The 230,686-nt window shown below is 38.5% G+C and carries 184 protein-coding genes, 1 other RNA gene and 10 pseudogenes (1 of these 195 running past the window's edge); 102 read left to right on the top strand and 93 right to left on the bottom strand.

Translation table 11 applies throughout. The features are described from left to right. Positions 1-20: 20 nt before the first annotated feature. From NNJ73_RS04625 to NNJ73_RS04580, 10 genes and pseudogenes are all read right to left on the bottom strand, one after another. A complete protein-coding gene (locus NNJ73_RS04625; protein WP_254492918.1) occupies positions 21-224 on the bottom strand; it encodes an AlpA family transcriptional regulator in 204 nt (67 codons plus the stop codon). Between the two features lie 86 nt (positions 225-310). Continuing rightward, positions 311-775 carry a DUF488 family protein gene (locus NNJ73_RS04620; protein WP_254492917.1) on the bottom strand — a complete coding sequence of 155 codons (465 nt, stop codon included), beginning with the start codon at positions 773-775 and terminating at the stop codon, positions 311-313. 59 nt (positions 776-834) lie between these two features. Further along, complete coding sequence (locus NNJ73_RS04615; protein ID WP_254492916.1) at positions 835-1,458, bottom strand: lambda exonuclease family protein; 624 nt, start codon at positions 1,456-1,458, stop codon at positions 835-837. 1 nt (position 1,459) lies between these two features. Next, entirely contained in the window at positions 1,460-2,191 is a 732-nt protein-coding gene (locus NNJ73_RS04610) for an ERF family protein (protein WP_254493177.1), read from the bottom strand. Between the two features lie 97 nt (positions 2,192-2,288). Beyond that, a complete protein-coding gene (locus NNJ73_RS04605; protein ID WP_254492915.1) occupies positions 2,289-2,858 on the bottom strand; it encodes a hypothetical protein in 570 nt (189 codons plus the stop codon). Between the two features lie 10 nt (positions 2,859-2,868). Then, positions 2,869-3,186, bottom strand: coding sequence for a hypothetical protein (locus NNJ73_RS04600; RefSeq protein ID WP_254475234.1), 318 nt, complete (start codon positions 3,184-3,186; stop codon positions 2,869-2,871). A 12-nt stretch (positions 3,187-3,198) separates the two neighbouring features. Then, a pseudogene (locus tag NNJ73_RS04595) lies at positions 3,199-3,927 on the bottom strand (Rha family transcriptional regulator). Further along, complete coding sequence (locus NNJ73_RS04590) at positions 3,920-4,348, bottom strand: antA/AntB antirepressor family protein (RefSeq protein WP_254492914.1); 429 nt, start codon at positions 4,346-4,348, stop codon at positions 3,920-3,922. Before NNJ73_RS04590 ends, NNJ73_RS04595 begins: the two are co-directional and overlap by 8 nt. A gap of 55 nt (positions 4,349-4,403) precedes the next feature. Further along, the gene (locus NNJ73_RS04585) at positions 4,404-4,787 is read right to left on the bottom strand and encodes a hypothetical protein (RefSeq protein WP_254475240.1); all 384 of its coding nucleotides are present in this window, start codon (positions 4,785-4,787) and stop codon (positions 4,404-4,406) included. A 176-nt stretch (positions 4,788-4,963) separates the two neighbouring features. Then, positions 4,964-5,581, bottom strand: a complete 618-nt coding sequence (locus tag NNJ73_RS04580; RefSeq protein ID WP_142417232.1) for an XRE family transcriptional regulator — start codon at positions 5,579-5,581, stop codon at positions 4,964-4,966. A gap of 109 nt (positions 5,582-5,690) precedes the next feature. Between NNJ73_RS04580 and NNJ73_RS04575 the strand changes: the two genes are divergently transcribed. Continuing rightward, a complete protein-coding gene (locus tag NNJ73_RS04575; protein WP_254492913.1) occupies positions 5,691-5,942 on the top strand; it encodes a helix-turn-helix transcriptional regulator in 252 nt (83 codons plus the stop codon). A gap of 54 nt (positions 5,943-5,996) precedes the next feature. Beyond that, positions 5,997-6,392 carry a hypothetical protein gene (locus NNJ73_RS04570; protein WP_254492912.1) on the top strand — a complete coding sequence of 132 codons (396 nt, stop codon included), beginning with the start codon at positions 5,997-5,999 and terminating at the stop codon, positions 6,390-6,392. 1 nt (position 6,393) lies between these two features. Here the strand turns inward: NNJ73_RS04570 and NNJ73_RS04565 are convergent, their stop codons facing one another. Next, entirely contained in the window at positions 6,394-7,170 is a 777-nt protein-coding gene (locus NNJ73_RS04565) for a hypothetical protein (protein WP_254492911.1), read from the bottom strand. A 125-nt stretch (positions 7,171-7,295) separates the two neighbouring features. On the opposite strand from NNJ73_RS04565, the gene NNJ73_RS04560 reads away from it, so the two are divergent. From NNJ73_RS04560 to NNJ73_RS04545, 4 genes and pseudogenes are all read left to right on the top strand, one after another. Continuing rightward, positions 7,296-7,775 (top strand): crossover junction endodeoxyribonuclease RuvC, encoded by a 480-nt coding sequence (locus tag NNJ73_RS04560; protein WP_254492910.1) that lies wholly within the window; start codon positions 7,296-7,298, stop codon positions 7,773-7,775. Beyond that, a pseudogene (locus tag NNJ73_RS04555) lies at positions 7,765-8,890 on the top strand (hypothetical protein). Before NNJ73_RS04560 ends, NNJ73_RS04555 begins: the two are co-directional and overlap by 11 nt. Next, the gene (locus tag NNJ73_RS04550) at positions 8,805-9,260 is read left to right on the top strand and encodes a hypothetical protein (RefSeq protein ID WP_254492909.1); all 456 of its coding nucleotides are present in this window, start codon (positions 8,805-8,807) and stop codon (positions 9,258-9,260) included. Before NNJ73_RS04555 ends, NNJ73_RS04550 begins: the two are co-directional and overlap by 86 nt. Positions 9,261-9,754: 494 nt before the next feature. Next, positions 9,755-10,294 carry a hypothetical protein gene (locus NNJ73_RS04545; RefSeq protein ID WP_254492908.1) on the top strand — a complete coding sequence of 180 codons (540 nt, stop codon included), beginning with the start codon at positions 9,755-9,757 and terminating at the stop codon, positions 10,292-10,294. Here NNJ73_RS04545 and NNJ73_RS04540 read toward each other — a convergent pair. The 5 genes from NNJ73_RS04540 to NNJ73_RS04520 form a co-directional block, all read right to left on the bottom strand. Beyond that, positions 10,278-11,132, bottom strand: coding sequence for a hypothetical protein (locus tag NNJ73_RS04540; protein ID WP_254492907.1), 855 nt, complete (start codon positions 11,130-11,132; stop codon positions 10,278-10,280). The genes NNJ73_RS04545 and NNJ73_RS04540 overlap by 17 nt on opposite strands. Before the next feature lie 213 nt (positions 11,133-11,345). After that, positions 11,346-11,774, bottom strand: coding sequence for a type II toxin-antitoxin system HicB family antitoxin (locus NNJ73_RS04535; protein WP_254492906.1), 429 nt, complete (start codon positions 11,772-11,774; stop codon positions 11,346-11,348). 66 nt (positions 11,775-11,840) lie between these two features. Next, complete coding sequence (locus NNJ73_RS04530) at positions 11,841-12,032, bottom strand: hypothetical protein (RefSeq protein WP_254492905.1); 192 nt, start codon at positions 12,030-12,032, stop codon at positions 11,841-11,843. Positions 12,033-12,213: 181 nt separating this feature from the next. Continuing rightward, positions 12,214-12,507, bottom strand: a complete 294-nt coding sequence (locus NNJ73_RS04525; RefSeq protein WP_208442291.1) for a HigA family addiction module antitoxin — start codon at positions 12,505-12,507, stop codon at positions 12,214-12,216. Positions 12,508-12,523: 16 nt separating this feature from the next. Then, entirely contained in the window at positions 12,524-12,805 is a 282-nt protein-coding gene (locus NNJ73_RS04520) for a type II toxin-antitoxin system RelE/ParE family toxin (protein ID WP_254492904.1), read from the bottom strand. 191 nt (positions 12,806-12,996) lie between these two features. Between NNJ73_RS04520 and ssb the strand changes: the two are divergent. From ssb to NNJ73_RS04500, 4 genes and pseudogenes are all read left to right on the top strand, one after another. Next, positions 12,997-13,442, top strand: a pseudogene (ssb, locus tag NNJ73_RS04515) (single-stranded DNA-binding protein). Between the two features lie 11 nt (positions 13,443-13,453). Further along, entirely contained in the window at positions 13,454-13,990 is a 537-nt protein-coding gene (locus NNJ73_RS04510) for a hypothetical protein (protein ID WP_254492903.1), read from the top strand. Positions 13,991-14,054: 64 nt separating this feature from the next. Next, a complete protein-coding gene (locus tag NNJ73_RS04505; protein ID WP_254492902.1) occupies positions 14,055-14,255 on the top strand; it encodes a type II toxin-antitoxin system HicA family toxin in 201 nt (66 codons plus the stop codon). Further along, positions 14,252-14,647, top strand: coding sequence for a type II toxin-antitoxin system HicB family antitoxin (locus NNJ73_RS04500; protein ID WP_254492901.1), 396 nt, complete (start codon positions 14,252-14,254; stop codon positions 14,645-14,647). The genes NNJ73_RS04505 and NNJ73_RS04500 overlap by 4 nt, the downstream gene beginning before the upstream one ends. A 163-nt stretch (positions 14,648-14,810) precedes the next feature. Here NNJ73_RS04500 and NNJ73_RS04495 read toward each other — a convergent pair whose 3' ends face one another. Together NNJ73_RS04495 and NNJ73_RS04490 are read right to left on the bottom strand one after the other, a co-directional pair. Next, entirely contained in the window at positions 14,811-15,233 is a 423-nt protein-coding gene (locus tag NNJ73_RS04495) for a type II toxin-antitoxin system HicB family antitoxin (RefSeq protein WP_254492900.1), read from the bottom strand. A gap of 20 nt (positions 15,234-15,253) precedes the next feature. Beyond that, positions 15,254-15,437 (bottom strand): annotated as a pseudogene (locus tag NNJ73_RS04490) (type II toxin-antitoxin system HicA family toxin). A gap of 351 nt (positions 15,438-15,788) precedes the next feature. Here NNJ73_RS04490 and NNJ73_RS04485 point away from each other — a divergent pair. The 4 genes from NNJ73_RS04485 to NNJ73_RS04470 all read left to right on the top strand — a co-directional run bounded on the left by NNJ73_RS04485 (position 15,789) and on the right by NNJ73_RS04470 (position 18,327). Beyond that, entirely contained in the window at positions 15,789-16,115 is a 327-nt protein-coding gene (locus NNJ73_RS04485) for a hypothetical protein (protein ID WP_254492899.1), read from the top strand. Further along, the gene (locus tag NNJ73_RS04480; protein ID WP_254492898.1) at positions 16,112-16,690 is read left to right on the top strand and encodes a hypothetical protein; all 579 of its coding nucleotides are present in this window, start codon (positions 16,112-16,114) and stop codon (positions 16,688-16,690) included. The genes NNJ73_RS04485 and NNJ73_RS04480 overlap by 4 nt, the downstream gene beginning before the upstream one ends. Before the next feature lie 591 nt (positions 16,691-17,281). Then, on the top strand, positions 17,282-18,052 hold the full coding sequence (locus NNJ73_RS04475) for a Rha family transcriptional regulator (RefSeq protein WP_254492897.1): 771 nt from the start codon (positions 17,282-17,284) through the stop codon (positions 18,050-18,052). Continuing rightward, entirely contained in the window at positions 18,049-18,327 is a 279-nt protein-coding gene (locus NNJ73_RS04470; RefSeq protein ID WP_254492896.1) for a hypothetical protein, read from the top strand. Before NNJ73_RS04475 ends, NNJ73_RS04470 begins: the two co-directional genes overlap by 4 nt. A 43-nt stretch (positions 18,328-18,370) precedes the next feature. Here NNJ73_RS04470 and NNJ73_RS04465 read toward each other — a convergent pair whose 3' ends face one another. The 3 genes and pseudogenes from NNJ73_RS04465 to NNJ73_RS04455 form a co-directional block, all read right to left on the bottom strand. After that, positions 18,371-18,652: a type II toxin-antitoxin system YafQ family toxin gene (locus tag NNJ73_RS04465; RefSeq protein ID WP_254492895.1), complete on the bottom strand. Its 282-nt coding sequence runs from the start codon at positions 18,650-18,652 to the stop codon at positions 18,371-18,373. Next, complete coding sequence (locus tag NNJ73_RS04460) at positions 18,639-18,902, bottom strand: type II toxin-antitoxin system RelB/DinJ family antitoxin (protein ID WP_254492894.1); 264 nt, start codon at positions 18,900-18,902, stop codon at positions 18,639-18,641. The genes NNJ73_RS04465 and NNJ73_RS04460 overlap by 14 nt, the downstream gene beginning before the upstream one ends. A 123-nt stretch (positions 18,903-19,025) precedes the next feature. Continuing rightward, a pseudogene (locus NNJ73_RS04455) lies at positions 19,026-19,232 on the bottom strand (hypothetical protein); the annotation flags it as partial. A gap of 93 nt (positions 19,233-19,325) precedes the next feature. Between NNJ73_RS04455 and NNJ73_RS04450 the strand changes: the two are divergent. The 9 genes and pseudogenes from NNJ73_RS04450 (at position 19,326) to NNJ73_RS04410 (ending at position 26,759) form a co-directional block, all read left to right on the top strand. After that, positions 19,326-19,877 carry a hypothetical protein gene (locus tag NNJ73_RS04450; RefSeq protein ID WP_254492893.1) on the top strand — a complete coding sequence of 184 codons (552 nt, stop codon included), beginning with the start codon at positions 19,326-19,328 and terminating at the stop codon, positions 19,875-19,877. A gap of 30 nt (positions 19,878-19,907) precedes the next feature. Further along, on the top strand, positions 19,908-21,836 hold the full coding sequence (locus NNJ73_RS04445) for a phage terminase large subunit family protein (protein WP_254492892.1): 1,929 nt from the start codon (positions 19,908-19,910) through the stop codon (positions 21,834-21,836). A gap of 3 nt (positions 21,837-21,839) precedes the next feature. Next, positions 21,840-22,088 carry a phage head-tail joining protein gene (locus NNJ73_RS04440; RefSeq protein WP_254492891.1) on the top strand — a complete coding sequence of 83 codons (249 nt, stop codon included), beginning with the start codon at positions 21,840-21,842 and terminating at the stop codon, positions 22,086-22,088. After that, positions 22,088-23,648: pseudogene (locus NNJ73_RS04435) on the top strand (phage portal protein). The gene NNJ73_RS04440 and the pseudogene NNJ73_RS04435 overlap by 1 nt, the downstream one beginning before the upstream one ends. Next, complete coding sequence (locus tag NNJ73_RS04430) at positions 23,638-24,696, top strand: S49 family peptidase (protein ID WP_254492890.1); 1,059 nt, start codon at positions 23,638-23,640, stop codon at positions 24,694-24,696. The pseudogene NNJ73_RS04435 and the gene NNJ73_RS04430 overlap by 11 nt, the downstream one beginning before the upstream one ends. Continuing rightward, entirely contained in the window at positions 24,588-24,959 is a 372-nt protein-coding gene (locus tag NNJ73_RS04425; RefSeq protein ID WP_254493214.1) for a hypothetical protein, read from the top strand. Before NNJ73_RS04430 ends, NNJ73_RS04425 begins: the two co-directional genes overlap by 109 nt. Continuing rightward, the gene (locus NNJ73_RS04420; RefSeq protein WP_254492889.1) at positions 24,956-25,327 is read left to right on the top strand and encodes a head decoration protein; all 372 of its coding nucleotides are present in this window, start codon (positions 24,956-24,958) and stop codon (positions 25,325-25,327) included. Before NNJ73_RS04425 ends, NNJ73_RS04420 begins: the two co-directional genes overlap by 4 nt. Before the next feature lie 12 nt (positions 25,328-25,339). Further along, complete coding sequence (locus tag NNJ73_RS04415) at positions 25,340-26,416, top strand: major capsid protein (RefSeq protein ID WP_254492888.1); 1,077 nt, start codon at positions 25,340-25,342, stop codon at positions 26,414-26,416. A 1-nt stretch (position 26,417) separates the two neighbouring features. After that, positions 26,418-26,759: a hypothetical protein gene (locus tag NNJ73_RS04410; protein ID WP_254492887.1), complete on the top strand. Its 342-nt coding sequence runs from the start codon at positions 26,418-26,420 to the stop codon at positions 26,757-26,759. Positions 26,760-26,787: 28 nt separating this feature from the next. Here the strand turns inward: NNJ73_RS04410 and NNJ73_RS04405 are convergent, their stop codons facing one another. Further along, the gene (locus tag NNJ73_RS04405) at positions 26,788-27,873 is read right to left on the bottom strand and encodes a hypothetical protein (protein ID WP_254492886.1); all 1,086 of its coding nucleotides are present in this window, start codon (positions 27,871-27,873) and stop codon (positions 26,788-26,790) included. Positions 27,874-28,254: 381 nt separating this feature from the next. Here NNJ73_RS04405 and NNJ73_RS04400 point away from each other — a divergent pair, with 381 nt between their 5' ends. Beyond that, entirely contained in the window at positions 28,255-28,995 is a 741-nt protein-coding gene (locus NNJ73_RS04400; RefSeq protein ID WP_254492885.1) for an antA/AntB antirepressor family protein, read from the top strand. After that, positions 28,992-29,270 carry a hypothetical protein gene (locus NNJ73_RS04395; RefSeq protein WP_254492884.1) on the top strand — a complete coding sequence of 93 codons (279 nt, stop codon included), beginning with the start codon at positions 28,992-28,994 and terminating at the stop codon, positions 29,268-29,270. Before NNJ73_RS04400 ends, NNJ73_RS04395 begins: the two co-directional genes overlap by 4 nt. 43 nt (positions 29,271-29,313) lie before the next feature. Here the strand turns inward: NNJ73_RS04395 and NNJ73_RS04390 are convergent, their stop codons facing one another. The 3 genes from NNJ73_RS04390 to NNJ73_RS04380 are packed head-to-tail and all read right to left on the bottom strand — an operon-like array spanning position 29,314 to position 30,082. Further along, a complete protein-coding gene (locus NNJ73_RS04390) occupies positions 29,314-29,460 on the bottom strand; it encodes a CopG family antitoxin (protein WP_254492883.1) in 147 nt (48 codons plus the stop codon). A 42-nt stretch (positions 29,461-29,502) separates the two neighbouring features. Next, entirely contained in the window at positions 29,503-29,820 is a 318-nt protein-coding gene (locus NNJ73_RS04385) for a type II toxin-antitoxin system HicB family antitoxin (RefSeq protein ID WP_254492882.1), read from the bottom strand. After that, complete coding sequence (locus NNJ73_RS04380; RefSeq protein WP_208442414.1) at positions 29,810-30,082, bottom strand: toxin HicA; 273 nt, start codon at positions 30,080-30,082, stop codon at positions 29,810-29,812. Before NNJ73_RS04380 ends, NNJ73_RS04385 begins: the two co-directional genes overlap by 11 nt. A gap of 47 nt (positions 30,083-30,129) precedes the next feature. On the opposite strand from NNJ73_RS04380, the gene NNJ73_RS04375 reads away from it, so the two are divergent. The 8 genes from NNJ73_RS04375 to NNJ73_RS04340 all read left to right on the top strand — a co-directional run bounded on the left by NNJ73_RS04375 (position 30,130) and on the right by NNJ73_RS04340 (position 38,554). Next, positions 30,130-30,672, top strand: coding sequence for a hypothetical protein (locus tag NNJ73_RS04375; RefSeq protein ID WP_254492881.1), 543 nt, complete (start codon positions 30,130-30,132; stop codon positions 30,670-30,672). Next, entirely contained in the window at positions 30,653-31,318 is a 666-nt protein-coding gene (locus NNJ73_RS04370; protein ID WP_254492880.1) for a phage baseplate assembly protein V, read from the top strand. The genes NNJ73_RS04375 and NNJ73_RS04370 overlap by 20 nt, the downstream gene beginning before the upstream one ends. After that, positions 31,315-31,656 (top strand): GPW/gp25 family protein, encoded by a 342-nt coding sequence (locus NNJ73_RS04365; protein ID WP_254492879.1) that lies wholly within the window; start codon positions 31,315-31,317, stop codon positions 31,654-31,656. The genes NNJ73_RS04370 and NNJ73_RS04365 overlap by 4 nt, the downstream gene beginning before the upstream one ends. After that, a complete protein-coding gene (locus NNJ73_RS04360; RefSeq protein ID WP_254492878.1) occupies positions 31,653-32,480 on the top strand; it encodes a baseplate J/gp47 family protein in 828 nt (275 codons plus the stop codon). The genes NNJ73_RS04365 and NNJ73_RS04360 overlap by 4 nt, the downstream gene beginning before the upstream one ends. Continuing rightward, on the top strand, positions 32,480-33,586 hold the full coding sequence (locus tag NNJ73_RS04355; RefSeq protein ID WP_254492877.1) for a phage tail protein: 1,107 nt from the start codon (positions 32,480-32,482) through the stop codon (positions 33,584-33,586). The genes NNJ73_RS04360 and NNJ73_RS04355 overlap by 1 nt, the downstream gene beginning before the upstream one ends. A 1-nt stretch (position 33,587) precedes the next feature. Next, complete coding sequence (locus tag NNJ73_RS04350; RefSeq protein WP_254492876.1) at positions 33,588-36,731, top strand: DUF4815 domain-containing protein; 3,144 nt, start codon at positions 33,588-33,590, stop codon at positions 36,729-36,731. A gap of 14 nt (positions 36,732-36,745) precedes the next feature. After that, the gene (locus NNJ73_RS04345) at positions 36,746-38,071 is read left to right on the top strand and encodes a Bgr_08870 family protein (RefSeq protein ID WP_254492875.1); all 1,326 of its coding nucleotides are present in this window, start codon (positions 36,746-36,748) and stop codon (positions 38,069-38,071) included. 174 nt (positions 38,072-38,245) lie between these two features. Beyond that, positions 38,246-38,554 carry a HigA family addiction module antitoxin gene (locus NNJ73_RS04340; protein WP_254492874.1) on the top strand — a complete coding sequence of 103 codons (309 nt, stop codon included), beginning with the start codon at positions 38,246-38,248 and terminating at the stop codon, positions 38,552-38,554. A 9-nt stretch (positions 38,555-38,563) separates the two neighbouring features. Here NNJ73_RS04340 and NNJ73_RS04335 read toward each other — a convergent pair whose 3' ends face one another. The 4 genes from NNJ73_RS04335 to NNJ73_RS04320 form a co-directional block, all read right to left on the bottom strand. Continuing rightward, a complete protein-coding gene (locus NNJ73_RS04335) occupies positions 38,564-38,950 on the bottom strand; it encodes a hypothetical protein (RefSeq protein WP_254492873.1) in 387 nt (128 codons plus the stop codon). After that, a complete protein-coding gene (locus tag NNJ73_RS04330) occupies positions 38,943-39,194 on the bottom strand; it encodes a type II toxin-antitoxin system Phd/YefM family antitoxin (RefSeq protein ID WP_254492872.1) in 252 nt (83 codons plus the stop codon). The genes NNJ73_RS04335 and NNJ73_RS04330 overlap by 8 nt, the downstream gene beginning before the upstream one ends. A gap of 176 nt (positions 39,195-39,370) precedes the next feature. After that, the gene (locus NNJ73_RS04325; protein ID WP_254492871.1) at positions 39,371-39,649 is read right to left on the bottom strand and encodes a hypothetical protein; all 279 of its coding nucleotides are present in this window, start codon (positions 39,647-39,649) and stop codon (positions 39,371-39,373) included. Beyond that, on the bottom strand, positions 39,646-40,365 hold the full coding sequence (locus tag NNJ73_RS04320) for a phage regulatory protein/antirepressor Ant (protein ID WP_254492870.1): 720 nt from the start codon (positions 40,363-40,365) through the stop codon (positions 39,646-39,648). Before NNJ73_RS04320 ends, NNJ73_RS04325 begins: the two co-directional genes overlap by 4 nt. A 355-nt stretch (positions 40,366-40,720) precedes the next feature. On the opposite strand from NNJ73_RS04320, the gene NNJ73_RS04315 reads away from it, so the two are divergent. From NNJ73_RS04315 to NNJ73_RS04280, 8 genes are read left to right on the top strand one after another with little or no spacing between them, the layout of a single operon-like run. Next, complete coding sequence (locus tag NNJ73_RS04315) at positions 40,721-41,950, top strand: phage tail sheath subtilisin-like domain-containing protein (RefSeq protein ID WP_254492869.1); 1,230 nt, start codon at positions 40,721-40,723, stop codon at positions 41,948-41,950. Then, the gene (locus NNJ73_RS04310) at positions 41,950-42,456 is read left to right on the top strand and encodes a phage major tail tube protein (RefSeq protein ID WP_254492868.1); all 507 of its coding nucleotides are present in this window, start codon (positions 41,950-41,952) and stop codon (positions 42,454-42,456) included. The genes NNJ73_RS04315 and NNJ73_RS04310 overlap by 1 nt, the downstream gene beginning before the upstream one ends. A 1-nt stretch (position 42,457) precedes the next feature. Next, on the top strand, positions 42,458-42,742 hold the full coding sequence (locus NNJ73_RS04305) for a phage tail assembly protein (RefSeq protein ID WP_254475320.1): 285 nt from the start codon (positions 42,458-42,460) through the stop codon (positions 42,740-42,742). Next, complete coding sequence (locus NNJ73_RS10095; RefSeq protein ID WP_371923248.1) at positions 42,667-42,855, top strand: GpE family phage tail protein; 189 nt, start codon at positions 42,667-42,669, stop codon at positions 42,853-42,855. The genes NNJ73_RS04305 and NNJ73_RS10095 overlap by 76 nt, the downstream gene beginning before the upstream one ends. Beyond that, positions 42,852-44,987 carry a phage tail protein gene (locus tag NNJ73_RS04295; RefSeq protein ID WP_254492867.1) on the top strand — a complete coding sequence of 712 codons (2,136 nt, stop codon included), beginning with the start codon at positions 42,852-42,854 and terminating at the stop codon, positions 44,985-44,987. The genes NNJ73_RS10095 and NNJ73_RS04295 overlap by 4 nt, the downstream gene beginning before the upstream one ends. Before the next feature lie 5 nt (positions 44,988-44,992). Further along, positions 44,993-45,373 carry a phage tail protein gene (locus tag NNJ73_RS04290; RefSeq protein WP_254475324.1) on the top strand — a complete coding sequence of 127 codons (381 nt, stop codon included), beginning with the start codon at positions 44,993-44,995 and terminating at the stop codon, positions 45,371-45,373. After that, complete coding sequence (locus NNJ73_RS04285) at positions 45,370-45,594, top strand: tail protein X (RefSeq protein WP_254492866.1); 225 nt, start codon at positions 45,370-45,372, stop codon at positions 45,592-45,594. Before NNJ73_RS04290 ends, NNJ73_RS04285 begins: the two co-directional genes overlap by 4 nt. Beyond that, positions 45,591-46,898, top strand: coding sequence for a phage late control D family protein (locus NNJ73_RS04280; protein ID WP_254492865.1), 1,308 nt, complete (start codon positions 45,591-45,593; stop codon positions 46,896-46,898). The genes NNJ73_RS04285 and NNJ73_RS04280 overlap by 4 nt, the downstream gene beginning before the upstream one ends. A gap of 72 nt (positions 46,899-46,970) precedes the next feature. Here NNJ73_RS04280 and NNJ73_RS04275 read toward each other — a convergent pair whose 3' ends face one another. Together NNJ73_RS04275 and NNJ73_RS04270 are read right to left on the bottom strand one after the other, a co-directional pair. Continuing rightward, positions 46,971-47,282, bottom strand: coding sequence for a DNA-binding protein (locus NNJ73_RS04275; RefSeq protein WP_254492864.1), 312 nt, complete (start codon positions 47,280-47,282; stop codon positions 46,971-46,973). Positions 47,283-47,294: 12 nt separating this feature from the next. Then, positions 47,295-47,618: a type II toxin-antitoxin system RelE/ParE family toxin gene (locus tag NNJ73_RS04270; RefSeq protein WP_139413580.1), complete on the bottom strand. Its 324-nt coding sequence runs from the start codon at positions 47,616-47,618 to the stop codon at positions 47,295-47,297. Positions 47,619-47,724: 106 nt separating this feature from the next. Here NNJ73_RS04270 and NNJ73_RS04265 point away from each other — a divergent pair, with 106 nt between their 5' ends. The 12 genes and pseudogenes from NNJ73_RS04265 to NNJ73_RS04210 all read left to right on the top strand — a co-directional run. Then, positions 47,725-48,387, top strand: a complete 663-nt coding sequence (locus NNJ73_RS04265; protein ID WP_254492863.1) for a lysozyme — start codon at positions 47,725-47,727, stop codon at positions 48,385-48,387. After that, positions 48,384-48,842: a class I SAM-dependent methyltransferase gene (locus tag NNJ73_RS04260; RefSeq protein ID WP_254492862.1), complete on the top strand. Its 459-nt coding sequence runs from the start codon at positions 48,384-48,386 to the stop codon at positions 48,840-48,842. The genes NNJ73_RS04265 and NNJ73_RS04260 overlap by 4 nt, the downstream gene beginning before the upstream one ends. Before the next feature lie 129 nt (positions 48,843-48,971). Further along, positions 48,972-49,331 carry a hypothetical protein gene (locus NNJ73_RS04255; RefSeq protein WP_254492861.1) on the top strand — a complete coding sequence of 120 codons (360 nt, stop codon included), beginning with the start codon at positions 48,972-48,974 and terminating at the stop codon, positions 49,329-49,331. 20 nt (positions 49,332-49,351) lie between these two features. Next, on the top strand, positions 49,352-50,155 hold the full coding sequence (locus NNJ73_RS04250; protein ID WP_254492860.1) for a hypothetical protein: 804 nt from the start codon (positions 49,352-49,354) through the stop codon (positions 50,153-50,155). Between the two features lie 240 nt (positions 50,156-50,395). Beyond that, positions 50,396-51,274 carry a citrate/2-methylcitrate synthase gene (locus tag NNJ73_RS04245; RefSeq protein WP_254492859.1) on the top strand — a complete coding sequence of 293 codons (879 nt, stop codon included), beginning with the start codon at positions 50,396-50,398 and terminating at the stop codon, positions 51,272-51,274. Positions 51,275-51,312: 38 nt separating this feature from the next. Next, complete coding sequence (locus tag NNJ73_RS04240; protein ID WP_254492858.1) at positions 51,313-52,104, top strand: beta-hydroxyacyl-ACP dehydratase; 792 nt, start codon at positions 51,313-51,315, stop codon at positions 52,102-52,104. A gap of 695 nt (positions 52,105-52,799) precedes the next feature. Next, entirely contained in the window at positions 52,800-53,159 is a 360-nt protein-coding gene (locus NNJ73_RS04235) for a hypothetical protein (protein WP_254492857.1), read from the top strand. A 315-nt stretch (positions 53,160-53,474) separates the two neighbouring features. Further along, the gene (locus tag NNJ73_RS04230) at positions 53,475-54,317 is read left to right on the top strand and encodes a toprim domain-containing protein (protein WP_254492856.1); all 843 of its coding nucleotides are present in this window, start codon (positions 53,475-53,477) and stop codon (positions 54,315-54,317) included. Then, positions 54,314-55,874, top strand: a pseudogene (locus tag NNJ73_RS04225) (YfjI family protein). The gene NNJ73_RS04230 and the pseudogene NNJ73_RS04225 overlap by 4 nt, the downstream one beginning before the upstream one ends. A gap of 582 nt (positions 55,875-56,456) precedes the next feature. After that, positions 56,457-61,363: pseudogene (locus tag NNJ73_RS04220) on the top strand (DEAD/DEAH box helicase). Between the two features lie 1,228 nt (positions 61,364-62,591). After that, entirely contained in the window at positions 62,592-63,305 is a 714-nt protein-coding gene (locus tag NNJ73_RS04215) for a hypothetical protein (protein WP_254492855.1), read from the top strand. Positions 63,306-64,930: 1,625 nt separating this feature from the next. Further along, positions 64,931-65,194, top strand: a pseudogene (locus NNJ73_RS04210) (tyrosine-type recombinase/integrase); the annotation flags it as partial. Positions 65,195-65,775: 581 nt separating this feature from the next. Here NNJ73_RS04210 and NNJ73_RS04205 read toward each other — a convergent pair. The 11 genes from NNJ73_RS04205 to gshB all read right to left on the bottom strand — a co-directional run bounded on the left by NNJ73_RS04205 (position 65,776) and on the right by gshB (position 78,353). Continuing rightward, the gene (locus NNJ73_RS04205) at positions 65,776-66,396 is read right to left on the bottom strand and encodes a ribonuclease D (protein WP_254492854.1); all 621 of its coding nucleotides are present in this window, start codon (positions 66,394-66,396) and stop codon (positions 65,776-65,778) included. Next, positions 66,389-67,783, bottom strand: a complete 1,395-nt coding sequence (locus NNJ73_RS04200) for a M20/M25/M40 family metallo-hydrolase (RefSeq protein ID WP_254492853.1) — start codon at positions 67,781-67,783, stop codon at positions 66,389-66,391. The genes NNJ73_RS04205 and NNJ73_RS04200 overlap by 8 nt, the downstream gene beginning before the upstream one ends. Before the next feature lie 85 nt (positions 67,784-67,868). Beyond that, on the bottom strand, positions 67,869-68,744 hold the full coding sequence (gene mutM / locus NNJ73_RS04195; protein ID WP_254492852.1) for a bifunctional DNA-formamidopyrimidine glycosylase/DNA-(apurinic or apyrimidinic site) lyase: 876 nt from the start codon (positions 68,742-68,744) through the stop codon (positions 67,869-67,871). A 286-nt stretch (positions 68,745-69,030) separates the two neighbouring features. Further along, positions 69,031-70,278 (bottom strand): aminopeptidase, encoded by a 1,248-nt coding sequence (locus NNJ73_RS04190; RefSeq protein WP_254492851.1) that lies wholly within the window; start codon positions 70,276-70,278, stop codon positions 69,031-69,033. Positions 70,279-70,457: 179 nt separating this feature from the next. After that, positions 70,458-71,294 carry a cell wall hydrolase gene (locus tag NNJ73_RS04185; RefSeq protein ID WP_254492850.1) on the bottom strand — a complete coding sequence of 279 codons (837 nt, stop codon included), beginning with the start codon at positions 71,292-71,294 and terminating at the stop codon, positions 70,458-70,460. 569 nt (positions 71,295-71,863) lie between these two features. Continuing rightward, positions 71,864-72,586: a phosphate signaling complex protein PhoU gene (phoU, locus tag NNJ73_RS04180; RefSeq protein WP_254492849.1), complete on the bottom strand. Its 723-nt coding sequence runs from the start codon at positions 72,584-72,586 to the stop codon at positions 71,864-71,866. Between the two features lie 21 nt (positions 72,587-72,607). After that, entirely contained in the window at positions 72,608-73,366 is a 759-nt protein-coding gene (gene pstB, locus NNJ73_RS04175) for a phosphate ABC transporter ATP-binding protein PstB (protein WP_254492848.1), read from the bottom strand. A 51-nt stretch (positions 73,367-73,417) separates the two neighbouring features. After that, on the bottom strand, positions 73,418-74,707 hold the full coding sequence (pstA, locus tag NNJ73_RS04170; protein ID WP_254492847.1) for a phosphate ABC transporter permease PstA: 1,290 nt from the start codon (positions 74,705-74,707) through the stop codon (positions 73,418-73,420). Continuing rightward, entirely contained in the window at positions 74,704-76,164 is a 1,461-nt protein-coding gene (pstC, locus tag NNJ73_RS04165) for a phosphate ABC transporter permease subunit PstC (RefSeq protein ID WP_254492846.1), read from the bottom strand. Before pstC ends, pstA begins: the two co-directional genes overlap by 4 nt. A gap of 62 nt (positions 76,165-76,226) precedes the next feature. Continuing rightward, a complete protein-coding gene (locus NNJ73_RS04160; RefSeq protein WP_254492845.1) occupies positions 76,227-77,273 on the bottom strand; it encodes a PstS family phosphate ABC transporter substrate-binding protein in 1,047 nt (348 codons plus the stop codon). A 141-nt stretch (positions 77,274-77,414) separates the two neighbouring features. Further along, complete coding sequence (gshB, locus tag NNJ73_RS04155; RefSeq protein WP_254492844.1) at positions 77,415-78,353, bottom strand: glutathione synthase; 939 nt, start codon at positions 78,351-78,353, stop codon at positions 77,415-77,417. Positions 78,354-78,440: 87 nt separating this feature from the next. Between gshB and NNJ73_RS04150 the strand changes: the two genes are divergently transcribed. Next, entirely contained in the window at positions 78,441-79,235 is a 795-nt protein-coding gene (locus tag NNJ73_RS04150) for a molybdopterin-synthase adenylyltransferase MoeB (protein ID WP_254492843.1), read from the top strand. A gap of 469 nt (positions 79,236-79,704) precedes the next feature. On the opposite strand, the gene NNJ73_RS04145 is transcribed toward NNJ73_RS04150, so the two are convergent. After that, positions 79,705-80,268, bottom strand: coding sequence for a cytochrome c family protein (locus tag NNJ73_RS04145; RefSeq protein WP_254492842.1), 564 nt, complete (start codon positions 80,266-80,268; stop codon positions 79,705-79,707). Between the two features lie 105 nt (positions 80,269-80,373). Here NNJ73_RS04145 and NNJ73_RS04140 point away from each other — a divergent pair, with 105 nt between their 5' ends. From NNJ73_RS04140 to truB, 24 genes are all read left to right on the top strand, one after another. Continuing rightward, on the top strand, positions 80,374-81,105 hold the full coding sequence (locus tag NNJ73_RS04140; RefSeq protein ID WP_254492841.1) for a 3-deoxy-manno-octulosonate cytidylyltransferase: 732 nt from the start codon (positions 80,374-80,376) through the stop codon (positions 81,103-81,105). Then, entirely contained in the window at positions 81,102-81,965 is an 864-nt protein-coding gene (locus NNJ73_RS04135; protein WP_254492840.1) for a prephenate dehydratase, read from the top strand. Before NNJ73_RS04140 ends, NNJ73_RS04135 begins: the two co-directional genes overlap by 4 nt. Positions 81,966-82,525: 560 nt before the next feature. Beyond that, positions 82,526-82,930: a hypothetical protein gene (locus NNJ73_RS04130; RefSeq protein ID WP_254492839.1), complete on the top strand. Its 405-nt coding sequence runs from the start codon at positions 82,526-82,528 to the stop codon at positions 82,928-82,930. Positions 82,931-83,437: 507 nt separating this feature from the next. Continuing rightward, positions 83,438-83,535, top strand: an RNA gene (gene ffs, locus NNJ73_RS04125) — signal recognition particle sRNA small type. Positions 83,536-83,759: 224 nt separating this feature from the next. Next, the gene (locus NNJ73_RS04120; RefSeq protein ID WP_254492838.1) at positions 83,760-85,700 is read left to right on the top strand and encodes a DNA polymerase III subunit gamma/tau; all 1,941 of its coding nucleotides are present in this window, start codon (positions 83,760-83,762) and stop codon (positions 85,698-85,700) included. A 14-nt stretch (positions 85,701-85,714) separates the two neighbouring features. Further along, a complete protein-coding gene (locus NNJ73_RS04115; RefSeq protein ID WP_254492837.1) occupies positions 85,715-86,038 on the top strand; it encodes a YbaB/EbfC family nucleoid-associated protein in 324 nt (107 codons plus the stop codon). Positions 86,039-86,070: 32 nt separating this feature from the next. Further along, positions 86,071-86,676: a recombination mediator RecR gene (gene recR, locus NNJ73_RS04110; RefSeq protein WP_005774121.1), complete on the top strand. Its 606-nt coding sequence runs from the start codon at positions 86,071-86,073 to the stop codon at positions 86,674-86,676. A gap of 49 nt (positions 86,677-86,725) precedes the next feature. Beyond that, complete coding sequence (locus tag NNJ73_RS04105; RefSeq protein WP_254492836.1) at positions 86,726-87,754, top strand: YeiH family protein; 1,029 nt, start codon at positions 86,726-86,728, stop codon at positions 87,752-87,754. Between the two features lie 373 nt (positions 87,755-88,127). Then, positions 88,128-88,814 carry a tRNA (adenosine(37)-N6)-threonylcarbamoyltransferase complex dimerization subunit type 1 TsaB gene (tsaB, locus tag NNJ73_RS04100; RefSeq protein ID WP_254492835.1) on the top strand — a complete coding sequence of 229 codons (687 nt, stop codon included), beginning with the start codon at positions 88,128-88,130 and terminating at the stop codon, positions 88,812-88,814. Beyond that, positions 88,814-89,305 carry a ribosomal protein S18-alanine N-acetyltransferase gene (rimI, locus tag NNJ73_RS04095; RefSeq protein ID WP_254492834.1) on the top strand — a complete coding sequence of 164 codons (492 nt, stop codon included), beginning with the start codon at positions 88,814-88,816 and terminating at the stop codon, positions 89,303-89,305. Before tsaB ends, rimI begins: the two co-directional genes overlap by 1 nt. A 31-nt stretch (positions 89,306-89,336) precedes the next feature. Beyond that, positions 89,337-90,713 (top strand): tRNA (N6-isopentenyl adenosine(37)-C2)-methylthiotransferase MiaB, encoded by a 1,377-nt coding sequence (gene miaB, locus NNJ73_RS04090; RefSeq protein WP_254492833.1) that lies wholly within the window; start codon positions 89,337-89,339, stop codon positions 90,711-90,713. A 130-nt stretch (positions 90,714-90,843) separates the two neighbouring features. Continuing rightward, on the top strand, positions 90,844-91,980 hold the full coding sequence (locus NNJ73_RS04085) for a PhoH family protein (protein ID WP_254492832.1): 1,137 nt from the start codon (positions 90,844-90,846) through the stop codon (positions 91,978-91,980). After that, positions 91,977-92,468 carry an rRNA maturation RNase YbeY gene (gene ybeY / locus NNJ73_RS04080; RefSeq protein ID WP_254492831.1) on the top strand — a complete coding sequence of 164 codons (492 nt, stop codon included), beginning with the start codon at positions 91,977-91,979 and terminating at the stop codon, positions 92,466-92,468. Before NNJ73_RS04085 ends, ybeY begins: the two co-directional genes overlap by 4 nt. A gap of 84 nt (positions 92,469-92,552) precedes the next feature. After that, positions 92,553-93,578 (top strand): hemolysin family protein, encoded by a 1,026-nt coding sequence (locus tag NNJ73_RS04075; protein WP_254492830.1) that lies wholly within the window; start codon positions 92,553-92,555, stop codon positions 93,576-93,578. After that, positions 93,541-95,175: an apolipoprotein N-acyltransferase gene (gene lnt, locus NNJ73_RS04070; RefSeq protein WP_371923234.1), complete on the top strand. Its 1,635-nt coding sequence runs from the start codon at positions 93,541-93,543 to the stop codon at positions 95,173-95,175. Before NNJ73_RS04075 ends, lnt begins: the two co-directional genes overlap by 38 nt. Positions 95,176-95,324: 149 nt before the next feature. Then, positions 95,325-95,738 carry a helix-turn-helix domain-containing protein gene (locus NNJ73_RS04065; RefSeq protein ID WP_005774131.1) on the top strand — a complete coding sequence of 138 codons (414 nt, stop codon included), beginning with the start codon at positions 95,325-95,327 and terminating at the stop codon, positions 95,736-95,738. Between the two features lie 131 nt (positions 95,739-95,869). After that, positions 95,870-97,138: a methionine adenosyltransferase gene (gene metK / locus NNJ73_RS04060; RefSeq protein ID WP_254492828.1), complete on the top strand. Its 1,269-nt coding sequence runs from the start codon at positions 95,870-95,872 to the stop codon at positions 97,136-97,138. Beyond that, positions 97,135-97,836 carry a tRNA (guanine(46)-N(7))-methyltransferase TrmB gene (locus NNJ73_RS04055; RefSeq protein WP_254492827.1) on the top strand — a complete coding sequence of 234 codons (702 nt, stop codon included), beginning with the start codon at positions 97,135-97,137 and terminating at the stop codon, positions 97,834-97,836. The genes metK and NNJ73_RS04055 overlap by 4 nt, the downstream gene beginning before the upstream one ends. A 151-nt stretch (positions 97,837-97,987) precedes the next feature. Then, a complete protein-coding gene (rimP, locus tag NNJ73_RS04050) occupies positions 97,988-98,614 on the top strand; it encodes a ribosome maturation factor RimP (RefSeq protein WP_254492826.1) in 627 nt (208 codons plus the stop codon). A 47-nt stretch (positions 98,615-98,661) separates the two neighbouring features. Beyond that, complete coding sequence (gene nusA / locus NNJ73_RS04045; RefSeq protein WP_254492825.1) at positions 98,662-100,293, top strand: transcription termination factor NusA; 1,632 nt, start codon at positions 98,662-98,664, stop codon at positions 100,291-100,293. Then, positions 100,294-100,929, top strand: coding sequence for an RNA-binding protein (locus NNJ73_RS04040; protein ID WP_254492824.1), 636 nt, complete (start codon positions 100,294-100,296; stop codon positions 100,927-100,929). Then, entirely contained in the window at positions 100,926-103,454 is a 2,529-nt protein-coding gene (gene infB / locus NNJ73_RS04035) for a translation initiation factor IF-2 (RefSeq protein ID WP_254492823.1), read from the top strand. The genes NNJ73_RS04040 and infB overlap by 4 nt, the downstream gene beginning before the upstream one ends. Before the next feature lie 128 nt (positions 103,455-103,582). Then, entirely contained in the window at positions 103,583-103,987 is a 405-nt protein-coding gene (rbfA, locus tag NNJ73_RS04030) for a 30S ribosome-binding factor RbfA (protein ID WP_254492822.1), read from the top strand. 4 nt (positions 103,988-103,991) lie between these two features. Next, positions 103,992-104,954, top strand: coding sequence for a tRNA pseudouridine(55) synthase TruB (gene truB, locus NNJ73_RS04025; protein WP_254492821.1), 963 nt, complete (start codon positions 103,992-103,994; stop codon positions 104,952-104,954). A gap of 456 nt (positions 104,955-105,410) precedes the next feature. Here truB and NNJ73_RS04020 read toward each other — a convergent pair whose 3' ends face one another. Beyond that, positions 105,411-107,039 (bottom strand): MFS transporter, encoded by a 1,629-nt coding sequence (locus NNJ73_RS04020; RefSeq protein ID WP_254492820.1) that lies wholly within the window; start codon positions 107,037-107,039, stop codon positions 105,411-105,413. A 313-nt stretch (positions 107,040-107,352) separates the two neighbouring features. On the opposite strand from NNJ73_RS04020, the gene rpsO reads away from it, so the two are divergent. From rpsO to NNJ73_RS04005, 3 genes are all read left to right on the top strand, one after another. Then, the gene (gene rpsO, locus NNJ73_RS04015; protein WP_254473402.1) at positions 107,353-107,622 is read left to right on the top strand and encodes a 30S ribosomal protein S15; all 270 of its coding nucleotides are present in this window, start codon (positions 107,353-107,355) and stop codon (positions 107,620-107,622) included. A gap of 251 nt (positions 107,623-107,873) precedes the next feature. Beyond that, complete coding sequence (gene pnp, locus NNJ73_RS04010) at positions 107,874-110,069, top strand: polyribonucleotide nucleotidyltransferase (protein ID WP_254492819.1); 2,196 nt, start codon at positions 107,874-107,876, stop codon at positions 110,067-110,069. Positions 110,070-110,142: 73 nt separating this feature from the next. Further along, entirely contained in the window at positions 110,143-111,138 is a 996-nt protein-coding gene (locus NNJ73_RS04005) for a class I SAM-dependent methyltransferase (RefSeq protein WP_254492818.1), read from the top strand. A gap of 18 nt (positions 111,139-111,156) precedes the next feature. Here NNJ73_RS04005 and hslU read toward each other — a convergent pair whose 3' ends face one another. Next, complete coding sequence (hslU, locus tag NNJ73_RS04000; RefSeq protein WP_254492817.1) at positions 111,157-112,467, bottom strand: ATP-dependent protease ATPase subunit HslU; 1,311 nt, start codon at positions 112,465-112,467, stop codon at positions 111,157-111,159. Further along, on the bottom strand, positions 112,468-113,049 hold the full coding sequence (gene hslV, locus NNJ73_RS03995; protein WP_012230625.1) for an ATP-dependent protease subunit HslV: 582 nt from the start codon (positions 113,047-113,049) through the stop codon (positions 112,468-112,470). 218 nt (positions 113,050-113,267) lie between these two features. Here hslV and NNJ73_RS03990 point away from each other — a divergent pair, with 218 nt between their 5' ends. From NNJ73_RS03990 to NNJ73_RS03975, 4 genes are all read left to right on the top strand, one after another. Then, complete coding sequence (locus tag NNJ73_RS03990) at positions 113,268-114,257, top strand: asparaginase (protein WP_254492816.1); 990 nt, start codon at positions 113,268-113,270, stop codon at positions 114,255-114,257. Between the two features lie 171 nt (positions 114,258-114,428). Next, a complete protein-coding gene (gene coaA / locus NNJ73_RS03985) occupies positions 114,429-115,373 on the top strand; it encodes a type I pantothenate kinase (protein WP_254493213.1) in 945 nt (314 codons plus the stop codon). Between the two features lie 14 nt (positions 115,374-115,387). Then, on the top strand, positions 115,388-116,755 hold the full coding sequence (locus NNJ73_RS03980; RefSeq protein WP_254492815.1) for a M17 family metallopeptidase: 1,368 nt from the start codon (positions 115,388-115,390) through the stop codon (positions 116,753-116,755). Between the two features lie 158 nt (positions 116,756-116,913). Next, the gene (locus tag NNJ73_RS03975; protein ID WP_254492814.1) at positions 116,914-117,780 is read left to right on the top strand and encodes an NlpC/P60 family protein; all 867 of its coding nucleotides are present in this window, start codon (positions 116,914-116,916) and stop codon (positions 117,778-117,780) included. Positions 117,781-118,468: 688 nt separating this feature from the next. Here NNJ73_RS03975 and mutT read toward each other — a convergent pair. From mutT to NNJ73_RS03960, 3 genes are all read right to left on the bottom strand, one after another. Beyond that, complete coding sequence (gene mutT / locus NNJ73_RS03970; protein WP_254492813.1) at positions 118,469-118,882, bottom strand: 8-oxo-dGTP diphosphatase MutT; 414 nt, start codon at positions 118,880-118,882, stop codon at positions 118,469-118,471. A 119-nt stretch (positions 118,883-119,001) separates the two neighbouring features. Continuing rightward, on the bottom strand, positions 119,002-120,234 hold the full coding sequence (gene argJ, locus NNJ73_RS03965; RefSeq protein ID WP_254492812.1) for a bifunctional glutamate N-acetyltransferase/amino-acid acetyltransferase ArgJ: 1,233 nt from the start codon (positions 120,232-120,234) through the stop codon (positions 119,002-119,004). A 135-nt stretch (positions 120,235-120,369) separates the two neighbouring features. Continuing rightward, positions 120,370-121,323: a peptidylprolyl isomerase gene (locus tag NNJ73_RS03960; protein ID WP_254492811.1), complete on the bottom strand. Its 954-nt coding sequence runs from the start codon at positions 121,321-121,323 to the stop codon at positions 120,370-120,372. A 423-nt stretch (positions 121,324-121,746) separates the two neighbouring features. Here NNJ73_RS03960 and secA point away from each other — a divergent pair, with 423 nt between their 5' ends. The 4 genes from secA to prmC all read left to right on the top strand — a co-directional run bounded on the left by secA (position 121,747) and on the right by prmC (position 127,057). Beyond that, on the top strand, positions 121,747-124,464 hold the full coding sequence (gene secA, locus NNJ73_RS03955; protein ID WP_254492810.1) for a preprotein translocase subunit SecA: 2,718 nt from the start codon (positions 121,747-121,749) through the stop codon (positions 124,462-124,464). Next, complete coding sequence (locus NNJ73_RS03950) at positions 124,403-124,894, top strand: Fur family transcriptional regulator (protein ID WP_254492809.1); 492 nt, start codon at positions 124,403-124,405, stop codon at positions 124,892-124,894. Before secA ends, NNJ73_RS03950 begins: the two co-directional genes overlap by 62 nt. Positions 124,895-125,117: 223 nt before the next feature. Beyond that, on the top strand, positions 125,118-126,194 hold the full coding sequence (gene prfA, locus NNJ73_RS03945; RefSeq protein WP_254492808.1) for a peptide chain release factor 1: 1,077 nt from the start codon (positions 125,118-125,120) through the stop codon (positions 126,192-126,194). Next, complete coding sequence (gene prmC / locus NNJ73_RS03940; protein WP_254492807.1) at positions 126,191-127,057, top strand: peptide chain release factor N(5)-glutamine methyltransferase; 867 nt, start codon at positions 126,191-126,193, stop codon at positions 127,055-127,057. The genes prfA and prmC overlap by 4 nt, the downstream gene beginning before the upstream one ends. Here prmC and nrdF read toward each other — a convergent pair. The 4 genes from nrdF to nrdH are packed head-to-tail and all read right to left on the bottom strand — an operon-like array spanning position 127,054 to position 130,794. Beyond that, positions 127,054-128,028 carry a class 1b ribonucleoside-diphosphate reductase subunit beta gene (gene nrdF, locus NNJ73_RS03935; protein ID WP_254492806.1) on the bottom strand — a complete coding sequence of 325 codons (975 nt, stop codon included), beginning with the start codon at positions 128,026-128,028 and terminating at the stop codon, positions 127,054-127,056. The genes prmC and nrdF overlap by 4 nt on opposite strands. A gap of 11 nt (positions 128,029-128,039) precedes the next feature. Further along, positions 128,040-130,190 carry a class 1b ribonucleoside-diphosphate reductase subunit alpha gene (gene nrdE / locus NNJ73_RS03930; RefSeq protein ID WP_254492805.1) on the bottom strand — a complete coding sequence of 717 codons (2,151 nt, stop codon included), beginning with the start codon at positions 130,188-130,190 and terminating at the stop codon, positions 128,040-128,042. Continuing rightward, positions 130,172-130,570, bottom strand: coding sequence for a class Ib ribonucleoside-diphosphate reductase assembly flavoprotein NrdI (gene nrdI / locus NNJ73_RS03925; RefSeq protein ID WP_254492804.1), 399 nt, complete (start codon positions 130,568-130,570; stop codon positions 130,172-130,174). The genes nrdE and nrdI overlap by 19 nt, the downstream gene beginning before the upstream one ends. Beyond that, complete coding sequence (gene nrdH / locus NNJ73_RS03920; RefSeq protein ID WP_139412768.1) at positions 130,570-130,794, bottom strand: glutaredoxin-like protein NrdH; 225 nt, start codon at positions 130,792-130,794, stop codon at positions 130,570-130,572. Before nrdH ends, nrdI begins: the two co-directional genes overlap by 1 nt. Before the next feature lie 678 nt (positions 130,795-131,472). On the opposite strand from nrdH, the gene NNJ73_RS03915 reads away from it, so the two are divergent. From NNJ73_RS03915 to NNJ73_RS03905, 3 genes are read left to right on the top strand one after another with little or no spacing between them, the layout of a single operon-like run. After that, positions 131,473-132,225: an ABC transporter ATP-binding protein gene (locus NNJ73_RS03915; protein WP_254492803.1), complete on the top strand. Its 753-nt coding sequence runs from the start codon at positions 131,473-131,475 to the stop codon at positions 132,223-132,225. A gap of 3 nt (positions 132,226-132,228) precedes the next feature. Beyond that, complete coding sequence (locus NNJ73_RS03910; RefSeq protein ID WP_254492802.1) at positions 132,229-133,098, top strand: metal ABC transporter permease; 870 nt, start codon at positions 132,229-132,231, stop codon at positions 133,096-133,098. Positions 133,099-133,108: 10 nt separating this feature from the next. Continuing rightward, positions 133,109-134,032 (top strand): metal ABC transporter solute-binding protein, Zn/Mn family, encoded by a 924-nt coding sequence (locus NNJ73_RS03905; protein WP_254492801.1) that lies wholly within the window; start codon positions 133,109-133,111, stop codon positions 134,030-134,032. Between the two features lie 931 nt (positions 134,033-134,963). On the opposite strand, the gene NNJ73_RS03900 is transcribed toward NNJ73_RS03905, so the two are convergent. The 7 genes from NNJ73_RS03900 to NNJ73_RS03870 all read right to left on the bottom strand — a co-directional run bounded on the left by NNJ73_RS03900 (position 134,964) and on the right by NNJ73_RS03870 (position 144,032). Further along, positions 134,964-136,010, bottom strand: a complete 1,047-nt coding sequence (locus NNJ73_RS03900; RefSeq protein ID WP_254492800.1) for a sn-glycerol-3-phosphate import ATP-binding protein UgpC — start codon at positions 136,008-136,010, stop codon at positions 134,964-134,966. A gap of 2 nt (positions 136,011-136,012) precedes the next feature. Then, positions 136,013-136,864, bottom strand: a complete 852-nt coding sequence (ugpE, locus tag NNJ73_RS03895) for a sn-glycerol-3-phosphate ABC transporter permease UgpE (protein WP_254492799.1) — start codon at positions 136,862-136,864, stop codon at positions 136,013-136,015. Positions 136,865-136,874: 10 nt separating this feature from the next. Continuing rightward, the gene (gene ugpA, locus NNJ73_RS03890) at positions 136,875-137,759 is read right to left on the bottom strand and encodes a sn-glycerol-3-phosphate ABC transporter permease UgpA (protein WP_254492798.1); all 885 of its coding nucleotides are present in this window, start codon (positions 137,757-137,759) and stop codon (positions 136,875-136,877) included. Between the two features lie 95 nt (positions 137,760-137,854). Beyond that, positions 137,855-139,189: a sn-glycerol-3-phosphate ABC transporter substrate-binding protein UgpB gene (ugpB, locus tag NNJ73_RS03885; protein WP_254492797.1), complete on the bottom strand. Its 1,335-nt coding sequence runs from the start codon at positions 139,187-139,189 to the stop codon at positions 137,855-137,857. Positions 139,190-140,138: 949 nt separating this feature from the next. Further along, positions 140,139-140,861 carry a glycerophosphodiester phosphodiesterase family protein gene (locus tag NNJ73_RS03880; protein WP_254492796.1) on the bottom strand — a complete coding sequence of 241 codons (723 nt, stop codon included), beginning with the start codon at positions 140,859-140,861 and terminating at the stop codon, positions 140,139-140,141. Positions 140,862-141,056: 195 nt separating this feature from the next. Further along, positions 141,057-142,613 (bottom strand): glutamine-hydrolyzing GMP synthase, encoded by a 1,557-nt coding sequence (gene guaA / locus NNJ73_RS03875; RefSeq protein ID WP_254493212.1) that lies wholly within the window; start codon positions 142,611-142,613, stop codon positions 141,057-141,059. A gap of 132 nt (positions 142,614-142,745) precedes the next feature. Continuing rightward, positions 142,746-144,032, bottom strand: coding sequence for an RsmB/NOP family class I SAM-dependent RNA methyltransferase (locus tag NNJ73_RS03870; protein ID WP_254492795.1), 1,287 nt, complete (start codon positions 144,030-144,032; stop codon positions 142,746-142,748). 525 nt (positions 144,033-144,557) lie between these two features. Between NNJ73_RS03870 and NNJ73_RS03865 the strand changes: the two genes are divergently transcribed. Next, complete coding sequence (locus NNJ73_RS03865) at positions 144,558-144,704, top strand: hypothetical protein (protein ID WP_254492794.1); 147 nt, start codon at positions 144,558-144,560, stop codon at positions 144,702-144,704. A 179-nt stretch (positions 144,705-144,883) separates the two neighbouring features. Here NNJ73_RS03865 and guaB read toward each other — a convergent pair whose 3' ends face one another. From guaB to NNJ73_RS03850, 3 genes are all read right to left on the bottom strand, one after another. Then, positions 144,884-146,383: an IMP dehydrogenase gene (gene guaB, locus NNJ73_RS03860; protein WP_254492793.1), complete on the bottom strand. Its 1,500-nt coding sequence runs from the start codon at positions 146,381-146,383 to the stop codon at positions 144,884-144,886. 162 nt (positions 146,384-146,545) lie between these two features. Beyond that, the gene (locus NNJ73_RS03855) at positions 146,546-148,117 is read right to left on the bottom strand and encodes a phospholipase D family protein (protein ID WP_254493210.1); all 1,572 of its coding nucleotides are present in this window, start codon (positions 148,115-148,117) and stop codon (positions 146,546-146,548) included. Positions 148,118-148,479: 362 nt separating this feature from the next. Beyond that, positions 148,480-149,865 carry a sigma-54 dependent transcriptional regulator gene (locus NNJ73_RS03850; RefSeq protein WP_254492792.1) on the bottom strand — a complete coding sequence of 462 codons (1,386 nt, stop codon included), beginning with the start codon at positions 149,863-149,865 and terminating at the stop codon, positions 148,480-148,482. A gap of 267 nt (positions 149,866-150,132) precedes the next feature. Here NNJ73_RS03850 and NNJ73_RS03845 point away from each other — a divergent pair, with 267 nt between their 5' ends. Then, positions 150,133-150,501, top strand: a complete 369-nt coding sequence (locus NNJ73_RS03845) for a hypothetical protein (RefSeq protein WP_254492791.1) — start codon at positions 150,133-150,135, stop codon at positions 150,499-150,501. Positions 150,502-150,776: 275 nt separating this feature from the next. On the opposite strand, the gene NNJ73_RS03840 is transcribed toward NNJ73_RS03845, so the two are convergent. Both NNJ73_RS03840 and NNJ73_RS03835 read right to left on the bottom strand, forming a co-directional pair. Beyond that, positions 150,777-151,769 (bottom strand): SIS domain-containing protein, encoded by a 993-nt coding sequence (locus NNJ73_RS03840; RefSeq protein ID WP_254492790.1) that lies wholly within the window; start codon positions 151,767-151,769, stop codon positions 150,777-150,779. 39 nt (positions 151,770-151,808) lie between these two features. After that, the gene (locus tag NNJ73_RS03835) at positions 151,809-152,699 is read right to left on the bottom strand and encodes a UTP--glucose-1-phosphate uridylyltransferase (protein WP_254492789.1); all 891 of its coding nucleotides are present in this window, start codon (positions 152,697-152,699) and stop codon (positions 151,809-151,811) included. 261 nt (positions 152,700-152,960) lie between these two features. Here NNJ73_RS03835 and NNJ73_RS03830 point away from each other — a divergent pair, with 261 nt between their 5' ends. Then, positions 152,961-154,217 (top strand): lytic murein transglycosylase, encoded by a 1,257-nt coding sequence (locus tag NNJ73_RS03830; protein WP_254492788.1) that lies wholly within the window; start codon positions 152,961-152,963, stop codon positions 154,215-154,217. Between the two features lie 15 nt (positions 154,218-154,232). Continuing rightward, complete coding sequence (locus tag NNJ73_RS03825) at positions 154,233-155,309, top strand: SGNH family hydrolase (RefSeq protein WP_254492787.1); 1,077 nt, start codon at positions 154,233-154,235, stop codon at positions 155,307-155,309. Positions 155,310-155,473: 164 nt separating this feature from the next. On the opposite strand, the gene NNJ73_RS03820 is transcribed toward NNJ73_RS03825, so the two are convergent. Then, entirely contained in the window at positions 155,474-157,498 is a 2,025-nt protein-coding gene (locus NNJ73_RS03820; RefSeq protein ID WP_254492786.1) for a M3 family metallopeptidase, read from the bottom strand. 664 nt (positions 157,499-158,162) lie between these two features. On the opposite strand from NNJ73_RS03820, the gene mgtE reads away from it, so the two are divergent. The 3 genes from mgtE (at position 158,163) to ppa (ending at position 162,906) form a co-directional block, all read left to right on the top strand. Further along, positions 158,163-159,539, top strand: a complete 1,377-nt coding sequence (mgtE, locus tag NNJ73_RS03815; RefSeq protein ID WP_254492785.1) for a magnesium transporter — start codon at positions 158,163-158,165, stop codon at positions 159,537-159,539. A 950-nt stretch (positions 159,540-160,489) separates the two neighbouring features. Further along, positions 160,490-162,316 (top strand): translational GTPase TypA, encoded by a 1,827-nt coding sequence (gene typA / locus NNJ73_RS03810; protein ID WP_254492784.1) that lies wholly within the window; start codon positions 160,490-160,492, stop codon positions 162,314-162,316. A 65-nt stretch (positions 162,317-162,381) separates the two neighbouring features. Further along, positions 162,382-162,906 (top strand): inorganic diphosphatase, encoded by a 525-nt coding sequence (gene ppa / locus NNJ73_RS03805; RefSeq protein WP_254492783.1) that lies wholly within the window; start codon positions 162,382-162,384, stop codon positions 162,904-162,906. A 58-nt stretch (positions 162,907-162,964) separates the two neighbouring features. Here ppa and NNJ73_RS03800 read toward each other — a convergent pair whose 3' ends face one another. The 20 genes from NNJ73_RS03800 to NNJ73_RS03705 form a co-directional block, all read right to left on the bottom strand. Next, complete coding sequence (locus NNJ73_RS03800) at positions 162,965-163,279, bottom strand: DUF167 domain-containing protein (RefSeq protein WP_254492782.1); 315 nt, start codon at positions 163,277-163,279, stop codon at positions 162,965-162,967. A 22-nt stretch (positions 163,280-163,301) separates the two neighbouring features. Continuing rightward, complete coding sequence (locus tag NNJ73_RS03795) at positions 163,302-163,595, bottom strand: YggT family protein (protein ID WP_254473461.1); 294 nt, start codon at positions 163,593-163,595, stop codon at positions 163,302-163,304. A 261-nt stretch (positions 163,596-163,856) separates the two neighbouring features. Continuing rightward, positions 163,857-164,417, bottom strand: coding sequence for an invasion associated locus B family protein (locus NNJ73_RS03790; protein ID WP_254492781.1), 561 nt, complete (start codon positions 164,415-164,417; stop codon positions 163,857-163,859). A 111-nt stretch (positions 164,418-164,528) separates the two neighbouring features. Beyond that, positions 164,529-165,050, bottom strand: a complete 522-nt coding sequence (locus NNJ73_RS03785; protein WP_254492780.1) for an RNA pyrophosphohydrolase — start codon at positions 165,048-165,050, stop codon at positions 164,529-164,531. Positions 165,051-165,090: 40 nt separating this feature from the next. Next, on the bottom strand, positions 165,091-166,401 hold the full coding sequence (locus NNJ73_RS03780; RefSeq protein WP_254492779.1) for a S41 family peptidase: 1,311 nt from the start codon (positions 166,399-166,401) through the stop codon (positions 165,091-165,093). Further along, positions 166,391-167,635, bottom strand: a complete 1,245-nt coding sequence (locus NNJ73_RS03775; protein WP_254492778.1) for a murein hydrolase activator EnvC — start codon at positions 167,633-167,635, stop codon at positions 166,391-166,393. Before NNJ73_RS03775 ends, NNJ73_RS03780 begins: the two co-directional genes overlap by 11 nt. A gap of 135 nt (positions 167,636-167,770) precedes the next feature. Continuing rightward, complete coding sequence (gene rlmH / locus NNJ73_RS03770; RefSeq protein ID WP_254492777.1) at positions 167,771-168,253, bottom strand: 23S rRNA (pseudouridine(1915)-N(3))-methyltransferase RlmH; 483 nt, start codon at positions 168,251-168,253, stop codon at positions 167,771-167,773. Between the two features lies 1 nt (position 168,254). Beyond that, entirely contained in the window at positions 168,255-168,659 is a 405-nt protein-coding gene (gene rsfS, locus NNJ73_RS03765; RefSeq protein ID WP_254492776.1) for a ribosome silencing factor, read from the bottom strand. Positions 168,660-168,768: 109 nt separating this feature from the next. Next, positions 168,769-169,362 (bottom strand): nicotinate-nucleotide adenylyltransferase, encoded by a 594-nt coding sequence (locus NNJ73_RS03760; protein WP_254492775.1) that lies wholly within the window; start codon positions 169,360-169,362, stop codon positions 168,769-168,771. A 29-nt stretch (positions 169,363-169,391) separates the two neighbouring features. Next, the gene (locus tag NNJ73_RS03755; protein WP_254493209.1) at positions 169,392-170,648 is read right to left on the bottom strand and encodes a glutamate-5-semialdehyde dehydrogenase; all 1,257 of its coding nucleotides are present in this window, start codon (positions 170,646-170,648) and stop codon (positions 169,392-169,394) included. A gap of 43 nt (positions 170,649-170,691) precedes the next feature. Next, positions 170,692-171,831, bottom strand: a complete 1,140-nt coding sequence (gene proB / locus NNJ73_RS03750) for a glutamate 5-kinase (protein WP_254493207.1) — start codon at positions 171,829-171,831, stop codon at positions 170,692-170,694. Between the two features lies 1 nt (position 171,832). Then, entirely contained in the window at positions 171,833-172,858 is a 1,026-nt protein-coding gene (gene obgE, locus NNJ73_RS03745) for a GTPase ObgE (RefSeq protein WP_254492774.1), read from the bottom strand. Between the two features lie 173 nt (positions 172,859-173,031). Continuing rightward, entirely contained in the window at positions 173,032-173,760 is a 729-nt protein-coding gene (locus tag NNJ73_RS03740; protein WP_254492773.1) for an RlmE family RNA methyltransferase, read from the bottom strand. 29 nt (positions 173,761-173,789) lie between these two features. Further along, complete coding sequence (locus NNJ73_RS03735) at positions 173,790-175,100, bottom strand: Ppx/GppA phosphatase family protein (protein ID WP_254492772.1); 1,311 nt, start codon at positions 175,098-175,100, stop codon at positions 173,790-173,792. Between the two features lie 814 nt (positions 175,101-175,914). Then, positions 175,915-176,517, bottom strand: a complete 603-nt coding sequence (locus NNJ73_RS03730) for an invasion associated locus B family protein (RefSeq protein WP_254493206.1) — start codon at positions 176,515-176,517, stop codon at positions 175,915-175,917. Then, positions 176,514-191,921, bottom strand: a complete 15,408-nt coding sequence (locus tag NNJ73_RS03725) for a Vomp family autotransporter (RefSeq protein ID WP_254492771.1) — start codon at positions 191,919-191,921, stop codon at positions 176,514-176,516. Before NNJ73_RS03725 ends, NNJ73_RS03730 begins: the two co-directional genes overlap by 4 nt. 834 nt (positions 191,922-192,755) lie before the next feature. Then, a complete protein-coding gene (locus NNJ73_RS03720) occupies positions 192,756-199,631 on the bottom strand; it encodes a Vomp family autotransporter (protein ID WP_254492770.1) in 6,876 nt (2,291 codons plus the stop codon). A gap of 546 nt (positions 199,632-200,177) precedes the next feature. Next, complete coding sequence (locus tag NNJ73_RS03715) at positions 200,178-205,214, bottom strand: Vomp family autotransporter (protein WP_254492769.1); 5,037 nt, start codon at positions 205,212-205,214, stop codon at positions 200,178-200,180. Between the two features lie 805 nt (positions 205,215-206,019). Beyond that, the gene (locus NNJ73_RS03710) at positions 206,020-211,632 is read right to left on the bottom strand and encodes a Vomp family autotransporter (protein ID WP_254492768.1); all 5,613 of its coding nucleotides are present in this window, start codon (positions 211,630-211,632) and stop codon (positions 206,020-206,022) included. 676 nt (positions 211,633-212,308) lie between these two features. Further along, on the bottom strand, positions 212,309-212,833 hold the full coding sequence (locus NNJ73_RS03705; protein ID WP_254492767.1) for a helix-turn-helix domain-containing protein: 525 nt from the start codon (positions 212,831-212,833) through the stop codon (positions 212,309-212,311). A 941-nt stretch (positions 212,834-213,774) separates the two neighbouring features. Between NNJ73_RS03705 and NNJ73_RS03700 the strand changes: the two genes are divergently transcribed. Next, positions 213,775-214,044: a hypothetical protein gene (locus NNJ73_RS03700; RefSeq protein ID WP_139412706.1), complete on the top strand. Its 270-nt coding sequence runs from the start codon at positions 213,775-213,777 to the stop codon at positions 214,042-214,044. A 1,769-nt stretch (positions 214,045-215,813) separates the two neighbouring features. Here the strand turns inward: NNJ73_RS03700 and NNJ73_RS03695 are convergent. The 7 genes and pseudogenes from NNJ73_RS03695 to NNJ73_RS03665 all read right to left on the bottom strand — a co-directional run bounded on the left by NNJ73_RS03695 (position 215,814) and on the right by NNJ73_RS03665 (position 228,828). After that, the gene (locus tag NNJ73_RS03695) at positions 215,814-216,575 is read right to left on the bottom strand and encodes a hypothetical protein (RefSeq protein WP_254492766.1); all 762 of its coding nucleotides are present in this window, start codon (positions 216,573-216,575) and stop codon (positions 215,814-215,816) included. A 1,636-nt stretch (positions 216,576-218,211) separates the two neighbouring features. After that, on the bottom strand, positions 218,212-223,179 hold the full coding sequence (locus NNJ73_RS03690; protein ID WP_254492174.1) for a type ISP restriction/modification enzyme: 4,968 nt from the start codon (positions 223,177-223,179) through the stop codon (positions 218,212-218,214). A gap of 615 nt (positions 223,180-223,794) precedes the next feature. Then, positions 223,795-225,372, bottom strand: a complete 1,578-nt coding sequence (locus NNJ73_RS03685) for a YfjI family protein (RefSeq protein WP_254492173.1) — start codon at positions 225,370-225,372, stop codon at positions 223,795-223,797. A 6-nt stretch (positions 225,373-225,378) separates the two neighbouring features. Further along, positions 225,379-225,768 carry a toprim domain-containing protein gene (locus NNJ73_RS03680; RefSeq protein WP_254493174.1) on the bottom strand — a complete coding sequence of 130 codons (390 nt, stop codon included), beginning with the start codon at positions 225,766-225,768 and terminating at the stop codon, positions 225,379-225,381. 103 nt (positions 225,769-225,871) lie between these two features. Continuing rightward, on the bottom strand, positions 225,872-226,072 hold the full coding sequence (locus NNJ73_RS03675) for an AlpA family transcriptional regulator (RefSeq protein ID WP_254473274.1): 201 nt from the start codon (positions 226,070-226,072) through the stop codon (positions 225,872-225,874). Positions 226,073-226,282: 210 nt separating this feature from the next. Continuing rightward, positions 226,283-227,432, bottom strand: a pseudogene (locus NNJ73_RS03670) (tyrosine-type recombinase/integrase). Positions 227,433-227,616: 184 nt separating this feature from the next. Next, on the bottom strand, positions 227,617-228,828 hold the full coding sequence (locus NNJ73_RS03665) for an MFS transporter (protein WP_254492765.1): 1,212 nt from the start codon (positions 228,826-228,828) through the stop codon (positions 227,617-227,619). A gap of 568 nt (positions 228,829-229,396) precedes the next feature. Here NNJ73_RS03665 and NNJ73_RS03660 point away from each other — a divergent pair. Beyond that, positions 229,397-230,173 (top strand): trans-aconitate 2-methyltransferase, encoded by a 777-nt coding sequence (locus NNJ73_RS03660; protein WP_254492764.1) that lies wholly within the window; start codon positions 229,397-229,399, stop codon positions 230,171-230,173. A gap of 507 nt (positions 230,174-230,680) precedes the next feature. Continuing rightward, a protein-coding gene (locus NNJ73_RS03655; RefSeq protein ID WP_254492763.1) for a hypothetical protein crosses the window boundary here: on the top strand, positions 230,681-230,686 show its start. It continues 1,230 nt past the right edge of the window; only the first 6 of its 1,236 coding nucleotides appear in the window; it begins with the start codon at positions 230,681-230,683; the stop codon falls past the right edge of the window.

Genomic DNA, 230,686 nt, shown 5'->3' with positions numbered 1-230,686 from the left:
TACGATTTATACAGTTTTACCTAATTTGTTGTTATTTGTTCCGTATTTTTCTTTGGAGTAAAGGCTAAAATCTCTTTTTTTCTCCACCTTACTGCTCTCCCTAGCTTATATGGCTCTGGAAATACCCCTTGAAGCACCCAATTGCGAATCGTTGTTGTCGATACACTAAAAAGCTCTGCACATTCACGGGTTGTTACATATCTATTGCCATCATCAAATATCATCTCATTGCCTTTCTATCTTTTTATGTTATGTAAATAAGTGGGCTGTTAAGAAACACCTCTGTATTTTAAATTTGCAAATTTATTTGTTAGATGTGTTTAATTTCATATTTCCAATCTTTGAGTTGTGTAAGAACCTTGGTAATTTCTTCCCTATGACACATGCACACATCTGCTTCAAAGCAAGTAATTGCAACACGTTTTTTATCTAAAAAAATCTGGTATAATTTTTCTATTGCATGAAGATTATTCTTAAGAGTTGTATTTTTATAATCTTCAAAAAGATATTCATAATCTTCTCGTGTTTTCAGATTGCGCCTTTTTTCAGAGGAAATTCCAAGTTCAGGCATGTGCATATATTCAATGCCAATGTCATTTACAGCTTTCTCTAATTGTCTTTTTGAAAATCCATGTTTTCTGCTTATTGGATTTTTACGAACATCACACAAAATTTTAACATTGTTTTCTATGAGGCAATTCAGATAATGGTCTAGTGATTTTCCTTCATAACCAATGGTAAAAAAACAAGGCTTCTCATCTTTGGTATTACACACGTTTAATTTCCTTACATAAATGGGTGGGGGTGCTGGGAGGAGAGAGCACCCCCATAACATCAAGCGGCTTTTGTCAAAATCTTTTGCATCTCTTGTTCTATTTCTGCTAAAAAATTTTCGACCGCTTGATTAATCTGTTCGATTTGTTCTTCATCACGGTGAATGCGCTTGATTTTCATACGAAAATCAGATGATCTGCCTACAAAACGCGGATCATAACTGATAAAATCACACCATTGACGTCCCGTACAAGCCATTTGGAATTGCATTTGCGCGTGATATTCAGGCTTGATATTACTATCTATAAAGAAGCGTAGATGGTTTGGTGGTTGCGGGCATTTAACCTCTACTAAACCGTCTTCACCAACAAATCCATCAGGACTTGCACCAGCCATTGGGATTGTGGGATGTTGAATGAAACCGCACCCTGTGACCTCTGTATCATAAATAAAGGCATATTCTCTCAAGGCATCTTCTTCATGTTCAATGCCCCATTGCATAGCGGGTGTTATATAAGATTGGCTTATTTCCTCTGTTAATCGCTCTGTCATAAGTTTTATTTTGTAGTCTTCATATTTGCTTGTAGGTATTCCCTTGGCTGTTTTACTGAGTACGTTATAAACGTTTGAAGCGGTGACTTTACCTAAACGGGCTTGAAACCATTCTGCTGTTCTTTGTTCCATTTTACACCGCCTTTTGTTGCTCTTGTTGTGCTTTATTCATTTGAGAGCGTTTCTTTTTTTTCAAAGCAAACAAAACGGTTTGTGCTTGTTTATAAGACATCTGTGTTAGGGTTTTTACTCCTATGAAAGAAATAATATCGCTTTCCTTTGCTTGTGTCTGTTCCATTAATTCTTTGATTTCATTCATCTGTTCAGAAGAGATACCAGCAAGAATTGTGGCTCCATCTGTATCGTCTTCTTTTCTTGCTACATTAAGAAGCATGCCTAGCAGGTATCTTCGTGCATAGGTAATTGTAGAGCCAACCGCTTGTATGCTGTTTTTGCTCCCTGTAGTGTCAAAGGGAAATGTTCCTTCTGTTGATATTTTATTCCCTGATTTATGTGTTAAAGTCATTTCTACGGTTATACCGTTTGAGTTCTGTGCTTTGATCTGAGAAAACAAGGCAAAGTGGTGTTTTGCAAGAGTTTCCTTGATTGCATCAATATATTTATCAAGTGTTGTATAGATACTTTTAGTATGTGTATTAAGGGCATTTTGTTCGATGTTTTTATATTCCATTTGCATAGCAGAAAGATCACGGACAAAGTCCTGGCGCTCTTGTCGTTCTATCTCCTTTTCTCGCAATTCAAGAAGGCTCTTGAGACGCTCCAGATCGACATCACTTTGTAAAGCTCTTTCTAAAATAAGCTCCATAGCTGTAGAGTTGGTTTCACAAGCGTTTGTTTTTTCCACTGTGTGGTACTTAGTTCTCTCATCTTGATTTCCTCCATTAAAGCGCAACTCACCCGTGGCGTGAATCACGCATGTGTTAAAATCTTTGTTTTTATTGCTAGAAACGGCTTATGTAGCTTATATCGCTTGCTGAATAGTCACTTTCGCAGATGATTGAATTGCGTCCACGAATTTCAAGATTACCAGAAATATTTACATTATCGAAAATATATACTCCATCTAGAATTTTCATATTTCCGAAAATGTGTACTTTATCACTTATATAAGCATCTCCATAGACACGGGCATTGCCATAAACATGGCCCAAAACTCGAGCCTCACCATAAATTTGTGCATTGCCGTAAATTTGCGCATCATATTCAACATATGCTTCACCGCAAACTTTTGCATTTTCATAAACACGCGCCCTGCCTGTAATTTTTGCGCGTTCAAATACTTGTGCATTGCCGAAAATCTTAGCGTCACCATAAACCATAGCTTTATGCCAAACCCAACAATCGCCTTCATGCGATAGGTTGTCTTCTTTTTGTATATAGCCGCCTAAGTAACCTTTTTTAATATTTCTAAAATCTCTTAATGCACGTATGCGATAAAGTTTTTTACTTTTATCGGTTCTTGCATCATAAAATTCTTTTATTTCATCAGTCAGTTCATATTTTTTTTGCATGATTTTCGCCCTACCTTAAAATAGCGTCACTTCCATAAAATTCTGTCTCGCCGGCTACTATGGCATTACCACGAACTTTTGCGTTATTATAAACTTCGGCATCATCATAAACCTTCGCATTTTCAGAGATATATGCATTTTGATAAATACAAGCATTGCCTCCAACCCAGCAATTATCATCATGGCTAAGATTCCATTCACTCTCGACAAAGCCTCCAAGGTCGCCTTCTTTGACATCATCAAAATCTTTTAAGGCGCGTATGCGATAAAGCGTTGTTCCATCAACTTTGATTGTTTCATCAGTGAGTTTATATTTCTTTTTTATCATGATAACCTCCTCTTAATGCATGCTTTGTCTTTTAAGCTCTTGAGACAGCAGCCCCATGCCTTTTGTGGTAATTTTTGCGCAAGGAATGACTTTTTCTATTCCACTGGCGGTTTGAAGTGTAATGGTTGGACAATCCATCAGTTGCTTTTGGATTTTGTCTTGATAAGGGAGTAAATTTCCCCCTGCTGCACGTCTGTAAATCCAACCTTTTTGCTGTAAAAATTGAATGAATTGTTTTGGTTGCATCTCGAGTATTTTAGCCGCTTCTGTAAGACCAAAGAGCCCATCATGGCGCTGTAAACTTTCAAGTGCCATGGCTTTTGGTGTTAAATCTTCAATAATGCTGTCTTTTTGATCTATTTGCCCTTGGAGGTAATTCAAAAAGCCAATCATAGCTTTTGGACTTGAATAGTCGATTTGTGGTGCTACCACTTGTTTTTCCAATTCTTGCCAACGGTCTATAATCTTAGCACGTAATGTCATGCTGTAACCCGAAACTAAGATGAGGCACTCACGTTTGGGTAGATGGTAGCAGTTTTGGGGCTTGCCTTGTTTGTCTAAATAGGTGGATCCAAATTTGGATTAACCCTCTTCAGGGTATAATTCCCCTAACATTTGCCTAATATCGCGCATAATGTGTGCGTGTTGTTTACTACATAGTTCAGCAATTTCACGACTGGACATAGTTTGAATGGTTTGGTTATTAAAATTGTTTTCTTCTACTGTCATAAGATTATGCATGCTTCACTCCATTCGTTGTGAGAACATTTTCATTGTGCTTAATTTGCTGTTTGAGATGTCTTAAGATTTCTTCTAATGTTTCAGGTTTTGAATAATCGATTGTTGCTTTTGCTTTTTTTTCACATTCCAAAAAATATTGACGTACTTGTTTACCTTTGAGATTAGGTTCACAAATGGCAATGTGTTTTGCTGCGTTTAAAGTGAGAGCATAATCTTTAGAAGGACCACCCCGTGATGGTAATTTTTTAGTAGATGTGACAAAATCGATATCTTCTCGAAAAGAAAAATCTTTAATACAGTTTGCTATCCATTTTCTAAACTCGGCTTTGACTTCCAAAAATGCATGCAAGTCACGAGCGCTAACAGTTTGAATGGTTTTTTGTTTAATTATGATATTATGAGTAGGGATAAAATTTTTCATTACGTACCTCATATGATGGGAAAAGGGGGGGCTTTTAGAAACGCCCTTCAGAATTTTAAAGCACATCACAAGGACGCAAACGGTGCTGTTGTTCATAAGTACCGTAGACCTCATCATTATATCTTTCTTTTGCTAAATCATCTAAAAGGTCATTGTAAGTATCACTTTCGCGTACAAAGTAATGAACCACACTCTCCTCATGGAGATGGTCGATATTTTTTTCTACATATGCGTCTGCAATCTCTTCAGAGATATCTTCACAACTCTTTTCAGAAGGATTTATACGAAAGATTTGGATAACATCATCTACCCCATTAACAATGCTTAGAATTTGACTTGCATCAAGCGGTCCAGATTCTGCAATGTGTTCATCTCTATCGAAGTAAACTAAATGAACTAAGAGAATTTCATTAGAATTTATGAGAATTGGCTTTTCCATAATTTCCCCTCCCTAACGCCTAATAGCGATTGTTTGTGTTAATTTATAATATATTTATATAACTATAATTATAAAATAGCAAGAGAAAAATTATAAAAAGTTATATTTTTTTATAAAAAATATTATAACATCTTGTAAAATAAGAAGAGAAAAATGTTTTTTAATATAGATGATAATTAGCGATAAGACCGAATCGGTTTACTGTAAGAATTCGTTGGTAAGATAGCAAAGATTTCTCCAATCCATGCAATTTTAACATTTTTAATGGGGAGTGCATTCCAAGAAAGCAAATCTATCTCTCCATTTATCCCTCTGCTAATCTGTTTTATATATCTTTTATTATCATGCGTGAGAATAACGGCTTCTTTGCCAAAGAAGGATTCTACTGTTTTGATTTGGCGCCGTCTTACAATAACCATATCCCCATCTTTGTATGCAGGAAGCATAGAATCGCCTTTAACTTCAAAAGCAACCATATCATCAGGTAAAGCAAACGGGATTTCTACTTGTTCAAGACCATCTTCTGGAATTTGTTCAAAGCTTGGATCTATCTGTGTTCCTGCTCCGATATACCCCATAAGAGGAACAAAAGTCGTTAAGTGATTGTCGCCTGTTAGTTCTTTATATAACTCTAAAATGGCGTCTCGATTAGAACCACGCGGATCAGAATCTTTTAACCACTTAGACACTGAAGCTTGCGTTACGTTTAGCCGCTTGGCTACATCTTCTTGCGTTAAGTTAAATTCAGTTAAAATCTTTTTTAACGTGCTTATGATGTTAGATTTATTACTCATACTTTTGTCTACCTTATTTTTTTATCGTTGATAAAGATAAATTTCCTTGACTTTATATAACTATAATTATATGAATAAAATAAGACAAAGCTGTAATTGGAGCTTTTAAATGGATCAACGAGAAGATTTTAAGAATTTGACTAAGTCAATACGAGGCAAATTTAATTGGACACAATCAGAAATGGCTAAAGTGCTTGGTGTAACTCAGGCAGCTGTTTGCAAATGGGAAACAAGAGGATCTATCTCTGTAATAAATTACCTAAAATTGCAACAATTGAAGAACAGTTCTAGCTCTATGCCTGCTTTCACACCTGCTTCTACAGATAATAACGAGCACCAGCAGCACCATTCACACTCTTAAGAAGAAAGATCAAAGACGATAGATGTCCCACAAATCACTATAAGCAAAGTTCAGTTGATTGATCTTGTTAATAAGATTGGACATGAAGACATATATTATGGTGTCCGCTCGCCTAATCGTACATGTGAAAGTGGCATAGATCACTCATCAACATGTTATCTTGTCTATATACTACAAAATATTTTTGAGAGTGATGATAGAAATTATTTTCCGTTATTGCCGTACGATGATTTTAAACAATGGTTTTCATCTGTCTTTACGCAAATTTTTACAGCTTGGTTTGATAATCATTTTTCTCAAGAGTTGTCATCTTTTTATCGCTTAAATGAGCTGCTTTTGTTTACAGCTTTAGTCGAAAGTAATCTTGATCTTTTAAGGGATGACCTCATCGAAAAAAGAAAAGAAGAAATCAAATTAATAAGTGATGCGTGCAGTGTGTGTCTGAGTTGAGTTAATCCAATTTTTTAAAGTCTATGAGGTCGGTTTGTGTAGTTACAGTCATTGTTGTTTCTGGTTGCAGTGGGGATGTATGAGTAATGATTAAAGTAACTTGGGCTTTTATATCTTCTTCACGCGCTGCCACAAAAATAAGGATTCTTGTGTACTTATCTTCTGAGGGAGCTATGGAAATATTAACATCGATTTCTTGTCCCGTTCGAAAATCCTTTGCTTCCTCACAGCGGCCGCGTGATTTGTGTGACGTTGGACGGGCATCAGGATTAACATATGGTGATTGCATTTGCCACCATCTTGTTTCAGGTTCGTATATGATGCCATATCCAAGAATAAAGCGAGAACCATCTTTTAGCTTTATATTTAAAACGTGGATGACAGTTTGTGCATTGTTTTTTATCTTTAAAAAAAGAAGTGTCCACTTGCCTTTTGTTGGAAAATGTGGGCCAGTTGTATATATGGAAGGGGGCAAACCCAAATCCTGTACTCTTTTGTTATCTAACAAAATTTTAATATGTTCTTCTGACCATTTGGCAAGATCTTTTGTCGATATCGCTTGCTCTTTAAGAGCTGTCGTCTGTTCTTGGCTTTCTGCAAATTGCTTGCTTATCCATTCTATATCTTCTTCTCGTTTTTTTGCAGCTTTTTCTAAATCATCTTTGCGGATTTTAGCTGCTTCTTTCCGGTCTTTATTTCTTAAAATAAGTGCTACAGAAAGCGACACAGCAAATGAAACAAAACCTGTAAGAAATATCTTTATCCATTCTTGCATCATAACTCCCCCCACTTTTTTAGAATCGTTGGGAGGATACTTTTTCACAAATATTTTTGCAAGACAGGCAATCACAACACGCTCTGTTATGACGCACGCATAAATACACAGCAACCTTAAGGGGGACTATGATCACTAACGCACAAACCATTCTTTGCCTTGATCTAGGAGCCAAGACAGGGTGGGCCATACATGGTACAGATCGTCACATCATCAGTGGTGTTATGAATTTCCACCCTCGATATTTTGAAGTCGGTGGAATGTATTATTTACGCTTTAGGAGATGTCTATCAGAAATAAAGCAGACAGTAGGCAGCATTAACGCGGTGTATTTTGAAGAAGTGAGGCGTCATAATGGTACTGATACAGCACATATTTACAGTGACTTGTTAGCAATCTTAACGGCATGGTGTGAACATCATAAAATTCCTTATGAAGGTATTTCTGTTAGCACAATTAAGAAAGCAACGACAGGAAAAGGAAACGCCTCAAAAGTAAAAATGATTAAGGCGATGTATGCAAAAGGGCACGCGCCTAAAGATGATAATGAAGCAGATGCTTTGGCAATTTTATATTTAATAAAAGAAGGGGGTACATATGTCCAGTAAAATACCTTGGACAAGACTTAATACAGACCAGTGGCTATTTAAACTCTCTGATTTACCACCTATGGAAGTCAATGTTTATGTGAAGTTGCGGATAAGAATGTTACACACACGTGAACCTCTTTTGAATGATTCACGAATATTATCTCATTTTACTTGTTGTACAGTAAAAAGATTTGAAAAGGCGTTAGATTATTTATTTAGGTCTGGGCACATCATTTGTTTAGAAGATGGTCGTTTATGGAGTTCAGATGTTGAGGAAGAACTCAATAACTCAAATGAAAATATAAATAAATTTTCAGAGAGAGCACAGAAGGCAGCGCAAGCAAAATGGGCAAAACGTCATAAAGAAAAAACAATTAGCGATGATCAAAATGCTAAGCATGATGCTAACGATATGCTTAAGCATGCTACAAGCAATGCTAATGCAATGCTTAATGATGCCATAATATATATAAAAAAAATAAAACTATCATTTTATCAAAAAAAGAAATTAATTCTGAAAATTTAGAAACAAACGATTTGGTTGAAGAGCCAATCAAGGTTGATGCTCTCAAAAGCCAATCAGAACAAATCGAAACGGTAGAAACCCAACAACACCCATTCACGAGCAAGAAAGCGTTCCGAAAAAAAACAAACGGGTCAAAACCGATATAGGCTGTCGATTGCCTGCTGATTTTGAACCCGATTACGATTTTGCACTTGCAGAGGGCTTGCCTCCAGAGCGTATCAAAGTCGAAATCGCAAAATTTCGAGATTTTTGGAAAGCCAAAGCAGGCAAAACAGATTGGCAAGCAACATGGCGTAACTGGGTGCGCAAGGCTATCGAGGATTTAGAAAAAACAAAAAACACAAACAACAATGGTGGAAACAATGGAAACTTTTCAAAAGATCAAAGAACTCGTGGTGGTACCGGAGAGACAATCCGTAACCTTATCCGTGAAGCAGGATTTAGTGAATCCACTTCAAAACATTGCACAACAGATGGCGCAATGCGTCACAATGGAATATCCATGGACCTTGATCAATGGCGTGAAATTGACACCAGCACTAGAGGAACAAGCTTTCACAACTTATCAGACAATTCAAAACTTACTTACCTTGAAAGCGTCTGTTGAAGACATTGCAGAGGCTCTTGATGTACTTGAAGGTGGTTTGACAATGCAAAAAGTTTCAAATGCACAAGCACGTGCAAAGGCTTATATCGCAGCTCTTAACGGCATTTCACTCTGGTCTTTATTGCAAGCTGTTAAAAATCTTATACGTGGAGAAGCCAAAGGCATGTCAACAACTTTTGTCCCTTCATGTGCTGATCTTGCGAAGTATTGTCGTGATTTAGAAAGCGGGCTTTTTGGAGCTGCTGAGAAAGCTTTTATAGCCATTGAAAATACCCGTAATTTGGCTTTAGGAGGCAAGCGTATTTCATATATGAGAATAGGCAAGCCTAGCGAAGAGCATCATAACGATGATCGTTCAAAAGCAGCTTAAAAACAGCAAAGTAGTGAAAAGTGCTGATCGTTTTGAGATTAGATGTGTGTTTTAAGAGTGACTAAAAAGTTTTTTTAAGGTATAATGCGTTTCTAAAATTGATAATAATTGTATAGTATCAAATTTATAAACTAAATGAATCCTCTAATATAAATTAAATTTTAGGATACGTAAATTTCAAAATATTTGTTAAAAAACACAAACAACCAGTATCAGTGTAAAAAATATTGTGCCGGTCATTAAGTTCTTTCGTGTATTTTTGGAATAACAGAATGTTTCTTTAATCTTTATGAAAGGTTATAGAACTTTAGTGTTTAGGGCTATCGTCAAATACAGATAAATCATAGACAAAGTTAACTAAAAGCAACTGGATGCAATGGAAGACACTGATATCAAAAGAAAAGGAAACGCTAAAAAACTAAAGGGTAGTTTGTATCTTATATTAGAAAATAATTTAAGAAATTGAGATCGTAATTTTATCACAGGAAACGAGTATGTTTACAGCTAAGCAGATAAGAGCCTTATTTGGCATTGGGGTTTTTATATTTTTATGTTTTTCGGGAATAAGAAAAAACTTTGACTTTATTCAAGGTGTTTTGACATTCGCGTCTATTTCTTTGATAATAGTAACAACTATTTTTGCAATTTTATGTAATTCTAATATTCCTTCCGAGTTGCAGAATAACTCAAACTATAGGGATGATGATACAACGGGCTGGATGAAACTAACACGTGACTTACAACGGTATATGCACAGACTCTTAAATATAATAATTTTAGCGCTTGTCGTTTTAATTTTCCCAAATAGTTATAAAGAAACTGTTTCTTTGCCTGTCATTTCTAGGTATATGGAACACAAGTTTCCTGTTTCATTAGATACCGTACTGTTGTACTCAGATATTGCTATTTGGTCTTTAAACATTGCACTTTGGTATTATTTTTTATGCCGTGTACTCTTTCTTATGTTGTATACACGCAGTTTAATAAATATATCCATCCTTACTCTACAATGTTCCATTATAAAGATACAGTGAAATCTTCGATTTCAAGCATTAATTCTTTTTTTACAGAATCTTCATTATATCTTCCATTATCATCTTTAGATGCTTTAATAGGGATTGTATGCTGAAAACTTTCAGTATTAAATACTAAATCGAACTTATTATATGTATTTCCCACAAAATTTAATTTGTGCAATATGGGATTTTTTTTATCTTTTTTTAAAAAATTCCACAAAAACTCACTTAAGTTATTTTCTTCTTTTAATTTGATATCTAAGGTGAGTGCTATTTCAGTAACATCATTAGTGGAAAATCCATCAAGAGCATTTTTAGCCAACTCCGTTAAGTATTTTTCTGATTGCGTTCCAAAAAGTTCTAATTGTTTTTGTTTTTTATATTCTAGTTTTATTTCTTTAATTGAACGCAATTTTTTTTCGAAATCTCGCTTATCAATAAGCTCAGGTAAAATATTAATTTCTTCCTTGAAATTTTCTTTGTAGTGTGACTGCAAGCATTGGTTTAGCTTTTTACTTGAAGAAAAAAGAATGAATTTTGTAGGAATCAAAACTCCAAAATATTGTTTATTTTGTTCAATTTGTTTTTTAGAACGTGGGTTAGGAATGCTTTGAAAGCCATTTTCAGAATCTATAACTTCAGGATTGTAAGGACTTTCTTCTCCTGTTAGAATATAAACCCAATAGTAGTTACTTGATCCCACAGAAAATTTCTCAATTGTTAAGGTAGAACATTGATTCTTAATGGAAAGATTGTACGTTCCTTCCTGTAAAAAGTTATCAATACAGTTTGTACTAACTAATTTTGAATCTGTATCTATTTCATATTTATAAGAAAGGAAGTTAATGGTATTCATAAAGCTAACACAATTACAACGTTTGTAGTCTTATGGGTAGGTGATTTGTATTTAAAATATCTCGTGTCTTTTAGAATCATTTAGCTAAAGGGTGAAAAATATAAAATTTTAATTGTAGAAGCAATACGAGTTTTAGAATAAATCTATTATAAATAGCTGTTTAGTTTTAAGTAAAAACATCCCCTTCTCCATCTTTATGGTGGGGAAGATGTTTCAAGCTGCGTTTTTGATTGTAATCACAACTTGCTTACCAAGAACAGTCAGTGCCTGCTCTAGCGTTTGAAGCTTAGTCGGATAATTTAGATCAAGAATGCGTCTTGCTTCTGTTTCTTTCTTACCCAAACGATTGGCTAATTCTGTTTTTGTAATATTCGCTTCATGAAAAGCTTCTACCACTGCCAACTTAAGAGCATTCCACGCATCTACCGTTACCTCTACAAGATCTTTATATTGCTGTGGTGTAGGTAGAGGCAAACCACGCATCGGATAGCTACGTAATGCCAACCCTAATGCTTCAACAGCATTCTCTAGTGCCTCTGCTCTATTTTCTCCAGCTGTTATTGCTTCGGGGACATCTGGAAAAGTCACCACAAAACCACCTTCTGGATCAGATTCCAATTTTGCTTGATAAGTATATTCCATATCTAAATCTCCTTTCTATTATCAAAATGCCTCTAAGAGAGGTATAAAAACATTTGAATGAAAACTTCACACTCCCAACTGTTTTTTGATTATTTTCACATAGAGCGGGGTTAATTCACCAGATTTTATAATGATCGTCTTATCTCCAAAAGTGACTAAATAATGGGACCCCTTGCCTGCATCTAGAGCCTCACTGTAATGAATACCTCTTTTTCTGGCTTCTTTACGTAACTCTCTAAGCAGTGCTTCTCTTTTCATTCACCCTCTCTATGTTTTTATAAAATCAATATCGCACAAAAAAGTTCGTTGATCAATAACAAATCGTACAAAAAAGTTTGATATAATCATTTATGAGAGGAGCTTCCTTAAAGAACTAGAAAATACCGAGAATTGCTTAATATGTTTTAAGTACAAAAAAGCTCAATCTCGTTTTTCATTTCTAAAGATGCTCTACTTGCTCTAAAGGTGAAATATGGGGGATTGGGCTGTTATGACGAGCTTGCCATAGATCATGCTTTTGTTGCAATTTAAGCCAAAATTCTGCATCATTTAAACCAGCCTTTTCTAAGCGTAAAGCAAGGTTAATACTGATTGCCGCATGACAGTTTAAAACACGTGATAAAGTTAAACGTGCAACACCGAGATGATTGGCAGCTTCTGTTACTGTTAACCCCAATTCATCAAGCAATTCTTCTTTCAAAATGCCACCAGGGTGTGGAGGATTGTACATCATAATAACACCTCAAAAATCAATGGTAATCTTGGTAATCAACCAGTTCAACGTCTGTTCCAATGAAACGAAAAGTAACACGCCAATTTGCATTGACACGCATAGACCAATAACCCTTTAAATCGCCTGTAAGCTCGTGGAGACGGTACGATTTAATAGTCATTTGTTCAGGAGCGGATATCGTATCTAAAATCACCAAAATATTTGCTAATTTGTTAGCATGTGCAGGTTGTATTCCTTTAACAATTCCTCTTTCGAAGAACAATTTCAACCCCTTATGCTTAAAACTAACGATTGCCATATATGACCCCTTTTGTTACTTGATACGATACACTATACACTTTGTCAATGGATTATTTATCACAGAGTGCTTAAAAAATATAATGTTATATGTTAATAAATAATAATATCATTTTGAAATAATTGAAAAAATAAACAAATTACGATAGGATTTTACGTATATAAAATGCAAATCAAATGGAACTTACAAACATGTTGAATAAAGTGACTTTAATTGGTTATCTTGGAGCCGACCCCGAAAGCAAAACTATGAATTCTGGTGCCGAAGTGGTCAATTTTCGGTTGGCAACTTCTGAGAACTATACAGATAAAAACACACACCAAAAAATAGAAAAAACAGAATGGCATTCCGTGGTGGTTTTTAATCCACATTTGGCAAAATCGCTCTTCAATACTTAAACAAAGGTTCAAAGGTTTATGTAGAAGGAAAATTACAAACCCGTAAATGGCAAGATAAAAACGGTATTGACCGCTTCACAACAGAAATTGTCTTGTCACAATACAAAGGCGAATTGTATTTACTTGATGCAAAGAAAGATCAATACACCCCTCCCTCTCCCGTTACTTCTCAAAATTATGCTATCGCCTCTGGTGCATCCGATTATAGCGCATCTCTTAATGACAGCATGCCATTCTGATTGAAAAAAATATGACAAAAAGAAAAAAACGAGCAAAACGTGGTCGTCCACGCATTGAAGGATGTATCAGAGAACCCAATGGTCGTATCTCACGGACAAAAATGCCCCATGATCCCATTGATCAATTGGCAATAGAAATGCGTGTCAAACACTTTGGTTTGACCATAGAAGAAGCTAAAAATCCGCTTTCCGGGACTTATATCGGACGGCTTTACTTACAAGGAAATCTCAATCAAGATCAATACGATGCTGCACAAAAATATCTTGAAGTAAGAAATGATTATTTATGTGCAAAAACATTGCCTAGTGCAATTTATAATGAAATGCCCTCATCTTCTGATGAAGCAGCAAGAGAGAAATGGGTTGAATTTGCAACAAAACAATTTTTTAATATGCAAGAGGTAATAAAAGAAACACAACACCTTTACAGACAGCACAATTTTTATGCTGCATTACAATATCTTGTTATAGAAGATCAAGAATTACCATATCTTATACCTTCATTACGTATCGTTCTTAATACTCTCCAAAAATATTTTGGTTATTAAAAAGATTGACTTAAAATAAGAAAAAGTACAGTATGTAAATATATACACATTGAGAGATTGGGGAATGGAACAAAACAGCCGAAAGATAATTGCAAAATTAAAACGCGACGGCTTTGAACTTGTTAAAGTAAAGGGTTCACACCATAAATTTAAAAAAGATGGTATGGTTGTTGTTGTTCCACATCCTAAGAAAAATCTTCCAATTGGTACAGCGCACTCTATTGCACTACAAGCAGGCTGGTTAAAAAAAGGAGAAGAAGAATGAAAAGATTTTTTGCTCTTGTTCATAAAGATGAAGATTCTGCTTTTGGTGTTCAATTTCCTGATTTTGAAGGTTTATTCTCTGCTGCTGATGAAGAAGAAAATCTTATCATAAATGCTACCGAAGCCTTACAACTTTATTGTGAAGATATGGATACAGTGCCTGTTCCTTTAAAATTTGAAGAAGTGATACAACAGAAAGCTGTTAAAAAAGCTTTGTCACAAGGAGCCTTTTTAATACAAGTTCCTTTTATTGAAAATGATGCGGAAGTCATACGTACCAATATATCAATTGAACGAGGACTGTTACGTGCAATTGATAATTGTGCACAAGAGAGAGGTTTAACAAGATCTGCTTTTTTGGCAACAGCAGCCCGCCATGAGCTTAATATTTAGCTATATATTAATGAAAATCAAAAAGCAGAAGATAAACAAAACGCTATAGTTAAGAGGGATATAACTATCATTGATATCATATACACGGCATCTAATATTTCTGGACCTGTCATTGCTCTTCCCTCCTATAATAATTGTCTAGTAATTTATAAATAAATTAGTTTCAAGCGGCATCTTGGATACTAATGGTAACTTCTTTGCCAAGAGTAATAAGAGTGGATTCTAAAGAGTCTAATTTTGTTGCGTGGTTTAAATCCAATAATCGGTCAATTTGTATTGGATTGAGTTTTAAAAGACGCGTAAGATCAGCTTTGCGTAAATTCTTTTCAACCATAGCGTTATGTATTGCAATTTTTAAAGTGACTAATGAAGATACTTCAACAAAAGGATAGGCAGTATCACGAGAACCAAAAGGAACAACTTCTCGATCTTGGAAACGCCCCATAATAACTGTTAAAAGGGCATTTTTAGCGTGTTCTAAAGCCTCTTTTTCGTCATTACCATAGGTAATAAATTCTTGAAAGTCTTTGGAAACGACAAGAAGAGTATCATTGTCATCTTTGATAAATTTAAGTGCATATTTCATTTACATCTCCATATTCAGACTTACCTTAGGTCAAGATCTTTAAGAATCTTTTTGAACTAATCCCGTTCCTAATTCTTTCCGCGTACCATGCATAGGTAAAACGGATTTTTTAGAACCACGTTTTACAAGCAAATGGCCACCTTTCCCTGAGGTAAAACTGCAACCATGTTTTGTAAGATATTTTTTTAATTCTTGACTGTTCATAAATATAATATAACATCTAAAATGTTTAAATACAACATAAATGTTGTTCTTTGTATAAAATTAAAGATTGGCTTTTAAAATACTAAGTTTTGATCAAAAAATAAAAAAAATACAAAATATAGATTTTTTCTATTGACAATACGTGAAAAATCGTATTTAGTGGCAGTACGGCACGAGTTGTATTGTATCTAAAATTCAAAAAAATCCCTTAAAATTTGTTAAAATATTAAGCTTTAAAAGTAGTTTAACTTACTGTTTTTATTGATAAAATTGGCTTATCTATTTTGCACACATCAAAAGCCATTAATTGACCAATGATGTCATTAATTAATTCCCTCAAAAGGAGTCAAGATGAAAGTAATCATCACCAAACCAATGTGTGTTGTTGGCGATAACAAAAGCACTGTTCGTTTTGAACCATCAACTTCAAGTAATCCATTTGTAGAGATTTCCAATCAAGTCTATGCACGCCTCAAGCGCGCCAATGCCGTAAAACCCTTTGTTGAAATCAAAACCACAACAAAATCTGAAAAGATAAATGAACCAATTAAGCCAATAGAAAAAGAAACCGTACAGATATCCTCTGAATCAAGTGCAGAAGAAACTTCACTTCAACAGACCGAAACACCTAAAGCTTCCAAGTCATCAACACCTCCTGCTAAAAAGCTTAAAAATTGAAATTAATCATCCATCAAGAATGGTATCTTCAACAGGTAAAAGATACCTTTACCAATCTTCAAGCACCACGCCTTAATTGGGCTTTACGGAATGCTGTTAACACCGCAGCAAAGCAAGTCGAGCGCTTTACTGAGAAGCAAGTTGCCGACCTCTCATCCGCCCAACCAAAGCGCGTTAAAAAAGGTGTTTATATTAAAGACAAGGCTACCGCACAGTTTCTCGAGACAGATATCATTGGTTCTGGAACACCCTTGCCTCTTAAATTTTTTAAGGCAAAAGAAACAAAACGCGGTGTGACTTACAAATTGTTTGGGAAAAAACAAATCTTGCCCCATGGTTTCATCAAGGGAGGAAGTTTTCCTAAGCGGGTTGATTTAAAAATGGGAGGGAATGTGTTTCAAAGAGCCGACGGGGACCAATTCCCTATTGCAAAACAAGAAGGACCATCAATTGCTACAGTTATGTCCAAACCAGAGATTACAAATGCTATTGTAAAAAAAGCCAATGAAAGATTAATCGAAAATATTCAAAGCCAACTTAAACGTCAAGAATACGCTGCCAATAAAAGAGGCTAGATCATGTTCTTAAGCTCTATCTCTATATTACATATCCTTATTGGTTCATACATTACATATTCTTATTACAATTTTAAAAACAGATCATCACTTATGCTTTGTATTGTCCATAAAAAAACCAATAAAATCAATGCAAAAGGTACTTTCCGGCGGGTTGGCTTCGTTGCGGGGCAGGCGAGCGCGAACTATCGCTAGCGACAGAATTTTTAAATCGACTGTACATTGTACACTTAACATATTGATAAATAACAAAATTAATGTGCATTAATATACACACTACAATCTATAATTATTTAAAAAATGTGAAGTCACCGCTTGACAATATGGCAATAATGTGTCTACTGTTGAGCTAGGTGCCTCAAAAACACCCAACGATAAGCGGATAGATTACCGAAATAATCTCTTCCCGCCGAGATTTAAAAACTTTGACTCATCACATGCTTTGTAGCATATAGTGATTTTGTCGGGTGTGGTTACACTATACAATACCTTTGCAGGGAAAGTGTAACGACGGACTTATCGCCGTGTTTTTGAGCACCCGACACTCTTTTTAGAGTGTCAATCAAAAACATCTAACGATAAGGAGTTCACATGAACACTCTCATAGAAACTAAAGAAAGCACTTTTAGCGAAGCAACAGTTCAGACTATGTCTAGTCGTGAAATTGCTGAGTTGTGCGATAAGCAACATAAGCATATCATGCGTGATATTAAGAAAATGCTTGAAGAATTATATTCTGAAAGAACTGCCCCCAAATTTGGGGTGAGTAATTTTACTGAGCCCAAATCTGGGCTGAGTGAATTTATAGGGGTCTATAAAGATTCAACGGGTCGCACCCTCCCTTGTTACAACCTCCCAAAGCGTGAATGTTTAATTCTTGTATCCGGTTATAGCACTGCTTTACGTGCAAAAATAATTGATCGTTGGCAAGAATTGGAAAAACAAGTCGCTGTTCCACAAGTTGACTATTCCAAACCAGAAGCCTTGCTTGGTGTATTAAATCACCTACAAAGTCAAATCGAGCAGAAAGATCATGTGATTGCTGAATTAACTCCAAAAGCAGAGGCTTTGGATGGTTTAAAACGCTCTGATGGTTTGTTCGGTCTTATTGAAGCAGCAAAGATGTTAGAGGTGCGACCAAAGGATTTAACCGATTATTTGCGCAAACACGATTGGGTCTATCGACGGGCTCCAGGGGCGCCTTTGTTGCCTTATCAAGATAAAATCAAGAAAGGCTTTATGGATTGCCCTGCGATTACCATTCAAAGACCGGATGGGACAGAAAAGGTCCTCCCTTCAACAAAAATCACCTCCAGAGGTTTGGCATGTTTAAGAGAGCAGATCCATGGAGGTGTACAATGAATACAAGTATTGATTTTTTATGTGATTTGTGGATGGCGTTGTATCAGTTTTCTGACCGTGATGATATTGAAGACAAGGCTTTTAATACACTCATTGAAACCATGGATGCGATAGAAAAAGCTTTAATTTTTAAGCTTCAAGATGAAACCCCAAATGCACTGAAAATTTTGGCAATGATTACAAATTTTGGAACTTTAAGACCACCTCCGATTATAGAATCTTTGTTGCGTGCTTATGAACCCAATTTAGATAACCCCATTAGAAAGGTTGCTTAAATAAAAACACTCCCCTTCCCCATCTTTTAAGGTGGGGAGGTGGCTAAAGATCAAGTTGTGAATGAGAACCAAGACGCACCAAAACCAATCGGTCTTGATCAACCAAGCGATAAATTAACACGAGATCAGGTCGAATATGACAATCTCGATAATTACTCCAATTTCCAGTCAGTGCATGATCACGGTACCGAAGCTCTAAAGGTTGATCATTCGCTAATGCTGTGATGACTTTACGTAAATCAGTATCTAAAAGATGCCGATGTTGCCCTTTCATCTCACGCTTAAAATCACGTTTAAAAATGGTGGTACGTTCAATCGTCCGCATAGAGATCATCAAATAATTCGTCTACGGAATGAAACTTTTTCAAATTGCCTTCATCAAGTTCAGCAAAAGCTGCTATCGTTTCTGCATTGGGTTGAAATAAGAAAGAAGGAATAGCTTTATCTTGCGCAATACGTGTCATCAAAACCCTTACAACATCACTCACTGACAAACCAGAGGCTTGAATAACTTGACTAGCAATATTTTGAATCTCTTCCGGTACACGTGCCTGAACCATGCGACTGGTAGCCATAATGATTTCTCCTCTCTTAATTGTATTTCAATGTAATACAATTGGAGTTTAATTTCAACCTGTAAAGCATTTTTTAGGATGGAGAAGTTGGCTTAACAACCGCTTACTTTTTAAAAGGATTCACCCACGTTTACGGCGCTCTTCTGCTACGTACTTAAAGAAAGAGGGTGGTAAAACATCTTTGGCTGGCTTTAGGCGTGCAAGTTCTTCATCCGTTAATGGTGGAAAATCCATGGCTTCCAAATCTTCTTTTGTATAGCCACATCGTATTTCAAAGTTTTTGTTAAGCGCCAATAACTCTTGTGTAATCTGGAGTGTATCTGTTTTCATACCGGAATACATACCCAATTATACCCAATTGTCAATTATTCGTAACACCGTAAAACCTTACTTCTTAGGGAACAGAAGAAAGCAAGGAGCATTATGACTAAGAAATCTCGAAAAGGTTTATCGCTTCGTGCCTTTGCAAGAAAGATGCGTGTTTCACCCAATGCGGTGGTTTCTCGTTTTAAAACGGGTAAATTTGATAAGGCTCTTTTTGAAGATGGTTCTGTTAATGAAGCGCTTGCAACAGCCATCTGGAATGAGAATCCAACAAAGCGCCTTGCCCCATTTTTAGCATCAGATGGTCAACCACGGACAAAAATCAAACAAGCCTCTACAGAGGGTGCAAATGAATACAAGATTAAACTGGAGCGAATGCAAGTTGCCCTTGAAAGCGAAAAGATTGCTCTTGAACGTTTGCGCGAAACAACCGTTGACCGTGAAGAAGTAAAGAGAGCAGCACGTGAGTTTGGAAGAGCACACCGTGATGCCATGTTGAATTTTCCTCACCGCTTTGGTGCAAGCATTGCCGCACAAGTTGGATGTGATGCTGCAAGCCTAATCGGTGCCATTGATTATTACATACGAAATGCTTTGCTTGAAGCTGTTCATATTCCAGTTCCTTATCATGATCCTCAACCTCCAGAATGAGAGAGTTTTGGGGCGAGCAAAGAATGAATAATGGATGAGAATGCTGTTACAGAATTTTTCGCCAATGCCAATGATGCAAGACAACCGGACCCACCGTATACGGTTTCTCAATGGGCGGATAAGAATAGATACCTTAGCACGGTAGCAAGTGCTGAACCTGGATTGTGGAGAACAAAACGCACCCCCTATTTGCGCGAAATCATGGATAATCTTTCCTCGTACGTGCCAATTGAAACAACCATTGTCATGAAAGGGGCGCAAGTTGGCATGTCAGAGGCGGGACTGAACTTTTGTGGTTATGCTATTCATTATAGTCCAGGACCAGCCCTTTATGTCATGCCCACCGTTGAGACAGCCAAAAAACTTTCAAAGACGCGGCTTAACCCCATGATTATGGCGAGTCCCGTTTTAAGTGAACGCATAGCCCCTGCTCGTGCGCGTGACAGCGGTAATACGATGTTTTCGAAAGAATTTGATGGGGGGGCGTTGATGCTTACAGGAGCCAATAGTGCTGCTGGTTTGCGCTCTATGCCTATTCGTTATCTGATTTTGGATGAGGTTGATGGTTATCCTCTCAGTGTCGATAACGAAGGGGATCCGGTGATGATTGCGGAAAAGCGCACATCAACCTTTGTACAACGAAAGATCTTTAAATTGTCCACGCCCACACACCGTGACACAAGCCGTATTGCCAAGGATTTTGTGCTAGGAGACCAGCGATATTACAATGTCCCTTGTGATAGATGTGGTACACTCCAACCTATTGTTTGGTCACAAATTAAATGGCCAAAAGGTGCCCCTGAAAAAGCTGTTTTTGTTTGTGCCCATTGTGGTCATGAGCATGCCGAACACCGAAAAACGGATTTGATGTGTGAAGAAAGAGGCGCATGTTGGGTTCCAACGAGTGAGTCAAGCAGACCCAATTTGCGCTCTTATCATATTTCTGCACTCTATTCCCCTTGGCTTACTTGGGGGGAATGTGCAAGAGAGTTTTTAAATGCCAAAGATGATCCAGCCCTTCTACAGCCTTTTGTCAATACAGTGCTTGGAGAACCATGGGAGGATAGAACCGGTGAAGTTGTTGATCCAGACAGTCTCTATGCAAAGCGCGAAGAGTATCCCCTTGCACCAGAACAAGCTGTCGTGTTGACAGCAGGCATTGATGTGCAAAATGACCGTTTAGAGCTTGAAGTGGTAGGATGGGGACGCAGCGAAGAAAGCTGGCATATTGATTATCAAGTTATCCCTGGTGATCCCTCTTCTTTTGAAGTATGGGACCAATTGGATAAATATCTTGCAAAACGCTGGCCACATCCAGGCTATAAAGAGGGGATTAAGATAACGGCGGCTTGTATTGATACCGGTGGTGGACATACACAGGCTGTTTATAATTATGTACGCCCGCGTGAGGGGCGGCGTATCTGGGGCATTAAGGGACAAGCTGGTTGGCGAGCGGTATGGCCACGCCGACCAAGCAGAAACAACAAAGGACAGATTAATCTTTATATTGTTGGGGTGGATGCGGCGAAAGATATCATTACAGCGCGCTTTAAAAAATCGGGTCCTGAAGCAACGGGGGCTGGTGCAACACACTTTCACAAAAGCCTTGATCGAGAATATTTTGACCAACTAACCGCTGAAAGAAAAGTAATCAAATATTTTAAAGGCTTTAAGCGTATTGAATGGCAAAAAAGTGAAAAGGCAAGGAATGAAGCCTTGGACTGTAGGGTCTACGCTTATGCGGCTTTACAAGGTCTGATTTCGGCAGGAATAAACCTTAATCGAGAAGTCGATATCTTAGAAGAACGTTTGGAAAAGCTTAAAGTTGAAGGCTCTGTAGAGCAGACAACAGCTGGGATTTCTTCATTCACTTCTCCAAGAAGATCTCAGACAGCACAGCCTAAAAAGAAGCCATTCAGAACAATGATGAATCCTTATATGCGAGGGGATTGGAGGTAATTTGTGAGTGAAACTTTAGAACCAATGAACAGCAAATTTTCGAGACTGGAAAGTTTAAAAAGGCGGCGTGAGCAAATTGAAGAGGCTCTTTATTCAGGAGCACAATCGGTACGCCATGGCGATAAGCAAGTCAGCAACCGCTCTGTTGAGGAACTTCGCAGAGCGCTTGAGATGCTGAATAGGCAAATAGCGGACCTTGAAGGGCGTAAAAGTGCACGCGTGTTCTATTTTAACATATCACGAGGCTATTAATGGCTGGTTTGTTCAATAAAATTACGGGCTTTTTTAAAATTTCTCGTCAACACAATCCCCATTTTGAAGCGGCAAGCAAAAGCCGCCGTATGAGTGGTTTTGACCCCGCAAAAAAACATATCAATAAAGCCATTGAAGAATGCGGAGATACCATTGTTGCCCGTTCAAGATGGCTTTATGACAATGAATCTCTTTATGGTTCTGCAACGGAGGAATGGGTCTCTGCGGCTGTAAGTGATGGGATTAAACCTTATCCTCGCATTGAAGGCTTTCAAGAAGAAAAGAAAAAGCTTTTAGACTTGTGGTGGCAATGGGTTGATGAAGCAGACTATGATGAAGATGCCAGCTTTTATGGTCTGCAAGCAACCATTGCACGAGAGGTCTTTTTAACTGGTGAATGCTTTGTAAGATTGCATTATGTTGACCTTTATGGACGCTCTGGTGTGCCTCTTCAGTTGCAAGTTTATCCTACTGAAATGTTGGACCTTGCCTATAATGGACCGGCTGAGATTGAAGGCAATTACATTCGTATGGGAATTGAATTCGATGCCAGTGGTAAGCGTGTTGCTTATCATTTTTGGAAACATCACCCCTATGATGATTGTTCTGCAAGCACAATCTTTGAGAGTCAAGAACGCATACGTGTACCTGCTGAAATGGTCATTCATATCAAAGAGCGCCGTATTGCCGGACAATTGCGTGGTTCTCCCAAAATAACGCGCTGTATGACAAAAATCTTTCAACTCGAATCCTATGACGACGCAGAACTTGAACGAAAAAAAACAGCGGCTCTTTTTGCAGTGTTTATTACAGGGAAGGAATCTCATGATGCCGAATTAGAGGGAAATCGCGAACAAACACCCCCCCCAAAAAAAGATTGAAGAGGTCCCCGAAGAGCATCCAATTTACCCTGGAACGGTTAACGTGGTCGATGGCGAAAAACAAGTTACATTCTCAAATCCTGTTGAGGTTGGAGGTTCTTATGAGGCTTTTCAATTTCGCAATATTTCAAGAATTTGTTCTGCTCTCAATATGCCTTATGCCGTTGTGACAGGGGATGTTACACGGGGGAATTTTTCCAATGTGCGAACCTCCATCATTCAGTTTAGACGCCATGTCAAACAATGGCGAGAACATATCATTGCCTTTCAGTTTAATCGCATTGTTTGGGCACGTTTTGTCGAAATGGCAGTGCTTGGCAGATGCGTGAATTTGCCAGGATGGGAAGAAAATTCCTTGCCATGGCTTCAATGTGAAAGCTTTGCACCACCCCTTGAAATGATTGATCCCATCAAGGATATCTCGGCAGAAAAAGAAGAAATTCGTGCTGGCTTGAAAACACGGCGTATGGCGTTGGCTGAACGAGGCTTTGATATTGATAACATTCATGCCGAACTCGAAGAAGAACGCACAGATGCGCGCACGCGGGGTTTATCCTTTGATACCGATAATGCGCTAGCGCCCTCAACAGCCAATCAACTGATTGATACGGAAGATTCAGAGACTTCTGAAACTTATGAAAGTAACCAAGACAGTAAGGCACATGCAAATGGCGAATAATCTTGATATGCCGTTTTTGGCATCCCGGCTTTTTGGTGTTCCCCTCATGCTTGCCTCCACAAAGCTTGATATTATTCTCAATGCTCTTGCACCACGGCTTTTTGCAGGAGAAAAGTTTACTGTGAGAGCATTGTTAGAAAAAGATGGTGCTCGTTTAAAACCACCAGAAACTTACGTGGTGCAAAACAATATTGCCATCATACCGGTTCACGGCACACTTGTACGCCGTGGTGCATGGCTTGGGGCTTTATCGGGTCTAACCTCTTATGAAGGTTTGAGAGCTTCTTTTCGTGAAGCCATTGAGCAGCCTGATGTTCGCGCGATATTGCTGGATATTGACAGTAGCGGTGGAGAAGCCGGCGGTGTGTTTGATCTTGTGGAAGAGTTTCAAGCACTCTCAAAAAAATATAACAAACCCATTTGGGCGCATGCCAATGAAGTTGCTTGTTCGGCAGCTTATGCCATTGCTTGTTCTGCTTCTCAAATCTGGATTGCACGCACGAGTGTTGTGGGCTCCATTGGGGTTGTTTGTGCGCACCTTGACCAGTCCCGTGCAGATGAAAAACAGGGGCTTAAATGGACTTTTATCTTTGAAGGAGATCACAAAGTTCATGGAAATTCTCACGAACCACTCGCCGATACAGCACAGATAAAAATACAAGCAGATTGCGCCCTGCTCTACGAGATGTTTGTGGATTTGGTTGCGCAAAACAGACCTCTGAATGCGGCTGCAATCCGCGACACAAAAGCAGAAACTTTTATAGGTGCCCGAGCCATCACGCTTGGCTTAGCAGATGCGCAGGGGACCCTTGCGCAAGCTTTGGAAGCCTTAACAACTTCCATTAACTCACCCCCAACAGTAACAAAAGAAGGAAAAAACACATGGCACGCACACACTATCGCGCTAGAGAAGACGATGATGAAAAGATTGTCGACGTCATCCATGAAGACGAAGAAGACACTCTCGACATTGACGAAGATGCCGAAGACTTCGACGATGATGATGAAGAAGAAGAGGAAGACAACGAAGATAAGCAAGAAACCATAAAAGCGGCTCTTGAAAAGGAAAGAAGACGCGCACAGGCACTTACAAACCTTGAAAAGCAAGCAAAGCGTTTGGGTGTCTCCTTTGATGCCGCAAAAGCCATTCAAAGCGGCATGAATGTTGAGAAGGCTAAAAATGTCGTCTTATCTGCTGCTGTCTCGAAAAGTTCCTCTTTAAAACTCTCGACCACAGCGCCCCATAGTGATGGGGCGAGCAAGGCAAAAATTCATACAAAATGGGAAGCAGCTTGGAGGGCAATAAAATGAATAATCAAGTTTTTTATGAAGATGTTCGCAATGGCGCTTATCTTGGACGCTATGATACGGATATGTCCAATGAAGAAGTGGTTTTTGCATCAGGGGCATTTGTTGAAGCCGGCACTGTTATGGGAAAAGTAACAGCAACAGGAAAATATGTTCCCCTTAATCCAGCACTATCAGATGGCAGTCAAACGCCGGCAGGGATTTCTTATGCCACTGTTGATGTAACAGAGGCAGATCAACGCGCAGTCATTACAGCGCGCTTGAGTACCGTAAAGGCTTCTGAACTGCTCTGGCCAGATGCCATCACCGATGAACAGAAAAGTGCTGCCATTCAGTCCTTAGAAGACAATAACAAAATACTGTTGCGATAGGAGAATGCGCACATGGATATGAACTTTTTTAAACACGACGCTTTCTCCGCAACCACCATGATGAAAGCGATTGAAAACTATGAGTTTCAACCTGGTCTGATTAGTTCTCTTGATCTTTTTGAAGAAGTGGAAACAAGCACCACAGTGGTTGGCATTGAAAGACGTGACAATACATTGTCCTTGATTCAAACCAGTGAACGGGGCGCCCCTTTGATTGAAGGAGATAGAGAGGGGCGTAATCTAAGGTTTTTCAAAACAACACGGATTGCCAAAAGTGATACGGTGAAATCTGAAGAAATCCAGAACCGGCGTGAATTTGGTACAGAAGATCAACTCGAGACAGCAATGAAATATATTGCTAGAAAACAAAAGAAACTGATTTCTGAAATCGAATTGACATGGGAAAACATGCAGCTTGGCGCTGTTCAAGGTGTTGTGCTTGATGCCGATGGCTCTGTTATTGTTGATTGGTACAAGGAATGGGAAATTACACCCCCAAAGCCAATTGATTTTAAACTGAATGTTGAGACAACAAATGTTGCCGACCATGTTGATCAAGTCATCATGAGAATGATTGAGGCTTCAAAGGGGGCATTTTCTGATCGTTCACGGATTATTGGGCTTTGTGGAAATGAATTCTTTTCCAAATTGAAAAACCATAAGACAATTCGTGAAACCTATCTCAATACAGCGCTTGCACAAACACTCAATAGTGCTGGAGGTGTTGCAACACCAAGTGCCATTGGTTCTGGAAGCTTTGGTAGTTTTGACTTTGCGGGTGTTACGTTCATTAATTACCGGAGTATTCATAACTATAATGTGAGTGCAAAAGCTGGGACAAAACGCGCCATAGGCATTAAACCTGATGAATGCCAATTCTTTCCTGCTAATGCGCCTGGGGTTTTCCAAAAAACCTTTGCACCGGGAGAAAGCTTGGATTTTGCCAATACCGTTGGAAGACCTCTCTACACCATGCTGATCGTTGATCACGACCGTAATGCATGGGTAAAACCAGAGGTCTATAGCTATCCGCTTTACATCTGCACACGCCCTGAAATGCTCTTTAAAGCGGTCAGTGGAGGAAAATAACATGCAATGGTACGGGTTGCTCAACAAAATGATTAAAGATGTACGCAATACCTTTGGGCAACCCGTCATCTACACGCGAAAAGACAATCAACAATCGTTTCGGATTACAGCGATTTACGGCATTAAACATTCAGAATCGGACGCTGGTGGGAGAATTCCCACAACAGTACCTAGAAAAGAACTTGATGTCTGTATCCATGATATCGGCGGCTTCCCCCCAAAGCCTCAAGATAGTGTTGTGGTCATTTCTCCTAAAGATACTTCTCAAGACCACTTCGTGGTCACAGAGGTACAAGCCTCTGAATCCGGTATGTATAAGCTTATTCTGCGGGAGATAAAGTAAGGGAGATTTATATGGTATACCTTTAAAATCAATAAGCTTGCCCAAGAACTCTAACCACTGCTGCAAACCTTGGATTTGGAATAGCCTTAAATCTGTAATCCCATGGTGCGCCAGTACGATGACTGATGTGACATCCTTGATATGTTATAGATACTGATGCAATTCTTGCCCAAGTAGTTCTTTCATTATCTTCAGGGCTTTCAAATACAATAGCTTGATTTGTTACTAAAAGACGTCCTAAAAGTGAAGCATTTTCGCCAATATTGAAGGTAACGCGTTCTTGAACTCCCAACAGCTTTTCATTGCGTGCTAAACGGTAACCATATTCACTTGCGTCAAGTGTTTGAAACATTTCACATGCTTCCTCAAAATTAGAAGGAGGAATATCTGATTGCCACAAAGCCACTTCTTCTTCAAAGCGTTTTTCCTTTTTACTTGCAATATAGACAGGGATAATCAAAGCTAAAACGATAAGTATTGGCACTAATAACCATAGTGTGATACTTATTATTACGACAATGCTCCCAATCAATAGAGCACAAAGGAGAAAGATCTGTACCCTCTTTTCTAACCGTTTTTTTTCAAGTACCGGCGACATTCTATTAACAACTGATAAATCAGAAGAGGGATGGATATGGGGAGGAGGTATTAAAGCCTGCTCTGAAACTTTTTCTTTAAAACGTTTTTTACGTTTATCTCGCCAATGAACAAAAATAGATAATGCAATAAACGCGAAGAAAATTAACCAAAACCATCTCCAAAAACCTAGACCATTATTTTCGTCTGACTTTTTATCTTGAACATAGATACTTTGCTTATCAGTATTCTCAAGTAGTGCCCGTGTCACGCTTTCATTTTGAGTAGCAATATTTATTAATAAAGTCGAGGAAGAGGAAAAAAATTCATTATTGTATGCAACTTGATCTGATTCGATTTTATGAAAAAAAACCGCACCTAATACTGCAGAGCCGAGAAATAATAAAACCCCAATGCCAAGAGTTCTTAATCCGTTTTTGCGCCATTTTTTGATACACACTAAAACAAGTCCGACAACCATCACCGATAACAACAACGAACATACGATCATTGCAATTACATCAAGTATGTCGAGCATTATTCTCCCCTCCGCTATAAATAAAAAGCGAATGGATTTAATGTGAGTCGGCAAACAAAATAAAGACGCTTTCATCATATTTTTAAAAAATTTAAGACACCTCTTAATAAGATGATACCAATGTGTCTATTATTGAATCATCTGTCTAAGAAACACTTACAAACAACTAGCTTATTGGTTGCCGAAACAATCTTTTCTCCGCAAATTAAAGACTTTGACTCATTGTATGCTTATGGCATATAACAATTTTGTCGGATGTAGTTACACTATACAATACCCTTATGGGGAAAGTGTAACGACGGGCTTGTGGCCGTGTTTGTTAGCACCCGGCACTCTTTTTAGAGTGTCATTAACAAACATCTAACCCACAAGGAGTTCACAATGGCTCTCATTAAAATATCGGAACAAGTGATCGGACAAGAAACTGTTCAAACTGTTAACGCACGCGAATTGCACGCATTTTTAGAGATAAAAGCCCGCTTTAATAATTGGATTAAAAATCGCATTAAAGAATGTAAGTTTTTGGAAAATATAAACTTTATAACGCTTTCTAAAAATTTAGAAAACGGTGGAAAGGTAAAAGAGTACCATATTACCTTAGACATGGCAAAACACCTTTCCATGATCGAGCGTAATGATAAAGGACATGAAGCGCGTCAATATTTTATCAAATGTGAAAAGCTTTTGAAAAAAGTAACAACACCCCAAATAAATCTTGCCAATGCTTTGGCAAATCCGCTTACGATTAAACAACTCCTTTTAGAGAGTATCAATCAATTAGAAGATTTAAGAAATGAGGTGAGTACACTCAAGCCAAAAGCAGAGGCTTTGGAAAGTTTAAAGCGTTCTGATGGGCTGTTTGGTCTTATTGAAGCTGCAAAGATACTTGAGGTACGACCAAAGGATTTGACCGATTATTTGCGCAAACATGATTGGGTCTATCGACGTTCTCCAGGAGCGCCTTTGTTGCCTTATCAAGATAAAATCAAGAAAGGTTTTATGGATTGCCCTGCGATTACCATTCAAAGACCAGATGGTACAGAAAAGATACTGCCTTCGACAAAAATTACCTCCAGAGGATTAGCATGTTTAAGAGAGCAGATCCATGGAGGTGTACAATGAAGATCGATACTAACTTTTTATGCGATTTATGGATAGCATTGTCTCAATTTTCTAATGATGAAAATGTGAGCGACAAAGATTGTACAGCTCTGGTGGATACTATGAGTGTCATAGAAAAAGCTTTGATTTTAAAGCTTCAAAATGAGATGCCAAGTACACTTAAAATCTTAACAGTTCTTACAGATTTTGGAGATTCAGAGTTACCGCATAGCATGGATTCTTTATTGCGCGCTTATGAACCCAATTTTGAGAACCCCATTAAAAAGGTTGCTTAAGGTAAAAACATTCCCCTTCCCCACTTCAAAGGTGGGGAGGTGGTTAAGAGGCTTCTTTAGGTAAGAATTCGAAGTGAACAGACTTAAAACCCGTTAAGTCATAATCTGTAAGATCGGCAGTATCAACAAAGTTCTCTGCTTCTTCATCCGTCTTAAAAACGGGCATTTGTTTTAATTGAGAGGTTTTCATAAAAATCAATCTTCTTTTGGCACATATAAACCTTTAAAAGTTTCAAAGTTTAGAAGAAATGTATCTGTTTAAGCTTACCCCATTTTCCGCTGCTTGAATTGCAAGTTGTCTGTGAAGTTCTGGTGGTATTCTTAATTGAAACTTACCACTATATTTGCCATATGACAAAGGTATCGGGACTTGTTCTCCATTATGGAGCATATCCTCAACAACTTCGGAAACGAGGTCCATAATACCTTTTAAAGCTTTCTCTGCTTGAGCATCTAACCATGAAAGGGATGGAAATTCTGCACACAAACCAACATATTCCTCATCTTCTGGTGACCAAAAAACACGATAGGTATAATGATTATTGTTCATGTTTTATCCTTTCTATTGCTTGTAAAACCTGCTTAACTTGATAGACTTTTGCCTTATTTCCAGAACCTTTCTGAATATTGACACGAGGATCTCCTACCCATGGGGTTTTAAAAACAAAATGACTTGAACCATTGTTCCTTGGTTCCCCAAAGAAATAGATACACACAGCCAACAAATCTGAGAACTTGATGTTTTTTGGTGATGCTTTCATCAAGCTGATTATTTTTTCAACTTTATTACTCATAACCAATAATAGTATTATTATTAATACTAGTCAATCATTTATATGCCTACTCCACAGGAGCCTTTATGCATCCGCGCGAAACGATAAGAGAAACATTTGTTGGATTGATCAAAGCAGCAAAGACAGCTGCTGGCGATAATGTTTTTAATATGCGTGACTTCAACTTATTTATTGAAACAATGCCGGCCATTAATATCTCAACGCAAAACGAAACCATTGAGGATGGACATGATTTTGGCTTAAGGCGGCGCGTCTTAACAGTGGATGTTGAATGTTATAGCACACAAGAAAACGGAGCTGGCTGTGTTGATCAATTAGCTTGGCAAGTTGAGAAGATTTTCCATGCCAATCCCAATCTTAACAATACTGTTGAGACGTGCCGCTTGCAAAATATTGCTTTTGCCTTTGGCGATAACGGGGCGCTAGCGCTCCATGGTGCCATTTTAACCTTTGAAGTCACTTATGTGACTAATATCCCCTCCCCTCATGAAGGAAATGCAACCACAGGAATTGTTGAACCTCTTGTCGGTTTTAAACCCGAAACCGGTGTGGGAAATGAAGACAAATACGCAAAAATTGAGGACTCCCATGTTAGAGCGGCGCGATAAAGAGATTACCGATTTAAAAAGACGCGTGGCCAATATGGTGGTGGTTGGGAAAATTAGCCATGTCGACCATAAAAATGCACGCTATCGGGTAAAGAGTGGTCATCTGATCAGTGATTGGATTCCAGATACACAAGCCCGCGCCGGTAAAACCTGTTCTTATGAAGGACGTGATGTTGGAGAGCAAGTCGTTGTCGTCTCTTCATCAGGCGATTTATCACAAGGGATAATTGTTGGTTCACTCCACACGGATGCAAACCAAGCCGCCGATAAAGGCAATATCCATAAGACACTTTATCCGGATGGCACTACCGTTGAATATGATGATAAACAAAATAGCTATACCCTTAATCTCACATCAGGAGGAAAGTTTAATCTCACGATTTCTGATGGTGTGTCGATAAAAGGAGATGGCAAGAAATTAGAGCTGCAAGCACCAGAAGGCATCAAAATTACCGCACAAGGTGATCTGAATTTAAACGCAGAAAAAGCCATTGCTCTGAAAGCAGGCAGGGGAATTTCACTCCATTGTGATGATGGCATTGCTCTTCATTCTAGTGACTTAAAGCATAATGGCACCAATGTAGGAGCAACCCATGTTCATGGGGGTGTTTCTCCTGGTGGCGCCATGACAGGAGGTCCAAAATGAACAGTGGAATGGACCGCACAACAGGAAAGCCCCTCTCCGGTATTGATCATTTGCGCCAATCAATTCTTGATATTTTAACAACACGGATTGGCACGCGGGTGATGCGGCGTGATTACGGTTCACGCATTGCGGAACTCATTGATGCACCAGTGAATAATGCGCTTACCGTTGCCCTTTATGCCGCCGTTGCTGAAGCGTTAGACAAGTGGGAACCCCGTTTTAAGCTCCAAAAGATTGACTGTAAAATGTGTGATGATGGAAAAGTATCCTTATCCTTTGCAGGCATCTATTTGCCATCCGGCAAACCCATTACCATGGAAGGAGTGCTGATACAATGAAAAGCCTTGCCAATCCCGAAATCATCTCAGAGCTTTCCTTTGAAGAAATCCGCGCGGCAAATATTGAACATTTAAAAGAACTTTTGCCCAGCTATATCTTTTTAGAAAGTGATCCCGCTTTAAAAATCATTGAGGCTTTTAGCTATCGAGAACTGCTTTTAAGACAACGCATTAATGAGGCAGCACGCAATAATATTCTTGATTTTGCAAAAGAGGAGGCTCTTGATGCTTTAGGCGATTGGCATGGTGTTCAACGCATGGACGGCGAGAGTGATGACAGATACCGTGAACGCATAAGACTTCACACCCGCAGTGGCAAAGGCAGTGGAACAGAGCCTTATTACAAATTTATTGCTTTATCCGCAGATAACCGCGTAAAAGATGCCATTATTTACCGGAAGGGGAAAAACCCAACCATTCATGTTGCACTTTTTGGCAACAATGAAGAAGAAGAAACAGCAAGCCAAGACCTGTTAGATAAAGTCTCACAAGCCCTTCACGATAAAAATGTCATCATGACCAATGACACCATTCTTGTGCATGCGGCTGTTGCAAAAGTTGTGGACTTAACAGCAGATGTTTGGCTGTTACCAGAAACGGCACTGACCGTTTTAACCCAAATGGAGGCACATTTACGTACCGCTTGGAAACAAGAACAAGCCCTTGGGCGTGAATTAAGCCTCTCGTGGTGGATTTCCAAACTGATGATCTCTGGTGTGCAAAAAGTCATTGCCGTTGAACCTACAACAGATAATGCCGTTTGTGATGAGGAAGTATTATCCATTGGCAAGGTTACCTTAAACTTTAAAGGGCGGGCGCGCTAATGGGTGGTGCTTTACTCCCAACAAATGCAACGGAATTTGAAAGGTGTCTTGCTGATGTTTGCGATTTTCATCAAGATGTTGATGGTTCTGTTTTGGGGATTTCACGCTCTAAACTCATCACACGCCCTCCCCGTTTCTTGCCATGGTTGATTGAAGAATATGGGCTTGGTGAACTTACCCCTTATGTTCCAAACCTCTATGATCTTCTTGACCAAGGTCTCCAATGGCAGCGGATACGTGGCTCTGTAGCCGCCGTCGATAGGGGTCTTCAATGGCTTGGACTCTCAGTACACTTTACACCCGCGTGGACAGAGCGTGCATGGTGGAATTCCTTCCAACTTGAATTTGACCAATTGCCTGAACGAGGTAATCTTGAGGCGATTGAAGCGATTGTCGACCTTTCCAAAAGTTTGCGTTCTGATTTTCGCCGCGGTGTCATTGGTTATGATGTGGGGGCTATGGAAGCTAATATGTCAAGGCTTGATGAGTGCATGCTGGATTTTGAGAGTGGCATCCCCGTAACAGCTCTTGGCACACTGTTTTCCTTTGGACGCACAACAGAAATCAATCACGTTCTCACAAAAGAAGAAGGCACATTGATTGGTAACTGGATTGATGATTTCGATGAGGAGTTAAGTTGGGAGAAACTTGATTATCCCTGGGATTTGGCAAATTTTCCGTGGTGTTCGGTTAAAAAACACGAACGCGATATATTGATGGCAGAGTGGTTCCAAAACCGTTCCCTTTATCTTGCTTTAAGAGATCCAGACAATGCTCTGATTGGCTATCGCCGCTGCTATACTGTAGCGCCTGTTGAACAAGCTTTAGAGGATGTTTACAGCCATTGTGGCAACAGATTTAAGCCCTCGAAAACTGGCACCATGCTGTTTCTTGCAGCGCGCACCGATTTTCGGGATGTTGAAGACAAACAAGCCGCCTCCATTTCCCTCCTCGTTCATGGCACGCCAGCAGAGCAGACACCTCCTGGTAAACTTTGGCTAGGAAATGATGAATTAACAAGCGGTGTGGAGATTCTCAAAACACCCGTCGATATTCCTTTGCGCGCAGATGTTCGCGAACAATTCAAGATTTTATTGAGGTTTTAATATGAAGCATGAAAGTGGCTTGCCTTTTGCAATTGACAGATCCGTTGGCAAAGATGAACAACAAAGCGTTGTGTTTTATGGACAGCGCCCTTTTCTGCAATCAGCTGAACTCAATGAAATGCAAACCATCATAAGGGGGCGCCATAACCGTTTGGGGCGCCTTGTGGCACAAGAAGGAGACCGTGTTGAACGGGCGGACGCCTTTGTCAATAAAGATAAGCAAACCGTCACTTTAACAGAGGGCAAGATTTATATCGCCGGCGATATTTTTCCTGTCTCAAATGCCGTCTTAGAGAATGTTTCCATGGTTGGACGGATGGAAATCGGTGTGAAGCTTCAAAAAAGCTGGATGACATATGAAGATGATCCACAGCTCTTAGGACAAGTTCCAGGGTCTTTAGCAGAAGGAGAGGGAGGTGCCGCCCGTGAGGTGGCAAAACTTGTTTGGGCTCTCAAAGATGATGGGCAGCAAGGCACATTTTTTCCGGTTTATATTTTGCAAGATGGTGTTCTCATTGATCAAAAATCACCCTCACTACTTGAACCAGCCATGCAAGCTATTGCGACGTATGACCGCGCCCATGGACATTATATCGTGAATGGTTGCCGTGTCACAGCTTTGGGACAAGAGGCACAAAAGCAAGTGTTCAGTATCCAAGAGGGAGAAGCCAATATCAATGGCTTTAAACGCAAGCGCTTAGCCGCTTTGCGCCATGAAGAACAAGAGGACTTTTCGACAAGCGTGGTTCCTAGTGAAACCCATATTTTCGCGCCCCCAAAAGGCAAAACAAGCTTTACTTTTAAAACTTATTACACCCCCATTGCGGCTGTTCATTCCATTTTATTGACGAAAGAAAAAACCGTTTATGTGACCCGCGGGGCTATTACATCTGGGCGTGACGGCGTTCCCGATAAAAGTATCACTGCTTTTCTTAAAATTGTGCAAGGGAACAAAGAATTTAAAGAAGGCAAGGATTTTAAAAAAACCGGAGACACCATTGATTGGGCTCCCGTTGGCGACGAACCTCTCCCTGGCAGTAGCTATAAAGTAACCTATCGATACCGTGCAAATGTGAAGGCTGATAAAGTCACAGCACAAGAAATCACTGTCTCAGGAGGTGCTGAGGGAGGTGATATTATTGTGAATTACTCTTATAAACTCCCCCGCATTGACCGTATTGGACTGAATACAGGAGGTGATGTTGTCTATATCAAAGGTGTTTCGACAGACCAACCTATGGCGCCAAGCGTTCCTGAAGATGTGCTCTCCCTTGCCACCATTACCAATAACTGGATTGATGTACCGCGTGTGAAAAATGATGGCACACGTGTTGCCCCCTATGATGAGATGTGGCGTTATTTTCAACGGGTGCTCTCCCTTGACCGCCTCATGCAATTAGAGCGCATTAAAAGCAATGTGGATTCCAAAGAGCCTGTTGCCAAAAAAGGCATGTTTGCAGACCCTTTTCTCGATGACAGTTATAGAGACGAAGGTTTTGAACAAACAGGGGCTGTGGGAAACGGTATTTTACAGCTTGCCATTGACCCAACTTTTTATACTGCCCCCTTGAACACCCCTGTCACCCTTGACTGGACCAATGAAGTGATCATTGCGCAAGAATTGACAACCGCTTGTGAAAAGATCAATCCTTATCAAAATTTTGCGCCTCTCCCTGGAACCGTCACCCTTACCCCCGCGACAGACTTTTGGCATGAACAACGCACCGATTGGCTCTCTGGTGTGACCAATCAACTCAATATGGGCTGGAACCGTGGGAGAAGCATCGTTAAGACAGAAATCAGTGATGATTTGGTGAATACAACGAGGGAGCAAATCGACTTTTTAAGACAAATTAAGTTGAACTTTAAGATTGAAGGCTTTGGCAGTGGCGAAATCTTGGACAGTCTTACCTTTGATGGTGTGAATGTCTTGCCAACAAGCCGCCTTAGTGCCGATAGCAAAGGCACCCTTGAAGGGAGTTTCAAGATTCCTCCAAACATTCCCGCTGGGACAAAAAATGTTGTGGCACAAGGGAAAGGTGGAACAACAGCAACGGGGCTTTTTACCGGTCAAGGGGTGATTGATGTAAAAGTGATGCGACGTACCACCACGGTAAAAATCTGGACAAAATTTGACCCGCAAGCGCAAGTCTTTACCCCCGATGAAACACGGCAAATCACTGGGATTGATTTCCATCTTTGTAAAATTGGCAATCAAGCCCATGATCTCGTCATTGATTTGGTGACCACCGAAAACGGCTATCCTACCGCCGATATTCAAGCCCAAACCTCCTATTCCATGAAGGGCGCTAAAACCGGCTGGGCGAGCGCACGCTACGCTGTTCCTTTGTTAGTGCCCGATGATCGTCTGACCGCCTTTGTGCTTAAAACTGATGATGGGGATCATTCTGTTTCACTTGCCAAACTTGGGGATTTTGATAAAGAGCACCAAAGATATGTTTCAAGCCACCCTTATGTGACGGGACCGCGCTTTTCCTCTGTTAATGCGCAGAGCTGGACAGCGCACCAAGATGAGGCATTAGCCTTTCGGGTGTTGGCCGCCCGCTATAGGCAAACAGAAAAAACGGTGGATTTAGGCAGCTTTGATCTTGTGGATTGCTCTGATTTGCAAATCCGTGCAGCCATTGAATTGCCTTCAAGCGATTGTTCTGTCATCTTTGAAATTGAAAGAAACAACGGTACAGTTTATCAACTGCTGCCCTTTCAATTGCTTAGTCTGACCGAATATATCAGTGAAAAAGTCAAGCTTCGCGCCATTCTTAAAGGCACAGAGAAGCTCTCGCCCGTCTTATTTGCCCCTGTGCAATTGATTGCAGGAAAGATTCACAGGCAAGCAACCTATGTCACACGGGCTTTTGCCTTTGGGGAAAAGGCAAGATTGACCAGCTATATCAAAACCTTCTTGCCGGGTGGTTCTTCATTCACCCTCGAGATGCAACTGGATGATGGTGCTTTTACGCCTTTGAAACTCGACGAGACAGAACAGTTATCGGAGCCTCTTTGGACAGAGCGTAAATTTGTTAGCAGCGACAAAACTGCCAAACAAGCGCGCCTTAAACTTACCCTTACCGGTGGACCTGCGGCACGGTCCATGGTGTGTGATTTTGGCGCCGGTATCATATAATGGGAGAATGAGAGATGACAAAAACTAAAAAACTCGACATGGAATTACCCAAAGAAGGACGCTTTATCAGTTCTGAATTCCCCATTTTACGTGAAAATTTAGGCAAACTTGATCAAGCCCTTATAGCTATTGTGGAAAAAACAGACGAAAAAGCCCCTTCAAAGCATACACATACCATAAGCGATGTGACGGGTCTAGAAACTGCTCTTAATGGCAAAATGGCAGCGAATAAAACCTTCACTTTTGCCGATTTAGGCGATATCGAAGGGGCAAAAGATGCCGCAAACAACTATGTGCTTTATAAATCAGGCAACAATAATTTTACCTTTGGTAGTGCGATATCTCTGTTAGGGTCACATCAACACAAAACCGAAGATATTGTGGGATTGGATGACTTTAGAGCCAAGATTAACGAAGATCTGACCAGCTATGGGCGCTTAAAACAAGCCAATGAATGGCAAAGTTATAATAAATTTACCAACAAAGTCACCATGAGTGGCGATTTGGAACTGTTGGGCAATTCAACATTGAATATTACCCATAACAATAAAGTGGTCACTAACTTAAGTACAAGCGGAAGCTCGCTTAAAGGACCTTTGAGAGTCGATGGTGATCTTGTTTATACCAAGGCGCAAGTGGATGCTCTTTTAGATGCTTTAATCAAAAAGCGTAAAGAAGAATACATTGAAATCACCATGTTGCAGAGTGGTAATATTCCTTGGCCTGATGGGGTGACAGATGACACTGATATTGAAATCATGGCTTGGGGAGGAGGAGGTAGCGGAGGCCAACGTGGAGGAGGAGGTGGTGGTGAATGTATTTCTTTAAAGATTCAAAAACGCCAATTACAAAATAATGATGTAGTGACTATTGGAAAAGGCGGATATGGAAATGGTGTTAATGGTGGTAATACGCTAGTTGGTTCTATTCTTACAGCACGAGGTGGTAAGGGGAATAACGGTTATATTGGTGGGAATAGTGGCGGTGGCGTTTCAGGTGGTAGTGGCTATATTTCCAACAACGAGAGTGGTTTTTCAGGAAAAAGCCATGCATGGCAAGGAGGAGGAGGCGGTGGCGGTGGTACCAATAATGGTCGTGGTGGTAATGGGGGGGATAGTAGCTATGGTGGTGCAGGTGGGGGTGGTAGTGGAGGTAGTGGTCATGTACCTAATAATGGAGGTAATGGTGGAAAAAGCCAGTATGGTGGCAATGGAGGAAATGGTGCTGAATTAGGCAATGGCGGTGGCGGTGGCGGCGGGTATCGAGATGGCGAGGATGGAACAGCAAGTGGCGCTGGACGGGGTGGAGATGGCGCAGTTAAATTAAAGGTTTTTGTATAAGAACTTATATATTTTCAAAGCTCTTTTATCGCTCTTTTAAAGGGCTTTTTTTGACTGACACTGTCAGTCTTATGGAGCATGGTGATACTTGTTATTGTCTCTTCATTGATTTGGAGAGAAAAATGGCAATAGAATTTAAACTTCGTATTCGCTTTATGAAGAAAGGATACAATTATGAATGGCATTCCTGCACAAAGAGATAAAAACCGCTGCCCTACTCATCCAGGAGAGCTTTTAGCAGATATTATTCCAGAAACTGGAAAAACAAATTCAGAAATCGCACAAATGCTCGGTATATCACACCAACATCTTTGCGATATTCTAAAGGCAAAAAAGCCTATCTCCCCTTCTCTTTCGGCTTGTCTTGGAAAGATGTTTGGGAATGGAGCAGGCATATGGTTACGTATGCAAGCCAATTATGATGCTTGGCATGCAGAGCGTGAAACAGATGTTAGCAAAGTTCCGATACTCCACGCTGTTTGACTTTGTGACTTAATCTCTAGAAACTTTCCTAAGTGATTTTATTGCTTTAACTTCTTTAATTTTAACTGCAATTTTACGCATGAAAGCAAGGCTAAAACGCCCTTGTGGCTTCAAATCTTCAAAGTCAAACAAAGATTCGCAAGGAACAACATTAAATTCATCAACACGTACCCAAGATTGCTTTTGCAAACCCGCACGCTGACATTCTATCTCAGGTACCTTTACGCTATACTGCAAATCATGAGGTTCTTGAGAAGTGATAGGAAACAAAAAAAGATGCTTTTCAGTTTTGACCATAACGCACGAAGGACGCGCTTTACGCCCCGAATGTTCACCGTTTTGCGCTTGTTCGTGCCATAAATAATAATATCGAACAACATCCCCCGCTTTAAACATGTTCATCACTATTTAAAATGTCATCTAAACCATGATCTAAATCGTCTAATATACTTTGAGGTGCATCTGCATAAGAAAAAGATTGTGCGTGAGAGCGCGCTTTTATTAATTCATGATATAAATCAACAGGAAGCATAATGATTTTTTCACGCCCTCGTTTCGTTAAAGCAACAGGCTTTGACATCGCCTCGTCTAAAATATCGCCTGCCCCGCGATTTACATCTGTAAAACTATATTTTTTCATCAGTACAGCCCTTTAATAGATAATACGTATTGTACGTATAATATGTATTATGTAAAGATTTTTTACAACGTACTGGAGAAAAAAGTACCCTTTTGTAATTGGAATAAGCCGTTCTCAGAGGGAATCTAATAAACTCTTCCCCACTTAGAAGCAGGGAAGAGAGGTTATATTTTACCTTAAGCAACCTTTTTAATGGGGCTGTCTAAATTGGGTTCGTAAGATTTTAACAAAGACTCTATAATCGGAGGTGGTCTTAAAGTTCCAAAATTTGTAATCATTGCCAAAATTTTGAGTGCATTTGGGGTTTCATCTTGAAGCTTTAATATTAAAGCTTTTTCTATTGCATCCATAGTCTCAATAAGAGTATTAAAAGCCTTGTCTTCAATATCATCACGATCAGAAAACTGATACAACGCCATCCACAAATCACATAAAAAGTCTATACTGGTATTCATTGCACACCTCCATGGATTTGTTCTCTTAAACATGCCAAACCTCTGGAGGTGATTTTTGTTGAAGGGAGGACCTTTTCTGTCCCATCCGGTCTTTGAATGGTAATCGCAGGGCAATCCATAAAACCTTTCTTGATTTTATCTTGATAAGGTAACAAAGGCGCCCCTGGAGCACGCCGATAGACCCAATCATGCTTACGCAAATAATCGTTTAAATCCTTTGGTCGTATCTCTAACATCTTTGCTGCTTCAATAAGACCAAACAAACCATCCGAACGCTTTAAACCATCCAAAGCCTCTGCTTTTGGTGTTAGTTCTGCGATAACATGATCTTTCTGCTCGATTTGGCTTTGTAAGTGATTCAAGACACCAAGTAAGGCTTCGGGTTTGGAGTAATCAACTTGTGGAACAGCGACTTGCTTTTCCAATTCTTGCCAACGGTCAATTATTTTCGCTCGTAAGGCAGTGTTATAACCGGATACAAGAATTAAACATTCACGCTTTGGAAGGTTGTAACAAGGGCGTGTTTTTCTTTGTTCATCAATATAATTACTTAAAAATTTAGCCGGCTCAAATTTGAGCTCGCTAAATATTTGCTTAATATCGCGCATAACATTTTTATGCTTCTTACTACATAACTCCGCAATTTCAATGCTAGACATAGTTTGAATTGTTGCATCGTTAGCAACATTTTCTGTAATTTCTATAAGAGTGTTCATAATGAACTCCTTGGTAATAGATTGTTTTTGATTGACACTCTCAAAAGAATGCCGGGTGCTCAAAAACACGGTACCAAGTCCGTCGTTATGCCTTCCCCTAAAAGGGTATTGTATAGCGTAACCACACCCGACGAGACCATTATATGCATGTAACATACAATGAGTCAAAGCCTTTAATGTGCGGAAAATAAACTATGTCGGTAGTTCATCCGCTTGGTATTTTAAGGTGTTTTTGAGGCACCTTTGTATGAATCTAACGGTTTTAAATATTTTGTCAAGTCGTTCTCAAGAGCGGCTTGCACCTCTCATTTTTTTATATTCATTTTAATTCACCACTATTTTAAAGGAGCATAAAATGGCAACAGGTTTTCTACACGGTGTTGAAGTCATCGAGGTTGATGACGGCACACGCCCCCTTCGTGCAGTTCAGTCTGGCGTTATCGGAATTATCGGCACAGCACCCGATGCAGATGAACAAGCCTTTCCTCTTAACACACCGGTTTTGGTCGCAGGCTCTCTTTCACAAGCGGCAAAACTGGACAAAACAGGCAAACGACGCGGTACTTTACCCAATGCCCTTGATCTTATTTTCAAGCAAGTGGGAGCCATTGTCGTCGTTATCCGTGTGAAAGAAGGAGACAATGAAGAAGCAACACTCACCAATATTCTAGGTGGTGTGAACGAACATGGCGCCTATGAAGGTGTTCATGCTTTCATTGGAGCACAATCTGTTGTGGGACAAACACCACGTATTCTGATTGCTCCAGGCTTTACCCATCAACGCCCTTCCAGTGTAACCACTGATGGAACGAGTGATAGCGCCAAAACTGAGAGCAGTACAACCTCTAACCCCGTTGCAGCAGAACTGATTGGCATTGCCGAGCGTTTGCGCGCTATTGTGGTGATTGATGCCCCAAACACAACAGATGAAGCAGCCCTTAGCGCAGCAAAGGATTTTGATTCAAAACGCGCCCTTCTCATTGATCCATTTATAAAGGTCAATCGTAATGGAAAAATCTTAGAAGAGCCAGCAAGTGCAGCGGTTGCTGGGGTCATTGCTAAAAATGATTTTGCTAATGGTTTTTGGCATTCCCCTTCCAATAAAGTGATCAATGGGATTGTAGGAACTGCGCGCCCCATTGATTTTTCTATTGGTGATCGTGCAAGCCGCGCTAACCTTCTTAACGAACAAAACATCACCACCATCATCCGTGAAAACGGTTATCGCCTCTGGGGCAATCGCACCCTTTCAAGCGATACAAAATTTGCCTTTTTATCGGTAGTACGCACCGCAGATATGATCAATGATGCCATTTTACGCGGACATCTATGGGCGGTCGACCGCAATATCAAAAAGACCTATCTGAATGATGTGAGTGAAAGCGTCAATGCTTATTTGCGTGATTTAAAAGCACAAGGCGCCATTCTTGGCGGACGCTGTACACCAGATCTAGAGCTTAACACAGCAAGTGCTATTGAAGATGGCAGAGTCTATTTCAATGTGGAATTCACGCCCACAACACCTGCAGAACACATCACCTTCCGTTCACAAATCATCAATGATTACCTAGAGGAGATCTTTTAATGACTATCCCTGTTTTACCAAGAGTTTTGAAATATTTTAACATTTTTGTCGACGGTATTCCCTATCAAGCAAAGTGTGAAAGCGTCACCCTCCCAAACTTGAATTTGGTCGTTGAAAGTTATCGCGGCGGCGGCATGGATAGTGCCATTGAGGTTGATCTTGGTCTTGAAACTCTCTCCCTTACCATGACCATTTCTGATTGTTCTCCAGAATTAATGGCGCTGTTGGGACGCACAGATGTTGACATCTCATTGCGCAGTTCAATGCAAGCCCAAGGCACACCCGCAGAAGGGGTTGTCATTACCATGAGAGGACTTTGCAAAGGCTTTGAAATGGCAGAATGGCAACCGGGAGGCAAAGCAACTTCTACAGCGACATTCACATTGCAATATTTCAAATATGTGCAAAAGGACGTTGAAATTGTTGAGATAGATGTTCCCAACTTAGTTAGAAAATTCAATGGCGTCAATCAACTCGCAGGCCACAGAGAAAACATAGGATTATAAAATGACTATACAACAAAGTGTTACCCATCAATTGCTTATCCCTATTACCTTTGAAGGAAAAGAACACACCGAAATTACTTTACGCCGCCCCAAAACAAAAGATTTGCAAGCTATTGATAAAAAAGAAGGTGTAGAGCAAACAATCGCTATGATTGCACGCCTTTCTGAATGGCCACATGACGCTATCAGTGAACTCGATATCAATGACTTATCGAGTATTGGAGAAATTTTGGAATCTTTTATCAAACGGCGGGAAACCTTGACTGGGAAACCGCCGCTAAACTGATTGCCGATATTGCCATTGTGTTCCATTGGTCTCTTTCAGAGATGATGGAAATGGAACCAAGAGAGTTGCTCTTTTGGCGAAAACAAGCAGCAGAAAGGTATAAGACAAAATGAGTAAAAAAGTTGCCGATGCAAAGGTCAAGTTGTCTCTTGAAGACAAACTCACCGTGCCTTTAAAACGTGTGCAAAAGGAATTCGACAATTTATCAAAAACATTATCCCATAGTTTGCGTATTCCGCGCTTTTCTGCTGCTGTAAAAAACATGACAAAAAGCCTTCACGGCGTTCAAGGGGCTCTTAGTGTAGCTGCAAGTCGTGCTTCGGTCTTTACCGGTGTCTTAGGGCTTGCTGGGGGTGGTCTTGTGGCAAGCTTGACCGCCGTTACCATGAAAACCATGCATATGGGTGATAGTCTCTACCATGCCTCACGCCATTTAGGAATGAGTGTCACAGCCCTTCAGTTATGGGGTGATGCAGCCGATAATTCAGGATATTCTGCTGAACTCTTTCAACAATCCTTGGCAACCTTAAATAGGCGTTCTGCGCAAGCATATGCCGGACAAAAAAGAGGCATGATGGGATTTGAAGCGCTCGGCATTTCTGTCAAAAACGCTTCTGGCAAACTCAAATCAAATTCTCTCTTACTAGAAGAAATTACCGAAAAAATGAGTAAGATGAAAAATCAAGCACAAAGACAGCACATTGCTGCCTTACTGTTTGGTGGAGATGGTAAAGAGATGGCATCCATGCTCTCACAAGGCATGGCGCCCATTAAAGAACTCTTTGCAAAGGCGAGAAAAGGAAAATGGCTCCTTGGTGCCGATGTTGCACGCTATGCAGCAGATTTAAGTGATAAGCTTGGTGCTTTTAAGAAAAAAATAGGCGGTATCGCAAACTTTATTGGCGCACGCTTCATGCCCGTGATCAATGATTTAATTGATGCATTTTCAAAATTGATTGATGAAAACCGTGACCTCATTCAAACAACCGTGGCAAGCTGGGCTAAAACCTTAAAACAAGTCTTGCAAGATTTGCTTAATCCTACCTCTGATTTAAGAAAAGGTATCAGTGATCTCACAGAGAGGATTAAAGGCTGGTTCCAATGGCTAGAGCCCTTAATTGGTGAAATAACCCTTTTTAAAGTGGGTCTTGTCGCCCTTGGTTCCTTTATTTTTGGTCCGCTCATTGCCGCATTAGCAGCCGTAGGAGTAGCGTTTGTTAGCCTTGGCTATGCTATGATGACCACCCCTATCGGTTGGCTCATTGGCGGTATTGCTATCCTCGTTGTACTTTATAAAAGTTGGGATAAACTCAATGGCTGGGTAGCAGCATCTTTAGCCGCAGTTGGAGCCGTTCTTATCGGATCATTCATTGCAGCAATGGTTCCAGCTGCTTCCGCAGTTGCCGGTCTCGCGGTAAGTCTTGTCGCTTCACTTATTCCAGCAATAACTGCTGTTGGTTCCGCTTTTATATCGCTTGGTATTGCCATCATGACAACCCCCATAGGCTGGATAATGGCTGGTATTGCAGCCCTTATTGGAATTGGATATCTGCTCTACAAAAATTGGGATACGGTCATGAATTTCTTACGCAACTTGTGGAATTCTTTTGCCAACTTATGTAGTACTGTTTTTAATAACCTCTTTAGTCTCTTTAAAAAGTTTTCACCCCTCTCTTGGATTGCAAAAAAAATCAATGACCTCATTAAATGGCTGTTTGGGATCGATTTAATGGCCGCAGGAACCAATCTGATTAACGGACTTTGGGAAGGCATCAAAAGCAAATGGAATGCTCTATCCGATTGGTTTAGCAACAATATAGATGGATTAACCAGTTGGATGCCAAACTGGATGAGAGAAAAGCTAGGATTTAAGGCTACAATCGACAAAAATTCAACCCAAACCATTAAAACCCTTAACGATGAAACCAAAGCTCCCGTCAAAAAAATGCTTGATACAGCCATTGTTCCCAATGCTCCATCTGGAAAAGGTAAGAGCAGTTCTAATAAAGGCATAGTCGAAACAGGACAAATGCAGGCGACCAATGTAAAGGTTGAATCTTTCAAAGTTCCAGAGCCCATTACCGTTCATAAGCCGGTAGAAATCGATGCCCGCGTGATGATTTCAAATTTAAATATTTCTGTTCCCAATGGTTTAAAAGACGAAATCCGCGCCGCCGTAAATCAAGCCCTTGAACACTATGCCAAACAACAGCGTTTGGCTATCGCTTCTAGCCTTTCGGATTAATCATCATGATGTTAGCTTTAGGTCGTTTTATCTTTTCCATTGAAACAGCAGCTTATCAAGCCCTCGATATGACCTATAACATTCCATGGGTCGAGCAAGGGCGATTGAGGCGCAAGGCTGCTCTTCAATTACCAGCTGTTGCCAATGCGGAATTTTCCCTAACAGGTGTGGTTTATCCAGACTTTAAAGGCGGTTATAGACAACTGGAATATTTGCGGCAAATGGCACATGAGGGACCTCATATCCTCGTAACAGGACAGGGGAAGATTTTAGGCAAATTTGTCATCCTTTCTGTCAAAGAAAAACAGAGTATTTTTCACAAAAATGGTAACCCAAAAAAACAAGAATTTACCGTCAATTTGAGAGAATATGGTGAAGAACTATGAATGATCTTTACGTGACAAAAGAAGGCGATATGGTTGATGCTATTTGCTGGAGATATTATGCCAAGGGTCAACAAGCTCTTGCTGTTGAACGCGTTTATGCAGCTAATTTTGGTCTTGCAGACTATGGACCACTCTTAAAAGCAGGTATCACAATCCTCTTGCCAGTCCTCCCCTATCCTAAAGCCACACCGGTCATTAGAATTTGGGGGAGTCAATCATGAAACCTTTTTGCACAGTGATGGCAAATGGAGAAGACATTACACGCATACTTATGGACTATGTCTTATCGATTGAAATTACCGATGAAGCAGAAGACAAAAGTGATCGTATTACCATAGAGCTTGATGACCGCGCCCGTGAGTGTGATAACGGCTTTCTTGATATTCCTCTCATCGGAACTATCCTTTCTGTCACCCTTGGCTATGAAGGGGGTAAAAACCGCGATATGGGCGCCTATCTGATTGATGAAATCTCTGTAAGCAGTCCACCACAAACCTTAAATGTTACAGGGCGCGCTGCCTCCATGAACACATCTTATCGAACACCCAAAAGCCAATCCTATCATCAACAAACCCTCGGGGGTATCATTCAAGAGATAGCACAGCGCAATGGCTATATAGCAAAAGTTGACCCTGCTCTTGCCAAAATTGTCGTACGTCACATTGATCAAACCGCAGAAAGCGATATGGCTTTTGCCACACGCCTTGCAGAAGAATATGATGCCGTCGCAAAGCCTGTTGATGGCAAATTGGTGCTTGCCAAACGAGGCGAAGGCAAAGCCATTACCGGTGAAACACTCCCCGTCGTTGTTATTCATGAAAAACAATGTACCTCTTGGGATTTTAAATACAGTGCACGCGATGAAGCAGGTGCCGCCAATGGCTTAGCAACAGATGCAGGAGATGACCAAAAAGCCGCCGCTGATGCACGAGAACCAGAGGAAATTGAAGAAGGCGAAGATGTGATCCATATGGATGAAAGTGATACTCCCAATTTGCCTAAAGAAGAGACAACAGCAGAAACACCCGAAAAACAAGAGCAAGAACAAGAGAAAAAAGGCGGTGTCCTTGCCACCTATCATGATATCCGTACTGGTGAAAAAAAGGAAGTTAAGGTTGGTAAAGAACCTTTCCATGAACTCAAATATACTTACCATAACCAATCAGAAGCTGTTGCGGCCATTGCTACTTATCGCAACAAATCATCGCGTGGGAAATCTTCTTTCTCATGTGATATCGGTGGTGATCCCTTTGTGCAAGCAGAAGCAAAACTTATTCAAGAGCCCCCTTTCCGCCCCTATATTCCAGCAGAATGGCGCATCAAAAGCGTCAAACACAAGCTTGATAAGACGGGGGGCTATACAACAAAAATAGACTGCGAACTTTTTGATAAAGCCCAAGAAGATGCTGCAAAAAACGTAGCCAATACCACACCAGACAAAGATGATACCCTTGATCCAAACGTCCCTCCCAATGCATGTGACGAAGGAGACGGCGTCATCCATATGGATAAAGAAGATATATAGCAGATTATCATGATTTGCTGTAAAACACTGTTGTTTAGGAGTGGAAAGTATTTAATACACTCAACACTGATATCAAATGTGTGGAACGGGTTGTTCAAGAGGTCGTACAGCCAGGCGAAGCCCCATAGTACGCAGCAAAACATTTAAACTACGGAGCTCTGGATTACCTTTTTCTGAAAGTGTACGGTAAAGTTGTGTTGGATTCAGGTTGGCTGCTTTAGCGACAGCTTGAACACCACCATAAGCTTTTGCCATTTGACGCAGTGTTATAAGCAATTCCCCCTGGTCACCATCTGCTAAGATAGCATCAAGGGTAGCTGCTGCCAACTCAGGGTCATCACAGAATATTTCTGCCATCGCATCATCATGGTTACGGTCTTTCATTCTTGCACTCCTTTAATCTTCACGGTTTTGCCAATCACGCCAGCAAGCACATGCGCGAGTGATATCGGTGTCTTGTGTTTTTTTGCTACCACCGCATAATAGCAACAATACGGTCTTGCCAGACTGGGCATAATAAACGCGGTAACCAGGACCAATATTCATACGCAATTCATAGACACCATCACGAAGCGGTTTGAAATCGCCAAAGTTTCCTTGCTCTAAACGATTAAGACGGCGAATAATTGCAGCTTTAGCCTGCACATCACGCAGCTTTCGCAGCCAATCATTTATCAAGTCTTTTCCATCAGAGGTAAGGTAGTGACGTATTTCAAACATAATCTATATTCGTTTATAAACGAACATCTGTCAAGATAGAAAGAAATTTATTTTTAGATTTTCACTCAGCCTCACCTTGTGTGGGGCTTTTTTAATGGAGAACTTTATGCGAAAAATATCACAAGAAGGGCTTGCACTCATAAAACAATGGGAAGGCTTGCGCTTAAACGCTTATAAAGACACCATCGGTGTGTGGACTATTGGTTATGGACATACCAGCGCCGCAGGAAAACCTTTTGTTCACAAGGGCATGACAATTACTGAAAAACAAGCCGAAGAACTTCTTTGTAAAGACTTAAGACAATTTGAAAACACTGTTGCAAAAGCCGTTACAGTCTCTTTAAATTCTTGGCAATTCGCGGCATTGGTTTCCTTTTGCTATAATGTAGGAACAACAGCTTTTTGCAATTCCACCCTGCTAAAAAAGCTCAATCAAGGTGAATATGAAGCAGTCCCGGCCGAATTACAAAAATGGACCAAAGCGGGTGGTAAACGCTTGCAAGGTCTCGTACACCGGCGTGTCGCAGAAGCAGGATTATGGGCGAAAGGCGCTTATGTTTCCTCCAACTATCAAACCGTAGAAACAAAGGATTCAACAGCGCTCTTTAAAGCAGAAGCATTGGCACCAGTCATTGGCTCTTTTTCAGGTCTTGGTGGCTTATTAGCAGGCAATGGTCCAGTGCAATGGGCTCTCGCTACCATCATGGTTCTAGCTGCAGGTGTTGGTCTTTTCTTTGTTGCCAAACGCTTTCAGGAGCACCGACTATGATCTTATGGATGAAAAAAAATCTCGATATTGGCATGGGAACTGGCCACATGCTTTTCAAGCTTTACCGCTCCCAAAAACTCACAGACTATTTCTTTTACGGGGTTGATATTGATCCCCGTATGGTTCAGTTCTGTGTTAAAAAATGTACCGAGTTAAAATACCAGCATGCATTCAACATCATTGAAGCCAGCGTCAGCAATTTACCGTTTCCCGATAACTCCTTTTCAATGATTTATGCCCGTTCCGTAATTCATCACTGGGCTGAACCTAAAAAAGGATTACAGGAGTTGTGCCGTGTTTTAGATCGCGGCGGTCGTATTATCATCCATGAACCCCTAGCTGATGCAGAAGAAACAGCACTGGGTGTTTTTAACCAATCACGTCGTGAATGCGGTGTGGCAGCTATGTCCACAGAAGAAAAATTTACATTAGCCGGTATCACCGATCTTTTATAAGGCTGCGATTTTAGTGAGATGAGCTGGACAGTGAGACGTGGAGAAGGTCTAGCAGCTCTGGGCTGTGAAATTTTCATTAAAAAGGTCTGAGTTATCATGGATTATTTCTGTGCTGAAATGTATGCAAAGATGCAACCACGTATAACGGCAATAACTGGCTGCCATGCACTCGATTACATTGCTTTTCGCGATTCGGTTAGGATAAGTACACGCGTTTATTCGACCACTGGTGATAGTGGTTCTTTGACTCAACTGGATTCTGCGGCTGAACACTTACCGATGCTGCTTGGTGCTACAAGCGGCACCACCGGGGCGATGAAAATGGTCAGCGTTCGTCTAAAATCCAGTAAGGAAGCGGTCAGCTCATCAGAGCGTAATTTAATTTGTAACCTGCGCGCGCGGCAGTTTTTTCCCCAGGGGATGTTGTTGGCAACCTGTTTACGATTAATCTGTTTTCATCTTTACACTACTTGGCGTGTGAAATTTTAAAAAATTGCCGTGCACATGTCGTGCCGGTTGGCGATATTGCCCTGCTGCTGAAGAGTCATTTTGAGTTTCTGGCTGAAATACGGCTCTCGGTACTGTTTGGCGTGCCCAGCGCCATCGTTCAGTTCGTTGAAGCCATGCTCAGCCTTGGGGTTCCACTGGCAATTAAAAAAGTGGTCTTTACCGGTGAATTGATGCTGAGCGTGCATGAAAACTATCTGCGCGAGATGCTGGGCGCCGATCTGCGGATAATTGGTTTATATGGTTTGTCGGAGTGCGGTTTCATTGGTATATCCACCGAAGGGCGGCTTAATCGGCACCTGCTCTTCAGCGATGATTTCTTCTTTGAATATGAAGATAAAAGAGGGCTGCTAGTGACATCGCTGGATCCCGATGCCTCGCGCAAACTTATCAGATATTCCGTGGGCGATATGGGCACATTATCCGTTGAAAATGGTGACCTCTATTTTGAAGGTATTAAACGCAATGCTGTTGATTTTAATTTCATGGGAAATTTGATTAGCCATGAAAAAATATTCAAAATTATTAATCGACGGTTGCCCGATGTGATTGTTCAAATTGTATTGTCTTTATCCGCGGATAGACAAGAGATTATGGATATTAAAATCTGCTGCGAAGTATTTCACAACCTTGATTTGTCCGAACTAACTGAGGAAATCTATCATTTGCCGGATATTTATGAAGCCTATATGAAAAAGCGCGGGCGTATTAATGTCACCGTCGTCGAATATAGCGATTTGCTTTTCTCACCCAGAGGGAAATGCCTGCTAGTTTATGACGCAAGGGAGTCCTGTAATGCAACTTGATAATTTGTGTAATGAAATTTTATCAGGGAATTCGCATACGATAAATGTCAACATTAGGTTTTATAGCGTGTCACCGGAGCAGCAGGAGTAAATCATGTCAGATGATGTTATTGATAATTATGATTTAGATAATAACGCATTGTTTATTCGTGGATGTAATTTGATTGATATTCCGATGAAAACCGTTATTTGCAGAACGCATGGTTTGCACTGACCGGCAACCTTCTTAATGAAGAACAGATGGATCGGCTGATTCAGAATACTAACGCCGAACTGCAAAAGACGAACCCTACAGCCAAACTGCAGGCGATGCATCAACTGATCAATGTATTGCCATCTTTGAGTTTAACGCAGCGATTTATGATGTTATTATCGCAAGTTGAGGTTTCGGCGGCTCAGGGTAAGGTCATGGCTCCCGTAAGCGACGGTGATTGTCTTAAAATTATCTTGCTGATGCCGTGGATTATTACATTGGCGCGCTCTTCCCAACAGTTTTCCGATTTGCCGGAGATCGAAAGTTGCAATACCTTTGAGCGTGCTTTTTGGTTAGCATTAACTAGCAAGGAAGCTTCTTCCGACTGGGATATTGATGTGCTTTGCCGGTGCATGTCTCTACTGCTGGGCCGGTTTGGTATTGTGACACCCACAACCACCACGGTAAGATTTATTGCCAGTACCAAGAGCGACGTCATTTCTGCACTAATCGGTGGGTTTTGTGCCACTGGCCCCGCGTATATGGGAGCCTGCAAATATGCTATCATGCGACTTTCTAGTGTCCTCCATGAGATTGAAGCCGGGAATCTTGAGGCGACGGTAACGCATTATTGCAAAGACAAACCCAGGCCAGGATTTAGTCACCCGATTATGCAACGGGATGTCCGGGTTGATTTCTTTTTTTCACGCTTTCAGGTGCCTATGCGCCCCTTCAGTTCGCTTGCGCGATCTATTTCGGACAATACAGGACTGCAACCCAATGTCGATTTTCTAATTGCAAGCATCATGAGCAAACATCGGGCTTCTCCTGAGCTGGGATTGTTGGCTTTTTTCGTTTGTCGTATGCCGATACTTCTCGCGCACTATCAAGCGCGGTTTAGTGCTCATTCCTTCGGTTTATCATAAAAGGATTTAAGAAAAAAATATAAAAAGGTCCCCCAATTATGGCTATAAAGCATCGCACCGAGCCAAATTTCTTGGGTATATGTCAGAGTATCACCTTAATCACACCGATGCGTGCTTGCGGGCAAATCGATATTTCTCACTGGAATTTAACCCATAACTATTTGAAACAGGGCTTGTTACTCGAAGCCTTGCATCAGTTTTCAGTTCGATTCGCCACCGTGGTGGCTAAAAACTCGGATCTCACTTATCGCTATCTCCCTGTTATGGTTGAACAGTTTTTCTCTACCACCCATTTTGATAGCGATCGGTTATGCGTTGAAGGACATATTGAACGCATTAATGAGGCCTACCGTATTCACTGTAAGGCCAGCCCATACGGCAATGGCAGGGCCGTTATTGCACAGGCAATCATCATGGTCAGTAAGGTCTGCTTCCTTAGCTCGTGTTCTGAGAAAGCCGCTCTTCCATTACTAGGCGATTTATGTAAGATTTCCTCCGTAACCGGAGATTCTTGTACTTTTTCCTTTAATGCGTATCACCCGCTTTTTGAGGAACATTTCCCCTCCCGCCCCGTATGTCCTGGTTCACTATTGATTGAGATGGTTCTGGCTTTGGCCACGCAGGGTAGGGCAAAAAATATCGCATCTGTTGCACTGAAAAAAGTAAAGTTCATTGAAGCAGTTTATCCGGGAGATACCTATCAGTTGACCATTAAACAGGATACAGAGTGTGAACCGGGTGGCGTTTTTTTATTCATACGGAAACTAAAAAACGAATCACTTACGGTAAGTTTTCTATCAAATATAAAAAGGAGGATGCGCCATGTTTAACATAATAATCTCTTTTATTCCGTGGAGTATTTACTCCTGGGTTATCAATGGAAACGTTTTAACTCTGGTCGAACGCTCTCTCATCTTGACTGTGATTTTATTGTTCATTATTGCTGTGAATATTAAAATTATCCGACAGGGAGAACCCGTAATGATTACTAACATTCTGACAGTTATTGTCCTGTTTGTTAATTATTTCGCTGGATGGTCTACACTTTTACTGAACTACCCCACAGTTTTTTGCTATCTGTCACTTGCTCTGGTTTCATTGATTAGCTTGCTGGTAAAGAAACCCTTTACCATTTTTATGTCAGTGCTGGTGTTTCTGAAGAGAAACGCAAACATATCCTATTTTATCTCATCAATAAATATATTACATGGATTTGGGTAATCATCTTTTTTGCCAATGGTCTTCTAGTGGCTTTTTTTACATGCTCCCCCCAGATTTGGTTGGTCACTATGGGTTTAACTTTTGCTGGTATTCTTTTTTCTAAATATCTTCCTAACGTCATGCAATATTTTTATCGCATCAAACCTCATGGAGCATAATATGTCATTGTTTAACATTCTGACTGGAACCCCTTTATGGGCCTGGATTTTGCTTATTTTTCTCATTACGTTGGGAATAAACGCATTGAAAGATAGGGAAATGGGGGTTTACCGCCTTTTTCTATTGCCGTTAGTCTTTCTTTTTTTTGGGCGGAAGCGATGTGATTAACCAGCTGGCGTTCCCACGCTGGGGAGCATTCTCAATGTTGGCGGGGCTGATGATCGGCATTGGCGTTGGCTGGTTGCTCTGGCGTGCCACTCCGCGTTTAAAAATCAAAGAGGGAACGGATTTAATTATTCGGCCCGGTACGCCGTTGACGCTGATATTTATTCTTATCACTTTTGTCATCAAATTCACATTGATTGTTTTTCTCAATGTTAAACCTGATTTGAAACATGCATTTGATTTTAACCTTCTTTTTGGTCTTTTAAATGGGTTCACTGATGGTGTGTTTTGGGGAGGCACATTAAATTTATATAGAGCATTTCGAAAGAATCCAAATTAATCCCTATACCATTAACTGTGGGGGCTTCCTATCAGAACTATCTCTATAGAAGCTTATACCTAACAACAACACTGCATATAAATGCGGCGTTGCCTCATAGTTTCAGATTTTTTATCCCAGCGCGTGAATAGGTGACGGAAGTGATATATCTGACTATGCCCCCTTGGGGGCAGAGCGAGTCTAAAGGTTTAGAATGCTATGAGTTTAAGCTAGCTGGACTTTGAGCAGATGGTTTATCGCTCATGGTAAATCATTTTGTTTTACGATTCAAAAAGAGGATAGTGATGGTCTCATTGGCGTAGGTGTGCAAGTGCCTTGTGTGGGGTTTGGCATGGGCGTTATGGACTTGCCCGTTGTCCAGCTCATGATGATCAATTGCCTAGTTTATCCATTACCAATGGAAATGATGGGCGTCTCTTACTCACTTGTTATGCTGGCTGCTCTTTTAGAGAGATCATACAAGCGCTCAGAAGAATTGGCTTGCTGGGGAAACAAGCTTATGATCACACGCTTTCTTTCTCAAAACAGTTTTGTACTGATCTCAAGCGAGCAAAAAAGAAAGCAGAAAGAGCAAAAGCAATTTGGCAACAAAGTCAACCGATCAAAAATACTTTAGCAGAAACCTATTTACGCATGCGGGGGATTACGTGTGAATTGCCTGCTGATTTACGCTTTCACGACAAATGTCCGCACCCATTAGGAATGACACTGCCCGCGTTGGTGGCTCTTGTTAAGGGGGCTGGTTCCTTTGCCATTCATAGAACCTTTTTACAAGCCAATGGCTGCAAAACAGATCAGAAACCAGCAAAAGCCATGTTAGGATCTGTCATGGGCGGTGCTGTGCGTTTAAGTCAAGCCAATCCAAAACATCTGGTTATTTGTGAAGGCATTGAAACGGGTCTGTCTCTGCTGTCTGGTTTATTATCAGAACCCGTGAATTTATGGGCGTCTCTTTCCACCAGTGGCATGATGCGTGTGAATTTACCCCCGATAAAAGGGCGTCTGACAATTGCAATGGATGGGGATGATGCGGGTCGTAAAGCAGGTTTTACCCTAGAAAATCGTGCTTATAGGCAAGGCTTTGAGGTCTTTATCATGCAAGCTCCAAAAGGAATAGACTTTAATAATGTATTACTTTCTAGAGAGAGGAAAATATGAAAGAAAGTGATGTAAAATACGATAATCAAAATGTTTTGGTCAATGATAACGATAATGCCTCTTTAAACGATAATACTTGTTTAAAAGCCATTCCTTATGAACAAGCCTTGCAACAAAATGGTTGGGGGGAATTACAGTCTATTGATAAGGCTCTCTTACCCGTTGAACCTTTTAATCCATTACAGCTCCCAATGCCATTCATGGACTATATTTATGACGTTTCAGAGCGTCAACAGGCTCCAATAGATTTTATTGCTGTCTCTGCTTTATGTGGTTTGGCTGCTGTCATTGGTAATGGCGTACGGATTGCTCCAAAACAACATGATGATTGGACAATTGTTCCTAATCTTTGGGGAGCTCTTATTGGACAACCTTCAACCATGAAAACACCTACCTTGAAACCGCTTTAGCTCCAATCACGTGCCTTCAAAAACAATGGTATAAAGAGTGGTTAAAGCAGAAAGAAAGACTAGAGAGTTTAGACAAGAGAGAAAAGGAAAGAGAAGCCAATAAAGCGCTTAAAAAAGGAGAGTGTGAAACAGCCCGTGCTCTCTTGTTTGAAACGCTCTCTAAAGACAGTGCTCATGATGATGATGTCTCGCGTTTTATTGTCAATGATGTGACCGTCGAAAAGCTTGGGGAATTGTTAAAAGAAAACCCCCGTGGTCTCTTAATGGTCCGTGATGAATTATCTGGGTTTTTAGCCAATTTGGAGAGAAAGGAATATCAAACAGACCGTTCTTTCTATTTAACAGCTTTTAATGGAGATGATCAATTTACCTATGACCGTATAGAGCGTGGAACCATTTTTATCCCCCATGTAACTTTATCAATGATTGGAGGCATTCAACCTTCACGAATTATTCCCATTATTCAAGCCATGCACCGTGGAATAAACGATGACGGTTTATTGCAACGGTTTCAAATGCTGGTGTGGCCCGATGAGACAAAAGATTGGCAATTGGTTGATAAACCTCCCAATCAAGAGGGTTGGCAAAAGTATGAAGGGGTGTTTCGTTCTTTTCGTGATAAACGACTAGGTTCTCCAGAACACCCGCTGATCATGCGTTTTATGCCAAAAGCACAAGAGAAATTTTATGAATGGCTAGAAAATCTTCATAGAGAGGCAAAAGGTGGTCATTTCTCAAAAAGCTTACAATCGCATGTTTTAAAAATGCCTAAGACTATAGCAAGCCTTGCGTTGATTTTTGAACTTCTTGATAGTGGTCGTTTTGAAATTGGACTCTATGCCATCACAACAGCATTGTGTTGGGAAAAATATCTGATAAGTCACGCAAAACGTCTTTACGCGGCGCATGATACATTAACAACGTTGAACGCTGTGATTATTTACCCGATGGTTTTACTTCACGTGATGTTTATAAACGTAATTGGAAATGTTTAAAGGACAATGGAACCGTTAAGCAAGCTTTAGAGCTTTTATGCTGTTGTAACTATATTCGTGAAATCTCTGGAGACAATAACTCTCAAGGCGGTCGACCTACCATACGCTATGAATGGCATCCTTTAATAAAAAGTCATAAAACAACACAATAGGCAATCTGGATATCTTATAAAACATTAAACCCTATAACCTTGTATTATCGAAGAGAGCCTTCAAAGCATTCCGCATCTATTGGTTTTGGGGGTGGGTGGGTGTTCTTTTTACACCCCCTCTATATATTTTTTAAATCAAAAATAAAAGTTATTATATTTCAATATGTTAATGTTTTAAATAAACAACCTATATTAAACACAACACGTAAATACAATCTTTAATAATATATTTAAGAGGGTTTTGTAGGGGTTTAGGGGGTTTTAAACACCGTCAAAACCTATCTATTAAAGTGTCTCATAAAACGTTTCAAAATAATCATTATGATATTTTAAAAGAACGTATTGCATCTGTCTTGATTAACACATCAAATGAATAGCAAATTTCACTATTTTTCTGATCTGATCTCTCTCATAGACTGTTGATAAGTATCCTTTTAAAAACTCTTTTGAAAAAATTATCGGCTTTTTAGCAGTTTTTCCCCATTTTTATCGATATTTGTTTTAAACGCATTTAATTGAATTCGTTTTGATTCTTTTGATGGTTATTGATCATCTTATAAGGCAAGGGATTTTTATTGTAATATGCTGCAATCTGTTAAGTCTGATAATAAACACGTCACGCTACGTTCTCTGTTGGAATATTATCGTCAACAAGCAACTTCAAATGCTAAAAAGGGAAAAATTTTTGAAGATTTTATTAGCAAATATCTTATGCATGACCCTATCCATTATGGACGCTATGAAAAGGTTGAAAGCTATTTTGAATGGGCTAAAGAGCGTGAGGATTGGAATAAAAATGATATCGGCATTGATCTGGTTGCAAAACTTCGCAATCAAGAAGGCTATGTGGCTATTCAATGTAAGTTTTATAAAGCAGACCATCAGATCAGTAAAAAGGATATTGATAGCTTTATCGCAGCCTCTGGAAAAGACATCTTTAAATATCGCCTTCTCGTTGATAGCACTGAAAGTGAATTAAGTGACAATGTGAATGCCATGATTAAAGGACAAGCGATACCCGTTTATCGCATTGACCTTCGTCATATGGAAAACAGTCGTATAGATTGGCAAATATTTGCAACAAAACAAAAAGTTGTTCTGAAAGTTACAAAAGAACCTCGTCCCCATCAGAAAGAAGCCATCAAGAAAGTCTGTGAAGGTTTAAAAGAAGCAGACCGTGGCAAGCTAATTATGGCATGTGGAACAGGCAAAACGTTCACAAGCCTTAAGATAGCAGAGACCATAGCGGGAAAAGGCAAGCGTGTGTTGTTTTTGGTGCCTTCTCTTGCTTTAGTCTCACAAACAATCCGTGAATGGACACTGGACACACAAATTCCCTTGCGTTCCTTTGCGGTGTGTTCGGATACAAAAGTAGGAAAGCGTCGTAAAAACCAAGATGACATGGTTGGCATGGAAACATCAGATCTTGTTCTTCCTGCTACAACAGATGCAAAAGCCCTTGCCAAAGAAGCTTGTGAAAACTTCGCAGAGGCAATGACGGTCATCTTTTCAACCTATCATTCCATTCAAGTGATTTCCGATGCGCAAAAGGAATATGATTTACCCGAATTTGATCTAATCATTTGTGATGAAGCACACCGTACGACTGGTGTTGTATTAGGAACAGACAAGCATGAATCTGAATTTATCAAGGTTCATGATAACAGCATCATTCAAGGTAAAAAACGTCTATACATGACAGCAACCCCTAAGATCTTTACTGACAAGCTGAAAAAGAAGGCTGACGTATCCGATGCCGTTCTGGCGTCCATGGATGATGAAGCGCTCTATGGGAAAAATCTTTACACTTATACTTTTTCAAAAGCTCTACAAGATAAACTTTTAGCACCCTATAAAGTTATCGTCTTAGCTGTTGATGAAGCAATTATCAACGCAACAATTCAGAAACGTCTTAAAGATAAAAATTCCGAACTTATTCTTGATGATACAACCAAAATCATTGGCTGCTACAAAGCACTGGCTCAAATAGAAAAGAAGGAAGACGATGGCATAAAACCTATGCGTCGTTCTCTGGCTTTTTGTAAAGATATCAATACATCTGAACGCGTTAGTGAGATTTTCAATGATGCTATTGATGAATATCATAAATTTGTTCCTGAAAGTAAGACATCTCTTATCTTTGATGTTAAGCACATTGATGGGACTTTTAATGGTAAAGAGCGTAACAAATTACTTGATTGGCTTAAAGAAGATACAGATGAAAATAACTGCCGTGTGCTCACCAATGTGCGTTGTCTTTCAGAAGGGATTGATGTGCCCGCTCTTGATGCGGTTATGTTTTTACACCCGCGTAAAAGTCATGTAGATGTGATACAAGCGGTGGGGCGTGTGATGCGTCGCGCAGAAGGTAAAACAACAGGCTATATCATTTTACCCGTTGGTATTCCCTTCAATATTCCACCACAACAGGCTTTAGAAAACAATAAAAAGTATGATGTCATCTGGCAAGTTCTCAATGCTTTGCGTGCTCATGATGACAACTTCAAAAACAAAATGAAAGCCTTAGAGCTAGACCAAGATGTTCGTCATCTGTTTGAGATTGTAGGGGTAACTTTTGACCCTGCTTTACAAGCAATGACCGCAGTTGTTGACGAACTATCCTTCCATGCAAAGTCTGAAAGTGCTGGGCTCCATATTGGTTCAGTAGCGAATGAAAACCCTCATAGGTATGAAGTACAAGAAGAATTCTATTTTTATATTGATGAATTATCGCGTGCTATTAAGCCAATCATTGTCAGAAAATGTGGGGAGGCTAATCAATGGGGAAACTGGGCGGGTAATGTTGCGGCAATTGCACAAAATCATATTATCCGTCTTAAAAGCATACTCGCTGATAAAAAGAGTGAAGCTTATCGTGCTTTTCATGTTTTTCACAAGGAATTAAAGAACGGTTTAAATGACAGTATCGAGCAAGAAGATGCACTTGAGATGTTGGCGCAACATCTTGTGACGCGTCCTATTTTTGAATCCTTGTTTGATGGAAATGAGTTTGTGAGTAAAAACGCCATCTCGCAAGCTATGGAAAAGATCTTAGCTGAACTTGATAAGATGAATATCAAAGACGAAGCCAAAGATCTTGATAAATTTTATCAAAGTGTAAAGGAGGATACAGAAGGTATTATTGAAACGCGCGCAAAACAGAATCTTATTATCAGACTTTATGAAGATTTTTTTACCAAGGCATTCAAAAAGACAACAGATAAACTTGGAATTGTTTATACCCCCATTGAAATAGTCGATTTTATCTTACATTCCGTCAATGATGTTTTAGAGCAAGAGTTTGGACAAAGCTTAAGTTCTCGAGGCGTCTCTATTCTAGACCCTTTTACTGGAACTGGGACCTTTATTACACGACTTTTACAATCCAATCTCATAAAACCAGAGGATATGGAATATAAGTTCCGAAATGAAATCAAAGCCAACGAAATTGTTCTCTTAGCTTATTACATAGCTGCCATTAATATTGAATCGACCTATCATAGTCTTATGAAAGGAGATTATATACCCTTTGAAGGGATTTGTTTAACTGATACGTTTCTGATGCTGGAGGAGAAAGATTTCTTCACACGCTATATGTTTGAGAATTCAGAGCGGTGTAAAAAACAGCAGGAAGCCGATATCCAAGTTATTGTTGGCAACCCTCCTTATTCAGTAGGGCAAAAAAATGCCAATGATAATAATCCGAATGTATCTTATGATACACTTAATGATAACATTCGAGATACATATGCTGCTCAATCTAAATCAATGAATATGCGAGCACTTTACGATAGCTACATTCGTGCCATTCGTTGGGCAAGTAATCGCTTAAGTCAAAAAGGAGGTATGTAGCTTATGTCTCTGGGAATGGATGGATAGATAAAACATTTGCTGATGGTATGCGAAGATGCTTACAAAATGAGTATTCTGCTATTTATATCATTAATCTTCGTGGTGATATTCGAAAAAATATGAAATCAAAAGATATAGCAAAAGAAGGAGAAAACGTCTTTAAATCTGGTTGCATGAATGGTATAGCTATAACTCTTTTTGTACGCAATCCATATGAGAAACAGCCATGTAAGATTTACTATCATGATATTGGTAATAATCTTTCTACCAAAGAAAAATTAGAAAGATTACGTACATTGAGAAGTGTAAAAGAGATAGTGCAATCTAAAAAATTTATTCCGATTAGCCCTAATGAAAAATATGATTGGATCAAGAAAAGAAATGCGGATTTTGATCAATTTATTTCAATGGGAAATAAAAATATTTTAGCAGATGCTAAATTTTTTGAGATAATGTCACCTGGTGTATTATCAAATCGAGATGCTTGGGTTTACAATTTCTCATATGAAAAATTAGATAAATCCATTCAAAAAAACAATTGATTTTTTAATATACAGAGGAGTCTCGTTGTTGAAAAGTCTTATGTACCTATGGAAAAAATTATTGATTATGATGCTACAAAAATTAGTTGGTCAAGAAGCCTTCGTTCTAAATTAAAGCAAAGAATAGATGCAAAATTTGAACCAAATCTAAAAGCTCTCGTTCTTTATCGCCCGTTTATAACAATGTGGCATTATACATCGCCATTTTTTAATGAAGTACTAGGACAAACACATAAATTTTTTAATCCAGATATTTCACATAATCTTGGTATTTGTGTTTCAGGTAGTGGTAGTAACTCAAGTTTCTCTTGTCTCATGACTAATAAACCCATTACCTATGATACATTAGAAAAAACAAGATGTTATCCGCTTATATTTCATTGTGAAGATAAGAAACATCATGACCATAGCTTATTTACTACAGGTGCAAAAAAGAAAGTTCGTGATGGCATTACAGATGCGGGGTTAGCCCATTTTAAAGCTGCTTATCCTAATGAGAATATAACAAAAGAAGATATTTTTTATTACATTTACGGTCTTTTGCATTCGGAAGATTATCGTACTCGCTATGCTCATAATTTATGCAAAGAATTGCCTCGTATCCCTTGTGTAAAGAGTGCTGATGATTTTTGGAAATTTGTTACAGCAGGGCGTGAATTGGGTCATTTGCACGTAAATTATGAAACTGTAGAACCTTATCCAGTAACCTTTAAGAAAGGCAATCCAAAACAAACTGATATCTCTAATCCAGAAAAATTTTACTACGTTACAGAAATGAAATTCTTTAGCAAAAATAAGGTAAAAGATAAATCTATCGTTTTTTACAATAGTAATATCACTATGACAGGTATCCCTCTTGAAGCTTATGAGTATATCGTTAATGGCAAGCCCGCTCTTGAATGGGTTATGGGGCGTCAATGTGTAAAGACTGATAAAAAGAGTGGTATTGTGAATGATGCCAATCGCTATGCTGTCGAGACCGTTGGAAACCCTGCCTACCCTCTAGAATTGTTTCAAAGGGTTATTACTGTAAGTTTAGAGACAATGAAAATCGTTAAGAACCTACCAAAATTAGAAATTAGAGAAACTGAATAGACTTATAAGACCTTATAATCATAAGGGGTATAGAGTCTTATAATCATAATCTATACCTCTTTTGTAAGTTTATTAGATACAATCTTAAAAGGAGTGTTTATATGCGTTCTTCTAAAAAAAGAACATTTGCACTTTTAAACACTCTTATTTGGATTGCCTTTAAGAGGTTATACCGTAATCTCAAATGATAGCTTTATGCTTTTTAAAAGCTTTGTTTAAAAAGAGTTTTGTATATTCATTTTGCTATAGGTTTTGAAGGTTTCTCAAACCCTCAAAATACCTTCAAAAATATACTATTGATTGTATTTATGAGTTATATCTTAATAATGGTTGCATCATTAAAATGCTAACACATTGAAATATAATAACTTTTATTTTTGATTAAAAAATATATATAAAGGGGGGGCTAAAAAGAACTGACAAGACTGACAGCACTGACAAAAGTCTATTAAAAGGGATTTTGCTCATTTCTATAATTAGCAATCTCTCTTTAGATGCTTTCATAAAAGCAATAAATCACAATTATCATTTCTCTTATGAAAATGGAAAATAATGCGGTGGCTATAAAAACATAGCAGCTATAGAGAAAGCGTAAAAACTGTAGCTTTGAATAAAGCAAAAATGCAAATGAAAATGTTATTATAAAGACAGTTCCTATAAAAGGCTGTCAAGTTTCAAATGTGTTATAAAAGAAATTAACAGAAATATTAAAAACCATTTAGTAAAAAACATGATAGGTTATAAAGTTAAAAATACGCATGATGAGAGCGTTTATAAATATTATAAATGTATAGATTCAAAAAATAACGCAATCGTTTAAGAAAGCCCATAATATAGCTTTAAAATCACATAATACAAAAGAAGCAATTCATAAGCATATGATAAATATTTACACACAATGCATTTAAAAAAATCATAAAAAATATCAAAAAAAGATAAAATATTATTTGACAATAAATACGTATTTTGCTATATAAATACTCAAGTGATTGAAAAACACTTTAAACAGTAAGCGGATAGGTTACGAAACAACCTTTCCAAAGTCTTTAAAATAGTGACTATCTTTTATGCTGTGATTGGCATATAACGATTTTGTCGGGTGTGCTTACACCATATAATACCCTTATGGGAAAAGTGTAAGCAACGGACTTACTGCCGTGTTTTTCAACACCCGACGCCTCTATAGAAGGTGTCAATTGAAAAACGTATAATCAGTAAGGTTTTGACTATGAAAACTATATCAAAAAACACCCCCGTTATTTCTAACATTGCTAATAAAACTGTACCTGCTAATAAACAAGAGCCTGCAAAAAAATACGAATTTATTGATGATTGTGAATATATAGATGGTCATTTCTTAAAGCGAATTAGAGCTTTAAGAGATTTTGATGATGTCAAGGCTGGCGATCTAGGTGGCTATATTGAAAATGAAAGCAACTTATCACACTATGGCAATTGCTGGGTTTATGATGAGGCTCTTGTTTATGGCAATGCTGAGGTTTATGGCAAGGCTGTAATCACTCGATATGCAAAAATTTATGACCATGCTTGTGTCTATGACAGTGCTCATGTCGCAGGGAATGTTTATGGCAAAGCTCATGTGAGTGGTTGCGCCCGTGTTTATAGCAATTCCCATATTTATAATCATGCGCGCGTTTCTCATGATGCTTTTGTTTATGATCATGCAAGGATCTATGGTCATTCAAAGGTTTCTGGGTCTGCTTGTATTTACAGCAGTGCAAAAATTTATGGACAAGCTGCTATCAAAGGCTTTGCAAAGATTTATGGCAAGGTCTATGGCAATGCGAAAATCTCTGGTTATGTCAAGGTTTGGGGTCGTGCCTATGGAAGAGCAAAAATAGATACACAAAGTAAAATAAAATTGGTTCCTGATAATTATGAGGTCTATAAAAGCGATGAGGTTGTAAAGATTGAGAAATAAAACAAATAATAGTATGTGAGTGCCTTCTTTATGGCTATAAATGCATTATAAGCATTGTTTAAAACGTATCATAAAAGAGAGAATTCAAAAAGAAAGCCGTGCCATTAATATGACGCGGCTTTCTAATTTTGATTCTAATGATTAAAATTAATCACTCGCAATGGAGTAATGATGCCTATATACAAAACGTATCATATTGCAAGCGCTCTATTGTCGTTATGAAAACTTATCAAAAGGAACGTAAAGGATAGGTATAATCTTGATAGCATTCATTTGAATGAAAGAAAATATAAACGCTTTTATGGCTATCAAACGTATCAATAAAATGCCCTTTTCTTTAAAGAGATTCATTTGAAATAAAGCACATAATCACAATGCTTCTTTAAAACGTTTTAATATACTACTAAGCTCAAAATTGAGTTGAGTGAATTCAAATAACTGACATTCTAAAATAAAAACCTATCAAACAAATCAAAACGCTTTCATAAAATATAAGGCTTTTAAAATTGGCTCTGCTGTGAAATCTAGATCTTTAAATGAAACGTTCTGAAAAGCAAATGATAACTAAATTATAGCTGTTATAAAAAGAGGTTTTCAACGTTTCTTATAAAGATCTCATTTTATGTTTCAAACGTTTAAACGTTCACTTAAAGAGGTTCTCATAAGCATCTTTTCATTTTGCACTCAATTAACCAATCCAATTTTGGAGGCGTTAACTTTAGAATAGAGCATTTTTTGAACAGCATTGTTTTTTCTAAAAATTAAGTAAAATCCCATGCCTTTATGATGTTACAATGGTTTTGAATTTTGTTTGCTTATCTTTGTTTCAATAGGTGCCTCCAAATTTGGGGTGAGTGCTTTTAAACGATAACTTTTAAAACGTTTTTTATTACCATGTCTAAGGTATATAGTATTTCTACTTCTATGGCATTATGCGCCTCCATTTTTTTATGGAAGCGAATATAGTTCCGTTTTTCAAGACAACCATGCACTATATTCATTAAAAGGTTTTTGCATCATAAGACATACATTGTGAATTTCATACTTGTTGTGATGATAGTGTCTGTATAAATATCTACCTATCGTTTTCTAAATTTTTAGAAAGCGTTTTAAAAACGATTTTGTCTTTAAATCCTTTTATGCGCCCTTATGAGTTAAAACCTATAAGCTTATAAAAGTTTTAAGCAATTACTCTCTGTAGGATGATCTAATGTTGCTATAACATCTTTAGATTTTATGCTTCTCAATTTTGAAAACCATAATCTTATGTTTGATAATGCGATTAACAATCCAATCTTTAAAATAAACTGTGATCTTTAAACGTATGTTATCGATAATTTCAAATGATTAAATTTTTAACAATGCGATTTTGAATGATAAAAACGTATCATAAAATTTATGAACTGTTATGAATGATAACTGCTTTTCATTTTATTTGAATGACACATGCGTTATAATATTTACATCATGATTTGCTTTTTATGCTCTATTCATACATGGCAATCTTTTATAAAAAAATGGTCAAATTAAACACGTATAAAAGTGTGGATTCTTAAGTGGATTCATATAAAATAATTGCAAACAACATATTGACTTTATTCTGTTTTTTGATATGATGCTGCATCATCTGTAGTAAAACTAATAAAAAACTCGTTAAAGAAAGTTTTGGCGATGCATTTAGAGAGGCTTGTTATACAGCAGGCATAAAAAAATCAGCACATGGTTTAAGAAAATTAGCAGTAACACGCGCAGCTAATTGTGGTGCAACAGTATCACAACTGAAAGCACTCTTTGGTTGGACAAATGATGCTATGGCATCTCTTTACACAAAGAGCGCAGATCGTAAAAGATTAGCTCTTGAAGCTATAAAAAAGCTCCAAAAAAGTTAGGGATAGAGGCAAAAAAACGTTATAAAATCAAGATTCACCTATTCCCTTATATTAGACATAACTATTTTATTTTACTTGCTTTTTATATACCACTCATGAGCGCCGCCGTGCCATGGACTTGCATGCCTTAAGAAAGATTTCTTAAAAAAGCACGTGAATGAGAAATTCCAATATATTCTCCGTTTAGGGAGGATATTTTACATAAAGGGTGTAACTCTGCTAAAGAAAAGCGTAAGGCGATGCGTAATTTGCATTCCTTAACACATATTACTTTAGGTCCTTTTGAAAGGCGTAAAGTAATATGAATGATCGTCAGAATGAGAATGTTTTTTACATTGATGCCTTCATATTCTCCCCCTCTTAGGCTGTATAGCAGTTTCAGAGATTTAAATCTTCCAGCCTACTGTAATTCTTAATCTCTCTTCAAAATTGCTTTTATTGCCTCAACTTTAAATCAAAGAGCACTTATGTTATAATTATTATCTAAAAAGATGAGAGAAAAAAGGACAAAATGCCTACATTATCGGCATTTTGTCCTCTTGCATCCATAATTCACCTCTATTAAAAGCCAACTTTTAAAGTTAGCTATGGGCAAAAATATCAACTTCCGACCATCCTAAAAGGTCAAGCTTAGCTCTCATAGGCAAAAATTGAAAGCACGCCTTGGCAACACTTTCTCGCTCTTCGCGTCTTAAACGTTCTTCAAATATAACCTTCAAACGATGCAAATATAACACATCCGACGCAGCATATTCAATTTGTGCCTGTGATAACGTTTCTGCGGCCCAATCCGATGATTGTTGCTGTTTAGAAATATTTACATTCAGCATTTCATTACAAATTTCTTTCAAGCCATGACGATCCGTATAGGTACGCGTGAGTTTTGAAGCAATCTTTGTACAAAAAACAGCCTCTGGCATAACACCAAATGTATGCGCTAAAATAGCAAGATCAAAACGCCCAAAATGGAATATTTTGGTGACGGCGTTATCTTTAAGAAGCTTGACCAAATTAGGAGCACTCTTTTGTCCTTTAGCAATTTGTATAATATCCGCAGTCCCATCTCCAGGAGAAATCTGAACAACACACAAACGATCACGATGTGGTTGTAATCCTAAAGTCTCAGTGTCAATCGCAACGGCATCAGTTTTATAATTGTCTAAGTTTGGCAAATCACCTTGATGAACGCGAATCTCAGCCATTCACCCTCCTCTTTGCTAAAGCGGTAAGAATGCGCGCCCAAGACCTTTGCCCCTTATGAAACGATTTTAGATTATACTTTTCATTAGGCGAATGAATACGGTCATCAGCCAATCCAAAACCAACCAAAAGAGTTTCCATACCAAGAATTGACCGAAAATCAGCAACAATTGGAATCGACCCCCCCATGGCTGTCAAGACAGCAGGAACTTCCCACTCTTCTGATAAAGCATCCTTTGCCTCCTTGATAAAAGATGAATCATCAGACAGTTGAAGTGCTGGAGAAGAACCATGATTCTTAAATTCAACCGTACAATCAGTAGGAATTGAGCTACGGACATAATCACGAAACGCTTGGCGTATTTTCTCTGGATCTTGCTTATGAACTAGACGACACGATACTTTTGCACTCGCTTGAGACGCAATAACCGTTTTCATTCCTTCCCCTTCATAGCCCCCACTAATACCATTAAATTCCATGGTAGGACGTGCCCATACAAGCTCTAAAATGCTCCGTCCTTTTTCACCTGATGGAACGGAAAGACCGATAGGACCAAGCAAATTTTCAGCAGTACAATGAAGCGCATTCCATGATTGTAAAATATGTGGAGGTGTTTCTTCTACGCCATCATAAAAACCAGGAAGCGTCACCTTATTATTTTCATCGTGAAGTCCTGCCAATATTTTAGCTAAAATACGAATGGGATTAGCGGCTACGCCCCCAAAATAACCAGAATGCAAATCACGATTTGCTGCTGTGATAATAATCTCTTCCGCCATAATTCCTCGAAGAGAAAGAGCAATAGAGGGTGTATCCGCATCCCACATCGACGTATCACAAACCAATGCATAATCTGCCTTAAGTTCATCTTTATTTGCTTTTAAAAAAGGAATAAGAGAAGGAGAGGCACATTCTTCCTCACCTTCACATAAAATAGTCACTTTAACAGGAAGCTGTCCTGTTTCTTGCTTATAGGCACGACATGCTTCAATAAATGTCATCAACTGACCTTTATCATCAGAAGCACCACGGGCACAAATAACTTTCTCTCCATCTCTCTCTTTTAAAGAAGGTGTAAATGGATCATCCTCCCATAAACTCAATGGATCAACAGGTTGAACATCATAATGTCCGTAAAACAATACATGTAAACAATCCTCTGAAGGTCCTGGATGATGCCCAACAACCATTGGATGACCCGGTGTATCACGTCGTGAAGCCTCAAAACCAATGCTTTTTAAATCCTCTACTAACCAATCAGCTGCTTGACGACATGCGTCCTTATAAGCCGAGTCTGTAGAGATCGATTGAAAACGTAAAAGAGAAAAAAGGCGTTCAAGGCTCTTTTCTATATTTCCATCAAGATGTGTTAGTACTTTATTCAGCATAAAAAAAACCTCTCAAGCCTCATATATTCGTATAATGTAAGAACCTGACTTTAAGCCTCTTGTAGGATTTTGCAAGACATCTTATTCATTTTTGACACTGTGAGCAGTAAAAACTTGAACGTCCAGCCTGTAAAATACGTAATATAGGCGTTCCACATTCCAAACATTCCTTACCTTCTCGCCCATAAACTGAAAAGGCATGTTGAAAATAACCAAGGGAACCATCTATATGCATATAATCACGTAAAGAAGAACCACCAGATAAAATCGCTTCAGAAATTACATTGCGTATATTCTGTGCTAAAGAATCTGCAAGTTCACCTGCATATACCGTTTTTGACGCTAATGTAAATGCACCACGCTGTGGAGACAAACGACTCCGCCAAAGTGCCTCGCAAACATAAATATTTCCAAGTCCCGCAACAATAGACTGATCAAGTAAAACACCCTTGAGAGACATTTTTTTATTAACAAAAGCCTTTTGTAAATAACGACCAGAAAATGCATGACTCATAGGTTCAAGCCCTAGCTTATTTAAAAGCGGGTGTTTATAAAGCTTGTCCGTATCAACTAACAGCATAAACCCAAAGCGACGCACATCATTATAAATAAGATGATAAACTTCACCATTCCTTGTCTGAATATCCATGATAAAATGATCATGCTTAACCAATTTACTGGTCGTTGAAAAAGCTTTTCTTAAAAGATCATTCTCTATACGCCATGAACCAGACATTCCTAAATGGCTTAAAATCGTTTCATCCTGAGAAAGATGAAATAATAAATATTTCGCACGCCGACCAAGTTCTAAAATTTTTCTACCAATAAGCCGTTCAGAAAAAGCCTCAGGAAAAGGAAAACGCAAATCTCTACGATTAAGTTTGACAGATACTATCTTTGCATCAGTGACAACAGACTTAAGTCCACGACGAACCGTCTCTACTTCAGGAAGCTCAGGCATCAGTCCTCTTTAATAATTACGCACTCTCCAAGCGTATCCACTGATCAATTGAACTCTTCCCCACACTTAAAGAACAAAAATTTTCATCCCATCTGCTCTGTAAACAACCGTGATTCTTGTCGAGTGAACTCTATTTGGCTTCATACTCATGTAACTCACTTAACAAAAGGTTTTACACGATCAAGCTTTGTCTTGAATATTCACCCACGTACTCTAGAAATACTTGCCCTGTCAAGGAGACTTGTCGACCTCAAATGTTGTGTTTTACTTTTACAGCATAACAGAATTAAGCCCATTCTCCCTTACGAAAGATAGGAACTCTTACACCATCCTGCGTAAGACCATCTATGTCAATTTCACCAGAGCCAATCATCCAATCAATATGAATAACACTTTTATTACCACCACGTGCTGCAATCTCTTCTGATGTCAATGATGCCCCATCTAAAAAGCATTTGGAATAACACTGCCCTAAAGCAATATGACAGGCTGCATTTTCATCAAATAAGGTATTATAAAAAAGGAGCTCACTCTTAGAAATTGGTGAAGAATGAGGGACAAGAGCAACTTCACCCAATCGGCTTGCACCTTCATCATTTTGCAAAACTTGCTGAAAAACTGCCTCGCCTGTTGATGCTCTGGCCTCAACAATGCGCCCTGCTTCAAAACGTACTTCAATATTATCAATCAATGTTCCTTGATAGGAAAGAGGCTTTGTTGAGCGCACAAAACCTTCAACCCTATGAGCATGAGGAGTCGTGAAAACTTCTTCTGTCGGAATGTTAGGATTGCAAATAACACCATTTTTTGCAACGGATGCACCCCCATGCCATTCATGACCATCTGCTAAACCAACGGTTAAATCAGTCCCTGGTCCTGTAAAATGCAAAGCAGAAAAACGCTGATCATTAAGCCAAGATGACCGTTTCTTCAAATTTGCATTATGGACAGTCCATGCATGCACCGGATCTTCTCCTGTAACACGTGAAGCAGAAAAAATAGCATCAGCTAACTTTTTAATTGCCTCATTAAGCGGCAAAGAAGGAAAAATCGCCTCAGCCCATCCCGCTGTTGGATAAGCAACAATCGACCAATTCATAGCAAAATTCGATATTTGCTTGAGTGCCGGCTGATAAGCCATTGAAGTGGCTTTATTTAATCGCGCAATCTTATCAAAATCTTGATTGGAAAGGAGTAAAGGATTATCACCAACAATCGCTAAACGTGCGGCCCCATTTTCAAAAGCCTTCGCCATTCCCTCATAGAGCCAAGAAGGAGCACAATCAAAACTAGCTGTATGGGCATTTTCAAAACGCGTAAGCGATAACATATCATCACTAAAAATTGGTGTAATGACACCAGCACCAACCTTATAAGCATGATATGCAATACGCCGAACAAAAGGTAATGCTGAAACTGGAGCCGTCAAAACAAGATCCTGCCCCTCTTGTAAATTTAACCCCACTTTTACCGTAACTTCTGCAAGACGATTAAGCATTTCAAGCGAAATTGTCTCATGAATATCAAAATACATTACCTATACCCTTCTTTAAGTAAAATGCGTTCTTTAACGCCACCATATTCTAAATTGCTTTTCCAGATCCTTTCAATTTACTTTCTCTACATCTATTTATACATAGCACATTACTAAAGAGTTCACTGAATTCATAAACCGCAATGGGATGTAAAACTCTTCTTCGGTAGCACAAAAACTTACCAGTTTCTGTGTCGTTTTTCTAACATTGCAACAATTGCATTTAACTGATCTGATGAAGGCAACGCCATAATTGTTTTATTTTCCTCTTTCCTCGCTAGATGTTTAGGCGCATAGGTTGGAATGGGAACTTTATCAAGCTGTACCATAGCAAAAGATGTAGGTTGTACAGTCTTGGACTGAGCTACTTCTGTTGAAGGAGATGCACTTTTCTCTGCTTTGACTCCCTTACTTTCTAAACCTTCATCGATAAAGCTTGGTGCATAACCAGAACGCTCCTGAGCAAAGGCATAAGCAACATCATAAGGGCGATTATCCGTAGGAATTTGAAGTGATCCATCACGGGATCGCTTTTCATAAAAAGCATTCCCCCCTGCAACATGAACATAGTGCATGTTTTTATAAGGAAAAGACAAACCAGCGGTATGAAAAAACTTAGCGTGTTTAACCTTCTTATCTCGTTCACCCCGTAAAACTGCATCAGCAGCTTCTCTTACACGAGCAACAGATGTTTTCTCCGTCATGGGGCGCGTTAAAACACCAGGCGCAAACTGCTTATATTGACCAACAACACCACAAATCGTCTTAGGATAAGCGCTTGAATTAACACGATTCATAACAACCGTCCCAACGGCAATCATCCCTTCACGGCTCGAACGATTTGACTCAAAATACATCGCACGCATAAGGCATTGGCGCTCTGTCAATGGATACGTAACTGTTTGTGTTTTCTTATTATTTACTTTTTCAGCATCTAAATGATTTACAGCACACCCCACAACAACTAACGGCGCTACGCAACAGGTAACAAAAACATTCCAACGATTTTTTTTCATCTTAGGCAACACATTCCTATAATCTTTGAGCCATTCAAATTTTGAAATGAGCTTTAAATGTATCTCTCAATAAAGTATACAGCTAATTGTTACCACTCAGTAAAATTTTAATACAAATGGTAATCAAAAACTATCTATGCGAAATAAAAAATAAAATACTCTTAAATTTATAGATCAATATTGTCGCTTCTCATGGAACAATATAAGCCTCTAACACCCCACACATTTCAATCACAATAAAATAATATGATCACTCATTCTACATACGAAAAAACTGGGATATTAAAACTCTTTGCGTCAATATTGAAAAAATAATATAGATACCCCTTATAATATAGATCTTAACAAAATGATCAGAAAGAAAATCCCCCTCCGGCCATAATTCAAGTGATGGTATCATCCAATATATAAAAATGTCAAATTAAGAGTTAATAATCTGCCATGTTAGCCTAAAAAACTCTTTGGTGCTTCTGTATGCTTTTTCATCATATGGTTACTATATCCTTATTGATGTTCTTTCTAAAGCTTCTGTATTGTAAGAAAATGCTCAATGTATCTACAAGCAACTTTTAATCTCTTTTCTTCTCACCTACGCCAACTTTATAGGTAAGGTCATCGCGAGGACGATCAGAAGACATATGATACCCCGTTATGATATAATGCAACATTTCAGCGATATTGGTAACATGATCACCAATTCGTTCAATATTCTTTAAACAAAACAGCAAGTGCGTACAAACCGTAATATTGCGCATATCTTCCATCATATATGTCAAAAGTTCACGAAAAAGAGAAGTATACAAAGCATCAATCTTCTCATCGCGCTCACGCACAGCGTCAACACGCTCTAATCGACGACTCGTATAAGCATCTAAGACTTCTTTTAATTGATTGAGCGCTAAGGCTGTAATTGTTTCAAGCCCATGATAAAAGGAGGCGGATTGACGTATTTCTGAAAGGGCAACAGTCCTCTTAGCAATGTTTTTGGCCATATCTCCAATCCGCTCAAGATCAGAAGAAATACGAATGGCTCCAATAATTTCACGCAAATCTACAGCCATTGGTTGACGCTTGCAAATAATAGCGACCGCTTTTTCATCAATATCACGTTCTGCTTCATCTAAAAACACATCATCGGCAATCACTACCGTTGCAAGTTGAAGATCACTACAGACAACCGATGAAACAGAACGTTCAATCATTCTTTCCGCATGGCGCCCCATTTCTGTAATCCTTGCTTTTAGATATTTTAGTTCTGCATCATAAGAACGAACAGTATGGTTCATAGACATATCTTATACTCCTCAATTCACCTATCCAAAACGCCCCGTAATATAATCTTGCGTCCGTTGTTCTTTTGGTGAAGTGAAGATCATTTCAGTTGCACCAACTTCAACTAAATGCCCTAAATGAAACATGGCCGTATATTGAGAAACACGTGCCGCCTGTTGCATGGAATGTGTTACGATAACAATTGTGTAATTTTGCCGTAACGCATCGATAAGTTCTTCAATCCGAGCCGTCGCAATGGGGTCAAGAGCTGAGCAAGGCTCATCCATCAAAATAACTTCGGGACTAACTGCAATGGCACGCGCAATACACAAACGCTGTTGTTGTCCTCCCGATAAACTTGTTCCAAGATCATGAAGACGGTCTTTTACTTCTTCAAACAAACCAGCCTGCATCAAACTCTTTTCAACCACATCATGCAATTCAGAACGCGTTTTCACCAAACCATGAATGCGCGGACCATAGGCAACATTTTCAAATATAGACTTTGGAAAAGGACTAGGCTTTTGAAAAACCATTCCAACACGGGCCCGTAATTCTACAACATCAATTCTCTGGTCATAAATATTCTCCCCATCTAAAGTGATAAGACCCGTTATTTTAGCCCCTTCAATCGTATCATTCATACGGTTAAAACAACGCAAAAAAGTCGATTTTCCACATCCTGAGGGACCAATCAAAGCAGTGACTTGATGTTCAGGAATATCAAGAGTAATACCATGAAGTGCTTCCTTGTCTCCATAAGAAACCTTCACATCCTGACCACGCATTTTAATCTTCATAACAAAAACTCACCTTACAAAAATCTTATCAAAGTTATTATTTTATTTAAATTACTGGCGGCGTTCAAATCGTCGACGTAAAAAAACCGCAGAAATATTCATGATCGCTAGAAAAATCATTAAGACAATAATAGCCCCCGATGTCTTTTCAACAAAAGCGCGCTCTGCTTCACCCGCCCACATAAAAATTTGAACAGGCAAAGCTGTTGCTGGATCCATGGGAGTCATAGGAGTATTAACAACAAAAGCAACCATTCCAATCAAAAGCAAAGGTGCTGTTTCACCCAAAGCCTGAGCGACTCCAATAATCGTACCAGTCAAAATACCAGGCGCCGCTAAAGGAACAACATGATGAAAAATCATTTGTGTTTTTGATGCCCCCAATCCTAAAGCTGCCGCACGAATAGAAAGAGGAACAGCACGCAAAGCAGAACGTGTTGCAATAATGATCGTAGGAAGAGTCATGAGCGCTAAAACAAGACCACCAACAAAAGAGGCTGAACGTGGTAATCCTAAAAAATTAACAAAAACTGCAAGTCCTAAAAGACCAAAGACAATCGAAGGAACAGCAGCAAGGTTATTGATATTAACCTCAATAAAATCTGTAAATTTATTTTTGCGTGCATATTCTTCTAGATAAAGAGCCGTTGCTATGCCTATCGGCAGTGAAACCAATAAAACGATGCCGATCATATAAAGAGAACCAATGATCCCAACAGCTAATCCCGCAGTCTCAGGGCGGCTTGAAGCGCCAAATGTAAAAAAACCAATATTAAATGCTTTATAAAGCGTACCATCATGCGCTAAACGCTTTATCCATTCTACTTGTCGATTAGAAACTTTGCGATTTTTTTCTGCTACATGCAGATCAATCTGCCCCTTATAAGCAGAATCAATATCCGCGGCTGCCAAAACTTTGATTTTTTGCTTTGTGCCAATCAGTTTTGGATTTTTTGTCACCATTTCACGCAGTTGAACACGCACACCACTTGAAAACATACGGTTAATGTCCCGCAGAGAGGTGTGATCATTTTGATTGACTTCAAGTTTTTTTGCTAAAGCATTGCGTACAAGAAGCGGATAATTCGCTGTTATGAGAACTTGTGGTTTTGTTTGACGTTGACCACTTGGATCAATAACCTTTTCATCTAAATAAATCGATAATGTCATTTCACTTTGAAAAAAAGCTGTATAGCCTTGACTCATGATCGACCATAAAAGCGCAAATAAAAAAAACAAACCAATAAAAATAGCAATCAAACCATAGGCACGAAAACGACGTTCAGCTCTATAGCGACGCTTAAGGCTAATATTGCGACGAGGAAAAAAATCTTCTTTCATTCATATTGTTCCCGATATCTACGCACAATATAAAGAGCTAGAATATTCATCAAGAGTGTCATCACAAAGAGTGTCATTCCCAAAGCAAAAGCCACCAAAGTTTGTGGAGAATTAAACTCAAAATCACCGGTCAATTGATTAACAATCTTAACCGTCATGGTGGTCATTGCTTCAAAAGGATTGAGTGTTAAGTTTGCTGCAACGCCTGCCGCCAAAACCACAATCATTGTTTCCCCAATTGCACGTGATGCCGTCAACAAAATAGCCCCCATAATCCCTGGAAGTGCTGCGGGTATAACGACTTTTTTAATTGTTTCAGATTGCGTTGCACCTAAACCATAAGAACCTTCACGTAAAATGCGTGGAACAGCCGTAATAATATCATCCGACAAAGAAGAAACAAAAGGAATCAACATAATTCCCATCACAACGCCAGCAGTCAAAACACTTTGTGCCATAATAAAACCACCCCCACCTGAAAGAGAAACAGACAGATCTCGTAAAAATGGTCCAACAACCTTTAAAGCAAAAAAACCATAAACAATGGTTGGAATGCCAGCAAGAACTTCTAATAATGGTTTTACAATTGCTCGCAATCGCGCAGAAGCATATTCGGCCATATAAAGAGCTGAAAATAGGCCTATAGGTACAGCAAAAAGCATGGCGACAAAGGCAATATAAAGCGTACCAGCAAGGAGCGGTATTAAACCAAATTGTCCAGCTTCATCGCTTGCACCACTCACGGAAAAACGCGGATCCCAAACCGTTCCTAAAAAGAAATTTGAAAAGGATACTGACTGAAAAAAGCTTATTGTCTGAAAGAACAGAGACAATGCAATGGCTATTGTCGTCAAGACTGCAACGATAGAAGCACAAGCCAATCCAATAATAATTAAAGATTCAACTTTATTGCGCGCACGTTGATGAGGCGCAATTTGTATTATTCCACAGATAAAACCAAAGGAGGCAATAGCAAAAAGGAAACCATGACCAATAAATTGAAGCTTTTCAGAAGAAAGCATCCATGACCGCGCTATTTTGAACACATCATCCGATACTTCATGAGACAACATCAATCCTTTTGCAAGTAATTGTGTCTGCACTTCCTTATAAGAAGCGGTGGATAGATCCCCTTCAAAGCGATGCATCATTTTGACGAGATTTCGAAGAATCTCCCAAACTAGATCATGATTGACAGGTTCTGTTATATGCGTACTATACACCCCAAACTCTCGAGAGGCATTATATTCTAAATAAATTGTACTCCCAGCATCCCACAAAATTAAAAAAATAAAAGCTGGAATAACAGTAATCAAAAAAGTCCACCAGCCATAATAATACGCACGAGAATGCATCTTATGTTGTTTGTATTCAAAAGTACGTGCTCGCATGTAAGAAATACAAAAGCCACAAAATCCAAAAAGAAATAACAAAAAAACAATGAAGGAAATGCGCATTTTATCTTTCAGTTTTTATAAAAAATAGCACCGAAAACTCTTAATTCTGGAACGGCGATAAATTATTTCAACATCATGACTCGACCAGCAGAAAAATCAGAACGCTGTGCTTGGCGTTCCTTTTCAGGAGCAACAATCAAACCATATTCAGCTAAAGGGCTATCTGGACCAATCATTTGTTCAGAAAGGAAAAAATCAACATACTCTCGCAAACCTGGAACAATATCTAAATGTGCTTTCTTAATATAGAAAAAAAGTGGACGAGAAACTGGATATTGTCCACTAGAAATTGTCTCAACTGTTGGCGCAAAACCATTAATATCGGCAACCTTTAACCTATCAGCATTATTTTGATAAAAAGACAAACCAAAAATACCAATCCCTGTTTTATTCGATGTTAGACGCGCAAATGTTTCAGAATAATCACCATCAATATCAACCGCTTTTCCATCCTTACGGACCGCAATACAAGCAGCGTGTATTTCCTTATCATCCATCCCTAACACCTTCATCACCTCAACGGCACCACTCTCTTTACAGCCCACAGCAAGTAATTTTTCCTCAAAAACTTCACGTGTTCCATGCTTCTCTCCAGGAATATAGGCTGCTATCGTCCAATCAGGAAGGGCACTATTGACGGCACTCCATTTTAAAACATGATTGGGCTGCAACTTCCCGTCTATAATAACGCGAGCTGCAAGGGCTTTATAAACATCTATCGGTTGTAATTTCCAATCAGGACCTTTAATATCTGTTGCAAAAACAATGCCATCATACCCAATGCGTATTTGCTCAATATCTTTCACACCAGCCTCAAAACAAGACTGTAATTCACTCGATTTCATTGCCCGCGAAGCATTCACAATATCAACGGTGTTCTCCCCAATACCACGGCAAAATTCCTTAATTCCCGCTCCTGTTCCACCCGATTCGATAACAGGAACCTTAAAATGGGGATAAATTTCTCCAAAGGTCTCAGCAACAATCTTTTGATAAGGTAAAACTGTAGATGAACCAGTAATCTGTATTTGATCACGCGCATTGCCTATATTTGCTGACAGCAGTAACGCAAAAACCAACCCCACTCCAATTGATAAGACTCTGCTCATCTATAAACTCCCTAAAAATCGAGGATAAAGCCTCTTAATTTATATTATACGCTCATTCTAGTTCACATTTGCAACATAACAAATATAAAAAACAACATGGATCATTTTTTTAACAAAAACCATGATTGAATCCTGTATAAATTAATTTGAACGTTTGAACTCAACAACATCCCAAAACAGATGTGCAATATCTGTACCGCAGAAGTGTTTAATTTCACGAATTCCCGTAGGAGACGTTACATTGATTTCTGTTATATAATCTCCAATCACATCAATCCCCACAAAAAGAAGACCACGTTCCTTTAAGGCTGGACCAATGCGTTCACAAATTTCATAATCACGTTTTGTTAACGCAACATTTTCCGCACGACCTCCAACATGCATGTTAGAACGCACATCTGTTTTTGTCGGAATTCGATTAATGGCTCCAACAGGCGTACCATCAAGCAAAATAATCCGTTTATCTCCTTTTCGTACAGCCTCTAAATAACGCTGAACAATAAAAGGTTCGCGATAAATGTCTGCAAACATTTCCAACAACGATGCTAAATTGCGATCATCTTGTTTTAAATAAAAAACACCAGCGCCCCCATTCCCATAAAGTGGTTTCACAATAATATCGCCAAATGTCTCTCTAAAAGCAGTTATTTCTTCAATATCTTTGGTAATTAACGTTTCAGGCATCAAATCAGAAAATTCTGTTACAAAAATTTTCTCTGGACTGTTGCGGACCCATACCGGATCATTCACAACAAGTGTTTGCGGATGAATACGTTCTAATAAATGTGTCGTGGTGATATAATTGAGATCAAAAGGCGGATCTTGGCGCAAAAGAACCACATCCATATCTCTTAATTCCGTACGAACAGGCTTTCCTAACTGATAGTGGTTTCCCTCTTCATCACGGACAATCAATGACTCTAGCCGTGCAATCACATAATCATCGCACAGAGATAAACGATCTGGTGTATAATGAAAGAGAGAGTGTCCACGTTCTTGCGCTGCTAAAGCGAGAGCAAATGTCGTATCTCCTTGAATCCGAACGGTTGAAATATGATCCATCTGAATAGCAATTTTCATCAATAAATCCTCCCTATCCTAAAAGCAGACTGGTCTATGCTCCATAAACTTAGTAAACAATAAAATAATGATGACAAGAGAAATTTCATGACACAAGAAACAGATACAAAATTCAATAACGAAGAAATCGAACGCTATGCACGTCACATCATTTTGCCTGAGATTGGTGGTGCGGGACAACAAAAGCTCAAACAAGCGCGTGTTCTTGTTGTGGGTGCTGGTGGTCTTGGAGCACCTGTCTTAACTTATTTGGCTGCCGCAGGTGTTGGAACTCTTGGAATTGTCGATAACGACACCGTTTCACTTTCCAATTTACAACGCCAAGTTATTCATAAAACCAATGCAATCAACCAAAGCAAAACAGACAGTGCTGAAACCACGATAAAAGCTATAAATCCCCATGTTATGGTTGAAAAACACACCCTACGCTTAGATAAAAGTAATGTGGATAAACTGCTCAATGCCTATCATATCATTGTTGATGGAAGTGATAACTTTACCACACGCTATCTTCTTGCTGATCACGCAGCCCAATGCAAAAAGCCTTTAATAAGCGGCGCTGTAGAACGTTTTAATGGCTCATTAACCGTCCTTATGCCGTATAAAGACAATAACCCTCACTATCGCGATTTATTCCCCACCCCTCCTGCTCCCGACACGATCCCAACATGTGCTGAAGCTGGAATCATCGGTGCTTTACCCGGCGTTATTGGAACCCTACAAGCAATGGAAGCCATTAAAATAATCACAAACATCGGAGACCCACTCGTAGGAAAGATCCTTCTCTATAATGGCTTATTAGCGCAATTTCATGTTATTACCTATAAACGATCAAATTCCAGAGAAAATACCATTGCTCTTAAAAAGCCCAGAAAAACATGATGTTATCCCTACTCATTTTTAAGACGCTCGTGATATGTCTTGAACAATCGATTGTCTCTGTCCATAAGAAAAACACATGGGGATCGATGTCTATAGAAGAATTAAATAAAACCTCATGGAGAGCTTTAACCACACAATGATTTATTGCATTCAAAAGCAGAAAGCTGTCGTTCATGAATGGATAATCCTTCGGTGATAATTTCACAGATAAGCATATGTGGAAAAAGTGAAGCAAACGGATCTTGAAAACCAATCTGCAAATGACAACGTAAAGAGCACATTTCTTAAAAGATCTTTTTAAAACAAGCAGATGAATCGGTAACGTTAAGTGTATTCTGTTTTACGTGAGAGGCGTTTTCCCTATCAAAATATCAATAAGAGCTCTTGCAATAAAACCTTGAAACTAAAATCATAACCAAAAAAACTAATCATCCTTCTTTCTAAAATGAACCATCTATTATGGTATAAGTTAGTTTGGCTCATTTACTTTATCATTATCCGTTGGTATGGGAACAGGATGATCGGATAAACTGCGTAAATAAAGCAAAAGATCAGCACGATCTTGGTCATTTTTAATTCCACGGAAAGACATAGTAGTCCCAGGGAATGCTTTACGTGGAGAATGCAGATAACGATCTAACGTTACGAAATCCCATTTTTGATCAGAATGTGCGCGCAACGCCCGTGAATAGGCAAAACCTGCTGCTGACGCCAAAGGACGATTGACAATTTCCCAAAGAACTGGACCAACACGCCCTGCTTGATTACGCCCAGAAGTATGGCATATGGCACATTGACGAAAAATTTTACGTCCATTTTCAAAATTGCCTTGTTGAAGGCGGCTATTGAGTGATATGGTAACGTCAGATTCTTTTTGTTTTTCTTTAAATGTATCATTCTTGGTAACTGCGTGGTGATTTTGGGCTGATGGAGAATGATCGTAAATGATATCACTCACTGTGGAAATTCCCACAACAATAACCAGCACACATAAACACGCACAAATAAAATAGATAACTTTCGAGCGATTCATAAAAACTCAAATGTTCACGGTTTCATTACCATTTATAGTATAGGCTTTTTCTTTGTAACACACAACATCATAAAATGCATCACAGACGACATTTGGAACCTTGTAATGGCTCTTGAACCGATTATTCTTATTCCTGCCCGTATAGGATCAACCCGCCTTCCCCAAAAAGCTCTCGCTGAAATCGGTGGAAAGCCGATGATTGTTCATGTCGCAGAACAAGCCAAAAAAGCAGCAATAGGGCGTACAATCGTTGCAACAGATCACAATGATATTGCCAAAGTTGTTGCAGAATATGGGCATGAATATCTCATAACACGAAGTGATCATAAGTCTGGATCTGATCGTATTTATGAAGCTTTAATGCGTATTGATCCTGAGCAACGCTACAATGCTATTTTAAATATACAAGGGGACCTCCCAACGATCATGCCACATGAAATCATCAGTGCACTACACCCTTTAGAAAATAGCTTTACTGATATCGCAACCTTGGGGGCTCAAATCATTGAGGAAGATGAAAAAAGAGATCCCAATATTGTCAAAATCATTGGAACACCGCTTTCTCAAAATCGCATTCGTGCTCTTTATTTTACGCGCGCCACAGCTCCTTATGGAGAGGGTCCTCTTTATCATCATATTGGAATATACGCTTATCGTCGTGAAGCACTTGAGAAATTTGTATCATTCAAACCCTCTACACTCGAGATGCGTGAAAAACTTGAACAATTACGGGCTTTAGAGCATAATATGCGTATCGATGTGGAAATAGTCGATACGATTCCTTTAAGTGTAGACACACAACGTGATCTTGATAGAGTACGTAAGATTTTAGCATGAAAACACTCAAAAAAAACAATAAAATCTCTTTCCAAGGAGAATATGGTGCTAATTCCCATATTGCTTGCTCCAATATGTTCCCCAATATGGATGCTGTACCCTCTGCTACTTTTGAAGACGCTCTTAATTTGGTGGAAAATGGGAAAGCTGATCTTGCTATGATCCCTATTGAAAATACTCTTGCTGGACGTGTTGCAGATATTCATCATCTTTTACCACAATCATCACTTTATATTATTGATGAATATTTTTTGCCTATCCATTTTCAACTCATGGTTTTGCCCGGCGTTACCCATGACGAAATTAAAACCGTCCACAGTCATATACATGCCCTTGCACAATGTCGAAAAATCATACGAAAAAATGGTTGGAAACCTGTTGTTTCTGCTGACACCGCTGGAGCTGCAAAATTTATTAAAAAAAGCGCTCAACGTTCACAAGCAGCCTTAGCCCCTCTGATCGCAGCAGAAATCTACGGGCTTGATATTCTTGAAAGAGATGTTGAAGATAACGCTCATAATATTACCCGTTTTGTCATCCTTTCACGATCCAAACGATATATCCCCAAACCTACAAATGGTGAAAAAATTATCACCAGTCTGCTTTTTCGAGTGCGCAATGTCCCCGCTGCTCTCTATAAGGCTATGGGAGGATTTGCAACAAATGGTATCAATATGACAAAATTAGAAAGCTATCAAATTGGTGGAAACTTCAATGCAACACAATTCTTTGTTGACATTGAAGGACATCCTGAAGATCCCATGATGAAACTTGCCTTAGAAGAGTTGTCTTTCTTTTCCGCCGAATTGCGTATTATCGGTACTTATCCAGCACAAAACGATCGAACATCGCATATATAAAAGCAACGAAACCATCGTCATTTTTCACTGATACCGAAGGACATCCTAAAAATCCTATAATGCAATGTGTTTTGGAAAAACTCGTTTTTTATGCTAAACGCACTTCATTATAAAGCTAACACAGAAAAAGAGTAATAACATCCGATAACGGAATATATAAATTGCTTCGATAATAGTTTTGATAAATTACATTATAATAAACAGCAGTTCAACGCGTACCAAAGACCTCTGTGAAAAAAAACAATCACCAAAAATGAAAGTACTTGTACCATCCATTTTTCTTCATATAAAAAAGATTTTGAAGAAAATATATTATTTCCTCTAGCCGTTTATCCCAATAAAGATAACGAACTTCTAAATTAGCTCATAAAAACAATTTAACTTATCATTAGAGTATATTAAGATAACAGCTCTTTAAATCTCTTGAATTTAGATAATTTTCAACATGCTTTTTATAAAGCTAGGAAATGTTGTTTAACCCTGTTTTTTTGAATTACGTTTGAATTTTCCCATTTATAAAAATTGATTTATGATTCATTTTGTTAAAAAAGGAGAAGATAATGCAAAAAATCTTCATGCAAGGATTATTAACTGCAAATATTCTCGCCTACTCTAGTGTTGCGTTTGCTGGATTTGGCGAAAGAGAATGGAATTTTGAGCCCAATGAAACTGTTACAATTGGTATACACAATGAAATACAGCAAGGTGCTGAATATGGGTGCGAAGCATTTAAACCTCAAAAAGTATCCTTTACTTTATCATACTCATCTCCTTCTGACATCAACAAACTACACATTGCTGCAGATAATGAAAAGAAAATAACACATGATAAAGAACATAAGATCTTTACGCTCAAAGATGTAAAATCCCTTGATATAGGTTTCCCTGGATCAGGATATTATACTTTTAAAAATATTACTAAAGAAAGGGTTATTGGTCTAGATTGTGATGCAGGGGATTTTTAATAATATTTTCAACAATATCTTAGCGTTGCGTAGATGTATAAAAAGACTTAAAGTAAGCTTTTTTCGAAATCGGGCATTATAAATCATTAACGCTCGGTTTTTGAGAAATTGAGCTTTGTGCTTATGGAATAAAAACTGTATCATAAAATTAAACCGTCAAGAAAAACAAATTTCAAAAAGACTGAAGATTGAATAACTTTTGTAAATTGTGAAATTGTTTATTATATTTTCATTATCAGAATAACTGGTTTATATGAGACTATTGTATCTGCCTGCGCCATTGAAGCCTCTCAAAATTGCTACACGCTATATCGTATATAAACAGAAAAATAAAAAGGCTTTGTTCATGGCAAATCAGTGGAGGAGTTATTGCTGAAAATTTAAATCTCCATTACTTTTTGTTGCCTATAATACAAGAATGAAGCTCAAAGGAAAAATTCCTATGTTTGTGTTATATTTTTTGTTTCTGAGCTTGATTTTTCATTCCAAATGGACAATATGGACTTGGGAGGTTGGTGGTGGACGAACTACTCGCCAACTGGGTCAGGTCTGGAAAGAAGCAGCCCCAACGAGTTTTGGTACGGGTCATCGTGCCAGCCTCCTATTTTACTGAAGGGATTATTTTTATGCTATGTTTTAGCAAGGTATTTAATCTTCAGAGCAGCATTTGTATGCAGCATGTAAAGGGATTTGATTATTTTTAAGAAAATGATCCCATAAAAAATACATTGATTGAGAAAAAATCCTTTTATATGAGAGTACAGTGTTGACCTATGCTTTGTGTATGATCAAAATGTACGCATAAAGAACTTCAAAGTTGGAAACATTCATGGAAAATGTACCGGCAGAAACAGCCTATCGTGTTCTTGCTCGTAAATATCGACCTCAAAACTTTTCTGACCTCATTGGTCAAGAAGCTATGGTGCGTACTCTCACCAATGCCTTTGAAAAAGGTCGTATTGCGCAAGCGTGGATGTTAACAGGGATTCGTGGTGTAGGTAAAACTACAACAGCACGTATTTTGGCACGTGCACTCAATTATAAAACAAAAGATATTGATCAACCAACAACGGTCTTGGACTCTCTTGGTGAACATTGCACACAAATTATCGAAGGGCGCCATATTGACGTTATAGAAATGGATGCCGCTTCTCATACCGGCATTGACGATATTCGTGAAATTATTGAACAAATACGCTATCGTCCTGTTTCTGCGCGCTATAAGGTTTATATTATCGATGAAGTCCATATGCTCTCAACGCAAGCCTTTAATGGTTTGTTGAAAACGCTTGAAGAACCACCATCCCATGTAAAATTTATTTTTGCCACAACAGAAATTCGCAAAGTTCCCATTACAATTCTCTCACGTTGCCAACGTTTTGATTTGCGACGAATTGAATCAAAAGCTTTGAGTGCGCATTTGCGCAAAATTGCGAAATATGAAAAGGTCGAAGTAGAAGATCAAGCACTCTCTATGATTGTTCGTGCTGCAGAAGGCTCTGCACGTGATGCATTATCCATTTTTGATCAAGCGATTGCCCATAGCAATGGCAATGTTAATGCCGCTGCCGTGCGTACAATGTTAGGATTAGCGGATCAAGCACGTATTATTGATCTCTTTGAATTTATCATGAAGGGCGATGTTGTCCATGCTTTACATGAATTACGTAGTCAATATGATGCAGGCGCTGATCCTCTGACGATATTAACAGAATTAGCCGATTTTAATCATCTGGTCACACGTTTACGTTTCACACCAGAAATAATGGAAGATTTCTCACTAACTGAAGAGCAACGTTTAAGAAGCTTAAACTTTTCAAAAAAACTTTCCGTTCCTGTTCTATCCCGAAACTGGCAAATGTTACTCAAAGGCTTACAAGAAGTTAATCAAACTGCACGCCCACTGCAAGCAACAGAAATGCTTTTAATTCGTCTTGCACACACAGCTGATCTCCCCACTCTTGATGAAGCCTTAAAAAAACTTACGCAGGAAAAAACACCTCTCACGTTTGTTTCAAACTCTTCTCATCAAGAATCGATAAATGCAAATAATACAACAAAAGAAACAACAATTGATGGCCATGCTTCCTCAAGCGTTTCACATACATTACCAAATCAGACAGATTTAAAAACATCCTCGAAAAACCCATTAGACCACTCCTTAAAACCAGAAAATTTTGTTAAAAATCAATCTTCTGATAACACCAACGCCCAAGAAGTAACAGAAACTCTTGAAACTTCTCTATCGACTAAACTTTCTGAAAAGAGTGCAAATGTATCGCAGTCTGTCACGCAAACAACAGAAGAGATTACTGAACCTAAAACTCTCGTGATTCATTCTTTACACGATATTGTTAAATTAGCCGAACAACATAATGATGTACCTTTCAAACTCCTTGTTAAAGAGTTTGTTCATCCTGTTTCTTTTGAAAATGGACGTATTACTTTAAGACTTTCTGAAAATACCCCACAATTTCTTGCTCATGATATCGAAAAAAAAATCTCTCAATGGGCTAAAAAACGCTATGTGATAACTTTTGTTAATGAAGGCGGCGGTCCAACCTTACAGGAAGAAAGCGTCGCGATTCAAAAGACTCTTTTTTCCAATGCAGAGACAGATCCGGATATCGCAAAAATCCTCAACCATTTTCCAGAAGCAAAAATTGTCGATATTCGACTTAATCGAGAAGAAAATGATCTTGATTTACCCCCCGATACCTTTAAAAATACTGATCTCTTTGAAAATGAAAACAATAGCAATGATGAATAAGGATACCTATTCCTATGCGTGAAATGATGAGTATGATGAAAAAAGCCAAAGAAATGCAAGAGAAGATGCAGAAAATTCAGGAGGAAATGGCTAACCTGCAAGCTACCGGCACTGCAGGAGGTGATCTCGTCAGGATCACTTTAAATGGCAAAAATATTATAATAGCCATTCAAATTGATCCTTCATTACTCAAACCTGAGGAAGCTGAAATTCTTGAAGATCTCATTATGGCGGCTTATAATGAAGCAAAGACAAAAATTGACAACGCACTAGAAGAAAAAACCAAAAGTATGACGGCAGGGCTACCGCTCCCGTCAGGCTTCAGACTTCCATTTTAATAAAACGGTTTTTTCCCCACGAGACAAAATATATGTCTAAATACATTGCAGGCCCTGAGATTGAGCGTCTCATTCAGATTTTAGCACGGTTGCCAGGTCTTGGACCACGTTCAGCGCGTCGTGCTGCGCTTCATCTTATTAAAAAAAAGGAAACTTTGCTGGAGCCTTTAGGGGCAGCAATACAAACAGCGATAGAAAAAGTCGGCATTTGTTCTGTTTGTGGCAATGTCGATACTATTGATCCTTGTTCAATTTGTACAGATCCGCGACGTGATGATACAACGATCATTGTTGTTGAGGATATTGCTGATCTGTGGGCTCTTGAACGTGCAAAAACTCTCGCCGCACGTTATCATGTATTGGGTGGACGCCTCTCCCCTTTAGATGGAATAGGTCCTGACGAACTCAACATTGCCACCTTAATACAACGTGTTGTACAAAATCCAATCACGGAGATTATTCTTGCTGTCAATGCGACTGTCGAAGGACAAACAACTGCTCATTACATCACCGATCAACTTTCCAATTTTTCAGTAAAAATTACGCGACTTGCTCATGGTGTTCCTGTAGGAGGCGAGCTTGATTATCTTGATGATGGAACTTTAGCAGCGGCTGTACAAGCAAGAACAAATCTTTAAAACTTTTTACTTTGAACCTTTAGCTCTTTAATGATGGGGGAATCTTCAAATGCTAAAGAAAAACCTCTCTCTTTTAAACAACTTTGGTCCTGGTATTTTAGTATGTTTACTCATATCAGCTTTGGCGTATGGTTTAGAAGTCGTAGAAAAAAAGCTTTTTGGGCAAGCATGGCTTGAAAGTCTTGTTTTAGCAATTCTCTTAGGATCTATTACCCGTAGTTGTTTTATGATGCCAACCTATTTTCAAAAAGGTATAACTTTTTGTGCCAAAACACTTCTTGAAGTTGCTATTATCCTTCTAGGAGCAAGCATTCGTATTCATGCCGTTCTTTCCACTGGTTGGAATTTACTTGCAAGCATTGTATTCTTTATATTTGTAACCATTATTCTCAGCTTTATCATCGGGCGAATTTTCGGACTTTCTAAACATTTGGCAATGCTCGTTGCGTGCGGAAATGCTATTTGTGGAAACTCAGCCATTGTTGCCGTTGCCCCTGTCATTAAAGCAAAACACGAAGAGATTGCTGCATCAATTGCTTTTACAGCTCTTTTGGGGATCCTTATTATTTTATGTCTCCCTTTTGCACATCCGCTTCTAAATTTATCCTTTAACCAATATGGTGTGCTTGCCGGGATGGTTGTTTATGCTGTACCACAAGTTTTGGCAGCTACCGCATCTGTCTCTTTTGCCAGTGTTCAAATTGCAACCGTTGTTAAATTGGTACGCGTTCTCATGTTAGGCCCTCTTATTTTTGCCCTGTCACTCATCTATCGTCGATCAGAACAAATACACTTTCGTTGGCATACTCTTGTTCCATGGTTTATTATTGGTTTTATGATGATGATGTTGGTCCGCTCGAGTAATCTTATCCCCGAAACAGCTCTCAATCCGATCAAATTTATTGCTCAATTGCTCACAGTCATTTCAATGGCCGCATTAGGATTAGGTGTTGATATTCGTTCATTAAAAAAAGCAGGATGGCGCGTTATTTTATCTTCGACTTGCTCTATAATTATTCTCGGTATTTGTAGCCTTATCATGATACAATTGAATGATTTAAATCATATAACACTTTGAAATATTCTTGTTTCTTTTTTCAACGGAACATGCGATAAACTCAGACAGTTGCCAACATTATTAAAACAGCTCTTTCATTTAAATAATCCTTTCTTAAATGATTTTATCCATACACTAACTCTACTTATGATATGTAAGAAAATGATTTTGATTTATGGGGTTAAATTGAACATAAAAATAAATTATCATTATAAAACAATTTATTGATAACCAAAACAAATAAGGATCAAATCAACATTTCGTCTTATTCCATAAAAAGATATCGTTGCTTATTGGCACTAGCAACTTTCATACAAATGAACTATACAACGATAAAAAAGAGTAAAAATACTGTAGATTTTTTTCTATCATTTTATTCAATTAAAATATTTTTATGCTTATTCTTGCTATCGATACTGCGTCAATTTATTGTGCTGTTGCACTCATTCATCATAAGTCTGTTATTGCGCGTATCGATGAGCGCATGAATAAAGGACATGCTGAAAGACTTATTGGGCAGATTACACAAATAATGACGCAAGCCAATATAACGCTTGATCAAGTTGAGCGTATTGCTGTCAATGTTGGTCCTGGATCATTTACTGGTGTGCGTGTTGGTGTTGCCACGGCACGCGCTTTGGCATTAGCACTTGAGATACCAGCTGTGGGAGTGAGTGCACTTGAAGCTTTAGCCGCACAAGTCACAACCCGTAAAGCTAATGCATCAGCAATTACTGTTGTCATTGAAGCGGGGAGAGAGATGTTCTACCGTCAAGATTTCCATAATGATCTCACTCCTTTGGGAAAACCGAAATTACAAAAAATTGAACATATCCTCGACGATTTGCCCCAAAAAACCCAACTGACTGGCCCAGCGACTGATATCATTATGCAACATATTAAAAACCATAAAATAAACGAAAAAATTGTCTTAGAAAAAATCCCTTGCGAAGCAGCGGATATTGTAAACTATGCTTACCTTGCTGCAAACAAACAACCAAAAAATTCGCCTCGCCCCCTCTATCTACGCAGCGCTGATGCAAAACAACAAACCAATTTTGCTTTACCACGAAAAAAATAATGTTTAAACTTTCATTGACAAAAAAGCATTTTGGAATTGCTCCACTACACGTTAAGGATAGTGCTGCTCTTCACCAAATTCATCAACGTTGTTTTACCCCTGCTTGGGAAAAAAAAGCTTTTGATACCTTTTTAACAGACCACTCTATCTTCGGATACAAAGTCTTTCTTATTAATCAATCTGATCAAATTTTAGGCTTTTGCCTATGCCGTCTCATTCTTGATGAAGCAGAAATCATCACAATTGCTGTCCAGCCTCATTATCGTCAACAAGGAATTGCTACCCTACTTATTGATCATACAATTCGCCATCTTCACGATAAGTGCGTTATAAAATTATTTTTGGAAGTAGAATCCACAAATCTTTCTGCTTTAACCCTTTATCAACGCTTTAAATTTCAAAAAATTTCTGAACGTCTGGCCTACTACCCGTCAAAAAATGGTCGCGGTGATGCAATTATCATGCAAAAAACTTTTAAGCAAAGAGATTGAGATTTATATAAAAAACATTTAGACAAGCACTATGAATAAAGTAAATCCTAAAAATACATCTCCTGCTACTCCTAAAAAGGTTTTTATCAAAACCTATGGGTGTCAAATGAATGTTTATGATAGCCAGCGGATGACTGATAGTCTCAGTGCGCAAGGCTATGTGACAACACAAACGCCTGATGATGCCGATCTTATTCTTGTCAATACCTGTCATATTCGTGAAAAAGCAGCAGAAAAGCTTTATTCTGATCTTGGTCGTTTACGTGTTATGCGTCAAGAGCGAACACCTGATAAACCCTTAACCGTTGGTGTAACTGGTTGTGTTGCACAAGCGGAGGGAAGTGAAATCTTGCGTCGCGCTCCAACAGTGGATCTCGTGATTGGTCCGCAAATGTATCATCGCTTGCCAGAATTGTTAGAAAAAGCCAAACAAGGTAAAAAAATTATCGAAACAGATTATGCTGTTGAAGATAAATTTGCTCATTTGCCGCCTCATAATAAACGTGCAGTAAGAAAACGGGGTGTTAGCGCATTTTTAACAGTACAGGAAGGGTGCGATAAATTTTGCACTTTTTGTGTTGTACCCTATACACGGGGTGCTGAAATATCGCGCTCCGTCGAGCAAATTACTGAAGAAGCCCGTCAACTCATTGAAGCGGGTGTTAAAGAAATTACGCTGCTTGGACAAAATGTTAATGGTTGGCATGGACAAAGTGCAGATGGCAAAACCTGGCGTCTTGGTGATCTTCTTTATCATCTTGCAAAACTGGATGGTTTAAAGCGTTTGCGTTACACAACCAGCCACCCACGTGATATGGATGATAGCCTTATTGCTGCGCATCGAGATCTTGATATGTTAATGCCTTACTTGCATCTTCCTGTTCAATCAGGCTCAGATCGCATCTTAAAAGCAATGAACCGCCAACATAAAAGCTCTTATTATCTTCATATTATCGAAAAAATTCGGGCTGCACGGCCAGATATTGCCTTTTCAGGTGATTTTATTGTAGGATTTCCAGGAGAAACAGATGAAGACTTTGAAGAAACCATTAAGCTCATTCAACAAGTACAATATAGTTCAGCTTATTCTTTTAAATATTCTCCCCGTCCTGGAACAGTGGGAGCTACAATGAAAAATCATGTTGATGAAGCTGTCAAAGATGCCCGACTTCAACATTTACAAGTTCTCCTCCTTGAACAGCAAAATACATTTTTGCGTTCTAAAATTGGTCAAAAAACGGATATTCTTATCGAAAAACCTGGACGTCACTCAGGACAAATGGTGGGACGTTCCCCTTGGCTTTTACCTGTTGTTGTGGATACAGATGCTTCTACAGGCTGTGTGGTAACAACGCATATTAAAAATGTAAGCTCAAATAGTTTTGTCGGTGAAGTGACAAATAGATAAATAGGCCTCTACCATCTTGTTCACAATAAAGATTTTGGAAAACTCTTTTATTTTCAAAGGAAAATGATTACATCTAAGACATGAATTTTTATGAAAGAAAATTTGCCTTTTATAAAGTTTACTCAAAAAAATGTGTAATATTGATGTCGATATGGAGAATAAGCTGAAAGCTTCAACTGAAAAAATAAACGCTGACATTGAGAAAATTGATCCCTTGGAACAAGCAAGCGCTTTAAATACGAGCCAAGTTGTTTTGATTTTTGAAAATAATCAATATGCAAAAGTGGTTTTTGGTAAATTTGACGAAAATCTTGCTTATATCGAAAAAAAACTCAAACTGAGTATTCATCCGCGTGGGAATGAAATCTTAATCCATGGAAATATTTCTGTTATAAAGCGCGCGCAATATGTATTGCAGCAGCTTTATGAGCGTGCCAAAACACATCAAGAGCTCACTTTATCAGATATAAAAGGAGCGATTGCTATGGCGAATATACCACAGAAGCAGAAAAAAGACACAATAACACACAAATCTGCAACGAAACGTATACCAGCACGGTTGAGTACCCATAAAAAAATAATTCATGCAAGGACTCCAACACAAGATGCTTACATACGCGCTATGGAGCATACTGAACTTGTGTTTGGTGTAGGACCAGCAGGAACAGGAAAAACGTATCTTGCTGTTGCTCATGCTGCAATGCTTCTAGAACGTGGTATCATTGAACGTATTATTCTCTCACGTCCTGCTGTTGAAGCTGGAGAACATCTGGGATTTCTTCCTGGTGATCTTAAAGAAAAAGTCGACCCTTATTTACGCCCCCTTTATGATGCTCTTTATGATATGATGCCGGCTGAAAAAATAGAACGTATTTTAGCTTCTGGTGTCATAGAAATTGCTCCTCTTGCCTTTATGCGCGGGCGAACACTTGCCCATGCCGCTGTTATTCTTGATGAAGCACAAAATACCACGCCTATGCAAATGAAGATGTTCCTCACGCGTCTTGGAGAAGGAACACGTATGATTGTTACCGGGGATGTAAGCCAAATTGATTTGCCTATAGGGCAAAAATCAGGTCTTATTGAAGCAATCCGCATTCTTTCAAATGTAGAAAATATTGCCATTGTGCGCTTTGATGAAAAAGATGTTGTACGCCACCCTCTTGTTGCTGCTATCGTTCATGCCTACGATCGTGATTCTGAAATACAAAATAAAAAAAAATCACGCGCATGCAATACATTAAAAAATGAATTTGATTCATCATGATTACTATTGATATAATGACTAAAAGCGCAGGGTGGAATGATGAGAAAATGCTTTATAATATCACCGAAGAAGCATTAATGGCGGTGATGCATCATGTTTCATTGGAAAATGTTGTAAGCGAGATTAGCCTGCTTTTTACGGATGATGAACATATGGCACAAATCAATGCACAATGGCGGGGTAAAAACAAATCTACTAATGTATTATCCTTTCCGGCGTTCCCAATTAAAGCTGGAAGTTCTCCTGGTCCCATGCTGGGTGATATTATTATTGCGCGAGAAACTGTTGTGCTCGAAGCAGAAAAACAAGGAAAAACATTTCAAGACCATTTAACGCATATGATCGTTCATGGTACCTTGCATCTGCTTGGTTATGACCATGAAACCGATGATGAAGCCCATCAAATGGAAATGCTCGAAAGAGAAATTCTTCAAAAGCTCTCCATCAAAGATCCTTACGCTGAGTTATCTATAAATGATAAAATTTAACTTTTAAAATCAATATGACGAGCATACCATTTAAAGCCTTTCATTTACCTATCATAAAAAGAAAGTTTAGAAGATTTTAAAACCATGGCAAACAAAATAAATGAACAAAATAATAGTCAAACATCTTCTAATAATGAAAAAGATCCCTCTCAACAGACGAATCATACAGAAAAATATTCCCTGATGAATCATTTGTTTTCATTCTTGCGCGGCCGTAATTGTGCATCTACGTCACTGCGCGATGATCTTACCGTTGCACTTGCGACTAACAATGAAAAAGATACCGCCCTCTTCTCACCTGAAGAACGTACTATGCTGCATAATATTTTACGCTTGCGTGAAGCACGCGTGGATGATGTTATGATACCGCGTTCTGAAATTGAAGCATTGGAAATAAATACCTCGCTTGGAGAAGCCCTTAAATGTTTCGCAAAAATTGGTCATTCTCGTATCCCTGTTTATGCTGAAACTTTAGATGACCCGCGCGGCATGATCCATATCCGCGATATTCTTAACTATATGACTCGCTTTATTATCAACCCTACAAAAACCGAACAGAAATCCGATTTGCTTCCGTTAAACCATACAGATTTACATACCCCCATCGGTGAATTGGATTTGATCCGAACCGTTCTCTTTGTTCCAAGTTCTATGCTTGCAAGCAAATTATTAACACGAATGCAAACCACACGAACACAAATGGCTTTAGTTATTGATGAACATGGAGGAACAGATGGTCTCGTTTCAATGGAAGATATTGTTGAATTGGTCGTGGGTGATATCGAAGATGAACATGATCATGTCGACAATGCGATCGTACGCGAACACAACAATAAGTGGCTCGTTGATGCAAGAACCGAATTAGAAGATGTGGAGAAAGCTCTTGGACCTGATTTCATCGTTGGAGAATATGGTGATGAGGTTGATACTATTGGTGGTTTAATTGTCTCCATTCTTGATCGTATTCCTGCAAAAGGTGAAGTTGTCGAAGCTGTTCCTGGCTATAAATTCCGTATTTTAGAAGCTGATAAACGCCGAATTAAGCGATTGCGCATTTTTCGCATTCCAGAAAATGAAAATTTTGAAAACAATGCCATCTCTAAAAAATAGTCGAGCGTTTTTAAACAATTTTATCGTTTTTTTGTTCTCTATTACCAGCTGGAAGCGACAAGCATGGATATTTCTATGTGGTGCTCTTACTTCCCTTGCACTGCCACCCTTTTATTTAACACCTCTTTGCTTTCTCACTTTTCCCATTTTTATCGTTTTACTTGACTCAATACAATCCTCTCCAAACAATAAAAAATATTTTTTTACCTACGCTTTAAGCTGTGGAACCTTTGGTTTTAGTTATTTTATTTGCGGACTTTGGTGGCTCTGCAATGCTTTGTTGACAGATCCAGATTCTTTTGGTTGGGCGGTCCCATTAGCTATTTTATTTCCTCCTCTCTACCTTTCTCTTTATTGGTTTTTTTCTGGTTTCATTGTCGGTTTATTATGGACAAAAGGAATAGCACGTTTTTTCGTTTTAGCCTTTGCCTTAGGATTGGCCGAGTGGTTGCGTGCGTTCTTATTCACAGGATTTCCGTGGAATGCTCTTGGCTATACAGCCATGCCAACCCCGATGTTCATGCAATCTGATGCAATCGTAGGACTTTACGGAATGAATATTCTTGCTGTCTTAACCTACAGTTTGCCAACAGTTTTATTAACAAATGAAAAAAAGAAAGCGGCACTTTCTCTTTGCTTATCACTTATATTCATTCATAGTAGTTTTGGATTTTATCGTCTCCATACGATAGAGAATACAGCTGAAGATCAAAAGAGCAATTATTGGGTGCGCATTATTCAACCTTCTATCCAACAAAATATAAAATTGCGCGATAATACACGAGAAGCTATATTGGAAGCGCATATGAATCTGAGTGCAACACCAATAACTGATAAAAATCCAGAACCCGATTTTATCGTATGGCCTGAAGCATCCGTTCCTTACCTTCTCTATGATAATTCATCTATCACAATGCGCATTGCCTCTCTTTTAAAACCTAAACAATGGGCTATTATTGGAGCGATACGCACCAGTGATGATCTCCCTTATTCCCAAACACAATATTTTAATACAATTGCAGTCATTAATGCTCAAGGTAATATTTTACACACTTCCGATAAACTTCATTTGGTCCCTTTTGGTGAGTATCTTCCTTATCAGAATTTATTGGAAAAAATTGGATTGCGTATTCTCGCTGATAATATTGGTGGATATAGTGCTGCACATGTACGCAAAACTGTCACAATGCCAAACGGATTTTCTTATCTACCGTTGATTTGTTATGAAGCAATATTTCCTCATGAAATGACTTTTAAAGGTTCTCCGCCTCAAGCAATCATTAATGTTACAAATGATGCATGGTTTGGTGTAACACCAGGCCCCTATCAACATCTTCAACAAGCACAGCTTCGTGCCATTGAACTGGGAATTCCCCTCATACGAGCAGCCAATAATGGAATATCAGCTGTTATTGATTCTTATGGACGAATCGTTGTAGCTCTTCAACAAAATGCTGTGGGCATTATTGATTCAAAAATTCCATCAGCCATTACCCCTATAGGAAGCAATGAATACAGAACTTTCGCTACTTTTATCTTATTCATCCTTATGCTATTGTGTCGTATTGGTTTTGGTTTTACAAAACAGCCTAAGTGATTCAAGTGCTCATTGTACGGTATTATGTTGCGTTTACCAGTAATATTGGGAAAAAATATTACATATTATTTTAATTGTATGATAAACCAACTTCGCATAAATCTGATGTTGGTTTAAAAGAAAAGTGCTGGAAATTAAAGAGTTGCATTATGACCGAAACTAGAAAAAAACCTGACCCTATCGATATTTATGTTGGAACTCGTATCCGTTTACGTCGTAATATTTTAGGACTTACTCAAGAAAAACTAGGTGAAAAATTAGGTATTACTTTTCAGCAAATTCAAAAATATGAAAAAGGAACCAACCGTATTGGTGCCAGTCGTCTTCAAGCGATAGCAGAAATTATGGATGTTCCTGTTTCTTACTTTTTTGATAAAGGTCTTACCTCTCAACAAGTAGAAGGTTTTGCTGAAAGTGATCACAATTTTATGGACTTTTGTTCTAGCAGCGAAGGTATCCAGCTCATGCGAGCTTTTACGAATATATCTGATGCTAAAGTGCGTCGAAAAATCATTGACTTGGCAAAAGCACTTTCTGAGGAAGATTTGACAGATAAGCTATAAAATTAAAAATTATATTTTTCTCTCTTGTTCACATCAATTTGTATTGACGATTTGCTATGATATTGGCAAATCGTAGCGATTTTAGTAGGCAATTAATTGAATTGTTGGTTTTCTTTTTTGAAGGAGTTCCTATGCCGCATCAAGATTATCTTTTTACGAGCGAATCGGTATCGGAAGGGCATCCTGATAAAATTTGTGATCGTATTTCTGATGAAATCGTTGATATGATCTACAAAGAAGCACAAAAAACTGGTACTGATCCGTGGCTAGTGCGCGTTGCTTGTGAAACTCTCGTCAGTGTCAACCGTGTTGTTATCGCCGGTGAAGTTCGTGTTCCTGATACGTTTTTGAAAAAAGATAAAAATAAAGAATTTATTTATGATGAAACTGGCTTTCCACTCATTAATCCTACGCGTTTTCGTACGGCAGCGCGCCGTGCTATTCGTGCCATTGGCTATGAACAAGCAGGTTTCCATTGGAAAACTGTTAAAATTGATGTTCTTTTGCGCCCGCAATCCGCTGACATTGCAAGAGGCGTTGATAATGCGATGGATCGGCATGGTGAAGAAGGAGCAGGTGATCAAGGCATCATGTTTGGATATGCTTGCCGTGAGACACCTGACCTTATGCCTGCGCCAATTTATTATGCGCATAAAATTCTCAAACTTCTTGCTACAGCCCGCCATAAAGGAGAAGGAGAAACTGGGAAATTAGGACCAGATGCTAAAAGCCAAATCACCATACGCTATAAAGATGGAAAACCCATAGAAGTAACATCCATCGTTCTTTCAACACAGCATCTTGACGAAAGTTGGGATTCCAATAAAGTCCGCACAGTCGTTGAGCCTTATATTCGTCAAGCTTTACATGATATTCCCATTTCAGCTCAATGCAGTTGGTATATTAACCCAACAGGAAAATTTGTCATTGGTGGCCCTCAAAGCGATGCTGGACTGACGGGACGCAAAATTATCGTGGATACTTACGGAGGAGCAGCCCCCCATGGAGGCGGTGCTTTTTCAGGAAAAGACACAACAAAAGTTGATCGTTCTGCAGCCTATGCAGCACGCTATCTGGCTAAAAACATTGTTGCTGCTCATTTAGCAGAGCGGTGCACCATTCAGCTCTCCTATGCAATTGGTATTGCGCAACCTTTATCGATTTATCTTAATCTTCATGGAACAGGAAAAGTCGATGAAAAGGTTATTGAAGCAGCCATTCGAAAAATAATGGACCTTTCTCCTACTGGAATTCGCAAACATCTTGATCTTAATAAACCGATCTACACAAAAACAGCGGCTTACGGTCATTTTGGGCGAAAACCAAAGCATGATGGTTCATTTTCATGGGAAAAAACTGATCTCGTGAAAACGCTTCAAACAATGATCAAAATTCCATGATTAAATATAATACACGCAAGAGTGAAGCCTTTTTTGGACGCCGACAAGGAAAGCAGCTGCGAAACAATCAGCTTGAACGTATAAAAATGCTTCTCCCTTATTTTAATATTGATTTGAATGTCCCTCCTCCCTCAAATCTTACATCCTTATTTTCGAGCAAAGTAAAAGAAATTCGACTTGAAATTGGCTTTGGGGGCGGTGAACATTTACTCCATGAAATGGAACATTTTCCACAAACCGGTTTTATCGGCATCGAGCCTTTTATCAATGGCATGGCAAAAATATTGTTTTCCCTTGAACAGCAGGTACACTATCAAAATCATCTCCGTCTCTATAATGATGATGCTACACGCCTGCTTGATTGGCTCCCTGATAACTCACTTGATGGAATAGATCTTTTCTATCCTGATCCTTGGCCTAAAAAGAAACACTGGAAACGGCGTTTCATCAACGTAAAAAATCTTAACCGTTTTGCTCGCGTTCTTAAAACGGGGAAATTTTTTCGCTTTGCGAGCGATATAGACAGTTATGTAAACTGGACCCTCTATCATTGTGCACACCATGATCACTTTGAGTGGCAAGCAGAAAGCCCCAAAGATTGGAAGACCCCTTATCCACTATGGAAAGGAACCCGCTATGAAGCAAAAGCTTTACGCGAAGGACGAACGCCTACCTATCTTACCTTTATCAAGAAATAAAAGATCAAGCGCTTTTCTCATAAAGATCTTGAAAAATTTTGAATTTAAGAGTATCAGTAACTAAATTCTTGGTCTTATGATGAAGAGTGGGTCGTTGGACCTGCTCTTTTTTAATATCGTAAAACTGACGAAAATAACTTGGATAAAATGTATGAATGAAGCTGAAAAAATAAGCAATCTTGATGAGCCACGTCTTTTTGAAGAAGATGGTATCGAGGCAAGGATTGCTGCTCTTGTCATACCATTGCTTAAACCTTTAGGTTTTCGTTTGGTTCGTGTGAAGCTTCTTGGACAAAATGGTTTAACACTTCAAATTATGGTTGAACGAGCTGATGGTTCTCTAACGGTGGAAGATTGTGAAACTGTTAGTCGGACTGTTTCCCCCCTCCTTGATGTGGAAAATGTTATCGAACGCAAATATCATTTAGAAATCTCATCCCCTGGAATTGATCGTCCATTGGTAAGAAAATCCGATTTTTTTCATTGGCAAGGGCATCTTGCAAAAATTGAAACCAAAATAACCATTGATGGACGTCGAAAATTTCGTGGAACACTTACCAATATCACGCAAGATGGATTTATTTTAAACACTGATAAAGCTGCTTACGGAGAAGCCATGTATACCTCTATTTCCTTTTGTGATATCATAAGCGCGCATTTAGTGCTTACCGATGAGCTTATTCGCGATGCACTGAAAAAAAATAAAGATTTAAGTCAACAATTCATTCCCGAAGATAATCCTACCGACTCAATACAGACGCTCAATTTCAAAAAATAATATCACTGAGAAATACCCATCGTGTGGCACAAAGAAGGAGAAAATTGATGGCTACAAGCGCTAACAGACTTGAGATTCTGCAAATTGCAGATGCTGTTGCACGTGAAAAGTCAATCGACCGTGAAATTGTCATTTCTGCGATGGCTGATGCCATTCAGAAAGCAGCACGTTCTCGTTATGGTCAAGAAACCAATATTCGTGCTGAAATCAATTCCAAAACAGGTGAAATTAAATTACAACGCCTGCTTAAAATCGTTGATGTTGTTGAAGACTATACAACGGAAATTACTTTATCCGATGCACTCAAACGCCAAGCAGATGCAAAAATTGGTGATTTTTTTGCTGATCTTTTACCTCCTATGGATTTTGGACGCATCGCAGCACAATCTGCTAAACAGGTGATTGTACAAAAAGTACGTGACGCAGAGCGTGATCAGCAATATGAAGAATTCAAAAATAAAGTTGGTGAAATTATTTCTGGTACAGTCAAGCGTGTGGAATATGGCAATGTTATCGTTGATCTAGGACGCGGTGAAGCTATTGTGCGTCGTGATGAATTAATTCCCCGTGAATCCTTCCGCTATGGAGACCGTATTCGTGCTTTTGTTAATGATGTACACCGTGAAACACGTGGACCACAAATTTTCCTTTCACGCACACATCCTCAATTTATGGTAAAACTTTTCACGATGGAAGTTCCAGAAATTTATGATGGTATTATAGAAATCAAATCGGTTGCCCGCGATCCAGGTTCACGAGCCAAAATTGCTGTTGTTTCACGCGATGGTTCCATTGATCCTGTTGGCGCATGTGTGGGAATGCGAGGAAGCCGTGTGCAGGCCGTTGTTGCAGAGTTACAAGGCGAAAAAATTGATATTATTCCTTGGTCGCCTGATGCTGCAACATTTGTCGTTAATGCACTGCAACCTGCTGAAGTTTCTAAAATCATTCTTGATGAAGATGCTGAACGCATTGAAATCATTGTTCCGGATGACCAACTCAGCCTTGCTATTGGACGACGTGGACAAAATGTTCGCTTAGCTTCACAACTAACAGGATGGAACATTGATATTTTAACGGAAAAGGAAGAATCTGAAAATCGTCAAAAAGAATTTACTGAACGCAGTAAATTGTTTATGGAAGCCTTAGAGGTTGACGAAATGATCGGACAGGTTATGGCATCAGAGGGTTTTTCTTCTATTGAAGAAATTGCCTATATTGATCTTGAAGAAATTGCTTCTATTGATGGTTTTGACCATGATACCGCTACTGAAATCCAAAGTCGGGCCCGCGAATATCTTGAGCATCAAGAAAAAGAACTTGATGAAAAACGCAAAAAGCTCGGAGTTTCTGACGAATTGCGTACACTTCCTGGAATGACAAGTGCTATGCTGGTTGCTGTGGGTGAGGATGGTGTAAAAACAATAGAAGACTTTGCTGGCTATGCCGTTGATGATTTAGCGGGTTGGAGAGAACGTAAAGAAGGACAAACAAAAAACTTTTCTGGTATTTTAACCCCTTTTGACATTACACGCGCAGATGCAGAAGCTATGGTTTTAGCCGCACGTGTACAAGCAGGCTGGATAGACCAAGCTGATCTTGTTACAGAAAATCCTGTAGAAGATGAAAACTCTACAGAAAATGAGAAAACAGATGATTTGGATGTGGATACACTTTAAATGAATGAACGAACTTGCATTGTGACCCGACAAAATGCTTCAGCACAAACGCTGATCCGCTTTGTTATGGGGCCCAATAACCAAATTGTTCCTGATCTTAAAGCGAATTTACCAGGGCGTGGCGTTTGGATTTCTGCCCATCATGCTGTTATTGAGAAAGCGATCAAACAGAAAGCTTTTCATAAAAGTTTTAAAACAGAGGTTGAGGTTGCACCAAATCTTGTGCATATTGTTGATACGCTTTTACTCAAAGCTGCTCTGTCAAGCCTTTCCATGGCAAGAAAAGCAGGCGCTGTTGTCATGGGAGCAACCAAGGTTGACGCTGCTATCCGCTCTGGTCAAGTTATTCTTGTACTTCATGCTAAAGAATCAACAGAAGATGGAAAACGAAAAATTGCACAGGCCATCCATACAATACAACAACAAACAAATCGGACGATAAAAACCATATCTTTATTTACAAGTGATGAAATGCGCATGGCTTTTGGCTCTAATCCTGTCATGCACGCAGCCTTATTGGACACAAAAGCTGCTGAAGGATTTCTTAAAACAACATATAAATTGATCAGCTATCGTGATGACAAGCATAATAAGCACGGTGAGATGACGGCACTAGCCGTGAAGGAAGTACAATGAGTGAAAATAACAACGACAAAACAACAGGCAAGAAGACACTAACTCTCAAGCGGTCTGTCTTGGAAACGAGTACGGTCAAACAAAATTTTAGCCATGGTCGTACGAAGGCTGTCGTTGTCGAAACCAAACGGCGTAAAATTACGCGACCTGATGAAAAAGCTGAGACCCTGCAGCCTATTACAAAACCGCATGTGGCACCCCAGCGCTCTAAACCCCGTTTTGAGGAAAAAAAACCTCAGGAATCTGTGGCCAAAAGCAATCTTTCATCGGCTGAAATGGAAGCAAGACTTCGCGCATTAGAAGAAGCACATATCCAAGAAAGGATAATGCGAGAACAAGCTGAAAAAGAAGCAAGACACGCTAAAGAGCGTGAAGAAATTTTAAAGCAAGAAATCAAAGAAAAAGAAATACTTCAAAAACAAGAAGAAGAAAAATCACCGGTACAGATTCCACCTGTTTTTTCTGAGTCTCCCCTCATCGAAAAGACAGATATTCCTCTTACGCCTAAAAACACAGCGATGATTGAAAAGCGCAAAATAGATGAAAATAAAGAGGAAGAACGGCATAGCCGACGTGCTAATCCTGCTAAATCAGAAATACGTGCACCAAAAGTTATCAAAGGAGCTGATGAGCGACGCCGTGGAAAACTGACTCTTAATAGCGCGCTGGACGATGAAGGAAGTGCGCGGGGGCGATCAATGGCAGCAATGCGACGCAGACAGGAAAAGTTTAAGCGTGCACAAAACCAAGAACCAAGAGAAAAAATTTCTCGCGAAGTTGTTCTTCCTGAAACGATTACCATTCAAGAGCTTGCACAACGTATGACTGAGCGTTCTGTTGATGTCATTAAATTTTTAATGAAACAAGGACAAATGATGAAACCTGGCGATGTTATTGATGCAGACGTTGCCGAACTCATTGCTGTTGAATTTGGTCATACTGTTAAACGTGTTTTAGAATCTGACGTAGAGGAAGGTATCTTTAATATAACGGATAATCCTCAAAATATGCAACCGCGTCCCCCTGTTGTAACCATTATGGGCCATGTTGACCACGGAAAAACTTCTCTTCTGGATGCAATTCGCAAAGCCAATGTTGTTTCTGGTGAAGCAGGTGGCATTACGCAGCATATTGGAGCCTATCAAGTAGAACAAAACGGTCAAAAAATTACCTTTATTGATACACCGGGGCATGCAGCATTTACTGCTATGCGTGCCCGTGGGGCTCGTGTTACCGATATTGCCGTTCTTGTTGTCGCCGCTGATGATAGTGTCATGCCGCAGACGATTGAATCAATTAATCACGCCAAAGCTGCTGGTGTCCCTATTATTGTTGCTATCAACAAAATTGATAAACCAGCTGCGAATGCACAAAAAGTGCGTACAGAACTTTTACAACACGAAGTGTTTGTTGAAACGATGGGCGGTGAAACTTTGGACGTTGAAGTTTCCGCTAAAACGGGTCAAAATCTTGATAAACTTCTCGAAGCTATCCTCCTTCAGGCTGAAATGCTTGATCTAAAAGCAGATTCTCAACGAACTGCAGAGGGCGTTGTCATTGAAGCCAAATTGGACCGTGGACGCGGATCTGTTGCAACCGTTCTTGTTCAAAAAGGGACATTACATCCTTCTGATATTATTGTTGCCGGAAATGAATGGGGGCGGGTGCGTGCTTTGATTGATGATCATGGTCGCCATGTTAAAGAAGCCGTTCCTTCTACACCAATTGAAATTTTAGGCATGCAAGGAACACCACTAGCCGGAGATCGTTTTGCGGTTGTCACGCATGAAGCAAAAGCACGCGAAATTTCTGAATACCGTCAACGATTAGCACGTGATAAAGCTGTTGCTCGACAAACTGGTTCACGTGGTTCTCTTGAACAGATGATGACAAAATTGCAAACCACTGGTGTTAAAGAATTTTCTCTTATTATCAAAGGGGATGTGCAAGGATCCATTGAAGCAATCGCTTCGGCATTGGAGAAACTAGGAAATGATGAGGTTCGTGCACGTGTTGTCCATTCTGGTGCTGGAGGAATTACCGAAAGTGATATTTCTCTTGCGGAAGCTTCTAACTCAGCTGTAATTGGTTTTAATGTTCGAGCCAATAAACAGGCGCGTGATTTTGCTAAAACACAAGGAATTGAAATTCGTTATTACAACATCATTTATGATCTTGTTGATGATATCAAAGCAGCCATGTCTGGTCTCCTCTCACCAGAACAGCGTGAAACTTTCCTTGGTAATGCTGAAATTCTAGAAGTCTTTAACATTACGAAAATCGGAAAAGTCGCTGGATGTCGTGTTACAGAAGGTAAAATAGAACGAGGAGCCGGTGTTCGCCTTATCCGAGATAATATCGTTATTCACGAAGGAAAACTGAAAACACTCAAACGCTTTAAAGATGAAGTCAATGAAGTGCAAAGTGGTCAAGAATGTGGAATAGCATTTGAAAATTATGAGGATATGCGCGCAGGAGACATCATTGAAACCTTCCGTATCGAACATATTAATCGCACATTATAAAAGAATCCAACAGCCTTTACTCTGTTTAAAAATGAGAAAAGTTATTGGAATTCTATACACAATATCTCTTTTTTTCCTTATCTGGATAGTCAAAAAAAAAGAGGTTTTGGAGCAAGGATAAAACTTTGATGAAAAATGCAGGACCATCACAACGGCAACTTAGAGTAGCAGAGCAAGTCCGTCATGCAGTAGCGCATATACTACAGCGTGATATTTTGCTTGATGATGTCTTGAAAGATGTTGTCATTTCTGTCTCTGAAGTGCGCATGTCACCAGATTTAAAAATTGCTACTTGCTTTGTATTACCTCTCAGCACACTTAAAAATTCTTCCCATACCGATGTTGTTGATACCCTCAATAAACATAGTCGTTTTCTCCGTAGAGAGATCAGTCATGCGTTACGACAAATGAAATATATGCCAGAACTGCGTTTCCGGCTTGATAATAGTTTTGATAATTTTTCAAAAATTGATGCCCTCCTCCGGTCACCTGAGGTTGCGCGTGATCTTCATAGTGGTAAAGATGAGGATTAAAGAAATGACACGGCAACGCAAAAAAAAAGGGCGTCCTGTTTCTGGCTGGATCATATTTGATAAACCAAAAGGCATGAAATCAACAGAAGCTGTTTCACAAATCAAATGGCTCTTTCACGCACAAAAAGCAGGACATGCAGGTACGCTTGATCCTCTTGCTTCTGGTCTTCTCCCCATTGCCTTAGGTGAAGCAACCAAAACCGTTCCTTACGTGATGCAAGGAAAAAAAACTTACCGTTTTCATATCGCTTGGGGGCAAGAACGTTCAACAGATGATCGAGAAGGAGAAATAACGAAAACATCTCTCAAACGTCCAACACAAGAAGAAATACTTGCTCTTCTTCCTCAATATACAGGTATTATTTTGCAAACACCTCCACAATTTTCAGCAATCAAAATTGCTGGAAATCGCGCTTATGATCTCGCGCGTGAAGGGGAAGTCGTTGAAATTACGCCCCGTGAAGTGGAAATAGAAACTTTCAAATTAATAGAAATGCCTACCAAAGAGTCCTCTGTCTTTGAAATAACCTGCGGGAAAGGAACTTATGTGCGCTCGCTAGCACGCGATATGGGACGTGATCTGGGTTGCTATGGGCATATCGCTGATTTAAGACGTATTGCTGTCGCACCTTTTGATGAAGAGGATCTCATTACATGGGATGAACTAAAAGCAGCAATATCGCCCAATAAAAACACCACAGATGAAAATAAGAGTTCTTTTGAAAAAGACTTCTCAACACTCGATGAACTGTTAATTGAAACGGGAGCTGCATTAGATTGTCTCCCTCATTATCCGCTTACCGGAAGCCAAGCACAGAGAGTTATGAGGGGGCATTCTATTCCTTTATGTGCTGATAAAACACCTCTTGATGAAGAGGAGGTTTGTCTCCTCTATAAGGAACAACTTCTTGCTATTGGCATTCTCGGTAAAGGTCTATTTAAACCAAAGCGGATTTTCACAATTTAAGTGACTCTTTCTTATAACCATCTCTTGTTGAAAGATCTTATTCCCTATAAGATTAAGAGAAATATGTTGCTTTTCATTTCTCTACACTCACCGCATTCATATCAAGATTTAAAAACGATGTGAAAAACCAAAACATTATACACTGTGTCATCCCCTTAATGTCACACCCCTCATATTTGAGAAGCTTCATAAAAGGCTTTTTTATTTCTTTTTCAATCGTTTTAACCTATACGTTTTCCCCCATTTTTAATGGGTAAGAAAATAATTTGGATTGATTTAATATAAATAAGATCAATAGATTTAAAATGAGAGAAGCTTTAATTTTTAAGGCTATCACTTAACATAAAAAAATAACAAAATATCATTATAAATCAATTTTTTAACCATAAAATAGCTCATTTTTTGTGCTTATGCTAATCAATTGATCTCAAAAATATAACAACCATATTGAAAAGCTTAAGGAAGATGATCAGAAGGAACTTTTAAAAGCATCTCATTGACTTGGGGAATTGTCTGTCGTTCAATCATGCGGTGTACTCTTATACCGTTAGGAGCACAATTTAAATGGCGCAAACGCTTATTAACTTCAGCATCCGCTTTTGTACGACGATGATTATGGCGTAAATAATCTACCCATGTTGGCATATGATAAGCCTCTGTCCAATATTCTGGTCTTTCAAGATCTCGTAAAAGGACCCATTGGCGCGCACCATCACGTAAACGAATATGGCGTCGACGCGTCATCACTTTGAGAAACTCTTCCAGATCATTTTCATGAATTTGATAATCAATCATGATCATGATCGGGCCACTTCTTGCTTTTAAGTCGAGTAAAAGTTCTGGCTCTCGAAAATGATCAAGAGGATTCAAATCTATTTGAGGAATTTCTTGAATTCTAAATTTTACCCCCGCAAGAGCCCCAACAATCAAGAATAGAGAACAAACACTCAAAGCAATTGTTGGAGAATAACCATCCGCCAAAGCTCCCCAAATTGCACTTCCAACAGCCATCCCGCCATAAGATGCCGTTTGATAAAGTGCTAAAGCACGCGCAACAACCCAGCGTGGTGTAGAGAGTTGTACAGATGTATTAAACAATGATAATGCCAAAACCCAACTTAGGCCTGCAGGAAATAAAGCAATATGGCTTACAATCAATGAGCGGCTTATTCCCAATAAAAAGCAAGAAACGGCAAAACCAATAAATGCACTTGCAATAATTGTTTCTGAACGAAAATGATGCCGTACAAATGCATTAATAATCCCTGCTGTCATGGCTCCTAACCCAAAACAACCAAGCAATGTACCATAAAGAAGGGCACTTCCTCCGAGAACTTTATGCGCAACAATTGGCAAAAGGGCTAAAATCGAAATCGCCCCTATACCAAAAAGGAACGCTCGGACCATAATACTCAGAAGATTAGGCGACATCGCAACGTAACGTAAACCATCTGAAACAGCCCCTAACAGCCTTTCTCTTGGTAATGGGTTGTTTTCATCATTCGACTTCCAGAGAAATAATGCACCAATAAGAGGGATATAGCTTATAGCATTAAACAAAAAAGCAGCAGATGCCCCCAAAGATGCAATGATAGCACCTCCAATAGCAGGACCTATACTCCGCATCAAATTAAAGCCGACACTATTCAAACTAACAGCAGCAGGAATATTTTCCCTGCTCACAATATCTCCTATCGTTGCTTGCCAAGAAGGATTATAAAATGCTGTGCCACATCCAATCAAAAACGTAAAAAATAACAAAAGCCAAGGTGTTAGAAATCCCATATAGGCTAAAACAGATAAGATCATGGAGATAACCATCATCATAATCTGTGCGCTCAACATAATTTGACGCCGATTAAAATTGTCCGCTAATGCCCCTGCCATCAAAGAAAACATAACAAGTGGTAATGTTGTCGCACTCTGAACAAGCCCAACCATGGAATGCGAAGAACTAATTAACGCCATTAACCACCCTGCTCCAACAGCCTGTATCAGCCCCCCTAAATTAGAAATAAGAGTAGATGACCATAAATTTCGAAATACCGAATTACGAAAAAGCTTGAATGTTGAAATGCTCTGCATCTTTTCCCTCCAAATCGGTATTTATTACTTTTGTTACCACACATACGCTCATAATCTTTGTATCAAAAGGATGCATAAATCTTTAAAAAAATTCTCATAAAATCCTATTTAAATCAATATTTCAAAACAAAAGCCTTTATTAAAGAAAGACTTCAAAATGCTGTCAAGGACTAGTATTTTAACCTTCTTTCCTATATAAGAGCGAAAATAGGTGAGAGTCTTCGACTCTTCTTATTTCCTCGCAGACCCTGGCTGAACGACATCTCGGCTATGGGTGACTTTATGTTTCTTCGTTTTTTGAAAGGATGACACGATGTCGATTACAGCTGAACGTAAACAAGCTCTTGTCGCAGAATACGCAAATAAAGCTGGTGATACAGGATCACCAGAAGTACAGATTGCTGTACTTTCTGAACGTATTTCTAATTTAACAAACCACTTTAAATCTCACAAAAAAGATAACCATTCCCGCCGTGGTCTTTTAAAGATGGTGTCTCAACGCCGCCGCCTTCTTGATTATCTTAAAGGAGTTGACCAAAATCGTTATCAGACACTTATCAAAAAGTTAGGTTTGCGTCGCTAAAAGAAAAATGGGGTGGTGTAAAAAAACCACCCAGTTTTTCAATATGTTGCTTTTCGTTAAAAATTTTAAAAACTGACACGTTATTATGGGATAGGACTACTCATCATTTCGCATTTAAGGCGATTTATCTTTCTCTTTTCGTAACAAAGATAGAGGTAACTTGTTGTCTACCCGAGAGCTTGAAAATATGCTACGCAAAGTCAGAATGTGAGCAAATCAAAGATTTAAACACTGGTCATTAAGGATAAAAAATGTTCAAAACGCACAAGATAGAAATTGAATGGGCCGGGCGTCCGCTCACCCTTGAAACAGGGAAAATAGCGCGTCAAGCGGATGGTGCCGTGATTGCTACCTATGGGGAAACGATTGTCTTAGCAACCGTTGTATCGGCAAAAAACCCAAAACCAGACCAGGACTTTTTTCCACTCACCGTTAATTATCAAGAAAAATCCTATGCTGTTGGCCGAATACCTGGGGGCTATTTAAAACGCGAAAGTCGGCCAAGTGAACATGAAACTTTGGTTTCACGTTTGATTGATCGTCCCATTCGTCCTCTCTTTGTTGAGGGTTATAAAAATGATACACAAGTCATTGTTTCTGTTATACAGCATGATCTCGAAAATAATCCCGATGTCCTTGCGATGATTGCTGCCTCTGCCGCATTAACCCTATCAGGCGTTCCTTTCATGGGGCCTATAGCGGGTGCCCGCGTTGGTTATTGTAACGGACAATATGTTCTCAATCCTCATATCGATGAAATGCCTGAATCAAAACTTGATCTCGTAGTTGCTGGAACAGAAAGTGCTGTATTGATGGTTGAATCAGAAGCACAAGAATTACCAGAAGATATTATGTTGGGTGCTGTGATGTTCGGTCACAAAGGCCTTCAACCTGTCATTGATGCCATTATCAAGCTTGCTGAGGTGGCTGCAAAAGATCCTCGTGATTTTGTTCCTGAAGATCTTTCTGACCTTGAAAAAGCAATGCAAGAAATGGCCGAACAGGGTATACGAAAGGCCTACACAATTACTGATAAGCAAGAACGTTATGCCGCAATTGATGCCCTAAAAACAGAAGTTATCAGTAAATTTATGCCAGAAACAGAAGATGACTGTCAATTTAGTGCTGACCAAATTGCAACCGTCTTTAAACAGTTGCAAGCAAAAATTGTTCGCGGAAACATTCTTGATACAGAAAGGCGTATTGATGGACGCAATCTTTCTACTGTGCGCCCTATTCAATCAGAAGTAAGTATTTTGCCCCGTACACATGGATCTGCACTCTTTACCCGAGGAGAAACACAAGCAATTGTCGTTGCAACATTGGGGACTGGTGAAGATGAACAATATGTTGATGCCTTAACGGGGATGTACAAGGAAACGTTCCTTCTTCATTACAATTTTCCCCCATTTTCAGTAGGGGAAACAGGACGCCTTGGTTCTCCTGGTCGTCGTGAAATTGGACATGGAAAATTAGCATGGCGAGCAATTCACCCCATGTTGCCAACGAAAGAATCTTTTCCTTATACCATTCGTGCTGTCTCAGAAATTACTGAATCTAACGGATCTTCTTCTATGGCAACGGTTTGTGGAACATCGCTTGCTCTCATGGATGCTGGTGTTCCGCTCGCGCGCCCCGTTGCAGGTATTGCCATGGGATTGATTAAAGAAGGAGAACGCTTTGCTGTTCTGTCTGATATCTTAGGGGATGAAGATCACCTTGGAGATATGGATTTTAAAGTTGCAGGAACAGAAAATGGTATTACTGCTTTGCAAATGGATATCAAAATTGACGGTATTACCGAAGAGATTATGAAAATCGCACTTGAACAAGCCAAAGACGGCCGAATCCATATCCTTCATGAAATGGGCAAAGCTTTAACCAGTGCACGCGCTGAACTTAGCGAATTTTCGCCACGTATTGAAGTTATGAATATTGCTGTTGATAAAATTCGCGATGTGATCGGCTCTGGTGGTAAAGTTATTCGAGAAATTGTGGAACAAACTGGAGCAAAAATTAATATTGAAGATGATGGGACCATTAAAATTGCTTCTGCTGATGCTAAAACCATTGAAGCAGCAAAACGCTGGATCCATTCTATCGTCGATGAACCTGAAGTTGGTGCTATCTACCAAGGAACAGTTGTAAAAACTGCAGACTTTGGTGCATTTATAAACTTTTTTGGTTCTCGTGATGGGCTCGTTCATATCTCTCAACTTGCATCAGAACGCATCACCAAAACAACAGATGTTGTTAAGGAAGGTGATAAAGTTTGGGTTAAACTCATGGGCTTTGATGAGCGTGGAAAAGTTCGGTTATCCATGAAGGTTGTTGATCAAGAAACCGGAAAAGAAATGACCGATGATCAATCGATGAAAGAAGAAAAGTGCATGGATGAAAAAAAGCAACCTGAAAATAAGCGCCGTCGGAAGAAAAAAGAAGAGTAAGTTTTTCTTCTTATCGTAATCATGAAGTGCCATCCCAGCATTGGAATGGCATTTTTCTTTGAAAGAGCCATATGTGTTATCATTTTTGCCTTTTGAAAATCATGCTCTCCCGTATCCAGATCCAAGCCAATGCTGGTTAAGTTTTGGTTTAACGGAGGTCCCTGCGCCAGAATGGGCGAAAAATTTAAAAATTATCACGCCTTGGCGACCAGATTTTTTAAAATTTGTCGATACTCAATTTCACTGCTCTCCTCAAATAGATAAAACTCTCATCTATGATGGTGCATTTTTGCACCTCAGCAAATATCGTGGTTTTAACCAAAATTGTTTTCTTGATTTATTAGAATGCGTTAAACCAAGTGGATGGATTGTAATCAGTGGGAATAAAACATCTGGTGCTGCTTCAATGATGAAATGGGTCAAAACCATTGTCCCCATAACCAATAAACTATCTAAAAATCATGGTCTCGTATTTTGGCTGCAAGTTCCTCCACAAATAGAGAAACAAAATATTGCACAATTGCGCTCACCACCGCTCTCTTTTGATAAATTTCAAACCACTTCTGGCATGTTCTCACATGGTCGTATTGATTTAGGATCTGCTGCCCTTGCTTCTTATATGCCCAAAGTTATTTCTGGGAAAACAGCTGATTTTGGAGCTGGCTGGGGCTATCTTTCTCACGTTGCACTTGAAAGCAATGTAAAACTGACAACTCTTGATCTTTATGAAGCAGATTACAACGCTTTGAAAGCAGCAAAACAGCACCTTAACCTCACAACAGCCCCTTTTCCAATTCATTTTTATTGGCATGACCTTGTGCATGAGCCTGTCACAAATCTGTATGACACAATCATTTCAAATCCACCGTTTCACACACAACAAACGACAGATATCTCCTTAGGAAAATATTTTATTATAAATGCTGCAAAATGTCTAAGGCCAGGTGGCAGTCTGCTGCTTGTTGCAAACCGCCACCTTCCTTATGAAACATTGTTAAAAGATATTTTCCGCTCAGTATTGATCCATGAACAAGCTCATGGTTTCAAAATTATCGAAGCACGAAAATAAACAAAACAGGCAATATCTCTAAAGAATAAAACGGGAAAGATCGATATCAGCAGCGAGCTCACCAATAGATTTTCTCACATAAGCAGCATCAATTTTAAACGATGTTCCAGCTTTATCCGGCGCTGTAAAAGAAATCTCATCCAAAACGCGCTCCATAACGGTTTGTAAACGACGTGCCCCTATGTTTTCAATCCTTGCATTTAAATCTACAGCAATATCTGCTAAAGCATCAATCGCATCATCGGTAATTTCCAAATGAACCTCTTCCGTTGCCATAAGAGCAATATATTGTTTAATCAAACTCGCTTCTGGTTCCGTTAGAATGCGTCGTAAATCTTCTCTTGTTAAAGGGTTGAGCTCCACACGGATAGGCAAACGTCCTTGAAGTTCCGGTAATAAATCAGATGGCTTGGAAACATGAAATGCACCAGAAGCAATAAAGAGAATATGATCTGTTTTGATTTGCCCATATTTTGTAGCAATTGTTGTTCCTTCCACCAAAGGCAAAAGATCACGTTGGACGCCCTCACGCGAAACCGTAGCACTGGCTCCACCATCCCTGGTTGCAATTTTATCAATCTCGTCGATAAAAACAATACCGTCATTTTCAGCAACACGAAGTGCTTCTTGAATAATTTGTTCCTGATCAAGGAGTTTTTCAGATTCATCATCAATGAGTGGTTTAAAAGCATCCCGTACTGTCGTTTTACGGACTTTTGTACGACTGCCCATTTTGCCCAAAATATCGGATAAATTCATAATCCCCATTTGCGCCCCAGGCATACCAGGAATATCAAAGGTTGAAGCACTATTGCTATTATTATCAGCTACTTCAATTTCAATCTCTTTCTCATCTAATTCACCGTCACGCAGTTTTTTGCGAAAACTATCACGGGTAGCTGGACTTGCTGTTTTACCAACAAGGGCATCTAAAACGCGCTCTTCAGCATTCACATGAGCCTTTTCTTTTATTTCATCGCGTTTCTTTTCACGCACAAGAGAAATGGCAATCTCAACAAGGTCTCGAATAATTTGCTCAACATCACGCCCCACATAACCAACTTCAGTAAATTTAGTCGCTTCTACTTTCACGAAAGGAGCTCCAGAAAGTTTTGCTAATCGACGTGCGATCCCTGTCTTACCAACACCTGTTGGCCCTATCATTAAAATATTTTTTGGCATCACTTCTTCACGCATCGGCTCATTAAGCTGTTGTCTACGCCACCGGTTACGCAGTGCAATAGCTACAGAACGTTTGGCATCATTTTGGCCAATAATAAAACGATCAAGTTCAGAAACAGTCTCACGAGGGGAAAATACAACACACATTTAAATAGCTTTCTCTAAAGAAGATAATTCTGCATCCAATGTTTCAATCGTAAAATGATCATTGGTGTAAACACAAATTTTAGCGGCAATAGCCATAGCTTTACGGGCAATCGTTTCGGCATCCAAATCCAAGTCCATGAGTGCCCGCGCTGCTGAAAGAGCAAAATTTCCTCCAGAACCAATGGCCATAACCCCATCTTCTGGTTCTAAGACATCACCAAGCCCTGTTAGAGCTAAAGTTACTTTCTTATCAGCCACGAGCATCATTGCTTCTAGACGACGCAAATAGCGATCTGTTCGCCAATCCTTTGCAAGTTCTACACATGCACGCATAAGCTGATCAGGATATTGCTCAAGCTTTGTTTCCAATCTTTCCAATAATGTGAAAGCATCTGCCGTAGCACCTGCAAAACCAGCAATAACCACTCCGCTCTTCCCAAGACGACGGACTTTACGTGCATTGCCTTTCATAATCGTCTGTCCAAGAGAGACCTGACCGTCACCAGCCATCACGACTTTGCCACCTTTTCGTACCGTAATAATCGTTGTACCATACATTATGTCTGGCTTATGTTCTGTCATAAGGACACTCCTTAAATATTACTTTTCTTTTTAATATTATCTTTTCATCCAATGTAAAACTCAATGATTATTGTCCTATTTAAGAACATATACAGCAAAACACAATGATTCAGCATCACTCAATTTGTTGAAATTGAAAAAATGATATTATTGTTGTCAATGTAAATTACTGCTAAATAGTTTTATGTAAACAGTTTGTGCCTTTATAGAGGAAAATTATGAAAAAAATAGCTATAGGAACCTTAGGTGGAACAATTGCAATGACTGCTGATCGTTTTGGTCACATGCAACCGACTTTAACCTCAGATAATCTCATAAAAAGTGTTCCTGATTTAAACAAGGTTGCTGATATTCATGCACAAACATTAATGCAAATGCCAAGTGGATCTTTATCTTTTAAAATTCTTTTTGAAATAATCGAGTGGGCAAAACAACAAATAAACGCTGGCGCAAAAGGAATTGTTTTAACGCAAGGAACTGATACTTTGGAAGAAACTGCTTTTTTTCTTTCTCTTTATTGGAAAGAAGCTGAACCACTTATCATAACCGGTGCTATGCGTACCCCTCACGAAGCAGGTGCTGATGGCCCCGCTAATATTTTAGCAGCAACGCGTGTCGCGGCCGCCCCACAAAGTCGTAATAGAGGCGTTCTTGTTGTCATTAATGATACGATTCATTCACCTTATTGGCTCTATAAAAGCCATACCGTCAAGGTTGAAACATTTCAATCAGGCCTTGCAGGTATCTTGGGAACTATTTTAGAGGGAAAACTTATTTATTTCAATGATCGAAAATTTTTTCCGACAACGTTTGATCCCCCCCAAAACTACGATCATCAAATTGCACTTCTCTACTCCTCTTTATCATCTGATGCACACTTAATGAAACTCTGCCTTGAAAGTGGACATTATACTGGACTTGTTATCGCTGGTTTTGGTGCAGGACACTGTAGTTTTCAAGAAGCAGATCTTGTACAACAATACGCACAAAAAATACCCATCATTATTGCGAGTCGTTGTTGTAATGGCTCAACAACTCGTATAACTTATGGCTATAAAGGTTCAGAAATCGATATGATTGCTTCGGGTGCTCTTATGTCTGGTTATTTGTCAGCCGTAAAAGCGCGCCTCCTTTTATGGGCTTTTTTGGCACAAGGGTACTCATTGGCACAAATCCATGCACTCTGGAATGACTGGACGATAAGTTAATAAAAATGATCTGTTATCTTAAAGAAGAGAGCATGCAAAAAAATTTATTTGAACACAAAGCAGCTCATCTGTCCGCTCTTAATCAAGCGCTGCGGCAAAAAATTTCGATAAATAAAAATGATTGATACGACTATAAAAAAAATTAATCAGGAAGATAATTTGGTCAAATCCATTTCTGACCGATATTCACCCTATCGTGTTTTTACAGCGCAAGAATGGTCAGAGTTTCGTGCGGACACACCTCTTACTTTAACTTTTGATGAAATTAAGCGTTTACGCTCTATTGATGATCCTATCGATCTTGAAGAAGTCCAACGCATTTACCTTTCTTTATCGCGTCTGCTCTCATGCCATGTTGAAGCAGTGCAGGAACTTTTTCACAAACGTCAGCAGTTTCTCCATCAAGAAGAGAGTCAAAAAACACCCTTTATTATTGGAATAGCTGGTTCTGTAGCCGTAGGAAAATCAACCACCGCTCGTATCCTTCAAGAATTATTGAAACGTTGGACATTTAGCCTTAAAGTTGATCTGATCACAACGGATGGTTTTCTCTATCCTAATGCGATCTTAGAGCAAAAAAATCGTATGAATCGTAAAGGATTTCCTGATTCCTACGACATTAAAAAATTGCTGTGCTTTCTCTCAGCGATAAAAGCAGGTATCGGAAATGTCTCTGCTCCTCTTTATTCTCATATGACTTATGATGTTTTAGAAAATCAGACAATTACCATTGACCGCCCTGATATTTTAATTATTGAAGGGATTAATGTATTACAGGTTAGCGATCTTCCTAAAGATGGGAAAGCCATTCCTTTCGTGTCGGATTTTTTTGATTTTTCAATCTATGTCGATGCCGAAACAGAAGTCATTCGTCACTGGTATTTAGAGCGTTTTAAACGTTTACGTAAAACAGCTTTTCAAAATCCTGAATCCTATTTTCATCGTTATGCCCTACTCAATGAAAAAGAAGCCTCAAAAATCGCTGAGGATCTTTGGCAAACGATTAATTTAAAAAATTTACAAGAAAACATATTGCCAACACGACCACGATCCAATCTCATTCTACGAAAGGGAAAAAATCATTTGGTCGAGTATGTCGCACTTAGACGACTATAAGGATTTCATAAACTATGCACCAGCACTCTATTCATTTTAGCTCAATACGTATCGATACCAGTTGCCCTATTATCTTGGTAAACCAAAGAGATCTTGCTAACTTATCACTCGATGCCTCAACAAAAGCATGGATAAAAGTTAATGATTTTACTGGAAAAGCAGGACAAATACTCTTTGTTCCTCACGAAACGGGACATTTAAAAAAAGTTTTATTTGGAATTGGCAATGGGGATGATCCCTTTATCACAGGACTGCTTGCTCAAAAACTTCCTGCTGGTCACTGGCATTTAGAAGGTGAAACCTCTGATGAAATAAATGCCTATCTTGGATTGGCTCTGGGAAGCTATCAATTTAAGCGTTATCGCCAAAATTCTTCTTTCAAATCATTATCCATCCATGTGAATGAGACCGTTGATTTTGATGAGCTCCAACGTATTTATGAAGCTGTCTTCTTCGTCCGTGATCTCATCAATCTTCCAGCTAATGATATGACCCCTGATACTCTTGAAGAAGAAACACGACAACTAGGGAAAATATACGGTGCTCATATCAGAAGTATTTGCGGAGATGATCTTTTAACCCATAATTTTCCGATGATCCATGCCGTAGGACGAGCAGGTAGCACTGCACCACGACTAATTGAGTTACACTGGGGACAAGAACATCATCCTAAAATAACGTTGGTAGGCAAAGGCGTAACTTTTGATACGGGGGGACTGGATATTAAATCAGCCAATAACATGTTGCTTATGAAAAAAGACATGGGGGGTGGAGCACATGTTTTGGGATTGGCTAAACTGATCATGGATGCAAAATTGCCTTTCCGTCTACGTGTTTTGATTCCAGCTATAGAAAATGCAATTTCTGCTAATGCTTACCGACCAGGTGATATTCTCAAAAGTCGTAAAGGTTTAAGTGTTGAAGTGGGCAATACAGACGCTGAAGGACGACTTATCCTTGCTGATGCACTTGCCTATGGTGATGAAGAAAGTCCAAAATTCATGCTTTGCATGGCTACTTTAACGGGAGCAGCACGTATCGCATTAGGACCAGATCTTCCCGCATTTTATTGTAATGATTCAATATGGGCACAACAAATTTCTGAATCGGCTCACGCTGTTTTTGATCCTCTTTGGCAAATGCCCCTTTGGAAACCTTACCAAGAGATGTTATCATCTCCCATTGCTGACCTTAACAATGTCACTGGAAATAGCTTTGCTGGCTCTATAACGGCTGCTTTATTTCTTAATTCTTTTGTTGAAAAAGCTGAACATTTTGCACATTTCGACCTTTATGGATGGGTTCCAAAAGAAAAACCAGGATACCCCGTGGGGGGATCCGCACAAACGATTCGCGCCCTTTATAATATTTTAAAAAAATGACGTTTGACACAAAATATCCATAAAGATGGACAATTTTGCTGCTTCAAAAGAATTATCTTATCGTCTTAAAGTATACTCTGGGCTTTATTTAAAGATGAGGTGTTCTGATTGTGTAGTTGTCATGAATCTATTTAAAAAATAAAATGAAAGGGAAACAAATGATCTCTAAAGATCCAAGATTACATGCATTCAGAGAAGATCTAGCAGATAAACGTCTCGAAACAGAAATTACAGCGCAGCGCTTTGTGCAAGGTGAAAAAAGACGTGTTAATGTCCCTGTTGCTGGACTGTTTAAAGAAAACAATAAAAAAAGTGAAATGCAGACAGAGTGCTTATTCGGGGAAGAACTTCTTATCTTTGAACATGGAAAAACAATGTCGTGGGGACAATCCCTCAAAGATAATTATGTTGGCTATATTGATACAACAGCGCTTTGTACATCAACCGTAAAGCAAACGCATATCGTTTCAGTTCCACGTACTTTTCAATATTTCCAAGCTGATTTGCGTGGACCAATGGAATATCCTTTATCCATGGGAAGTAAAGTCAGTGTTGTTGATGAAGTTGAAGTCCGTGCAACCATGTATTCTATACTTGAAAATGGGAAAGCAATCATTAGTAATCATCTTAATCCCATTGAACACATGTATAAAGATTATGTTACCGTTGCTGAAATGTTTATTCGCACGCCTTACCTTTGGGGTGGAACCAGTGGCTTTGGACTTGATTGCTCAGGAATCATCCAACTTTCTATGATAATGACCGGTCAAATGGTTTTACGCGATACTGACATGCAACAGAAAACTATAGGCAATTCACTCTCAGACAGTGATAAACTTCAACGAGGTGATTTAATTTTTTGGCAAGGTCATGCTGCCATTATGGTTGATCATGAAAATATCATTCATGCAAATGGCTTCTCTATGGATGTTATGATCGAACCTCTAGAGGAAGTCATTACACGTATTGCTCAAACATATCAACGATATCCCATCGCAAAACGCCGTCCAATTCGAGAAACTTAATACCCTTCCTATAAAAAACAAATCATTAAATGTTTTTATATTTAATCGTTCCTTAATCGCATGTTTTATTTGTTTTAAATTGTTTTTCTTACACACAACTCTTTGTACGTTATTGAAATTTTTTTGAATGAAAAATCGTAAAATATCAACAGAAAAAGGATAGTTTATGATTATAAAACACTATGTTATTATATTAAATGTATTACGATAATACTTAAAGTATTGAACATGTAAAATAATCTCTCATGACAAGCTTAAAGCATTTTCTTCTAAAGAGTCTTTTGATTTTTTCCTATCATCGATATCTTATGAAATAAATACCCCTGATATCTCTTAGCACCCCCAAGCTCAACTCACAACAATACGCATAAAAAGTATAAATCCATTATCTAGCACCATTTTATGCTTCTGAATCATGCAAAGCGATCATTATAAATTTTTCCAATTCTCAATGTCACGATAATCTCTTAGCTATTGGAGAGTGTCCTTTCAGCACAAATTTCATGTCTTTTTTTAATTGTTTTATCCACGTGTAGCTCTCCGCTTGGAGCGTGCAAGAATGGTTTTAATTGATTGAGCATCTATAGATTTTAAATGTGAAGATTTTACAGGATTGAGCTTTTCCAGCTAATATGAAAAATTATAAATAACTACTTATACTTAAAACAATATTTTCTTCTTATACACATTAAAGAAGATGATTTTTTAATACCTGAACCAATGGTTTATCAGCATCAGGCATAGGATATCTCTCAAGATCACCAATAAAAACCCATTTTAAATTTTGCCCTTCTCGCCCTTGAGCAACACCTTCATAATGGCGACAAAGATACAATGGCATTAGGAGATGAAATGTCGCATAGCTATGGCTCGCAAACGTTAAAGGGTGTAAATTATTTGCCTGAACATACACGCCAAGCTCTTCTTCTAGTTCACGAATCAATGAGATTTCTGGAGTTTCACCGTGCTCAACCTTTCCACCAGGAAACTCCCATAAACCGGCCAGCGATTTTCCTTCAGGACGCTTGGTAAGCAAAACACGGTTATTTTGATCTAACAATGCGCAAGCAACAACAAGAAGAAGGGAATTTTTTATACCCATATCGCTCTCCAATGAGAATATAATTATCTCTTTATCATATTCTACTACCTCAAAAAGAATTCATATATCTCATTCTCTTTTTTAATAATAGGCCGTTATATATAAAGAGCGTGTATCCGTTAACTTCTGTAATCGCCATTGATCATAACGTATTCCTTGGTCAAATCGCAAGACCAAACTGTCGCCTTACCAGCACCCAAACCAATATCAACACGAATTGTGATGTGTTTACCTCGCATATAAGCGGCTATTGTTTCTTCGCAATATTCAGGATCTCGTTCACCATTGACAGCTAAGCGATATTCCCCAAACCAAATCGTCAACAGATCACGATCCACTTCAACACCGGCCTTTCCAACTGCCATAACGACTCGCCCCCAGTTGGCATCTTCACCGGCAATTGCCGTTTTTACAAGCGGTGAATTTGCAATGGATAAAGCAATCGTTTTAGCTGCATTGTCTGTTGTTGCACCAATCACATTCACTTCAATTAAATGACGCGCACCTTCTCCATCACACACAACTTGGAGTGCAAGTTCATGCAGAAGTGCACACAAGTGCTTTGAGAATACCTCATAACGTGGATCAGTTCTCTGCGTAAGGGGAGGAAAGCTTTCTTTTCCTGTCGCAAACAACATAAGCGTATCTGAAGTTGAGGTATCACTATCAACAGTAATCGAATTGAAAGAACCCTCAACAGCCTCTGATAACATGGATTGAAGCATCTCCGAAGAAATAGTCGCATCACTGACCACAAACGAGAGCATTGTCGCCATATCGGGTGCAATCATCCCAGCACCCTTTGCAATTCCATGAATGGTAACATTCGCCCCCCCACAATCAAAGGTACGCGTCGCAAGTTTTGGAAATGTATCGGTTGTCATGATGGCTTTTGCAGCTTCCAACCAATTTCCCTCTTCTGCTGTCTCTGCCATACTTGGTAAAAGATTTACAATACCTGAAGCATCCATTGGCTCACCAATAACACCCGTAGAAGCTATAAAAATTTCATTTTCTCTCACCTTTAAAGTGTCCGCTGCTGCACAGATGATTTCATTGGTTGTGTTCTTTCCTTTACTCCCCGTAAAAGCATTTGCATTTCCAGAATTCACAACAACACCCCTCGCAACCCCATGGGGAAGCGATGCACGACAATGCTCTACAGGGGCAGATGGACATTTTGAACGTGTGAAAACACCTGCCACACTCACTGGTTTATCGAATACAATAAAAAGGAGATCTGTACGATCTTTATATTTAATCCCAGCTTTAGCTGTTGCTATCCGTACACCAGATAATGGGGAAAGCTCTTGGATGTTTTGGGGCTTCAAAGGAGATATTTTAAAAACCACACTATGCTTTCTATAAAAACAAATAAAATGACTACATATTAATAACCTCTTAATAGAAAACTGCTCGTTTTTTTTTTGAAAAAAACAAACCTAGCAAACTATCTATTAAAGAGGCTATCTACTTATTTTTTCTCGTTATTCCGTATCTTCTTCGTCAGATGTCTCATCAGGAAGCAATGTTCCATTTTGATGAAGCGATTCCATGATTTTTGTAACATTAGGATCAGGATATTTCACATCTATTTTGCTACGCAAATCAACAATGAGTTCTTGATAGCGCTTTTTTATCAACTGTGTACGCAACATCTCTTTAACATCATCAAATGCAGGAGGTTGTTTTACACGACGATCTTCCAATTTAATAATATGCCAACCAAAAGGACTTTCAACGGGTTGTTTTGTGTATTCGCCAATCTTCAAACCAAATGCTGCATCTTCAAAAGGCTTGACCATTTGACCATGGCTAAAATAACCAAGATCACCCCCAACAGCAGCGGAACCATCTGTTGAACTTTTCTTTGCAATCTCTTCGAAATTTTCGCCTTTATTTAAATGCTTAATGATAGCTTCTGCTTCTTTTCTGGTTTTGACCAAAATATGACGGGCTTTAACTTCATCTTCTTTAGGTAAAGCAGCAATTTCTTGCTTATAAAGAGCTTCCAAATCAGTATCCGATATTTTGTCAACAATCGCCTGTTTAAAATAAAGCTGTTGAAGCACATTGTCACGCATAACTGCCATACGTTTATCGTAAGCTTCTGTCTTATCAAGACCTTTGCTTCTTGCCGCTTTTGCAAGTGCCTGCATATCCAAATAAGCTTTTAAGACCATCATACGGCGTTGTTCATCAGGAAAACGGGCTAAATTAGGATTTATTTCAAGCGCTAACTCATCCAATTGTCCTGCTGTAATATTCTTTCCATCAATAACAGCCATAACATGAGAAGGAGAAATAGCTTTTTCAGAAGCTTTCTCCAAAGTCTTTAAATCATTCGGCGATGAATTCAAGCCTTCTTGGGCCCTCACCCCTAAACTTGTACTTGCCAATAAAGTTGATGCTAAAAATAGCGTGATAAAGTTAAATTTCATAAATATACTCCTTAAAAATGCAAGGCAGGTTCAAGATTCCAATTTTCTTTACCATAACACTTTAATCTTTAAACATAGAGAAATAAATGAGCAATTCATTTTAAAAAGTATAAAATTGCCCTTTTATCTCAGTTTTTTCAACCCTATCTAACGCAAATGAAAAACATGATAATAGAAAAAAATGGCATATTATATCTTAAATTACTTTGAATTGTATCCGTTAAATAACATACCTAAAGTTGACATAGTGCCCTTAGCCTCTTATCTCTACTTTACAATTTAAAGTGAAAAATTGCACACCGGCAAGTATAATGGTACCATCTGCATTTCATGATATCAGAAAACTTAAAGAAAATGTAGAACATGGGGAGATCATATGAATTTCCCAACAAGAATGATAACAATTAAAAGAAAGGGCCAGAGATGGTCAGTTTAGGTGTTTTTGCACGTAAATTTTTTGGTTCAGCTCATGAGAGACGTCTCAAAGCACTCCGCCAAAAAGTTGCACAAATTAATGCTTTGGAAGAACAGTTTGTAAAATTAAGCGATGAGCAGCTTTGCCAAAAGACAGAAATCTTTCGTAAGCGTCTTAGTGAAGGTGAAAGTGTTGATTTACTCTTACCGGAAGCATTCGCAACTGTTCGTGAAGCCGCAAAACGTGTTTATGATATGCGTCCTTTTGACGTACAACTTATTGGTGGAATGGTCCTTCACGACTGTGGCATAGCTGAAATGCGTACCGGTGAAGGTAAAACATTAATGGCCACTCTACCAATTTATCTCAATGCATTGGAAGGTAAAGGTGTTCATGTTGTGACGGTAAACGATTATCTCGCCAGTCGTGATGCTGAAACAATGGGAAAAATCTTTAGTTTTCTAGGGCTTACAACGGGTGTGATTCTTCATGATCTTGATAGCAATGCTCGCCGAAAAGCCTATGCATGTGACATCACCTATGCGACAAATAATGAACTAGGTTTTGATTATTTGCGTGATAATATGGCTTTCGATCATAGTCAAATGGTTCAACGTGGGCACCACTACGCAATTGTCGATGAAGTGGATTCTATCCTCATTGATGAAGCGCGTACACCCCTTATTATTTCTGGTCCACTAGAAGATCGTACGGACTTTTATAACCTTATTGACACATTTATTCCTGCCTTAACGCCAGAAGACTATGAAATAGATGAAAAACAAAAAACAACGACCTTTACCGAAGTTGGTACTGAAAAAATTGAAAAAATGCTCGAACAAGCTGGGTATCTTAAAGGTGAAAGTCTTTATGACATAGAAAATGTCGCTATCGTTCATCATGTTAATAATGCTCTAAAAGCCCATAAACTCTTTGTTCGCGATAAAGATTACATTGTTCGCAATGATGAAATTGTTATCATCGATGAATTTACAGGTCGTATGATGCCTGGACGACGTTATTCTGAGGGACTGCATCAAGCGTTAGAAGCTAAAGAGCATGTTGCTATTCAACCAGAAAATCAGACACTTGCTTCCATCACTTTCCAAAATTATTTCCGCATGTATAGAAAATTATCTGGAATGACTGGAACTGCAACAACAGAAGCCGAAGAATTCAGAAATATTTATGGTCTTGACGTTGTCGAAGTCCCTACCAATTTACCAGTACAACGTCTTGACGAAGATGATGAAATTTATCGAACAGCAGAAGAAAAATACCGAGCGATTGTGCGTAATATCCGTCAAGCGCATGAAAAAAAACAGCCTATTCTTGTTGGAACAACCTCTATTGAAAAGTCAGAACAATTGGCAGAGCGTTTGCGAAAAGAGGGCATTACCGATTTTAGAGTCTTAAATGCTCGCTATCACGAGCAAGAAGCATACATTATCGCGCAAGCAGGCGTTCCTGGTGCTCTTACCATCGCAACCAACATGGCAGGACGTGGTACGGATATACAGCTTGGTGGTAATGTTGAAATGCGCATCCGACAAGAATTACAGGATATCCCCGAAGGACCAGAGCGGACAGCTAAAATTGAAGAAATCAAAAAAGATGTCAAACAACTTAAAGAAGAAGCTTTAGCCGCTGGGGGACTTTACGTTATTGCAACTGAACGCCATGAAAGCCGTCGTATTGATAACCAGCTTCGTGGACGTTCTGGTCGCCAAGGCGATCCTGGTCGCTCAAAATTCTTTCTTTCTCTTCAAGATGATCTTATGCGTATCTTCGGCTCCAACCGTATGGATAGCATGCTGCAAAAACTGGGATTGAAAGAAAATGAAGCTATTATCCATCCGTGGATTAATAAAGCCCTTGAAAAAGCACAAAAAAAGGTCGAAGCACGAAACTTTGAAATTCGTAAAAATCTGCTAAAATATGATGATGTTATGAATGATCAACGCAAGGTTATTTTTGAACAGCGTATGGAGATCATGAATGCAGACGATTTATCAGAAATGATCCATGAAATGCGCGATGAAGTTGTAGAGGATCTGGTAGAGACTTATATTCCATCAGGAACATATTCTGAAAAATGGGATGTAAAAACTCTCGAAGAGGAGATTCAAGAGCTCTTTAATCTTGAGCTTCCTGTGCAAGAATGGGCAAAAGAAGATGGAATTGCCGAAGAACAAATTTTAGAGCGTATCTTAGATGCTGTTACAAAACTCGAAAATGAGCGTACTGAGCGTTACTCTCCAGAGGTTATGGCTTATTTTCACAAAGCAGTATTGCTCGAAACCATTGACACGTTATGGCGTGAACATCTGGTAAGTTTAGATCATTTGCGTTCTGTTGTTGGTTTTCGTGGTTATGCGCAGCGAGATCCACTCAATGAGTATAAAACAGAATCTTTTGAACTCTTTCAAAGTATGTTGAGAAATTTGCGTCGAATTGTCACTTCTAAACTTATGCGCTTTGAAATTATTCAACAACCTACCGAACCGACCACGCCTGAGCAAACTGGTGCTGATTCTTCTGTCTTTAATGATCAAAATCAAGGAAATGGTTCCCCCTTATGGGCACGAGCACAAGAAAATAGGTTTGTTAATCCACAAGACCGTGACCCCAACGATGTAACCACATGGGGAAAAGTTGGACGCAATGAACGTTGCCCTTGCGGTTCAGAGAAAAAATACAAACACTGTCATGGAGCCTTTGTTTGAAAAGCAAACAATGAAGATGAATAAAAAGCGAAACTATGAACAAGAATTGCGCGCAGCTGGTTTAAGAGTAACGCGCCAACGGCGTGTTATTCTTGATATTTTGGCTGATACAAATGATCACCCCAATGCATCTGAAATTTTTCAGCGTGCAAACAAAATAGATTCAAGTATTTCACTCTCAACGGTTTATCGAACCATGAAAACATTAGAAGGAAATGGGACGATTCACCGTCATACCTTTAGTGGTGGGCCTTCTCGTTTTGAGCAAGCCGATGGGCAACATCATGATCATCTCATTGATATAGAAACAGGACAAGTTATTGAATTTCATTCTGATGTTATCGAAAAATTGCAAGAGGAAATTGCAAAATCCCTTGGCTATGATATTATTCATCACCGTCTTGAACTTTACGGGAAAAAAAACTCTTAAAGAAATGATACTATATCATGAGATGACGATATCTCAGATAAATCAGGCTTTATAAAAATTTTCCTTGAAAATAGAATAGTTTTCATTGGCAAAAAAGTTTTTCTACTTTATTACCGCTTTTTGTATGATGCTATAGGTAATTCATTGCCTGTGTTCTAACAAAAAGGCATTACAATAAAATATTATAAAAAACTGTATTATGAAAAATTAGGCCAATATTATCATGGTTTCTTTACCACAAGATCGCATAAAACAGCTTGAAAAGCGCTTTGAAATAATTGAAAGCCAAATGACAACCAATCCAAATGCTGAAACATATGTCAAATTAGCTTCTGAATATGCAGAACTACAACCCGTTATTGCCTCTATACGCGCATTAAATGCTCTTTACGCAGAGATTACAGAATTAGAAACGATTATCAACGATAAACAAACAGATATAGAGATGCGTCATCTGGCCCAAGAAGAACTCCCATCGTTATATAAAAAGGTAGAACACCTTGAAAAAGAACTTCAGATTCTGCTTTTACCTAAAGATGTTGCTGATGAAAAAAGCGCTATTATTGAAATTCGAGCAGGAACGGGTGGATCAGAAGCAGCACTTTTTTCCGGTGATCTTTTCCGCATGTATGAACGTTATGCTCATGCTCACCATTGGAAAGTAGAGGTTATTTCACTCAGTGAGGGGGAAGTTGGCGGATATAAAGAGATTATTGCGACCATCTCAGGCAAAGGTGTCTTTTCTAAATTGAAATATGAATCAGGTGTCCATCGTGTACAACGCATTCCTGAAACAGAAACCGGAGGACGCATCCATACATCAGCTGCTACTGTTGCAGTGCTTCCAGAAGCTGAGGAAATTGATATTAATATTCGTCCTGAAGATATTCGTATCGATACAATGCGTGCATCTGGAGCAGGAGGACAGCATGTCAATACAACGGATTCAGCTGTTCGTATCACACATATTCCAACAGGAATTATGGTCGTACAAGCAGAAAAATCACAACATCAAAACCGAGCAAGAGCCCTTCAAATTTTACGGGCACGTTTGTTCGATATCGAACGACAAAAAGCGGAAAGTGAGCGTTCAGCTTCTCGTAAAAACCAAGTTGGTTCTGGTGATCGTTCAGAACGTATTCGCACCTATAATTTTCCACAAGGACGCGTCACGGATCACCGTATTAATCTAACCCTTTACAAGCTTGATCGAATTTTGGAAGGAGATCTTGATGAGCTTATTCATGCACTCATCTCAGATCATCAAACAACACTTCTAATGGAAATGGATAATAATTGAACAAATATTCTTTCAAGAATGTCATCCGACAAACGCGAGAAAAATTGCACACGAAAGGAATTTTGGAAGCCGATATCGATGCGAAAATACTCGTTGAATGGATAACAGGAATAAATGCTGCTGAAAGAATTTCTAGACCAGATATGCATGTATCTTCTGAGCAGATTATACAAATAGAACAGGCTGTACAACGGCGTATTGCAGGCGAACCAGTCTACCGCATTATAGGAATAAGAGAATTTTATGGCATATCTCTCAAATTGTCTCAAGAAACGTTAGAGCCCCGTCCGGATACAGAAACGCTCATCGATCTTGTTCTCCCTTTCCTTAAAAAACAGGTCGAAAATTCGAAAAAAACAACACTCCTTGATATGGGTACGGGAAGTGGTGCTATTGCCATTGCCATTCTTAAACAAATTCCCCAGTCCTATGCAGTGGCGGTCGATATTTCTGAAGATGCCCTTAAAACAGCAACAAAAAATGCAAAAAATGCTGAAGTCATACATCGCTTCACACCTCTCCTTAGCAATTGGTTTGATGCTGTCACAGGTCACTTTGATTTCATTGTTTCCAATCCACCTTATATTCCCGCAAAAGATATCAAAAAACTTGCAAAAGAAGTGCGCTTATATGATCCATTGCGTGCTCTGATCGGTGGAAAAGATGGTCTTGATTTTTATCGAAAGCTCGCCCATGAAGCAGCTAACCACTTAAAAGAAAATGGCTATGTTGCTGTTGAAATTGGTTACTCTCAAGAAAAAGACGTCTGCGATTTATTTCAAAAAAATGGTTTTCAATGTTTGGAAATGCGCAAAGACCTCAGTGGGATACCCCGTGCACTTCTGTTTGCGTGCAAGCCTTAAAATTCCCAATCATCATCCGTGGTTGCAACCGCCTTGCCAATGACATAGGAGGAACCAGCCCCTGAAAAAAAGTCATGATTCTCATCAGAGTTGGGTGATAAAGCCGCTAAAATAGCAGGATTAACACGACAAACCTCAGGGGGGAAAAGAGCCTCAAAACCTAAATTCATTAAAGCCTTGTTGGCATTATAATGGAGAAAAATTTTTACATCTTCCGTCAATCCAAGGGTATCATAAAGATCTTCAGTATATTTGCACTCAATGTTATAAAGATCAAAGAGCAAGTTAAAAGCAAAATCTTTAATTTCTTGTCTTTTGGTTTCATCAAGCTTTGCATAGCCCAATTGAAATTTATAGCCTATATAATAACCATGGACCGCTTCATCACGAATGATAAGCCGAATGAGGTCTGCTGTATTGGTCAACTTAGCGCGACTGGCCCAATACATGGGCAAATAAAAACCAGAATAAAATAAAAAGCTTTCCAGCAAGGTCGAAGCAATTTTTTTCTTGAGTGGATCATTTGCTTCATAACGCTCAAGGACTAACCTAGCCTTTTTCTGCAAATGACTATTTTCTTCTGACCATCTAAATGCATCATCAACTTCTACCGTCGAACAAAGGGTTGAAAAAATAGAGGAATAAGAACGTGCATGAACGGCTTCCATGAAGGCAATATTCGTCAAAACCGCCTCCTCATGCTCAGTTATCGCATCAGCAAGCAATGAAATAGCACCCACGGTGTTTTGAATGGTATCTAGAAGTGTTAATCCTGTAAAAACACGAATCGTCAATTGACGCTCTTCATCCGTTAAACTTGACCATGAGGGAATATCATTGGAAAGCGGAACCTTCTCAGGCAACCAAAAATTTCCAGTTAAGCGGTTCCATACTTCAAGATCTTTCTCATCGTGTAATCTATTCCAATTAACAGCAGACACAACAGGATTTTTGGTTGCAATCTTTGTCATATGATGACCTCCTATAAACTGCACGAAACACAGCCATCGACTTCTGTTCCACTCAATGCGACTTGCCGCAGTCGTACGTAGTAAATACTCTTTATACCTTTTTTCCAAGCATAAATTTGTGCGCGGTTAATATCACGTGTGGTCGCAGTATCTGGAAAAAATAGTGTTAATGAAAGACCTTGATCGACATGCTGTGTCGCAACAGCATAGGTATCTATAATTTTTTCAGGACCAATCTCATAAGCATCTTGGTAAAAATTTAAATTCGTATTATCCATATAAGGAGCGGGATAATAAACGCGCCCAATTTTTCCTTCTTTGCGAATTTCAATTTTTGAAGCAATTGGATGAATCGAAGAAGTGGCATGATTAATATAGGAAATCGATCCCGTAGGGGGAACAGCTTGCAAATTACGGTTATAAAGTCCATACTCAACAACGCATTTCTTGAGTTCCTGCCAATCCTTTTGATCTGGGATAACAATATTATTCCGTGCAAAAAGTTCTTGTACAAGCGCAAATTGCGGTTTCCATTCTTTTTCAATATATTTTTCGAAAAAACGTCCATCAGCATAAGCGGATTTTTCAAATCCTGCAAACATTTCTTGACGTTCGCGCGCAATTAAATTGGAAGCCCGTATAGCGTGATAGGTTACAATATAAAAATAGATATTGGTAAAATCAATCGCTTCTGGAGATCCATAATAGATCTGCTCACGCGCGAGAAACCCATGCAAATTCATTTGTCCCAAACCAATCGCATGACTTTCAGCATTGCCTTTCGCAATGGAAGGCACACAAGCAATATTGCTCATATCCGAAACCGCAGTAAGAGCGCGAACAGCAGATTCTACAGTCTGTCCGAAATCAGGACTTTCCATTGCTTTAGCAATATTCATTGACCCAAGATTACAGGATATATCACTTCCAATCGTGCGATAAGTTAAATCTGTCTCTAGTTCACTCGCCTCACTCACCTGCAAAATTTCTGAACATAAATTACTCATACTTATGCGCCCAGCAATTGGATTGGCTCGATTAGCAGTGTCCTCAAATAAAATATAAGGATAACCAGACTCAAATTGAATTTCCGCTAATGTCTGAAAAAAAACGCGTGCACTTATTTTCTTCTTACGAATCTTTGCATTATCAACAAAAGAGCGATAATGCTCCGTTAAAGAAATATCGCTAAAGGGTTTGCCTGTCACACGCTCAATATCATAAGATGAGAAGAGATACATGTCCTCATTATTGCGTGCAAGCTCAAAAGTAATATCAGGAATAACCACACCAAGCGAAAGCGTTTTAATTCTAACTTTTTCATCAGCATTTTCACGCTTTGTATCCAAAAACTTCATAATATCTAAATGATGTGCATGCAAATACACAGCTCCAGCCCCCTGTCGCGCCCCAAGCTGATTGGCATAAGAAAAAGAATCTTCCAAAAGTTTCATCACCGGTAAAACACCCGATGATTGATTTTCTATTTGCTTAATTGGCGCTCCAGCCTCCCGCAAATTGGTTAAACAAAGCGCCACACCTCCACCGCGTTTTGAAAGCTGTAAAGCCGAATTAACCGCACGGCCTATTGATTCCATATTATCTTCAACACGGAGCAAAAAACACGAAACCAATTCACCACGTTGTTTTTTCCCAGCATTTAAAAATGTTGGCGTTGCTGGTTGAAAACGCCCTGTAATAATCTCGTCCACAAAACTTTCAGCAAGAGCTTTATTCCCTTGTGCCAAATATAAAGCCACAAGACAGACACGATCTTCATAACGTTCAAGATAACGCTTCCCATCAAAAGTCTTTAGCGTATAGCTGGTATAGTATTTAAATGCACCTAGAAAAGTAGGAAAACGAAATTTAAATGCGTAAGCGCGTTTAAAAAGCTTTTTAATAAAAGAAAAATCATAAAGCTCAAATAAAGCTTTTTCATAATAACCTTCTTCTATTAAGTAATCTATTTTTTCCTTCAAGTTATGAAAAAAAACTGTATTTTGATTAACATGCTGAAGGAAATATTGCCGCGCAGCAAGCCGATCCATATCAAACTGGATATGACCATTTTCATCATAAAGATTAAGCATCGCATTCAGCGCATGATAATCCGTAATCTGATCGGACTTCTGCGACTGTTTTATATCAATTGTTTCCAAAATCTTTCCAATCCCTTTTTTACACAAAGAACGTCTTCATCCGTTCCACGCAGCTCAAAACGATAAAGGCAAGGGACACAACATTTTTCAGCAATGATCTTACTGGCTAAATTATAATAGCGACCAAAATTACGATTCCCACCGCCAATGACACCACGAATTAACTTGCGATTCTCAACTTCATTAAGAAAATGAATCACGGCTTTCGGCACTGCCCCTCTTCCTTCTCCATCTGCATATGTAGGAACAACCAGAATATAAGGCTCACCAACTAATGCAGAAGGCTTCCTTTTATCAATTTTGAAGAGTCGTTGACCAAGCTGCGAGACAAAATGTTCTGTATTACCCGTTGCACTTGAATAATAAACAATAAGCCCCATTAAACACAAAGACCACTAATCATATCTGGTCTAAAACCAGACCAATGATTCTCACCACAAACAACGACAGGAACCTGACGATATCCCAGAGATTGGACAAAACTGTATGCTTGTTCATCACAGGAAATATCAACAACCCGATAATGAATGCCTTTTGCGTCAAAAGCGCGGCGTGTAGCATCACACTGAACACAAGATGGTTTGCTATAAATAGTGATCGACATTTTCTTCAACTTTCACAGTTCAAAACAATCAACTCTAAAAGAGTTAATCTAATAATTTTAAATACTCAAGAATAACAAACAACAGAAATTGTACGCAAAACGTGTGGTTATTTTCAAACAGCACACAGATTTCTGAACATAACAGAATCTTTCATCAAATAAATTCAAAGACTATGATGAAAATAAGCGATTATTCTACAACTTAAATGGGATTCCCCCAGTTATAAAATAACCTTTTGCTTGGCAAACAATTCCCTCCTGCTGTCTAAAAACTAACGTTCTAAACCGCCGTTTTCAAGAGTCCTGTTTTACTCTTTTACGGCAAAAATCAATTACAAAAATGACAGGAAATCCTTCCAAAAGAGACATTTCGGCAAGAATATTGCTATACCCTTGCTCAATAAACTTTTACAATAACATTGGAAATAACTTAGATACCAAACGAAACACACTAACACCCTCTCTTGTGCTTATTTAGAATCACCAATCATTTTAATACTATATATAGTATATACTCTCTCTCTTTCGTCAAGGAGAATTCGACGATTATTTTAAATTGTCCACGATCTTCCCACTAAAATATGCAGCTCTCAAAATTATGTAATAATATAACATTTTATTGACAAACGTTATATTATTACATAGTTTCTAAAATAATAAGCAAAGATGGTATAAGCTATGGATCTGCACTTTAAAAAGACAACATTAGGCTATGGGAATAGAATAGCGATCAAAGATTTTTCAGCAAAGTTAAAAGCGGGTTCATTGGTTGCAATCACGGGTGATAACGGTGCTGGAAAATCAACATTGCTAAAAGCCATTGCTGGGTTGATTAAACCTCTTAAGGGAAAAATTACAAAACCGAAAAAGAGCCGCATTGCTTATCTTTCTCAGCAATGTGATATCGATCAAACATTTCCAATTGATGTGAAAACACTTGTAAAAACAGGACTATGGTCTTTTTGTGGATTATGGAAAAACCAGCACCCTTATGAGTCTAAGATTCAGAATGCGCTTGAAATGGTTGGGCTCACAACACTTACCAACCGTTCGCTCGAAACATTATCAGGTGGGCAATTACAACGCGCCCTTTTTGCACGTATCATTGTACAAGATGCTGATATTATCTTGCTTGATGAACCTTTCAATGGTATCGATCGCAATACTCAAAAAGACCTTCTTGCACTGATCACGGACTGGCAACAGCAAGGACGCACAGTTCTCACAGCACTCCATGACCCTCTCGTCGTGCAAGAATTTTTTCCTCAAATAATTCAAATTAATCAACAAAACGCCTTTTATGGAGAAACAACACAGTTTCTCGACAACACCTTTCACCACAGTATGCCCCCTCTCACTGCTAACCCTTTGTGTATTAATGCACGACAGCACCTGTCTCCTATTAATGATTCTCTCTTTCTTAGGTTATAAGACGTGTATGCATTTTTCCTTGCCCCCTTTGTTGATTTCCACTTTATGCAAAATGCCCTTATTGGCTCTATTCTTCTCTCTATGAGCGCTTGTCCTGTTGGTGTCTTTTTGATGCTCCGTGGAATGAGTTTGACAGGAGATGCTATCTCTCATGCCATTCTTCCCGGTGTTGCAACTGCTTTTCTTATTTGCGGCTTCTCCCTCATATCTATGACACTTGGTGGTATTTTCGCTGGCATTATTGTGGCTTTAGCAACCGTTTTAATTTCACGAAATAGCTTTCAGAAAGAAGATGCATCCATGACCGTCTTTTATCTTATTGCACTCGCAACAGGTGTCATTATTATCTCATTGAAAGATTCAACCATTGAACTGCTTCATCTCTTATTTGGATCGGTTCTTGCAATTGATACACAAGCTCTTTGGTTGATCACCACCATAATGTTGATCACACTCTGCAACCTTTTTATTTTCTGGCGCGCGCTCGTTTTAGAAAGCTTTGATCCCCTCTTTTTTAAATCACTCTCTCCATTGAGTAAATATATTCATATTTCATTGCTTGGACTTGTGGTGTTGAATCTGGTTGGAGGCTTTCAATCCCTAGGAACATTACTTTCCGTTGGCATTATGATGATTCCAGCAATTACAGCCCGTTTTTGGTTTTCACGGCTCCTTCCTATTTGCGTGCTTTCTACTCTTTTTGGAATCATTTCTAGCGTATGTGGTCTTTTGCTTTCTTTTCATCTCTCACTTCCCTCTGGCCCTGCTATTATCATTGCCGCGGGATTTATTTACCTTATTTCCTGCCTCATAAGTCCACGCGGTTTTATTGTAACATGGTTTCCCAACCTTTTTTATACTTCCTCACTTTAAAGAAAAAACAATGCCTAAATTTACTCAAAAATTTGTTCTGCTCAGTGCTTTATTGTTTGCCCTTTCTCCCTTTTCTGCTTCTGCACACAATAAAATAAAAGTTGTTGCAAGCTTTTCTATTCTTGCAGATCTCGTAAAAAATGTAGGAGGTAACAATATCTCTATGACTACTTTTGTAGGACCCAATGCGAATACCCACACTTATGAACCTACCCCCCTTGACGCTCAAGCCCTTAGAAATGCTCAGATTATTTTTATCAATGGACTTCATTTAGAGGGGTTCATTGACCGCCTCATCACAGCAAGCGGTACAAAAGCACTTCTTGTCGAGGTTAGTGCTAACATTCCTCCCCTTGAAATGAAAAATCAAGAACATGCTGCCCATCACCATCATCACAGCGTTATTATTGATCCACACACTTGGCAAACAATTCCCAATGTCGAAATCTATGTGAAGAATATCGCTGCTGCTTTTTGTAAAATTGATCCACAATCTTGTCCGCTCTACAATAAAAATGCCGAAACCTACATCAAAAAGCTTAAAACAGCACAAGAGACCTTAAAAACAAAAATTGCCACTATCCCTAAAGATAAACGTATCATTATTACATCTCATGACGCTTTTGGCTATTTTGCTAAAGAATATGGCTTCACTATCCTTGCCCCCCAAAGCGCTTCAACAGAAGCTGAAGCAACTGCAGCTGATGTTGCTAAACTTATCAAACAAATTAAAGCGAATAAGGCAGCAGCATTGTTCGTTGAAAATATCTCTAATCCCCGGCTCATAAAACAAATTTCAAAAGAAACAGGTTTAAAAATTGGTGGAACCCTTTATTCTGATGCATTGTCAAACGAAAATGGTCCTGCCGCAACTTATCTCGATATGATGGAGCATAATGTGAATACCATCATTGATGCCATCAAAAAACATTAAAAAATCTTTTTATAGAAGAAAAAAGTTCATAAAATCATAGGTCTATGATTATGTTATCAATGCTATGAAACAAAATTAATTTTACAGAAAAAAATTTATACCTTATAGAAGTCAAATAGATAAACTCATCAATGGATTTATTCCCTCATGGTGCCCAAATCACAAGCATTATTATTCTATTCTCCAACGTTTCTTTTGCAATAATTCTCAACACGTGAAATAATTCATAAGAAGCATTTTAAATCCTTTCTTAATAGTTTTTTATTCATACGGCTCTTCCCACTTATAACAGTAAGCGAATGGTTTTGATGATTCAACATGGAACAAAGGTAGAATGAAAAAAATTACGGTATTAGGGCTGTTTCTTAATACACAAAACAGTAAATTATCATTATAAATCAATCTATTGCTGTTAAGTAGAACGTACCTATTTTTGTACAAGATATTCAGAATAGCATCTTGTTTTTATAAATAAAATGGACTTTTTATATCACCGATCAAAGCTAAGATATGGGAACTTAATGTCACTATTTGATAATAATTTTCTCTCTTTATTTTTCTTATTCATTCTTTAGAATGATATATCAATTATCTCATCAGAAAAGATGATGATAAGATACTGTTTTTATGAAAAAATGCTTTTCTAAATCCGCGAAAATATGGTTAATAAATTGTTATCGCTATTCATTTCAATGAAAAGAACTTATTATTTTTAAAAATAATGTTCTTCTTATAGAACGTAAAGAGAGAATTTCTTCATATGAGTATTTTGACATTCTCGGTGTCATGTAACAATGGATCATTACAAAAACTTTTAATTTACTTTAATCTCATCGTTACACTTTTATTTTGTGAATATAATCGAGAAAGCCAAAACACAAGATTATTATGATTCAGCATAAAAAAAAAGTCTTGTTACACCAATTAATGTTTACTTATTCCTTGTGCGCTTTCCAGTGTTTTTGTTAAAGGTATGAAAATTTTGATGAGCAACAGTGAAACTTAATTTTTGACCATAGTCGTGTGTCAAGCGTTCTTTTATTTCAATCGTAAAAATGATATCATTCCAACGTGTTAAAACATGGCAACCTGTTCCGATCGGCTTGATAAGCTCAATTTTTGTGTGAAAGACAGGTCCTTTATCGGGGTGTTCGCCCAATAAGATTATTTCAGGTCTAAAAGCTAAAAGATCCGTTTCTTCGCTGTAAGAATATGAATGCCCTAAATGTTGTTCTAGGACATGACGATCAAGAAAATTCATAGGAGGAGAACCAATAAAATCGGCAACAAATGTGGTTGCTGGAGTATCGTAAATTTCCATTGGTGTTCCAATTTGCTCAATAGCTCCTTTATTCAAAACGACTATTCTATCGGCTAACGTCATAGCTTCTAGTTGATCATGGGTAACATAGAGGCTGGTTGTTCCTAATGAACGCTGTAGCGTTTTTATCTCAATACACATTTGTGCCCGTAATTTTGCATCCAGATTGGAAAGAGGTTCATCAAAGAGAAAAACACGGGGTTGACGTACAATCACACGCCCCATTGCAACACGCTGGCGTTGTCCCCCTGATAATTGTCGTGGTTTACGATCAAGAAATGGTTCTATCTCCAAAAGCTTTGCAGCATGTGCAATGCGTTTTTTTATTTCTTCTTTCGGAGTTTTTCGATTTTTAAGACCATATTCTAGGTTTCCGCGAACTGTCATATGAGGATAAAGAGCATAATTTTGAAAAACCATCGCAATATCACGATCAGCCGGTTCACGATCATTGATCCGTTCGTTATCAATACACAATTCACCTGAGGTAACTTGCTCAAGTCCTGCAATAATACGTAACAAGGTTGATTTTCCGCATCCTGAAGGACCAACAAGAACAAGAAGTTCTTTATCAGCAACAGTTAAGTTTAAGTCATTAATGACCAAAATGCCGTTGTCATACTGTTTCTTTATATTTGATAACTGGATTATGGCCACAATTACTTCTCCGTTTCAATAAGGCCTTTGATAAAAAGCCGCTGCATGAAGACAACAACAAGAACAGGCGGAACCATGGCAACAACTGATACTGCCATGAGGATATTCCATTGAGGATCATGTTGTAGTGATTCGACAATAAGCTGTTTTAAAATAATAAGGATCGTTTGATGATTTTGATCCGTTGTGATGATAAGAGGCCAAAGATATTGTATCCATCCATAAATGAACATAATGATAAATAAAGCTGCGATATTACTTTTGCTAAGAGGAAGAAGGATATCCTTAAAAAATTTAAATGGTCCTGCACCATCAACACGAGCTGCCTCTAAGAGTTCATCAGGAACAGTCAAAAAAAACTGACGAAATAAAAAGGTAGCGGTTGCGGATGCAATAAGTGGGATAATCATTCCACTATAAGTGTCGATCATCCCTAATTTCGCAACAATCTCATAGGTTGGAAGAATACGAACTTCAACAGGGAGCATCAATGTAACAAAAATAAGAATAAAAGCCGTTTTTCGAAAGGGAAAACGCATGTAAACAATTGCATAAGCAGACAAAATCGAAATAATAATTTTTCCAATGCTAATCCCTAAAGCCATAATGAGTGAATTCATTAAGAGTGGCCAAAGGTTAGGAAGACCACGGTGTGCAAGGCCATCGCCAAAAATTGTTTTATAGTTTTCCAGAGCATATTTCCCAGGTAAAAGAGGAAGTGTTCCCGAATTAAATGTTGCTGAACTATGGGTTGATGCAATGATAGCAACATAAACTGGAAAGCAGATAATGATAATACCAACAATGAGAATGATATGCGTTAGAAATTTCAAAACAGGGCGATTTTCAACCATAATTTGTTTCCTAATATTGTACACGACGCTCAATCCAGCGAAACTGGATAAACGTTAAGACAATAACCATCAACATCAATATTGTTGATTGTGCTGCTGATGCACCGATTATTTGATTTCTAAAGCCATCGTCATATACTTTATAGACGAGAGTGCTCGTTGCACGCGCAGGACCTCCAGAAGTTGTGTTATCAATAATACCAAAAGTGTCAAACATAACATAATTGATATTGACGATAAGAAGGAAAAATGTCGTTGGTGAAATTTGCGGAAAGACCACAGTCCAAAATCGTTTAAAGGGACCAGCACCATCAATGGCTGCTGCTTCTATTTGAGAACGCGGAACAGACTGAAGAGCTGTAAGAAAAAAGAGAAAATTGTAAGAAATCTGTTTCCAGCTAGCCGCAATGACAATCAGAAACATCGCTTGTGTACTATTAATACGATAATTCCAGAGAACCCCTATTTTCTCAAGAAGAAAAGGGATAATCCCAATGGTGGGATGAAAGATAAACAACCATAATATACCTGCCAATACTGGCGCAACAGCATAGGGCCAGAGTAACAGCATTGTATAAGCTTTTTTGGCACAGATAACACGGTCAACACAGACAGCCAAAAGAAGTGATATGGTCATTGAAGCAACAGTAACTGAAATGGAAAATACTGCAGTTGTAAGAAGTGATCGCAAATAAGTAGGATCAGAAAGAACGGTGAGATAATTTTCAAAACCAATAAAGGTTGTTGTAAAGCCAAAGGGGTCTTCACGCTCAAAGGACGATTTTATAGCTTGAGCAGCAGGCCAAAAGAAAAACAAAAAAGTCACAAGAAGCTGAGGAAAAAGTAGTCCGTAAGAAAGAAGACTATTTTTAAAATATGCATGTTTTTCTTGCATTCGCAGGGCTCTTTAAATGTAGAGGCTTTAAAAAGATAAACAAAAAGGACTCAACTGTTTTTGTTGAGTCTTTCATGTTTAACAAAAAAACAAAATTAATGATTGGATTTTTCAAATTCACGCAAGAGTTTATTTCCACGTTTAACAGTCTCATCTAAACCATCTTTCGGTGTTTTTGAACCACTAAGAACAGCTTCTAACTCCTGATCAAGAATAGTACGAATTTGTGGTAAATTACCAAATCTTATCCCTTTCGAGTTAACTGTCGGTGGATTAAGGTTGATTTGTTTGATCGCAATATCAGCCCCTGGCGTTTTTTCATAGAAATGTTGTTTTTTACTCAATTCATAAGTTGCTTTTGTAGTTGGAAGATAACCTGTTCCTTGATGCCATTTTGCTTGGTTTTCTGTTTTTGAAAGAAACTTAAGAAAAGCAGCTGCTCCAGCATATTCTTTTGGGGTATGACCCTTAAATGCCCAAATAGAAGCTCCCCCAATAACTGAATTTTGCGGCGCTCCTTCTGCATCCTTATAGTAGGGTAGCATACCAACGCCTACATTAAACTGAGCTTCAGAAACAATTCCAGCATGTGATCCTGAAGATTGCATAAAAATTGCACAGTTTTGTGCCATAAACATTGGTGTTGAATCTAATGCGCCTGCAGGACCACCATAGCGGAAAATACCTTGATCAGACCACCTTTTCAGATCTGTCCACATACGCACTTGTAAAGGTCCATTAAATGTAAGTTCTGAATCAAGCCCTTTAAAGCCATTTTCCTTCGTTCCAAAAGGAACATTGTGCAACGCTGAAAAATTTTCTATACCAATCCATTGCGCTGCATAAGCCATGGTAAAACCACACGTTGCTGCCTTGGTCTCAAGAATTTTTTTAGAAAAATCTTCTACATCTTGCCATGTTTTAGGGGGCTGTTCTGGATCAAGTCCGGCTTTTTTAAAGATATCCTTGTTGTAATAAAGGATTGGTGTTGAAATATTGAATGGCATAGAGATTATATGCCCCTGTTCATCAGAGTAATAGCCGCTAATAGCAGGAAAATAATCAGCAGGATCGAATTCTTGTTTTGTATCAGCCATCAGTTGATAAAATGGATAGATCGCACCTTTTGCAGCCATCATCGTTCCAGTACCAACGTCATAAATTTGGGCGAGAACAGGCTGTTTCTTTCCACGAAATGCTGCAATCAGTGCGACCAAACCTTCTTCATACTCACCGCGAAATGAAGGCACAACTTTGTACTCAGATTGACTCGCATTAAAGTCGTTAATGAGACTTTCTGTTTGCTTGCCTAACTCACCACTCATAGAATGCCAAAAGCTGATTTTGGTCTGCGCAAAACTCGCTGTTATTCCTGCTAAAGATATTATAATAGCAACCGTAGCCGCTATGAAAAGATAAAAACGACTCATGGTTCACCCTTTCTGAAGTGATGGAATACAAACTACCCCTGAATTTATAGTATTACACATGAACATGCTATGACAGTTTTATTTCAGAAATACATCTTCTCATTTAAACAGGAACCACCAAAAGGTCAAATGAATTTGTTGAGGTTTATTCGTTTTCTTTTATAAGTTTTCCTATGTATGAACGAAATACACGTTTGTAACGGGCTGAAAAAGTAAGATGACTTAAATAAGTAAGGGAATAGGTAAAAAGATATAGATCATTAATGTCATTTAATGACTTTTGTAATAGCTATAATATCTGGATTTCCTTAAAAAAAAAGAATTGTTTATTCTTTTGTTATTTGTCTTATAATTTTTGGCTCATAACCTTAACACGGTATTACGACTGAATTTCACGAAGAGACAAATAGAAATTCTCTTAAAATGAAGAAAATTACTTTGAAGTGCTTAAGTGTTTCCTTCCCTGTAATGGAATCTTACTCCCCTCATTCAAAATAAAATGATATTGTATGACCAATTTTCATGCTGTTAAAAAAATCTTTTCATACATCTACATTTCATGATAGCTCCTATAAAATAGCCTCTTCGCTAAAGTATATAAGAATTTTTGTATGCCATCATTTTTACACTTTATAAAAGTGTAAAACGGCATCATATAATGATGCCGCTAGTACTTCAATAAAGCCTTTTTAAAGAGAGTTTAAAAAATATTTTTTCTCAATAGCTTTTTATCACCCCATCACCCCCACTCGTAATATGCAAGCAAATGATTTTAGTTGATTCATTGTAAAAAAAATTTTTGATATTAAACGCTCTCACTCAATATAAAAAAAATGTTTAATTATCTTTAAAAATCAACGTGTTATTATTTCGCAAAAGAAAACACTTCCTGCTTTCTTCCATTACACTAGCTGTATGAAAATACAGGGATTTTATAGAAATATATTTTTTACTTTTGTGCCCGCAATTGCAATGCAAGATCAGGTTGATCTGTCGTAATATAATGTACAGGCATATTAAGCCAATGTGATAAACGCGCTTTTCCGTTGATTGTCCATACCCCTACAGTGAAACCAGCTTCAAGAGCCGCTTCAATAAAATCCTGTGAGACAATGGAACCATCTAAACTTAAATCAGAATAACCCAATTGCTTCCACTCAGAAAAATGACGATCCATATCACCTTCAAAATGATCAACACATGGACCAGATGGTATTCCTGCTTCGATAAAAGGACGAAGAATCAAAGGATCAAAACTAATGGCAGAAACCCGTTCTGTTAAATCTCGACTTTTTATGAGTGCAAGTGCTTTTTGAGATAAGATTGTTTCACGCTCCACTTCACCACAGGTTTTGATTTCAAGATGCAAACCAACATTGGTTGGTGCTAAAAGATCAAGCACTTCTTCTAGCAAAGGAGGTGCTTCTTGGCTTCCTTTTACGCAGAGTTGTTTGCGTGTTTCATTATCAATATCGTGAATATATCCCTTTTTGCCAACCAATTGATCTAGACGGAAATCGTGAAAAACAACTACTTCACCGCTTTTCAGCAAATGAACGTCGCATTCAACTTCATCAACATCTAACGTTATAGCGTTACTAAATGCCGAAAAAGTATTTTCAGGATAAAGATGTGCTCCACCACGGTGTGCAACAATTTTTTTCTTAGACATGCAAAATTTCACACTTCTCAATTTTAAAGGACAATGGTTTAAATGACATTGGTTCTCAATGATATTAGCGTCTAGATTTTCAGATAAAGGCTTATATCTTATAAACGAGCACACTTACTTTTTAAGATTTTTCTATATTTTTTTCAATATTAAGCCCTCAATCACATTTTATTTTTGGCTTATCCTTCATTTCAATTATTCCCATTCAATGGTTCCAGGAGGCTTTGAGGTTACATCATAAACAACACGATTAATCCCTCTAACTTCATTGATAATGCGTGATGCTGTCTTACTTAAAAATGCCATATCATAGGGATAAAAATCAGCAGTCATTCCATCGACAGATGTAACAGCGCGAAGCGCACAAACAAATTCATACGTGCGACCATCCCCCATCACTCCGACTGTCTGGACAGGAAGAAGGACAGCAAAAGCTTGCCAAATTTCATCATAAAGACCGGCTTTACGGATTTCCTCAAGATAGATAGCATCTGCTTCACGTAAAATTTCTAATTTTTCACGGGTCACAGCCCCTGGACAGCGAATTGCAAGACCGGGACCTGGAAAAGGATGGCGACCAATAAACTGCTCGGGTAACCCTAATTCTCGCCCTAGCAAACGGACCTCATCCTTAAAGAGCTCACGCAACGGTTCTACAAGTTTCATACTCATCTGTTCTGGTAATCCACCTACATTATGGTGGCTTTTAATGGTGACCGATTCACCAATAGCAGAAACACTCTCAATAACATCTGGATAGAGTGTTCCTTGTGCTAAAAACTCTGCACCTCCTATTTTTTTAGTCTCTTTTTCAAAAACTTCAATAAAAAGGCGACCTATCGTTTTGCGCTTTTTTTCTGGATCTGTCTCACCTTCTAAAGCATGAAGAAATATATCGGCAGCATCAACGTGAATAAGCTCTATGTTATAGTGATCGCGGAATAATGTAACAACTTCCTGCGCCTCATTCTTACGCATTAATCCATGATCGACCAAAATGCATGTCAGTTGATCTCCTATAGCTTCATGAAGAAGCACCGCGACAACAGAAGAATCCACTCCCCCTGAAAGACCACAAATCACACGACTTTTTCCAACCTTTTGTCGTATTGTCGCAATGGCCTGCTCACGATAAGAAGCCATTGACCAATTGCCTTTAATCGCAGAAATCTTATGAATAAAATTTTGCAAAAGTTTTGTACCATCCGGTGTATGAACAACTTCAGGATGAAACTGTACCGCATAAAAATGTCTTTTCTCATCAGCAATAGCCGCATAGGGAGCGCCTTTTGAGGTTCCTATGACACGAAAGCCTTCTGGTAAAGCTGCCACACGGTCACCGTGACTCATCCATACTTGATAACGAGAACCTTTTTCCCATACTCCATCAAAAAGAGCACTCTCCTCTTGGATTTCCAAAAAAGCACGACCAAATTCACGCTCATGTCCAGCTTCAACCGTTCCTCCAAGCTGAACACACATGACTTGCTCCCCATAACAAATACCAAGAATTGGAATACCAGCCTCAAAAATTTCCGCTGGAGCACGTGGCGATCCTTCATCAAAAACGGAATAAGGACTGCCTGATAAAATAATCGCTTGAGGATTTATGCGGCGCACTGCTTCTAAAGCCAATTGAAAAGGAACAATTTCACAGTATACCCCCATTACTCTTACCCGTCGGGCAATAAGTTGTGTAACTTGTGAACCAAAGTCAATAATAAGAACAGTGTCTGGATGGGATATGCTCATAGAAAACCAATCAACAATTGTAAAAGAGAACTCATGAGAGTTATGATTCAATCTTTCTCTTTTCACAAGTCTGTTTTCTTAAGAAAAGGATTATTCTCGTAAAATTTATGATAAAAAATGCAAAAATATGGTTCAATGTTTTTTTTGCAACACAGATAAAAAAAATCCATCTGTTTTTGTTGTTGCAGGCGATAAAGTCAGTCCATAATTTGAAAAAACGGGTTGCACAGGTGAAGAACTGAAATATTTCTGCCAAAGTGCCTGCATATCTATTGGATAAAAATGAGAATATTGTTGAAGGAAATGGGAAATTTGTTCCTCATTTTCATCTGCAAAAAGAGAACAAGTAATATAAACTAAGCGCCCATTTGGTTTAAGATAAGCGATCGCTTCATTCAAAATAGTCCTCTGTTCTGTTTGGCGTTGTTTTACCTGCTCTAATGTTAAACGCCATTTCGCATCTGGACGACGACGCCATGTTCCTGTCCCACTACAGGGTGCATCTAACAAAACTCTATCCATCTGACCTATTAAGGACTTCAATTCTTCTTTTTGTGCTCGTATTTGTACATTACGAACACCAGCACGTCGAAGACGATCAAAAATAGGCGCTAGGCGTGCTTTATCAGAATCATAAGCATAAATTTGCCCACGATTGTTCATATCAGAAGCTAAAGCTAATGTTTTGCCACCAGCACCGGCGCAATAATCTAATACCTGCATGCTTGCTTGCGCTTCCACAAGATGAGCAACAATTTGAGACCCTAAATCTTGTATTTCAAAGTGCCCTTTTTGAAAAGCTGGTTCCACTTGAACATTGGGATGGCGATCAAATTTTTCAATCGGCGCAACTCTTAAAGCTTGCCGAAACCATGAAAACGATTGAAGTTTGGTTTTTGCTAACTCTTTCAGCACCTTTTCTGGTGTTGCCTTTAGGCTATTGACCCGTAGATCTAAAGAAGGGCGCGTTGCTAGTGCAGCAGCCTCCACGATCCAGTTATCACCAAATAAAGGATAAAGATGCGCTTGACACCATTGAGGAATATCACCACGGATATAATCTGGTGCATCCACTAATTGCCGCCTTTGCCACGATTTGCGCTGTTTATCCCCTAATAACTGCGGCGCAAACCGATCTTCTTCTAACGCATTGTCAATTTGCTCCAGCGTCATTTTTCCAGTATCTAATAAGGTAGCAAAAACAATATCCCGAATATCATCACTCTCCATTCGCCATTGTAAAGAATATCGCCGTCTTAAAACATCATATACAATTGTACCAATGGCTGCACGATCACCTGCTCCAGCAAAGCGATGAGAAAGCCCCCAATCCTTTAAAGCTTCTCCTGCGGGGCGATGCCTCATTTCTATCTCTTTAAGAACATCTATTGCTGCTTGCAAACGCCCACCTAATCGCATTCATTTCTCCCATTAAAATAATGAAATTCTAAACCATTATAAAAAAATAATATTATTTTCTTATTGCCAATGAAATCTATTCAAAACTCTCAAAAATTTACACTCACTTTTAAAATGATCTGAGCATACTTCTTTATAAGATCCCATTTAGTATATCTAGATTTTTCCTTTCATTTTCTGCCCATTGGCTTTTTATCCTTTTAAAGTACATGAATTCTCTTAAGCTAAAAGATACGTTGCCATCCATAAAGAATTTCTTTCGCCATACATTACGAAAAAAACAAAATCTTGAATTATTAAATAAAATGAAATTTTCTCGACTTATCTAAACAACTGAAAAAATCCGATATCTTCCATCTTGAAAACGTTATCCTTCTGAAAAATAAAAAAGCTTCTAACAAGATGAGACAAGTTCATCTTACTCTCAACAAAAAATTAACTTTTTAAAAAATGCTTGGAACCACTATTTGGCATGACCGTTTTGACTGTAATGGCAACTGCCAGATAATTTAAAAGGAGAAAATAATGACTTATAATAATGGAAAAACAACTTCATCTAAAAGCCGTCATAATACAATGCCCTCAAACAATGGAAAGAAATCCGTCCAAAGTGATCAGACAAACACTCGCCAACGTGCGTCAAAGATGGGACGCAAAACAACAAAAAGTTAATTCTAACTTTATATAATTGACTTCACATAGTCTTAGCAGAAAGAATTAGAGTTTTAGCCTCTAATTCTTTCCTTTTCCGGATTATGATACCAAATCACAAACAGAAAAAAGAACTGTCTCTCTTCCTCGTTCTCGTAAGATTCTACATCTATGCGATATGATACTAAGCTCTTATATTTTCAAACTGGACCCCGATAGTTTGGGCTCTCCCGTGTGATCGAAACATCATGCGTATGGCTTTCATGGAGTCCCGCATTAGTAATACGAACAAACGTTGCTTTTTTACGAAACTCTACGAGATCTTTTGCCCCAACATACCCCATCGAAGCACGCAGTCCACCAGCAAGCTGATGGAGAACTGATGCTATAGGACCTTTATAGGCTACTTGTCCCTCTACACCTTCAGGAACCAACTTCAATTCATCACGAACGTCATCTTGAAAATAGCGATCTGCTGATCCTCGTGCCATAGCCCCAACAGATCCCATACCGCGATAGGCTTTAAAAGATCGACCTTGATAAAGATAAACTTCACCAGGGCTTTCTTCTGTTCCCGCTAAAAGAGAACCGATCATCGCTGCACAAGCCCCACCCGCTAAAGCTTTAGCAAAATCACCTGATGCTTTGATCCCACCATCTGCAATGATGGGAATGCCTGCTTTTTCAGCAACTTCTGCAGCATTCATAATAGCGGCAAGTTGAGGAACACCAACACCAGCAACAATACGCGTTGTACAAATAGAGCCAGGACCAATACCAACTTTTACTGCATCTGCACCACTGTCAATCAATGCTTGCGTTGCTTGAGCAGTCGCAACATTCCCAGCAATAACAACTGGAGAGGAAGCCATCTTTTTAATCCGCTCAACAGTTTCTAGCACACGCTGGGAATGTCCATGCGCTGTATCAATGACCAACACATCAACTCCTGCGTCAATGAGACGTTCAGCACGTTCAATCCCATCATTCCCAACACTACTCGCCGCTGCGACACGCAGGCGTCCTTGAGAATCTTTAGCCGCATTTGGATTTAATTTTGCTTTTTCAATATCCTTAACTGTTATCAGTCCAACACAACGATTTTGTTCATCCACAACCAATAATTTTTCAATACGATGATGATGTAAAAGATATTTTGCCTCACTCAGTTGAACATTTTCACGCACTGTGATCAAATTCTCATGGGTCATTAATTCATAAATTTTTTGTTTTGGATCCGATGCAAAACGGACATCTCTATTGGTCAAAATGCCAACAAGCCGTCCAGCAGTCTCACCTTTAACACTATTTTCAACAACCGGAATGCCGGAAATGCCATGAAAGCGCATCAAAGCTTTCGCTTCTTCAAGTGTTGCATCGGGCCCAATTGTGACTGGATTAACAACCATACCAGATTCAAACTTTTTTACCTGGCGGACTTCTTCTGCCTGCTCAGCAGGAGACATATTCCGATGAATAACCCCAAGACCACCAGCTTGAGCCATAGCAATTGCCAAACGCGATTCTGTTACCGTATCCATTGCAGCGGAAAGTAATGGCAAATTGAGCTGAATATCCGCTGCAATGCGCGTCCTAAGATCCACTTGACTAGGCATAACAAGAGAATGACCGGGCTGTAAAAGTACATCATCAAAAGTCAGTGCCAATGCCCCTGTCCCCGTTTCAACAATCTTTGCCATAGCAAAATTCCTTTTTATAATAAAATATTATAATAAAACACCGCAAGGAGCTTTAAAATACAACTGCGGTTCTCATAGGGTAGATTGGCAAAAAATTATGCCATGCTACAAACAAAATGAAAAGAAAAATAAATATTTTTTTTAAGTGTGGTTTATAAAAATTTACAATTGTGATTCAATTGGTAACCAACTTATTATTTTTGCAAATGTGCGACGCCAAAAATTGCTTTCTGGCTCATAGTCAATGCTATATTTTTTTTCATTTTCAATAAAATCCCAATAAATACGATTATTCTTACCAAGACGAAGATGATAGCTCATTTCGCCCGTCGTTTCTTCGCAAAACAACAAATCTAGCCTTGCTGTAATGGGAGCACATTCAAAAAGAATGCCCATTTCTGTATTGAGTGCTGCTGATCTGGGATCAAAGTTTAAAGATCCAATAAAAGCTGTTTTACGATCAACTAAAAAAGCTTTGGCATGTAAACTTGCCTTACTCGATCGAAACAATCGTAACCCATGGGGATTGCCTTCTGCTTTTAATTCATAAAGCTTAACACCACTTTTTAACAACGCCTTACGATACGGGACATAACCACCATGCACTAATGCCACATCGGTCGCCGCCAAAGAATTTGTGAGAATTTTGACATCAACACCTTTTGAAACCAAATGACTAAAATTCTGCGTCCCAACCTTACCAGGAACAAAATAAGGGGATGTAATCTGAACCGTTTTTTGGGCATTTCCAATAACCTTTGAAAGGGCCTTCATAAGCCAATTGCTCGCTTTTTTACGCAATGCTTTTTCTGGAGGGTCAGAAAGAACGACAACTTTATCGGCTAAAAATAACCGTTTTCCTGTCTGGATAAAACACTCGAAGTTAATGTGCTCTTTGACATAATCTAAATAAACTTTTGCAACCTTGGAATCCCGAAACTTTCGTAATTTATCCTTCCAATAGCTAAGATCGCTTGCGCTTTTAGGAAGAACCAAAGTATGAATTGGCAAAACAACAGCACTATTCCAAAAATCATCAAAGATACTTTCTACCTTTTTAACGGAGGGACCGATTAACATCAAATCTAAATCTCGAAAATGAGATTCTTCAGCTGCATCAAAATAAGAATCTGCAAGATTACGTCCTCCTACAAAAGCAACCCTGCCATCAACAATAAAAGCTTTATTATGCATTCTACGTGTTACGGTAATTGCCCGTAATATAATCTCTAAACCACGGCGTAACCCACCTTTACGCGATCGCCCTGGATTAAACATTCTCACCTCAATATGAGGATGTTTATCGAGCGCAATATAAGCTGGATCACGTGCCTGAGCGTTAATATCATCCAAAAGCAGTCGCACCCGAACGCCCCGATCAGCTGCCTCAACTATTTCACTTAATAATAAACGCCCCGTTAAATCATCGTCCCAAATATAATACATCAGATCAAGGCTACGACCAGCCTCCGCCGCACCTATTGCACGAACACAAAACGCATCCAAATTGCTAATGATGAGGGAAAGGGCATCTTTATTAACCCCCAGACCATTTTCTTCCTCAGCCAATTGACTAACGATACGATCAAGCTTGGTTTCATCCTTCTGAATAGGTAACGCATAAGAACATTGCCCCCTAGCACTTTTCACAAAACGCCCATAGGTATAGATTGCCAACATAGATGCAATAAAAAAAAAGAGAATAAAACCAATAACAATCTGTAAAAGAGTCAAAGAAGATAAACTTTCTATTTTCAAGCTATCGCATCACCCGTGATACGAACCATAATACTAATTATTTCGTTTTAACCGTGTAGCGAATAAAATGCCACTTCTTGCTTAAGAGAGTATAAATTTAATATCCACAACGTAAAAATTTTAGCTGCAATATTTAAAAGCTTCAAAAAATATCTCTCGGCTTTAATAAATGTAAATTTAACTAAAATTGGATAAAATGAAACAAACGATAAAATAGTTCAATAAAATTCACAATAAATAATTGTTTTCTTTTAAGTCACCCCCCAGTAACTTTATCAAAAGCCCTTACCATTTTTTGAAAATCATGCTTGTCATCAAAAGATGATTTATTATGAATTTTATTTTTGCTCTTGATTTCTTACGGCTCTCAATTCTTCCATTTTTCTATAAAGTGTAGAGCGACCAATATGAAGGCGGCGTGCAATCTCACTCATATGTCCCTTATAATGTTTAACCGCTTTCTCAATAATATCATGCTCCATTTCTGCAAAAGTACGCACATGCCCATCAGTATTCAAAAATTGTATCGAATCTTGTACATTATCTTCTTGCATATTACCCTCAATGATATTTGGAACACTCATTAATGAATTTCCCATTAATTGGGGAAAATCTCGAACAGTTAATAACGGTCCCTCACTGAGTAAAATCGCACGAAATAGAAAATTTTCAAGTTCATTTCTATTGCCAGGCCAATCATACTGCATAAGCAAAGAAAGAGCTGATCCTGCTAAACCATGCACATGTGATCGCCCTGTTTCTGTTATGATGCGATCAATCAAACGTTGTGTGATCTCTGGAAAGTCATCCCTTAATTCTCGTAAAGCAGGAACACTAATCGATAGATGAGAAAATTGTTCAAACAAACTATGCAAAAAAAAGTTCTCTTTAACCAAATCCTTTAGACGCGATGTTGAAATAGCAATGATCCGAAAAGGAAAAAGTTCTCCTTTTGCATCCCTTTCCCTTTCTTTAAGATAATGAGCAAGCCGTTTTTGCTGTATGGGTTCAAGACGATCAATATCACAAAGGCAAAGCGTCCCGTTTTCAAGCGAAGAAACCAATGGGAGAAATTCTTTGAACCAATGCTGATTTTCTTCTTCTGGATCAACAATCGCCGAACATTGAAAGCGAATAAAAGAGCCCTCCGCGAATAAACCTTCATGATGAATAATCCGAGCTAAGGTCTCACGACCTGTTCCAACTTCACCCTCTATCAAAAGATTCTGTAAAGTCGTTGCTGCTGTTCTCGATTGTTCTAAAACAATCTGCATCGCTCTACTTTTTATGCAAAGATCCGAAAACCTTAAATGATTCTCTTTCTTTCTCCGAATATCTTGAACCTCATGCTCCAAGGCAGAAATAAGAGCAAGAATATCCAAAGTAACTCTTACACGTAATAATGTTACTGGATGAATCCAATAATCAATAGCTCCAGCTGCTAAAGCTTTCTGGAGTAAATCCTGATTCTCTTGTTGTGCTATCACAACAATAGGAACAGAAACACCAGCAACTCTAATCATTTTAATCAAATCGCTTACACTCAAATCACTCATAATGACATCAAGGAGTGCAAGCACAATGTTTTTACGTCTGTGTAAAAGATCAATTGTACGGAGGCCATTTTCTGCTTCAATGACACGGTAACCAAAACCTCGGAGCATAGCAGAAAGCTCTATACGTCTTCCATAATCTTCACTCGCAACAAGAATGGGACCAACCATAATGTCAATAATCTCCTTTGAGACTACTCATGAGACTATTCAGCAGCTTAATGTAAAAATTGTTGTAAACCATAAGAAATATTTCACCTCTTGTGTTTCACTTGCGCATTTCATCAAGCTGTTAATTAAATACAACATTAAGGCATTTTTTTCTATTTGTTTTGCTTTTTCATTGATTTTCATCAAATTTTTCATATTGACTCATGGCACAATTTAATAATTTTATAGAAAATAGAGAGCAAAATAATCTAAATTAGAGTGAAATAAATGAAACATACCTATCATATTTTATGTCTTACAATCACCGCTTTGCTATTAAGTGCCTGTGGCTTTTCGCAGTATTATAACCCCAATATGTCAACCGGAATTGATGGAAAATGGGTTGATGAGAATGGCATTATTTCTTCTTTCCACAATGGTGTTTTTGAAACGCGTGCAGCAGATACAGAAGAAAAACTATCAGAAGGGATCTATAGTTACCTCAATGCCCAAAATATAGAAATTGAAATACGCTCTATTCTCCGTGGAACAATTTCTAGAGTCAATTGTACAATGTCATATGACGCCACACAACTTCTCTGTACTTCACATACAGGAGCACAGTTTTTCCTTAAGCGGAAATCTTCAACAAAATAAAAGGTAAGCTTCTCTTAATTAAGAACAGAGGGAATACAGACATCAAACAGGAGGTGATCCTTTCTCCTCCTGATAGAAAATCCTCTCTAAAATACGCAAAGAGACTGATATAATCTCTATATCCGTAGAATTTTCTAAATATGATAAAATGCATAAAATAATTATTTTTTCCTACAAAAGATCAGCGAAAAGCCCCTTCACAATAAAACTTGTGACTTTGTATCGTTCCGTCTATTTTAGCCTAAAATAACATTTATCTGATAGAGAACTTTAATCTAAGCAGCACCGATGCGCAAAAGATCATGAAAATGAACAATTCCTATCGGTTTTTTATCTTCAACCACGAAAAATGCACCAATATGATGATCATTAATAAAAGCCATTGCTGCGCCAACAAGTGTATTTGGCTTTACAACTTTAGGAGCCTTGGTCATCACCTCATCAACATTAAATTTTGATAAATTAAAATGAATGTTCCGTGCCAGATCACCATCGGTCACAATTCCAATGAGTTCACCCTTTGGGTTGATAACACCAACACAACCAAAATGTTTTTCTACCAAAACATTCATCGCTTCAGTCATAGCTGTTCCCTGCATAACCAAAGGAATACGATCCCCCTCATGCATAATATCACACACATATTTAAGGCTTGCACCAAGAGAACCACCAGGATGATATATTTTGAAATCTGTTGCGGTAAAACCACGCATTTCTAAAAGAGAAACTGCTAATGCATCTCCCATTGCCAATTGCATAATTGTTGAAGTTGTCGGTGCTAAACCATGAGGGCAAGCTTCTTTTATCTTGGGTAATAAGAGAACAATGTCAGCTTGTCGTCCTAATACAGAGTGCTCACTTGATGTCATTGCAATAAGGGGGATACGAAAACGTGCCGCATAACTCATAATGCCACTTAATTCTTGTGTCTCACCAGACCATGATAAAGCAAGAATAACATCATCAGATCCAATCATACCAAGATCACCGTGATTGGCTTCTGCAGCGTGAACAAAAAAAGCAGGCGTTCCAGTTGAAGCTAAAGTTGCTGCAATTTTTGTTCCGATATGACCACTTTTTCCAAGGCCCGTAATGACCACATGTCCGGGGGCATTTCTAATGGTTTGAACAGCCGCTTCAAAAGAAGATGAAAGACTGTCAAGAAAAGCTGCTTCAAGAGCTTCAAGCCCTTGTTTTTCACTGGCAAGTGTTTTAAGCGCCGATGCAACAGCCCCCTGCAAAGCCCTATGAGGAAATGGTATTGTCATAATCAAATTCAATCAATAAAATTAAATGGGAGATCTACATCATTGTTCAACTTTAATGGTTTCTAGTAAATTTTTCAATGAGGCAGAAACATGACTGTGCATATCAGCACGTGCCAAAGAAAAAGCAACGTTAGCTTCAATAAAACCAGCTTTAGAACCGCAATCAAAAGTGCGCCCTTCTAATTGAAAACCCCAAAAATCCTGTTCGTTTGAAAGCCTTATCATCGCATCTGTTAATTGAATTTCATTTCCTGCTCCTCGTTCTTGAGTGGAAAGAATATTAAAAATTTCTGGCTGCAAAATATAACGTCCATTGATGTACAAATTTGATGGTGCCGTTCCAAACGCTGGTTTTTCTACCATTTTTGTGATTTCAAAACCATTGGCAATTTGTTTGCCTTTCCCCACAATACCATATTTATGGGTTTCTCTAGGATCGCATTCCTGAACTGCTATAATATTTCCGCCTCCCGTTCTTTCATAAAGGCTCATCATCTCAGAAAGACACCCCTTTTTTGCTTGTATCAACATATCAGGTAATAACAAAGCAAAAGGTTCGCCTGCAACTAATTCACGCGCGCACCAAAGCGCATGCCCTAACCCCAAAGGTTGCTGTTGCCGCGTGAAAGAAGTTGTCCCTGGCAACGGCTGTAAACGGTATAAATGCGCAAGATCTTCTTTTTTTCCACATTCAGCAAGTGTTGTATATAATTCAACTTGCGCATCAAAATAGTCCTCAATGACTGCTTTGTTGCGTCCAGTCACAAAAATAAAATGCTCAATGCCAGCCTCTCGAGCTTCATCCACAACATATTGAATAACAGGCTTATCAACAACCGTTAGCATTTCTTTAGGAATCGTTTTTGTTGCAGGAAGAAAACGTGTACCAAGACCTGCTACGGGGAATACTGCTTTCCGGATTTTACGCAAACCTACCCTCCTCAATGAATTCATATAACCTTTTTATTTATCATATGTTTTTATGAAATAGTAAAAAAGATATCTTATTATTTCGATTATCCTTATAATGGGCAATCAAAAATGTAAAAGAGAATATGAGAATTTATTGAAAGGATTAAACAAATTATTTGTTGCAGTTTTTTCCTCTTCTTGATCATATTATCAATTAAACTAAATACAAAATAAAATTATTGCACATCTAATAAATTGAATATTAATGGGGATTTCAAAATGCAAAAAACAGAATTGAAGACTTTCTCTTTTGTAGAGAAGTCAATAAATTGGAGAACGCTTATTACGCGCTTTGTCGTTCTTTTGTCTGCTTTTTTAATGTTTTTTGTATCCTTTGCATATGCTGATAGCGGGTTTAAACACTGGATTAAAGAATTTAAAAAGACAGCTATTGCTCACAATATTACCCCCTCTACGTTTCACATGGCTTTTAAAGGTGTTAATGCCATTGATCCAGAAGTTTTAAAAAGCGCGGCATATCAACCAGAATTTATTGCGCCCTCATGGAATTATTTCGATAATCGTGTCCATGATATCGCAATTGTGGAAGGGCGGCGCCAAGCAAAAAAATGGAATAAATGGCTTCTTCAAATTGAAGAACGTTTTGGTATTAACCGCAATATTTTACTTGCTATTTGGTCAATGGAAAGCAATTACGGGAAAATTTTAGCCAATAAAAGTGTCATGCGTGATACCATTCGCTCGCTTGCAACCCTAGCCTATGCTGATAAAAAACGTGCAAAATATGCACATACACAACTGATTGCGGCTATGAAAATTCTACAAAATGGTGAAATTAAACGCTCTCAACTCACTGGATCTTGGGCCGGTGCTTTAGGACATACCCAATTTATTCCGAGCAGTTATCTCACCTATGCCGTTGATATGGACAAAGACGGACGGCGTGATATCTGGACATCTGTTCCAGATGCTCTGGCTACTGCTGCTAATCTTCTCCACAAAAATGGCTGGCAATCACACCTTATTTGGGGAGTAGAGGTGAAAGTTCCCCAAGGGAAAAATCTTCCCAGTGGGTGGTGTTCCTTTGAACAATGGAAAAAGTTAGGTGTAAAACATGCCAATGGGCATCCTCTTCCCCCATTAACTGAACAAGCAATATTAAAATATCCAGATGGAGACAAAGGACCTATATTCTTAGTCACAAAAAATTTCTTTGTTCTCAAACGTTATAATAATGCAGATCGTTATGCTTTTGCTGTTGCCCTTCTTTCTGATCGTATTGCTGGACATCCTGGATTAGTGCATGATTGGCAAAGACCTTTTCAGCCCCTTACCTTCCAGGAATGCAAAGAATTGCAATCTCGCTTAAGTGCACTGGGCTATTATAAAGGAAATGTTGATGGAAAAATCGGAACAGCCTCCCGCAAAGCAATTAAAGCTTTTCAACTGCGTCACGGTTTAAAAGCAAATGGATATCCATCGTCTCAAGTGCTTTTTCTCCTTCGTAAACAATAATGGAGAGTTAAGTTTTTGTCTCTTTTTCGTCTGATATACTTGATGTTCTTACTGTTTTCACTTTCTATTGTGGGGATCATACAGCCCTCCCCAAGTCACGCAACCAACTTCTTCAAATGGTTATCACAACAAAACAAACAGACACAACAATCACCGCAAATTATAGAACAAAAAATAGACAAGCCGCGAAGAAAAATCGTAACACACAAAAACATACAAAAGCCGAAAAACGAGAATGCAAAGCGCATTCTTGTCATAGGGGATTTTGCAGCTTCTGCTGTTGCCGATGCCCTTAAAAAGTTTTTTACAGATAATAGTGATATCGTTATTATAAACCATACAATGCCCGCTTCCGGTCTCGTGCGAACAGATTATTATTCTTGGCAAAGCAATATTTCTAAACTTATTGATCAAAATAACCCCGATATCATTATCATAATGATCGGTGCAAATGATAATCAACCCATCAAAGACTCTTATGGCATCATTAATACAGATCAGTCAGAATGGATGCGCATCTACAAACAAAGAATTATCGAAATTACTGAAAATCTTCATGCTTCTGGAAAATCATGGATATGGATAGGCCAGCCTTCTTTTGGAAATGACCTTTTGACACAAAAAATGAAAATTTTTAATGCGCTCTACAAACAAGAAACAGAAACAGCAGGAGGATATTTTCTCGATATCTGGAGCGGTTTTATTGATGAAGAAGGAAACTTTTCTTTTTCAGGCTATGATATTCATGGAAAAATAGTCAAATTACGCACCAATAACGGCCTTCATTTCACCTCTGAGGGAAAGGAAAAACTTGCCTCTTATTTAGAAAAACCATTGAAAAATATTTTAAATTTTCATGCCTTTTCTCATGACGAGCCATACTCAACCAATCAAACTATTCAAAAACTTATACAAGAATCAGAGAAACAAGAGACAAGTAAAATGATGCGTCAACCTCCGATAAGCCTCGATGATATGGCACAACAAAATACCCATCTTTTAGGTAAAAGAAAATCAAGTTTTATAAAAAAATCATGGTTTCCGCCAAATGGGCATCAAAAAGATCGCGCTGATAATTTTTCTTCCCCATAATGTCTGTTTAAAATACAAAATCTCATTTCCCCATAAACGAAAAGAGAATAAGATAAAAAAATACTGTTTACAGAAACATAAATAAAGAAGAAGATTTTCATAAATCGCAACTGCATCTTTCGGATAAGATAAAAACGGCATGGTGTTAACCATACCGTTATAGCTTACAGTCCACGTTTGTTGATCATTGCCTCTGGTAAAGGCATCCGTCCCCGAAAAGCTTTATAAAGTTCCTCTGGATCGCGGCTTCCTCCAGCAGAATAAATAAAACGCTTTAAAAGATCAGCAAGCTCTGAATTAAAGACATCACCAGTTTCTTCAAATGCTTGAAAAGCATCAGCATCAAGTACTTCTGACCACATATAAGAATAGTATCCAGCAGCATAACCATCCCCTGCAAACACATGCATAAAATGTGAGGGACGATGACGCATAATAATTGTATCAGGCATTTGCAACTTTTCTAATTCTTTATGTTCAAAAATTGTTGGATCTGTGACTGTTTCTCCTTGGTGAAAAGCCATATCCACGAGAGCTGATGAGATAAATTCAACCGCAGAAAATCCCGCATTAAATGTCTGCGCCGCTAAAACTTTATCGATTAACTCTTGGGACATTGGATGCCCTGTTTTTGTATGTATAGCATAAGATTTTAAGACCTCTGGTACGGTTAACCAATGTTCATAAAGTTGAGAGGGAAGTTCAACAAAATCACGTGAAACAGATGTTCCCGCTACAGAGGGCCATGTGACATCAGAAAGCAAACCATGCAATGCATGCCCAAATTCATGGAAAAGTGTCCGTGCATCATCAAGTGATAAAAGTGCCACCTCCCCTTTAGAGGGTTTAGCAAAATTACAAATATTGTAGATAATTGGTTTTTGACCGCCATCCAATTTATGCTGTGATTGCAATTGGCTCATCCATGCACCAGAACGTTTTGAAGAACGTGCAAAATAATCACCAATGAAATGCCCAAGTAAACTTCCATCAGATTTCTTTACTTCCCACAAACGTGCATCAGGATGCCAAAGTGCAACAGCATTTTTTTCTTCAAAGGTCATACCAAAGAGTTTTTCTGCTACCCCAAAAGCCGCTTTAATCATACGATCAAGTTGAAAATAATATTTAATTTCAGCGCTATCGAAAGAAAGTTTTTCAGTGCGGAGCTTCTCAGCATAATAACGCCAATCCCAAGCAGCTAAAGATTCATTGCTTCCCTGATGGTTGGCAAAATTTTGTAATTCAATTTGCTCAGTAGAAGCCTTCTCCCTTGCGCGCTCCCATACTGGCATCAGCAAATCCATAACAGAATCAGCGCTTTTAGCCATGGTATTATCGAGTTTCAAATCTGCGAAAGATTTATATCCCAATAATTTAGCCTGCTCATCTCGAAGCGCAACAATCTCTATAATAAGGGGACGATTATCATTCTTGTTATTATTTTCACCACGTTTAGCCCAAGCTTGGAATGCAACCTCACGCAAATCACGATGATTTGAGAATTTTAAAAAAGGTTCAACAATCGAGCGTGCTAATGTTAACGCATAGGCTTCTTTATTGCCTCTTTCACATGCAATTTCCTTCATTGAAGCAATGAGATCTTCCGGTAAACCAGATAAATCTGTTTGTTTTAAAAATAAAATCCATTCAGCTTCATCTTTTAAGACATTCTGTCCAAAAGTAGCATTTAAAAAAGCAAGTCTTTCATTAATTTCCACAAGCCGTTTCTGAGCTTTATCGTCTAGTTTTGCACCATGATAAACAAACTTTTTCCACCATAATTCAAGAACACGTGTTGTTTCGCTCTCGAATATGCCCTGCTGCGACTGTTTATAAAGTGCATCTATTTTTGCAAATATCCGCGCGTCCATCATCATTTTTGAAGAATAACGGGAAAGTTTTACAACGAACTCTTGTTCGAGCTGTTGAATCAACGCATTCGTATGAGCACTGGCACGCAAGAAAAATATTGAACAGACACGATCAAGCGCTTTGCCACAAAGCTCAAAAGGTTGCAAAAAATTCTCAAGCGTTGGTGATTCTTGCACCATCGCAATCGCCTCTAATTCTTCTTCGGCTTCTTGAAGTGCCTGTTCAAAAGCGGGTTTGAAATCTTCATCTCTTATAGAAGAAAAATCAGGAAGACCTGAAAATCCTTTCCAATCCAGCACTGCTGCTTTTGTCATAATATTTTATGTCTCCATTATAAACTTTAGTTGTAACAATTATCTTTACGACACAAATTGATAATATACTAAGACTATTTCATGCCTTTCAAAATTACCTTTCAAAGCTCTATTGAATAAGGAATATCTTTAGCTTCATGAAATCAATAAAAATAAGAATTTCTATACTTATCAAACAAAATCTTTGATTTATAATGATAATTTATTGTTTTTTTTATATTGAATGAGAAACTCGAATAGCGTAGGATTTTTTCATTTTAAACCATATCATATCGAAGCAATAAAGATTATTCGCTCGCACATCATAAATGAAATTGCCTATTGATAAAAACACTTGAAGAAAGGCTTCATCTCTACTGTTTACAAAACATTTCTGTAGATTCTTTTAAAAATCGCAAAGCTGTACTAAAGAAATGATGGTGAAAATGAGAACTGATTTTTACATTTACGTCTTTATATTATCCTGAAATTAGACTGTATTCTTGCTTTCAGTAATTTAAAAATTTGTTTATAACTTACAATTTATCCTTGACTTTACCTGAAATATTAACAATTGGAATTACCGTTGGGGAGTTTTTTTTCGATCTTCCATAAACTTTTATTTTTTTATCTCATCATCTTATCTAGATTTATAACTCTCCAATTTTTCAGGAGGTATTTTATCATGACTGAAATCAAAACGACCTTCGACTTCAAAAATTTTTCTCCTGAAGCTCTCGCTGAAAAATTAAAAAGTCTGCATTTTGCTGACTCTATTGATATTATCAATGACCTTGATATCATGGAACGTGTCACTATTCTTACTCTTCTGCCTCTTGAGTATGTTATCGAACTTTTTGATAAACCAGAGCTTGAACAGCCTGTTGCTATTTTAGAACTTCTCCCCATAAATCGTGCAGTTGAAATTCTTGATGGTATGTCTGCAGATGCTGCTGCAGATGTCTTTCAAGAAATGGATAAAGAAACCCGCACGCGGCTTTATGCCTTGCTTAAGCCCTTAACGCGCGCTGAACTTAAAAAACTCACCAGTTATCCTGATCATACAGCAGGGGCACTGATGACAACAGAATTTATAGCAGTTCCTTCAAATTGGACCATACAAAAAACTTTGGATCACATTCGTGAGGTCGAGCGAACACGTGAAACAGTTTATACCAGCTATGTGATTGACCCCAAAAAAGGGACTCTTCTCAAAGCTGTTTCACTACGTAACCTTATTCTTGCCTCACCTGATGAACAAATTCTTAATGTCCCTACCCATGACTCGCCCATTACAATATCGCCCTTCACACATCATGAAGATATTGCGCGCCTTTTCCAGCGCCATGACCTTCTCTCTGTGCCCGTCGTTGATGAAAATAATCATGTCATTGGCATTGTAACCGTTGACGATGTGCTTGATACGATGGTCGATGAGATGAATGAAGATGCCTATAAATTTGGGGGTATGGAAGCACTTCATAAGCCCTATATGCAAATCAAATTTCTTGAAATGATGAAAAAACGCGGCGGCTGGCTCGCTTTACTCTTTATCGGTGAAATGCTGACCGCAAGCGCTATGCAACATTTCGAAACAGAACTTGAAAAAGCAATTATTCTTACACTGTTTATTCCCCTCATTATGAGTTCAGGAGGAAATTCCGGTTCACAAGCGACATCCCTTATTATCCGCGCGTTGGCTTTACGTGAACTCACACTGAAAGACTGGTGGAAAGTTATTATTCGTGAAATTCCAACAGGACTATCGCTTGGTCTCTTACTCGGAATTATTGGCATTACACGCATCGCTCTTTGGCAACAACTCGGTATCTATGACTATGGACAACATTGGATTGCTGTTTCAACAACAGTAGGTGCAGCTTTAGTCGGTATCGTTACCTTCGGTTCTCTCTCTGGCTCTATGTTGCCCTTTATCCTTAAAGGTTTAAAATTTGATCCAGCAAGCGCTTCTGCCCCTTTTGTGGCAACTCTAGTCGATGTCATGGGCATTATCATCTATTTTTCTGTAGCGTCCCTCATTTTGTCAGGAACTCTTCTTTAAACATGTGAAGTAAAAACATCCCCTTATGGAAAGATCTTGTCATGTCGTTTCAGATTTTTCCATAAGAGAACAAGCCCATTATTTGTTTTCTAGCACACCATTTTATAGATAATAAATTGATTTATAATAATAATTTATCATTTTGATATTGAATAATAGCGCCGAATACCATAAAATTACCTCATCATAAATCTTCTCATTCTCATATTGTATCAATTAAAGTCATCTTCTTGCCTGTCACAACGTAATGAGTGTGTGGATGGAAAATTATTCAAGAAAGGAGTACAAGATTTCTTATGTCCTCTCTAAAATATAAAAGCTTTCGCAATATTGACAGCTGAGAAAGAATAATTATAGGGGTGATCAATGGGCTTTATACGTTTCACAAGGGCGTTTATATACACCATTGACGTATATTATAGCATTCAATTGGTCTTATCATGAAATGGATGAGTAATATTAAGATATTTCTCTTTAAAAGAAGATAATTAAGTGTAGGCAAGACACCAATCTTAATGGTTTAAACTGTATTTTTTTAGATGCTTTTAAAAGCATAACTGTGAATTAAAAATAATAGCAAAGAAGAGAACTTTTTTAATACCTTCATATTCTTTATAAATCGGACTGTATTTGCATTTCATCAATCAATCAAGATCATAACTCTTTCTCTAAACTATCCTAGAAAAGTTAGTGCTTCTTATAAAATTCTTAATTGTCTCCATATTTATCTCAAATATGCGGTTGCATTAAATCTGGATGTTGAAAAAAAACTCCAGCAATTGAGCCTTTATAGAGCCTTAAAGACTTGAAGGAATCATTTTGCCATAAAAATATAGCCTCCATCTTCCAAAATTATAAAAAAACATGTAAAAGGTCTTTTTAATAGTCAGGCAAAGAACGTAAAAACTTTGCCTCAAATGAAATTTCATTAAACGAAAAGAAGAAAATTTATGCAATTGCGTAACATTGCCATCATTGCCCACGTTGACCATGGGAAAACAACGCTTGTAGATGGACTTCTCAAGCAATCAGGAAACTTCCGGGATAATCAGCGTACAAGCGAACGTATGATGGATTCAAACGATATTGAAAAAGAGCGTGGAATTACAATTCTAGCGAAAGTGACATCTGTCGTTTGGAAAGATACCCGAATTAATATTGTTGATACACCAGGACATGCCGATTTTGGTGGAGAAGTTGAGCGTATTCTAAACATGGTTGATGGAGCCATCGTACTTGTTGATGCAGCTGAAGGACCAATGCCACAAACAAAATTTGTCGTTGGTAAAGCATTAAAAGTAGGATTGCGCCCTATTGTCGCTATTAATAAAATTGACCGCCCTGATGCACGCGTTGATGAAGTCATTAATGAAGTCTTTGACCTTTTTGCTGCTCTTGATGCAACCGACGAACAGCTTGATTTTCCCATTCTTTATGGGTCTGGGCGCGATGGATGGATGGCTGAAGCCCCAGAGGGGCCAAAAGATCAAGGATTGGGACCTTTATTTGATCTCGTGACGCGGCATGTTCCTTCTCCTCGTGTCGCAGAAGGACCATTCCGAATGATTGGAACTATTCTTGAAGCAGATCCATTTTTGGGACGAATTATTACAGGTCGTATTCATTCCGGCTCTCTAAAACCCAATCAAAATGTTAAGGTTCTTGGGCAAGATGGAAAACTTTTAGAAACTGGGCGTATCTCGAAAATTTTAGCATTTCGTGGTCTAGAACGGCAACCTATTGAAGAAGGAAGTGCTGGTGATATCGTTGCGATTGCAGGTCTACAAAAAGGTACCGTTGCGGATACCTTTTGTGATCCAGCTGTCAATGAGCCCTTGACTTCCCAACCAATTGATCCTCCTACTGTTACGATGAGTTTTCTTGTCAACGATAGTCCCCTTGCCGGAACGGAAGGAGATAAAGTAACAAGTCGTGTCATCCGTGATCGTTTGTTAAAAGAAGCAGAAGGCAATGTCGCGCTTAAAATTGAAGAATCAGCTGATAAGGATTCTTTCTACGTTTCAGGACGAGGAGAATTACAACTTGCAGTTCTCATTGAAAATATGCGCCGTGAAGGATTTGAGCTTAGTGTTTCACGTCCACGTGTTGTAATGCAAAAGGGTGAAAATGGAATAACTCTTGAACCAATAGAAGAAGTTGTTATCGATGTTGATGAAGAATATTCCGGTACTGTTGTACAAAAAATGTCTGAACGTAAAGGTGAAATGGTGGAATTACGCCCTTCTGGAGGTAATCGTGTCCGCCTTGTTTTTTATGCGCCCACCCGAGGACTCATTGGTTATCAATCTGAACTTTTAACGGACACCCGTGGTACAGCCATTATGAATCGCCTTTTCCATGCTTATGAGCCTTATAAAGGAGATATTGCTGGTCGTGTTAATGGTGTTATGATTTCAAATGACAACGGTGAATCTGTCGCTTATGCTCTTTTTAATCTTGAAGATCGTGGACCTATGATCATTGATGCAGGCGTGAAAGTCTATCAAGGGATGATTATTGGCATCCACTCACGCGATAACGACTTAGAAGTCAATGTTTTAAAAGGAAAAAAACTCACCAATATGCGCGCTTCTGGAAAAGATGAAGCCGTAAAATTAACACCTCCCATTAAAATGACATTAGAACGTGCCCTATCGTGGATACAAGATGATGAACTTGTGGAGGTTACCCCTAAAAATATTCGTCTCCGAAAGCTTTATCTTGATCCTAATGAACGTAAACGTTTTGAAAAAACACGGGCATCAATTTCAAGCTAATTTCATAATCTCTTTGGTCAAATATTTGATTGTAAGCCTCACTCTATCCCAGAAAGGATATCTCTATGAATATTAAGGAAATACCCGTAGGCAAAAACCCACCAGAAGATATTAATGTTATTGTGGAAGTCTCTCTTGGTGGTCAACCAATAAAATATGAGATGGATAAAAAGTCGGGCGCATTATTCGTTGATCGTTTTCTTCATACCTCAATGGTTTATCCTGGAAATTATGGTTTTGTCCCTCATACGCTTTCAGAGGATGGTGATCCTATTGATGTACTTATCTGTAATACCCGTCCACTTATGCCTGGTTGTGTGATCAATGTTCGCCCCATCGGGGCTCTAATGATGGAAGATGATGGTGGTAAAGATGAAAAAATTATTGCCATTCCAACGCCAAAATTAACAAAACGTTATATCAATATTCATGACTATACAGATCTGCCTGAGATTACACTCAAACAAATTGAACATTTCTTCAAGCATTATAAAGATTTGGAACCTGGAAAATGGGCAAAAATTGAAGGGTGGCGTGATAAAAACTTCGCGCATGAACTCATTCAGCAAGCCGTTGAACGCAATAAATAAATATAACAATTTTAATATAATAAAGCCTATTAAAAAATAGGCTTTATTATTTACTTTTCTACGAGTCACAACCTCTAAAGGATTGCCATATTTGCTTTAGCTCTTCTAAATGTGTTGAAAAATAAAGCTGTTTGTAGCGAGATGTTGCACCGCTTTTCAGAAAAATAGAAGAAGATGGAATTTTCCACTGCTTCGCAAGAAATTTAATGAGAGCTTTATTTGCTTTTCCATCTTCAGGAACAGCACGAAGGCGTATAACCAGATATTGTTTCTCACCATCTCTACACTCAATCCCTATTATTTTGTCAACGGATGATTTGGGAATGAGATATACAAACAAAATCAAGTTATTTTTATCAACTTGATAAAACATATATCTACCTTAAATCATATTTCTATAAATACATATTTACGTAAGCTCGCCACATGAAATTACGAATAAAATAAATAATAATGAACACCACAATAGGTGAAATATCAATTGTTCCCAAATTCGGTAAAATCTGCCGGATAGGGCTTAGAACGGGATTTGTAAGGCGATATAGAAAGTTTCCTATCAAAACAACAAAGCGATTGCGCGAATTTATGATATTAAAGACATAAAGCCAAGAAAAAATGACACTAGCGATTAAAATATAAATATAAAGATCAAAAATCCAATCAAGTGTTTGAAGCAATGCATAAACCATGCGTTATCCCTTTCAATCAAGGAAACAGAAAAGCGTATAGAAAACCTTTATTAAAATGAATCTGTATATTGAATAATCGTTTTATATTTCAAAATCTCAATTAAAAATAGTGCAATGAAAATAGAAGAAACAGAAAATAATCTGAAAACTTTAAAAGCACAGAATTATAAGATTAATTTTAAATCTTATCGTTTTAATGTTCAGGCTATACGCACAAAATAAAAGCGGACTTTTAAGGCCGCTTTTATTTTATTTTTAAAATTATTTCTGCAAAGCAGTCAAACGATTAAGGGCATTACTAAAACCATTTAGCTGAACAAACAAATCATTCAAAGGTGGTTCACCTGCAGCAGCAATTGTCATCGCTAACTTTAATTGTTTTCCAGCACGTAAAGCTGCTACGTGATTTTTATCAAAAACGACTGGAACCATACAACCTGCCGGTACGCAAGTCCGGATACCGGTTTCAATAACAGCTTTTCCCTCATCAACTTGTAAACGAACAGGCTTAGAAACCAAAATGCCAAAAGGAACTGTTAAATTACCCGATACAACACCCTCATCATTGAGAATAAGAGTCATAGCCACAACAACACGCCCCTGTTCATTTACTTCTTGACGGTGCATAAAGCAAACTTTTTTCCCTTCTTGTAACCCACAGTTAATGGTCCACAAGCCATAGGTTTCAGTCAAAGAAGAAGCTCCATTTGGCAATGTCGCTGCTGCCTCTTTTGCTGCAGAAGGCTTTGAATTTGTTGCAAATGCAACAGATGAAATACTCAAGAGAGTACAAACTACCAGTAAATTAAATAACTTTTTCATTTTTATATTCCTGTTCTTTACATAAAAGAGAAAAATATTTATCATCTATAAAATAATATATATCATATAAAGCATCTTCATAAAAAAAGCTTTCTCATAGTCATATAGCTTTTATAATGACTTAAGGCTACCTCGAAATTCGCTGACAACTCTCATATAAACATGCTTTTTAAAAGGAACAGCAATCGAAGGAAGGGCTTCTAGATCAATCCATTTCCATTGATCGAATTCCGCTTTATTGCCATCTGGTGGCGGATTAATCACAATTTCAGAAAGCTCTCCCGTAAACTGGAAAGCAAACCATTTTTGCGTTTGCCCGCGATATTTATTGTTTAATGTGCACGCAACAAGTTCTTGTGGAAAATCATAATGGAACCAATTTTGTGCTTCTTTAATCAACTTTACAGATCGAATACCCGTTTCTTCATAAAGTTCTCGATAGGCTGCATCTAATGGCTTTTCATTTTCATCAATTCCTCCTTGAGGAAGCTGCCAACGATAAAATCCGTCAATATCCGCATGAGCTGGCGTCATTAAACGACGCCCAACCCAAACTTTACCCTCATGATTAAAGACAACAATTCCAACACATTTGCGATAAGGAAGAGTCTTCAAGTTAACATCTGCATCCATTTATATTCCTCAAAAGCGCACAAGCTATCGATATCATTTCTCACTTTAATATATCCTTATTGGGATCCGGTGGAAATGCTGCATTTGCCATCTCACCCCGTAACAATTTATAAGCCTCATTCAATTGAATGTCATCCTTAGGATCTTGTGGAACAAAAGCAGCTGAACCAGATCCTTTATTGCTTTCTCGTTTTCCTTTGATATGCCCTTTTAATGCAGACTCACCAACTTTTACATCATAACCCTTATATTTTTCAGGAAGTGGTTGCTCTACAATAATATCAGGTGTAATTCCTGTTCCTTGAATAGAAGTACCAGATGGCGTGTAATAAAGTGCTGTTGTTAAACGTAAAGCGCCATTTTCACCCAAAGGAATAATCGTTTGAACAGACCCTTTACCAAAAGACTGCGTCCCTAAAATTGTTGCGCGTCGATGATCTTGTAGAGCACCTGCAACAATTTCAGAAGCGCTTGCTGAACCACCATTAATCAGCACAATGAGTGGTTTTCCATTGGTGACATCTCCAGGCTTGGCATCAAACCTCGTTACATCACTCTTTTTGCGTCCACGAGTCGACACAATCTCACCTTTATTGAGAAAAGCACTCGAAACATTAACAGCTTGATCTAAAAGTCCACCAGGATTAAGCCGCAAATCAAGGACGTAACCTTTTAGTTTATCCTCAGGAATTTTAGATTGAATATCTTTAATCGCTGCCAGCAGATTACCCAATGTCTGCTCAGAAAACTGGATAACTCTTAAATATCCAATATCACCCTCAACGCGATATTTCACCGCTTTTACCTTGATAATATCACGAATAATCTTAACTTCAAATGGCTTATCAACGCCAGAACGAATAATTGTCAAGGTTATTGGCGTTCCAGGAGCCCCGCGCATTTTATTAACAGCTTCATTCAATGTTTGACCATTCGTTTGTACATCATCAATCTTTGAAATCAAATCTCCTGCGAGAATACCTGCTTTTGAAGCAGGGGTATCATCCATCGGTGAAACAACTTTGATTAAGTTTTTTTCCATAGTGACTTCAATACCAAGACCTCCGAATTCTCCTTTCGTAGAATCCCGCATATCTTTAGCTTCTTCAGCATTCAAATAAGATGAATGGGGGTCCAGTGATGTGAGCATGCCATTGATCGCATTTTCAATAAGCTTTTTATCGTCTGGAACTGTAACGTATTGCTTACGCACACGCTCAAAAACATCGCCAAATATGGCCAACTTTTTATATGCGTTATCTTCATTATTCGCAGCAACAGACTGCACCATAACCATTGAATAGGCGCCGAGCAATACCCCAGCGACCAAAAGAATAACTTTACGAATCATTTTGGCTCCTTCTCATTTTTTCAGTCTGCCACCAAGGAGTTGGATTTACAGGCTTTCCCTGCTTTCTAAACTCAATGTAAAGCATTGGAGCAGCTTTTCCTATATCCAATGCAACACTATTTGCAATAAATTGCATCCCCATCATACCCAGAGGCTCACCTGAAAGAACAAACTGCCCCTGTTTTACATTAATTTTCGACATTCCAGTAAGAATGATATGATAACCATTTCCAACATTGAGAATGATTAACTGTCCATAAGAACGAAATGGCCCAGCAAAAGCAACAAAAGCATCCGCAGGCGCTATAACAATAGCCCCTGACTCTGTTTCTATCGTCTCACCAAAACGCGTAATCTGCGAATTGTTATGAGAATATCGAATTCTTTTTCCTGAAACAGGAAAAAGTAAAGAACCTTTTCGGCTCTCAAAATTGGACTGCTCTAGCAATTGTAAACTTTTCCGTATCTGTATTGATGAATCAAAGCTAAGTTTTGATTGACGGTCAAGCTCTAAAATCAATTCTTCCAAAGACTGCGCTTTTTTAGCAAGAGCAATATTTCTTTGTTGCTGTTCTGTAAGTTCTTTTTCTGATTTTTTTTGTAGTTTGTTTTTTTTGGCTAATAAAAGCTCCAGACGTTTCCGCTGCTCTGCTTGACTTTGCAGTTTTGTCTTTAACGCCGTATATTCCATAGTAATGGAATTGCTTAAATTGGTCAACTCCTTGAGTTTTTCTGTTAAATCTCGTGTTTTCTCTTGCATCTGAGGAATGACAGTTCCTAATAAAACAGAACTGCGCATAGAAGCCAACACATCCTCTGGCTGTATCATAAGAGCTGGAGGTGGATTCAAGCCCATACGTTCTAAAATTGCAAGAACTTCTGCAAATTCAGCGCGACGACTTTTTAAATTTTGATAGACTTGTACACGCTTTCCTATCATTTTTTTAAGCTTTTCTTCCCTTTCAGCAATATCATCTGCCACTTTACGTTCTTCTTGAGCAGCTTTTATGAGTGCATCACTCAAAACACGTTGATCTTTTTTTAAATGCTCAACCTGACGCGTAAGAAAAACAACACGCTCACGCGAAAGTGAAATATTTTGGCGAATTTCTCCCAATTCTTTATGTACTTCTGTACTCCTCATTGTATCTTCCGCATGCGATACAGAAAAGCAAAAAAACATACTCAAGAGCAGAATGACAAATATCACGCATTCCCCATATAAATATTGCATCTTTCTATGAAGAAGCTTTTTCATTTGCAAAAACCATGATACCTCAACGTATACACGAAAGATGCTTTAAATGGTTTCGGCTAAAACTATATTAATAAATATATAAATTAAGTGCTAAAAATTGAACGAAAATATTTAAAAACGATGATATGGGTGATGACTTGCAATTGTTACAGCACGGTAAAGTTGCTCTGTAAGGAGAATACGTGCAATTTGGTGTGGCCATGTCATAAAACCAAAAGATAACAGAAAATCAGCACGATTCCTTATTTGTTCATTATGCCCATCAGGTCCCCCCAAAGCAATGATGACATCTCGAATGCCTTCATCACGATAACACCCTAATTTTTCAGCAAAAGCAGCTGAAGAAATCGACTCCCCACGCTCATCCAACACAATTAATCGACATTTTTCAGGTAAAAATTCAATAAGTCTCCTTCCCTCTTCTTCCATACGTTGACATGCTGTTTGAGCACGACTTTCTGGTATCTCCTGTAACTTTTTTAAATGAAATCCTACAGCTCCAGAACTTTTAGAAAAACGATCCAAATAATGCTGAACCAATTTTTGCTCCGCTCCACTTTTCATACGACCAACTGCAAAAATAGAAATTTGCATTTTAATGATCTCCGAAGAGAACCGATTTTGTATTGCTTAAATCTGGAGCCATCCATATTTTTTCTAAATTATAAAAAAGACGAATTTCTGGACGAAAAAGGTGAATGATAATATCACCCGTATCAATCAATACCCAATCACCTCCAGAAAGCCCTTCTACACGCGCAAAGCCCTGCCCACTGTCTTTCCTCTGCCCACTGTCTTTCAAAGTGCGTAACAAATGATCGGCAATAGAAGATACATGACGCTGCGAATTTGCCGAAGCTATGACCATATAATCAGCTAAAGATGTCTTTCCTTGAATATCAATAGCAACAATATCTTCTGCTTTTGTATCTTCCAGACTCTTGAGAATAATTTCAAGACCCTCCTTAACAGAAAAAACTTTTTTTTCTGTTAAGGGCATAAGATCGTAAGAGTGGTTTTGTACAACGTTTTTCAGATCAGTATTCCTTCCTTATTGTTGTAGAATGTAAAAAAAACTCTCTAAAGAGAAGCAGAATCTTATAAATTATTCAAGAAAAATCATTCTTCTTCAAACGAAGGTTTGTTGACGATTGAAAAGATAAAGGGCCATGCAAATAAGTCCAAACGGGTGGCTTTATAAAAGGTAATCGTTCACTTTCTCTTTCATCTAAACGAAACTGGTGATAAATGTGTGCCATAGGAGAAGAGAGGGCTGACTTATTGCCTAAAGGACGATCAATAATTGCAATAGGAAGCATTGAGACAATATCACGCCATCGATACCAATGATGAATCGTTGTAAAACTATCTGCCCCTATAATCCATACAAAATTTACGTCACTGTAATGGGTAAGAATATGCAAAATCGTATCAATTGATACCTTGCTCCCTATAGCCTGCTCAAAAGCTGTTAAGCGAATTTTCGGATGGTCAATAAGTTTAAAACTTAATCGCATTCTCTCCTCTAAAGGAAGTAACTGTGTACAATCCTTTAAAGGATTCCCTGGGCTAACCATCCACCATAACTGATCAAGATGCAAACGCCGAATAGCAATTTTTGCAACAAGAAGATGCCCCACATGCGGCGGATTAAAAGAACCACCAAAAAGACCCACAACATTGGATCTTTCAACATGTGGCATACGATCTTTCCATGGAAAAAATGGATTTTTCAAGCTCTAACCTGACCATTTCCTCTAACATGATATTGAAATGATGTTAGTTGTTCAACACCTATGGGACCACGTGCATGCATTTTTCCTGTTGCGATACCAATTTCCATTCCAAAACCAAATTCACCTCCATCTGCAAATTGTGTGGACGCATTGTGTAATAAAATAGCTGAATCCAAATGATTAAAAAAATTCTTCACTACTTCCATATCCTCAGCAATAATCGATTCCGTATGCCCTGAGGAATAACGCTTAATATGAGCAATGGCTCCCTCAACTCCCTCAACCGTTTTAACAGAAAGAATAGCATCAAGATATTCATGTGACCAGTCTTCTTCAGAGGCTAGTTTTATATCTGGCAGAAGAAACGCAATATCTTCTGTGGCACGGACTTCACACCCCTTCTCCTGTAAAGCAGTCAAAACAGGAAGAAATTTTTTTAATGCCCTGTTGTCAATGAGAACTGTCTCAACAGCACCGCATATCCCTGTCCGCCGCAACTTCGCATTTAAAACAATATTGCGTGCCATCTCTAAATCGGCCGATTGATCAATATAAATATGACAAAGCCCCTCTAAATGGGCAAAAATTGGAACACGCGCATCAGACTGAACACGCGCAACAAGACTCTTTCCACCACGTGGCACGATCACATCAATCGCTCCATCCAATCCTTTGAGCATTTCCCCAACAGCAGCACGGTCTGTCGTGTCAACCATTTGAACCGCATCTTTCGGTAAACCAGAGCGCTCTAAACCTTGTACCAACGCGCAATGAAGAGCATGTGAAGAATGAAAACTATCCGAACCACCACGCAAAATCGCAGCATTGCCCGCTTTTAAGCACAAAGCACTCGCATCAATTGTAACATTCGGGCGACTCTCATAAATAATGCCAATCACACCAAGCGAAGTCCGTACACGACTTATCTGAAGCCCATTGGGGCGTATCCACGCACTCATAACCTGCCCAACAGGATCAGATAAACGAACAACTTGGCGAACGCTATCTATCATTGCACCCAAACGCAACTCATCTAATTTGAGCCGATCAACCATTGCGGCTTTCAAATTATTCTGAGCAGCCTTCTCTAAATCCAGACAATTCGCCCGTAAAATTTCATCTGAATGAGCCTCCAGGCTTAAAGCAATCATTTCCAACGCATTGTTCTTTTGCTCAGAAGAAGCAACAGCCAATACTGCAGCGGCAGAGCGTGCTTTTTTCCCCATATCTTTCATTTGTTCTTCTAAAGTCATCGTATCATTCACTCTACCAAAACAATAAAACAAAAGTAACTTTTTAAACAGAATTGATCAAGCAGCGTACAATCATATCATTACGATGTACCATAGCAGAACGTGCCTCATACCCAAGTATAGATTCTATTTCTTCGCTTTTACGCCCTATAATGCGTACAGCTTCATCTTTGCCATAACTTACAAGTCCACGCGCAATCTCAACCCCATTTGTATCAACAATGGCAACCGTATCCCCACGATGGAAATTTCCCTCAACAGCAATAACCCCTGCTGCTAATAATGATTTTCCTGATTCAAGGGCCTTAATGGCTCCTTGATCAATCGTCAAAATACCAGACGGATCTAAATGACCAGAAATCCATGTTTTCCAAGCACTAACAGATTTCTCACCGGCCGCAAAAAAACTCTTGCGTTCACCTCTATCAATTGCCGCCAGAGGATTCATACGTTTACCTGAAGTAATAATCATCGCCGTTCCAGCAGCATTGGCTATCTTTCCAGCATCAAGCTTAGTCTTCATTCCCCCCCGTGAAAACTCTGAAGCAGCAACATCTGCCATTTTTTCGATATCATGGGTAATGGATGCAACAAAGGGTATAAATTCAGCCATTGGATCATTATGAGGAGACTTTGTATAAAGACCATCAATATCAGATAAAAGTATTAAAAGATCTGCCCCCATCATTGTTGCCACACGTGCAGCTAAACGATCATTATCACCATAACGAATTTCATTTGTCGCAACAGTATCATTCTCATTAATAACGGGCACTGCTCCAAAACGTAAAAGCACATTAATCGTCGCACGTGCATTGAGGTAACGCCTTCGCTCTTCCGTATCAAATAAAGTGAGCAAAACTTGACCTGTTTTGAGCCCATGTTGAGCAAGCGCATCCCCATAGGTTTTCGCTAATTCAATTTGTCCCAAAGCAGCACATGCCTGACTTTCTTCCAACTTCAAGGCTCCTTTCGGAAGCTGTAGCAATGTCCTTCCTAAAGCAATAGCGCCTGAAGACACTAATAATATCTCTACGCCTCTTTTGTGCAATTCAACAACATCATTGATCAAGCTTTTAAGCCATTCAACGCGTAAACCCGTCTGAGGATCAACCAAAAGTGCAGATCCAATTTTGACCACGATACGCTTATAGTGTGTGAGTTTTTGCAATCCAACAGCCATCTCAATCAATCCTGCTATCCCCACCCCTCTCCTCTTTGCGTGACATCTCAATAATATGTGCACCAGCACGCAGTACATTTTCTAAACCTTCACGACTCACGGCAGAAAACATCATAACAGGTTGTCCCGCTACTCTTTGCAAAGCTTCTCGTTTAGCTTCACGCTCTTCAATCGTGAGAGTATCTATCTGGCTTAAAGCAACAATTTCAGTTTTATCACTTAGATTATTTCCATAGGCCTCAAGTTCATGACGCACAATCTTATATGCTTTTGCAACATCTTCTTCTTGAGCAGAAATCAAATGAAGGAGTACGCGACAACGCTCCACATGTCCTAAAAAACGGTCTCCAATTCCAACCCCTTCATGGGCTCCTTCAATTAACCCCGGAATATCAGCCAAAACAAATTCACGACCATCAATACGTACAACACCAAGATGAGGATGAAGAGTGGTAAAAGGATAATCTGCAACTTTTGGTTTTGCCGCCGTTACAGAAGCTAAAAAAGTTGATTTTCCGGCATTGGGTAAACCAACAAGCCCCGCATCAGCAATTAACTTCAAACGAAGCCATATTGCACGCTCTTCTCCAGCCAAACCTGGATTTGCACGACGTGGTGCCCGATTTGTCGATGTTGTAAAGTGAAGATTACCAAAACCGCCATTCCCTCCTTTTGCAAGGCAATAGCGCTGCCCTACTTCTGTCAAATCACAGATTAACGTTGTATTATCTTCTTCAAAAATTTGCGTCCCAACCGGAACTTTAAGGATGACATCATCACCCTTCTCACCCGTCATATTACGTCCTTTACCATGGCCTCCTGTTTTTGCTTTAAAATGTTGTTGGTAACGATAATCAATCAGCGTATTAAGCCCATCAACAACAAGAGCCCAGACATCACCACCCCGTCCTCCATTCCCACCATCAGGCCCCCCAAATTCTATGAATTTTTCACGGCGAAATGATACTGCTCCAGAACCTCCATTCCCTGAACGGATATAAACTTTAGCTTGATCAAGAAATTTCATTGGAAGCACTCACTGAGGAATCAATCTCTCTACCTCTATAGGCAATACATTAATTTTACCAGTTTTTCATCCTTGATAACAGAAAAACTGTCACGATCGCTGATAACTCTTTGAGAAAAAATCATCCCATTTAAAGAAATTAAGTAAAGTTTAAGTCTTCTTAAAAGAAGGCGCTATTCGTGTATTTTTGTTTTTCCCTTAAATTCAAGCGCCAGAAGATAAAGCTCCACTGATTCTGATCGACTTGCGGGTGGTTTAACATGATAGACTTTTTTAAAATGCTGTTTTAATACTGCAAGAAGAGTATTTTCTGCCCCGCCTTGAAAAGCCTTTGCTAAAAAATGTCCCCCATGCTTGAGAACCGAAAGAGCAAAATCAGCCGCAACTTCACATAGATAAATCGTTCTTAAATGATCCGTCTGACGATGACCTGTTGTTGGCGCTGCCATATCAGAAAGAACCACATCCGGTTTTGTCCCTAAAGTTTCAATTAATTTCTGCGATGCATCTGCATGTAAAAAATCCATTTCTAACATTGCAACTCTAGGCAATGGATCCACATGCAAATAATCAATACCAACGACACTAGGTTTTTCATCACTTGACCCTACGATACGCTCAGCTACCTGACACCATCCCCCCGGTGCCGCTCCTAGATCAATAACCTTTTGACCTTTTTTCAGAAATTTATAACGCTCATTAATTTCAATGAGTTTATAAGCCGCGCGCGAACGATAACCATCTACTTTTGATTGATGAACATAAGGATCATTCAAATGCCTCTCTAACCATCGCCGTGACGAAGCTTTAATGGTCCCAGCTTTCTTTTTTACGCGCTGATATAATTCATGTGACCCTGAACCTCCATAGCCACCCGTTGGGGTTTTTGTTGTTTTTTTCATCGTTATTCATTGTCTCCACATTTAATTTTCTAACGCTTGAAATCTCTACTCTTTCTACGACGACACCATACACCATCGCGTAACATGAGCTCTATCAAAATTCCTTCCCTTAATCCACGATCAGCAACTCTTAAACGCTGACTTGGCCAAATTTCTCGAATAACATCTAAAATTGCACAACCGGCTAAAACTAAATCTGCTCTCTCTCGCCCAATAAAAGGATTTATGATACGTTTTTCTATATCCCATGACAATAAGCGTTTTGTCATAAGAGTAATATCTGCATCATCCATCCAAATGCCATCCACTTTTTTCCTATCATAACGCTCTAAATTCAGATACATCCCTGCTAAAGTCGTAACCGTACCAGAAGTTCCCAAAAGATGAAATTTTGATCCTTGCGCTAACGCTCCTAATTTATGACGATCTGAAAAATTATTTAACAACCCTCGTACATAACTTTTCATTTTTTCAAACTCGTCTAAACTAATATTATTCCCTCCAAAACGTTCAGCAAGCGTAACAACACCAACAGGAAGAGAAGTCCAAGCGGTAATTTGTCCCGCTAAACGAAAAGAACGCTTTTGAGAAACATCAAGAAGAACAATTTCTGATGATCCTCCTCCAATATCAAAGAGTACAATTGCCTCAGTATTTGGTTCAACAAGTGTACTACATCCTGTAACAGCAAAACGTGCTTCTGTTTGCCGATCAACAATTTCTAATTCAAGACCTGTCTCATCCAAAACACGCTGAATAAAATGTTTACCATTTTCTGCTGAACGGCAAGCTTCCGTTGCAATCAAACGATAACGCTTAATATGCCTTTGTTTTAGCTTTAAACGACAAATCTTTAAGGCTTCAATCGCGCGATCCATAGCTTGTGTATTAAGAAAACCATTATTTATTAAACCTTCTCCCAATCGTACAATACGAGAAAAAGCATCAACAACACGAAAATATCCAGGTTTACTAGGAGATGCGATAAGAAGACGACAATTATTCGTCCCCAAATCAAGAGCCGCATAAAGAGGTGGAGATTTTACTTGAGAGAACTGTCGCAGAAAAGGTGCTTGGCATTTTTTTGTTTTTTGAGCACCTATCATTGTCTGACGATGAAACTTAAAAGCCGTCTCCGATTGAATCAAAACCTGTTTCTGTTCACAATGTCTTTTTCTTTGTCGTTTCTTTATATCAACAAGGATAGAGCATGCCTCTGTTCGTGACAATGAGGAATGATTATTTTTATTATTCCCACACTGATCATACAACTGATTTTCGTTGGGATCGTATGATTCTCCTTGCTTGGACTCTTTTGAACCATAATTTAACGGGGTCATTTCTCTTATCCCTTGAGCGTTTCCCCCAATAAATAAACGCGAAAACTCTTCTGCTTATTCCTAAATAAAGCAACAATGCAGCATCAAATGATAAAATACAAGAAACCATTCCCTTTTTTCTTATCATCGAAACTTTCTACGCTTGTATCATTCAGATTTTGTATAATTTTTTGGTTGTTTCCGTGAAGTCATGCTTCTCTTTATGAACTTAAAACTATAAACTAATCGTTTACATTCACAGCAATTTTGTAAATTATGCTATTTTTATGTCATTTATACGAAATATAATTCTATTATAACAAACAGGCACTTTCGTACTCTTTGCTAACGCTTAAGGTTGCAACAACCTATACAGAGAGGAGATTCTTTTTTCAACCGCGTGTTCCATACACAAGCCTCGTTTGTTATATTCAACAAAATGGCTTTGATTACGCTAGAATAAAAGTTTCATGGTCAGACAAAATACAATTACGGTAGCGTTATATCGTGAATACAAAGAAAAACTATCGTTCAAAAAATTCTCTAAGATTATAAATTTACTTGTTATTATAACATTTCAATTGAAAAATATTAATGCTTAATCAAACCGCTCTAAAAAGCCATATTTCTATTATTTAAAATTTAAGTGTTTCTCATAACTTTTTATTGCTAAGAACTAACGCAATTACTCTCTACGATTTGTGAAAAGCTTTAACCTAATTTTCTATTATATTATATAAAACTTCTCACTTATTTCACCTTATAATTTACATTCAAAAATATAACACAACGATTTATGAAAAAATGACTCTTGTTAAAAATTTCCGATGAATTTCTAAGGACGCAAAGAATTAAGTGCTGCGTTTAGCCCTTTAAATGGTACAGTAAAAGAAAATACCTTTCCATCTTTAAGCTTATAGGAAATACGTACTTTATTGTCCTGCTCTATTTGTTTCGTAATAACCGGACCTACAGGTGATTGTGCCAAACAAACCGTTTCATTACACTGCGTATAATGAATAAGAACAGGTTTTTTTACACCTTTCACAAACATTTGAATCGGAACATTTATATCAGAATTTGGCAATGTTCGAAAAAGCATCACAGCTTGTCCATTTGTCGTAGAAACAAGAGACCAACTAAAAATGGTATTTCCTTCCTGATCATGAACAGTCTGTGTCACATTACATATACCTTGCTTAAGCTTAAGCTTTTGTTTTTCGTCACAAATTAAAGTCCAGTCATAAAACTGCATAATAATTCGACGTGTTTCACCTGGTTCTCCCCTAGGTATCGATAAGTGCGGTGGATGAATTGTATAAATACTATTATTCTCATTAGCAAAGCCTTCGCCCTTGCCTAGTAAGACAAGAGCAAACAGAATCTTCACTAACATTCTTCTTTTTTTCATAATAATAATCATTTTTTCTATTATCATCTCAACCTCAGAGTAATCCCCGCACCTATGCCCCAATGGCCTCCAGCACTTGTAATAGATACATTCGAACGAATATTTCCATCTTCAGACGTATAACCAGCACCAACAGCAAAGGCAGATTGGCTGCGCCACAAACCACTACCAAATGAGACACTTACAGATCCTGGTATGTCATAGTAACGTAAGTTAGACACTGCCAAACCAATAGCCGCAGCCTGTCTTGCTTCTTTCCGAACATCCTCAACAGCATAATTTAACGTCTCAAACTTCATATCTGTATAAGCTTTGGACTCATTAACACCATTGTTGACTATATCAGTAACATGATCATCCGTATACTTCTTCGCATCTTCAAGAACTATCTTCATCTGCTGTTCCGTATAATCATGCAATTGACCGCCATTGATAGCTTCCTTCGAACCACTCTCAATCCGACCTTCCGCTACATTATCTATCAACACAGGATCACTTTCATTGCCTCCAACTAATGTGATTTTGTTCGTCTTATTACCAGCCTCGTCCTTATCATAGTTAACAGCTCCATTCGTAACCGCACTTTCAACATCCTTAACATGTTGGTCTAGTTTTTCTACATGCTGTTCAACCGCTGATACTTTCTGGTTCGTCTCCCAAAGCTGACCGCCATTCACAACTTCTTTCGAGTCTTTCGATACATCTCCATTCGCTACATGCGTAATCTTACTGTCTTCTCCATTGTGACGACCATCATAGCCTCCTAAATCACCATTCCAGTTCAAACTGTTCGAAGTAACATTCTGCGCTACATTATTAATCCGATCGTTAATACCTGACAAACTTCCATTAACGCCTTCAAAGGCACCAGCTACATTATCATAGCTCTTACTCTCTGAAGAACTGCCATCACTCTTGAACTGCGTTATTTGGAATTGAGGCGCTGTCCATTGTCCGCCCTGATAACTCGCTCCACCGCCTAAATAAGCCGCTAACGTCTGATTCAACTGATACAACTGGTTACCCGTGATCGCTTCTGTCGAACCCGCAGAAATATCTCCATCAACAAGATGGCGCAGCTTGCTATTGTGCTTCTCTGAACCTTTGCCATGTAGTGCTACAAAAGCTTCTTCCCCATCACTCCACAACAACGCATTCTGCTCAACAGTCTCTGAAAGTTCATGTTGAAGCTTCGTGAATGATTGATTCACACCCGCAAAAGCTGCAGCAACATTATTATAACTCGTTTCCTCAGAACTTCCATCCTCGTTAAAGCTCAATATTTTGAAGCTTGGAGCACTCCATTGACCATTCTCATAACTCGCACCACCACCAAAATAGTTCGCAAGCGTCTGATTCAAGGAATATAGCTGACCACCATTTACGGCTTCTGTTGAATCTGCTGAAAGGGTTCCTGCTTTTACACCAGAGAGACTACGTACTGCACCATCACTATTGGCTATGGTGATTTCTGTTCCCTCTTTCTCAGAACCAATCTTGATGACCTTACTCTCTTCATCCTGCTTAACAAGACTATCACTGACAACTTGGCTGATTTCATTCTTAAGCTCATTATGAAGATTCGTGAAAGATGTACCAACACTCGCAAAGGCTTTCGCTACATTATCATAGCTCTGCTCTTCAACCTTACTACCATCCTCGCTGACAGTGTTAACCTTAAAGCTTGGAGCACGCCATTGACCATTCTCAAACTTAGCACCACCACCAAAATAGTTCGCAAGCGTCTGATTCAAGGAATATAGCTGACCACCATTTACGGCTTCTGTTGAATCTGCTGAAAGGGTTCCTGCTTTTACACCAGAGAGACTACGTACTGCACCATCACTATTGGCTATGGTGATTTCTGTTCCCTCTTTCTCAGAACCAATCTTGATGACCTTACTCTCTTCATCCTGCTTAACAAGACTATCACTGACAACTTGGCTGATTTCATTCTTAAGCTCATTATGAAGATTCGTGAAAGATGTACCAACACTCGCAAAGGCTTTCGCTACATTATCATAGCTCTGCTCTTCAACCTTTTTACCATCCTCGCTGACAGTGTTAACCTTGAAGCTTGGAGCAATCCACTGACCATTCTCATAACTCGCACCACCACCAAAATAGCTCGCCAGTGTATTGTTCATCGAATAAAGCTGAGAACCATTAATCGCATCCGTGGAATCTTCAGTAACACTACCATTCGCAAGTAACGTGATCTTACTATTCTTCTTCTCAGCATCAATGCCATGGGTCGCTACAAAAGCCTCTTTATCTTGACTCCATAACAACGCATCACCCTTAACTTCTTGAGTAATATCCGTGATTTGTTGAGTAAAGTCTTCAACAATATTCGTGAGATGATTGTTCACATTCTTGATATTCGTATCAAGTCCTGCAAACGCAGAACCAACATCTTTAAACTCAGCCTGCTTCGCTTCTCCCTTTTCATCAACCTGAGATAACTTATAGGTTGGACCTGTAAAGGTACCATCTTTAAAAGATGTTTCTCCACCTAAAAACTTAGCAACATCTTGAGAGATCGTGTTAATCTGACCACCGGTAACCGCATCATGGGAATTCTCAGCAATCTGACCATCAGCAACATTATGCAATGCAACAGGAGCTGCTTTTTGACCTTTTCCAAGAGTTACACTCGTATAATCAGTCTCACCATTTTCCTTCTTATCGTAAAGAACAACCGCTGAATCATCTGATTGAAGACTGTTAGAAAGCTGCTCCAAACTTTGATCAAGTTGCGCTTTATTAACTGCTTCATTGTCATTTACTGCCGCCTTAACACCAGAAAGCGTACGATCCCCTTGATCCTTGTTGGCAATATTAACTTCAGTGCCGGCGACTTCTTTACCAATGTTGATGAGGTTTGTTGTAGCATCCTGTTTAACAAGGTTATCACTAACAACTTGGCTAATCTGATTGTTAATATTCGTAACAGCATTCGTCATCTCATTATGAATACTCTTGAAAGAGTTATTTACACCACCAAACGCATCCGCAACATTATTATATGTCTTTTCAGAAGAAGTACCATCATCAGAAAGTTGCGAAACTTGGAAACTTGGAACCGTCCATTTGCCCTCTTTATATTCAGCACCACCACCAAAATAGCTCGCCAGTGTATTGTTCATCGAATAAAGCTGAGAGCCATTGATCGCATCCATGGAGTTTGCAGTAATATCTCCATTCGCAAGAGACGTAATCTTGCTAGATGTTCTTTCTTTGCCTTCTCCATGCTGAGCGCTAAAGGCTTTGTCAGCTTCACTCCATAACAACGCATTCTGCTTAATATTTTCACTAACCTCATTCGTATTTTTCGTAATCTCTTCATGAAGCTCTGTAAATGAACGATCAACACCACCAAAGGCTTCCGCTACACTCTGATAATTCTTTTCCTGAACCGTATAAGTCGGCGCAACACCTTGCAATACATCGGCTCCACCTCCTAAGGACTTCGAAGTATTCTCAGAAACTGTTTTAAGATTATTCGTGACAGTCGTAACATTCTGATTGGTCGCAAAAAGCTGACTACCATTTACTGCATCTGTCGATGTTTCGGTGAGCGCTCCTGCTTTTACACCTGTGAGGCTCCGTGACGCTCCATCGGTATTCGCAAACGTAACTTCAGTTCCGCTCTTTTCACCTCCAACCGCTATAACATGTGTCTTCTCATCTTGCTTAACAAGACTGTCTCCCACAACTTGGTTAATCTCATTCTTAAGCTCTTTATGAATATTCGTGAAAGAACTTCCAACCCCAGCAAACGCTTCCGCTACTGTCTTATAGCTCTGCTCTTCAACCTTGCTACCATCAGAACTTACTGTATGAACCTTGAAGCTTGGAGCTACCCAGTTGCCTTCTTTGTATTCAGCTCCACCACCAAAATAGGTCGCAAGCGTAGTATTCATCGAATAAAGTTGAGAGCCATTCACGGCATCGGTCGATGCTTCTGTGAGCGCTCCTGCTTTTACGCCTGTGAGGGTCCGAGCGGCATCACCACTGTTGGCAATGTTAATGCTGCTACCACCTTTTTCCGCGCCTATCTTGATCACCTTGCTGTCAGCATCCTGCTTAACAAGACTATCACTCACAACATTGTTAATGTGATTGTTAATATTCGTAACGGCATTCGTCACTTCATTATGAAGATTCGTGAAAGAACTTCCTACACCTTCAAAAGCTGCCGCAACACTATCATAGCTCTTCTCTTCAACCTTATCGCCAGCAGTATTCACTGTATTAACTTTGAAGCTTGGAGCTACCCAGTTGCCTTCTTTGTATTCAGCTCCACCACCAAAATAGCTCGCAAGGGTATTGTTCATCGAATAAAGCTGTCCACCTGTAACCGCATCTGTAGAGCCCTTAGTAACATTACCATCCAAAATGTGGGTAATTTTGCTAGCTGTTCTGTCTTTGCCTTCTCCATGTTGTGCACTAAAGGCATTGTCATCCCGGCTCCATGATAAAGAATCTTGGGCAACACCCTCTGAAACTTCCTTAATACGATCATTAACATTCTGGATATTCTTATCAAGTCCTGCAAAAGCAGAACCAACATCTTTAAACTCTGTCGAACTTACCTGACCATGAGTATCAACACTCGATAATTTATAGGTTGGTCCTGTAAAGGAACCTTCTTTAAAGGATGTATCTCCACCTAAAAACTTAGCAACATCTTGAGAGATCGTGTTAATCTGACCACCGGTAACCGCATCATGGGAATTCTCAGCAATCTGACCATCAGCAACATTATGCAAAGCGACAGGGGCTGCATTTGGACCTTTTCCAAGCGTTACACTTGTATAATCAATTTTACCATCCTTCTTATCATAAAGAACAACCGCTGAATCATCTGATTGAAGACTATTAGAAAGCTGCTCCAAACTTTGATCAAGTTGCGCTTTATTAACTGCTTCATTATCTTTCTCTGCTGCCTTAACGCCAGAAAGCGTACGATCCCCTTGATCCTTGTTGGCAATATTAACTTCAGTGCCGGCGACTTCTTTACCAATAGTAATTGGATCTGTTTCTTTTGCTTGCTTAACAAGACTATCACTAACAACTTGGCTAATCTGATTGTTTACCTCATTATGAACATCTGTAATAGAAGTGCTAACACCTGCAAACGCATCCGCAACAGTGTGATAGATCTGTTCTTCAGTTTCACCATCCTTATTGAACCGCTTGACTTTGAAGTCTGGTGCCGTCCATACACCATTCTCATATTTCGTACCTCCACCTAAATAGGTCGAAATTGTACTGTTCAGAGAATAGAGTTGGTTACCCGTAATAGCATCCGTAGAGCCAGAAGCAATATTTCCATCAGCAATATTGTGAAGAGCAGTGGCGGTTTTATCTTTACCACCAAAAGTTACACTTCCATAATCAACAGTACCATTTTTATCGTCTCTATCATAATGAACAACCGCTGAATCATCTGATTGAAGATGATTAATCTGGTTGGTTATTTCATTTTTAATATTCGTGAAAGAAGTGCCAACTCCTGTCAAAGCTTCTGCTACATTCTTATACTCTTTCTCTTCAGATTCACCATTATCCTTAACTGTTTTAACTTTAAAGCTTGGGGCTTGCCATTTACCTTCCTCATACTTAGCTCCACCACCTAAATAGCTCGCTAACGTATTGCCTAAAGAATAAAGTTGGGAACCATTCACCGCTTCGGTTGAAGTAGCTGAAAGATTACCTGCTTTAACTCCAGAAAGGATCCGTTCTGTACCATCACTGTTGGCAAAACTTACTTGAGTGCCGTTCGTTTCACCACCAACCGATATGACATGTGAACCTTTGTCTTGTTTAACAAGGCTGTCTCCTACAACTTGGTTAATTTGCTCATTCACTTCATTATGAATATTCGTGAAGGATTGATTCACGCCTTCAAAAGCTTCAGCTACAGTTTTATATTCTTGCTCTGTTGCTTTGCCACTATCATCGAATTTCTTAACCTTAAAGCTTGGAGAAGTCCACTTGCCTTTCTCATCATAGCCTGCTCCACCACCTAAATAGCTCGCTAACGTATTGCTCATAGAATAAAGCTGGGAACCATTCACCGCTTCTGTCGATTTGGCTGAAAGATCACCTCCTTTAACTCCAGAAAGGACCCGTTCTGTACCATCACTGTTGGCAAAACTTACTTGAGTGCCGTTCGTTTCACCACCAACCGATATGACATGTGTCTTTTCATTTTGTTTAACAAGGCTGTCTCCTACAACTTGGTTAATTTGCTCATTCACTTCATTATGAATATTCGTGAAGGATTGATTCACACCTTCAAAGGCTTCAGCTACAGTTTTATATTCTTGCTCTGTTGCTTTGCCATTATCATCGAACTTCTTAACCTTAAAGACAGGAGCACTCCACTTGCCTTTCTCATCATAGCCTGCTCCACCGCCTAAATATTTTGCAAACTGATCCTGTAAGGAATAAAGCTGGGAGCCTGTCACTGCATCCGTGGAATCCACAGTAACGTCTCCATTCGCCAGAAAGGTGATTTTACTATTTTCTTTTTTACCTTCTTTTTCTCCATGTTGGGCGACAAAGGCTTTACTTTCCTTATCCCATAACAGAGCATCACCTTGAACTTCTTGAGTGATATTCGTAACTTGCTCAGTAAAGTTATTAACGACATTTGTAAAATTAGAATCAATATCGGAAAATGCATCCGCTACATTATGATAAGTCTTTGTTCCATTTTCTTTACCGTCTTTGAAGCTTTTAAGCGTAAAGCTCGGAGCTGTCCAGTTGCCATTTTCATACTTAGTACCACCACCAAAGTACTGCGCGACCGTTTGATTTAATGAATAAAGTTGGGAACCATTTACTGCTTCTGTGGAAGCTGATGAAATCTCCCCATTGGCAAGGAATTTAATCTTGCTATTTGTTTTTGCTCCTTCTTTGCCATGTTGTGCACTAAAGGCTTTGTCATCCCGGCTCCATGATAAAGAATCTTGTGCAACACCCTCTGAGACTTCCTTAATACGATCATTAACATTCTGGATATTCTTATCAAGACCTGCAAAGGCTAAACCAACATCGGTAAACGTCTTATCCGTTACCTTACCTTCTGTAGAAACATCAGATAATTTATAGGTTGGCTGTGTAAGACTGCCATCTTTAAAGGATGCTTCACCTCCTAAAAACTTAGCAATACTCTCACCAATGGTATTGATCTGACCTCCAGTGATTGCATCGTGTGAATCCTTGGCAATCTGACCATCTGCTACATTATGAAGACCAACAGCTGTAGAATTCTTACCTTTACCGAAAGTTACACTCGTATAATCAATTTCATCTTTTTCTTTTTTATCATAATGAATAACCGCTGAATCATCTGATTGAAGATGATTAATCTGGTTGGTTATTTCATTTTTTATATTCGTGAAAGAAGTGCCAACTCCTGTCAAAGCTTCTGCTACATTCTTATACTCTTTCTCTTCAGATTCACCATTATCCTTAACTGTTTTAACTTTAAAGCTTGGGGCTTGCCATTTACCTTCCTCATACTTAGCTCCACCACCTAAATAGCTCGCTAACGTATTGCCTAAAGAATAAAGTTGGGAACCATTTACTGCTTCTGTCGAACCCGCTGAAAGATCTCCATCTTTCACGCCCAAAAGCGTCCGAGAGGCTTTATCAACATTGGCAAAACTTACTTGAGTGCCGTTCGTTTCACCACCAACCGATATAACATGTGAACCTTTATCTTGTTTAACAAGGCTGTCCCCTACAACCTGATTAATTTGCTCATTCACTTCATTATGAATATTCGTGAAGGATTGATTCACACCTTCAAAAGCTTCAGCTACAGTTTTATATTCTTGCTCTGTTGCTTTGCCACTATCATCGAATTTCTTAACCTTAAAGACAGGAGCACTCCACTTGCCTTTCTCATCATAGCCTGCTCCACCACCTAAATAGCTCGCAAGCTGCTCATTCATCGAATAGAGTTGGTTACCTGTAACCGCATCCGTAGAACCTTTAGTAATATCACCATCTAAAATATGCGTAATTTTGCGATCTGTCTTTTCATCACCTTCGCCATGCTGAGCGCTAAAGGCTTTATCAGTCTTGCTCCACAATAAAGCATCACCTTGAACGTGTTGTGTAACATTTGTTATGTTTTCAGTAAACTCGTTAACCGCATTCGTTAGTTGATCTTCAACTTTCTTGATGTTTGTATCCAATTGCGCTTTGTTAACAGCTTCATTATCTTTCTCTGCTGCCTTAACACCTGAAAGAGTGCGATCTGCTTTATCTTTGTTGGCAATATTGATTGCACCACCCTCTTTTTCTGCACCTATCTTGATAAGACCTGTCTCATCCTGCTTGACAAGACTATCACTAACAATATTGGTGATTTGGTTATTCACCTCATTATGAACATCTGTAATAGAAGTGCTAATGCCTGCAAATGCATCCGCAACATTATCATAGGCAATTTCTTCAACTTTATTACTATCCTTTTTAACTGTTTTGACTTTAAAGGTAGGCGCTTTCCAGTTGCCTTCTGTATCATAGCCGGCGCCACCACCTAAATAGCTCGCTAACTTCTCGTTCATCGAATAGAGTTGTCCACCTGTAACCGCATCCGTAGAACCAAAAGCAATATTTCCATCCAAAATGTGGGTAATTTTACTGTTTTCTAGGATTTCTTTGCCTTTTTCTTCTTTGCTTTTTTCATGACGCGCTACAAATGCTTGCGCATCATCGTTCCATAACAAAGCATCTTTCTCAATATGTTGTGTAACTTCATTGTTATTTTTATTAATCTCTTCATGAAGTTTTGTAAAAGAACTATCAACACCTTCAAATGCTTCACCAACACTATGATAGTCCTTATTCTGGACCGAAAAAGTTGGTGCGATACCACTTAAAACATCAGCATTACCACCTAAGTACTGGGATGTATTATTAGAAACTGTATTTAAATCATTTTTTACTGCTGTAACATTTTTATTGGTTGCAAAAAGTTGAGCACCATTGATTGCATCCGTTGAATCCGCAGTAACGTCTCCAGCCTTAAGGTGCGTAATCTTACGATCTGTCTTTTCATCACCTTCACCATGCTGAGCGCTAAAGGCTTTGTCAGTCTTGCTCCACAATAAAGCATCACCTTGAACGTGTTGTGTAACATTTGTTATGTTTTCAGTAAACTCGTTAACCGCATTCTTTAGTTGATCTTCAACTTTCTTGATATTTGTATCCAATTGCGCTTTGTTAACAGCTTCATTACCATTCACTGCTTCCTTAACACCTGAGAGAGTGCGATCTGCTTTATCTTTGTTGGCAATATTGATTGCACCGCCCTCTTTTTCTGCACCTATCTTGATAAGACCTGTCTCATCCTGCTTGACAAGACTATCACTAACAATATTGGTGATTTGGTTATTCACCTCATTATGAACATCTGTAATAGAAGTGCTAATGCCTGCAAATGCATCCGCAACATTATCATAGGCAATTTCTTCAACTTTATTACTATCCTTTTTAACTGTTTTAACTTTAAAGCTTGGCGCTTTCCAGTTGCCTTCTGTATCATAGCCGGCGCCACCACCTAAATAGCTCGCTAACTTCTTGTTCATCGAATAGAGTTGGTTACCTGTAACTGCATCCGTAGAACCAAAAGCAATATTTCCATCCAAAATGTGGGTAATTTTACTAGACCCTCTTTCCTGATCTGCTCCATGAAGAGCACTAAAGGCTTTATCCGTGTCACTCCATGATAAAGAATCCTGTGCAACACCTTCAGAGACTTCTTTAATACGATTATTCACATGCTTGATATTCGTATCAAGAGCTGCAAAAGCTGTTCCAACACCTTGATAAGAGCTATCTGTTACCACACCATCTGTCGCAACGTAAGATAATTTATAAGTTGGCTCTGTAAGAACACCGTTTTTAAAAGATGCTTCTCCACCCAAGAACTTAGCAATATCCTCACCGATTTTGTTAATCTGACCACCATTGATTGCATCATGGGATTCTGAAGAAATCGCACCATCAGCAATATTGTGAAGCGCTGTGAGGGTGTTCTCTTTACCACCAAAAGTTACACTCGCATAATTAATGGTGCCATCTTCTTGTTTATCATAATGCACAACTGCAGAATCATCTGACTGAAGATCCTTAGAAAGACCTTTCAAGCTGTCTTCGAGTTGTTTTTTATTAACTGCTTCATTATCTTTCTCTGCTGCCTTAACACCTGAAAGAGTGCGATCTGCTTTATCTTTGTTGGAAATATTAATTTCATCGCCATCTGTATCCTTCCCAATAGTGATAGATCTCGTTACAGAATCTTGTTTCACAAAACTATTGGCCGCGACTTGCTTTTCGACTTCTTGAACTTGTTTTTGTATTTGTTCTTGGACTTCTTGCTTGGTTTTATTCAATTGTCCAAAATTCACTGCATCGGTCTTATTAGTACCCTCTAACACTCCTGTGATCTTTTTACCGGCAGCATGAATACCATTAGTCGTTATTTGAGGACCATTCACAATTTTTAAACCCATTGCATCTAAAGTATTCGTACCAGTCGTTACGCTACCCAGCGTAATGTCCTTTGCGAGATCAAATTTTACCTTATTGTCACCCTCACCTTTGGTAATTTCAAAATTTTTACTTCCAGCTGCAAAATCTACCGTATCATCTATCCCCACAGCTTTAGCATTTTTACCGTCAACAGACAGTTTCCAGCCTTTGTCCACGTAGTCCCGTAAAGACTTCAACTGTGCAACATTCACCGCATCAGTATCTTGAAACCCAGCGGCTACCCCTGTAATTTGCCGGGAAAACTTATTAGTATTATCACCAACACTAACGGCACCTAATGTACTTTTCCACTCATAAGTCATTTTAATTGTTTGTTGCCCTATCAAAGGCTCATAACCAGCTTGACTACCAACATCCGCTACAGAATACGCTCCTAGAGCAACTCCTGAATTCACCGTTGCTTGCGCGTTCGCCCCCAAAGCTACAGTGTTCGCATCAAGTGCAGATGCCCCAGAGCCTATAGCAAGTGAATATTGCCCATCAGCGATAGCATCTTTGAAACCATTGCTACCAGTCGTGTTAATTTTCCATCCTTTGGCCAATTCTTTTAGCTGTGCAAAATTTACAGCGTCGGTGCTTTTAGTACCAGCTTTTACACCAGAAAGGATTCGTGCCTCGTTCTCTCTATTGGTAATATTGATTTCACTGCCTAATACTTCTTTACCAATATTGATGAGGTTCGTTGTGGCATTCTTCTTAACAAGGCTATCACCTTGTACATTGCTAATCTCATGATTAATCTGATTGGTAATCTCATCTTTTATATTTGTGAAAGAAGTACCAACACCTTCAAAAGCAGCTGCGACATTTGTGTAGATTTTCTCTTCTTCTTTACCATCAGCTTTAACGCGTTTAATTTTAAAAGTTGGATTACTCCAGTTTCCATTTCCAAAGCCAGCACCACCACCCAGATAACTAGCAAAATTGGTACCCAGTGTGTATATCTGACCACCATTTACAGCTTCATCTGAGTTAGCAGATAAATCTCCACCAGTAACAAACTTAATTTTGCTATTTTTTCTGTCTTTTTCTTCCCCATGCTGAGCACTAAAGGCTTGATCAGCTTCACTCCACAATAAGGAATCGCCCTTAACATTGGTAATCGTATTATTAAACTGGTTGGTAATCTCATTGGTAATTTTATTCTGAACGTTTGTAAAAGAAGTACCAACTCCTTCAAAAGCATCTGCGACATTCGTATAAGTCTTTTCTTCTTCCTTGCCCTCTCCGTTAACAGTTTTCACTGTAAAAGTTGGCGCACTCCATTTGCCATTCTCATAACGAGCATCACCACCGAAAGACTTCGCGACATTGTCACCTAAAGTATAAAGCTGGGAGCCATTGATTGCATCGGTAGAGATAGCGTTAATATCACCTTGTGCGAGAAAGGTGATCTTGCTTGCAGTTTTTGCTTTACCTTCTTCATCTCCAGCCTTTTTATGCTTAGCTACAAAGGCTTCGGCATCATCACTCCATAACAAGGAATCGCCCTTAACATTGGTAATCGTATTATTAAACTGGTTGGTAATCTCATTGGTAATTTTATTCTGAACATTTGTAAAAGAAGTACCAACTCCTTCAAAAGCATCTGCGACATTCGTATAAGTCTTTTCTTCTTCCTTGCCCTCTCCGTTAACAGTTTTCACTGTAAAAGTTGGCGCACTCCATTTGCCATCCTGATATCCAGCATTACCTCCAAAGGTCTTCGCTATATCTGTAGCGGCAGTTTGGAGATTAGAGACATTTTGATTTGTCGTAAACAACTGTGATCCTGTGATCGCATCACTCGAAGTTTGTGAAACATCACCATTCTTTATACCCGTAAGCGTACGTGTCTCTTTATTATTATTGGTAATATCAATTTTATCACCACCTGTATCCTTACCAATGGTGATGTGTTGTGTCTGTGCATCTTGTTTTACAAAGCTATTGGCAGCAACTTGTTCTGTAACTTCTTTTTGAATTTTCTGCAGCTGTCCAAAGTTTACTGCATCAGTTTCTTCAGTACCAGCGTTTACACCAGAAATAGTCCGAGCACCACCATCTTTATTGGTAATATCAATTTTATCACCATCGGTTTCCTTACCAATGGTGATGTGTTGTGTCTGTGCATCTTGTTTTACAAAGCTATTGGCAGCAACTTGTTCTGTAACTTCTTTTTGAATTTTCTGCAGCTGTCCAAAGTTTACTGCATCAGTTTCTTCAGTACCAGCGTTTACACCAGAAATAGTCCGAGCATCACCATCTTTATTGGTAATATCGAGTTTATCACCATCGGTTTCCTTACCAATGGTGATGTGTTGTGTCTGTGCATCTTGTTTTACAAAGCTATTGGATGCAATTTGCTTTTCGACTTCTTGAACTTTTTTTTCTACTTGTTCTTGGACTTCTTTTTTGGCTTTATCTAACTGCCCGAAGTTCACCGCATCGGTCGTATTCGTACCATCGACTACATTTGTAATCCTTTTATTGCCTGCATCAATACCGTCCGTCGTCATCTTTGGACCATTCGTAATGACTAAACCCGTGGCATCAAAAATGTTCTTCCCCGCTGTTACACTATCTAATGCAATGTTTTTGGCTAAATCAAATGTTACCTTCTTCTCTTCTGCATTGCTTGTAATGCTAAAATTTGTACTTCCAGCTTCTAAACTTAATTTGTCTCCGGTACCAATAGCTGTATTCTTATCACCAACAGAAAGCCCCCAACTTCCTTGTCTTGTAATCAGTCCTCTTAAGGATTTTAACTGCGCAACGTTTACAGCATCGGTATCATTCGTGCCAGCTGCGACACCTACAATCTGCCGTGTTGAGCTAAGCTTATGAGTAGAACGATTTTCAACACCAATACCGAGAGCACCATATTTAGATTTCCATTCAGGATCAGTTGATGTTGAAGCTTTTCCAGTTTTAGGATCATAGCCAGAAATCCCTCCTCCGACGCTCGTAACAGTGTAGGCACCTAAAGCAATAGCTCCCTTAGCATTAGCTTGCGCTGTTGCAAAATAACCAATAGCAATTGCCTCGTCAGCATTACTATCAACGTAAGAGGTTGTGCCTATGGCTATTGCAAAATCGGATTTTGCTATTGGACCTTGAAAGACGGCAGCACCATCACCATGCTTTTCTTCCCAGCGTGTTCCTATCACAACACTTCCTCTCGTGGTCGAGCTATCAGGCACACCTAGTCTTACTTTGTTCTTAGACCATTCAGAAAGATTGTCTCTAGACACAGACACAGCTTTTTTTAACTGGGAAAAATTTACAGCGTCGGTATCATTTGTAGCATCGGCTACATTTATAATCTTTTTACTGCCTGCATTAATACCAGCAGTGGTTATTTGCGGACCATCTATAATTTTCAAGCCCGTGGCATCAAAAATGTTCTTCCCTGCTGTTACACTCTCCAGTGTAATGTTCTTTGCTAAATCAAATTTTACCTTATTGTCTTTTTCGCCTTTGGTGATGTTAAGGTTGTTACTTCCGGTAGAAAAATCTACCGTATCATCTATTCCCACAGCAGTATTTTTACCATTAACAGATAGTTTCCAACCTTTGTTTACATAGGTTTGTAATGACTTTAACTGCGCAATATTCACGGCATCAGTATCTGCACTACCCGCCGCGACTCCTCCAATTTGTCGTGTTTTACTTTTAGCAAGATCACCAACACTCACGGCACCATAAGTACTTTTCCATGTAAAGCTCGTATCTGTCGCTACACCCTGTAAAAGAGGGCTATAGCCTGCAACACCAGCAGCAACGCTTGCTATAGAATCAGCACCTAAAGCAACAGCATGATCTGTATTTGCTCTCGAATAAAACCCTATAGAAACAGCCTCTTTTTCCGTTGCATAGGAACGATGACCAACGGCAGTTGAACCATACCCAAAAGCTTTAGAAATAGCACCTACAGCTGTTGAATAATCACCCTTGGCGGTTGTATAATCTTCCTTGCCACTTGCATTATATTCGGAACCGATTGCGGTACTGCTTTTCCCTAAAGCATGTGCCATGCGGCCTATGGCTATGCCGTCTTCTCTTGCCACCTGTGCCTGAGGACCTATAACAATCCCGTACAGCGCATCCTTTGTAGACATTGAATCATAACCAATAGCAATCGCCTGTTTCGCATAACTATGCGCCTTACTACCGAAAGCTATTGTATACTCAGCACCTGCAACTGTTCTACTCTTTTCATCTGTAGAATCGGTTAGAGAAGAACCTATCGCGATGCTATTCTTACCCCCTTTAGCTAAAGCGGTAAAGCCGACAGCAATTGCCTGTTCAGATTCCGTCGTTGCCAACGGACCTAGAGCAATAGTATCGTGAAGCTTTGCATTTGCTTTAAAACCCATCTCAAGAGGGTGACCAGCGTCATAGGCTCTAGTAGTGGAAGCAACTCTCGTGGCTGAAGCTCCTTTTTGGGCATTAGCGCTAAAAATTACGGGTTGTACATCTTCTTGCGTATAACTATCATCTTTGGCTAAAAAATTGAAAAAAGAATTATCACTCCTTTTTCTGGAAAGTATATCGTTTAAAAAATTTACATAATCACTAGAAGCATTCATTTTTGCTGCTAGTGCTGCATTCAGCGCCGTTAAATAACCTGTATTGGATGAATTAGAATTGTTAAAACTGTTCTGATTATCCTCGCCTTGAGAATAAACTGCTGTTGCTTTCTCTATACTTTGGAGGACTTGTTCTATTATATCAAAGCTTTTCGCATAAACAGGCGAAATATTTGATAAAAATGTAGCCGCTGTGGCTAATGAAAGCGCTTTAACAAAAGAAAAACAAAAAACTTTCAAAGTACGCGCTCTTTGTGTGGCATATAATTTTTTCATAACAAACTCTCCAATGAAAAAATCTGAAAACACATCCAAAACATAAAAAAGACATATTTTTCTGTTAGCCACTCGTTCAGGTAGGATTGGGAAGTTGAGAGCGGCTCTTTGAATAAAGACGTTTTGAGTCTTTTATCGTGTTTTGTGTTTGCTTTCTGTAATGGGATCTAAATGAGAAATTTTGGAAATATGTTTATAAGAACATAAAAAAGACACATTTAGATTCTAATAAAAATTTGGTTGTGATCTACTGTATAGGCTTGGAAAAAGATCTTTGAGGGTTTTAAATATTAAGGGCATTTTATTTATTAGGTGTTTGGTTACTTAATAAAGTTTCTCGCAATATTTTTATTGCTAGGTGTTTTTATACATTTTTTATTAAGGAACGCTATTTTTTCGTAGTAAATAAAAAGCTAATTAAAAAAACCTTAAATTCCTTTAGAAATATGAAATTTTTCTAGCTTAGATTGTTGTTTTTTTTAATGTAATGTAGCGATGTAAATTCGGTTTTTCGAGTATTTACAATTTATACACTACCTCTTCCCCCCTTTTGAATTGTTATTTCGATCAAAATGAGTCTTACTAATATACTTTATGTTGCACTAACCCCTCTATAATAAAATAGCAACAAAAAAATAATAATTTTTATCAATTTAAATATTTTTTACAGAAATATGTGATCTTTTTTCAACAATTTAAGTAGAATATTTTAGAAAAATAATGAGAGTTTATAACTATGCTTCTCTATAAAGCTTGTTGGAGCAATGAAATATTCCTCATTCTTCATAAAAAAATATAAATGCAGAACGCAGCGATAATCTTAACTACTTTCTATCAATTCAATTTTACTCTTAAACCCGCTCCTATCCCCCAATGCCTACCAGAACTCGTAGCGGATATATTAGAACGAACTCTACCATTTTCAGACATATAACCTGCTCCAACAGCAAAGGCTGATTGATCGCGCCATATCCCCGTTCCAATCGATAAGCTTAAAGAACCCGGCGTATCTTCATAACTCAAATTCGATACCGCTAAACCTATCGCTGCTGCCCGCCTGGATTCTTTGCGAACTTCCTTAATTTCATACCTTAACACTTCAAACTTTACATCTGTATAAGATTTTGTCTCATGAATAACATTGTGAACCGTGTTATTGACAATGTCCTTGAAACGCTCATCCGTATATTTCTTCGCATCAGAAAGAACGAGATTCATTTTCTTATTCGTATAATCATGCAATTGACCGCCTGTAACAGCTTCTTTCGAACCGCTTTCAATGCGACCTTCCGCTACATTGTCTATCAATACTGGATCACTCTCACTCATACCAATTAATGTTACTTTATTCGTTTTCTTGCCATCATTCCCTTTATCATACTTAACAGCAATATCTGCCACACTAGCAATATCTTTTACTTGCTTATCAATCATATTGACATGGCTTTCAACCTCTTTAACTTTCTTATTCGTCTGCCAAAGTTGTCTGCCATTAACAGCCTCTTTCGAGCCTTCTGATATTTCACCATCCGCTACATGCTTAATTTTACTGTCTTGACCTTTATGACGCGCGTCAAAAGCTTTTTCTGTCTCACTCCAATTTAAACCACCCGAGAAAATACTCTGTTCAACATCATGAATACGATTGCTGATATTTGTCATGCTTTCGTTAACAGCTTCAATCGCAGACGCAACATTGGTATATTCCTCCCTTTTACTCACAACACCAGCAGCAGTAAATTGTGCCACCTTAAAGTTTGGCGCGAGCCATTTTCCATCCTTGTATCCCGCATCTCCACTAAAATATCTAGAAAGTACATTGATTACCGAATAAAGCTGGGAACCATTGATCGCTTCCGTGGATTTTTCTGTCAGAAGCCCTGCCTTTACACCAGAAAGGCTACGTACACCATTCGCACTATTTGCAATACTGATTTCACTCCCGTCCTTCTCTCCACCAATCGTGATACGCTTTGTCTTTTCATCCTGCTTAACAAGATTCTCGCTTTCTATTTTGCTTATCTCATGGGTAATTCTATGCTGAATATTCGTGAAAGAATTTCCAACCCCACTCAACGCATCAGCAATATTGCTATAGCTCTTTTCTTCAGAGTCTCCATCTTCACCAAACTGCTTGATTTTAAAATTTGGAGCCTGCCAATTTCCTTGATTATTATAACCAGCACCACCACCGAAATAGCTTGCTAGTTGCTCGTTTAAAGAATAAAGTTGGGACCCATTTACTGCATCACTTGAACTTGCTGTAACATCACCATCCTTCAGATAGGTAATTTTGCTGTTTGTTCTTGTTTTGCCCTCTCCATGAAGAGCAACAAAGGCTTTTTCATCCTTGTCCCATAACAAAGAATCATCGCTAATGCCTTGCGAAACTTCCTTAATACGCTTGTTGACATTCTTTATATTTGTATCAAGACCTTCAAAGGCTGAAACAATATTATCATGCGCTTTTTGTCCTACCTCCCCATTTTCAGAAATACTGAGTAATTTATAAATTGGTCCTGTAAAAATACCCTCTTTAAAGGCTGCACTGCCACCAAAATACTTCACTACCTGCTGGAATATTTTTGTAATTTGACCACCATTCATTGCATCGTGTGATTCTTGCGTAAGTTCACCATCAGCAACATTATGCAAAGCAACGGGTTCTTTATTTTTACCACCAAAAGTCACACTTTTATAATTAACAGTACCATCCGACTGTTTATCATAAAAAACTGCAAAAGAATTCGTAGACTCAATTTTCTTATCCAACTTATCAAGCTGTGCTTTGTTAACCGCCTCATTATCTTGTGTAGCCGTCTTTACACCAGAAAGTGTTCTATCCTCTTTATCCTTGTTGGCTATATTGATTTCAATACCGTCTGTTGCTTTACCAATGGTGATCGGATCCGTTGCTTTTTCTTGCTTTACAAGACTATCTCTTACTACTTGGCTAATCTGATTCGTAATTTTATCATGCATATTCGTGACAGAATTATTTACACCTTCAAAAGCAGCCGCAACATCATGATACGTCTTCTCCTCAGACTTGCCATTCTCACCAAATTGCTGAATTTTGAAATCTGGAGCCTTCCATCCTTTATCTTTATTATATTCAGAACCACCACCTAAATACGTCGCTAACGTCTGATGCAGTTCATAAAGCTGTTTGCCAATGACCGCATCCGTAGAAACAGCAGTAATATCTCCAGCTGAAATATGCGTAATCTTGCTATCTTTTCTCGTATCACCTGCCCCATGAGAAGCTACAAAAGCACCATCCTGTTTACTCCACAACAAAGAATCTTGTGCAATTTCCTGAGATACCTCCTTAATCCGATCATTCACATTCTTGATATTGCTATCAAGACCTGCAAAGGCTGTACCAACATCACTAAAGGGCTTATCTGTAACCTGCCCCTCTTTAGAAACTTCAGATAATGCATAGGTTGGTCCTGTAAAAACTCCATTGTTAAAGGCTGCATCTCCACCCAAGAATTTAGCTATATCTCCACCAATTTTATAAATCTGTCCGCCAGTGATTGCATCATGCGACTTATCAGAAATGATACCATTCGCAACATTGTGGAGAGCTGTAGGAGTGTTATTTTTACCCAAGGTGATATTCGTATAGTCTACCTCATTCCCATTATCGTTGGATTTTTTATCGTAGTGAACAGCAAAAGAACTCTCAAACTTAAGATCTTCTGTGAGCCCTTTCACAGCTTTATCAAATTGTCCTTTGTTAATAGCCTCATCAACCTCCATTGCCTCCTTCACACCAGAAAGTATCCGAGCTTCTCCATTTTTGTTGACGATATTGATGACACTGCCTTCTACTTCTTGACCAATGTTGATATTATTTGTTGCTTTATCTTTCTTAACAAGGCTTTCACCCTGTACAGTGGTAATGGCATTATTAATCTGGTTGGTAATCTCCTTGGTCATTTTATTTTGAACATTTGTAAAAGAAGTACCAACTCCTGTTAAAGCTTCCGCTACATTCGAATAAGTCTTATCTTCTTCCTTGCCGTCACCGTTAACAGTTTTGACCTTAAAGCCAGGTGCTTTCCAGTTTCCTTTTTCATCATAACCGGCACCTTTATCCAAATAGGTCGCAAGCGTGTTACTTGTAGAATAAAGTTGTTTACCGGTAATAGCATCTGTTGAATCTTTAGAAACAGCACCATCTAAAAGAAATGTAATTTTGCTGTTTTCTTGCGCTCCTGTTGCTTTGCTTTGTTCTTCTGCTTTCTTTTTATGACGTGCGACAAATGCCTGCGCTTCATCGTTCCATGATAAAGCATCACCTGTAACTTGTTGCGTAATATTTGTTATGTTTTGAGTAAGTTCGCTGAACTTACTCGTTATATCATTGGTAATTTTATTCTGTACATTCGTGATAGACGTACCAACTCCTGCAAAAGCAGCAGCAACATCCGCATAAGCTTCATCTTTTTTATTGCCATGAGCATCAACAGTTTGAACCTTAAATGTTGGATCACTCCATTTGCCATTCTTATATCCAGCTCCACCCCCTAAGTAAGTAGAAACTTTATTATTTGTCTCAAAAAGCTGTGAACCCGTAACGGCTTCCTTCGACTCCGCTGAGAGTGCGCCATCCTTGATACCAGTAAGGATTCGATTTTCACTTTTGCTGTTGGCAATATCAATTTTATCACCGCCCGTATCCCTACCAATGGTGATATGTTGCGTTTCTTTATCTTGCTGTACAAGACTTTCACTCACTACATTCTTAATTTGATTTTCAACATTCGTGATAGAATTATTTACATTCGTAATTTGTTGCTTTACCTCTGTAAAAGAGTGGTTCACACCAGAAAAAGCACTCGCTACATCATTATAAGACTTGTCTTCAACAGTATAGGTAGGCACCTTACCATTCTGCACATCAGCGCCACCGCCTAAATATTGTGATGTATTTTTAGCTATTGTTGATAGATTCGTTTGAATCCCTGTCACTCTCGTCTGTATCTCAGAAAAATTATTTTTAAGAGTTGCAACATCATTATTTGTAGAAAAAAGCTGTGAACCAGTAACGGATTCCTTAGACTCCGCTGAAAGTGCAGCATCCTTTATACCCGTAAGAGTACGCTTATCACCATTTTTGTTTGCAATATCGATTTTATCGCCGTCTGTATCCTTACCAATGGTGATATGTTTTGTATTGGAATCTTGTTTTACAAAGCTATTGGCTGCTACTTGTTGTTCGACTTGTTTTTCAATGTTCTGCAATTGTCCAAAATTTACAGCGTCAGTCGCTTCAGCACCCTCTGCTAGACCTGTTATTTTTTTATTGCCTGCATCAATGCCATTCATCACTATTTTGGGACCATTTGTAATGATCAAGCCTGTTGCATCTAAAGTTACTGAGTTTGCTGCATTTTCTAAAGCTTCCCCCCCCAATTTTATGCTATTTAACCTAAGATCTTTTGCTAAATCAAATGTTACCTTCTTCCCTTCTTCATTGCTTGTAATGCTAAAATTTGTACTTCCAGTTGCTAAATTTAATTTGTCTCCCGCACCAATAACTGTATTCTTTCCATTACCAACAGAAAGCTCCCAACTTCCTTGTTTTGTGATCAGTTCTCTTAAGGATTTTAGCTGAGCAACATTTACGGCATCCGTCTCTTGAGTCCCAGCTGCTACCCCTACAATCTGTCGTGTCCAGCTTCCCCCACCATTACCGACTTTACCAATACTGAATGCACCATCTTTAGATTTCCACTCAACACTGGTTGATGTTGAATTTGTTCCAGTCTTAGGATCATAGCCGAAAACTCCCTCCTTAACGTTAGCAGTAGAGTTACGTCCCAAGGCAATGCCCCCAGAAATTTCCACCTTTGCTCTTTCACCAATAGCAATCCCCCTATCAGCTTTCTTTTCAACCAAAGACCTTGTACCTATAGCTATTCCCAAATCCGCCTTTACTGTTGCAGCATCGAATACTTCACCGTACGTTCCTTGGCTCATATATTTTTTCCCTATTACAACACTTCCCCGAGTGCTATAATTCTCACTGACACCTATTCTCACTCTGTCTTTAGACCAATCAGAAAAAGGATCTTTAGACCCAGATCCTAAAGACAAGGCTTTTAACTGTGCAACATTAACAGCGTCGGTATCATCTGTACCATCGACTACATTTGTAATCCTTTTACTGCCTGCATTAATACCAGCAGTGGTGATTTGGGGACCATCTATAACTTTCAAGCCCGTAGCATCAAAGGTATTTGCACCTACTTTTACGCTCTCTAGCGTGATATTCTTTGCTAAATAAAATGTGACCTTGTTGTCGTCTTTGCCTTTGGTAATGTCAAGATTTTCACTTCCAGTTGCGAAATCTACCGTTTCGTTTATCCCCACAACTTTAGTATTTTTACTGTCAACAGACAGTTTCCAACCTTTGTCTACATAGGTTTGTAATGACTTTAACTGCGCAATATTCACAGCATCAGTATCTGCACTACCCGCTGCTACTTTTGTAATCTGTCTTGTCTTGTCTGAAGTACCAACACTTACCGCACCTCGTCCACTTTTCCATGCTGCATTCGCATCAGTTGTAGCCTTCTTAAGGAGAGGATCGAATCCAAAAACTTGAGAAGCTGTATCCGCTACAGAAGAATCTCCTAAAGCAACACTTCCCATAGCTGTTGCTTTTGTATAAGCACCAAAAGCATTGCTTAATTCATCACTTGCAACTGCTTTATATCCAAAAGCAACAGAATCTTTTTTTTCTGCTTTTGCATCTGCTCCCAAAACAATACTCCCTTCTGCATTTGCTCTCGAATAAAATCCTATAGAAATAGCATTTTTACCCGTTGCATATGCACGATGCCCCACAGCCGTTGTCCCATATTCCAAAGCTCTAGAAACAGCACCCAAAGCTGTTGAATAATCACCCTTGGCGGTTGTATAGTCATCCTGATTCTTTTCATTATATTCAGAGCCTAGTGCAGTGCTGCTTTTCCCCAAAGCATGTGCCATGCGGCCTATAGCTATACTATCTTCTTTTGTGGCTTCTGCCTGTTTCCCCATAGTGATAGCAAACTTTTCTGTTGCTTGTGCCTTGTAACCAATGGCAACACTTTCCACCCCTGCTGCATTCGATCCTTGACCCAAATTAGTAGCATTTGATCCACCTCTTGCGCTTACAAACGTCCTTCCACCCACTTGTATTGGATATCCTTCCTCTGATGAACTAGGTGTATTTAAGAGAGCTATGCCATTTCCATGATTATCATCAACAGAAGACTCTAAATTTTTTTGTGTGGAACTACTATCTTTGTCCAAAACATTCACAGCAGCCTTCCTTTTTTCAGAAAGCATAGTGATTAAAAAATCTACGTAACTACTAGAAGTACTCACTCTTGACATTATTGCTGTAGTGAGCACTGTTAAATAACTTGATTTTGATAAACTTGTATCGTCAAAGAAACCCGTATGAGGGTTATAACGATTATAATCAGAAAAGACGTTTCTATTATTTCCTTGAGAATAAACCGCTGTTGCCTTTTCTAGAACTTTAAGAAGCTGCTCTGTTCTATCAAAATTTTTTGCATAAACGGAGGAAGTATTTGATAAAAATGCAACGATTATGGTTCCCAACAAAAGCTTTTTAAACAAATGTCGAGAGAAATGCCTGTAATCCCAATCATTCCTCTTTGATATGATAGATAATTCTTTCATCACAAGTGCCCTAATGAAAAAAAATCAAATCAATCATATTTATGACATAAAAAAGACATATTTCAATTTATATTTTTTATTGGATTATCTCTTAAAAACTGCTGGGGGAGTTTTTTGCATGAAACCAATAAAAAAACTAATTTAAAAGCGAAGGTTTTTGGCAGTTTTATTTTTGCAGCGATGTATTATTTGGATAATAGCTTTATTTAGATAAATTTACACAAGCATCTTCTCTTATTAGGTTAATGAGTTTTTACCTATAAAGTAGTTAACATATTGATTTTATGCTCTTTTGAACTGCTTTTTCGTGAAAAGCAGAAACATTTAGTATGCGGTAATCTGCATTCGTATTAAATTATAAATTGAGATTAAAACAGTGCTTTAGCATTAATGGTACATTTTATTTCATTGCTTATCTGCTTTGCATGTTTTTCTTTAAAAATCTTATTGGTTAGCTTTATTGATTTCTTCTTAAAATAAACTTTCGCCCTTGTCTTAAATGAGGACAAGGGCGAAAATATTTTACTCAATATATTCTGTTGATTATTAATTCAATGTCATATTAAATCCCGCACCTACACCCCAGTGACCTCCAGAATTAGTAACAGATACATTAGACAGAACAGATCCGCTTTCAGATGTATAACCAGCACCAAAGGCAAATGCAGATTTGTTACGCCATAAGCCGGTGCCAAATCCAACACTTAATTTTCCAGGTGTTTCATTATAGCGTAAGTTCGCCACTGCTATACCAATAGCCGCTGCTTGTCTTGCTTCTTTTCGCACACCCTCAATGCTGTAATTCAAAGCATCAAACTTCATATCCGTATAAGATTTCGCTTCATTAATAACATCACTCATTTGGTGATTGATAATGTCATTGAAACGCTCATCCGTATATTTTTTTGCCTTATCAAGGACTACATCTATCTTTTGGTTTGTCTCCCAAAGTTGGCTACCATTCACAGCTTGTTTTGAATCTTTGGATAAATCACCTGCCGCTACATTGTCTAACACTACCGGATCACTTTCACTCACACCAGCGAATGTAACTTTATTGATCTTATCACCCTTTTCATTTTTATCATACTTAACTGCATCATTCGTAACCGTATTTTCAATATTTTTTATCTGTTGATCAATATTATCTACGCGGTTTTCAACTTTGGTAACCCTATTATTTGTCTGCCAAAGTTGGCTACCATTAACGGCTTCTTTTGAATCTTCGGATAATTTACCATTTTCTACATAGTTAATCTTACTTGGCGTTCCATTGTGACGCGCGTCAAAAGCTTTCTCTTCCTCGTTCCAATTTAAACCACTTGATGAGACACTCTGAGCAACATTGTTAATACGATCGTTGATATCGGATAGACTTCCATTAACTCCTTCAAACGCAGCTGCAACATTATCATAGCTAGTTTTATCCTTACCATTACCACCATTCTTGAATTGCGAAACATAGAATGTGGGAGCGTTCCATTCCCCATTCTGATAGCCCGCACCACCACCAAAATAACCAGCTATTTGATTTTTCAGAGTATAAATTTGAGAACCATTTATAGCATCCGTTGATTCAGCAGTAATGTCTCCATTTAAAAGGTACTTAAGCTTGCTCTTTTCTTTTTCTTTACCATGCTGAGCAACGAATGCCTTATCAGCCTCGCTCCACAATAAAGCATCACCTTTTGTTTTATTGATCTCATTAGTAATTTCATTGGTGATTTTATTCTGAATATTCGTGAAAGATGTACCGACAGCAGACAGTGCTTTTTCTACAGTATCATAACTTTCTTCACCTGCTGTACCATCCTCCTTAATTGTCTTAAGCGTAAAAGTAGGTGCTTTCCATTCGCCATTCTCATCATAACCAGCGCCACTACCAAAATATCCTGCAAGATTATTACTCATCGAATAAAGCTGTGAACCATTAATCGCATCCGTTGATTCAGCAGTAATGTCTCCATTTAAAAGGTACTTAAGCTTGCTCTTTTCTTTTTCTTTACCATGTTGAGCAACGAATGCTTTATCAGCATCGCTCCACAATAAGGCATCACCTTGAACTTGCTGCGTGATATTCGTTAACTGATCAGTCACATTCTTGATACTGCTATCAAGCTGACCTTTGTTAACGGCGTCATTGTTGTTCTGTGCGTCATCCACACCAGAAATGATCCGATTTCCACCACTTGCGTTGGCAATATTGATTTCTGCGCCTTCTGTTTTAGCACCAATCGTGAGACGATTTGTTTCCTTATCCTGCTGAACAAAACTCTCACCTTCTACTTTGGTAATCGCATTATTAATCTGGTTGGTAATCTCATTATTAATATTCGTGAAAGTAGTACCAACACCTTTAAAAGCCTCTGTTACACTCGTATAGCTTTGCTCTTCTTCCTCACCATCATTGTTAACAGTTTTAAGCGTAAAAGTTGGAGCGGTCCATTCGCCATTTTCATATTTCGCATCGCCTCCAAAAGTTTCAGCTATCTTCGTAGCAGCGGTTTGGAGATTATTTGATACAGTTGCTACATTTTGATTTGTCGCAAAAAGTTGTGAGCCATTGATTGCATCATGGGATTCTGAAGAAATCGCACCATCAGCAATATTGTGAAGCGCTGTGAGGGTGTTCTCTTTACCACCAAAAGTTACACTCGCATAATTAATGGTGCCATCTTCTTGTTTATCATAATGCACAACTGCAGAATCATCTGACTGAAGATCCTTAGAAAGACCTTTCAAGCTGTCTTCGAGTTGTTTTTTATTAACAGCTTCATTATCTTTCTCTGCTGCCTTAACACCTGAAAGGGTACGTGCCTCATTCATGTTGTTGGCAATATTAATTTCATCGCCTACTACTTCTTTACCAATGGTAATATGTTTCGTTACAGGATCTTGTTTCACAAAACTATTGGCCGCGACTTGCTTTTCGACTTCTTGAACTTGTTTTTGTATTTGTTCTTGGACCTCTTGCTTGGTTTTATTCAATTGTCCAAAATTCACTGCATCGGTCTCATTAGTACCCTCGAACACTCCTGTGATCTTTTTACCACCAGCATCAATACCATCAGTCGTTATTTGAGGACCATTCTCAATTTTTAAACCCATTGCATCTAAAGTATTCGTACCAGTCCTTACGCTACCCAGCGTAATGTCCTTTGCGAGATCAAATTTTATGTTATTGTCGCCCTCACCTTTGGTAATTTCAAAATTTTTACTTCCAGCGGCAAAATCTACCGTATCATCTATCCCCACAGCTTTAGCATTTTTACCGTCAACAGACAGTTTCCAGCCTTGATCCACATAGTTTTTCAAGGACTTCAACTGTGCAACATTCACCGCATCAGTATCTTGAAACCCAGCTGCTACCCCTGTAATTTGCCGCGATTGCATTATAGAATTATCACCAACACTAACGGCACCTAATGTACTTTTCCATTCATAAGTCATTTTAATTGTTTGTTGCCCTATCAAAGGCTCATAACCAGCAACACTACCACCAACATCCGCTACAGAATACGCTCCTATAGCAATTCCTGAACTCACCGTTGCTTGCGCGTTCACCCCCAAAGCTACAGCAGCAGAAGCAGATATAGATGCCCCAGAACCTATAGCAACTGACCCTACCTCATCAGCGATAGCATCTTTGAAACCATTGCCAGTCGTGTTAATTTTCAAACCTTTTATAGCCGCTGCTGCTTGTATTGCTTTTAGCTGTGCAAAATTCACAGCGTCAGTATCTGCACTCCCATCTGCGACGCCTGTTATCTTTTTACCACCAGCATTAATACCATCAGTCGTTATTTGAGGTCCATTCGCAATGACTAAACCCGTTGCATTTAAAGTATTCGCACCTGCCGTTACGCTCTCCAGCGTAATGTTTTTCGCGAGATCAAATTTTATGTTATTGTCTTTTTCGTCTTTGGTAATTTCAAGATTTTTACTTCCAGCTGCAAAATCTACCGTATCGTCTATCCCTACAGCTTTAGCATCTTCACCATTAACAGATAGATTCCAGCCCTTATCTACATAGGTTTGCAATGACTTCAACTGCGCAATATTCACAGCGTCAGTATCTGCACTCCCATCTGCGACGCCTGTTATCTTTTTACCGCCAGCATTAATACCATCAGTCGTTATTTGAGGTCCATTCGCAATGACTAAACCCGTTGCATTTAAAGTATTCGCACCTGCCGTTACGCTCTCCAGCGTAATGTTTTTCGCGAGATCAAATTTTATGTTATTGTCTTTTTCGTCTTTGGTAATTTCAAGATTTTTACTTCCAGCTGCAAAATCTACCGTATCGTCTATCCCTACAGCTTTAGCATCTTCACCATTAACAGATAGATTCCAGCCCTTATCTACATAGGTTTGCAATGACTTCAACTGCGCAATATTCACAGCATCAGTCTCTTCTGTACCTGCTGCTACTCCCCCAATTTGCCGTGTTTTACCTTGCTTAACATTACCAACACTAACAGCTCCGTAAGTGCTTTTCCATACAAAATCAGCACCTTCTCCCCTCTTCCCAAGAGAACTATAACCCTCAACACCAGCTCCAACATTAGATACAGAAGCACTCCCTAACGCAACTCCTCCTACTACTTCAGTTACAGCATAATCCCCAAGCGTAACGCTTTTCTCTTCATTCGCTTTCGAATAAAATCCCACAGAAATAGATTGTTTACCTTTTGCTAATGCACGATGACCAACAGCAGTTGCACCATTTTCCATAGCCTTAGAAACAGAACCCAAAGCTGTTGAATAATCACCCTGAGCAGTGGTATAATCATTTTCCCCGTGTTCACTTTGTGCATTATATTCAGAACCTAATGCGGTACTGCTTTTTCCTAAAGCATGTGCCATGCGGCCTATAGCTATACTATCTTCTTTTATGGCTTCTGCCTGATTACCCATAGTGATGGCAAATTTTCCTGTTGATTGTGTCTTGAAACCAATAGCAACACTTGTCTCTCCTGCTGCATTTGCCTGTGGACCTGCAGCAGTAGAATTTGCCCCAGCTCTTGCACTTGTAAGCGAACTGTCTCTCGCTTGTATTGGAGAGTTTCCTTCTAATGAAGGAGGGACATTCAAGAAAGCTATGCTATTTCCATTATCATCACCAACAGAGAAAGCTGGACTTGTCTGTACAAATGCATTTGATACTTCTTGCGTAGCTTTCTGTGTAGAACTACCATCTTTCTCTAAAACATTTACGGTAGTCTTACCTCTTTCAGAAAGCATATCGTTTAAAAAAATTGCATAATCACTCCCACCTGCATAAGCACTCACTTTTAGTGTCAGCCCTGTATTCAGCGTCGTCATATAATTGTCTTTTGATACATCATGAAGCCCCAAATAACCGGTAGCTTCATCATAAACAGAGATAACACTTTGGGGATATGCCACAGCAACAGTTTTTATATCTGTAGAATCCCCTTCTCTTGAATCAAGATTTTTTGCCAATACAGGAGAAACACTCGACAAAAGTGCAGCGATTGAAGTCAATGACAAAACTTTAATAAAAGGAAAACGAGAAAATTTTAAATCACTCCCCGCTAATTTTGTATATAATTTGTTCATAACAAATTCCCCAATGAAAAAAATTTAACTGTAAACACAAAAAAAGACACATTTAAACGCCATGTAGGTGTTCAGATTTAGTTTTTTGTAACATCAAAATTTATGTGATTAAAAAATAGAAAAATCGCTTATTTAGATGTCATAGTGAATGTCCCCGCTTTTTGTGTTACTCTGAGAAAATAAGATTCATTTTTTTATATATTAGTTAATATTTGCTTAATTTCTAGAATGTTTGGTCGTTTTTTGCAAGGATAATATTGTTTTTCTGGCTTTTAGTTTATCACTTTTATTCATGAAGAACGTGCTAATATTTTGAAGAGAAAGGGGTGTTTTTCTTTTTAACAAAGTGTTAAGGAGAGATATTTTTTGTGTAAAATAAGTGAATAAAGTCTACGATTTTTCTTCAAAAATGCGTAAAGAGGGGCATTTTTAGTTTCATTGTTATCCCTGAAAATAATCTCTTCACAGGCTCTAACAAATGATGAAAATAGAGATGGCTTAAGTTACCGCAGACTCATTTAGCATATTATTTCTATCACTTCTCCAGTCAAACTCAATCTGTTTTTTACCCGAAGGTGAATCGTAAATTTACAGTTTTGTAAAGAGTCAGACTAATTCATCTTTTCTTTTGAAAAAGGTGCAGACTTTGCCGAGATCGTAAAAATTTTTTCTGTTTTTAAAACCTGTCGTTATCATTATATCCCTTATCAATCTCTCTATCCATATCTTTTATAGATGTAAAAAACAATTCACCCCTGCCTCATAAGACAAGGGTGAAAAGAATTTTTATCTGGTTTGTTGATTATCAGTTCAATGTCATATTGAATCCCGCACCTACACCCCAATGACCACCAGAAGTAGTAACAGATACATTAGACCGAATATTTCCATTCTCTGAAGTATAACCAGCACCAAAGGCAAATGCAGACTGACTACGCCATAAACCTGTACCAAATCCAACGCTTAATTTTCCAGGTGTATCATTGTAGCGTAAGTTAGACACTGCTAAACCAATAGCTGCACCTTGTCTTGCTTCTTTTTTCGCACTCTCAATACTGTAATTTAAAGCATCAAACTTCATATCGGTATATTGTTTGGACTTATCAACAGCTTCGTCAATAGCATCAATCGTAATATTATTAATCCGTTGATCTGTGTAGCGCTTCGATTCATCGAGAACGATTTCCATCTGTTCTTTGGTGTAGTCATGAAGTTGACCACCATTTACAGCTTCTTTCGAACCTTTCTCAATTTTGCCATCAGCTACATTGTCAATCATAACAGGTTCACTAGGATCGCCACCTTTTAAAGTGATTTTATTGGTCTTGTTGCCGTTTTCATCTCTGTCATAGCGAACAGCATCCTCAGCAATATCGTTAACCTTATTATCAATATTATCAACTTTAACATCAATATTGGTAACTATGTCCCCAATATCCCCAATCGTATTGGAAATATTATCAACTCTTTTATCGATAATCTCAACATGCTTTTCAACATCCGTAACACGATTTTCAACCTTTGCAACACGCTCATTGGTTTGCCAAAGTTGTCCACCATTAACCGCATCTTTGGAACCTTTTTCAATTTTACCATTGGCTACATTAATAATTTTACTTGGTGTTCCATCATGAGTAGCATCATAGGCTTTTTTATCCTTATTCCACTTTAAAGCATCTGAATCGACCTTGTTGATGACATCATCAATACGGTTATTAATGTTTGACATATTTTTATTGACGTCACCAAAGGCATCAGCAACATTATTGTGGGTTTTCTCAACTGTCGTACCATCAGCATTAACTTGAACAATCGTGAATTGAGGTGCTGTCCATTTGCCATTCTCATATTTAGCACCACCGCCAAAATAAGCAGCAAGTTGATTACTTATGGAATAAAGCTGGCTGCCATTGATTGCATCTGTTGAATTAGCAGAAATGTCACCATCTTTGACATTGCGAAGAGCAACTGGTCCGTTGTTTTTATCGCCACCTAAAGTTACGCTACTATAATTAACAATACCATCTGCATTTTTATCGTAGAGAACCGCAGCAGCACTTGCTGTTTCAATATCTTTAGAAATTTTCTCTATACTTTTATCAAGTTGGTCTTTGTTAACAGCTTCATCGCCCTTCTCTGCTTCCCGCACACCAGAAATTTTGCGTGCTACCTTTCCAAATCCTGCAATATTGATTTCAGTACCAGCTGTATCCTTACCAATGGTGATAATACCTGACACTCCTCCTTCTTGCTTAACAAGATTATTTTTTTCCAAATCAGAGATTTTGTTATCAATCTTATGGATAGAAATATTCACACCAGTAAATGCCTCTGTAACATTATTATATGGGTTTCCATCAATAACAAAAGCTGGCTCTATACCGTTAATTACATCCGTGCTCCCACCAAAGTACTTCGATGTTTTTTGGGCAATCTTGAAAAGCTGCGAACCATTTACAGCATCTGTTGAAGTTATAGAAAGCATTGCTTCTTTCACACCAGAAATGGTTCTCTCTTTACTATCTCTATTTGCAACACTAATTTTATCGCCACCTGTTTCCTTACCAACGGTGATCAGACCGTCTTCTTCCTGCTTAACAAGACTATTTTTTGTTATATCAGAAATTTGATTATGAATATTCTTAAAAGTATTGTTCACGCCTTCAAAAGCACCCGCCACATTATCATAGGGTTTCTTAGAGACAGTATCATTAGCATCAATATGATAGACCTGGAAAGTAGGAGCATGCCATTCTTTATTTTCATCATATCCAGCACCACCACCAAAATAAGAGGCAATGTCATTCATTGCATTTATAAAATGATGATTAACATTCCTTATATTCATATCAAGCCCTGACAAAGCTGAGCCAACATCATTATACTCCTTTTTATTTACTCCACCATTTGAATCAATAATAGTCAAATTATATCTTGGTCCTGTAAAAACACCATTTTTGAACGAAGTATTACCACCAAAGAAGTTTGCAATTTCACTGCCCATAGAATGGATTTGAGAACCATTTACAGCATCTGTTGACTTTTCTGAAATATCGCCATTTTTAAGAAATGTGATTTTGCTGTTTGTTTTATTACCGTCTTCACCATGACGTGCAACAAACGCTTGTTCATTTTCACTCCAACGTAAAGCATCTTGAGAAAGTCCGTGAATTTCCTCACCAATATTGATAATTGCATCTGATATAGCAGTAACTTTCGTATCAATATGAGCAACATTTTGATTCGTATCCCAAAGTTGTGAACCATTTACTGCCTCAATTGAATCTTCATACAATCCTCCTTTTTCAACACCAGAAATTGTCCGAGCATCACCTGATTTGTTTGCAATATCAATTTTCGTGCCCTCTTTTTCCTTACCAATGGTAATAAGCTTCTGATTTTCTACCCATTTAACAAGGCTATTGCTTGCTATCTGATCTTTTATTTCAGTCAACTGTCCATAATTTACTGCATCGGTATTGTCAGTCCCCTTTGCTACTCCGGTAATCTTTTTACCACCAGCTTGAATGCCACTCTCCATTATTTTGGGACCACCATCAACAAATCCAAAGCCACTATTATTCATAATGCTGTTACCTGTAGTAACACTCGTCAATTTAAGCTTATCATTCAAAGAAAAGGTGACTTTATTACTGTTGTCATTGTTTTTTTCAATTGTGATATTTTTGTGCCCCTCATTACTTTTATAAGCAATAAGATCTACTGTACTACCAGCTTTAACATTTGTAGCATTTTCACCATCAACAGAAAGCTTCCAGCCATTTTCTGCAAGTGTCCTTACCTCTTTCAACTGTCCATAATTTACTGCATCGGTATTGTTAGTCCCCTCTGCTACTCCGGTAATCTTTTTATCACCAGCTTGAATACCACCAAAAGTTATTTTTGGTCCACCACCATCAACAAACCCAAAACCATCACCATTCATAATGCTATTGTCTGTAGTGATACTTTTCACTTTAATACTTTCATTCAAAGCAAAGGTGACTGTATTGCCGTTGTTTTTTTCAATTTTGATATTTTTGCCACCATCCTGATCTGCAGAAACAAGATCTACTTTGCTACCAGCTTTAACATCGGTAGCATCACCGCCATTAACAGAAAGCTTCCAACCATTTTCTACAAGTTGCTTTATAGTTTTTAACTGCCCAAAATTCACTGCCTCATCATTTTCAGTCGCCTCTGCTACTCCTTTAATTGTTTTACCACCAGCATGAATGCCATTAACAGTTATGCTCGGTCCATCATTATGTCCTTCACCATTTTCAAATCTAAAGCCAGTAGCATCCATAATGCTTTGTCCTGCTTTAACAGACATTACATTAATATTATCAGCTAAATCAAAAGAGATGTTTTTCCCATTTGTATTTGCAATTTTTATATTTTTTTTACCAGCATTATTATCCCCAATAGCAAAAAAATTGACTGTGCTGCCTGCATCAATATCTGTAGCTTTTCCATTTTCAATAGAAAGCTTCCAGCCTCCTGCTTTTGCTGAAAATTCTTTCAGCTGCTTTAAGTTCACTGCTTCATTATCGTCAGTCGCCTCTGCCACGTTTGTAATGGCTTGATTGCCGGCATTAATACCATCAATAGTCATGCGCGGACCATCTTCACCGTTAATAAAAAAGCCATCACCACTCATATTGCTATCCCCTGTGGTAACGCTCGTTAACTTAATATTATCAGCTAAATCAAATTTTACAGTGTGGCCATCATCCTTCGTAATATTAATATTCTGACTTTTTGTATTACCTTCTCCCTTCTCAACAGCAACAAACTTTACTGTATTTCCTGGTTTAACATCTGTAGCTTCTTGATTGTTAACACTAAGTTTCCAACCACCGCCACCGTTCTTTTTTACATAGTCTTTCAGCTGCCCCAAATTCACTGCCTGATGCTCTGCAGTCGCATCTGCCACATTCTCAATCTGTGTATTGTGAGCATTGATACCGTGACCAGTCATACTTGGGCCGTCGTCATTACCATTCTTAGTGTAAAAGCCATCATCATTCATAAAGCTGTGACCTGTGGTGACCTCTGTTAAATTAAGCTCATCAGCCAAAGTAAATTGAATGTTATGCTTACTATCTACATTGTTTTTTGTAATCTTTAAGTTATCTTTTCCTTCGCCACTATTTGTCACTGAAAAATCTACTGTATTGCCTGCATTAACAGCTGTAGAATCTTTATTGTTAGCAGAAATTTGCCAACTTCCTCCTCCTGCTATGACATCTCTCATAGCTTTTAACTGTGCAACATTAACTGCATCGGTATCTTCACTTCCCGCTGCTACTCCTGTAATTTGCCGTGTTAGGTTACCTTTACCATCGCGACCTCCAACTTCACCAATGCTAAAAGCACCTGCCGTGCTTTTCCATGCAAGACCGGTTCTTTTATCCGTTTTTTGACCTGTTGTAGGATCATAAGTATTTACACCTTTTTTTCTATCAGAGATAGAACCACCACCTATAGCAACACTATCCTCAGCAAACGCCTGTGCATTTGCACCAATCGCAACTGAATCTTCTGTTTTAGCGTAAGTATGCGAACCTATGGCAATGGCATTTTGAGACTCTGCTATTGCTTTTCTTTGAGGAGATACTCCTTCTGTTCTTTCAGACTTGACACCACCTATTGCAATAGCTCCTGATTCTTTCGCTTCAGCCCTTGCGCCGATAGCAATCGCATATTCTTTTTCTGCTTTTGCCTCTGCTCCTACAGCAACAGTACTTTTACCAGAGGCAGTTGCAAGTCCACCAATAGCAACCGTAGCCTCTTCTGATGCTTCTGATCCCACCCCCATAGCAACGCTTGCTTTACCACTTGCAAGTGCAGAAACACCAAAAGCCTGTGCTCCACCAGCCTTTGTAGTTGCACCAGCACCAAATGCTGTTGAATAATTCCCCATTGCAGCAGAACCACAACCCGTTGCAAAAGAATAAACACCATAAGCCTCAGGCATAATATTCTCACTACCGTCAGTGCTCATTTTTCCCATATAACTATTATTGTTAGTGAGTTTTCCCTCACTCATCCAAGTAACCTTACTAGTGCTTTCTCCATAAGGATTGCCTACAGTCGTGGCATTGTAACCATAGATGAATCTCTCATATTGCTCTTTTACAGGTATTCGTCGATCATCAGTAATTGTTTCCTGTTGCTTACCTCCACGACCAACAACATTGTCCACACCGCAGAAATCATTATCACCAGCAAAGACAATACTCCCATGACTGCCACGCGGATAAAGAACCTCAGGACCACTTGTATTAAAAAATGCCCCTCCTGTTATGCCAACACCCGCAGCGAAAACGGGAGAGACACTTGATAAAAGTGTGGCCATGGCAGTTCCTAATGAGACCGCTTTAAGCAAATTTGATTTTGAATATTTTTTCATAAGAACCTCCTCCAACAGAGCTCAACATCATTACAACGCGCAAAAAACCTCATGGCAAAACCCTCGTTTGCGCACCTCAAAAAAACAATAAATCAATATATCCCCCCCTGATACCGATACTCACCCAGCATCAGCCTAAAATCTTTGCAACAACATCAAATCTAGAAAAGTCCCCAACCCTTTTAGCTAGAGGGATTCAAGCTAAAAAATAAATAAAAACACAAGACTTTGAAAATATACCTTTATCTCCATTCAAAAACACTGCGTTTTATCTCTTAACAAAAACAGTTTTTTTCACTAAAGAGCAATTCTACTTTTCAAATAAAGCGCAACAGATGAATGGCAAGAGTGTAAAAAATAATTTTTTATAAATTTGCAAAAATACTTCTTATGAAAGACAAAAAGCGTTGTTTTATAACAGTTGTGCTTATCTGTATGAAAATTATAACTTTTTAGACTTATTTTATAATCTAATAGATTATGCCCCCTATGAAACTTCGTTCTTTGTTATGGGATAACCTATTCTAGAGGATTATTATTTTCATAAGAAATATAGAATATTGAAAAAAATTAAAAAAATATGTATAATTTATTGTTTTTATAGATGTTTTTATCACTCAATGCATTTTTCTTCAAACTTATAGCAGAAGAGAATTTTATTTTTGAAGGCTGTAATTCATATGCCTTGGGGCGTTTTATGTGCCTTTTCAGCTTCAATTCTACGCTTTAAATGCAATTTTAAAAGTGGCAAAGTGGCTTCGACTTCTTCTATGTCGTTGAGGTTTTCAATAAGCTCTTGTAATTTTCCGTAAAGCTCTGCTGCTAATTCCGCAACATCTTCAGGAGAAAGTGTTATGTTTGCATCATGATATGTTGTATAAGCTAAATATCCAAGCTTTTTCATCAAACCAGCAGGGATTGCTTGTGCTTTTAAACCAGCCGCTTTCGCCTTTGCCATATCTGAAAACATCTCGCCATTACCTGTTACAAGCCAATCCAATGAAACACCGCAAATTTCTTGATATTTAGATAGCGCAGAGGCTGTAGGTTCACTGATACCCGTTTCATAAGTTCCTATAGAGCCAGCAGTGATTCCAAGATGTTCAGCAAACTGCTTACGCTCTGTGAAACCAAGAGCATGACGCACTTCACGAAAACGTTTTGCCAACTCAGTTTTAGGTTTTGCTTCCGGACGAGCCAAAAAATTACTCCAAAATCAATATAATAGTCGACTAAACAATTATATTGATTTACATCTGTCGTTACTGCTCTTAAAAAAAGCAGTTATCACATACATAACCCCACAAAAACGGATGTTACAGCATCCATTTCAGCAGGAGCTGAAAATCATGACAATTACACAAAAAATGCGACCGCCATAGTGTTTTGCCAAGCCCTTACTCTCATCCCCCTAGGCAAAACGCGTGAAAGTTTACCAAATATCGACCTTCAGTGTCAAAAACATTTGGGCATTCTCTCATGAAAAAACAATACCTGCTATGGCCAATTGTATGCCCGTTGAGCAAAGTTCTTATCAACGGCTCTCTCAAAAAGCGCAGACATATGTCTCACAGCAGTAAAAAAACCATGTGGTTCTCTTCATTGCGTGCTGTGCAATATATCACTGAAATCTTATTATAAAAACATGCAAATGCACTTCTCATAGCTTTTTATAAGACAAAAGGTTTATTAATGTCTAAAACTCAATATAAAAAAGGCAAAATAATTTCACTTCTGCAAAAAATGAGATTATTACACATTCTTAAAAAGCTGAACGTTTACAAACTATGCCTGCTTATGTAGATATTAATGGCATTGATTTAGCTATGATTTAGCAATAAAAAGGGTATTTTGTGTATTGCCAAAATATTCTTTTTATGCGCAAATTAAAAGCCTTTTTGCAATGTATTTTAAATGCTATAAGTTCTATAATAAACGCATTGCCATCCATATTTACAATTGGGCACTTCAAAGTCTTGGAGTGACAAAGTTTTTAATAGACATTGATTTAGAAGTGCGTATTTTGCATAAAATTGATAAAACCATGAGGCTCGTATATATGGAAACTCTGAGTGATGATAGTGGAGTGATCCTTAAACAAACCAAAACTGTACAAAAAGCCGTAACGTGGAGGGATTTAGTATGACCTCTTTATGCGGTAAGGAGTTATCCGATACACTGGTTGGTCTTTATGATGACTATCAACGTGGTTTTGACATTGGAGAAGAGCTTAAATTGTGTGTAGATTTAGCTTTATCTCTTGAATTGGAACTCAGTATTCTCCGTTTAAGTGAAACAGATACGCTTTTAAAAAAAGAGATTGTGCAAACCTTGAATCGTCGCAGAAGTGCTCATTCCAATGAAGATGAAATTGATGCAATTTTTCGTATGGATTTTGAAAAACAAAAATAGTGTAATATTCTTCCCGTATGATAGAGCACTTTGACCCAAAAAAATTTTTAAGAAGCTTTAAAGTGTTGCGCCCTTGCCTCTTTACAAGAGTCCAGTGAATTAAAAAAAAACGCATAACCCCTTGTTGGTCATCATCAAAAAATAAAGAGTATTTTATAACAATATAAAGCTATACTTTCTTCATTAAAAGTACAAACCTTAGTTTGCCATCTCCTTTAAAAGCAAAATATGAAATATGCCGCCTCGTAAATGTTTATAAAATAGCATATAGTTTTACTAAACTTCAATGTATGATGGTGTATTATACATAAAAAGCGAATAAAGTCAATATGTTGAGTGCAATTATTTTATATGAATTCACTTAAGAATCCATCCTTTTATACGTGATTCATTTGACCATTTTTATAAAAGATTGCCGTGTATGAATAGAGCATAAAAAGCAAATCATGATGTAAATATTATAACGCATGTGTGTATTCAAATGAAATGAAAAGCAGCTATCATTCATAACAGTTCATAAATTTTATGATACGTTTTTATCACTCACAAATCGCATTGTTTTAAAATTTAGTCGTTTTAAATTATCGATAACATAATTTCATGGGTTTAAAGAATGGTATGTATTTTGCTCTTTTTTGAGCGAAACCTTAAAAGGAAAATAATCGTTTGAAACTTTTATAAGCTTATAGATTTTCATTTATAAGATTGCATAAAAGATTTAAAAACAAAATCGTTTTTAAAACGCTTACTAAAAATTTAGAAAATGATAGGCAGTTATATACAGACACTATCATCACAACAAATATGAAATTCAAAACGTTATATCTTATGAAATCAAAAGCCTTTTTAATGATATAGCAAGCGAACAACAAACATTTTAAAAGTTATCGTTTAAAAATACGAAACCAAATGGGGGCAATCCAAATTTGGAGGCACCTATTGAAACAAAGATAAGCAAACAAAATTCAAAACCATTGTAACATCATAAAGGCATGGGATTTTACTTAATTTTTAGAAAAAACAATGCTGTTCAAAAAATGCTCTATTCTAAAGTTAACGCCTCCAAAATTGGATTGGTTAATTGAGTGCAAAATGAAAAGATGCTTATGAGAACCTCTTTAAGTGAACGTTTAAACGTTTGAAACATAAAATGAGATCTTTATAAGAAACGTTGAAAACCTCTTTTTATAACAGCTATAATTTAGTTATCATTTGCTTTTCAGAACGTTTCATTTAAAGATCTAGATTTCACAGCAGAGCCAATTTTAAAAGCCTTATATTTTATGAAAGCGTTTTGATTTGTTTGATAGGTTTTTATTTTAGAATGTCAGTTATTTGAATTCACTCAACTCAATTTTGAGCTTAGTAGTATATTAAAACGTTTTAAAGAAGCATTGTGATTATGTGCTTTATTTCAAATGAATCTCTTTAAAGAAAAGGGCATTTTATTGATACGTTTGATAGCCATAAAAGCGTTTATATTTTCTTTCATTCAAATGAATGCTATCAAGATTATACCTATCCTTTACGTTCCTTTTGATAAGTTTTCATAACGACAATAGAGCGCTTGCAATATGATACGTTTTGTATATAGGCATCATTACTCCATTGCGAGTGATTAATTTTAATCATTAGAATCAAAATTAGAAAGCCGCGTCATATTAATGGCACGGCTTTCTTTTTGAATTCTCTCTTTTATGATACGTTTTAAACAATGCTTATAATGCATTTATAGCCATAAAGAAGGCACTCACATACTATTATTTGTTTTATTTCTCAATCTTTACAACCTCATCGCTTTTATAGACCTCATAATTATCAGGAACCAATTTTATTTTACTTTGTGTATCTATTTTTGCTCTTCCATAGGCACGACCCCAAACCTTGACATAACCAGAGATTTTCGCATTGCCATAAACAGAGCCATAAACCGCGGCACGACCACTCACTATAGCATTGCCATAGACCTTGCCATAAATCTTTGCAAAGCCTTTGATAGCAGCTTGTCCATAAATTTTTGCACTGCTGTAAATACAAGCAGACCCAGAAACCTTTGAATGACCATAGATCCTTGCATGATCATAAACAAAAGCATCATGAGAAACGCGCGCATGATTATAAATATGGGAATTGCTATAAACACGGGCGCAACCACTCACATGAGCTTTGCCATAAACATTCCCTGCGACATGAGCACTGTCATAGACACAAGCATGGTCATAAATTTTTGCATATCGAGTGATTACAGCCTTGCCATAAACCTCAGCATTGCCATAAACAAGAGCCTCATCATAAACCCAGCAATTGCCATAGTGTGATAAGTTGCTTTCATTTTCAATATAGCCACCTAGATCGCCAGCCTTGACATCATCAAAATCTCTTAAAGCTCTAATTCGCTTTAAGAAATGACCATCTATATATTCACAATCATCAATAAATTCATATTTTTTTGCACGCTCTTGTTTGTTAACAGAAGCGGTTTCATTTGAAATGTTAGAAATAACGGGGGTGTTTTTTGATATAGTTTTCATAGTCAAAACCTTACTGATTATACGTTTTTCAATTGACACCTTCTATAGAGGCGTCGGGTGTTGAAAAACACGGCAGTAAGTCCGTTGCTTACACTTTTCCCATAAGGGTATTATATGGTGTAAGCACACCCGACAAAATCGTTATATGCCAATCACAGCATAAAAGATAGTCACTATTTTAAAGACTTTGGAAAGGTTGTTTCGTAACCTATCCGCTTACTGTTTAAAGTGTTTTTCAATCACTTGAGTATTTATATAGCAAAATACGTATTTATTGTCAAATAATATTTTATCTTTTTTTGATATTTTTTATGATTTTTTTAAATGCATTGTGTGTAAATATTTATCATATGCTTATGAATTGCTTCTTTTGTATTATGTGATTTTAAAGCTATATTATGGGCTTTATTAAGAGATTGCGTTATTTTTTGAATCTATACATTTATAATATTTAAAAACGCTCTCATCATGCGTATTTTTAACTTTATAACGTATTTGTTTTTTACTAAATGGTTTTAAAGATTTCTGTTAATTTCTTTTTATAACACATTTGCAACTTAACAGCCTTTTATAAGGGCTGTCTTTATAACCAATGCATTCATTTGCAACGTAATTATGAAAATGCATTATGATTATGAAACCCTGCTTTTTTCACGTGTGCTTTATAGCTGTTATAATCTTTATAGCCACCGCATCATTTTTCATTTTCATAAGAGAGATTATAAATAGGATAATTGTGATTTATTGCTTTTATGAAAGCATCTAAAGAGAGATTGATAATTATAGAGATCAGTAAAATTCCTTTTAATAGGCTTTTGTCATTTTTGTCAGTTTAGTCAGTTCTTTTTAGAGCCTATATTATTTTTTTTAAATGAGAGAAAAATTAAAAACATTATATTTCAATATATTAGCATTTTAATGATACAACCTATATCGACAATACAACCATAAATTCAACTCATAATATATATGTGTCAGTTATTTGTCAGTAAATTGAACTGACAAAAGTAATCATTTTAGTGAGTGATTAAAACATGTCTTATGAAAGCATGTGATCCTTTAAAGCCTTTCAATAGAAAGGGGGTATAATCATAAGAAATGCTATTAAAATTATTATGGTTATGAGTTTTGGAGGTTTAGGGGGTTTTGGGTGTTCTTTTTACACCCCCTCTATATATATTTTTTAATCAAAAATAAAAGTTATTATATTTCAATATGTTAATATTTCAAATAAACAACCTATATTAAACACAATACGTAAATACAATCTTTAATATATATTTAAGAGGGTTTTGTAGGGGTTTTGGGGGTTTTAAACACTGTCAAAACCTATAGATAAAATTCTCTTTAAACAAAGCTTTTGAAAACAATAAAGCTATCATTTGAGATTACGGTATAATCTCTTAAAAGCAATCCAAAAGAAGTGTATTCTATTTAAGATGGGATTTCTTAAAAGTCTTAAAGCAATCCAAATAAGAGTGTTTAAAAGTGCAAAGCTTCTTTTTTTAGAATAACGCATGATAAATTATTTCTTTTAAGATTGTATCTAATCAACTTAATAAAAGAGGTATAGATTATAAGGCTCTATACCCCTTATAAGATAGCATACCCATTATATGAGCATACCTTAATAAGTCTATTCAGTTTCTCTAATTTCTAATTTTGGTAGGTTCTTAACAATCTTCATTGTCTCTAAACTTACAGTAATAACCCTTTGAAACAATTCTAATGGATAAGCAGGGTTTCCAACGGTCTCAACAGCATAGCGATTGGCATCATTAATAATACCACTTTTTTTATCAGTCTTTACGCATTGACGCCCCATAACCCATTCAAGAGCAGGCTTGCCATTGACGATATACTCATAAGCTTCAAGAGGGATATCTGTCATTGTAATGTTGCTGTTATAAATAACTGTCGATTTATCCTTTTCCTTACTATTCTTAACTTTTGCGAATTTCATTTCTGTAACGTAGTAGAATTTTTCTGGATTAGAGATATCAGTTAATTTTGGATTGCCTTTTTTAAATGTGACTGGATAAGGCTCCACATCTTCATAATTCACATGCAAATGACCCAGTTCACGCCCTGCTGTAACAAATTTCCAAAAATCATCAACACTCTTTACACAAGGGATACGAGGCAATTCTTTAGAGAGGTTATCAGCATAACGGGCACGATAATCTTCCGAATGTAAAATTCCGTAAACATAATAGAATAAATCATCCTTTGTTATATTCTCATTTGGATAAGCCGCTTTAAAATGGGCTAGACCTTCATCCGTAATGGCATCATGCCTCTGTAAACCAGTTGTGTTGTTTTCCTCTGTAGAAATTAAAAATAAATGGGATTGTTTCTCACTTTTATTTTTTAAAACCGTAGTGTCTTCATAAATATAGCGTGGAAAGCATTGGCTTTTTTCTATTGAATCCAAGTTAGGTACATCCTTAGTCATAAGTACAGAAAATCCCTTCATTGCTCCTGTACCTGTAATTTGTATGACTTTATTTTCAACCACTTGTTCTATAGGAAATATGCGCGGCATTTGATAAACCATTTCATTGAAGATACGATTATAATAAAGCCACTGTTGTGTAAAAGGACGATACAAACTTTGCGTAAGGCATGCCTCTTCGAAGTTGAAAATCTTTCCTTTTAATAAATCTTGTTTAAGAGCACGGCTCCAACTGATTTTTTTTACATCTGAATTGACAAAATTATTTACAGCCTTTGTACGTTCTTTATGGTCAGCATGTGGATAGATCTCATTAAAACGTTCTACTTCACGGTTATAGAAAGTAATCATATTACTCATGTTGTTAGCTAAAGCTTTACGGCTCGAATTGTATGCCCAAGCATCACGGCTGGTCGTGATACCGCAAGAAAAATTTTCAAAAAGCTTTTTATTATTTCCCTTCTTATCACCTAATGCTAGGAATGTTTTAAAGTTGTCATCACGTTGTCCAAGCCAATCACCATGTTCATCTGGTATAATTATTTGCCAACCTTGTTTACTTCGTGTAATACTGTCAATGCTACTAAGGGATTCAATTATCGTAAGTTTTTCTTTTCTTTTAAGATAATCTCCAATGTCACGAAAATATATCTTACCACGCTGTTGAGATTCTGGGTTTTTGACGAGAATGGAAATAGCAATGGGAGCTCGAGATCCTTCTCCAAAAATTCCACCACTTTCTTTCTTACGTTGTTCTCCAGAAGTTCGTGCATTCCCCCGCAAATGGAAAATATAAAGGCTGCTAAATTCTTCAACGAGACACTTTCGCAAACCATCCATAGATTTCGTATCTACAAAACTTGCATTTGTCACAAAACCAATAACACCACGGTCTTTTATACGATCACTAGCCCAGCGGATAGCGCGGATATAACTGTCATAAAGATTTCGCATATTGGTTGCCTTAGATTGATCCGCATAAGTTTCACGAATACGGTCATCTAGTATGGGATAAGGACTATTCTTTGCATTATCGTTTTCATTTTTTTGTCCTACCGAATAAGGGGGATTGCCAAAGATAACTTTGATATTTAGATTTTTCTGGTGTTCTAAATATTCGCTGTTTTCTTTGAGTATGCCGTCTATCAAGTTTTTTTCTTTAAGCATCTGAAAGGTATCGGTCAAACCAATATGCTTAAAAGGAATGTACTCTCCTTTCATAAGACTATGATAGGTCGATTCAATGTTAATGGCGGCTATGTAATAAGCCAGTAAAACAATCTCATTAGCATGAATATCATGACGGAACTTATATTCCAGATCCTCTAGTTTGATGAGATTGGATTGTAACAACCGTGTGATAAAGGTACCAGTACCCGTAAAAGGGTCAAGAATAGAAACACCACGTGACCCTAAGCTTTTCCCAAATTCATTGCGCAAGACATCATCAACAGAGTGAATGATAAAATCAACAACCTCAACGGGGGTATAAACAATTCCAAGCCTATCCGTGGTTTTCTTAAAAGCTTTGGCAAAAAAATCTTCGTAAAGTTTGATAATAAGATTCTGTTTTGCTTGAGGTTCGGTAATCCCTGCTGTACAGAACGTGATACTTTTGTAGAATTTATCAAGATCTTTTGCTTCTTCCTCAATATTGGTTTTATCCAGTTTCGCTAAAATCTTTTCCATGGCTTGAGAGATAGCATTGTTCTGTACAAACTTATTGCCATCAAACAAAGCTTCAAACACGGGACGCGTTACAAGATGTTGGGCTAACATCTCAACAGCTTCTTCTTGTTTGATTTCACTATTTACGTTGTTTTTTAGTTCCTTATGAAAGGCATCAAAAGCATGAAAAGTTTCACTCTTTTCGTCCACAAGCATATCTTTAAGACGATTGATATGGTTTTGTGCAATCTCAGCAACATTGCCAGCCCATATGCCCCAATAATCCGTGATTTTAAAACTATCCAGAAAAATTGTCTTGATAAAATCAACAAATTCAGAAGGGCGGAATAATTCTCCTTGCTCTGTAGTCGATTGAGAGTTGCTTGCTGCTGTTCCAATAACATGTCCAGAACTTTCTCCTTTTGATTGTATCTGGACCTCATCAACTGTTGTGGTGAGTTCTTTTAATTCATTGTCACGCTTAATCTCTATAATCTCAATCGTATGGCTGCTATCTTGTCCTAAAGACATTTGATTAATCGTTCGAGCCAGCCTCTCATCATGAGAATGTAAAGCATTCAAAACTTGCCAAACAACATGGTACTTCTTATTATTCCGTAAAGCTTTTTTGGCTTCTAAATGCGAGGGAATGATAACAGGTAAAATGATATAGCCTGTCTTTTTTCCCTTGGCACGACGCATCACACGCCCCACCGCCTGTATCACATCCACTTGGCTATTGCGCGGGTGTAAAAACATGATGGCATCAAGAGCAGGAACATCAATCCCTTCTGAAAGACACCGAACATTGCTTAAGATCCGACAAACATTGTGACCAGCATCTTGTTTCAGCCAATCCAATTCTTCATTGCGTTTTTTGACGCTTTGCTTTCCGTCAATATGTCTTACTTCACAATTCAAAAAGGGTACATCTTTAAGGAAATCATTGATATGAGATTCGATAATTTTATTGAAGAGCTTTGTGACATATTTAGAAGTATTGATATCTTTGCAAAAAGCTAAGGCACAATGCATGGGCTCTGTATCATCATCATCAACAGCTGCTTCCTTATCTATTTTAGTCAGTGCTCTATAACAGCCAATAATTTTTGCCGCATCATCTAAATCAATTTCACGGTCTTCATTGGCAATAATCTTCTGTATGGCTGGTGTGATATAGGTTTCATCAATGCCTAAGACCACAATCTTGTAAGGGGTTAAAAGTTCATTCTCGACAGCTTCAGTGAAGGTATAATGATGGAGTTGTTTTCCAAAAAGCGCTTCATCATCCATGGACGCCAAAACGGCATTAATCTCATCAGCCCGTCTTTTGGCAGTCTCACTAAAGATACGAGGCGTTGCTGTCATGTACAGACGTTTTTTACCTCGAATAATGCTGTTATCATGAACTTTGACAAATTCAGATTCATTGTCATCAGTTCCCAATGAAGCACCAGTCGTACGGTGTGCTTCATCACAAATAATCAGATCAAATTCGGGTAAATCATATTCCTTTTGCGCATCGGAAATCACTTGAATGGAATGATAGGTTGAAAAGATGACCGTCATTGCCTCTGCGAAGTTTTCACAAGCTTCTTTGGCAAGGGCTTTTGCATCTGTTGTAGCAGGAAGAACAAGATCTGATGTTTCCATGCCAACCATGTCATCTTGGTTTTTACGACGCTTTCCTACTTTTGTATCCGAACACACCGCAAAGGAACGCAAGGGAATTTGTGTGTCCAGTGTCCATTCACGGATTGTTTGTGAGACTAAAGCAAGAGAAGGCACCAAAAACAACACACGCTTGCCTTTTCCCGCTATGGTCTCTGCTATCTTAAGGCTTGTGAACGTTTTGCCTGTTCCACATGCCATAATTAGCTTGCCACGGTCTGCTTCTTTTAAACCTTCACAGACTTTCTTGATGGCTTCTTTCTGATGGGGACGAGGTTCTTTTGTAACTTTCAGAACAACTTTTTGTTTTGTTGCAAATATTTGCCAATCTATACGACTGTTTTCCATATGACGAAGGTCAATGCGATAAACGGGTATCGCTTGTCCTTTAATCATGGCATTCACATTGTCACTTAATTCACTTTCAGTGCTATCAACGAGAAGGCGATATTTAAAGATGTCTTTTCCAGAGGCTGCGATAAAGCTATCAATATCCTTTTTACTGATCTGATGGTCTGCTTTATAAAACTTACATTGAATAGCCACATAGCCTTCTTGATTGCGAAGTTTTGCAACCAGATCAATGCCGATATCATTTTTATTCCAATCCTCACGCTCTTTAGCCCATTCAAAATAGCTTTCAACCTTTTCATAGCGTCCATAATGGATAGGGTCATGCATAAGATATTTGCTAATAAAATCTTCAAAAATTTTTCCCTTTTTAGCATTTGAAGTTGCTTGTTGACGATAATATTCCAACAGAGAACGTAGCGTGACGTGTTTATTATCAGACTTAACAGATTGCAGCATATTACAATAAAAATCCCTTGCCTTATAAGATGATCAATAACCATCAAAAGAATCAAAACGAATTCAATTAAATGCGTTTAAAACAAATATCGATAAAAATGGGAAAAAACTGCTAAAAAGCCGATAATTTTTTCAAAAGAGTTTTTAAAAGGATACTTATCAACAGCCTATGAGAAAGATCAGATCAGCAAAATAGTGAAATTTGCTATTCATTTGATGTGTTACTCAAGACAAATTCACTATGGGCGCTTAAAATATCATAATGATTATTTTGATAAGTTTTATAAATCATTGAAAAGGGTATTTGTGTCAGTTCAATTTACTGACAGATAACTGACAGGTTTTAATCAATTTACATCATTGGTTATTTTTAAAGATTGCACCATTGATATGAGTTGTGTTTTAAAGTCATTAATCTATTGAAATATAATAACTTTTATTTTTGATTAAAAAATATATAGAAAGGGGGGGCTAAAAAGAACTGACAAGACTGACAGCACTGACAAAACTCTTTTTACAAAGTCATTCAGATCATTTTTTTTGGAAAAAAATTACTTAATGAGAATGCTATAAAAAGAGTTTTGTGTGATTGTTTTAAAAACTTCAAAAGAGGTGTTATTGTTTTATGCTGTTGTTTTTGACCAAAGGATGCCATTCATAATAGGCGCTAGGGTGTCCACTTGTCTGATGTGTTATAAACTTTTTTCGCAGGTGATTAGAACGACATAAAAGCTCTAAAGCTTGCTTCACAGCTTCTTTATCTTTTAAAGAACTCCAACATCGTCTATAGATATCCCTTGCCGTAAAAACATCGGGTAAACAATCACAGCGTTCGACAATCAATTTTGCACGCTCTGCTGTTAATGTATCATGCGCCGCATAAAGACGTTTTGCGTGACTTATCAGATATTTTTCCCAACACAATGCTGTTGTGATGGCATAGAGTCCAATTTCAAAACGCCCACCTTCACACAGTTCAAAAATCAACGCAAGGGTTGGGATAGTTTTATCCATTTTCAAAAGATATGATTGTAAACTTGTAGAGAATTTTCCCCCTTTGATCGTTCTTTGAAAATTTTCCCACCATTCACGAAACATCTCTTGAGCTTCAGAAGAAAAGCGTATAGTCATGGGGTGTTTTGGTGATCCTAAAGGTTTATCATAAAGAGAACGAAAGACCCCTTGATAGTTTTCCCATGCCTTTTGATTGGGAGGTCTATCAACCCAGTTACGCTCTTTTCGTTCATCAGGAAAGACCAGCATTTGAAATCGTTGTAATAAACCGTCATCGTTTATTCCACGGTGCATGGCTTGAATGAGTGGAATAATTCGTGAAGGTTGAATGCCCCCAATGACAGAAAGGGTTGCATTAGGAATAAAAATGGTTCCACGCTCTATACGGTCATAGGTAAATTGATCATCTCCATTAAAAGCTGTTAAATAGAAAGAACGGTCTGTTTGATATTCCTTTCTCTCCAAATTGGCTAAAAACCCAGATAATTCATCACGGACCATTAAGAGACCACGGGGGTTTTCTTTTAACAATTCCCCAAGCTTTTCGACGGTCACATCATTGACAATAAAACGCGAGACATCATCATCATGAGCACTGTCTTTAGAGAGCGTTTCAAACAAGAGAGCACGGGCTGTTTCACACTCTCCTTTTTTAAGCGCTTTATTGGCTTCTCTTTCCTTTTCTCTCTTGTCTAAACTCTCTAGTCTTTCTTTCTGCTTTAACCACTCTTTATACCATTGTTTTTGAAGGCACGTGATTGGAGCTAAAGCGGCTTTCATGGCTGGTGTTTTATATGTTGACGATTGACCAATAAGAGCGCCCCAGAGATTAGGAACAATAGTCCAATCATCATATTGTTTTGGAGCAACTCGCACGCCATTACCAATCACAGCAGCCAAACCACATAAAGCAGAGACAGCCATAAAATCGAGAGGGGCTTGTTGACGCTCTGAAACGTCATAAATATAGTCCATGAATGGCATTGGGAGCTGTAATGGATTAAAAGGTTCGACGGGTAAGAGAGCCGTAGCAATCGGTTTTAATTCCCCCCAACCATTTTGTTGCAAGGCTTGTTCATAAGGAATGGCTTTTAAACAAGTATTATCGTTTAAAGAGGCATTATCGTTATCATTGACGGGGGTATTCTTCTCTAAAATATTTTTATTATCTTGTTTCATATTACTTTACCTTGAATGATAGAGAAAATCGTTAAAATCGGTTCCTTTTGGAGCTTGCATGATAAAGACCTCAAAGCCTTGGCTATAAGCACGCTTTGCTAAAGTAAAATCTGCTTTACGACCCGCATCATCTGCTGGTTTTTGATCTGTTTTGCAGCCATTGGCTTTTAAAAAGGCTTGTTTCCCAAGCAAGCCAATTCTTCTAAGCGCTTGTATGATCTTTCTAAAAGAACAGCCAGCATAACAAGTGAGTAAGAGACGCCCATCATGTCCATTGGCAATGGATAAACTAGGCAATTGATCATCATGGGCTGGACAACGGGCAAGTCCATAACGCCCATGCCAAATCCCATGCAAGGCACGTGTAATGCCCTGCACATTCGTAAAAGAAAACATATTTTTTGATCCTATAATGATTGCATCATAGGACGGACTCTGCACTTCATTAACTTCGTGTGAAAATGAAAAGCCTTGTCCATCCTTATGTGACAAGGTTTTTTTATGCCGCATCACTTTGACGTTGCTGTTTTGCTTGTTCGATAACATTGGTAAGATCCGATTGTAACCAACGGGATAAAAAACCAAATTTTAAAGGTTTTGGAAGAGAGCCATTGGTCACATGACGGCGGAAAGTTGAGACACTCATATGAAGCAGTTTTGCACTTTCACGGTCTGTTAAAAGAATATCATTTTCTATCATACTAAAATCCTTTCAAATATTAAAAAATGAGAACAAATCATAAGCATTTATTAACCATATTTTTGCATCATTTGAAAGGTATTTAGTTTATAGAAAACAGTATTTTATCATATATTTTCTAATGCGATAATTTATGAATCTTATTGAGACGATATGAGAGAAAAGAGAGCTAAAGTTATCCACAGATAATGGGGTATTACACCCCATATCTTAAGATTGACCTGTGACATAAGCCGCCCATTTATCCATATAAACACGGCGCTGTTCTAAATAATCTGTACGACGATAAGCACGTTCCACTTGCCCTCCAACTGTATGACTTAGAATGGTTTCAGCGACTTCATAGGGGGCATCGGTTGTTTCAGCAAGCCAATCGCGTAAACTAGAGCGAAATCCATGCGGACGTGCTTCAAGTCCAATCTGTTGCATATAGTGTGCCATACACTTATCAGCAAGAGGACCACGACCGGTTGCAGAAAAAAAGAAATCGTTGCGAGAAAGCAAACGCGCTTGTTTTAAAATGTCTAATGCTTCTGATGATAAAGGCACGCGAAATTCTGTTGTAGCATCACGTCTACCTTTCATATTCTCAGCAGGGATAGTCCAGATATCACCCTCAACTTGATCTTCACGAATATGACGCAAGGAATTGGCACGAACCCCTGTAAGGATAAGCAAGCGCAAAGCCAGTTGTGTTAGGGTTGTTTTTTCGCAAAGTGTTTTATAAAAAGCCGGTATATCTCTCCAATCCATGGCTGGTATATTTTGTGCTTTATGGAGTTGCTTTCCTAAGAGAGCGCGTGCTTTTTCTGTTGCTTGTAAATCAACATTCAATCCTAAGGCAGCCGCATGTTTGAGACAAATATTAAGACGATTCAGTGCTTTACGCGCTGTATCAGCTTTTGTATGCCAGATAGGGGCAAGGGTATTGCGTATCTCTGTTTGTGTAATCTCAGAAACGGGCAGACAGCCTAATTTAGGGAGAATATAAAGCCGCAAAGGTGCAAACCAATGTCCATCTTTCCCATCCCCTTTTAATTCAGCTTTACGACTTTCAAAAGTATCCAAAGCGATATCTTTTAAATAATGGAGATTACGCATTGCTTCACGCTTTTGTTTTTCACGTTCTTTAATAGGGTCACGCCCATCATGTAAAACAGAACGCCATTGGTTTGCCAATTCACGGGCTTTTTTTAAAGAGACATGTCTTAAGGCACCCAAGCCCATTTCACGACGGCGCCCGTGAATGGTATAACGATAAAGCCATTGAGCACCACCATCTTTAGCCGGCACCATCACACTATTTGCCAGCTCCCAATGTTGCGACAGATCTTGCATTAAGACGGTTCATAAGAGCCATTTTTAGTCCTTTCTTGTATAAATTTTACCCACACGCCAGCCCCGCTTGTGGTGTGCAAATGAGTGGTTTTGATTGATTCAAGATAAACAGATTTGAAATGAGAGAATCTTACGGTATTCGGGACTCTCATTCAATATGCAAAACAGTAAATTATCATTATAAATCAATACGTTATCAATGTAATTTATCGTTTTTCATGTTTATAAAACAGCACGATGAATATTCCCACAAGCGCAACAATGCTTTGAAGAAAATATATCGATTGTGGTGATATGCTACTGCTATCACTTGCCATAATGAGATAGACTCCGAGGATAAAGCATCCAGAGAGACCATTAAAACTCGCCTGCAATCTTCCTTGGTATTCAGGATCACAAGAGAGTTGCGATAAAGAAATTGAAAGAGCCCAACTCGAAAGTCCAAATCCAATCATAAAGTAAATAGGAAAAACAACAAAAATGTGTGTATTAACAGACAAAATAGCAAGTCCAATAGCCATAACAGCTAATAAAAATGCCAAGGTTTTCCTTATGGATAAAATTTTGCAAAGAAGTGGCGAAAGAAGCGCTCCTGTCAATACGCCCATAGAATAAAGCACCTCAAATATTGCAAAGGTTCCACTATCCCTGCTTAAAACCTCTTGTGTATAAGGAACCAGAATAACAGGGATGGTCATTAAAAGCGTCATAATAATTATCTGGCTTATATAAGGCATAAAAAGAACCGGATTCTGCTTAAAATAATGAAGGGATGCTGTATAATTTTCCCACCAGTTTTGCTTACTTTGATTTTTAGATCTACGGTTTTTAGGTACCTTCATTGCAAAATTAAACAAACCAGCAATAATAAAAAATACACCGCCTATCAGAAGTGTTCCTTTTGTTCCTGCATAGGCGAGTATAAATCCACTCAATCCCATACCTATAATAGTGCCAAGTTCATAGACCATATCAATGGTCGCATTTGCATTGACGAGCTGTTTTTGGGGAACAATACTTTGGATTAAAGGAACAACTGATGGCATATAAAAAGAAATAAAAATACCCAACAAAGCAGATAAGATCATCAAATCGATTGCTATGCCAAACTGCCAAAGCATTACCCAACCCACAATTATAAAACCTCGCGCTAAGTTTGAAATGATAATCTGTGCTTTACGATTATATTTATCCGCCAATATGCCAAAAATAGGTGCAAAAATAATGCTAGGTGCCCAAAGAAAAAGCATCATCAACGCTACACCACGAATTGAATTCGTCTGATGGTAGGCAAGCCATGATAATGCAATATAATTGAGCCCATTTCCAAATGTCGCAAACAAACCACTCAAGGTAAAATAGAGGAAAGTTCTATTCTCGAATAGAGCAGCGCGTTCTTTCAAATTTACGATGAACATAAATCATCCCCTCATACACACGTCATTCACGATGCTGTATAATCACGTTTGAAAACATATACTTAGCTCTTATTGTGATTCATTAAATTTAAGAAAAAACTCTAGGTATCATGTAGGGTAATTTTAAAATATTGAAGATTCATAAATATTTCTATTCTCATTAAGAGTTACATTTGCGCCATAGACAATAGTAGCGCTGAAATGTGTTGTTTTAACTGTAACAGTTACAAAGCGAATAGATGATCTCATTTTTACGATAAAGTATTTAGGATTGATCGTTTCCGCAAACAGGTTATAAATTTGATACTCATAAAGGACATTAAAGTGATAATCGCACCAGAAATGAAACAGATTTTTAGAGGAATGTATGGGATCTCGGAATAATTTGCGTAAAAAACAATAGGCTTTCCAAATGCATCATTTGAAGCAAAGAAGAATGTAAATATCAACCCTATAGAAGGTGTCAAAGAGCAGCTCCCACTCAACTTTCTTTTAGAATTTACTTGACATAATGGACAAAGGAGAGCTTCTTTATGCACAGTGCAATTCGTGAGGGGGACCACATCACATGCTACAGACCATTCAACCGCAAAGTGAAAAATTTGATGGATTAGCTGATGATTATGATCGCTATCGTCCACGCTATCCTCTCAGCTTATTTAAAATCATGCTGCTTCCTTTTAAAGATAAAAAACATTTGTCCATTGTGGATGTGGGAGCTGGAACAGGCATCGCATTAGAGGGAATTGTCAAACTTCTAGGCAATGAACATCAATATCATGCGATCGATGTTTCAGTAGATATGATTAAGCAGGGGAAAAGAAAATTTCCTTTTGTACAGTGGTATCACGGTAAAGCCGAAAGCCTCTTGCCCCAAATCGGCAAGGTTGATCTTGTTGTGGCGGCACAAGCGTTTCAGTGGATGGATCGCCCCCTATTGCTTAGCACTGTCTCAAATCAACTTCGCACTGGAGGTGTCATGGCGGTTATTCAAAACAATCGCGATTTTCAAAATAGTCAATTTCTAGCTGCTTACGAAACATTATTAGAGGAGATGAGCCCTCACTATTCCCGTTATTATCGTAATTTTGATTTTTTACAAGAAATGCGTGGTGGCCTTGGAGTCAATCCAGAAAAGGTTGCTTTACATACACATAATTGGACGATGACAATCCCATCCGAAGCTTTTATGGGTATGAGCCGCTCTTCAACGCAAGCGCAACGCGCCATTGCCAGCCATGGAGAAAAATACTTGCAGCAATTGGTTACACTGACAAAACAATATGAAGTGCAAGGAAATTTGGAACTTTTGTATCGAAGTGAACTCTACATCTACATAAAATAATCTTACATCTATGGTTCTCTCCATTATCTTTTAACGCGTTATAATATCCTAAAACAATGGAGTCATCCTCCCCCAATTGGTTGTATAAAAAGCCACCTAAAGCTGCACTCACGTACCTCAATCTAAGACCATCATTAATTTCTGTCCGATAATGAGGATTATTGCCAGCTCAAAATCCAAGCTTATCGCAACAATGATCAAGAATACCCCACACCCTTGCATTAAGCAGAAACACTCTTGAGAAGACAAAATATAGCTCTCAGAAATAGTTGTGCTTATCATCCAGTAAAATAACCCTTTATCAGAAGAGTACAACTGCAAAAGACGTAGTAAAAATCTAGCCGCCCCCGCTACTTAAATTTCTGAAAATGAACTATCATTACAGTAAATATCAGCATTCAACTTTATTATCATACCCCTATCGAAACAACTTGACCTGTACAATAATAGATGTACTAACTGTTTATGAACATGTGTACCGATTATAATATTGCGTGTTTTTAAGAGATGGCA

Source organism: Bartonella sp. B1099 (genome assembly GCF_944801835.1).
Taxonomy (GTDB): domain Bacteria; phylum Pseudomonadota; class Alphaproteobacteria; order Rhizobiales; family Rhizobiaceae; genus Bartonella.
The sequence above is the reverse complement of the archived record's forward strand: the minus strand, read 5'-3'. Positions and strand labels throughout refer to the sequence as shown.

What these genes read in the sequence shown, in the direction of transcription:
- guaA (WP_254493212.1), bottom strand. Translation starts at nt 142,613, where the DNA reads ATGAGCATATCCCATCCAGACACTGTTCTTATTATTGACTTTGGTTCA.
- NNJ73_RS04545 (WP_254492908.1), top strand. Translation starts at nt 9,755, where the DNA reads ATGTTTACAGCTAAGCAGATAAGAGCCTTATTTGGCATTGGGGTTTTT.
- nrdI (WP_254492804.1), bottom strand. Translation starts at nt 130,570, where the DNA reads ATGGGGCTTATTGTTTATTATTCAAGTGCAACGGGTAATACAGAACAT.
- NNJ73_RS04500 (WP_254492901.1), top strand. Translation starts at nt 14,252, where the DNA reads ATGAAAAGATTTTTTGCTCTTGTTCATAAAGATGAAGATTCTGCTTTT.
- NNJ73_RS03960 (WP_254492811.1), bottom strand. Translation starts at nt 121,323, where the DNA reads ATGAAATTTAACTTTATCACGCTATTTTTAGCATCAACTTTATTGGCA.
- NNJ73_RS04085 (WP_254492832.1), top strand. Translation starts at nt 90,844, where the DNA reads ATGTGTAATATTGATGTCGATATGGAGAATAAGCTGAAAGCTTCAACT.
- NNJ73_RS04475 (WP_254492897.1), top strand. Translation starts at nt 17,282, where the DNA reads ATGAACACTCTCATAGAAACTAAAGAAAGCACTTTTAGCGAAGCAACA.
- recR (WP_005774121.1), top strand. Translation starts at nt 86,071, where the DNA reads ATGTCTAAATACATTGCAGGCCCTGAGATTGAGCGTCTCATTCAGATT.
- NNJ73_RS04135 (WP_254492840.1), top strand. Translation starts at nt 81,102, where the DNA reads ATGAAAACACTCAAAAAAAACAATAAAATCTCTTTCCAAGGAGAATAT.
- NNJ73_RS03775 (WP_254492778.1), bottom strand. Translation starts at nt 167,635, where the DNA reads ATGCAATATTTATATGGGGAATGCGTGATATTTGTCATTCTGCTCTTG.
- NNJ73_RS04355 (WP_254492877.1), top strand. Translation starts at nt 32,480, where the DNA reads ATGGGTGGTGCTTTACTCCCAACAAATGCAACGGAATTTGAAAGGTGT.
- nrdH (WP_139412768.1), bottom strand. Translation starts at nt 130,794, where the DNA reads ATGTCGATCACTATTTATAGCAAACCATCTTGTGTTCAGTGTGATGCT.
- NNJ73_RS03850 (WP_254492792.1), bottom strand. Translation starts at nt 149,865, where the DNA reads ATGGTTGGTCCCATTCTTGTTGCGAGTGAAGATTATGGAAGACGTATA.
- NNJ73_RS04130 (WP_254492839.1), top strand. Translation starts at nt 82,526, where the DNA reads ATGCAAAAAATCTTCATGCAAGGATTATTAACTGCAAATATTCTCGCC.
- NNJ73_RS03685 (WP_254492173.1), bottom strand. Translation starts at nt 225,372, where the DNA reads ATGAAACAAGATAATAAAAATATTTTAGAGAAGAATACCCCCGTCAAT.
- rlmH (WP_254492777.1), bottom strand. Translation starts at nt 168,253, where the DNA reads ATGCAAATTTCTATTTTTGCAGTTGGTCGTATGAAAAGTGGAGCGGAG.
- NNJ73_RS04200 (WP_254492853.1), bottom strand. Translation starts at nt 67,783, where the DNA reads ATGCTGAATAAAGTACTAACACATCTTGATGGAAATATAGAAAAGAGC.
- mutT (WP_254492813.1), bottom strand. Translation starts at nt 118,882, where the DNA reads ATGGGTATAAAAAATTCCCTTCTTCTTGTTGTTGCTTGCGCATTGTTA.
- mutM (WP_254492852.1), bottom strand. Translation starts at nt 68,744, where the DNA reads ATGCCTGAGCTTCCTGAAGTAGAGACGGTTCGTCGTGGACTTAAGTCT.
- truB (WP_254492821.1), top strand. Translation starts at nt 103,992, where the DNA reads ATGACACGGCAACGCAAAAAAAAAGGGCGTCCTGTTTCTGGCTGGATC.
- NNJ73_RS04625 (WP_254492918.1), bottom strand. Translation starts at nt 224, where the DNA reads ATGATATTTGATGATGGCAATAGATATGTAACAACCCGTGAATGTGCA.
- NNJ73_RS04450 (WP_254492893.1), top strand. Translation starts at nt 19,326, where the DNA reads ATGACTAAGAAATCTCGAAAAGGTTTATCGCTTCGTGCCTTTGCAAGA.
- NNJ73_RS04185 (WP_254492850.1), bottom strand. Translation starts at nt 71,294, where the DNA reads ATGAAAAAAAATCGTTGGAATGTTTTTGTTACCTGTTGCGTAGCGCCG.
- NNJ73_RS04415 (WP_254492888.1), top strand. Translation starts at nt 25,340, where the DNA reads ATGGATATGAACTTTTTTAAACACGACGCTTTCTCCGCAACCACCATG.
- NNJ73_RS04075 (WP_254492830.1), top strand. Translation starts at nt 92,553, where the DNA reads ATGGCAAACAAAATAAATGAACAAAATAATAGTCAAACATCTTCTAAT.
- NNJ73_RS03915 (WP_254492803.1), top strand. Translation starts at nt 131,473, where the DNA reads ATGGATCTGCACTTTAAAAAGACAACATTAGGCTATGGGAATAGAATA.
- NNJ73_RS04055 (WP_254492827.1), top strand. Translation starts at nt 97,135, where the DNA reads ATGATTAAATATAATACACGCAAGAGTGAAGCCTTTTTTGGACGCCGA.
- rimI (WP_254492834.1), top strand. Translation starts at nt 88,814, where the DNA reads ATGTTTAAACTTTCATTGACAAAAAAGCATTTTGGAATTGCTCCACTA.
- NNJ73_RS04040 (WP_254492824.1), top strand. Translation starts at nt 100,294, where the DNA reads ATGAATGAACGAACTTGCATTGTGACCCGACAAAATGCTTCAGCACAA.
- gshB (WP_254492844.1), bottom strand. Translation starts at nt 78,353, where the DNA reads ATGAAAATTGCTATTCAGATGGATCATATTTCAACCGTTCGGATTCAA.
- NNJ73_RS03990 (WP_254492816.1), top strand. Translation starts at nt 113,268, where the DNA reads ATGAAAAAAATAGCTATAGGAACCTTAGGTGGAACAATTGCAATGACT.
- NNJ73_RS04525 (WP_208442291.1), bottom strand. Translation starts at nt 12,507, where the DNA reads ATGATGTACAATCCTCCACACCCTGGTGGCATTTTGAAAGAAGAATTG.
- NNJ73_RS04350 (WP_254492876.1), top strand. Translation starts at nt 33,588, where the DNA reads ATGAAGCATGAAAGTGGCTTGCCTTTTGCAATTGACAGATCCGTTGGC.
- tsaB (WP_254492835.1), top strand. Translation starts at nt 88,128, where the DNA reads ATGCTTATTCTTGCTATCGATACTGCGTCAATTTATTGTGCTGTTGCA.
- nrdF (WP_254492806.1), bottom strand. Translation starts at nt 128,028, where the DNA reads ATGACAAAGATTGCAACCAAAAATCCTGTTGTGTCTGCTGTTAATTGG.
- NNJ73_RS03820 (WP_254492786.1), bottom strand. Translation starts at nt 157,498, where the DNA reads ATGACAAAAGCAGCAGTGCTGGATTGGAAAGGATTTTCAGGTCTTCCT.
- NNJ73_RS04270 (WP_139413580.1), bottom strand. Translation starts at nt 47,618, where the DNA reads ATGTTTGAAATACGTCACTACCTTACCTCTGATGGAAAAGACTTGATA.
- NNJ73_RS03980 (WP_254492815.1), top strand. Translation starts at nt 115,388, where the DNA reads ATGCACCAGCACTCTATTCATTTTAGCTCAATACGTATCGATACCAGT.
- NNJ73_RS04065 (WP_005774131.1), top strand. Translation starts at nt 95,325, where the DNA reads ATGACCGAAACTAGAAAAAAACCTGACCCTATCGATATTTATGTTGGA.
- NNJ73_RS03755 (WP_254493209.1), bottom strand. Translation starts at nt 170,648, where the DNA reads ATGACTTTAGAAGAACAAATGAAAGATATGGGGAAAAAAGCACGCTCT.
- NNJ73_RS03700 (WP_139412706.1), top strand. Translation starts at nt 213,775, where the DNA reads ATGACCTCTTTATGCGGTAAGGAGTTATCCGATACACTGGTTGGTCTT.
- NNJ73_RS04115 (WP_254492837.1), top strand. Translation starts at nt 85,715, where the DNA reads ATGCGTGAAATGATGAGTATGATGAAAAAAGCCAAAGAAATGCAAGAG.
- NNJ73_RS04360 (WP_254492878.1), top strand. Translation starts at nt 31,653, where the DNA reads ATGAAAAGCCTTGCCAATCCCGAAATCATCTCAGAGCTTTCCTTTGAA.
- NNJ73_RS04255 (WP_254492861.1), top strand. Translation starts at nt 48,972, where the DNA reads ATGCAACCACGTATAACGGCAATAACTGGCTGCCATGCACTCGATTAC.
- NNJ73_RS04285 (WP_254492866.1), top strand. Translation starts at nt 45,370, where the DNA reads ATGAATGATCTTTACGTGACAAAAGAAGGCGATATGGTTGATGCTATT.
- NNJ73_RS04310 (WP_254492868.1), top strand. Translation starts at nt 41,950, where the DNA reads ATGACTATCCCTGTTTTACCAAGAGTTTTGAAATATTTTAACATTTTT.
- NNJ73_RS04600 (WP_254475234.1), bottom strand. Translation starts at nt 3,186, where the DNA reads ATGATAAAAAAGAAATATAAACTCACTGATGAAACAATCAAAGTTGAT.
- NNJ73_RS04470 (WP_254492896.1), top strand. Translation starts at nt 18,049, where the DNA reads ATGAATACAAGTATTGATTTTTTATGTGATTTGTGGATGGCGTTGTAT.
- NNJ73_RS04160 (WP_254492845.1), bottom strand. Translation starts at nt 77,273, where the DNA reads ATGAGCAGAGTCTTATCAATTGGAGTGGGGTTGGTTTTTGCGTTACTG.
- secA (WP_254492810.1), top strand. Translation starts at nt 121,747, where the DNA reads ATGGTCAGTTTAGGTGTTTTTGCACGTAAATTTTTTGGTTCAGCTCAT.
- ybeY (WP_254492831.1), top strand. Translation starts at nt 91,977, where the DNA reads ATGATTACTATTGATATAATGACTAAAAGCGCAGGGTGGAATGATGAG.
- NNJ73_RS04240 (WP_254492858.1), top strand. Translation starts at nt 51,313, where the DNA reads ATGGCTATAAAGCATCGCACCGAGCCAAATTTCTTGGGTATATGTCAG.
- NNJ73_RS03725 (WP_254492771.1), bottom strand. Translation starts at nt 191,921, where the DNA reads ATGAAAAAATTATATGCCACACAAAGAGCGCGTACTTTGAAAGTTTTT.
- NNJ73_RS04495 (WP_254492900.1), bottom strand. Translation starts at nt 15,233, where the DNA reads ATGAAATATGCACTTAAATTTATCAAAGATGACAATGATACTCTTCTT.
- NNJ73_RS04305 (WP_254475320.1), top strand. Translation starts at nt 42,458, where the DNA reads ATGACTATACAACAAAGTGTTACCCATCAATTGCTTATCCCTATTACC.
- hslU (WP_254492817.1), bottom strand. Translation starts at nt 112,467, where the DNA reads ATGTGTGTTGTATTTTCCCCTCGTGAGACTGTTTCTGAACTTGATCGT.
- NNJ73_RS04465 (WP_254492895.1), bottom strand. Translation starts at nt 18,652, where the DNA reads ATGCGGACGATTGAACGTACCACCATTTTTAAACGTGATTTTAAGCGT.
- miaB (WP_254492833.1), top strand. Translation starts at nt 89,337, where the DNA reads ATGAATAAAGTAAATCCTAAAAATACATCTCCTGCTACTCCTAAAAAG.
- NNJ73_RS04365 (WP_254492879.1), top strand. Translation starts at nt 31,315, where the DNA reads ATGAACAGTGGAATGGACCGCACAACAGGAAAGCCCCTCTCCGGTATT.
- NNJ73_RS03905 (WP_254492801.1), top strand. Translation starts at nt 133,109, where the DNA reads ATGCCTAAATTTACTCAAAAATTTGTTCTGCTCAGTGCTTTATTGTTT.
- NNJ73_RS03840 (WP_254492790.1), bottom strand. Translation starts at nt 151,769, where the DNA reads ATGACAATACCATTTCCTCATAGGGCTTTGCAGGGGGCTGTTGCATCG.
- NNJ73_RS04580 (WP_142417232.1), bottom strand. Translation starts at nt 5,581, where the DNA reads ATGAGTAATAAATCTAACATCATAAGCACGTTAAAAAAGATTTTAACT.
- NNJ73_RS03665 (WP_254492765.1), bottom strand. Translation starts at nt 228,828, where the DNA reads ATGTTCATCGTAAATTTGAAAGAACGCGCTGCTCTATTCGAGAATAGA.
- ugpA (WP_254492798.1), bottom strand. Translation starts at nt 137,759, where the DNA reads ATGCAAGAAAAACATGCATATTTTAAAAATAGTCTTCTTTCTTACGGA.
- NNJ73_RS03675 (WP_254473274.1), bottom strand. Translation starts at nt 226,072, where the DNA reads ATGATAGAAAATGATATTCTTTTAACAGACCGTGAAAGTGCAAAACTG.
- pstB (WP_254492848.1), bottom strand. Translation starts at nt 73,366, where the DNA reads ATGAAGATTAAAATGCGTGGTCAGGATGTGAAGGTTTCTTATGGAGAC.
- NNJ73_RS03695 (WP_254492766.1), bottom strand. Translation starts at nt 216,575, where the DNA reads ATGAAAACTATATCAAAAAACACCCCCGTTATTTCTAACATTTCAAAT.
- ugpE (WP_254492799.1), bottom strand. Translation starts at nt 136,864, where the DNA reads ATGGTTGAAAATCGCCCTGTTTTGAAATTTCTAACGCATATCATTCTC.
- NNJ73_RS04510 (WP_254492903.1), top strand. Translation starts at nt 13,454, where the DNA reads ATGACAAAAAGAAAAAAACGAGCAAAACGTGGTCGTCCACGCATTGAA.
- NNJ73_RS03710 (WP_254492768.1), bottom strand. Translation starts at nt 211,632, where the DNA reads ATGAAAAAATATTCAAAATCAAATTTGCTTAAAGCGGTCTCATTAGGA.
- NNJ73_RS04395 (WP_254492884.1), top strand. Translation starts at nt 28,992, where the DNA reads ATGAAGATCGATACTAACTTTTTATGCGATTTATGGATAGCATTGTCT.
- NNJ73_RS04390 (WP_254492883.1), bottom strand. Translation starts at nt 29,460, where the DNA reads ATGAAAACCTCTCAATTAAAACAAATGCCCGTTTTTAAGACGGATGAA.
- NNJ73_RS03715 (WP_254492769.1), bottom strand. Translation starts at nt 205,214, where the DNA reads ATGAACAAATTATATACAAAATTAGCGGGGAGTGATTTAAAATTTTCT.
- NNJ73_RS04205 (WP_254492854.1), bottom strand. Translation starts at nt 66,396, where the DNA reads ATGGCTGAGATTCGCGTTCATCAAGGTGATTTGCCAAACTTAGACAAT.
- NNJ73_RS04575 (WP_254492913.1), top strand. Translation starts at nt 5,691, where the DNA reads ATGGATCAACGAGAAGATTTTAAGAATTTGACTAAGTCAATACGAGGC.
- rbfA (WP_254492822.1), top strand. Translation starts at nt 103,583, where the DNA reads ATGAAAAATGCAGGACCATCACAACGGCAACTTAGAGTAGCAGAGCAA.
- NNJ73_RS04140 (WP_254492841.1), top strand. Translation starts at nt 80,374, where the DNA reads ATGGCTCTTGAACCGATTATTCTTATTCCTGCCCGTATAGGATCAACC.
- mgtE (WP_254492785.1), top strand. Translation starts at nt 158,163, where the DNA reads ATGACTGAAATCAAAACGACCTTCGACTTCAAAAATTTTTCTCCTGAA.
- NNJ73_RS03720 (WP_254492770.1), bottom strand. Translation starts at nt 199,631, where the DNA reads ATGAAAGAATTATCTATCATATCAAAGAGGAATGATTGGGATTACAGG.
- NNJ73_RS04385 (WP_254492882.1), bottom strand. Translation starts at nt 29,820, where the DNA reads ATGAACAATAATCATTATACCTATCGTGTTTTTTGGTCACCAGAAGAT.
- typA (WP_254492784.1), top strand. Translation starts at nt 160,490, where the DNA reads ATGCAATTGCGTAACATTGCCATCATTGCCCACGTTGACCATGGGAAA.
- NNJ73_RS04295 (WP_254492867.1), top strand. Translation starts at nt 42,852, where the DNA reads ATGAGTAAAAAAGTTGCCGATGCAAAGGTCAAGTTGTCTCTTGAAGAC.
- NNJ73_RS04320 (WP_254492870.1), bottom strand. Translation starts at nt 40,365, where the DNA reads ATGAACACTCTTATAGAAATTACAGAAAATGTTGCTAACGATGCAACA.
- prfA (WP_254492808.1), top strand. Translation starts at nt 125,118, where the DNA reads ATGGTTTCTTTACCACAAGATCGCATAAAACAGCTTGAAAAGCGCTTT.
- NNJ73_RS04485 (WP_254492899.1), top strand. Translation starts at nt 15,789, where the DNA reads ATGAAAGTAATCATCACCAAACCAATGTGTGTTGTTGGCGATAACAAA.
- NNJ73_RS04275 (WP_254492864.1), bottom strand. Translation starts at nt 47,282, where the DNA reads ATGAAAGACCGTAACCATGATGATGCGATGGCAGAAATATTCTGTGAT.
- pstA (WP_254492847.1), bottom strand. Translation starts at nt 74,707, where the DNA reads ATGAAAGAAGATTTTTTTCCTCGTCGCAATATTAGCCTTAAGCGTCGC.
- NNJ73_RS04290 (WP_254475324.1), top strand. Translation starts at nt 44,993, where the DNA reads ATGATGTTAGCTTTAGGTCGTTTTATCTTTTCCATTGAAACAGCAGCT.
- NNJ73_RS04605 (WP_254492915.1), bottom strand. Translation starts at nt 2,858, where the DNA reads ATGCAAAAAAAATATGAACTGACTGATGAAATAAAAGAATTTTATGAT.
- NNJ73_RS04420 (WP_254492889.1), top strand. Translation starts at nt 24,956, where the DNA reads ATGAATAATCAAGTTTTTTATGAAGATGTTCGCAATGGCGCTTATCTT.
- NNJ73_RS04520 (WP_254492904.1), bottom strand. Translation starts at nt 12,805, where the DNA reads ATGGCAATCGTTAGTTTTAAGCATAAGGGGTTGAAATTGTTCTTCGAA.
- pnp (WP_254492819.1), top strand. Translation starts at nt 107,874, where the DNA reads ATGTTCAAAACGCACAAGATAGAAATTGAATGGGCCGGGCGTCCGCTC.
- ugpB (WP_254492797.1), bottom strand. Translation starts at nt 139,189, where the DNA reads ATGAGTCGTTTTTATCTTTTCATAGCGGCTACGGTTGCTATTATAATA.
- NNJ73_RS04345 (WP_254492875.1), top strand. Translation starts at nt 36,746, where the DNA reads ATGACAAAAACTAAAAAACTCGACATGGAATTACCCAAAGAAGGACGC.
- NNJ73_RS04615 (WP_254492916.1), bottom strand. Translation starts at nt 1,458, where the DNA reads ATGGAACAAAGAACAGCAGAATGGTTTCAAGCCCGTTTAGGTAAAGTC.
- ppa (WP_254492783.1), top strand. Translation starts at nt 162,382, where the DNA reads ATGAATATTAAGGAAATACCCGTAGGCAAAAACCCACCAGAAGATATT.
- NNJ73_RS04590 (WP_254492914.1), bottom strand. Translation starts at nt 4,348, where the DNA reads ATGAAAAATTTTATCCCTACTCATAATATCATAATTAAACAAAAAACC.
- lnt (WP_371923234.1), top strand. Translation starts at nt 93,541, where the DNA reads ATGAAAATTTTGAAAACAATGCCATCTCTAAAAAATAGTCGAGCGTTT.
- NNJ73_RS04505 (WP_254492902.1), top strand. Translation starts at nt 14,055, where the DNA reads ATGGAACAAAACAGCCGAAAGATAATTGCAAAATTAAAACGCGACGGC.
- NNJ73_RS04120 (WP_254492838.1), top strand. Translation starts at nt 83,760, where the DNA reads ATGGAAAATGTACCGGCAGAAACAGCCTATCGTGTTCTTGCTCGTAAA.
- NNJ73_RS04265 (WP_254492863.1), top strand. Translation starts at nt 47,725, where the DNA reads ATGCGAAAAATATCACAAGAAGGGCTTGCACTCATAAAACAATGGGAA.
- NNJ73_RS03880 (WP_254492796.1), bottom strand. Translation starts at nt 140,861, where the DNA reads ATGTCTAAGAAAAAAATTGTTGCACACCGTGGTGGAGCACATCTTTAT.
- NNJ73_RS04335 (WP_254492873.1), bottom strand. Translation starts at nt 38,950, where the DNA reads ATGTTTAAAGCGGGGGATGTTGTTCGATATTATTATTTATGGCACGAA.
- NNJ73_RS04145 (WP_254492842.1), bottom strand. Translation starts at nt 80,268, where the DNA reads ATGAATCGCTCGAAAGTTATCTATTTTATTTGTGCGTGTTTATGTGTG.
- NNJ73_RS04565 (WP_254492911.1), bottom strand. Translation starts at nt 7,170, where the DNA reads ATGATGCAAGAATGGATAAAGATATTTCTTACAGGTTTTGTTTCATTT.
- NNJ73_RS04330 (WP_254492872.1), bottom strand. Translation starts at nt 39,194, where the DNA reads ATGAAAAAATATAGTTTTACAGATGTAAATCGCGGGGCAGGCGATATT.
- NNJ73_RS04105 (WP_254492836.1), top strand. Translation starts at nt 86,726, where the DNA reads ATGCTAAAGAAAAACCTCTCTCTTTTAAACAACTTTGGTCCTGGTATT.
- NNJ73_RS03950 (WP_254492809.1), top strand. Translation starts at nt 124,403, where the DNA reads ATGAACGTTGCCCTTGCGGTTCAGAGAAAAAATACAAACACTGTCATG.
- rimP (WP_254492826.1), top strand. Translation starts at nt 97,988, where the DNA reads ATGAATGAAGCTGAAAAAATAAGCAATCTTGATGAGCCACGTCTTTTT.
- NNJ73_RS03975 (WP_254492814.1), top strand. Translation starts at nt 116,914, where the DNA reads ATGATCTCTAAAGATCCAAGATTACATGCATTCAGAGAAGATCTAGCA.
- NNJ73_RS04315 (WP_254492869.1), top strand. Translation starts at nt 40,721, where the DNA reads ATGGCAACAGGTTTTCTACACGGTGTTGAAGTCATCGAGGTTGATGAC.
- NNJ73_RS04535 (WP_254492906.1), bottom strand. Translation starts at nt 11,774, where the DNA reads ATGGAATATACTTATCAAGCAAAATTGGAATCTGATCCAGAAGGTGGT.
- NNJ73_RS03790 (WP_254492781.1), bottom strand. Translation starts at nt 164,417, where the DNA reads ATGAAAAAGTTATTTAATTTACTGGTAGTTTGTACTCTCTTGAGTATT.
- rsfS (WP_254492776.1), bottom strand. Translation starts at nt 168,659, where the DNA reads ATGCCCTTAACAGAAAAAAAAGTTTTTTCTGTTAAGGAGGGTCTTGAA.
- NNJ73_RS03795 (WP_254473461.1), bottom strand. Translation starts at nt 163,595, where the DNA reads ATGGTTTATGCATTGCTTCAAACACTTGATTGGATTTTTGATCTTTAT.
- pstC (WP_254492846.1), bottom strand. Translation starts at nt 76,164, where the DNA reads ATGCGCATTTCCTTCATTGTTTTTTTGTTATTTCTTTTTGGATTTTGT.
- rpsO (WP_254473402.1), top strand. Translation starts at nt 107,353, where the DNA reads ATGTCGATTACAGCTGAACGTAAACAAGCTCTTGTCGCAGAATACGCA.
- infB (WP_254492823.1), top strand. Translation starts at nt 100,926, where the DNA reads ATGAGTGAAAATAACAACGACAAAACAACAGGCAAGAAGACACTAACT.
- NNJ73_RS03660 (WP_254492764.1), top strand. Translation starts at nt 229,397, where the DNA reads ATGCTACAGACCATTCAACCGCAAAGTGAAAAATTTGATGGATTAGCT.
- NNJ73_RS04560 (WP_254492910.1), top strand. Translation starts at nt 7,296, where the DNA reads ATGATCACTAACGCACAAACCATTCTTTGCCTTGATCTAGGAGCCAAG.
- obgE (WP_254492774.1), bottom strand. Translation starts at nt 172,858, where the DNA reads ATGAAATTTCTTGATCAAGCTAAAGTTTATATCCGTTCAGGGAATGGA.
- NNJ73_RS04215 (WP_254492855.1), top strand. Translation starts at nt 62,592, where the DNA reads ATGAAAACTATATCAAAAAACACCCCCGTTATTTCTAACATTGCTAAT.
- phoU (WP_254492849.1), bottom strand. Translation starts at nt 72,586, where the DNA reads ATGTCTATGAACCATACTGTTCGTTCTTATGATGCAGAACTAAAATAT.
- NNJ73_RS03730 (WP_254493206.1), bottom strand. Translation starts at nt 176,517, where the DNA reads ATGATAATAGAAAAAATGATTATTATTATGAAAAAAAGAAGAATGTTA.
- NNJ73_RS04325 (WP_254492871.1), bottom strand. Translation starts at nt 39,649, where the DNA reads ATGAATACCAGTATAGACTTTTTATGTGATTTGTGGATGGCGTTGTAT.
- NNJ73_RS04410 (WP_254492887.1), top strand. Translation starts at nt 26,418, where the DNA reads ATGCAATGGTACGGGTTGCTCAACAAAATGATTAAAGATGTACGCAAT.
- NNJ73_RS03760 (WP_254492775.1), bottom strand. Translation starts at nt 169,362, where the DNA reads ATGCCACATGTTGAAAGATCCAATGTTGTGGGTCTTTTTGGTGGTTCT.
- NNJ73_RS03785 (WP_254492780.1), bottom strand. Translation starts at nt 165,050, where the DNA reads ATGGATGCAGATGTTAACTTGAAGACTCTTCCTTATCGCAAATGTGTT.
- NNJ73_RS04020 (WP_254492820.1), bottom strand. Translation starts at nt 107,039, where the DNA reads ATGCAGAGCATTTCAACATTCAAGCTTTTTCGTAATTCGGTATTTCGA.
- NNJ73_RS04280 (WP_254492865.1), top strand. Translation starts at nt 45,591, where the DNA reads ATGAAACCTTTTTGCACAGTGATGGCAAATGGAGAAGACATTACACGC.
- NNJ73_RS04585 (WP_254475240.1), bottom strand. Translation starts at nt 4,787, where the DNA reads ATGGAAAAGCCAATTCTCATAAATTCTAATGAAATTCTCTTAGTTCAT.
- metK (WP_254492828.1), top strand. Translation starts at nt 95,870, where the DNA reads ATGCCGCATCAAGATTATCTTTTTACGAGCGAATCGGTATCGGAAGGG.
- NNJ73_RS04530 (WP_254492905.1), bottom strand. Translation starts at nt 12,032, where the DNA reads ATGAAAAGAGAAGCACTGCTTAGAGAGTTACGTAAAGAAGCCAGAAAA.
- NNJ73_RS03680 (WP_254493174.1), bottom strand. Translation starts at nt 225,768, where the DNA reads ATGTTTTCTTTTACGAATGTGCAGGGCATTACACGTGCCTTGCATGGG.
- NNJ73_RS03870 (WP_254492795.1), bottom strand. Translation starts at nt 144,032, where the DNA reads ATGCGATTAGGTGGGCGTTTGCAAGCAGCAATAGATGTTCTTAAAGAG.
- NNJ73_RS03740 (WP_254492773.1), bottom strand. Translation starts at nt 173,760, where the DNA reads ATGAAAAAAACAACAAAAACCCCAACGGGTGGCTATGGAGGTTCAGGG.
- NNJ73_RS03800 (WP_254492782.1), bottom strand. Translation starts at nt 163,279, where the DNA reads ATGTTTTATCAAGTTGATAAAAATAACTTGATTTTGTTTGTATATCTC.
- NNJ73_RS04370 (WP_254492880.1), top strand. Translation starts at nt 30,653, where the DNA reads ATGTTAGAGCGGCGCGATAAAGAGATTACCGATTTAAAAAGACGCGTG.
- NNJ73_RS04430 (WP_254492890.1), top strand. Translation starts at nt 23,638, where the DNA reads ATGGCGAATAATCTTGATATGCCGTTTTTGGCATCCCGGCTTTTTGGT.
- NNJ73_RS04445 (WP_254492892.1), top strand. Translation starts at nt 19,908, where the DNA reads ATGGATGAGAATGCTGTTACAGAATTTTTCGCCAATGCCAATGATGCA.
- NNJ73_RS03690 (WP_254492174.1), bottom strand. Translation starts at nt 223,179, where the DNA reads ATGCTGCAATCTGTTAAGTCTGATAATAAACACGTCACGCTACGTTCT.
- guaB (WP_254492793.1), bottom strand. Translation starts at nt 146,383, where the DNA reads ATGGCAAAGATTGTTGAAACGGGGACAGGGGCATTGGCACTGACTTTT.
- NNJ73_RS03865 (WP_254492794.1), top strand. Translation starts at nt 144,558, where the DNA reads ATGACTTATAATAATGGAAAAACAACTTCATCTAAAAGCCGTCATAAT.
- NNJ73_RS03780 (WP_254492779.1), bottom strand. Translation starts at nt 166,401, where the DNA reads ATGATTCGTAAAGTTATTCTTTTGGTCGCTGGGGTATTGCTCGGCGCC.
- NNJ73_RS04245 (WP_254492859.1), top strand. Translation starts at nt 50,396, where the DNA reads ATGGATCGGCTGATTCAGAATACTAACGCCGAACTGCAAAAGACGAAC.
- NNJ73_RS04260 (WP_254492862.1), top strand. Translation starts at nt 48,384, where the DNA reads ATGATCTTATGGATGAAAAAAAATCTCGATATTGGCATGGGAACTGGC.
- proB (WP_254493207.1), bottom strand. Translation starts at nt 171,831, where the DNA reads ATGGCTGTTGGATTGCAAAAACTCACACACTATAAGCGTATCGTGGTC.
- NNJ73_RS03845 (WP_254492791.1), top strand. Translation starts at nt 150,133, where the DNA reads ATGAAACATACCTATCATATTTTATGTCTTACAATCACCGCTTTGCTA.
- NNJ73_RS04405 (WP_254492886.1), bottom strand. Translation starts at nt 27,873, where the DNA reads ATGCTCGACATACTTGATGTAATTGCAATGATCGTATGTTCGTTGTTG.
- NNJ73_RS04540 (WP_254492907.1), bottom strand. Translation starts at nt 11,132, where the DNA reads ATGAATACCATTAACTTCCTTTCTTATAAATATGAAATAGATACAGAT.
- hslV (WP_012230625.1), bottom strand. Translation starts at nt 113,049, where the DNA reads ATGACAGAACATAAGCCAGACATAATGTATGGTACAACGATTATTACG.
- NNJ73_RS04460 (WP_254492894.1), bottom strand. Translation starts at nt 18,902, where the DNA reads ATGGCTACCAGTCGCATGGTTCAGGCACGTGTACCGGAAGAGATTCAA.
- NNJ73_RS03830 (WP_254492788.1), top strand. Translation starts at nt 152,961, where the DNA reads ATGCAAAAAACAGAATTGAAGACTTTCTCTTTTGTAGAGAAGTCAATA.
- NNJ73_RS04150 (WP_254492843.1), top strand. Translation starts at nt 78,441, where the DNA reads ATGACACAAGAAACAGATACAAAATTCAATAACGAAGAAATCGAACGC.
- nusA (WP_254492825.1), top strand. Translation starts at nt 98,662, where the DNA reads ATGGCTACAAGCGCTAACAGACTTGAGATTCTGCAAATTGCAGATGCT.
- NNJ73_RS04375 (WP_254492881.1), top strand. Translation starts at nt 30,130, where the DNA reads ATGCATCCGCGCGAAACGATAAGAGAAACATTTGTTGGATTGATCAAA.
- NNJ73_RS04340 (WP_254492874.1), top strand. Translation starts at nt 38,246, where the DNA reads ATGAATGGCATTCCTGCACAAAGAGATAAAAACCGCTGCCCTACTCAT.
- NNJ73_RS03735 (WP_254492772.1), bottom strand. Translation starts at nt 175,100, where the DNA reads ATGACCCCGTTAAATTATGGTTCAAAAGAGTCCAAGCAAGGAGAATCA.
- NNJ73_RS04400 (WP_254492885.1), top strand. Translation starts at nt 28,255, where the DNA reads ATGGCTCTCATTAAAATATCGGAACAAGTGATCGGACAAGAAACTGTT.
- NNJ73_RS04190 (WP_254492851.1), bottom strand. Translation starts at nt 70,278, where the DNA reads ATGTATTTTGATATTCATGAGACAATTTCGCTTGAAATGCTTAATCGT.